This is a genomic window from Castellaniella sp. UC4447_H14, assembly GCF_052978285.1.
The window spans coordinates 288,358-509,941 of the sequence record NZ_CM129666.1 but is presented as its reverse complement, the minus strand read 5'-3'; the positions used below and the strand labels follow the sequence as shown (position 1 = coordinate 509,941).

Below are 221,584 nucleotides of genomic sequence, written 5' to 3'. Positions count from 1 at the left end.
GGCCGCATCCGGAAAACGCCGCTGCCTCCCATGCCGTCCAGCGGCTTGACGATGACATCCTGATACTGCTCATGAAAGGCTCGCAGGCGCTGCATGTCGCTGCTCACCAGCGTCGGTGCCGTATATTGCGGAAATTCGGCGATCGCCAGCTTTTCCGAATGATTGCGGATCCCGGCACCGGTGTTGAAGACCCGCGCGCCCTGTGCCGCCGCCCGATCGAACAGATGTGTCGCGTAGACGTACTCCATGTCGAACGGGGGGTCCTTGCGCATCAGTACGGCGTCGAAATCAGCCAGCGAACAGTCGTCTGATCGGTTGTCCTGAGACCACCAGTCGTGCGAATGCCAATCGGCGTCGGGCCGCAGACGCATGGCCGTGGCCGCGACGCGCACCTGGCCCGTCTGGACAAACAGGTCGCTCATCAGCGCAAAGCTGAAGCGATGGCCTCGCGCAGTCATGCTGCGCATCATGGCCACCGAGGAGTCCTTCCAGGCCTTCAGGCTCGGCAGAGGATCGATGATGAACAGAAAATGCATGAACGTCCCGAGTAAATACTCATCCCTCTGCCCGTGCCGAAAGCTGGCGCGATCAGCAGTCGAAATCAGGCAGCATCGCCCTGCTTGCCGGCCTTCTTGCGCGGTGCCAGGACCATCACCATCTGGCGACCTTCGAGCTTGGGCATGGCCTCGACCTGAACCAGTTCGCCCAAGTCGTCGCGCACTCGTTCGAGGACACGCATCCCGAGGTCCTGGTGAGCCATTTCGCGGCCCCGGAAGCGCAGCGTGACTTTGGCCTTGTCGCCCTCCTCGATGAAGCGGCGCAAATTGCGCAGCTTGACCTGGTAATCGCCCTCGTCGGTCCCGGGCCGGAATTTGACTTCCTTGACCTGGATGACTTTCTGGCGCGCGCGGGCTTCCTGCTGGCGCTTCTGTTCCTGGTATTTGAATTTGCCGTAATCCATCAGGCGGCACACGGGCGGATCGGCCGTGGGGGCGATTTCCACCAGGTCAACGTCGTTTTCCTCGGCCAGCGCCAGCGCGTCGGAAGTCCGGTAGATGCCAAGCTGCTCGCCTTCCACGCCAATCAGGCGAACCTCGTGGATGCGGATTTCACCGTTGACACGGTGTTTTTTTTCGGTTGCGATGTCTGAAACTCCTAGTGTTGAACAAAAGTGAAAGCCTCAGGCCTTGGCCTGAATGCCTTCTGTACGGTCCAGCCCCTTGGACTGGATGTCCTGCTGCAAATGCTGCACGAACCGGTCCAGCGGCATGGTGCCCAAGTCGAGTTTGCCGCGACCGCGCACGGCCACGGTGCCCGATTCGCGTTCCTTGTCGCCGACTACGAGAATATAGGGCATCTTCTGGAGACTGTGCTCGCGGATCTTGCGCGTGATCTTTTCGCCGCGCACATCGGAAAATACCCGAAAGCCCTGTTTGACCAGAGACTGCGCGACCTGTTCCGCATAAGCGGCCGAACCATCCGAGATGCAGCACACCACCGCGTGATGCGGCACGAGCCATGCCGGCAAAGCGCCTGCGTGGTTTTCGATCAGGATGCCGATGAAGCGTTCCAGGGAACCCAGGATGGCACGGTGCAGCATCACCGGGGGCTGGCGCTGGTCCTGAGCGTCGACGTATTCGGCGCCCAGACGCTGCGGCATGGAGAAGTCCACCTGGATCGTGCCGCATTGCCAATGGCGGCCAATGGCGTCCTTCAGCGTATATTCGATCTTGGGACCATAGAAAGCGCCCTCGCCTTCGGAAATTTCGTAGGCGCAGTGCGACATCTCCAGGCTTTGCTTCAGTGCGTGTTCCGCCTTGTCCCAGACCTCATCGGCCCCAATGCGCTTTTCAGGGCGGGTGGAGACCTTGTACAGGATTTCGGTGAAGCCGAAATCCGCGTACACCTTCTGCAGCAGCTTGGTGAACGCGGCACATTCGTCCAGCAGCTGATCCTCGGTACAGAAGATGTGGCCGTCGTCCTGCGTGAAGCCGCGTACGCGCATCAGCCCGTGCAACGAGCCGGAGGGTTCGTTGCGGTGACATTGGCCGAACTCGCCATAGCGCAGCGGCAACTCACGGTAGGAATGCAGGCCGGCCTTGAAGATCTGAACGTGGCCGGGACAGTTCATGGGCTTCAGCCCATAGACGCGGTTCTCGGACTCCGTCGTGAACATGTTTTCTTTGTAATTGTCCCAGTGGCCGGTTTTTTTCCACAAGGACAGGTCCAGAATCTGGGGCGCCTTGACTTCCTGATAGCCGTTGTCCTGGTAGACCTGGCGCATGTATTGTTCGACTTGTTGCCATACGATCCAGCCCTTAGGGTGCCAGAAAATCAGGCCCGGGGCCTCATCCTGGAAATGGAACAGATCCAGTTCGCGGCCGATGCGGCGGTGGTCGCGCAACTCGGCCTGTTCGAGCATGGTCAGATACGCGTCCTGGTCTTCTTTGCGGGCCCACGCGGTGCCATAGATCCGCTGCAGCATTTCGTTGTTGCTGTCGCCGCGCCAATAGGCGCCGGCCACCTTCATGAGCTTGAAGACGCGCAAATGGCCCGTGGACGGCACATGCGGACCACGGCACAGGTCCACGAAGCCCCCTTCGCGATACAGGCTGATGGGCTGGTCAGACGGAATGGAAGCAATGATCTCCGCCTTGTAGGCCTCACCAATGCCGCGGAAGAACTTGACTGCGTCGTCCCGGTCCCAAACCTCGCGCACCACAGGTTCGTTCAGGCGGGCGAGTTCGGCCATTTTCTTTTCGATGGCCGTCAGGTCTTCGGGCGTGAAGGGACGCTTATACGAGAAATCGTAGTAGAAGCCGTTCTCGATCACAGGCCCGATGGTGACCTGGGCGTCCGGGAACAAGGACTTCACTGCGTAAGCCAGCAGGTGGGCCGTGGAATGGCGGATCAGATCCAGCCCTTCGGGGTCCTTTTCGGTAATGATGCTCAGATTCGCATCATGGTCGATCACATGGCTGGTATCGACCAGCCTGGGCGGCTGCCCGGGAGCCGCCAGCCGCGCCCCAAGCGCGGAGCGCCCCAGGCTCTTTCCGATGGAAGCCGCAACGTCATGCACGGATACCGGCTGCTCGAATTCACGCCGCGAACCATCAGGAAGGGTGATGCAAACCATTTAAACGTGTCCCGAAAATGCGAAACGCGGCCTGCGCCGCGTCGAAATCTGTCTGAAATTGCCATGCAGGAGGAATATACCAGTGTAGCAATCCGACCCGCAACAATCAATGTTGACGCGGCTTTACGCCACAAAAAAGCCGCGCGATCACCGCGAATCAATGCGGTTTGTTGCAAAGTCGGCGGCCAGATGGCCCGCACAGGGGGGGCATAAGGCGTCCCGCTGGATCGCCCTGCGGCCAGAGGCGGCTCTTGCCCTCTGCCGGGCTTGCCCGCCATTCCGACATGCGCTCACGGCGAACCTATCACGCCCGTTTCAACAATTACGCCCCGGAGGGCAGGAGTATCTGCGGTCGCGATCGGGGCCGTAATGGCCGTCGTCGTGATGAGAACCGGAATCATAGTGCCCACTGTCGTGGGGACGGTCGTCGTGATGGCGTCCATTGTCATGGATGTACCCGATACAGCCGGACAAGGCCAGGGGAATCGCCATGGATTTGCCCCCGTATTACCGGACACAGAATCACCCTTGGGTTGATAAATCCTGATGGCGCCTGAACTCCCTGGGAGACCGGTATTTCAGCGCACTGTGGGGATGCCGCTCGTTGTAATGCTCGAAGGCAATCGCCAGATTCTGCAACGCCGTGGACACATCGGGCTTGGGCATGAAGGCGACATAGTCACGCTTGATTGTCTTCACGAAGCTCTCGGCCATGCCATTGCTCTGGGGGCTGCGCACGGGCGTGGTCAGCGGTTTCAGGCCAATGCGTCTGGCGAACTCTCGCGTCTTTGATGCGATGTAGCCCGAGCCATTATCGCTCAGCCACTCGATCTGCTGCGGCGTCCGATCGGTATTGCCGAACCGGTGTTCCAGCGCCGCCAGCATCACATTGCGCACCACGTCGCCACTATGACCAGCGGTGGTCGCCGACCAACTCATCGCTTCACGGTCGCAGCAGTCCAGGGCAAAGGTCACCCGCAAGGGGCTGCCATCATCACAGCGGAACTCGAACCCGTCAGAGCACCAGCGCTGATTGCTGCGCAGGACGGCGATCTGCCCATCGTGGCACCGCGCAGGCGCCTGGGGCTGCCGGCGACGTTCCAGCAGCAGGCCATGGTCGCGCATCACCCGGTAGACCCGTTTGGCGTTGACCGGCGGCTCCAGCCGCTGCTCCCGCTCTCGCCGCACCAGCGCCCAGACTCGCCGATAGCCGTAGCTGGGCAACTGACCAATATGCTCATGAATCTCTTCGACCAACTTCGTATCCTGCGTCGGGCGGGCCGTGCGGCCATCGCGCCAATCCGCTGATCGTGCCAGCCTGACTGCCATGTTCGAGCGCGCCACGCCGAGGACTTCACAGACCCGCTTCACCGGTCTTCCCCTGGCAACGAGGGCGAGCGCGCAATCCATTTTTTTGAGCGGCCGTACTCCACCGCTTCGCGCAAAATCTCGTTCTCCATGGTCTTCTTGCCCAGCATGCGCTGCAGCTCCCGGATCTGCTTGAGCGCGTCGGCAAGCTCCGAGGCCGCGACCACCTGCTCGCCAGCATCCACTGCCGACAAGCCGCCGTCCTGGTACAGTTTGCGCCAGTGAAACAGCTGGTTCGGGTTCACACCATGGCGGCGCGCCACCATCGAAACCGTCTGACCAGGCTCGTTGCTCTCGCGCACCATGGCCAGCTTCTGTTCCACCGACCAGCGCCGCCGACGCTCCGGCTGGGTCAGTAATTCCATCACTTCCTGCTTGCTGTTGGTCATAAACACAGTCGTATGCCTACTTGCTATTTTAAGTGGGTGACTGTGTCCGGTGTTTCAGGGGGCTGGTCCACGCCATGGCCGAGGCAATCAACCAAGCTTTCATCTATTGTTCTCCCATGGTTACACCTTTGATTCTAGTGACCCCATGGGCGTCCGGGCCTTGCAAACCGTAACCGGGTACATCTTGGCTCAATGCGGCTGGAACGGTGTCATCAACCGTGTGTGATGAATGCCCATCCCCCGTTAACGGGGTAGAGCCAAATAAAAAGCCGCGCTTCATCGGAGAGGCACGGCTTTATTGGCACAGCTTGGCAGCGGTTGCACGGATTCTGGTAGGCAGTACTGAAACGGTAGTGATGCTCCAACAGGCTGACAAATAAGGGGCTTCATGACTATGCTTAGGCGACATACCCCCATTCGTACCCCCAAAATTTATGCACTACCGGAGCACCAGTCGGAACGTGACCAGCCATGCCCGATAGTGTAAAACACCCGTTTCGACATCCGTTATTCCGTCATGCCCGCCTGCACCATCACCCGCACCCACCGCCTCGGGCGCAAGCTATCCCAGAAGGACTGGCCCCAGCCGGTAGGCGGCCCCGTCGAAATGGCCTCAATCCAGCGCGAGGATCTGCGCCGCGTCGTCGAGTATCTGCACATCCCGCGCTCGGGGGCCAGTGATCCGGAGGTCATTCCGCCTCTGTGGGAGCCGCACTGGCTGACATTCGGGACAGACGGAGGCATGATGGTGGTGGGCTTCGAGGAGATCGACGGTGCGCGGTACTATCAGGGCTGGTACATCCGCTGGGAGTGATCATGTGCGGACGCATCAGACAAGCTCGTGACGACCAGTATCTGGAAACGCTCCATTGGACGCCGCGGGAGCTTTCGCTCGGGGACCGACCCCGCTACAACGTGCCGCCTGGCACCCGCCCGCTTGTGCTGCACCGGCTGGGCGATGGCGCCGAGCATGCCGATAGGCTGTTTTGGGGCTACAAGCCGCCCTGGTACAAGCGCGGGCCGGCCAGCAATGCGCGACTCGATACCGTCCTCAAGGGTTCTCCATTCTGGCGCCCTCTTCTCGGCCGGCGCATCATCGTGCCCGCAGACGGCTGGTACGAGTGGACCGGAGACAAGGGCGACCGCCAGCCTTGGTACATCAACCCGAAGGACGGCACACCGATCCTCATGGCCGGCATGACGGCGTGGCAGCCGGGCCGCGAGGTGCTAGCCGAGACAGGGTTTGCGATCGTGACGGACGACGCCGCGGGCGGCATGGTCGACCTGCATGACCGGCGGCCGATATGTCTCACACCTGATGACGCCCTAGCATGGGTGGATCCGGCGCTGCCAATCCCGCAAGCGCTGGATCTGCTATCGACGCCCCGGCCGGAAAGCGCGTTTCAGTGGTGGCGCGTGACGCGGGCGGTGGGCAACAGCAGGTACGATGTGCCGGACGCCAGCACGCCGATATAGGGTAAATGCCTATCTTGCCTTTATGCTCTACTCAACCTAAAATGAATGCATGGTGATCGAGAACGGTTGCCACGGGCGAGCCGCCGGATCAGGCTCCAGATCATAGGAGATCAACATGCAAGACATCCAGTACATCACCTGGGTCAACACCAGCGACGGCTCGGCATTCACCAACCCAGACCATGCCGGCCGCAAGATTGGTCACGTCGTAAACGATCATGTGGTGGCCTTTGTGGGCAGCCACGATGCCGCCACCCGAATTGCGGCGGCGATCAATGCGGAGCTTCCGGATGCCGATCTGACGTTCTCGGACTTGCTCAAGTCATGAGCACGCGGGAGGCAATTCGTCGATACGGCGCTCGGGTTGTTTACCGCGCCGCCTACCGGCACATGGCCGGCTTCAGCAGCCTCGCATCAGTCGGGCTGTCTGCTCATTCCATCGCCGACGTCTGGCGCATCATGAGCTTGGCCTACGCACAGTTGGGCGAGGCGGATCGTGCCATCGACCACGCCGACGCGCAGGCCAGGCTAGACGAGATCACGCGATGAGCCGCACCCACAGATCTAGGGTCACGGTAGAGGTGCCTGGCAAACCCGCGCTCTACAATCTCGACACCCTCCCCGGCTGGGAAATCATCGGCACGGTGACGGACGCCGACGGCACGGGCGCGCTTGTGCGTAACCAGCGCACTGGGGTCTACTGTCGAGCCAATGCCGGCGCCCTACGCTCTCTGCCTCAGCACAAGGTGCAGGCGGCGCTGGAGGCGCTCGATGGCGCGTAGAGCTCAGATCATCGGGCGTGCTACCGATTACGCCGGCGTCGAATGGGATGTACGCGAGCTTCGGCCAACGGCCCACGGCTTCGACGTCTTGATCGGCTGGCCAAGTGGAGAGACCAGAGGACCCGGCGGGCGTGGCGTGGCCACGATCATCACTGCCGAGTTGGCCCAGTACCTTCAGGCCACACGCCCGCGCGATGTGGTGCTACCCATCAGCCGCAGCACCGTGAACCGCATGCGTGCCGAGATCGGCATCCGCTGGTCATGGGATGAGTGGTGGGCCGCCCGATCCGACGACCTGCGAACAATGACGCTCGAAGCCTTTTGCGGCAAGCACGGATGCAGCACGGGCGCAGCCAGCCAGCGGCGTGCAACACTGGGGTCCCGCGGCGGCCCGTAGCCACCCTCTCACAAACGCAAAAAGCCGCCGGCCCCTCCGAAGAGAGACCGGCGACATTCCATCTTTCCACCTGGTGTAAAGGCGGTCTACCAGTGCGAGCCCCCGAAGAGCCGCACCCCCAGCCACCAGGCCCAGCGCTGGATCCACGACACGCCCGTGGCGGCCATGGCCTCGCGCAGCACAGCGTCGGCCGTGCGCCGGCTGGTGCGGTGAACCGAGTACAGCCAGTCATGCACCGTCGCGGCGTCGTGCGCGATGTCGCCGAACCACGCATAGGCGAACGGCAACCGCGGCACTGACCCGAAGTCCGTCACGAACCCGGCCGGCACCGCGATCAGGTGGCCGAAGATATCGGACTGGTAGAGCAGCGCTGCGAGCAGCCGCCACCGGCCACTACCCGCGTCGTCCGTCTCTTCGACTCGCAGCTTATTGAGAAACCGCGCCACGGGACGCCTCCGCTTGCGCAATCAGGATGTTGGCGGCCGTCTGCACGCCGGCGAGCGACAGCAAGAAGGCATTGCGGGAGCTCGCGCTCAGGCTGGAATTGGCGATGATGCCGGACACCACCGGGATGGTGGCGTTGAGCATTCCCTGTGCGGTTGCGCTGGTTGCCGTTGCCGTCGTTCCGCAGAACGTGCCCACCGCCGCCGAGGCCCCTGTGAGCTTGGCCTGATCATCGGCCGACAGCGGCGGGCTCAGAAGCGTAGCCTGGGCCTGAACTGATGCAATGGTGGGTTGCACGACAGCACAGACCTTTGCAGCCGTGGCTGAAAATGAGGCCGCCGCATGGTCGGGTCCCTGCATCGAGGCGCAGCCGGCCAGGAAGATGACGGGCACAAAAAAGGCGGCCAAAGCCGCGATACGGATTTTTCGCATGGTAGATCCTGTGGTGGGTTGAAATTCAGGCCGCCGGCGGCGTCTGGGTGGGGGTGCTGCGGTTGTTCAGCCAGTTCAAGCCCGCATGCACGACAGCGACCAGGACGCCGGCCAACAGCGAGGCGACGGACTCCGGTACGCCGCCGTGAAAGCCGTTCAGCGCCCATTCCACGGCGGGCACGATGCTGGCGGCCGTCACGGTCACGCCGCTGGATACGAGGATTGGATTTGCCATTTGAGGCTCCATAAATGGCCCGAAGGCCGAAGTACCAATAAACGAGGAAATCGGCGAACGTCACGACAGAGCCTCCAGGGCGATGCCGTACCGGCGCTGACGATCCGCCAGGCCATTCAACCCGCCGTTGATGCGCCGTGTGACGGCCGCCACGCCGCCGGTATCGGCAAGCTCATTGCAGCCGTGTGCTGCCCACCACCAGGCGGCGGACCGGGCTGCATACACGTCTTGCTGCAACAGACTGGGTGTGCCCACGAAGTCCACGCCTAGTGCGTCAGACACGGCCTGATAGTTGGATCGGCCGGTGATCTGAAGAAGCCCCCGGCCCCGATACCGGCTGCCGTCCCCCGGCTGCGTGTTGCCAAGATCCTTGCGGCCTTCATACCCGCGCTGTGCGGCGGTCGGCCCCCATATCTCGATCGTGTGGACGAACCCCATGGTCTCGTGCCCCACTTGGGCAATGAACATGGCCGCGCGCGGCGGGGAAACGATGGCACGCTCGAACATCGCCGCCTCGACCACCGGGTACCAGCGCTCAGTCATGGCAATGCTCAGACCGGAGGCTGCGAGAAACTGTCCCTTGGTCATGTTCATGCGGTCCCGGCCTCTTGATCGTGGTGGATGATCTCGATGTCCGAGAACTTGTACCCAGCCTTGCCGTAGCGCTGAGCCAGCCAGATTGGGTACGGCAGCGCATGGATACCCTCGTCGCGCCCGATGTGGTGGTCCTTGCACAGCAGCCGGCCGTTGACCGTCATGTCGTCCACAAAGCTGTAGGGATCCGTGGGGTCGAAGTGCGCCCAGTCGAACGCCGGGAAATCCCGCCGGATAAGCGAGCCGGGAGACCAGTCGATCATTTCCGCGAAACTGCGTTCGATGGGATGGTGGTGGGCCTCCAGCGGGTGGCCGGACTCTTCGGCCGTCCTGCCGCACACCCAGCAGCGGCCGCCCTCGCGCGCAATGAGCAGCCGGCGGGTGCGCTCGAATAGAGCCGTGGCCTTGCGTGGGTCGTGGCCCGGGATGTTGACGTCGACGGTCAGGGTTTCGCGCTCTTCGTGGATCTGTTCGACGGTCACGGCCGCCCTCCGTGAAATGCGACCCACACCGCCGCACCGATTCCCGCGAGCCAAGCCATGGTCTTGATGAGCCCCAGAGCGCCCTTGGACTCGTCGAACTGACGCTGCATGTAGGAAAACCTCTTGCTGTTCTCCTTGACCTGTTCTTCGAGCTCCTTGACGCGGCCGATCAGAAAATCGAGTTTCGCGGAGAGCGCTGAAATATCGTCTTGGGGCATGACGCATCCAATAAAAAAGCCGCTCGTGGCGGCGTGACGGTGACGGGTTGTGGGGATTACCAGTTGATGGCTTTCACGGCGGCAGAGGTCGTGGCGCCAGTGATTGCGGCTTTCCGCGCCGCCAGGATCTGGAACGCCGCCCAGCCCTGATCAAGCATCGCGGACGCCAAGCCACCAAGGTCTGCCAGCGTGAACGGCACCAGCGTGTTGTCCTTCGACTTCCACCAGAAGCCGTCAGGCACGGCCCCCGCCGTTTTGCAGACGTTGAGCGTCTTGTTCAGGATGTCCTGGCTGTCGGCGTCGGCCTGATAGGTTTTCGTCACGCCGGCCGCCGTCTTGAAGGTCACGTCCTGCGCAACTGCATTGCTGTAGGCCTGTTCCATCAGCGCGGTCTGTGCCGCCTGATCATCGGCAAGCTGGGCCGCAACGTCGAGGACCCAGGCCCCGGCCGTCCAGTTGTAGTTTTTGCCAGGCCGCTCGATTGTCGAGAGCCACGCGGGCAGCACGTCCACGCCGGTGTAGGTCTGGCCGTCGACTTCGGCATCGATCGTGTACGGGGACCCGTCGGAGGTCACGTACAGCTTGTCTTTTCGGTGGTCTTCAACCAGTTCCCACGTGCCCGTGCCCGGGTTGCCATAGGTTTTCGTGTCGATGACGGGATGCTGAGCGGTTACCCAGCGGGCGACGTGACCGGCAGGGACCGCCGGCGGCGCGGCTAAGACCTGCAGATGCCCCTTCGCGGGCGCCTGACGCGCATACGGCGGGTCGCCCAGCAGCAGAGCTCGATCATCAATCTGATAGACGGTAAGCATAGCGACTCCAGCCCCGACAGGCGGGGCAACAGGGTTTGAAAAAGTTAAGTGACTACAGAACTGCGAATCCGGCGAGCGCCGGGATATATAGAGCAGATACGCTGCAGGGGCACTCGCATACCTTCAACATGGGGAGCGCCAACTCTGGAGCCCTCTACGCATCCAACGAACGACCTACTGTCTCTGCGCAAGGACCAGCGGACACCATAGGAGGAGCTATTTCCGATGGGGCTCACGACACTCCCAGGGTCGGCATGGAAACAGCGCCCGTGCATACTCGTGTCGCTCCGGTGATCCTGGTGTGACTGCGTTCCTGCGAATGCAGCGCCGGCAGGAGCACACAAGGCCGACACACTGCAGGGTCACAATCACCGCCACTACACCTCATCGGTTGGGGGATCGGGTAGTAGCAGTAGCGTTTTCAGTGCAGGTAACACAGATCCGGGTGACGGATCGGGCGTGAGAGAGCCAATAACAGACGGCGTTCACGGTACGCCACGCATCGGCATGGAAACAGCGCCCGTACACACGCGTGTCGCTCCGGTGATACTGATCTGACCGTGCTGCTGCGAATGCGACGACTCCTGGTAGCTATAAGGGCGACACCGTACAGGGACACTGGCATTCGACCTACGCTAATGCAAGCGACAGGCAGTTCAACAATGTCGTCGCATCACCAGGAAACTGGCCTCAAGCAGGTACCAATAATGTGAGAAACACGGGTGGTGAGTATGTCAAAGAGGCTATTAGCGACGGTGTCCATGGAAGCCCTCGCGTCGGTATGGAAACGGCCCCAAAGCACACTCGAGTGGCGCCTGTGATCCTGATTTAAATGAGGATGACCGGAGCGACAGCGGTGTTGGACCCACGCGTTTCGACGGACGTCCGGGCGACACGCGAAGGATCAAAACTGAAGCCTGTTGTGTCGGAAAGGCTATCGCTAATTGAACCGGCGGCCTGTGCACCGGCCAGATTCGCGGCGAATGCGCCAGTAGCGACGCCGTTCCGAATATTCGACGCATTCAGAGTTCCGACGACGTTCTGCAAGGCATCATTCTGGTGGGCTCCTGCCAGCCTCGCATTCGCAGTGTCAGCGTCAGTCCCCGCCACGCGCCAGAACATGTCCTGCTCGTCGGGGGCCTTCCAGTTCCCCGAGCCGAGGTCGGCGATCATGCCCTGCCCCTTGATCCAGTTTGCGCTGGGCACCGTCTTGCCTTGTTCCTGGAACCAGGCGATCAGCCGCTTCTGCTTGGGATCGGCCATCGACCAAACACCGCCGGTCAACGACGCCTCCCAGGCCCGCGGACTCGCCGCGAACGTGGTCGGTATGTTGCCGCATCGGACGTTGCGGTAGCCCGTGAAATAGGGAGACGTCGTCCACTTGTACAGGTAGCCGCCCATGTCGGTGCAGATGATCGGGCCCTGGTCGGAGGCCATGGCGTCCAGTTCAGCGAAAGCGGCAACCCGAGCGGTGTCGCTGATCTTGCCATCGATGACACCTTTGAGGGCATCGAAATACTGGGACGCCTGCGCGGTGTCCACAGTGCCGTTGGCCGTCAATCCCGCAGCCGCCAGCATGGCCTGAAAAAAGGCCAGCTGATCGTTGGCCCAGTCCTGCTCAAGATACGTGCCGTCCTTGGATGTCGGCGACGTGCGATTCTTGAAACTGCCCTGCGGATAATCGAGCGTCTTTCCGTTCGCGCGCCCAGGGTATCGGTCATCGAGATTGATTGCCATAAATCATCCATTAATAAGGTCAGCAAACTGCGCATCGTCGTCGCCGAATTCCATATCGGCGTCGTTGAATTCGACAATATCGGTGAGTTCCATAAATCCCATGAACAGCACGCCCTGCGGAATCTGTACCAGGTTGGCGTTGAATAGCGCCCACCGCTGGAGTTCTGTCAGGTTTCCGGCGAACTCGATGGAGAACCGCATGTCCGGCAGATCATTGATGCGAAGGAAACTCGGGCCGACGAGAAACATCATCTCTTCAATGATGCTCTCCACGGTGGCGTCGCCCGTGTTCTTCATGATCTTGGCCTTGATAGCCAGCCGATAAAGGTCGTCGGCCATCTGAGCATCGTTCGACACTCGCGACTCGGAAAAGATCGCGTCGATATCTCCGCACTCGGCGCCGTCGGCCGCATCGAACTCGGCGGTCTGCATGGTCAACTGACCGATGAAATCCCGGCTATAGACAACGATGCGCCCGATGATATCGAGCTGCGCCTCCTGCGCGGTGTCGATATCGTAGGATCCGCGCACGGCGACGGCCGCATCGTAGATGGAGCCGCCCATGCGCCGCGCGATAGCCAGCCAGCCCATGAACTTCGGCTGGTTGCGATACTGCGAGTAGGCGCGCTGCGGCACATTCTCGATCATGACGTGGTCACCGTGATGTTGGCATCCAGCCAGCGGCTCAACTGGTTGTAGGCGATTGCCCTATTGGCGGCTGCGCCATCCAGGGTGAGGCTGGTCACATACGAGTTGCCGTACTTGCCGATGACCTGGTTGATGGGGGTGTACATCGTGGAGATCGGGACCGATTCGCCGATGTCGAACCCCGTCACCTTGAAACCGTCCACACCGGACGGCGACTCGCCCGCGGCGAACGCGATGATGGCGGCCTTGATCTGGGTCTCGAGATCGTCAGGTAGCGTCCCATCGTCCTTGATGTTCACCGCCACGACTACATCGACGTAGGTTGGGATGCCGAAGGTGATGAGTTGCTGGTGGGTGGCGATCGTGGGCGAGGTGACCCATTCCTGTATGACCGTGCCATCCCCGTTCAGGAACACCCCGGGGTTCTTCTTCAGGTAGATCGCCATTGCGATGTCGCTGGCAATGCCGCCATCCACCAGGATGGTGTTGGAGTGCGCGGGCAATCCGTGTGGATTCAGGTCCGCATCTACCGAGGCGCTGCCCGTGGGGTTGTTGTAGATCTTCACTCGGCGCACCCCCGCCGTGTTCGACAGCTCTCCGTAGAGCGAGTCCACCTGGTTGTTGCCGGGGCGCCCCACGGCGAGCCGACGCCGGATGCGAAGACCCGAATTGCTCTCTGGGTCCGTGCCCGGCGTGGCCGGGTTCACGTTCGTGACAGCCGACACACCCGCGATCGTCGTGATGATCCTGGTGATGGTGCCCGGCTCCGCCTGGACCGGGCCGGTCTGGTCGCAATGCGCCGGCACCACCACGGTACCGCCGGCGGGCACCGTGAACGTCTGGTCCGTGATCCAGCGACTGCCAGTATCGGCGGCCTCGACGATGCTCTCCGCCAGAATCTGTGAACCGGACACGCCGGTGAACGTCAGATCCACGTTGGACGGGGTGCCCGGATTGCGGAAGGTGCCCGTGATGCTCGATATCGCGTCCAGGTCTATGCCCGCGGCCTTCTCGGGGTCCTTGCTGGCCCAGGCGCGGTACAGCGCCTCATCGAGTGCGGAGAAGATCTCGGCATCGTGCGCGACCTTTAGGCCGTCCGGACTGGACGGGTCCAGGATCCATTGGGAATCGATGTCCAGGTAGAGCGCGCGCTCATCGGCAAACCAGTCGTTCTGGCTCTTCACCGAGTAGCCGCTTGGAGTTAGGTCTGCCATGTCACACCGTCAGGGATTTGGAAAACTGCACGTCGGCCTCGCCGTAGGTCGTGAGCACTTCGGACTGCACGGAGAGCGTGCGCGTGTCTTGGTCGAACTGCAGCCCAAACGACAGGAGCCGCACAACACCCTGAGTGCGCGCGATGCGGTTGCGCAGCAGGGCCTCGACCGAGTTCAGGTTCTCGAACTTGCCCAGAATCTGCTGGAACCACGGCGTGCCGTCCGTCACGTCGCGGAAGTATTCTCCGAGGAACAGCTTCAGCCGCGTGACGATGGTCTGCGCGATGGCCTCCCGGGCCGACAGGAATATTTGTCCGCGCGTTACCAGATCGCCCGAATCATCGAGCCTACGTACCTGCATCAATTTGTGGGCCCTCCAGAGACGGCGCCGCCAGCCACAACGCCGGTGTGCTTGTGGGTCTTGGTGCTGATGCCGCCGACGATGACGTCGGCAACTGTCATCGTGGTGTTGGATGTCATCTTGCCGTCCGGAGCGAACGCCACGCCGTTGATGGTCACTGTGCCGTCGGCCGCCATCTGGATCGTGCCGGCGCCGTTCGTGATGTTGACGGTAGTGGCTGCCGTCACATTGACAGCCCCATCGGGCGCTATCTGCACCTGGCCAGCGCTGTTGTCCGCGATGATTTCGCCGCTCGCCTTGACCCAGACGTGACGAGTGCCATCGGCGGACTGCATGCGAACGCCGTCACTGACGAAACCTGGCAGGCGCGTCGGAAGCGGCCTGAATCCGGGAACGAAGAAAGCGTCGTGCGTGTCGTGGAACCGGGCGAGCGGATTCGTGGCCACGCCCCCGGTCTGCTTCCAGCCGTCCACGCAGCGCTGCGAGAAGATGATCAGGCCCTCGTCGCCCGGACCCACCTGGTGGATGACTGCAAACTGCGTCCCGCCGGGGAAGAGCACGGGCACGTCAACGATGGGAGGCGGCTCAGACGTGGCGCCGCTGGCGGCCACTGTCTGCACTCCCACTTGCACCTGGGCACGCTGCAACACGGGGTCGAACGTCAGGACATGCCCAGGCGCTGCCGTGCACACGCCCTTCATCATCTCCGCGAAGGCCGTACGGAAGAGCCTTGATGATTGCGTCGATTGAGATTGTGCTGTGGGCATTGGGTGGCCAATAAAAAACCGCCCGAAGGCGGTTGTGGTCATGGTGGAAAGTCAACTGACGGAATCTATTTCTCGTCGATCTTTCCTTTTATGCATTTCATGTACCACCGGTTCTGAAATTCAACAATTTCCTTCTCGATGGCCCAGTCCACATAGTGTCGCTGATCTTCGTACGCAGAAATAATCACCTTCTTGCCGACGTTTTTGGTGTAGTCGTTCAGGTCAGATTTCATGACTCTATCCATCATGTCAGCCATAGCATCGGTGCCTTGTCGTCCGGTCATCACCGCTTTGGCCAGCCTGGATATCGCATCGCAATCGGAGGTTGAGCCGAACGCGGGGGACAACAGAGACAGAAACAACAAAGGAACCAGAAGTGCATTCATAGCTACGCCCGAATGAGGAGTACGCCTTGATGTTACTGCACGTCACCTCTTGTGTGCCTGCCCTTCCATATACGCGCGATTCACCCGGCTCGCGGCTTCTGCTTTCGTCACCGTGCCGTCATGGTTGATGTCAAGGCCAGCATTCTGCGTGTATTCGATGCTGCCTTGCGTCCACAGCACGTAGTCATCTGATTTTCCAATAGCCGCCGGCCACAGCACAGCCATGTAGCAATCGCTCATGTTGTGGATATTTGGCGCGTATGGCTTGAAATACTTTTCCACCCAATCCAACTGCTCAACCTCCGACATGCCGGCCAGTTGCGCGGTAGACGTGCCCATTCCGCGCGCCGTGCTTGGGATGAACTGAATCAGGCCCGTGGCACCGGAAACCTTGTTGCGTGTGTATGCCTTGAAGTCTTTGCCGGTTTCAAAGGCCATCACCGCCATGAGCCAGTCGGGATTCAGGTTCAGGTTCTTGGCGATCTCCCGCACCTTCGTGCGGAAATCCTGCGGCACCCGCGCACCCCATACGAGGCCGCCGCCTTCGGAGGCTGGCGGCTCGGCGGTCCCGGCTCGCAATCCCTCAATCTGCACGTCCCAGTCATCGCCGAATGAGTCCCCGCGGTACATAAGGCGCAGGACATTGAAAATGCCGTTCGCCTTGCCTGTGAATTCCTGCAGATACGCCGACTGGTCGCTGTAGGTCGCGTACTTGGCTGTCAGATTGATGCGGCTATTGATTCGGATGAACGGGTTCACGCGAGCCGTGACGAATACACCAAGGCCGGACGGACCGCGATTGATGGTGGGCATGCCGACCATGCCAGTGAACTCGTTCACATCCACGACGCCTGTGGTGCGCTCCCTGTCGGGGCGCGTCACTACGAGATCGCCTTGGTCTACCACCCAGGCGAAATCGAACATTCGCGCCAGATCTTCCAGGATCTGCACGGGGTCTCCGTGAGCCGTCCAGCCGGTTGGAAACGAATCCTTGGCTGTGAACTGGGATTCATCGATTTGCAGACGTAGCGGCCACTCTTTGGTCACAGCCTTGAGTACGTCCGTCAGACGAGCGCCTGCGCCGAACGGAATTGACACAACCCCGCGTGTTCTGGCATTGGCTGTACTGCAGGTCAGGCGAGTGACGAGGTCGGGGCCGTTGCGCTCCAAAAATACATTGGCGACAGATCCCGTGAAGATCGCGCCGAAGCTGCTTTGGTATCCGGCGTTCAGGATGATGTCATCGTGCGTCGAAATCTTGGTGCTCTCGGCCAGATTGAAAAGCCGGATATCTGCTCGGGAATACGAGCCGCCCGGCTCGATGTCGATATCGAACACCACCCTGAACTGGCGCCCGTCCGTCGCATCGATGAACGGCTTGCCGTTTACCAGCATCGACCATCGGCGCAGGTATTGGTTTATGCCGGTAGCCATACCAAATGATTGTCCGTGCCCAGGTTGTCCAGCGTGGCCTCAGCGCCCACGAAAATGAAGCGGCCGATGTCGTCTGGCAGGTTGTAGGAATGGGTCAGCACGGCGCCGGCGTTCAGCGCCATGCCCAGCGCCACCGGCGCGCCATCGCGATAGATATCCATCGTCCACAGCGGCAATTCCTGGTAGGCCAGGAAGTTCACGCGGAATTCCAGCAGGTTGTCGCCCAGGCGCTGCGTGAACGTCTGGTGGGCGTTGGCGCTGCCCGCTTTCAGTGTGACCTCGATCATTGCTGTGTCACCCCATCAGCCAAGTTCACCGCGTAGGTCGTGGCGGCGCTCGGTGCGCTGCCGACCTGCTGTCCGCCATTGATCGTCGCCGCAGCGCCCGACTTGGCCGGGTCTCCGTCCGCAAGCTGATCCTGGCCGGGCTGCGTGAAGTCCGACAGGCGATCGAGCTGTACCAGCTCATGCATCTCCGCCACGAAAACGAGGCCGTTTTCCACCTCGGGGGTCCGGTCCCTGGACAGGCGAGTGATGACCATGTTCTTGAGTTGGGTGTCCACGGCATCCACATCGAACGGCAGGCCTGTCCTCATAAGGTCCATCAGGAACTGCAGCGTGCTGGAGGCGCGTGTGAAGCTCGTGCCAGCGAGGAACCCGGCCGAGAGGCCCGCGATGGTGGCCACCAGCGGATTCTTGGCCATGAGGTTCGATAGCCCACCCGCAATGAGCCCGGTCGCATCGATGATCTTCAGCGGGTTGTTGCTGACAGCCCCCGTAATGAAGTAGGCAATCGGCTGGATGATCCGGTGATCGGCCACCTTCACGCCTGACTCGACGGGATAGCGCGTCAGTTCAACGGACGCCTCAAACGTATCTTCCAATACGGCATCGAACTGGTAGCCGGCGATGGTGGCGGACTGGCGCGTCAGGATGCTGAGGATGCTCATCGGTTCACCGAAGACATGATGTCGTCTTGTGTGGTCTGTTCGCGGCGTTCAACGACTTCCGTTACGCGCTTGTCGAATGCCCGACCATCCAGCTCCATCCTGACGTCCAGGTGATTCTGCACATCCACGCGCGGCGGCATGGACTGCAATCCGGCCTGTTCGCGCTGATCACGGATCATCACGACGTCGGGATTCACGCTGGCGCCTTCCGCGGGCGTCACATAGCCGTACATCGCGGGGTTCGCAGGCAGCGCTTCGGGCCGCATGCGCAGCCCAGGTCCTCCGACGGCGCCGTAGGCGTTTGGATTGGTGGGCAGCGCCTCGGCAGGCGTGATGCTGCCCGGCGCAACGTCGGGCACGGCAGAGCCCACCGGCGCGTCCGGCAGCGCTGACTGATCGTTCTGTCCGGTCCAGTTGCGCCAGGAATCTGTGGCGCTCTCAGTGGATTGCTTCCACCAGTCGCCCCACGTCCAGTCTTTGGCCGCGTCATAGGCCAGCAGGCCGCCGCCCGCGATCATGCCAGGATATCCCAGCCGCGAGAGCCCGACGCCCAGGCCACGGAGACCAATGCCACGCAGGGCAACGCCAGCAGCCGAAGCGGCCCCACCGCCGGTCATGAGTGCCGTAGCCATAGGATGCTCGCCGGCGCCCTGCGCCACCGAATCGACGGTGTCCTTATGCCGATCAAGGAAGCCGTCGGCGGATTGCAGAATCCCCGTGAAGCCAGGGAGCACCTTTTCCGCGAGCGTGTTGCCGATGCGCTCCAGTCGCGTATCGAACTCTGCCAGTTCCTTGTTGAAATCCCGGGCGGATTCAGTTGCACTGTCGAAATTCCCGGCCAGTTCGTGCGCGCGGGCGATCGCGAAGTCCAACTGGTCCACACCGCCGCGCAGCGAGCGCATGACGGCATCGGGCAGGTGCAGAGCGTCCTGCACCAGCCGCTGCTGGTCCTTGCTCATGTTCTGGACCATCGGCGCGAGCGTGCGCAGGAAGTCCTTGCCGTTGCCGGTTTTCATCAGCGCGTCGATGTCGCCACGCGCAAGGGCCACATCTTCCAGCGGCCCCAACTGCCCTTTCAGTTTGAGGTTTGCCTGGGCCTCTTCGATGGAGTTGATGGCCGTGTAGGCGTCATCCGCATTCCCGCCAAGGGCCGCCAGGGCACGCCCGTAATCCACGACGTACTGACGCGCTGTCTTGAGCTTTTCAAATTTCAGCGCGCCCTGATCGACGCGCTGGCCAGCGGCGACTGCGGCCGCGCCGGCCGCGCCGAACGCTCCGGCGATGGCAGCGCCTGTGAGCCCCACCAGGGAACGCATGCGCCCAAGACTGAACTCAACCTTCTTGGCCCCCTTGTCGTAGACCTCTGTATCGAGCCCCACGCCGATCAGGAAATTCTGCAGAACCTTGGCCATCTTCAGCGTCTCTTCGGGTTGGCGGCCTTCAGGGCCTCACGATGCGCCCGCACCAGTTCATCGATCGCCTGGTTGAAGCGCTCCACATCCTCCAGGCAGTAGGTGCCGTCGGACAATTGCGCCCAGGTGCACAGCGGCGGGCAGATACCGCTCACCCCGGCGCAGGGCCGCATCAGATACCAGTTGACGGGGCCTGCGCCTGGCTTGCCGCCTCTCTTGCGCTTGCGTCTGCCCAGTAGCTGAAAAAACCTTCGAGGTTCCAGATGAGGGCCTTCGCGCGCAGCCGGGTCCAGTCCATGACCTCGGCCTCGGCCAGCGTCATCTGCTGCTGCGTGCCTTTCTTGAAGACCCGGTCGAGCATCAGCTCATCGATCTTGAGCTTCGCGGAATAAGGCATGGCGAGGAACATGTAGAAAACCATCTCCTCGTCAACCGGCGCGCCCGGCTTGGACTGCGAGAGTCGCTGCACCAGGGGCTGCGTGAGCAGACTCAGCAGCTCGTCTTGGGCGACGGCTGAGGCGCGCGCGACGTTGTAGGCGCCATGCTTCAGGACGAAGGACTTGACCGTCTCGCTCATGCACCGCCTCGCAGCGTCGTGAAGGTGTTGAACTCCATGATGAAGACGTCATCGGAAATCGACGCCCCACCCGCCCGCTCAATGGCCCCATCGTTCACGATCGCGCCTTCGCTGCCGACCGCGTTTTCCAGCGTCCCGATCACGGTCCGGCTGTAGGTGATATTGGCCTTGGAGTTGTAGAGACCCTGCATGTAGGCCGCATCCGCACCGCCCGGGTTCAGATTGAGCGTCACCCGCCGGCCCGGGTTGGTTCGATCCAAGCGCACGGCGTTGCCCCCCATGCCGCGGCGCAGCGTGGTGCCGGGGTCGATGGGTTCTTCGTTGACGGGATTCTCGGCGCTGCCCCAGTCGGTGATCTCGCGACCATTGACCGTGACGACGGTGTTTTCGGTGGTGATATTTACGAGTGCCATTGCGTCGGCTCCGGATTAGTAGATGTCGAGATCGATGATCGACTTGTGGATGGCTCCGGCCCGGAACAGCCGCATCCGGATGGGGGCCGAAAGCCGCGCACCGCGATCCTCTGGCGTGAGATCCAGAATGTCCTCGGGTATGGTGAGGATCTCGAAGCCGATGGTGTACTTGTCCACGCCGTCGTCGGGGTCCGTGTAGTTGCGCGGGCCCAGATAGCTGTTGTCGATGTATTGCTGGCCGACCTGACGGGCAGTGGCAAGAAGCACCGCCTGCCCGCGCGGGGTCTGCTCGAGCTTGGTCGTGACGTTTGCGAGCGCGTTGTACAGACGCACAGTCAGCGTGTTGATGAAGGCGTCCAGGTTCACCACGTCGTCGATGTACTCCTTGTACGTCGAGTGCGTGATCGTGTTCAGCCACCGACCCACATCTTGGCTGCCCTGCAGTTCCACGATCGGATAGAAGGTCGCGTTCTTCGCTTCCATGGCGACGATCTCGGACCCTTTCAGGTCCTCGGCGGCCACGCCCGGCGACTTCTTGAATTCGCCCGTGATCGTTGACCGGTCGGCGCTGTAGTTCACGGTGGCAAAGTGCTTGGCCAGGTACGTGCCCGCCTGGGCCTCAGTTGCATGGCAGGCCGTGAAGACATGCCGGTAACCGAGCGTTGTGAGGGCCGTTGCGATGTCCGTCGTATCGTTCTGGGCGCGAATCTTGGCAGCGGCCGCGCCAGTCTGATTGTTGACCATCATGCTGGCGTTCGCCTCGCACCAGGCCGCAATGGCCGTGACGCTGGCCGGCACAGCCAGCACGGGCGCGGTGAACACCGTCCAGTACCACCAGAAGGCGTCCCGCGCCTTGTTCAGCGTCGCCGTGATGTTGGCATCAGCTGCGGCCGTCATCCAGACCGTGAGCTGCCGCCCCTTGGGGGTGCCGCCCAGCCATGCCGCGCAGGCCTTGTAGGTTTCGGTGGTCTCGGCGAAGTCGTCGGCCACCTCCTGAATGTCCAGGTACGTCTTGCGGGTATCGACAGTGACTTGCGCGTTGTCGGTGACGTCCGCCGCGGCGGCGAACACAGTGATGGATCCGAAGTTCGCGAAGCCCAGCCCGGCAGGGCTGATCCTCGCATTCACGGTGATGATGCGATCGGCAGGATAGGCCATTGTGTAGGTCCTTGAGTTTTACGGCTGAACCGTAACCGTTGCGGATTGAATGTCTGTGCCGCCTTCGTTCTGGACGATGGCGGACGCCTTCATGATTCGATTGATGTCGTACGTGCTGGCCACTTCCATGCGCAGATAGAGATCCACCCGCGCACGCTCTTCGTACTGATCGGACTGCAGCGCGGTCAGATCCAGCACGGGACCCGTGCGCATGATGTTCAGGCCGACCTTGAAGAGGTCCCACACGATGTCGTCGCGCTTGTCCATCTGCAGGAGGTTGGCCGCATATTCTTTGGCGCCCGCGCGGTAGAACTCCACCACGCAGGTGACTTCCTGCTGGCTGCGGATCGTATGCTCGAAGGTCTGGTTATCGGAGAGCAGCGTCTTGCGCTTGAAGGCCATGCCGCGCTCGGCCACATCCGTGCGCACATGGATGGAGGCATAGCTGCCCACCGGGGCCGGTGCGTTCTGTGCGGCCATGATGATCATGGGCACACCACTGGCCGTCGCCACTGCGGGGCGCAGCAGCTTGTACAGGTCGGTGTTCGTCATGATGCGTCAGGGCTTGGGGCGTTCGGGTCAGCCTGGTTGTCGTAGCGGCTCACGACGAGCTTGGCGTACGTGCGCCACGGGCGGATGTCGGAGCGGATGACCTTCCACAGCGCGCCGGCGAACTCCACGTCATACCCGACGATGAGTTTCGCGAGGTCGCCCGAATTGATGTAGATCTTGCGCGGATCCAGCAGCCGGACACCGGCGCGCATCAGGTTGTCGATCTCGCGCTCGGAGAGCGGCTGGATGTTGGCCGTGTAGGTCTCATCGATCGCCACCCCCGGCACCCAGAGGCCGTCGCCGTCGTAGTTGCCCTCTGCGTAGGCCTTGACCGCCACGGACGCGGACTCAAACACCCGGTCGATGTGGCCGGCCATATCGAGAGGTCCGCTCATTCCAAACCTTCCTCTGGGCGCCTGGCGACCACAGTGGATGTGACCGATGCCCGCATGTTGCCGGTGTCGATCAGCGGGTTGCTGGAGCCCTTCTTGCGGATCGTGGCCGGCGCATTGGGCGGCGTGTCCAGATCGGTGATGTACTGCTTGATCGCACCCTCGGCTTCGATTCCGACGCGGGTCATGATGCGCTTGGCATCGAGCCCGTCTTCGATGCCCTCACGAATCGTGCTCACGTATTCCTTGGTGCCGCTCTCGGCTCCCTTGTCCAGCCACGGCCGCGCCGGTATCTTGCTGCCGTCGCCGAAGTGCTGAACCGCGCCCAGCGTGGCCACGGTCATGCCGTCGGTTTTCGGCTCGACGCCTGCGGACTCGTGGATCCCGACCAGCGCGAAATACGGCGTGCGCAGCTTGTCGATTTCACGCTTGAGGGCCCGCTGGGTGGCCTGCAGGCCCCTGATGCTCATGCCGCTAGCCATCAGATAACCCTCGCCCCCATGCCGGCACGCTTGCGCAGCCGATAGAACGCCTGACCGTAGGCCGTGTAGGTCAATGCATCGTTGTTGACTTCCATCATCTGCGGCACGCGGAAGGCCACGCTCTCATCGCCGATTTGTTTGTCCTGCACGTTCAGCCGCGCGATCGGATCAATGCCGTTGGCTGGGTCCTCGCCGTACAGGAAGGTGAGCCAGCCAGCGGCGAAGTAGTACATGCCGCGCCGCTTGAAGTTGCCGCTATCGAGTGCGAACTCACCCCAGCCGCTGCCGCCCGTCTCCGTGTCGGCTTGGTACAGCAGGTCCATGACAACGTCATCGGACCACTTCTGCGGATCGGCGAATTGGCCGTTGAAGTAGGTCCGGAAGTCCGTGACGATGGCCGGGGTGATGTCCATGGCTTACTTGGAGCCCTTGTCGTCGCTGCCGGTCTTCTTCGCGTCGCTGCCGGCGTTCGAGCCGTCGTCACTCGCTTTCGCGGCCTTGCGCGCGGCGCGCGCCGTCGTCTCGATGAGATCGCCGCGGGCGATCAGGTACTGGACGTCGTCGCAATCGTCCACGTCGTAGACATCCTCAGTGCCCGGCTTGAGGGTGACCTTGTTCTCGCCGCTGAGCAGCTTGATGATGCTGCGGGAGGTGTTCTTCACTTTCATGTCGTATTCCTTGGTCGGAAAAATGAAGGGGGCCGAAGCCCCCTATCCCCATCAGCTCATCGAGGCCAGGTCGAAGTACCCGGCGCTCATCGGGTACCGGAACTCGGTGCCCGAGCACTTGTACTCGGCAGGAACCTTGATCTTCAGGTCGCGCGGCTGGGGAGCCGTGGGCCGCCAGAACATCGGCACGTACATGACGAGGTTGTCCGGATTGTTCTCGTAGATCAGGATGCGATCCTTGCCGCTGGTTCCGGCTCCATCCAGTTGGAAGCGCGGCAGGATCTTCATCTGCTGGCCGGTCATACGCGTGAAGAGGTTCTGCGACTGCAGGATCTCCAGGAGGGTCTTGTCGGGCGCGTACTGCGTGGCCATCGTGGTGGCCAGATACGTCCAACGCTTGGCGGCCAGCACCAGGGTATTGGGAACATGCACACCCGTGGACTGGTTCCAGACATCCCCGATCATGCCGTTGACGCTGTCAAGGATCATCTTGCCCGTGGTGCCGGCGTTGGTCCAATCGAGCGTACTGGTGGCATCCACCGTCACGTTCGGATGGTTGAAGAGGCCATACATCTTTCGGCTGGCATCGCCGAAATACGCCACGCGCTGCATGTGCTCTTCCGCGCCCCGGCGGGCCGCCATGGCCAGCGTGAGATCGATGGGCATATTCAGCTTCTGGGACTTGCGCAGCTCGTCCAGGCTGTACTCGAAGGAGTTGCCCGCATAGCCCACGGGCACCGTGTCCTTCTTGGCCTTGATCGCGACATTGGGCAGATCGTCGGCATTGGCGCCGATGAATTTGCCGAGTGTCACCGCGTCGTAGCTGATGTACGGAACAGTATCAACCCATTCGGGGATTCCGGTGTTGACCGGGACCAGCTCCTGGAAGTTGATGTTGGGGTACTTGGTCTCGTACAGGCGCGGTTCGACGGCGGCCAGCTGCGAGATGTAGAAGGCCAGACCGTCGTCGACCGTGGGCAGTGCATCGCTGAATGACACGGTTTGGCCGGCGCTCAGACCCAGAGCCGGGACGTCCCGGTCCAGAGTGGCTGTTACTTTAGGCATCATTAACCTCCGATAGCCAGGGAAATAGCGGCAAGCCCGGCCGCAGTCGTGGTTTCCTTGAAGCGGGCCCCGGTGATCTGCACGCCGGTGGTCGCCGTGGTTCCCGCCGCGTTGTTCGCGATGCCGGGATTGACGGCGGGAGCGCCGGAAGTACCTATGACCGCATACACCGGGTCGCCCGCAGCGACGGCACCGAGGGTCTGCACATAGATGGTGCCGACCGTCAGGACCGTGGCGTCACGCCCATCGGGCGCACCGCTCGCGTCTCCATCCTGTTGAGCGCGGTTCAGCTCGCGGCGCAGCACGCCGACGATGTTTGCGGCCGTGGTGGTATCGGTGACGGGCTTGATGGCGCCGTCGCCGTCGCGGGCCACGAACAGCCCCCAGGGGATGGTCGCGCCGGTCTTGTTCAGTTTGGAGACCGAATTACTCAGCTCCGAATCGACGACCATGCCGGCATACCGGTCGCCGTGGTTGATCGTGTATCCGCCAGTGATGGGCATGGTCGTTACTCCTTGGCTTGTTGAGTGAAGCGCGCCTTGTACGAGTCGTACGCCGGCTTGGGTTGCTCTTTGACGGCTGCGGCGCCGTCTTCAGCCAGCTTGCGCTTCTGGTCGGCGTGGGCGTCCGTGGTTTCCGCCTGATCGGCGGCCATGTCGAAGGCAGCCTGCACGTAGGCCTCGGACTTGCCTTTCCAATCCACCGTGGGACGGGCCTTGGTCAGCGCGGCGCGCTGGATTTCCACCGGAACGATGGAATCGCAGGTGAGGCCCGGCGCGACCTTCTCGGCCTTCGTGCGGGCGTCCAGCACGGCGGACACACGCGCATTCACGGCGTCGTCGGCTGTGGCTGCCTTCAGCTGGTTAATCTGCTCGACTTGGCCATCGATGGTCGCTTGGCGCTTGTCGATCTCGGCGGTGGAGTCTGTGACCTGTTTCTTCAGGCGGTCGATGTAGTCCGACACGAGCGCGGCGGTGGCCTCGTCTTGAACTTCCACCGAGCGTCCGCTGTCAAGCGTGATGATTTTGCTCATGGTGTTCCCTTTCGGTTGGTTGTCAAAAATACGGGCTTGCCGTCCTGCTCGTGCTGCCCCCGCGGGCAAAAGTGCGGCGTGGTTGATGCGGATGTCACGCTGCACGTATTCGTATTGGGTACCGTCGTCCGTGGTGCCAGGGGAGTGTTGGTACTCGGCGGTGTACCCGGCCGAGAGCTCCACGAAGCCGCGTTTTTCAACGGCGGCAATGGCGTCGGCATCCTTCACCACAAGATCGGCGACAACGAAGTCCCCGTCCTGGCGCCCGGGCCCCCGGATCGTCCCCACCGACGTCTTGCGGTAGTTCTTGGCGTTGACCAGCTCATTCGGGTGCATGACCGTGACATCGGCGCCGCCAAACGACGCAAGGCTGTCCGCCGCGAAGACCTCATCGGGCGGCCGATAGACCGTCACCCTGGCGTTCGGGTCGCCGTCCAGGTTCAATTCGCGCCGAAGGTACTGCTGCGTGCCCGTCTTCGACACCCGGCCCGGCACATGCAAAAAGCCCGCATCATCGTAGGTGCGGGCTGTGGTCTTGAAGGTCGCCTTGTCTTGAACGAATACTCGCGTCATGGTGCGTGTTCCTGGTTGCGCTTCACCTTGGAGTTGCGGATCGCGCGCGCCGTGCAGCGGCACTGGTAGTCGGATCCCGGCTGAATCCGTTCGCCATGCTCGTTGGCGGGTAGATGGTCCCAGCGGTAGACCCCACGGCCATATCCGACATCGGTGTTGGCGATCCTGTGATGGCTGGCCCGCACGCGCTCGTCGTCCGAATCCAGCCACTGGAAATACTCGTAGCCGGCATCGATCTGGCGCTGCTTGGTGAGCTCGCCGTTCACCTTCGCCGTCTGGTCCCGGGCGATGAACTGCGCCCGGCGCCGCGTGACGCCGTACTGTTCCTGGATTTGGGCAGCAACCTCACGGGGCAACAGGCCGATCCGCATGTTGGTGAACACGGAATTGGCCACGCCCTTCAGGTACTGCTCGGGGATCGACTTGATGAGGTTCGCATTCTGGATGGTGGCCGCCTGCATGGCGGCGCGCATCTGGGGCGAGCCCTGCAGCACGTCGATCCCAAACGAGCGCTTGTTCTGCCGGTCGATGGTGGAGAGCGTCGTGCGGATAAAGCCTGCGGACAGACGCATGGCCAGTTCCTGAAATCCCGGGGACGTCCACTTCGCCAGCAGCGTATCGATGATGGCCTGGATGTCCGCGCCCCACTCGTCCTGCACGTAGGCCGGGGCCTGAACATGGATGGCGGGTATGAGCCGGGCGTCGATGTCCGCTTTCACGGCGATCACGAGCCGCTGCAGGACCTGGTTGTACTGGATTTCAGGGCGTGAACGGCTCATCGGCTTGCTTCCCCTGCGGCTCGACCGGCCCCAGGCTCAGGTCCTCGGTCTGCTCGATCGCTTCGATCACGCCTTCCTCGTACTGATAGACCTCATCGGCCTCCAGTCGGCGCATGACCTGCGCGCGGCCCACCACGCCGGCATCGAGCAGGATCACATCGGTCTCAGCCTCGGTTTTCTTCGCGTCGGCCTCTTCCTTGCGGTTGGGCTGCGTGAGCCGGTTCCAGTCGTAGTTGTAGTCTTCGGGCATGGTGCCCAGGGCGCTACGCACCATGATGGCGTCCAGCATCGCCATGGGCCGGTCGAGTTGGCTCGTCTGGCGGCTGCGGATGCTGTCGTAATAGTTCTTCAGGTCCCCTTCGCCGGTGGCGTTCAGCCCTGCCGCCGAGCGCCCAAACAGGCGTGTGACTGGAATGTCCGCCGCGCCCGAGATCCAGACCATAAAGGTGTCCAGCACGGGCGCGATCCCGCTCATGTTGAGCGTGAGCCGGTCCAGTTTCTCGTCACCGTCCAACAGCGCCGTGTTGATGATGGACTTCATCTGATCGAAGAGCATGTAGCGCTCGATGATCTTCGGCTCCTGATCCGTGGTCAGTTCATCGGACAGGCCCTGGCGCGTGATGACGTCCACATTGGCCGACTGCATGAGCTCGGCGATGCCGTCCTTGGCCGACACCGTGTCCTTGATGTCCTCGAGGCACTTGCGCAGCTCCGAGTCGCCCCAGCCCTGCAGAATGATCCGCTGGCGGCGGGGGAGTTTCGCACCCACGAACTTGATGAAGTGCGTCCAGTGAATCTTCTGGCTGCCCTGGTAGAGCGTGTAGAACTCGGGCTGCAGGTAATTCTCGGCCAGGACGTCCCATGTGTTGATGGCGTGCGGGATCAGGTCCCAGCGATCGAACACCAGCAGGCGCTGGACCTCTCCCCGCTTCACCATCTCGGGCCGGAAGGGCTTCTCGAAGTCCTGGTTGGTGAGCGGCAGGATGACGGCGCCTCCAAAGAGCCGCGACCAGGACAGAGCCTCATTGACGCACGACTGAACGGAAAGCCGGTCCTCTTCCTGGCGAATGGCATCCGCATCCTGGCACTTGATCGTGCGCCACTCGCGCGTCATGTCGTCGGCGGGAATGTCGATGATCTGGCGGGCGATCCAGTTCGTCTCGTACGCGGCCTGCCACTGCTGGTAGTCCAGCAGCGCGCCCTGCACGAAATGATTGTGCAGCCGCTTACCGCGGCCGGTCCCCAGGCCGGAGACGACATTCACAAGGCCGTCCCGCATGGCCTGCGACTTGAGCTTGATGTGGGGTTTCTTCACAGCATGTCCGATATCGAGACGCGGGCCAGCATGCCGCGCGAAGCGGCTATCACCACGGCGTCGGCCAGGTTCGGGGACTTGACCTCACGCTTGGCCAGATCCTTTTTGCTTTCGACCTTCACCTTGCCCTGGTTGTCGTAATCGCGCAGCGGCGTGGCGAGCTCATCCGTGAGTCGATCGAGCAGCTTCGAGTCGATCTTCGATGTGTCGATGCTGATCATCTCGCTGGCGCGGAACTTGCGGCCCTTGGTGACGGCCAGGTGCGTATTGCGAAACCGGTCGGCGAGCAGCCACCAGGCCTGCGCCTTCAGGTTGGCGAAGAAGTCCTTGTTTTTGATCCTGGTGTCGCCGTAGTTCTTCTCCGGCTTTTCCACCTTGGCGCCGGCGTTGAACTTGAAGTGCCGGTGCCAGCCCATCGAATTCAGGTGTGAGCCCGTGCCGGCGCCCACCCCGATGCAGTCGTAGCCGATCACATCCGCCTCAATCTTCTCGGCGTTCTGCTTGGTCCGGGCGGCCGATTCGCGCAGCTCGTCCTCACCGCCGCGCCATTCGTCCATCAGGCATAGGATGGATCCATCCATGCCGGCGTTCGCGTTCTTGTCGCCGCCGTCGTCGGCCACGTCGTAGCCCACGCATTTGCGGCCGGTCCAATCGCCATCCACCCGCTCATGCGCATCAAAGGCAGACTGGATCCAGGCCCGCTTGATGACGGCGCCATCGTCCGAGTCGTGCGGCACGCCCAGGTAGACGTGCTGGTATTCCTCGTAGTTCTCGTCCTTGAGCGCCTCGATGACGCGCAGGATCGTGTCCGACAGGAACGGATTCTCGTCGTAGTTGATCCGTCGAACGATGGTGTTCGGCGGTGGATCCAGGACGAAGCGCTTGTACGCGAAGTCTGTCGCCAGCTTCGGGTTGAAGATGATCCAGATCTGCGACCCCTCCTTGCGGATGGTCGGCTCCAGAATCCTCCACTGCTCTTCGGTCAGGTTGTGGGCTTCCTCGATCCAGAGGATGTCGATGCCTTCCAGCGACTTGATTTCGTCGATGTGGCGCCACAGGCCATAGAACAGGAACTCGGTGCCCGTCTCGGCGCCAATGATCTTGTTGTCGAGGATGCGGAACTTGGTCCGCAACCCGAACCGGTCGATCTGCGACTTGAGCAGCGTGTAGACCGATTCCTCGATCTTGTTCTGGAACTGCCGCGCACACAGAATGCGCAGCCTGTAATTGCTCGCCAGGAACGTGGCGAACCCGGCCGCGTCCCACGACTTCGATGACGACCGTCCGCCTACGAGAACCCGGTTGCGTGCCGGTGTACGCCAGAACTGTCGAAGCGCCGGGTTAAGCGTCGGTTTGGGTGTCGTCCTCTCCATAGAAATGCGAAAGCCCCGACGGCACCTCAGTCACAGTCACGTCGATTTTGTCTTTGAACATCCCCAGGTGGCGCCCCAGCAATTCCAGATTTTTCACCTTGTCGGGCCACTTGATCTTCTTCAGGACGCCGACCATGGCGCGGTCGTCGCCCTTGCCTTCGAACAGCTCGGCCAGGTCGAACCCGGACAGGTACTGGCGCCAGACGCGGGGCCACTCACTGACCGGCTTCAGGCTCATGGTGTCGGTCATGATGTCCAGTACGTCCATCTGATCGATTTCGACCATGCGGGCGAGGACGTAGTCCTGGTCAATCTCGGTGCGCTTGGAGCGTGCCGCCTGCGCTTCGGATACAGCCGCTTGAATGTGGGGCTTGGACAGCAGCGCCTCGGCCTGTTGCTTGGCGGATCGCTCGCTGTAGCCGGCCCGGATCGCCGCCTGCGTGCCGTTCAGGTCCTTCAGGTATTCCTCGATGAACCGACGCTGCTTGGGGGGGATCTTGGCCATGGAAAGACACCGCGCCCCGCGAGTCCGAAGGCTCAGCGGGGCGCGACAGGCAGTGATGAGCGAGGAAGGAATAACGGGTTAATACTAATTGTTTCATTAAGTATCAAACCATACTCTGAAACTCCTAGACACTTTTGAACAGGAGTGAGCGATGGCGCAATACAAGTATTCTGAGTATCTGAATTCTAGCGATAGCACTGCATACGACCACATACATAATCCGGGATCCACTATCACGAACTCCGGAATATACCGATGCGAGGGATGCGGAAAAGAAATTGCCGCAAACAAGGAAGATCCGTTGCCTCCACAAAACCATCATCAGCACACCCAAGCGCAAGGATCAATTCGCTGGAAACTGATCGTGTTCGCGCAGTATGGGAAGTGAGGGGTTCGCACACCGAACAACGTAAAGTCATCCCGGAAAACGAAAATCCCCGTTCGCTGGACGCAGAACGGGGACTTATCAAATTAAGGTCAATTTGACAGTAAAAACTGTCATGCTGTCAAGGCCGCCGGCGACTTCACAATTCCAGAGTCGGTCAGAATCCTGGTAATGTGCTCGAAAGCCACAGCCCGCACGCCCCGCTTGTCCTGTCCTTTCTGCACTCTCTTGCCATCGAGCCACTGCTTGATAGCCGTCTGGTGTCGGTACGCCTGACGCTCCTCCAGGCCGCAGCGCTCTGCAGCTTCAACGATGTCCACCTTGGCACCGAACATCTTCCGAATGATCGCATCCCTCAGCACGCGATGCGACAGCGTGCCCGTCATGGCGCCGGCGATCGATGACCGGCTGACCTCGGCGATGGCCGCATCCCACTGCGCATTGGGTCTGTGTCCAGAGCAGCATGGACGCTTGCATTCGCAGCGCAGGGCGTGCGGCGCGTACTGGGCGAAGATGATGTATTGCGAGAGCGCTGGCATCAGCATGATGCGGCTCATGATCATCCCGGCCTGGGCCGCGCCATCGGTCCCCGACAGTCCCATCGACACGTGCCCGTCAGGATCATCGGCCAGCCGGTTCATGAGCGGGCGCTCGTACTGCTGATCCGAAAAGTTGAAGGCAAATAGCAGCGCATTGTGCGCAGTCTCGAAGAGCGGTTCCCGATCCATCACTTCCCCCTACCAAAGCCGTTGTGCCGTTCCGTACCGTTCCCAAAGCCCGACATGCTGACCTGCGTGGGCAGACCGTCAATCTCCGCCGCTCTTGGGTGTGGTGTCGGTGTCCACTCTTCCAGGGTCATGCGATTGACCGTGGACGGCTGGGCTTTCTCGCCCACATATTTCTCCGGTTTGGGCGAGACGCTCTCCACAATCCGCAGGAAATATTGGGTGCTCGACTCGCCGTTTTTCGGCGGCCAGAAGCGGCCCGTACAAACCGCGATCAGGAACACCGCGCTCTCGCGCCCGTTGACGTTCTCGCCGCGGTCTCGCAGCACCTGCGCGACGGATCGCTTCGCGCTTTGCGTCCTGGCGTAGGCCTTCTTTTTGAGCGGCATTACTCGACTCCCACGAGCGACACGATGACCTGCACGCCTGGCCTCGAGCGATAGCGCTTCTTCGCTGAGTGATCGACCACCTGAGTATCGTCGTTCCAGACCACACCATTGAGCGCATCGAAGACGGCCTTGACCACGTTGTCAGAATCCGGTTTGCCGGTGGGCAGCAGCTTGTCAGCAGCCGCCAGCGCCTGCTTTTTCTTCGACCACGACGCGGGTATTGGCAACGCGATGAATAGAGTAGCCACAACCGGGCCCTCGAGCGGCGCCCGGCCGGCCATGGCTTGACTGGCAGCCAGCGCCACGGTGGATTCGTAAGTCACGGTCTTTTCGGGCGTGTACATCCGCACGAACTTGCCGCGCGCGACAGCCCGGGGCCGGCCCTTACCCTGGGGTTTGCCGGGAACAAAGAACCGTATCGCCTGGGTATCGCCTTCGCCCATTTGGTGGCCACCCCAATCTTCAGACGAATCAAGCGGTTGGCGCTGAATCGGACGAGTCTGCAGGCCACCCTGCAGGGTTCGCCCACGCGCCTGTCGGCGCTCGAGAAGGTCACCAGCAGTCGGCGGGAATGCCAGGTCCTCGCGGCTTGTTGGATGGTCATGAAAAGTCATGCAGTTTCCCCGAGAATGAGGTTGCGAAATTTGGCCTGCTGATCAGCCAACCACTGCCGGCGGCGCTGGGCCACATCAGGCTTGACCGCCGAGAATCCGGCGCAGGTTCGATCGAACACGGCGCTCTGAAACCGTCCGGTGCGGTGGTCCAGACCGCAGGTGCCGTAGCCCACGCGGGCCATGTCCGTGTACCGGCGCATGTCGAAGTGCTGGCAGTCGATGCAATGGACGGGAGGCAAGGTCATACGAACGCGTCCGCAGCGATGTCGGCCGCATGGGTCCAGGTGTCTCCGGCGCGCCTGGGTTGATCGGGCTCAAAGGTTGGCGTGCTGGCATCGCGGCACTCAGCGTCGAGCTGCGACAACAGGTGCCGTGCCATCGTTCGCAGCGTGAGCGGCCGCCCGTCGACCGGAGGCTTTGCAGTCAACACCGACTCCCGGTGAAAGCGGCGCAGCGTATCGGCCACGTCCGCCGGTATCCGTGTGTTGGGTGGCTCGTTCGACCAGGCCAACGCCAAGCGATACAGCCCGATGCGGTTGTTGGCCCGCAGTGTGATGTCGGCGTTCTCCGCGTAGGCGGCGCCAAAGTGCAGCCGGCAGAACCACTCGCTCGAGCCTGTGGTGCTCGCCGCGATCGTGCCAGGCAGCTTACAACCCGCGATGCAGCACGCGCCTGTGGCGATATGCGGCTGTTCGTTCTGATCGACTTGTGCCCGTTGTGTTCTCGGGTTCGGAATGCCTTTCATGCCCTTGCTCCCTGAGACTCACGCTGTCTGAGCGTTTCGAAAATCCGATCCTTGAAGCTCGCGTAGTCCTCGGAAGGCCTTGCGAACATGCCCAGTTCACGAGCTTTGCGATCAACGCCGGCATCGGAGCGCCACCACTGATCCTGCGCAGCGGCGGCCGGCTTGCTGGCTGGAGATACCAGTGGCGCAGCCCGGATGTCGGCGATGATGGGCGCGAGGTACGCGGTGCCGATGGGCTGGTCGCTGCCCTGGTCCTTGCGCCGGGCCTTCGCTGTTTCCAGCGCCCGGAGCGCCTCGGCATCGGTCACGCCATCCCGGACCCACTCGGCGATACGCCGGTCATTCGGCAAGGTCCTCGGGTCGGCGCCGTTACGGCGTAGCAGCACCGCGAGCTGCGTGGCGCGCTTTGGCGCTTCGTCGGGAATGGCTGCGGGTGGACCGGCGAGTGTCCCGCCATGTGGGTCGATGACTTCGGGGCCGGCAGGCGGCGCGGCGGAAGGTGCCTCGCGTATACGCCCGCGCGGGGGATGTGCCGCCGCCGCTTCTTCTTCTTTTGATAGATGGTGCTTGGTAGATGGTGCTTGGTGAGCTTTCTGTTGGGTTTCTGGATCGGAACCCGGCAATAACCCATCGGGTTTCTGTTGGGTTTCTGGATCGGAACCTTTGGGTTTCTTAGGAGGGCGACCGCCCTTCTTTCCGTTCTCCTGTGCGGCGACAATTCGTTTGTTCGCTGCAACAAGTTCACGTTCCACGCGCCCCTGGATCCACACGCCGTCTACAAGCTCGAAGAACTCCTCAAGAACGGCATCCACGGCACGGCACTCCTCATCTGAGCGAGCCCTCGCCAGGCGATACGCCTGGTCGGCCGGAATTCCACGTTCCGTCGAATAGTATCTGTCGAGCAGGATTCTGTAGGCACCATGCTCCAGCATGGATAGGTGACCTGTGTCTTTGGCGTAGTCACCTAGATGGTGCTCGTAATAGTTCATGCCAAAGACCTCCTGGCCCGCGCGGCATCGCGCACAGGCTGCCACCGGGCCAGCGCATCAAAGAACACCGCGCGCTTTTCCTCGCGGGTCGCGGTTGTGCCGAAATCGAGCCAGTAGTGGCAGGCTGCGCAACCTGGGACACTGAACCGGTCAGCCGCCTTCAGCCCCATGCCCTTGCCGGTATCTCCCCAGTTGCCATGGCAGTCGACCACGGTCGGATCCTCCGGAATGTGCGGGCAGATGCCGCGGACAAGCAGGTAGCAGGATTGCCCGCAGCAGGCATCCAGCAACTTCTGATCGTGGTGGCCCGCGATCTTGTGCTTGCGCCGGCCTGAGTGCTTCATCGGGCTGCGCGCCATCGGTTTGGTGGAGTGCATCGGCGCCTTGCGCTGCAGCGGCTTGCCCGGCTTGAGGGTGCTGTTCCAGAGAGTCATTCTCCGAATCCCTCCAGAATCGTTTCCATCATCTCGGCCGCCGCGATGGGAGCCAGATGCGGCCACAAGGTTTTCTGAGCATGCGCAGTGCGCAGGAACCGCACGGCATCCGCGTGAAATACCTCCATCTCGCCCTGCTCAAGCTTCGCGTAGCTGATCGACTTCACGACCGGTATCACGCCGCCTTTCGGTCCTGGAAACCACGTCACAAATCCGGCGCCAGTCTTTAACCACGTCCTGAAGCCCGCGAAGACCTCGAACCGCTCCTGCGCCTCAAATACACGCTGTTCCAGCGCCATGTGCTTACGGTGGTACCAGCCCAGGCGCTCCTGGTTGGTGCTGATGTTCATCGCTTCGCCCGGCTCCAACTTCCAGATCCGGTTCCACAGGCGGCGCCACTTGCGCTGGTTCCGCTCGCCAAGCCCGTCCACGGCCTCGAACACCGCTCGGCGCGCGATCGCGCGCTCCTGTTCGGTGAGCGTGATGTCGTGGCGACGGACCAGGGTGATTTCAGCCATTACTTCAGCGCCCACCAGATACCGACTGCGGCGATGACAAACGGCGCGCACGCGACCACAGCGAAGAGCTCGATGTCGGCTCCGTCCATCACGCCGGCACTCCCGGCTGCGGCTCGGCGTGCCGGCGGCGCTCCCCGTGCGGTTCATCGCGAGCGAGGTCGGCTTCGAGATACTTCAGCGCCATACGCTTCAATGCGCGCATTTCCTCCGGTTCCACAACGATGGAATCGGCGGTGGCCACCTGCAGGTTCAGGGCTGCCATGATCTGGCAAATCCGCTCCAGATCGTCCGTGATGGCCCTGCTCACGGTGCTGGCCGACACGCCCATGCATTCGGCTGCATGCTCCTGCGTGACGCCTGCAAGTCGCTGCAAGATGGCCGCCTGAATTCGTGCAGCGCTTTTGCGTGTGATCTCAACCCGCTCCGGAGATACTGGTTGTGTGTTCATGATGAAAAATTCATCCGATGAGGAAATCCAGAATGGAAACCGCGCCCTGCCCCGCCGACACTGTCGACATGGACGAAAACACGCGACACAGCCTGATGGATCAAGCCGAGCGCCTGGCGCTGGAAGTGTTCGGCGAGAACGCCGAGATGGAGCTCATTGAGGCGGTGTTCGAACGCCTGGCCTGGAACTGGTGCCAGGGCCTGCCGGCCGATGGCGCGACGACGGTGCACTGAGATGGTGTCCCCTGGGCCGATGGGTGTCCTGTCGTCAGCGGGATCTGGGCGCCACGGATTGCGGGTGGCCGGCCCAACCGCCATAGAATCGGAACTGTCACACCCCGAAACCACAACAGAAGAACCGACCATGGAACTCAATCTTGACTCACACATCATCGAAATCCCCTGCGAGGCATGCGGCCATAAGCTTCGCGAGTCCATCGGACGGCTCAAGCACGATCCGGAGATCACCTGCCCGAGCTGCGGAGTCGTCACCAAGATCGAGGCTTCTGGTCTGCGCAAGGGTGTCGCCGAGGCCCAGAAAGGCATGGCGGACCTTCAGCGATCGATCAAGAAACTGTTCAAGTGATGCCAGGCATTCGTTCAGCGGAGACGGATCCAGCGAGAGGTGCGTTGTGCGTTCACTCATGCTTTTTCTCTCGTGCCGCGCGCCAGCGGCGGCGCTCCTCGAAGAGCAGCGCGTGTACGTGACCCAGGATGTAGCCCGCGCCGATGGAGACCAGCATGATGAGAGCTAGGGTGAGGTCAGACATGGGTGATGCCTCCATCGCCACGCGCCGTAGAATCGGAAGCTCTCACACAACACTCATCTACGGCGGGGGAATTCTTGTGGACTTTGCCTTGATCACCGGCGCGGTGGCAGCCATCAACGGTGCCATGGACATCGGAAAAGGTGCCGTTGCCATTCGGGATGGCGCCAAAGCATCTGAAGTAGTTCGGGCCATGAACGAAAAGCTGCTCAACGCCCAGCAGCGTCTGTTCGAACTCAGCGCTGCCCTGGGTACGTTGCAGCAGGAGAACTTCCAGGCCGCACAGGAGCTGAGAGAACTGAGAGAAGCCCTCGCGGAGCGCAACCGCTACACGCTTTTCGAGCTCGTTCCCGGCAGCTTCGTGTATCGAGTGAATCTCCCTCCAGAACGGACCGATGGACTCGACCCACGAGGCTCTGAGCCGGAGCACTATGTCTGTCAGCAATGCCTCGACTCCCCCGTCAAAAGAAAGGTCGTTCTGAGGCACTTCGCCCGTAACGAGTACACGTACGCCAATTGGCGATGCCCCGTCTGCAGGACGGTCATCTACGAGGAGGACAGGCGACATGGATGAGTCAGCCATGCTTTTTCCCTCGTGCCGCACGCCAGCGGCGGCGTTCCTCGAAAAGCAGCGCGTGTACATGGCCCAGGATGTAGCCAGCGCCGACGCAGGACAGCATGACCAGCGCAAGTGCAAGATCAGACATGGGAGACCTCATGGAAATAGGACTTGAACTGCCCGAGGACGATGAGGTGGACCAGCTCGCGGAGGCGGCGTACACGCTTGCTGTCGCCCAGTTTGGCGAGGACCCGCCGTACGAAGAGGTGCGCAAGATCTTTTGGGCGCTGCTGTTCGATGGGGACAGCAGCCCGGATGGGTGAGCTACGCATGCTCGGGCTCCCGAGACTGCGCCGTCAGTTCTGGCCAGATCTCTTGCCAGTCTTGTGGTCGCAGTTGCTGCCGACGCACTCCGAGTGCCCTTTCGATTGCGAGGCAGTTCTCGGGCCGCAGTGCGTGCTTGCTATGCAGCCATTTGTGGATGTGCGGCTGCTTTTTCCCAAGGCGGCGCGCCAGAGCCGACTGGGTTCCGCCAGCGCGTTGTATCGCCTCCAGAAGGGCCGGATAGGATGGGTTATGAGTGTCCATACGGACAATATATAACCTAAGTTATCCCATGGTCAATAACTTCTGTTCTTTGACCCATTACACCCGTGGTTATAGGATTCGCCAATGAATGAGCTCGACTTCGGCTTCAGGGTGCGCAGCAGGCGCAGGCTACTGGGTATCACCCAAGACGACCTGGGGAAGGCTGTCGGCATTTCGCAGGTGTCGATTCGCAAGATTGAAGCCGGCGGCCAAACAAGACATGGCCGGAAGATCGCCGAGGCGCTGAAGACAACGCTTCAATGGTTGGAGACAGGGAAGGATCCGGTCGTCGATGATGACGGCTTCATGAGTGGAGAAGCCTCGTCCGGATTGCATCGGGAATGCGCTGAACCCGACCCATGGCCCCTCAAGAAATCGACCCCCGGTCGCATTCGGGCCCTCTCCCCTGCCCAACAGCGCCGGACGGACGACGCGCTCGACGCGATCCTGAGGGGGCTGGAAGCTGAGGGGAAGTAGGCGGTGCTGGTGTGGGTTTGGGGGGTGAAATAGACGTTTTTGCCCGGCAGGTAACAAGCCATGTTGAGTGTGTGGAAATGCGAAAGGATGACAAGCCGACATGAACGACGTTTCTGAAGCTGAAGCTCGCGAAATTCTAGCGGCCGCCCTATCTTGTGAGGATTGCCCAGACTGGCGTCCACCGAAGGGCACAAAAGGGATTCACGAGACGTCATGCGGGCTGCTGGACAGCGATGGAGTTAACGTACGCCTGGTGGTTGACCTAATCTTTAAAAGGTCATCAAAGACCGGAATTGTTCAATACAAGTTTTCAGTGTTCCGACGCGGCTCGCCAGCTAGACTGGAGCGTGTTTTTCAGTTGGATGTGATTCATTGGCCCAAGGGGGCTCCTAGCGAACATCACAAGTCTCACGAGCACTTTGGAGACAATCGCACGCTAGGTGATGCATCTTGGGAGGAATGGACATATGATGATGTCATGGGGCGTTTCCGCACCATGACCAACATCACCTTCAAGCCGCCGGTTCCGCACCCTGAAGAGCTGCAACTGCGGGGGCAATCATGACTTGCGATCAACTCCAGACAACGCTCGGGCTCTCCTGCCACCCTCTGAACGAGGACGGCAGCATAGCAATGATCTCCACCCCTTTCACCTTCGATGATGGTGATGGTGTGCCTGTGTACGTCGAATCCACGTCTGATCACATCAGATTCTTCGATGACGGAGGAATCGTGATGCATTTCATGGGAAGGGGTCTGTCATTCGAAGATTCAAGGAAGACCAAGTTTCTTAAAAATATTGCCGTCAATCACGATGCTGTCTTCACTGACGAGGGTGAGCTGGAGGTGTGGGCAAAGAAGAATCAGGCTTCCTCGGGGTTTGCAAAATACATGGCTGCGATGTTAAGCATCGTCGCATGGGAGAAGGATCAAAAAGGCGCCAGCGTCGACACTACTCTCCTCGTGGAGGAGGTTGCTATGTGCCTCCAAGCCTGGAAGCGAGACGCGGTGATAGACAAAGAGCCCGAGTACGTGGGCATCTCTGGTCACTCCTACAAGCTAGACTTGAGCCTTAATGGTGAAGCTATTATTGCGATCTCACCACACCCAGCCTCAGTCAGCGCCTCGCTAAAAAAGATGGTTGACATCATCAGCGCCCCAAGAAATAAGGACATCGCCATGAAGGTGATACTAGACGACAGAAAGCAGCCGAAAGAGGCAAAGAGCGAGGGCGCAATCTTGAATGCCGTGGCTACCGTTCTGATGATGAGCACCCTAGAAAGACTGGCTCATGCATCAACGGTTGCTTCCTACCAGGGCTTTTGATCGGTTCACCACCAGCCCTCTCCGGAGGGCTTAATGAGATGGTCAGCCCGATCCCCACGAAGCGGTACGCTGAGTGGGGATTGTTCTTTCTTGGAGACCGTCATGAGCACCGTCGCGCTGATTGGCATTGATCTGGGCAAGCATAGTTTTCACCTTCACGGTCAGGATAGGGCTGGCAGGATGGTGTTTCGCAAGAAGCTCACGCGCAGCCAGATGTTCACGCTGCTAGGCAATACGCCGGCCTGTACCGTCGTGATGGAGGCGTGTGCTGGGGCACACTGGGTTGCCCGTAGAGTCCAAGATCTGGGTCACCAGGCCAAGCTGATCTCTCCCCAGTTCGTGAAGCCCTTCGTGCAGGGCAACAAGAACGATTTCGCCGACGCGCAAGCGATCTGTGAGGCAGCCAGTCGCCCGAGTATGCGGTTCGTGAGCCCGCGCAATCAGGCTCAGCAGACGGTATCGATGTTGCACCGGGTGCGCGAGGCTTTGGTACGCGACAGAACCGGCGCTATTAACCAAATCCACGCCTTCCTGCTGGAGTTTGGTGTGGGCCTGCCCAAGGGGCCGGCGATCATCCGCAAATTACCGGCGGTACTGGTCGCGCATGAACTGCCGCCGCGTTTGGTGGCGCTGCTCGAACGGCTGCAGGCGCACTTCAAATACCTTGATGAGCAGATCGCCCAGACAGAGCGAGAGCTGTCGGCACAACTGCGCCAGGACGAGCGCGGCCAGCGGCTGCTGGAGATACCCGGCATCGGGCCGATCACCGCCAGCGTGCTGACGACCGAGCTGGGCGACGCTCGACAGTTCGGTTCGGCAAGACAGTTTGCCGCCTCGGTGGGGTTGGTGCCACGCCAGTACAGCACCGGCGGCAAGCCTACGCTGTTGGGCATCAGCAAGCGCGGCGACAAGAATCTGCGACGGCTGCTAGTGCAAGGCGCGCGGACCATCATGCAGCGCGTCGACAAACGCACCGATACTTTGGGCGTCTGGGTCCGCAGCCTATTAACCCGACGCCACTCGAATGTCGTGGCCTGCGCGCTGGCCAACAAATTGGCGAGGATAGCCTGGGCCATCCTCGCCAGAGGGACGAACTACCGTAGCGAGCAGGCTGTGACAGCAGCCTGACGCACACCGTTTACACAGCAACCTTCAGCAGTACCCACTTCCTGGTTTTGCGACGCGAGATACGTGAAGACATAAACGGCTCAACGGCCGGACAACGAACCTGGCACAAAAAACAGTGCATGACACTGAGGGCTTTTTGAGGTTTGTCCGGCGCGGCTCTCATCATGGGGCGGGGGGATTCCTCCACCACGACCCCGGATAGATTTAAGCAAGCCCAATTTACGTCAACGTCGTCCCGCTTGCAAAAATCGGGCTGACCATAGATTTTCGTACCCGGGCGCCCTGCTCCGTCCCGGGAGCCGTGCCGCACGCATGGCGCCCTATTTCTTGGCCGCCACCAGCTCCATCAGCCGGTCCAGTTTGTCATTGATGTCCTTGAGCGCCCGGGCCGTCTGGTTCGACTTGTCCAGGCCATCGGCGACGTAGGCCACGATCTGCGAGTTCATCGAACGCCCCTCTTCCTTGGCCACAAGGGCCACGCGCTCGCGCATGTCATCGGGTAGTCGTAAGTCGAACTTCGGAGATGTGCGTGTTGGCGGCGATGGCGGCTTTGTCATGCGCCGAGAATACTAGCCCATCAGTTACATGTGAATAACGGTACGGTGCCGTTATTGGCCTCTTTTCCGCCCTTCTATGGTCAATCCGGAGTGATGTAATACAGAGACATTTCAATGGGGGCACGGTGCCGGGACGGGTTTTCACCTAAGCTCGACGTAGACCCCAATGCCATGGGCGTTTGGTACATCCGCGCGAATAACCACATGAGCAATAGCGTTTTCACTGTGTTTCCGTACAGTTATTATTGATGGGTCAAGAACTCAAGGATATGGGCATGCAGTCCGCATCAGCAACCAATATTGATCCCGAGGACCGCGCTGCGGCACTGTCGGCAGCGGGAGACCTGGACGCAATTTTGGAGACACTGGAAAGATCCGACCGACACAAGGATACGCTCCCGCGCAGGCTCCGACGAAATCTCGTCAGGATGGGCAGGGACAGGATTCAAGAAATTCGCAGTGCCCTACATCAACCGTAGTGCCTGATCGTGGATAACCGCAGTTATTGACAGACTAGGATAACTGCGGTTATTATTTTCCCACACGCCATAACTATGGTTTTGGGAGACCACGATGCAAATCACCAATCCTCGTTTTCTGCTGGCCCGGCGGCGCGCCGCGCGCTACGGGCTTGGCCTGGACGTACCGGCCTATGTGCGCAAGCACCTGGAGCCGCGAGTGCAGATCGGCATCCTGCGGGATCCGGCGGCGCCCATCGAGATTCAGCCGGCCATCCACACTCCTGAGCCGCGCAACGCGGATGGCCTCGTGATGGCTATCGTGCTGATGGGTGTGGCGCTGGTCGCTTTCGGGGTGATCTGATCATGGCCGACTACACAGACGCGGCCAATCTCATGCGCCGCAGCGCGGGAAGCTTCTTCCGCAAGATCGCCGAGGCGTGGTTCCTGGCCGACCATCTGAACCGCTCCACCCTCGAATCGGCCTTCCAGGTGCACTTCGAGCGCTACGCGGAGCTCGCCCGGGGGATGACGCAATGACGAGCCTCTTTTGCATCCGGGACGCGGGCGGCGTGCGCCGCTACAGAACCTACGACAGCCGCGAGGCAGCAGAGCGCGCGATCGACGCCAGCGTCGGCCCGGGCTGCCGCGAGCCGATGTCGGTCGTCGAATTTGTCGAGGCAACGCCCGTGGTACGGGCCGCCGATGAGCTGCTGCATGCCTGCGAAATGATGTGGGCGGCTTCGAACGGCGGCTATCCCCAGGCGTTCATGGCGATCCAGACGGCCGTGGCGCATGCGACGGGAGAGCGGCTGTGATTTTCGCCACCGAAATTCGAGGCGTGCCCTGCAAGGTCTGCGTGACTTACTACGTCCCTGCCGACTCCGGACGCACGTACGGACCGCCGGAGCGCTGCTACCCGCCGCAGCCCGCAGCGGTCGACTTTGACGTACTGGACGAGCAGGACCAGCCCGACCTGGCACTCAGAGACCAGATGGACGACGCCGATACGCGGGCGGTCGAGCAGGAAGCGATCGCAGCCATGGAAGAGCAGATCCAGGCCGAGCGCGATCGGGCGGCCGAGGATCGAGCTGAGGACCGGCGGATTTTTGGGGTGCTCGCATGAACAACGTCGCTATTCGCGCATCCAGCTTGGGCGAGCTTTTCGACTGCCCTGCCCGTTGGCATGCCAAACACATTCTGGGCTTGCGCACGCCCACCAGCTTCAAGGCGCGGCTGGGCACGGCTGTGCACGCCGGCACCGCTGCATTTGACGCGGCCCGGCTGGACGGCAGTCCGATCACGGTCGATGACGCCGCCGGCGCCCTGGTCGATACGCTGTACCGCAACCACGACGACGCCGGCCAGGAAGAAGTCGTCGACTGGGAGGGCGAGAACCCAGGCGCAATCGAGCGGATCGGTCTGAGCCTGCATACGTCCTACTGCACAGGGCTTGCTCTCGAACAGGAATATGTCGCGGTCGAACTGCACTGCGAGGCGCTCGAATTCACCGACCTGGGTCTTACCCTGACCGGAACCACGGACCGCGTGCGCCGCACACCCGATGGGCAGCTCGGCATTACGGACCTCAAGACCGGCGCCACGGCGGTTGCCGCCGACGGCAAGGCCAAGACATCCGGCCATGGCCCACAACTGGGCGTGTATTCGCTGCTGGCCGAACGCGCCCTGGGCGAACCGCTGAATGCACCAGCCCAGATCATCGGCATGCAAACCGGCAAGGCGGCCAAGGCGCAGCGCATCGGTGTGGGCGAAGTTCAGGACGTCCGCCACGCGCTGGTGGGCGATGCCGACAGCCCCGGGCTGTTGGAACACGCCTCCCGAATCATCCACTCCGGCAGCTTCTACGGCAACCCGCGATCGATGCTGTGCAGCCCGAAGTTCTGCCCCATTTACGACACCTGCAAATTCCGAGGATAAGCACCATGACCACCACCCAACCTCAGGCCACGACGCTGGCCCAAGTGCGCACCAATGTCCGGCGCGACGTCGCTATCGGCTTTGGCAACCTGGAGAGCTTCGAACTCATGCAGCGCGCAGCGCGCCTGCTCTCATCCAGTACCCTGGTGCCGGCGGCCTACCGCGCCACCATCGAGAAGACAGACCGCTACGGCAACGTCACGGACACCCGGGAGAATCCCAACGCCCTGGCCAATGCAGTGGTGGCTCTGAACATGTCCCAACGCATGGGCGCCGACCCACTCATGGTGATGCAGAACCTCTACATCGTTGAGGGCCGGCCATCCTGGTCGTCGCAGTGGATCATTGCCGCGATCAACGGTTGTGGGCGGTTCTCGCCGTTGCGCTTCGATATCAAGGACATGGGCGATCTCGACGTCGAATTCGACACGTTCGAATGGAAAGACGGCGCCAATGGCCGGCGACAGCGGGAAACCATCACGCGAAAGGTGCGTGTCCACAACAAAGAGGGCGTGGCGTGGACGGTCGAAAGCGGCACCACTATCCCGCAGTTCGGCCTGGAGGATCTCAAGGAACACGGTGGTGTTTATGGCTGCTGCAAGAAATTCGGTGTCCCCATCATCGAGTCCCCTGCCGTCTCTATCGAAATGGCCGTGAAGGAAGGCTGGTACACGAAGAACGGCAGCAAATGGCAGACCATGCCCGACGTGATGCTGCGCTACCGGACCGCCAGTTTCTTCGGCAAGCTCTACGCCCCCGAACTGCTGATGGGTCTGCAGACGGTCGAGGAAGCGCAGGACATCATCGAAGCCACGACCGGACCTGACGGCACGATCCAGGTGGACGTCGGCACCTTGCGCGCCCAGACCGCAGCCGATCAAGCTGCAGCGCCGACCACCAAGAAGGATCCGGCCGGCGACGTCACCGACGTCAACATGAATACCCCCAGCGAGCAGGCGAAAGCCGAGGCCGGTAAACCGGCGGCGCCGGCGGAATCGTCCGCCCCGGCCTACCTGGATGCCGGCAAAGTCCTGGCCAACATCCAGCGATCCACCGACCAAGACGTACTCAGTCTCGCCGCCGACGAAATCCGCGACTGCGATCCGGCCCGGCAGGCCGAGCTGAAGGCCGCCTACGAGCACCGCCGGGACGAGCTGGATGGTGTCGTGCACGAGGACACCGAGAACCCCTTCCCTGAAAGCGAGCCGCAGCCTGCCCGCCAAACCCGCACCCGCCGCGCCGCTGCGGCTGACATGGAGTAAGCCATCATGTGGTTCAAGAATCTCAAGCTTTACCGCCTTGCCCCCAACACCCGCCTGACCGCCGCCGCGCTGGAATCCGCCCTGGAGTCCATGGCCTTCCGGTCTGGCGGAAGCCAGGACTTCCAGGTGTCCGGATGGACGCCTCCGCGCGAGGACAGCGGCTTGGCATACGCCCAAAACGGCCAGGTGCTGCTGAGCATACACACGGAAAAGAAACTGTTGCCGGCCACGGTCATCAATCAGGCCGCCCGTGCGCGCGCCATACAGATCGAAGAGCAACAGGGCTACAAGCCCGGCCGCAAGCAGATGAAGGAGATCAAGGAGCAGATGCTGATGGAGCTGCTGCCGCGAGCCTTCGTCATTGCCCACGATACCTGTCTGTGGATCGACACGGTGAATCGCTGGGTTGCGATCGACGCGGCCTCGACGGCACGCAGTGACGAGGTCCTGGGACTGCTGGCCAAGACGCTTTCGCCCTTCCCCATCGTGCCGCTGCACGTCGAAATGTCGCCAGCCGCCGCCATGACGCTGTGGCTGTCCGATGACGAACCGCCGGCAGGGTTCAGCATCGATCAGGACACCGAATTGCGTTCTACCGGCGAATCTCGGGCCACGGTGCGGTATGTGCGGCAGACGGTGGACCAGCAAGAGGCCGAGCATCGCATTCAGGAAGGCAAGCAATGCACGCGCCTGGCCATGACCTGGAACGATCGCGTGTCCTTCGTGCTGACCGATGGCCTGGACATAAAGCGCGTGGCGCCGCTGGACGCGCTGAACGGGCACCAGGACGCGCGGGCGACCAACGAAGCCGAACAGTTCGATGCCGACTTCACGCTCTTCGCGGGCGAAACATCCCGCATGTTGGCCGACTTGGTGAACGCGCTGGGCGGCCTGCTGGAGGACGCACAATGAAGCTCACCCACATCGCAATCGACAACATCCTGGGCGTGGCACAGGTGGACGTCGCTCTGCCCGCGCCGGTCACGGTTTTCGCTGGTGCCAACCGCGCCGGCAAATCCAGCATCCGCGAAGCTGTCCGAGCCGCGTTCTTGGGCATGCCGGAACGGGTCCTGAAGAAAAAGGACTTCGGAATGCTGGTGCACGACGGCGCCAAGGGCGGCAGTGTCGTGATCGATCTTGACGGCGGTCGCGCCACATTCACGGCACCCGCCGGCAAGCAGGAACTGACGCACAGCCTCACCATGGCGGAATGGGAACGCCAGCACCTGACCCTGCCCTACTGCCTGGACCCGGCGATGTTCGCCCGGGCCGGCGCCGACGACCGCCGCAATCTGCTGTTCGCGCTCACCGGCGCCAGCGGCAAGAAAGAGGACATCGTCGCGGCCATGCACGAGCGCAAGCTGACGGATGCCGTGATCGAGGCCGTCACGCCCATGCTGCGCGCCGGGTTTCCGGCGGCGGCGAAGTTCGCGGAAGAACGCTGCCGCGACGCCAAGGCGGCCTGGAAGGCCGTGACTGGCGAGACCTACGGCCACGTGAAGGCAGAGACCTGGGCCGCGCCCGCCGGGGCGCCGGTGGACGAGGCGGCGATAACGAAACTGCAGACCAAAGCCGATGGCCTGCGCCGGCGCATCGCCGAAGGCCGCATCGAGTTGGGCGGCGCCGAGCAGAAGCTGAAGACCTGGTTGGCCGCCGAGGAAAACCGCGAAGCCGACAAGAAGGCCGCGGGCCGGCTGCAGTCGGCACAGGACAAGCTCGCGCAGGACGAAGCCGATCTGCAGCGCTGGACCGATGAAGTCCAGCAGCTCGAACAGCGTGCCGGTACCGGGCCGCGCGTCGGGTTGGTGCATGAACTGGCGAGAGCGCTGCAAGAAGTCTTGATCGAAGTCGTAGAAATCGACAGCGACTACAAGGGTCAGCGGGAGGTGCTTTCGGCCTACGAGGCCCAGTACGGTGCCCTGGACGCCGGGAGCGATCCGGAAGCCGCCGCCAAGCTGCCCGAGGCCCGCCGCGCCCGCGATCTGATGCAGCGATCCGTCGACAACGACCACCGCGATATCGAAACTGCCAAAACCGCCGCCGCCCGCATGACACAGCAGCCCGAGCAAGGCAGTCAGGCCGATGTGGACCGCATCCGCGACTTTGTGCGCGCGGCCGAGGACGAGCTCGCCCAGACCACCTTTGACCTGAACCGTCTGCAGGCCGACCAGCAGACAGCAGCAAAGGCGCTGGGCCGCACCACGACGGCCGCCGCAGCGCACCGTGAGGCGCAGGACTGGCAAGCCGCCATTGACGCGCTGTCGCCCGCCGGTATCCCGGCCGACATCCTGGGCAAGAGCCTGGGCCCGGTGAACAGGATCCTCGCGCTACTCGCCCTGGCGCTGCACTTTCCGCGCGTCGAGATCATCGACAGCGACATCGATATCTACCTGGGCAGCCGGCCCTACGCCCTGCTCTCCAAGTCCGAGCGCTGGCGTGCGGATGCCCAGATCGCCCTGGCGCTGGCCGAACTGTCGGGGCTGAAGTTCGTCGCGCTGGACGAATTCGACATCCTGGACATGGCGGGGCGGGTCGACTGCATCGTGGGGCTGGATGAGCTGGCCGAGGCTGGCCGGATCGAGACAGCCCTGGTGTTCGGCACGTTCAAGAAGCTGTTCAATTTCGAGAATTTCCCGTGCGTGATCGGGCACTGGATCGAGGATGGGCGGATCACGGAAACGACGGCTGTTGCGACTGAGGTGGCGGCATGAGCAAGCGTTCCCGCGAACGCCGGCAGAAGCCCGGGCGCGATCTCCCTTTTCCTGGACAAGAACAATGAACCGCGAACAACGACGTGCGGCAGAGCGGCGGCAGCGCCGCATGCCCCGCCTCCACCGGATCGAGCGACCCCTGCCGGTACCGATGATCGTCAAGATGACGACGGTCCTGAGTCCCGTGGAAGCCATCCTGGACCAGATCGAGCGAGATGGAACCGTGTGCGTGGACGGGCGCGGCATGCCAATCTTCAAGGCCTCCCCAGAAAACGAATGGTTCGCCATGGTGCCAGCCCTGCTGGGTGTGGTGGACATGTTCTCGATGTGGGCCACCAGGCACGAAAAGGCCTTCGACCTGTCGGCGCTGCAACGTCTGGCGCACAAGCTGGAATACAGCATGCCGGTGACGGACACAGACACCCGAGCCGTGCGCGCCCTGCTGCCCAGCATGCAGCGCGTGGCCTGCACGCTGTCCCACGACGAAGCCGACAACCTGATCCTGCAGACCCGGATCAAAGATGAGCTGGAGGCGCGGGCATGAAGAGCGACCGGTACACGCTTGACCTCGGCTTCCCTGATGAGCTGATCATCGACAATTTCGCCGGCGGTGGCGGTACGAGCACGGGCCTGGAAGCAGCTTTCGGGCGCCCAGTCGACATCGCGATCAACCACGATCCGGAAGCGCTGGCGATGCATGCGCTGAACCACCCGTACACCCGCCACCTGTGCGAATCGGTTTGGGATGTGGATCCGATTAAGGTCACAGGCAATCAGCCAGTTGGGCTTGTCTGGTTGTCGCCCGACTGCAAACATTTTTCCAAGGCCAAGGGCGGGACCCCGGTCGAAAAGCACATCCGCGGGCTCGCTTGGATCGCGCTGCGCTGGGCGGCCAAGTGCATGCCGCGTGTCATCATCCTGGAGAACGTCGAGGAATTCCGCACTTGGGGGCCTCTGATCGTCGGTGCCGACGGAAAGTTCTATCCGGACCCCGCGAAGAAGGGCCGCACATTCGAGAGCTTCGTGCGCCAGCTGCGCGAACACGGGTACCGCGTCGAGTGGCACGAGTTGCGAGCCAGCGATCTGGACACACCCACCATCCGCAAGCGCTTCTTCCTGGTCGCGCGCCGTGACGGACTGCCTATCGTGTGGCCGGCGCCGACGACCGGGGACCCGGAAACAGCGGCGGTGCTGGCCGGCAAACTCAAACCCTGGCGCACGGCAGCGGAGTGCATCGACTTCAGCATCCCCGCCCGCTCGATTTTCGGCCGCCCCCGGCCGCTGGCCGTGAACACCCAGCGCCGTGTGGCGAAAGGCGCCTGGCGGTATGTGCTGACGAATCCCCAGCCGTTTATCGTTGGTGTCGGTGGTCGGATGGGGCAATCCCCTTCCCGCCCCATGAGCAAGCCCGCCCAAACGCTTACAGCCAAGGCCGACGCCTGCGTGGCACAGCCGGTGCTGGCACCGTTTCTCGCTGGCCAGGGCGGTCCCGCCTACGCCGGCAAGCCGGTACCGGCAGATAGGCCCTTGGGAGCCCAGACCACTGAGAACCATCGGGCGGTTGTAGCGCCCGTGCTGGCACCGGTGATCATGACGAACACCACGGGGCACGACAGCGCGCCACCGACACGACCGCTGGCCACCGCAACCACGGGGGGCCACCATGCCGTCGTCGCTCCGGTGATCACACCACTGCGCGGCACACAGGAATCACACCTGCAGGGTGATAGCGTGCAGGCTCCTGCATCGACCATCTCCGCCAGTGGCACACATCACGCTCTGGTGGGGGCTCACTTGATCACCATCGGCTACGGCGAGCGGCCGGGCCAGGACGCGCGTGCGCAGGAAGTGCGCGGCCCTCTTGGTACCGTGGTCACCGCGAACAAGCATGCCATCGTCGCTGCGCACTTGACCCACCTGACGCATCATGGCGAGCGCGCCGGGACCACGCCAGACAGTCCGCTGCCCACGGTCACCGCCGCTCATCGTGGTGAGCAGGCGATGGTGGCAGCATGCCTGGAGCAGGCCAATGGCGGGTTCTACGATGGCGACGGTCGGCCGGTGCCGGCGCCGATGTCCACCATCACGGCGAGCGGTACCCAGCAGCGTCTGATCACCGCCTACTTCATCAAGTATTACGGCGAGGGCGGACAGTGGGCCGGGGTCAGCGAGCCCGTGCACACGCTGACCACCAAGGCCCGGGTCGGGCTGGTCGAAACGATCCAGGTTCCGGCCGACGTGCTGGCGCCGGAGCTGCGCGAGCGGGCGCGGCAGTGCGCCGAATTTTTCCACGAACACCTGCCGGAGCATTTTCCGGAGTCGGCCGAAATGATCATCCTCGCCGGCTGGGTGCTGGTCGATATCACGCTGCGCATGCTGGTGCCGCGCGAGCTGTACCTGGCCCAGGGCTTCCCCGCCTCGTACCAGATCGAGGACATCCCGGATCCTGAGCTGCTCTTCATCAACGGCCGCCAGATCGACGGTGATCCCCGCCTGCTGCCTCGCATCCGGCTGAGCAAGTCGGCCCAGGTACGCATGTGCGGCAACAGCGTGTGCCCACCAGTGGCGCAAGCTCTGGTTCTAGCCAATTTCCATCACGAATCCATGTTCCGGAGGGTCGCATGACTTTCGATACACAGAAGCTGCGCGACGTGGTGCTCGCCACCACACACATCAAGCCGACGGACGCGATCCAGTTCCCAAACAGGATGCTGGAGCGCGTCAACGAGCTGGCGAGAATCATTGCGTCCTGCTGCCAGAGAATCGAGGCCCTGGACACCATCACCCAATCCACTGCGGCCGCTCTCGTGCGCCACGGAGTCACCGAGGCAGACGATCCAGGCGAGGCCATCGATGTGCTGATTGCCGACAAGGACCGGGAGATCAAGCGACTGCGCGAGGCCCAGACCTGGCAGCCGATCGAGTCGGCACCGATTGGGAAAAATACAGACGGGATGGTTTGGCTCCTTCTGGCCTGGGGCCCAGAGTGCGACCAATCCATAGGATCAGGTTTCCGTTGGCGTGATAAGTGGTTCGCCGCCGCCACGTTCTACCGGTTCGGACAGGACCGAAGCTATGAGCTTCGGGAAGCCGAAGTCCGGCCCACCCACTGGATGCCGCTGCCCGCCGGGCCGGCCGCTCTATCAGGAGATAACCCGTGAGCCAAAAGGACGCGATCGTAAATCTGAAAAGCATCATCCGGGAGAAAGACGCCGAAATCGCAGCGCTGCGTTATGCGCTGCGCTGGACCTCTGCCGCGCTGCAGGAGGCTTGCCGCAGGCCGACCATCATCACTGAGAAAGACCGGTGGTGCATCGGCGACGAAACCCGCGCGACGGGCGAGATTCTGGCGTCGGCTATCGCCGCACTACATGCGACCGGCACGAATCTGCTGCCTGCGCCGCGAGGACAGGAGCATAGCCATGGCTGACAGCTACGAGAAGCTGCGGGCGGCGCAGCAGTCCATCGGTGTGCCGGACTGGCAATGGTGGGACTCGAACAGCTTCCGCCGCCTGACGTTCGTGGAAGCGAATGGCCGCCACGGTCAGGATGGTGGCGCGCTGTGCGCAGTCGTGCAGAGCGACGGGCATCCGGACGTGCACATGGCGCCCGGCGTGCGCGGGTTCATCGAGGCGTGCAGCCCAACAACGGTCCGCGCCCTACTGGTCGACCTGGACGAGTCTGACCGCGCCCTGGTGTTGGTAGGAAAGGCCAACAAGAAGCTGCTTGATGAGTTCGTGGAGCTGAAGGCCGAGCGGGACAAGCTGCGGGCCGCATGCGAAAAAGCCGCCGAGTGGCTGGAAGGCTGGGCGAGCGCCGAACCTTACCTGTCGGAGCTCCGTGCCGCACTCGCACAGGAGGGGTCATGATCGAGTGCCCGTACTGCCACGGCGATGGCGGCGACCCATACAACGACTACGTTCTTCCATGCCCAGAATGCGGCGGCGCTGGTCGGGTTGATGCGGGTCCAGACGATGATGTGTCCGCGCAGGAACAAGGAGAGAGCGATGGAAAGTAATCCAGCAGCATTCAACGCGGCCATTACCGCCGCAGCGTCCATAGCGAGCTGCTCTGCAGGCTACGCGCTGCACGCCTATGGCGGACTTGTCCTTATCGCCACTATCTCTCTCGCCCTAGCCTTCGGCGCACTGGCCGGGATGGCAAATTCCAATGGATGAACACCATGACAACCAAGATTGATATCACCATGCCCACCCTCAATAAGGGTGAGACCTACATCGGCGCCATCGGCGATCAGCAGGGCAACCTGCACCACGTCATCCAGCTGCCCGGCGATCACGAGGACGCGCCCTGGAAAGATCAGGTGGCCTGGGCCAAGAGCCAGGGCGGCGACCTGCCGACCCGCGTCGAGCTGGGCCTGATCTGGGAGCGTAACCGCGATCAGATGCAGAAGGATTTTTACTGGACCAACGAGGTCTACCACAGCAACTCCAGCTACGCCTGGTACCAGAGCTTCGGCCACGGCGGCCAGGGCTACGTCCACAAGAGCGGTCGGCTTCGCGCCGTGGCCGTCCGCAGATTGCCCATTTAGTTCTTCATCCATTTGACTCTTTTTCTTGAGGCAACCATGACCACAGTCACTCTCGAATCAATCCAGGCCGAACAGGCACGCGTGAATGGTCTGATCGACGCATACGTGCGCCAGCAGGCTCCGACCTCCTACGGCATTCCGCAGGCGACGATCGAGCTCGCCGCCGGCGAGCGCTACGCCGGCATCATCCTGGATGACGACGGCCAGCCGTCGCACCACCTGATCCTGCTCGCCGGCGACGAAGAGGATCTGAACCATGAAGACGCACTGGCGTGGGCCAAGGGCGTGGGTGGGGATCTGCCCACGCGCCACGAGCAGTCGCTGCTATTCGCCAACCTGCGCGGATTTCAGCCGGCGGCGTACTGGTCTGCCGAAACGTATGTCAAGGATTCCAGCTACGCCTGGTGCCAGGACTTCGACTACGGCGGCCAGGACTACTACCGCAAGAACGATCGGCTTCGCGCCGTAGCGGTCCGCAGAGTGGCGATCAACACACCCAAGGAAGGCGCATGAAAGACGATATCAAACTGCCACCGATGTTTATGCCCGGCCCACGCGGCTATGACCCGGATGAAATCCGTGCTTATGCACGCGCCGCAGTCGAAGCCGACCGCCAGCATATTGCGCACGCCCGCAAAATGGTGCCGAGCGATGACGACATACACACTCTGTGGCGCGAGATGCGGCCGAGCTTCGAGTGGCGCAGTTTTTCCGTCCGGCTCATTCGTACGGCGCTTGATCGCTACGGCAGCAGCCAGCCTGCCACGACCACTGCGGCACCGAGCGACGAAGACCTTCTCGGATGCGCTGGGATCACGCGACACCATGCTGGGGGTATGCCCATGATCATTGGCACGGCCGACATCCGACGCTTCGCCGATTGCGTCCGAAAGCACTGGGGCCAGCCTGCCGCGAGCGCGGAGCCGCCAGACGGCTATGCCTACCGCTACCCGGACGGCATCCGTTTCAACGATGGGCGCGAGGTCAACGGCTGCAAGCCTACTGAGACGTTGCCGTACTGGTTCGGTGCCGCCCCTGTAGCGCAGGAGCCGGTGGCGGAAATCTGTGGCCGTCGCGGCGAACGGGCGCTGTACTGGTGCGTCAGCGATCCATTCCGCTATCCAGACGGAACCAAACTCTACACCCCCCCCGTTGCCGCACAGGCGCAGCCCAGCGCCCAGGATCGGGAGGATGCGGAACACATACTGGCTCTGAAAGAAGCTGGGTGCAATGCCGCATCAGACAGCTACTTCAGTGCCCGACCAAGTTTGCCTGAGACGATAGAGACGCGAATCCTGTTCGAGGACGGCTTCGATCGGGGATATGACGCCGCCCGTGCGGCGAAGGAGGAATGATGGATCACAACCACATCGAAGAGGCTGCAGAGGCGATGTCCGCACTGTACGTTTGGGACTGCGTAACCAGCATATTGGAAGGGTCGGCGTCGCCTGCTCGCATGGGAGGGCGTGAAGAGGCTGACGTGCAGCGCGTCATCAAGATTGCGAGCGCGGCACAGCAACGCATGCTGAAGGCATACGACAGGGCCGCCGCCCGTGCGGCGAAGGGGGAATGATGGAAACCGTAACCGTAAACGCCGCTGCATTGATCACAGTGCTGCGCGCTCTGAACGGCCCAAGCCATTTTATCCGGGAGTTGCAACTCACCCGTGGTCTGCCGGGCGACGACAACCCGATTGACTTGCTGATAGCCGAAGTCAATGCGCAAGTTGCGGCGGAGGGGGGCCGACCATGGCTGACACCTACACCCCAGCGCTGACAGACGAGCAGATCGATCAAGTCCGGCGGTCCATGAAGCCATGGCAGCGGATGACCGAATATGCCCGCGCCATTGAGCGTGCCGCCATCGAGGCGTACCAGCGACAGCAGAAGGAAAGCGCCGAGCGCCTGTTTGCTGCTGTGCGTCCGCACATCGCTGAAGCCGCAGCCCAGGGCAGGCACGTCGTAGAGACGCCGTTCGGCCCCGCATTTCTGTCGCTAACTGGTGACTGCCCTGACTTACCCACAGCCACAGTGGACAACCCTATGGAAAACCCTATGACAGATTCCCATCAGCCAACAAAGGCGAGTCATCCAGGTCGATTGGTCGATCCGAAACCTGGCACTTTCCGGATCGTGTTCGACGCCCCGGGCTGCAACTTCGAAGCCTGCTGGGAAGCCGAAGCGTGGTGCGAAGAGCGCGGCATATCCGTTGGGTCCATGGAGCGCGATCAGCCAAGGGGGCTGCAGCACGAAGACTGCATCATCGCCAAATGGCACAACCTGCGCCCGCACGAACGGGCAGAACTGGACGGCACCATGACCGGAGACATGCGATCAGGCCCCGTCACGATCGAATTGAAGGGCGCCGCGAAGGACTACCCGATTCTCGATGAGAAGGACTGCCAATGATCTCATCCGAACATCACCCGATAGGAATGCAGGCGGATACGCAGTATGGTGCTGTCCAGATCCATCCCGAAGGCCTATACCGTTGGAAAGAGTTCGCCGACCGGATTCCATTCAGCCGGGAAACTTGGCGCAAGCGCGTTCTGGGCGGCGCTGCTCCCGCGCCGATCCGCATCGGCGGGGCCTGCACGGCATGGCAAGGCGCGGCCATCCTGGCATGGCTCAAGGACCCCAACGGATACAGAAGCAATGGCCAAGAAAATCCCCCCACTGACGGACTCGCAGTGTCGCCGCGCACGGCACAACGCTGACGGCGGAAACCGCCTGTTCGACGGCGGGGGGCTGTACCTGGAGACTCTGCCCACCGGGCAGAAGCGATGGAGGCTGAAGTACCGCCGGCCGGTCAGCAGGAAAGAAAACATCCACACGCTCGGCGCCTACCCTGAAATCGGACTGGTCGCGGCGCGAGCCCTGCGGGAGGAAGCGAAGCGGCAACTGGCCAGCGGCATCGATCCCGGCCATGCGCCAGCGCGAAGCCCCGATACCTCCACAAAGCGGGTATTCAGTGTAGTCGCCGAAGAGTGGCTAGACATCAAAAGGGAATCCTGGAGCGCTGGATATCACTCAAGAATCAAGAACGCCCTCACAGCAAACGCCTACCCATATTTCGGCAACGCACCCATGGACCTGATCTCGGGCAAAATGGTTCTGGATGCGGTCAAGGCCGTTGAAAAGCGCGGGGCCCTGGAGATGGCGTCCCGCGTTCTGGAAGCCGTCGGCATGGTGTTCGGCTATGCCGTTGGTGTTGGTGAGGTTCACGCCAGCGTCACCCAGGATCTGCCCCAGTTTCTGGCTGAACGCCCGCCCGTCCAACATTTCCCCCACGTGAGGGAAGACTCCATCCCCTTGCTCATGCAGCGCATCAACAGCTATCACGGCCGCCCAGAGACGCGGTACGCGATGCAACTGATGGCGCGGACCTTCCTGCGCACCAAGGAGCTGATCTGGGCTAGATGGTCGGAATTCAATTTGGAGGCTGCCATTTGGGAAATCCCGGCTGCGCGGATGAAGGGAACCAAGATCCGGAAGGAATGGGGGGAGAGCCACCTGGTTCCTCTGTCGCGCCAGACGATCGCGCTACTCAAGGAGCTTCGGCACTTTTCAGGCCGCCACGAATTCCTGTTTCCCGGTGTGCGCAACCCAAGGGGACCGATCAGCTCCGAGACGATCAACAAGGCGCTGAAGATCATGGGATTTGAGGGCGAGCAGACCGGCCACGGCTTCCGGGGGCTGGCCAGCACCATCATGAACGAACGCAGCGGCATCAGGCCGGACGTGATCGAATGCCAGCTCGCGCACAAGGAAAAGAACAAGGTCCGCGAGGCTTACAACCATGCGAAATATTGGGATGAGCGCTGCGCCCTGATGCAGTGGTGGTCGGACTACCTGGACGAATGCGCCAGTCATACCCCCATCGAAAAAATCCATACCCCCATCCATACCCCCAAACGACCTTTGAAGGGCTTGGCACCGCTTGGCAACCCTTGCAAATAAAAAGCCGCGCTTCATAGGAGAGGCGCGGCTTTTTTGGCTCGGCTGGGCAACCTTTGCCGAATTTTTGGTAGGCAGTACTGGATTCGAACCAGCGACCTCTACGATGTCAACGTAGCGCTCTAACCAACTGAGCTAACCGCCTGAAAGAACGTGGATTATAGGATTGTGAAAATCGGGATGTCAAATGGCGCCGACCTCGGTACCTGCGCCCCGGTCACCCCGCCACCAGAGCCACAAGGCGGGCGATGACAGCAGGGCATGCACCCAGTGCTGCGCTGGAAGCCCGGTGCGCGACTCCAGCGCCTGGGCGCAGCTGAGCCAGTCATGCAGGTCCGGCAGCACGAAGGCTCCCTTGAATGCCAGCACCACGGTGTTGCCCTCATCAACTTCGGGGAGGAGTGCCACTTGATCCCCAAATGCCGCGCGGATGTTCTGAAGGTTGGACCCAAAGCTCGAGTGATGTCCAAACAGGTTCACCGACATGATGCCGGGCTCGTCCAGCGCCCGCCAGCAGTGCCGATAGAAATCCGCATCGCCGCAAACAGGCCCCTGCGCCTGGGCATCATAGAGGTCCACCATCAGCGCGCGATAGCGGCCCCCCCTGAGCGGAGCGGCGATCCAGTCGCGGGCGTCGGCCAGATCCACCGTGGAGCGCGCCGATCCGGGAAGCCGGAAGCAGCTCCGGCAAATGGCCACCACGGCGGCATTGCGTTCCACCGTTTCGACCGAGCACCGCGTGTGACGCAGGACAAAGCGCAGCAGTGAGCCCGCCCCCAGCCCCAGGATCCCGACGCGGTCACGGGCAGCCGGTTTGAGGAACAACAGCCAGGCCATCATCTGTCGCGTGTAGGCGAGCTCCAGCGCCGAGGGACGCGCGAGACGCATGGCCCCCTGGACCCATTCGGAATTGAAATGCAGGTAACGCACGCCGTCTTGTTCGGAGAGCGTGGGCTCATCGGCTGCAGCGGCGATCTGCCAAGTCGACTGCGGGGCGCGTGACATCTGGAACGGTTCCGAAAAGAATGGCTTTTCGAATTCTAAAGCCAAAGCAACACCGCCTTTGCGGTGCCCAGCGACATACGCCCAATCCTCACTACAATCCGTATCGGATCCCGCCAAACATCCGGGGTCCCCGCCCGCTGCCCCGCCGATCTGTACCCTGACGTCCAGACGCGCCCCGCAGCCCGGAATCCGCCGTTTTTTCTGGAGCGTTCACATGGCCATCACAATGTATGAGGTTTCGATTCCCGTCTTCAAACGTGCCTTGCACAACCTGTCCAACGTCCTGAAGAAAGGCCAGGCCCACGCACAGGACAAGGGGGCCGCGCCCGACGGCCTGCTGCAGCAGCGGCTGGTCTTCGACATGTTCCCGCTCATCAAGCAGATTCAGATCGCCTGCGACACGGCCGCCCGCACCGCGGCGCGCATGGCTGGCACGGACCCCAAGTCATTCCCGGACACCGAAACGACGTTGAAACAGGCACAGGATCGCATCGCCGCCGCCATCGCCTACCTGGACACGTTCCAACCCGAACAGATCAACAGTGCCGAAGGCCGCGACCTCACGCGCCCTACCCGTACCGGGGAACTGCACTACAAAGGGCTGGCGTACCTGACCGACTACGCGTTGCCCAATTTCTTCTTCCACTGCACCACGGCCTACGACATCCTGCGTGTCGCCGGAACACAGATCGGCAAGAAGGACTTCCTAGGGTAGTCTCAACCGGTCCACACGAAGTTGGTGCTGCCGGCTGAACACCACGCGAAACGCCAGCAGCACCACTCCAAAAGTGCCCAGGGTCGTGGCGGCCACGATCATGAACATGATCACGATCTGATAGCGCACGGCCGACGCGGGGGCCGCCCCCGCCAGCATCTGGCCGGTCATCATCCCCGGCAGGCTGACGATTCCCATCACCAACATGGAGTTGATCGTGGGAATCATGCCTGTCCTGAGACTGGCCACGATCAGCGGATGCGCCGCCTCCCAGCGAGTCGCGCCCAGCGCCAAGTCGCCCTCGATCAGATCGCGGTCGCGCATCGCACCGTCCATGAAATGGCCCAAGGCCAGTGATACTCCATTGATCAGGTTGCCCAGCACCATCCCCAGCAGTGGAACCGCATACTGCGCGCGATACCAGGGTTCCACATTCAGGATACCCAGCAGCGCGGCGCCAGTGACCACATAGGATGCCGCGAAAACACACAGCACGCTATTCAGGTAGATGCCCGCGAAACGCCTCCGGGTGCGGTTGACTGCGGCGACCCCCGCAAACGCGGTCATCACCAGGCCGATCGCCACCACCGGCAATGGCCGGTCCAGTGCAAAGATGTAGTCCAGCACCAGGCCCACCAGCAAAAGCTGCACGGCCATGCGCACGCTGGCGACGGCGAGGCTGCGCGTCAACCCGAGGCGCAGCCAGCCCGACAGCAGCAGATTGACCAGAATCAGGCCGGCGGAAAATGCCAGCTGCCAGTTGCCGATTTCCAGATAGGACGGCTTCACGAAGGGCTTCCGATCGCGAGCCGCAAATCGCTCACACGGGTCAACTGAGCGGGATCATGGCTGGTCCAGACGCACGCGCGGTCCGGCGCCGCAGACTGCCAGTGGTGGACCAGCATTTCGACCTTCCCGGCACGGGCCGGGTCCAGGGATGCGGTGGGTTCATCCAGCAACAGGATCGAAGGCTGAATGAGCAGCGCACGAAGCACGGCCACCACCTGAGCTTCTCCACCCGACAGCGTGGCCACGTCCTGCCGCAGGAAATCCGCTGCGATCCCGACCTGCGCCAAGTAGCGGCCGGCATCTTCAGATAAGAATGCGCGGCCGCGATGGGCACGGAACCTGAAGGGTGCGGCCAACGCCGCCTGCACGCTGCCTTCCGGCAGTGCCGGACGCTGCGGGACATACACGATCTGCGCGCGCCAGGCCGGCACCCACACCCGATCGAACGATTGGCCCCGCAGTTGGATCTCGCCCGCCTGGCGCGGCATCAGCCCCGCCAGCGTCCGCAGGAACACCGTCTTGCCGCTGCCCGAAGGGCCTGTCACTGCCCACCGTTCCCCCGCACCGACTTCCAGTCCGACGGCATGCCACAACTGGCGCCCCGAAACGGAGCAGCTCAAGCCGTGCACAGACAGCAGAATGGGTTGGGAACCTTGCATGGAATGCTGAAACCGTCCGATCGTTGCGCCCCGCCGCGGATCCGGAAGCGGCAAGTGGCAGGCGGCCAGAATATATCATCACCCAGCGATCTTGCGCGGACGCTCCTCACGAAACAACAGGACGGCAGCTGCCGCCGCGATCCACGCAATGCCCCCGAACAGCGCCAGAGCACCGGCAAACCCCAGAACCGTGGCGGCTTGGAACAGCAAACTCCCCAGGCCGAATCCGGTGAACAGGGAAAATGCCATGAGCGCGACCGCTTGCCCGCGCCCACCCTGCAGATCCGTGGTGATGGCGGCCAGCGACGGGTGAGTCAGATCGAAGCCCAGCGACAGCAGGACAATGGCAACCCGAGCCCCGTTCAACGGCAGAGGGAGCGCCAGCAGCAGCGCACAGAGTCCGGTGAGCGCCACACCCAGCGGAATGATGCGCGCCCGGCCATACCGGTCCGCCAGTCGGCCGATGAGCGGCCCGAACACCAGGCCGGGTATGCCGTACCCCAGCAGCACCAGTCCGATGCCGACCTCGTCCAGGCCGAAGCGGTCATGAAGATAAACCCCCAGCCAGGTGAAGACACCCGAAATGAGAATCGCGTTGAGCATCACGTAGCCATAAGTACGACGGGCACGCGGCAGGGACAGCAGGTCCCGATAGCCGCGTATCACCGCCCCGCTAAGTCCGGCCGACGATCGCGGCCACGGCGGCAAGGCATGCCCTGCCATGGCGACGGCGGCCAGCAGTGCGCACAACGCGGCCACTCCCAGAAACAGGCTGCGCCAGCCGACCAAGGGCTCCAGCAAGGCGCCGGCCGCGGCACCCGTTGCAGTGCCCCCGGCGATGGCACCGAAAAGCCACCCGACTGCGCGTCCGCGCCGCTCGAACGGGACCACGTCGCCAATCAGCGTCAGGCCGATGGGCACGATACCGGCCGCGCTCACTCCCGTCACGACGCGCCACGTGATGAACTCGCCCACCTGCCCGGCCGAGGCAGTGACAGCGGTCAGCACGGCAAACAGCAGCAACGAAACCAGGATGACACCACGCCGGCCGAATCGGTCGGAGAGCGGTCCCCCCAACAAAGTGGCGATTCCCTGCGGGATGACGTAGGCCGGCACGGCCAGCGCCACCCAATCGACGGAACTTGCGAAGACCGTGGACAGACGCGGGATGAGGGGAGCCACCATGAAAGTCTGCACGAACACCAGGAAAGCGGCGGAACAGATCAGGGCAAGCATGCGGCGCTCGGTCGCAAACTGAATGGAGGGCGGCGCCACCTCCTGCAAAACGGTCATGACATGGCTCGAAGACGCCCCACCCGCAGGCGATCTACACCCGCTGCGGCAGGAACACGCCGTTCACGGTAGTCCCTGGACCCGACGACGTCAACACGAGGGCGATAGTGTCCCGTTCGGTTAGTTTGTGTCGTTGAATTCGGATGCCTGCGCCATCCAGACAAGACGCGAACCGCAGTGACAGCAAGGGCTATCACGAGGATTTGCAACGCAATATGGGTGGCGCAGGCGCCGAATTCAAACATCAGGATCAACCGAACGGGACACTAGGCGCGCAGCCACTGATCGGCCTGGGCCGCCGCCTCCCACAGGTCCCACGCCCTGCCTGCCTGGCCCTCGACCGCGCCGGTGGTCTTCAGGCCTTCCGCTTCGGTCAGGTAAGTCACATCGCCCAGCAGGGACGCCTGCAATTGCGCGCGAGCATTGACCTCGGTGTACACCGCACGGTAGACGACGCGCCGCAGTGAATCGGCCACCACGGTGGAACCGTGTCCGCGCATCAGCACCACGGCACTTTGGCCCAGGGAGCGAGCCAATGCCGCCCCCAGCTTCCCGTCGGTGACGAGCAGGTCCGTGCCGTCGCCGGCCGCATCCCGGATCTCGAACACCGGAACATGGACGCCCATGAAGCCGGCCATATGGCAGATCGGACGCATGGGAGTCCGGCGGCTCACGCTGAAGGGCACCACCGAGGGCGAGTGACTGTGCACGACAGCCATGACGTCCGGACGGGCTCGGTAGATTTCGGCATGAATGAACCGCTCCAGATAGACCCTGCACCCCGCCGCGTCCACCGGCTCGCCATCCAGCGTGAATTGGAGGATATCGCCGGCTGTCACCCGGGCCGGAGCCATGTTGCGCGCCAGGAGGAAGCGGTCAGGGTTATGTTCGTCACGGGCACTCACATGGCCGAAGGCGTCCAGGACGCCTTGGTGAAAAAGGATATGGTTGGCCGTCACCAGGTCGGCTACCAGAGCCCTGCCGGCCGCCCCGGCTTCGGCCCGGGCATCCGTCCCTCGATCCGGACCGGATCGTACGCTGTCATTCGAAAAAGCCATCAGAGAAGCCTCCTTTCACGCTATGGCTGAACCTGAAACCGCATCGCAATATTGGCGCCCGTTCGGGCGGACTCCAGAATGCCCAGGCAGACTTCGGTGGTGGCGCGCCCCCAGCGCGCGCTATGCACCGGCGGCTTGCCTTCCCGCACCGAATTCCACAACTCGTCAATGACTTCGCTGCGCGGAACTGCCTGAAGTGGCGTCTCGCGAAAGTAGCGCTGATCATCGGAATACACCCAGACGCCGTCTGGCGTGACCCGCAGGTCGGCCCCCTCGGCGGACACCAGCAGGTGGCCGAAATGCGGATGGTGTTGAGCACGCGGCCCCGCGGGCGGCTGGTAATGCGTGCCGCCGTAGCTCTTTTCCGTTTTGGTACGGGCCTCCGAGACAGCGTCCGCGACGGACGACAAACGGCGGCGGACAGCGCCGTAGCTCCCCGCCGCCTTGTCCCGGCCGAACTCGTCGACATCGCCTAACAGCTCGTCGCTATCGTAATGCGCGTATCCGCTGTAAGTCACCGACGCAAAGGCGCCATCATCAAACTGCAGCAGCGCGGAATAGGCTCCTTCCGTCGGGCGCTCCGGGTCCCACGCCCCCACCTGCCCGCGAACGGACTTCACTCGCCCGCCGCCCAGCAAACGCGCGATATCGACTTGATGAGCCGCCTGGCTGAACACCACCCCTCCACCCTGGGCCGTCACCAGTTCCTCCGGCCGGCGGGGCCGATACAGGAAGGTCGTGTAGTTGAAGGCGTGCACCATGCGCACACGGCCCAGCTCGCCACCCGCCAGCATCCGATGCGCCTGCTGCACAGGCCCATCAAAGCTGTGGGAGGGCCCCACCACCAGCGCAACGCCGGCAGCCTCCACGGCGGTTACGATACGCGTGCACTCATCCAACGAAATGGCCAGCGGCTTCTCGACCAGGATGTGCTTCCCGGCGGCCGCAAGCCGGCACACATGGTCGGCATGGAACTGATGGGGCGAAGCCACGTAGACCACCTCCACCTCGGGCCTCTCGCACAGCCCATCGACCGTATCGAAGGCCGGTCCGGCAAAATCGCGGCTGAAAAGGTCCCGGGCAGGCGCCCGCGGATCCGCCGCCGCGACCAAACGTACCCGGGGGTCTCCCGCCAGCGTCGGCAGCATGAGCGTGAAGGCGCGTCCAAGCCCCGCCACACCGATCCGCAATGGCCGAACGCAAGGTTCCCTGGTCATAGGTCCAGCACGAGCCGGCCGCTTCGGGCTCTCGAGACACATACCATGATTTGATGCTCCCTTTCGTCGTCCTCCAGACACATGTCCCGGTGATCCACATCTCCCGACACCAGAGGCGTCATGCAAGTCCCGCAAGTTCCGCTCTCACATGAACTTCGGACCGCGACGCCATTATTCCGCAGCGCCTCCAGCAGGGTCGAATTGGCCGGCACATGGATCTCCCAGCCCGACCGGGCGAGCGTCACGTCAAAAGCCCGGTCCTCGCGACGCGTCGCCCGGTCCACGCCAAAACGCTCGAACTTGACCGCACTGCGCGACCAATGTCCCGTCATGTCGCGGACAGACTCCATGAGGCCGCGCGGCCCGCAGCAATAAATCATCGCCTTGCGCGGCTTCTCGAACACTGGCCAGAGATCGAATCGCCCGGTCCCCGGACGGCTATGGTGAATCACCACATGCTGCCGGAACGGTTCGGCCTGGAATTCGTCGCGATAGGCGGTGCAGGCCTCATCCCGCGTGAGGTAATAGAGCTTGAAGTTGTCCATCCCGGACTCCACCATGTGCCGTACCATGGAGTGGATGGGAGTGATGCCGATTCCACCGGCCACGAACAGGTACTGGGCAGCGCCGGGCAGAAATTCGAAGGCATTGTCCGGCATGGACGCCGCCAGGACCCGACCGGGTTGCACCTCATCGGCCATGCTCGTGGATCCGCCCTCGCCTTCCGGTTCGCGCTGGATGACCACATCATAGCCGCCCCGATCACTGGGGCTGCTGGCGATCGAATACTTGTTGACGATGCCCGCCGGGGTCTCGATCGAGAGGTGCGCCCCCGGCGTGAAAGCGGGCAACTCCCCACCATCGGCCGCCACCAGGCGAAACCCGAAGAGCTGGTCGGCGATCTCGGCCTTCGCCGCAACGGTCAACCTCAAGCCCAGCCTCAATCCCGAAACTGCCATGCGTCAGATCCCTTCAGATGTCCGTGTCATCACACCGCAGCCAGTCGCTCGACGCCGACCGGCACAGGCTCCAGAGTGCGCCAGTCCACGGCCTTGCTGTAGACCCCCTGGAAGGAGCACACAGTCGGCGGGATGCGCTGGTCCCCGGTACCGATCGCGGCTTCCCCTTGCTGGAAGCGGCGCACGGCATCGAGCATCTGTCTGCGAAACTCGACCACCGCCAGGTCGCCTGCCCCCAGGTGCTCCTTGGTCCGATCCGCGATGGGCCCGATCGTGGTCCACATCGCCACATCCTGATTGGGAAATCCCTTGATGCCGGTGAAGTTGCCCGCCTTCATCGCCTGCCGGTCCTGCCAGAAGTTGTTGCCGATGTTGCGGTGCGGCCGATAGTGCTCGTCCAGATCGACGCCGACCCGCTGTCCGAGAAACGTGCGCCAAGTCTCCTGATCGGGTGTCGTGGACGGATTGCCCCACGCCATGAAGTAAAAGATCGTGTGCGTATCGTCGATCGGCACCTCGACATTGGCGACGTTGTAGCGGTCATTCGGAGGAACGAGCGCCGAGCTGGGCGCAATGAACACCGTGGAGCGGACGTAGACGTCTTCGGCGGAGTTCTGGATCGGGCGGCGCAGCGCGGCATACCGGAAGCCGTAGGAGCAGCGCTCCACCTGCAGTCTGGGATTCTTGTCGGTGGACGGGCGCAGCCAGTTCTTTTCGGTGGCTTTGGCCGCATCCACGCGGGCGGGCACCATGTCCGAGGAATGCAAGCTCGAGCTATGGGACGAGTCGATATTCCCTTCCAGGATCTGCGCCCAGTTGCAGGACAGGACGACCTTGGCCACCGACACCTTGATATCGGCCGTGGGAGCCCATACGGGCGGCACGAACGGTGTCACGGACCCCTCGGGTCCGAGGTAGGCCCAGACGAACCCGGCCCACTCCTCGACGGGGTACGCCTTCTGCTTCACCTTTTCCATGAAGCCGCTGGAGGCGGGCTCGGACACCATCTCCACCACGTTGCCTTCCACATCGAACTTCCAGCCATGGTATAGGCAGCGCAGTCCGCACTCCTCGTTCCTGCCCAGCGAAAGGGACGCCCCCCGGTGCGGACAGACATCGTCCAGCGCTCCCACGCGGCCGTTCGTATCCCGAAAGACGGCCAGGGTCTCGCCAAGGACATGGACGCGGATCGGCGCCCCATCCGGCTCGGCGACCTCTTCCTTCAGACAGATGGGCTGCCAGTGACGGCGCATGAGCTGCCCCATGGGAGCATCCCCCACCACCCGGCACAACAAGTCATTCTCTTCAGCGGACAACATCGTCGGTCTCCCTCGAAATCCGATCTCAAAAATATTTTTTCAGGTGGCGCTCCACTGCCCATAGGAGCAGGGAGCCCGCCGTGCCGAACAGGAACAGAATCATGATGACCACCATCATTGCGGCATACTGCGCCTGTCCGTAGAAATGCAGCGCCAGCTTGCCGATGCCCGCCTTGGCGGCAAACAGCTCGCCAAAAATGACGTTGACCACCACCAGGCCGAAGCTCAGGCGCACGCCGGTGATGAAAGGCAGCGACACGGCCGGCAAGTAAATGCGCCAGGCCGCCCGCCAGGGACTCATGGCGAGCGACCGAGCCACCCGCCCGTAGATCGGATTCATGGTTCGCACGGCCACCATCACATTGATGAGCACCGCAAAGATCCCGCCTATGAAACCCATGCTGATGATGGATCGGGCCCCCAGCCCCACCAGCAACAGCAGCGTGGGATAGATGATGATTTTGGGGATGGCACCGCCGACAATGATCAACGGCTCGAACACCCGGTACCAATAATCGCTGCGTCCCAGTGCAACGCCAAGCGCGGCACCCACCACCACCGCGGCGATGAAGCTCGCGACGGCATTGACGAAGGTCGCCGCCGCCGCCCCGCCGAAGTTCCCCTGGTTGTGCACGAAACCAATGGCACGCAGCGTGGCCAGCGGACTGGGCACCACGAACAGCCACAAGGACATCAACTGCCAGACCACCAAGCCGAACAGCCCCACCAGAACCAGCCCCGCCACCATGATCATGGTGCCGCCGGACGACGAGGTCCTGGGCCGCCAATCCAGCTTCTTTTGACTCGCCAACGCGGAAGACACTGTTTTTCCCCTACTGTTCACGACGCATCCGGTTTTCCACGCGCGACATCAGCATGCTGAAAACGGCCGCCAGCGTCACCACGATCACGACATACGCGTACATGTCCTGCACTTTGAAATCGTTGTAGCTGTTGTCGATCTGAAACCCCAGCCCCACGCTCCCGATCATGAATTCCATGACGATCACCCCGACGAAGGAATAGATGAGGCTGAGCTTGAATCCCGCGAACAGCAGCGGAGCCGCAGCGGGCAGGATGATCCGGCGAAATCGCTGCATGCCGGTGCATCCCACCACCGCCGCGACCTTGTAATAGATTTCGGGGACGTTGGAAAAGGCCATCCAGCTATTGATGATCACCGGGATGATTCCCATCGCGCTGGCAATGATGATGATGGGCGCCGGGCCCAGGCCGAACGCAACCAGCAGAAACGGATAGAACAGCACGAGCGGCATCGCATAGAGGCCAATCAGGTAGGGTTCGAACATCCGGCCGATGCGCGGCGCGAGCTTGAAACCCAGCCCGACGGGGACTCCCAACCCGATGGAAATCGCGATGCTGGCCGTGGTCTCGATGATCGTCTGGGAAAAGTCACGGTAGAACGCGGCAGTCGAAACGATCTCCCACAGCGACCTCGCCACATCGGTGGGGGCTGACAGGATCGTCGGCGATACCCAGCCCATCCGCGTGATCCCTTGCAGTACGAGCAGCGCCGCCCCCACGAGCAGCCACATGGTCACGACCGGCCGCGGCATCGACCCATGTCGGGAGCCAGACATCACGCCGCCCTCCGGGGTTGTACCGGAGCCCCATCGGGCTGGGACGCCGCCCACTCGCTATGCATGACCTCCCACAGGTAGCCGGTCAGCTCGGTAAACCCCTGAGAGCCCAGTACTGAAATATCCCGATCCGCAGGCAGTTCCACCTGGACCTTTTCCAGTACATTGGTCGGCCGATGCGACATCACCCAGACCTCTTGGGAGAGGAACACGACCTCGTTGATATCGTGCGACACGAACAGGACCGTTTTGTTGGTCTCCATCCAGATGCGCCGGATTTCCGCGCCAATGAACATCCGCGTCTGAGGGTCCACAGCAGCAAACGGCTCATCCATCAACAAAATGTCGGGGTCCAACGCCAGCGTGCGCGCGATCGCGACGCGCTGGCGCATGCCCCCCGACAATTCCCGGGGAAACGCATACTCGAAGCCATGCAGCCCGACCAGACGCAAGGTTGAGGCCGCCCGGTCCCGCCGCTCCGAAGGCGACATGCCCTGCTGCATGTCGAGGCCGAACATTACGTTGTCGAGGGTGTTCAGCCATGGAAAGATCGACTGCTCCTGAAACACCATCCCCAGCGACGGATGCGGCGAGGTGATTTCCTCACCCTTCAGCACCAGTTTGCCCGACGTGGCAGGAGTGAGCCCCGCCACCATCTCGAGCAGCGTGGACTTGCCGCATCCGCTGGGTCCGACCAGCGATACGAACTGCCCCTGACGGACCGTCTGGTTGACATCGCGAATGACTTCTATAGTCTTCTGCGAACCGTCTTTCTGGCCAATGGTGTAGGACTTGCCCACATGCTGAATCTCCAGGAAGCGATCATCTGACATGGCCCGCGCCTCACTCGAACGAGGTCCGAAGGCTTTCCGGCCAGTAGCTCTGATTGAGCAGCTTGCCGATATCGAAGGCCTCCTTGATCTGGCCATCGGCCACCATGCCCTTGACGTTGGCCCGATAGCCGTCCGGGTCCACCTTCATGTTCCAGGCGCCGATCTTCAGGTAGTTGCTGATCCCGCTCGCCAGTACTTCGCGGGGCGTGTTGGGAAAGAACTTGGTGGCCATGTCGGCCGCCTTCTCGGGATTCTTTTCAATGAACTGGACCGCTTCGTAAAGTGCCTGGAAGACTCCCTTGACCGCCTCCGGATGGGCCTGTGCGAACTTCTTGTTGACGTCGATGCCTTCCAGATAGAAGTGCTTGATGTACTCTCCCGGCGCCAGGACGATCTGGGCATCCTCATGCAGCAGCTTGCTGCTCAGGAAGGGTTCCATGGCCCAGCCCGCCGTGACCACACCTGCCTTGGACGCCGTCCAGTTGTCTCCCATTCCGCTGAGCGCGACGAACTGCACGTTCTTGACGCCCGCGAGTTCCGTGCTGTTCTTGATCAGATATTGCGACGCGGAGCCGGCGCCGCTGTACCCCAGCTTCTTGCCTGACAGATCCTGGACGGACTTGATGTGGGCGGATTTCGGGGCGATCCACACCATCACGCTTGCGGAATTGGACCAGCCTCCCACCAGCTCCACGTTGGGATCCACACGGGCCGCCATATACGCTGCCGGCGCCCCGCCCTCGGCGATATCGACATCGCCGGTCGAGAGCAGCCGCAACGTGCTGCCGCCGCCGCTGCCCTCGGTAAAATCCACCTTCACGCCATGCTTCTTGAACAGGCCCAGTCCCGCCGGAGCGTCAAACTCGGCCAGGTAGGACGGCAAACTGGTCAACAGAGCACTGCGGTGGCTGATGACGAATTTCACATCCACCAGTCCAGAGGACTGGGCAAACGCCGATGCTGGCGCGAGCCCCGTGGCCAGCGCCACCGAAGCAAGCGCGCCCGCCGTCAGAAACGCGCGTCGCGATGCGATGCTTTTCATGTATTTGTCTCCTGTCGTATTTTTTGAGTGCGTCCGCAGTCCGCCCCGTCGGTCCACCGGCGGGTGCGGGTCCCGTATCTGCCAAATTGAACACGGGCCATGCCGCCTGATCCGTCAGGCCCGACGGAATTTCCCGACACACCAGTAGGGTAATCATCATCGCAGGGAGCGTCGAGGCCCTGAGGTTGATGTACGATATCAATTAACTTGATAGGGACGGCTCAGCGAATGCAACCAGCGAATGGGACTCTGCCCGCGCAAAACATCGACCTCAAGCTGCTGGCGATCTTCGTGGAGATGCTGCTCACGGGCAGTGTCTCGCAGACGGCGAAACACCTGAACTTGGGACAGCCCACCGTCAGCATGAGCCTGGCGCGCCTGCGCAAATGCTTCAGCGATCCCCTGTTCGTCCGGACCTCGGACGGCATGAAACCCACTCCGCTCGCCCTGGACCTGCGGCCTTCGCTGACGCAAGCCTATCAATCGCTGCTCAACGCCACGCGCGACCGCGCGGACTTCGATCCGCACACATCCGACCGGCTCTTCCGGATCGCCATGATCAATTCAGGCTATCTGTCCGTCTCGCCGCGATTGCTGGAATTGCAGCGGACCGTCGCGCCCAGCATCCGGTTTCATTTTTCAGCCATCACGAAGGACATCAGCAAGCTCATGGAGGCGGGAGAAGTGGACCTGGCCATCACGTTCATGTCGCAACTGGGCTCCCCCAACCTGTACCAGCAACAGCTTCTGAAACAGGGATTCGTGGCAGTGGTCCGCCATGATCATCCTCGCGTGCGGAAAAACCTGTCGATGGAGGACTACGAACGCGAACAGCACCTGTCCATTTCGCCGGTAGGTACCGGCGGCCACTGGGTACCGGACATTGCCATCGAGCAGGCCGGGATCCGGCGCCGTGTCAGTTGGCGTGTCGAGAGCGTACTCGGCATCCTGCCCATCATCGGCATCAGCGACTTGATCGCCACCATCCCCAACGGCGCCGCGCAGTTTCTGAAGCAGCAAGGCCTGGTCCGCGTCTTCCCGCTTCCATTCGAGACGCCCACCATGATCGTGATGCAGCACTGGCACGAGCGTTTTCATCGGGACAGCGGGCTTCGCTGGTTGCGAGGCCAGTTGCTCACGGCGTTCGCGACCGTTGACTGGGCCACCGTGTCAGCTACGGAGACAGGCTAGAAGCCCCGCCTCAAACGCTGAACCTCGGCCTGATTCAGCCGCCTGGCCTCAAGCTCCGCATAGTCGCGCTCTCCGGGCTCGTACTGCCCGTTGTAGTTGCAGCTTGCCTGGTTCAGGCGGCAGGGGCTGCTGAGCTCCAAGGGACCCTGTGATCGCCGTTGTGGCGACGAACATCCCGCGACCAGCACACCCAGACACACCATGGCGCCGAACCGGCTCAACATTCTGGCGGACATTTTCCTGCTCCCATGGGGCACGCAACAGAAACCTTTATACCAAACACTCCGCCATCAGGCGCGGGTCTCCGGTAACGGAATGAATTCCCGATCATCCCCGACAGGGAGCTTCATGCGCTGGGCACGCCAGTCTTCACCAGCCTGCTCGAGCCTGTCCCTGGACGAAGACACGAAGTTCCAGAAGATGAACCGTTCCCCGATGGGTTCTCCACCCAGAAGCATCAGCGTCGAACGCTGCCGCGCCATGATCTGCATGGCACGGGCACTGTCGACCACTTGCATGCGGCCCGCCGGCATCACCTGGCCGTCTATTTCAACCTCTCCCCGGGCGACATAGACGGCGCGTTCGGGATACTGCGCGCTGAGACTCCGGCGCGCGCCCGCGTCCATCTCCCAGTGGAGATAAAAAAGCGGGGAATAGGTGACGGCACCCGCCGTCACACCATCGATCGAGCCGGCAATCAGGCGCCCGGTCACACCGTCTTCCCGGAACTCCGGCAACTGGGCTGTTCCCTCGAGATGGTGAAAAGCGGGATCCATTTCCTCCTGTTCTCGAGGTAGAGCGACCCACGACTGGATGCCGTGCATGAGCGCGCCGTGCGCGCGGGCATACTCCAGGCGTTCGCTGTGCGTAATGCCCTTGCCGGCCGTCATCCAGTTCACCTCTCCCGGGCGGATTTCCTGCTCGGATCCGAGGCTGTCCCGGTGCGTGATGGCGCCGCTGTACAGATAGGTGACCGTGGAAAGCCCGATATGCGGATGGGGCCTGACATCCAGCAACCTGGAAATCCCCGGCGCCAGATCCAGAGGACCCAGGTGATCAAAAAAGATGAAAGGTCCCACCATCCGGCGCTTCTTGAAAGGAAGGACCCGCCCCACGGTGAAGCCGCCTCCCAGGTCATGCATGCGCCGGTCAATCAGCAGATTGGCATTCTCGTTCATGGCAGTCTCCCGACAGTTCGCCCTCCATGATAGGCCGTATACCGTTAAAGGTCGCTGAACCTGAGGCGAGCCGGTGCTATCGTAGCCGTCCACAGTCCCTCGATTTCCCTGGAGACACTATGCAACGGCATTACGTCCAGATTCTTGACGGCAGGATCCACGCAAGCTCACAGGAAGTGCCGCTCATGCACCCCGGACCCTCCCAGCTTCTGGTGCAGGTGCGCGCGGCCGGTCTGAATCGCGGCGAGATCCTCGCTCTGCGCCATTCGGGCTCGGAGGCGCTCACCAGCCTGGGCATCGAGGCTGCCGGCGAAGTGGTCGAAACAGGACCGGAATGCCAAGGACTCCACGTCGGCGATCGCGTCATGGGACGTTGCAAGGGCGCCTTTGCCGACCATGTGCTGATCGACGCACGCGACGCAATGCCAATACCGGACGACCTTTCCTGGGTCCAGGCGGCTGCCGCTCCCATTGCAACCATGGTGGTCTACGACATGCTGGTCATGCAAGGCCATCTGACAACGGGCGAGTGGCTGCTGATCACCGGCGTTTCTTCGGGCGTCGGCGTGGCAGCGTTGCAGATGGCGAAGTCGCTGGGGGCCCGGGTGATCGGCACGTCCGGCTCTCAGGGAAAGCTGACTGATCTGGCCGGCCACGGGCTGGATTGCGGGATCCCGACGCGGCAACCCGACTTCCGGGAAGCTGTGATGGCCGCCACCGAAGGCCACGGCGCCGATCTGGTAGTCAACATTATCGGGGGATCCGTCCTCGCTGAATGCGTCGGATCCATGGCCCTTCAGGGGCGGTTGGCTACGGTCGGATACGTGGACGGCGTCACCAGCGCGCCGCTGGACCTGGCGGCCCTGCACAGCCGTCGGCTGCATCTGTTCGGTGTGTCGAGCAAACAGTTGAAACCGGAACAGCGCCACGCCATCGTCTCCGGCGTCATCCGCGACGTGCTGCCGCTGTTCGCCCATGAACGCATGCGTCCGGTCATAGCGCGCGTCTTCCCGTTCGCGCATCTGGCCGATGCCATCACATACATGGAATCCAACGCCCAGACAGGCAAGATCGTGCTCTCGAAGCCGATTTAAGCGCCGTCCAGTACCCTGGGTACCCGGCACATCGTCGCACTGGTGGCGCAGACCGCGGCCACCAGCAGCGCCGACGCCGCCATGGCGAACAGCGGCCGGTAGCTGTCCAGCACGACATAAGCCCAGGACATGCCATAGCCGGCGACGGCCTGCAGCAGGGCAAACGACAGCGTGGCCCAACCCCAGGCCTGTTGCTGGCGTTCAGGCGGCACCAGCTCGATGAGCGAGCCGGAGGTCAGCGCGACGGTACCCGGAATCAGCAGACCCACCAGGACGGACGAAAGCAACAACGCCGCAGGCGATGCGGAAAACACCGGGAGCGCAACGGCGGCGGCCTTGACGATGAGGCCGAGGGCCAGCGCACGACGAAATCCCAGCCATTGGGCCAGTCCTCCTGCCACAAACGGACCCACCGCTGCGCCCAGCCCGAAGGCCGTCCAATATGCCGCCCCGACGGCCAACCCGCGGGCCAGTTCATGGGCGATGTAGTCCACCCAGAACAGGGTGTGGGGGACAAAGCCTACAGCATCCAGACCATAGGCAAGCAAAATCAGCAGGACCCCCGCCACCGACCACTGCACAGGCCGATGGGCCGTGTCGGCAACCACCACGCCCGCCGATGAGGCCAAGTGGCGCCACACCGCCATCCAAGCCCACAGCGCCAGCACGGCCGCCAGTGTGCCCAGCGCCACCCAGGTCGCCGCGATGCCATAGCGGATCAGCCATGGAACGACGGTGCCGCTGGCGGCAATGCCCAGTCCAATACCCGAAAAAATCAACGCGGAAGCCGCCGGACGGCGTTCCCGAGGCACAGTGGTCAGCGCTTCGGAGACCCCCACGACGGTCAGGACAGCGCCACTCACGCCGCAGGCGAGGCGCCAGATTCCGTACCAGATGGCTCCCCAATCGAACAAGCAGGCATAAAGACTCACCACCGTCACGACAAGAGCGACCGCCAGAATCCGACGCGAGCCAAAGACCGATGTGGCGCGATGCGCCAGAGCGGCCCCGATCAGGTATCCAAGCAGATTGACGGCGCCAAGATAGTTGGCTTGGGCAATGGAAAACCAGTGCTCGTCGACCAGGGCGGGAATCAGCGGCGTATAGGCGAATCGCGCCAGCCCGATGCCCAGCAAGACGCAGACGCCGCCCGCGAGACTGGAGAGTACCCAAGAGCGTTCCCGCATGATTTTCCCGGAGGAATGAAAGAATTCGAGCTTACTACACAGCCTTCCGACCAGCGGATGGCCGTATGCCGGCATGAGGTCGCGGCGTACAGCCATCGCCGGCCGCACCGGGCTGTGCAGGCCTCTCGCATGAGGTCTACGGGATCTGGCAATCCCCGCAGGGGAGCCCTCTCAATGCCTGCCGGCTGGTGGACCAGCGTACCCTCCCGGGTACGCTGCGTACACGCAGCCGAGACTTTCAATGAACAGGCGGTCTCACGATCCGCTGGCCAGCACCTTGGGGCTCAGATCGCTGCCATGGTATTTCTTGTAGACCGTGTTCAGTTCGCCATTCTTGAGGTTCGCACGGACCCAATTGTCGACCCACGCCTTCAGCTTGGGCGTATTTTTGGGCATGACGACTCCCAGCATGAATTCATGCTGCACGAACTTGGTCTCGTAGGGATCGCTCTTCAGCTTCTTGTTGATCTCGGCCACATTGGGCCACTGAGAAGAAATCGCCTGCACCTGCTTGGAGACCGCTGCCGTCACCAGCGTGGCGTCATCCTCGTAGCGGCGGATATTGGCGTCGGATGCGTTCTTGGTGATGTCGCTGTCGTTCACCGTCGCACGCGTGACGCCGATCGTCACGCCCTTCAGATCCTTGTAGTCAGCGGCCTTCAACGCCTTGGGAGCCGCCACGATGATCTGCAACGAAGCATAAGGCACCGAAAAATCCACGACCTTTGCCCGCTCGGGGGTGATGGACAGATTGCAGACGCAGATGTCTGCCTTGTCCGTCTGGATGGTCGGCACGCGGGCCGCATTGGTGATCGGCACGAACTGGAGTTTCACCCCCAGGTCCTTGGCCAACCGTTCCGCCGTGGACACGTCGGAACCTTCGGGCTTCATCTCGGCATTCGCGTAGCTGAACATGGGCACACCCATGGCGATGGCCACCCGGATGACGCCATCCTTCTTGATCTGATCCAGGTCAGCAGCCTGTACCGCCGTCACGCCGAATGCGCACAAACTCAGCCCCGCCGCAGCGGCCAGCATTTTCTTTCCGAACATCATCAAGTCTCCTTCCAGTTGCCAATAAGAGGCTGCGCCCCTGCTTCATTGAGCCTTCTCAAAGCCCGTTGCCGATGAAATCCTGAAGTTCCCGCGTCTTGGGGTTGACCAGGATATCGGGCCCGCCACGCTCCCAGACCTGGCCCTGGTGCATGAAAATGATGACGTTGGCCAGCCGCCGGGCGAACGCCATTTCGTGTGTGACCAGCACCATGGTCATGCCGCCCTGAGCGAGTTTCTCAATGACCCTGAGCACCTCGCCAGTCAGCTTGGGATCCAGCGCGGACGTGACTTCGTCAAACAGCATCACCTGCGGCTCCATGGCCAGGGACCGGGCAATTGCCACTCGCTGTTGCTGCCCCCCCGACAGCTGCTCGGGATAGCTGTCGTACTTTTCGAGCAGCCCGACCGTATCCAGGACCTGGCGGGCACGCTCTTCGCAAACCTTGCGCGACAGTTTGCGCACATGGCGCAGGGCCAGCGTGATATTGCGGCCCACTGTCAGGTGCGGGAACAGGTTGTAGCTCTGGAAGACAATACCCACGTCCTTGCGCAACTGCCCCAGGTCCACCTTGGCCCCACCGAGATGGTGGCCGCACACCTGGATACTGCCGTCATCGATGCGCTCGAGATGATCGATGCAGCGCAGGGCCGTACTTTTCCCCGAACCGCTCTGCCCGATGATGGCAACGACCTGGCCTCGTTCGATGTCAAACGACACGCCCTTGAGCACCTGGTTCTCGCCAAAGCTCTTGTGCACATTCTGCAAACTAACGACGACCGACATTCAGCTTCCTTTCCATGGCTCGGCTCCACCTGGACAGGGGGAAGCACAGCAGAAAATAAAACCCGCCCACCAGCGCGAATACCAGGAACGGCTGAAAGAGCGAGTTGTTGAGAATCTGGCCCGCACGGGTGAGTTCCACGAATCCGACCACTGAAGCCAGCGAGGTGGACTTGATGACCTGGACCAGGAATCCCACCGTTGCCGGCAAGGACAGGCGTACCGCCTGCGGAATCACGACCAGGATCAGCGACTGCCAGCGCGAGAGTCCCAGGCACTCGGAGGCTTCCCACTGCGTCTTTTCGATGGACTGCACGCTGCCACGCCAGATTTCCCCCAGGAAAGCACTGACGTACACCATGAGCGCAATCCCGGCGGCCACCAGCGGCGGCACGTTGATCCCGAAGATCCCCACCCCGAAATAGACCACGAACAGCAGAATCAGCAAGGGGATGCCCTGGATCGCTCCGATATAGAAGGCGGTCACCGCCCGCACGGCGCCAAACCGCGAAACGCGCGCAAGCATCACCGCAAACCCCGCCACAGCGCCCAACACAAAAGACAATGCCGACAGAATCAGTGTCCAACCCAAGCCCTTGAGCAGATAGGTGAACTGGATGTAGGTGAAATGGTCCATGTTCTCCCCTTATGCGACCTTGCGGCGCAATTGCTGGACGCGGGCCGAACGGGCCACTACCCGGCGCCGGCGAAACAGCACCAGCCCGGCCGCCGAAAACAGACCCTTCAGCAGCACCGCGAGGATCAGGTACAGCAATGCCACAACGATATAGGTCTCGAGGGACAGGAAGGTGATGGACTGAACGTTGTTGGCCACGCCAGTGAGCTCCTCGGCGGAAATCTGCGACGTGATCGACGACATCAGCATCATCAGCACAAACTGGCTGGTGATCGAGGGATAGACTTTTTCAAAGGCCGGCAACATGATCACATGCCAGTAGATGCGCAGGCGCGACAGCCCCAGGCACTCCGCCGCCTCGACCTGCCCCGGCGGGACGGCGTCCATCCCGGAACGGACGATCTCCGCCGAATAGGCTCCCACGTTGATCACCATGGTGATCACGGCGGCCAGGTTGGCCGACATGGTGTATCCCAGACTCGAGAGACCGAAATAGAAAATGAAGATCTGCACCAGAAACGGCGTGTTGCGGACCGTCTCGATGTAGATCCCGCACGCCCGCGACAGCCAGCCGATCACGCTACGGCGCCCAATCGCGCACAGAATGCCCAGAATCAGACCGAATACCGTGGAGGCCAGGGTCAATTCCAGAGTGGTCACCGCCCCCGCCAGGAACATGTTCCAATAAGGCAGGAGGCCGGTGAAATTGAACGTATAGTTCACGATGATTCTCGGGCTACATTAGATCGGACATCGTACTTTCAGATACAAGCGGCTCTGGAACTACTTCCGCACAGGTTCAAAAGGCCCCTGTGCGGTAAATGCCCCACCCTGATACACCAGTGTCGGATCATCGGCCGCCGGCATGGGCTGCCGCTCGATCTTGTCGCGATAGACCTCTGACGTGTCCCGCGGCTGGAACCCCAGGTGCGCAGCCATCCGGTTATCCCACCAGACCTCCTTGTTGTCGGACATTCCGAAGATGATTGTGTGGCCGATGTCGGGCGTGAACAGGCCTCGCCGGATGAGCTCGGTCAGATCGCGGGCACTGAGCCAGATGTGCATCATTCGGCGATCCTTCGGCTCGGGAAAGCACGAACCGATGCGGATGGAAAGCGTCTCGATCCCGTAGCGGTCGTGATAGAAGCTGGCCATGGCTTCGCCATAAACCTTGGACAGCCCGTAATAACTGTCGGGCCGGGTAGGCATGCTCGCGTCCAGCCGGTCCGTCTGCCGGTAAAAGCCGACGGCATGGTTCGAGCTGGCAAAGATGACGCGGCGGGCGCCATGCTCGCGAGCTGCCTCGTAGATATGAAAAATGCCTTTGATATTGGCCTCGAGGATCTCCTCGAAAGGCCGTTCCACTGACACTCCACCCATGTGCACAATCGCGTCGCAACCCTGGACCAGCTCGCTCACGGCCCGTCGATCCGACAGATCGCATGGACGTAATTCCTCGGCGGGTCGCGCCTCGCCCAATGCATGGATGTCGGAGACCCGCAGGATGCGCGCCATGGGTTTGAGCGTATCGCGCAGCACACTCCCCAAGCCGCCGGCTGCACCCGTCAACAGAATCCGCCCAAACTTGTTGTCAATCACACGACTCTCCACAAAAACCGTTCCAGCATTGTGATACGTCATCGTATAACTGATAATCCGGAATTACCCTGAATTCTCTCTTGGTCCCGGCGACGGTCCATATCCGCCCGGCCATTGGCCATTTCGCACTGAAGCGACTATCGTCGAAGTCACCATCGGCGCTCCCAAGACGGATGATCCTACCGACGCGCCGGCCCGAACGGAAACATGAATGACATCGCCTTTGTACACAATCGGCCATTCCACCCGCGACCTGCCTGCCTTCACCGGGATGCTGGCCGAAAACGGGATTCGGCTCCTGGTGGACGTCCGCACGGTACCGCGATCCAGGACCAATCCGCAATTCAACCGCGACGCACTTCCGGCGTCCCTGGCGCCCCTGGACATCGCCTACCGGCACATGGAATCGCTGGGCGGCCTGCGTGGCAAATCCAGGACCACTCCGCCCGACGTCAATGGCTTCTGGGAGAACGACAGTTTTCACCACTACGCGGATTACGCTCTGACAGAGGCCTTTCGCATCGGTCTGGAGGAGCTCATCGAGCAGAGTCGAAGCCAGGCCACTGCCATCATGTGCGCGGAAGCAGTCTGGTGGCGATGCCACCGGCGGATCATTGCCGACTATTTCCTGGCGCGACAGATTCCGGTACTGCACATCATGGGAGCCGCCCATGTCGATCCGGCGCGGCTGACGGCGGGCGCGGTGATCCAGGAAGACCTGTCGGTGCTTTATCCCGCCGCTGCATGAAACCAGGGGCGGGCGCGTACTTTTCAGCCTCCCGTCAACTGCGTAAGATTCTGCGTCCCGTATCGAGTCGAACCCGCGGGATCCTGCGCGGAAAACCGCGCCTCCGGCGGCGCTCCCGTCGCAGTTGCGTTCACGAGCGTGTTGCATACATTTACACGTAACGGTCGAACGCGGCCTGGCACATCAGAACCTTTCGTTTCCATGAACGTCATAGCGTCAGGTGGTCTGTTCCACTCGCCCGGACGCACTGGCGCCGGGCCTTCTATGGAGTTCATGTCATGACGACACGTTCCCGCATTGCCCTCTTGTCTGCCTGCTCGGCAGTCGCCCTCAGCCTCGCCGCCTTCGCGCCTACCTACGCAGCCGAAGCGCCAGCTGCGGCGCCTGCGGCAGCCACACAACACACCGCAAAGCAGGCCACCAAACACCACGCCAAGGCGCACAAGACCGCCAAGCATCACAAGATGATGACCAAAAAGCACAGCAGCACGACCACCAAGTAATCCCGGCGCGCACACGCGGCTTCGTCCGGAGCCACGTGGACGCGCAGCGATTTCCTGGTGACGAAGAGACGCCGCAGGCACTGGTCTGCGGCGTCTCTTCGTCACATCCGATACACTGGGCATTTCCGCCCCCTGCGCGCTCATGCCGACACTCCACTTCCGCAGTTTTCTGCTGCTGCTCACGGCGGTTTCCATCGCCTTCATCAGCATCCTGCTGCCCTACTACCCGGCAATCTTCTGGGGCACCGTACTGGCCGTGATCTTCAGCCCCGTGCACCGAGCGCTGCATCACGCCATGAAGGACCGTCATCCCAATCTTGCCGCATTCATCACGGTCTTGTGCATCACGCTGATGGTCATCCTCCCGCTGCTGTTCGTCGCCGGGGCACTGGCCAATGAGGTGGCCGGCATTTACAACCGGATCAACCGCGGGCAGTTCAATCTGGGCCAGTACTACGAGCAGGTCATCTCCGCCCTGCCGCCCTCGGCGCATGGGTGGTTGAATTCCATCGGACTGGGGGACCTGTTCAGTCTCCGGGAAAAGCTTTCGGCGGGCGCCCTGCAAGGCAGCCAGTTCCTGGCGCGCCAGGCCGTCAGCATCGGTCAGAACACGTTTCAGTTCGTGGTGGGCCTGGCCGTGATGCTGTATCTCCTGTTCTTCCTGCTGCGCGATGGGCCGTCAATGGTGCCCACCATGAAACGGCTGATCCCGCTGGAGGACGCGCATCGCCGCGACGTGTTTCAGAAATTCTCGACCGTCGTGCGGGCCACCGTAAAGGGCAACATCGTCATCGCTGCCACGCAAGGGCTGCTGGGCGGCCTGATGTTCGCCTTCTTGGGCATCCAGGGCGCGCTATTCTGGGGCGTGCTGATGGCATTCCTGTCCCTGCTCCCCGCCGTGGGCGCTTCGCTCATCTGGGTACCGGTTGCCATCTACTTCCTGGTCACCGGCGCTTTGTGGCAAGGCATCGTGCTCACCGTTTTCGGCATTCTGGTCATCGGCCTCATCGACAACCTCCTTCGACCCATCCTGGTCGGGAAGGACACCAAGCTGCCCGACTACGTCGTGCTGATCTCCACACTGGGGGGACTGTCGGCATTCGGACTGAACGGCTTTGTCATCGGGCCGCTGTTCGCTGCACTGTTCATCGCCTGCTGGGACCTGTTTCCAGAAGCCGTCGCCGCACACCGCGAGGCACACAGCGAGTGAATCCATGTATAATTGCTGGCTTTGGTGGGGGCGGCAAAACGCGCCTTCACCGATACCGCTAGCCCTTGCGGCTCGCGGCTGGCCGGCTTAGCTCAGTTGGTAGAGCAGCGCATTCGTAATGCGAAGGTCGGGGGTTCGACTCCTCTAGCCGGCACCAATGAAATCAGACACTTACGCCATCCATTGCGGTTGGCGTTCTTGTCTTCTCGTCGTTCTGTAAGCGATCCGTAAACAGGATTCCAAAAATCGCGAGCCTCGACTGGCGCCTTGGCTCTCAGAATCAAGGCTCTGCCCTCCGCAGGCCCACGAACAAGGAGCCAAGCACATGAAACTGGATCGAGACCTGCAACGCGCCGTCCTGCATGCACAACATGCAGGGACATGAAAATTCCCGTCGGCTCGGCACCTGCGAGCAGACGCCAGTCATCTGGCCACGTCAGGGCTGTCGGGGTAGGAGCGTGAGTGCCGGTGCGGGTGCGCCTAAGTGATCGGCAGCCTCGTTGCCCGAAGGCTTGTCGATCCAGCGTAAGACGCCCTCGGCGCACTCCTGCACGATTTGCCAGACTGCCCCGTTGCGCCTCTTCAAGTGTCCTGTCGCCCACATGGGTTGGGTTGTATCGTTTTATATCCTCTGAATCCGGCCAGGCACTGGTGTCCGATGTAAGCAGACCGGTATCCGGTGCTGGCATCTTCCAAGTAAGGCGGATGGCTAAAGCAGCGGTTGCACGGGGCTTGACATCGATACCCTCGCGGCACGTGCCCCGTCGAAGACCCACTGATCTGTGCCGTGTTTGCTATATGATTCTTGATGTTGCTGGGTACACTCTAGGATAAGGCGTCACTATGTTGTATACCGTCATGAAGACCTCATTTTCCATCGCGGCCGCTACGACTCTGCTTCTGCTCGGGAGCACGGGCGAAGCTTGGGCGCACGCCCATCCAGTGCAGCAGACGCCTGCCCCGAATACGACCATCAGCGCTCCTGCGGCGGTCACCGTCGTCTACACCGAGCCGATCGAAGCCGCCCTCAGCCGCCTGAACGTGCTGGATGCACAGGGCAAGCAGGTCAACACGGCAAAGGCCCATGTCACGGATAGTGGTCACAAGTCGCTGGAGGTGACTTTGCCAAAACTGTCTCCGGGACAGTACACGGTTCAGTGGGTCGCGGTGGCAGACGATGGCCATCGCACGCATGGCGGCTATACCTTCACCGTCAAGTAGCAGAGCATGGTCAGCGTGGCCGCCAATTGGTTACAGCCGCTTTTTTCCTTCTGGGTCGATGCAACGCTTTCTGTCGTGGGGGGCGTGTTGGTGATGTCTGGTGCGGTTCCACAGCGGGACCGGAAGCCGATGCTCGCTGTCCTGCGCGTGGCCGTCGTGCTGCTGGGACTGGGGCTCGTTGTTTACCTGAGCGTGGCGACGGTGGCCATGACCGATACCGGCGCCGCCGATTTTACGGGCTACCTCTGGATTGTTCTCACGGGGACGGATTTCGGCGCAATGGTTTGGGTAGCGGCCTGCGCTTGGCTCATCCTGATGCTGGCTGCGTTTCTGGGGCACACTGCATGGCAGGCGGTTGAAAGCCTGCCGCCGCACACACAGGTGCTCTGGGCTTCCGGCTTGGTTCTTCTTGCCTATGCACGCGCCGCCACAGGACATGCAGCCGACCATGGGTTCTTCAGCGTCGCCGTCATGGTGCATACCGCGCACGTCCTCGCAGCGTGCCTGTGGGTCGGTTCGGCCTTGGTGTTCGTTCGCCTTTTGTGCTTTTGGAAGACTTGGGCGCCGTCAGAGCAGTGCGGGCTGGCTCATCGGCTCTCTTCGCTCGCGACCATCGTCGTTCCCCTGGTGGCGGCAACAGGCGTCGTGAATGCCTTTCGGACGCTCGGAGGAGCGGCCCACGTCTGGGGGTCGCCGTACCTGTGGATATTGCTCGCCAAACTGGCGCTGGTCGTGGTGGCCGTGATTTTAGGCAGCTGGAACCGCTGGGTCTGGATGGTGCGCCTGGATGCCGGTCGGGCGGGTGCGTTGCGCGGCTTTACCAACGTTCTCGCCGCCGAGGCCATCGTGCTCTGCAATGTGCTGCTGCTGGCCGCCAAGCTGGGCACGACCGCCACGCCGACCTGATGGGTCTTGTACGACCCAGCCAAGTGCCTGCACGAGCTCATGCACCATGGAAGGGCAAACAGCAAGCCGCGTAGTGAACCTTCAGACTGTCCGCCACTCTGAGAAAAATTTTTCGTCCACCCCGGAATGGAGCCACTCACCCGCCCCTCGTGCGGAATCGCGGCGCTAGTTTCGCCACTGGCCAATATCCGCAATGCGGAGTCGCCCACTAAAAATCCTGTAACATGGTCCTGTGAGACACCACGAGACCCCGCAGCATGCCATCCGCCCCCTTCCAGCCGATCATCGAATCTCTGCTGGACACCGACCTGTACAAGTTCACGATGTGGCAAGCCCTGCTGCATCGGCACCCTGCTGCCCAGGCTGAATATCGCTTCATCTGCCGCACCCCGCCCGAATTTCCGCTGGCTTCCCTGGTTTCAGAGGTGCAGCGGCAGATTGACCACTTGTGCACCCTGCGATTCCGTCAGGATGAACTGGATTACTTGGGCGGCCTGCGCTACATCAAGCCGGATTTCGTGGATTTCCTGTCGCTGTTTCACTTCCAGCGGCGCTTCATCACAGTAGCGCCGGATGGGGACGGCATCAGCATCGTGGCGCGCGGCCCTCAGGTTCATGTCATGGCCTTCGAAATCTTCGTGCTGGCCATCGTCAACGAACTTTACTTCCGCCGCCACCACACGCCGGAAGTCCTGGCCGAAGGGCGCCGCCGCCTGCAAGGCAAGATCGATCTGCTGAAAGAATTTTCCCGGGAAGCCAAACGCCGCTTCCCGCTCCAGATCTCCGACTTCGGCCTGCGTCGCCGCTTTTCCCGCACCTGGCAGGCGGAAGTCCTGAAAACGCTGCGCGACCAGGTTCCCCAATATGTGACCGGTACGTCCAACGTGGCCCTGGCCCGGGAGTGCGAACTCATTCCGGTCGGAACCATGGCACACGAATACCTGCAGTCGTACCAGGCCTTCGGCAAGGTCCGGCTGCGCGACTTCCAGCGCACGGCCCTGGAAGACTGGGTTCAGGAATATCGCGGGGACTTGGGCATTGCACTCACCGACGTAGTGGGGATGAAAGCGTTCCTGGCGGATTTCGATCTGTACCTGGCCAAGCTGTTCGACGGGCTGCGGCACGATTCGGGCGATCCCATCGCGTGGGGGGAACAGGCCATTGCCCACTACCAGGCGCTGCGCATCGATCCGGCCACCAAGCGATTCGTGTTCTCGGACGGACTCGATCTGCCTCGCGCGCTACGCATCTACCGGCATTTTGCCGACCGCGTGCAGCTCGCCTTCGGTATCGGGACGAATTTGAGCAACGACCTGGGCCCTGATCCGCTGAACATCGTCATGAAACTGTTCTACTGCAACGGCATGCCGACTGCCAAGCTGCCCGACAGCCCCGGAAAGGTTCACTGCACGGACGAGACGTTCCTGGCCTACCTGCGCCAGGTTTTCGACCGCACGGACGTGCCGATCCCCACCCACGCATAAGGCACGCCCCGCTCTTTGCCGGCCGGGCGACCGATGACCATCCCCGGGCAGGACGGAGAATCGCCGCTCAGGCGGTTCCGCCCACTGTGAGACCATCCATTCGCAGCGTGGGCATGCCAACCCCTACCGGCACGCTCTGGCCTTCCTTGCCACACGTCCCAATGCCCGAGTCCAGCGCCAGGTCGTTGCCGATCATGCCGATACGGCTCATGGCATCAGGCCCGCTGCCAATCAGCGTCGCGCCCTTCACGGGATAGGTGACTTTGCCATTTTCGATCAGATAGGCTTCCGAAGCCGAGAAGACAAACTTGCCGCTGGTGATATCCACCTGGCCGCCGCCAAAGTTCACAGCATACAAGCCCCGATCCACGGAGGCGATGATGTCCTGCGGGTCCTCGCGCCCGGCGAGCATGTAGGTATTGGTCATGCGCGGCATGGGCAGGTGCGCATACGATTCGCGTCGACCGTTGCCGGTGGGCGCCTGCTTCATCAACCGCGCATTCAGGGAATCCTGCATGTACCCGCGCAGGACCCCGTCTTCGATCAGCACATTACGCTGGGTGGGATGCCCCTCGTCGTCCACGTTCAGGGATCCGCGCCGATCCGGCATCGTGCCGTCGTCGACGACCGTGACCCCCTTGGAGGTCACCTGCTCGCCGATGCGTCCGGAAAATACGCTGGAACCCTTCCGGTTGAAATCACCCTCCAACCCGTGACCCACGGCTTCGTGCAGCAAAATGCCCGGCCAACCGGAGCCCAGCACGACGGTCATCTGGCCGGCCGGCGCTGGTCGCGCCTCCAGATTGACGCGTGCCTCATGCACCGCACGCTCGACATAACCGCGCAGGATGTCGTCCGTGAAATAAGCCAGCCCCGTGCGCGCACCGCCCCCGCCATGGCCCATCTCGCGGCGACCTGCGCGTTCAGCGATGACCGTCACCGACAGGCGCACCAGCGGGCGTACGTCCGCCACCAGCCGGCCGTCACTGCCCGCCACAAGAACCACATCGTATTCGGCCGCCAGGCCGGCCATGACCTGGATGACCTCGGGATCCGCCGCACGCGCCATGCGCTCGACCCGTTCCAGCAGCGCGACCTTGTCGGGCGCCGACAGTGAGTCGACCGGATTCACCGCCCGATAAAGCTGATGGGTCGCCTGCGTCCCTCCGTCGACCTTGCGGCGTCCGGAGCCCTGCCGGGCAATCGTGCGCACCGCTTGGGCGGAAGACAGCAACGCGGCCGGCGACAGGCTGTCGGAATACGCAAAAGCCGTTTTCTCGCCGCTGATGGCGCGAACGCCCACCCCTTGGTCGATCGAAAAACTGCCGGTCTTGACAATGCCTTCTTCAAGGCCCCAGCTCTCCGAACAACTATATTGAAAATACAGATCCGCATAATCGACCCGGTGGGTGTGGATCTCGGCCAGCGCGCGCGCCAGGTCCGATTCGTCCAGTCCCCAGGGGTCCAGCAGCAGCGATCGCGCCGCATTCAGGGCTTCGAGCCCGGGTTCACGCATCTTCATGAAGCAGCATCCAAAAACATCACATGACTCGATGGCGCAACGAGGGCAGAGATTCCCGCACCGTATCGATCCGCGCCACATCCACAATTCCCGCCGCAAGGCCCGGACCCTCCGGGACACATGCGAGGATTTCCCCCCAGGGGTCGACCAGCATCGAATGCCCCCAGGTGCGACGGCCATTATCGTGCCGACCACCCTGGGCACTGGCCAGCACATAGCACTGGTTCTCGATCGCGCGCGCCCGCAGCAGAATTTCCCAGTGTACAGAACCCGTGGTCCAGGTGAAGGCCGCTGGCAACACCATCAAGCTTACATCGCCCTGCGCGCGGAAAAACTCCGGAAAGCGCAGGTCGTAGCAGATTCCGAGGCCTGTCCTTCCAACGGGCAACTCGAAAACGGGCGGCGCCCCTGCTCCAGCCTGAATCGACCGGGATTCGTCATAAGATTCCGAGCCCTTGCTGAAACCAAAGAGATGAATCTTGTCGTATCGAACGCGGACTGTGCCGTCGGGAGCAAACACCAGGCAGGTATTGTAGATGCGAACGGGGTCCGGACTTTTCAAGGGCAAAGTCCCACCAACCAGCCAGATCCCATGACGCCGCGCCTGATCAGCCAGAAAATCCTGAATGGGTCCACAGCCGGCTGTCTCCGCGACCGCAAGCTTGTCCCCGTCATGCCGCCCCAGGAGGCAGAAATATTCCGGCAGTGCCACCAGTCTGGCGCCGCCCTCCGCAGCCACCGCGATCCACTGCGCCGCCTGGGCCAGGTTCTGTTCCACCGACGTGCCCGACACCATCTGAACGGCTGCCACTGCCATTGAAGAAAGTGGCCCGCTCATGAATCACCCCGACAATCATTCCGGCCAATGAAATTCGTCACAGAGAAACGAGACATGGATTATCCACTTTGATTAAAATGGACTCCGATTCAAAGCATACGGTTCATTTCGAACCCCATCCACGGAGCCATTGATGACCCGGACCAACTACACCACTCAAAAATCCCGCATTCAAAAAGAAATCTCGAAGCTCGAGAAGCAAATGCAATCGCTACAAATCAAACAGCGCAAACCGGTCATTACCTCGGTCGTCCGGACCATGCGCGAATATGACATTACCCCCGAGGAAATCGCCGCCGCATTCAGCCGCAAGGCCACGGGACGGCGGGCCACGACCCCGAACAAGTCAAGCACCGCCACCAAGCGCGTGATTGCACCCAAATACCAGCACCCCGAAACCAAAGCTACCTGGACGGGGCGCGGCAAACCGCCGCGTTGGATCAGCGACGCCGAAGCGTCCGGCACGCCGCGTTCGTCCTTTCTGATCCAGGCCGCCTGACTGGATCCTATTCCACAGGATACCGTACCTGGATGGTCTCGCCGTTGCGTCCGGGAAACCGGTCAAACAGCGCCCGCGCCAGGTACGGGATGGCGGCACCCAACTGATTCCGGGAGCTGCCCGTTTCCGCAGTCGCCCGGTAGACTTCTTGTCCCCGCTGGGACAGATCGTCGATGCGCACCGACAGCGTCAGCCGATAAACATCCACCACGACGTTTTGCACGGCCGGTCCATAGCCCCAGCCCCATGGCCGGTAATAAGGACCCGGATAAAAATAGGGATCGACCGGGCGCTGCTCCAAGGTTCTTTCGAGCGCGCTGGAATACTCAATGTGAACGATGAACCGCGCCTGTGCCCGGTCCCGCGCTTCGACCAGCCCTGTAGGCCCCAGGGCCGCCCGCACTGAATCGGCGTAAGTCTGAAACTGCAGATTATTCCGCTGTTGCGCGTCCGGCTCTACCCGGTAGAGGGCACCGTCCGTCCCTGCGGGCCATTGCTGATAACGCGACACCTGGGCGGAAAACACCGACGCGCAACCGCCCAGCGACAGCGCCAAAAACAGACCGATGAGCCAACGTCCGATACCCGGGCGCCGCACGTGCAAGAATTCTGCTGAGGTACTTCGCATACCGACGTCTCATTCCAACATTTACAACGCTTCCATCATAGGCGGCGCGCCCGCTTTACGATAGCTGGCGTAGCACTCCGATACAGGCTCGGGCCGGCGCACACACGACTACAATACCGCCATCGAGATGATTTTCCCGGGATTCTTCATGCGCACAGACATCGCCCAAACCATTCACCGGCAGGACTACAGCCCCTACCCATACCGCCTGCCCACGGTGCGCCTGGAATTCGACCTGGATGCCCAGACCACCCGCGTCACCTCCGAACTGAGAATAGAGCCGGTCGGCCCCGGACCCGCCCCCTTGGTGCTGCACGGCAAAGATCTGGAGCTCGTGGAAATCGAGCTGAACGGACAGGCTCTGAAGCCCGGCGACTATCAACTGGACGACGAAACGCTGCGCCTGACGCCTCCCGAGGCAAACCAGCCCTTCAGCCTGCGTATCACCAGCCTGTGCCATCCGGTGCTGAATACCAAACTGATGGGCCTGTACGTATCCGGTGACAGTCTCTTCACGCAGTGCGAGGCACAGGGATTTCGCCGCATCACCTGGTTCCCGGACCGTCCCGACGTGATGTCGCGCTACGAAGTCGTCCTGCGCGGCGATCCGGAGGCTTTCCCGCTGATGCTCTCCAACGGCAACCTGATCGAGCAGACCCGCCTGGCCGACGGTCGCCAGCAAGCCCTGTGGCGCGACCCTCATCCCAAGCCCTGCTACCTGTTCGCGCTGGTGGCCGGCGACTTCGACTGTCTGGAGCGCACTGAAATCACGCGCAGTGGACGCACGGTCCTGCTGCAGGTCTACAGTGATCGCGGCTACCGCGAACAGACCCACTGGGCGCTGGACTGCCTGGCCCGGGCCCTGCACTGGGACGAACGGCGCTTCGGGCTGGAACTGGACCTGGATCGGTTCATGGTCGTCGCAGCGCGTGACTTCAATATGGGGGCCATGGAAAACAAGGGCCTGAACGTCTTCAACGCCGCCTATGTCCTGGCCGATCCGGCCACAGCAACGGATACCACGTACCGGCGCATCGAGGCGGTCATCGGCCACGAGTACTTCCATAACTGGACCGGCAACCGCGTCACCTGCCGCGACTGGTTCCAGCTCTCGCTGAAAGAAGGGCTGACCGTCTTCCGGGAACAGGAGTTCTCGGCAGACATGCTGGCCGATGGTCTCGCCGACCGGGCGGCGGCCAGCGCACGGGCCGTCAAACGAATCGAGGACGTCCACACGCTGCGGCTGGCCCAATTTCCCGAGGATGCCGGCCCCATGGCCCATCCCATTCGCCCGGACAGCTATCAGGAAATCGCCAACTTCTATACAGCCACCGTGTATGAAAAAGGCGCCGAAGTCATCCGAATGCAGCACACGTTGCTCGGAGAAGAGGGTTTCCGCGCAGGCATGGACGAATATTTTCGCCGCCACGACGGGCAGGCAGTCACCTGCGACGATTTCGTGGCTGCGATGGAATCGGTCTACAAGGCGCAGAATCCGGGGCACGATTTTTCCGTCTTTCGCCGCTGGTACCAGCAGGCCGGGACCCCGCGCGTGCGGGTACAGACGCATTACGATGCCGCCGCACGCCATCTCCAGATCACGCTGTCGCAACATTGTGCATCCGTCGGCCTGGAAACCCGCCAGATCCCGTCCATGGACAAGCCGCCTTTGCACATTCCATTCGCCATCGGTCTGCTCGACGAATCCGGCCGCCCCATGACGCTGCGAATGCAAGGCGCTGAACAAGACACCCTGATCCTGGAACTGCGGCAGGCCAGCCAGTCCTGGACGCTGGAGGATATCCCCGCCCGCCCCGTCCTGTCGCTGTTGCGCGGCTTTTCTGCGCCCGTGATTATCGAAGCGAACCGCAGCACAGACGACCTTGCCGTCCTCGCGCGCCACGATACCGACCCGTTTGCACGCTGGGACGCGACCCAGGAGGTCGCCCACCGCTATCTGTCGGATGGCATCCGCGCGCACCGCGCCAACACGGCCAGGCCCGACCCGGCGCCGCTGCTGGCCGTCTGGCGCGCCGCACTGGATGACGGAACCTTGTCGCCGGCGTACAAGACGCAGCTCCTCACGCTGCCGGCCCAACGCGAAGTCATCGAACGCAACGAACCGCTGGACCCGCAAGCCGTGGTCGCAGTCTGGATCCACGCCCAACAAACGCTGGCCACCGGACTGGCGATGCAATGGCAGCAGACCTACGAATCCCTGGACGGCGGCGATACGCCGTATTCGCCGGATCCCGTGGCGGCAGGCCGCCGCAGCCTGCGTAATCTGGCACTGGATTATCTGGCTGCCACGCCGGCGCCCCAGGCCATCGAACAAGCGCGCGCGCAATATCAGAACGCCCGCAACATGACCGAGAGCATGGGCGCCCTGACCGTGCTGCTGAATCACGCGCCGCAGCATTGCGACGACCTGCTCGAACAGTTCCACGCGCGCTGGCACGAGGACCCCCTCGTCCTCGATCGCTGGTTCGGTGTGCAGGCGAGCGCCCGATCCCGTACGGTGGCCGACGTGCGCGCCCTGATGGCGCTGCCGGACTTCTCGCTGCGCAACCCGAACCGAGCCCGCTCCGTCATCTTCCGCTTCTGCCTGGAGAACTTCAGTGCACTGCATACGCCGGAAGGCTATGATTTCTGGGCCGAGCAGGTGCTGGCACTGGACCAGCTCAACCCCGAGGTCGCCTCGCGCCTGTCGCGCGCGTTCGACAACTGGTCGCGCCACGAACCCACCGCCCGCGGCGGCATGCAGGCGGCGCTCCGGCGCGTTCGCGAGCACCCCGGGCTCTCCCGCAACGTGCGCGAAATCGTGTCCAAGGCACTGGACGCCTGACCCCATACCGGCAACAAAAAGGACCCTCACTTGAAACACAAAACTCTGACGCAATACCTGGTCGAGCAACAGCGGCAGCACCAGTCGGTCTCCGCCGACGTCCGCCTGCTGCTCGAAACCGTTTCGCGCGCCTGCAAGGCGATCAGCACCACCATCGGCAAAGGTGCCCTGGGCGGCGTCCTGGGCAGCCTGGGCACCGAGAACGTCCAGGGCGAGATACAGAAAAAACTGGATGTGCTGACCAACGAAATCCTGCTCGAGGCCAACGAATGGGGCGGCAGTCTCGCGGCCATGGCATCCGAGGAAATGGAGACCATCCACCGCATCCCCGACGACTACCCACGAGGCCAGAACCTGCTGCTGTTCGATCCGCTGGACGGCTCATCCAACATTGATGTGAACGTCTCGATCGGAACCATCTTTTCCGTGCTGCAGGTGCCGCCCGACGCGGCTGGCCGGGAAGTCACCGAAGCGGACTTTCTCCAACCCGGGACTCGGCAGGTCGCGGCGGGCTACGCCATCTACGGTCCACAGACCATGCTGGTGCTGACGGTCGGAGCGGGCGTCATGGGATTCACGCTGGACCACGAAATGGGATCATGGCTGATGACCCACGAAAACATCCGCATCCCCGAGCAGACCGCCGAATTTGCCATCAACATGTCGAACATGCGGCACTGGGACAACCCCGTGCGCCGCTACATCGAGGAATGTCTCCAAGGCGAAACCGGCCCCTGCGGCAAGAACTACAACATGCGCTGGATCGCGTCCATGGTGGCCGACGTGCACCGGATACTGACGCGCGGCGGGGTCTTCATGTACCCGCGCGACGCGCGCAAAGGCGGTCAGAAGGGCAAGCTGCGCCTGATGTACGAGGCGAACCCGATGAGCTTCCTGATCGAACAGGCGGGCGGCCGCGCCACGGACGGCCATGGCCGGATCCTGGATATCCAGCCGCAGGCGCTGCACGAGCGAACCGGTGTCATTCTTGGTTCACGCGAAGAAGTCGACCGCCTCACCGCCTACCACCAGAACGCTTGAATGTTGGGCCCGGGCTGCGATAGCGGCGGGTGCCGGGCGACCCGCCAGCCCGCGCACCCACGGCCGCCTCGCGGCGGCGTTCGTGCAGGCGGGCGCTGCCGGTGCGCCCGGCACCCTGGGCTCTACTCGGCGATCAATCCAGCGTCAGAACCGTCGCCCCGGTGGTGTGGCGGCTCTTGAGCGCTTCGTGGGCCAGCCCCGCGTCCTTCAGTGCGAACCGTTGACCGATGACCACATTCAGCTTGCCGCTGGTCACCAGGTCGAACATTTCACTGGCAGCCGCCTGCATGGCCTGGGTGGTCGCCACGTAAGCATGCAGGATGGGGCGGGTCACATACAGGGATCCCTTGGCGGCCAGGATTCCGAGATTCACGCCCTCGACCGGACCGGACGCGTTCCCGAAACTCACCATCAGCCCGCGCGGCTGCAGACAGTTCAGTGACGTCTCCCAGGTGCTCTTCCCCACGCCGTCGTAAACCACCGGGACCTTTTTCCCATCGGTGAGTTCCGCCACCCGCGCCGCCACATCTTCCCGGGTGTAATCGATGACCTCCCAGGCGCCATGCTGGCGCGCGAGCGCTGCCTTTTCAGGCGACGAAGCCGTGCCGATCAAGCGCACCCCCAGTGCCCGCGCCCACTGACACGCAATCAGCCCCACGCCGCCGGCGGCCGCATGAAACAGAATGGTTTCGCCGCCCTTGAGGCGATAGGTCTGGCGAAACAGATATTGCACGGTCAGGCCTTTCAGCATGAGCGCGGCCGCCTGCTCAAAGCTGACGGAATCCGGAATGGCGACGACGTTCGAGGCCGGCACGTTGCGCACGTCGGCATATGCGCCAAGGGGACTCTGCCCGTAGGCCACGCGATCGCCGACGCGCAGATGGGTGACCGCCGAGCCGACCTCCTCGACGACGCCGGCCGCCTCCATACCCAGGCCATGGGGCAGCTCATGAGGATACAGCCCCGTGCGACAATAGATGTCGATGAAATTCAGTCCGATGGCCTTCTGGCGGATCCGAATCTCGCCGGGGGCAACCGGCGGCACATCGACCTGTGCCAGATGCATGACCTCCGGGCCGCCATGCTGCTCCAAGCGAATGACCTGAGCTTTTTCCACTGTCTTATCCTCCGGCCCGCGCGGGCCCTGTTTTTCGTCCATCGACCAGACTAGCATGAATCCCCGCCAAGCTCAGATCGCCATCCACGTGACGGCCGTGCTGTTCGGATTGACCGGTATCTTTGGCGAACTGATCCAGGGAAGCGCAACACTGATCACCGCAGGCAGGGCGTCGTTCGCCACGGTGACACTGCTGCTCTTCATGCTGCAGGCCAGACATCGTCCGAGCGCGCCGGCGCCCCACCGCCGGCCGATCTGGGTACTGCTGCTCGCAGGCGTGCTGCTGGCCATTCATTGGACGACCTTCTTCGTGGCAGTCAAGATCGGCGGCATCGCCATCGCCACGCTGGGATTCGCCAGCTTTCCGGCGTTCATCACCCTGTTCGAAGGGTTCCTGTTCAAGGAGCGCACGCGTGCGTCCGAATGGGCGGTGGTGCTGCTGGTGACGGCCGGCCTGGTGCTGGTGACGCCTTCTTTCGATTTCCGCAACCAGGCCACCATAGGCCTGGGGTGGGCCATCGTTTCAGGACTGTCCTTTGCGCTGTTTACACTCGCCAACCGCAAAGCGGTCACCCAGGTGCCGGCACGTGAACTCGCGGCTTGGGAGAACCTGGTCGTCGCAACGCTCACACTGCCCTGGTGCCTGGGCGAATTCACCACGCTCCGGGCCGTGGATTGGCTCTGGATCTTCATGCTGGGCGTATTCTGCACGGCGCTGTCGCATTCGCTGCTGGTTTCCTGCCTGGCAAAACTGAAGGCGCGAACCGCTGGCATCGTGCTCGCGCTCGAACCCGTCTACGCCATCCTGTTTGCGGCCATCCTCTTCGCGCAATACCCTTCTGTCCGCGCCTTGATCGGCGGCGCCCTCATTATCGGAGCCATTGTCTGGTCCGGCACTCGCCACACTGAAGGCCCCGCCGCACCGCCCGCCGCAGTGAGCCCCGCCCGTACAGATTGACGGGGTCTGCCGCCCATTGGGCGGCGGCGCTACCGGATCGGGCACTCGCGTTAAAATCACCTGTTCACCCTCCACCCTCTTCGATACGACACATCATGTCCGGACACAGCAAATGGGCAAACATCCAGCACCGCAAAGGGCGCCAAGACGCCAAGCGCGGCAAGCTCTGGACCAAGATCATCCGTGAAGTCACCGTCGCTGCGCGCGCCGGCGGACCGGACCCGGACGCCAATCCGCGTCTGCGACTGGCCTGGGACAAGGCCACCGCCGCCAATATGCCCAAGGACAACATCGTGCGCGCCGCCCAGCGGGGCTCGGGCAATGCGGAGGACGCCAACTATGAAGAGATCCGCTACGAAGGCTACGGCATAGGCGGCGCGGCCGTGATCATCGATTGCATGACGGACAACCGCCAGCGCACCGTATCCGAGGTCCGCCACACGCTCACCAAGAACGGGGGCAACCTGGGGACCGACGGCTCCGTGTCCTTCATGTTCAAGCACTGCGGCCAATTCCTGTTCGCGCCAGGGACCTCCGAAGACAAGGTCATGGAGGTGGCCCTGGAGAACGGCGCCGAGGACGTTCAGTCCGACGACGAAGGCATGATCGAGGTGACTTGCGAGCCGGCCCAATATCCTGCGCTCAAGCAGGCTTTCGATGCAGCCGGCCTGGTGCCCGAAGTTCACGACGTGGTCATGAAAGCGCTGTCGGAGGTCCTGCTCCAGGGCGAAGATGCCGAACGCATGCAAAGAATCATCGACCTCCTCGAGAGCCTGGATGACGTCCAGGATGTCTACACCACCGCCGTTTTCGACGAAACGGCATGAAGCTGCTGGTCATCGGTGCGGGCGGCCGTGAACATGCCCTGGCTTGGCGTCTGGCGCAGTCCCCCCGAGTCCAGAAGGTCTATCTGGCTCCCGGCAACGGCGGCACGGCCAACCGGTACCCATTGGAAAATCTGCCACTGCAGGATACGGACGCCCTCGTCGCCTTTGCGCAGCAGGAAAGAGTCGGCCTGACAGTGGTGGGCCCCGAGGCCCCTCTGGCGGACGGCATCGTGGATGCGTTCCGCGCGGCAGGCCTCCTCATCTTCGGGCCAACGCGCGAAGCGGCACAACTCGAAAGCTCGAAGGACTACGCAAAATCCTTCATGCAGCGCCACAACATCCCCACTGCAGCCTCACGCACCTTCACGGACGCCGATGAAGCCCGAGCCTACATCCAGGCACACGGCGCGCCCATCGTGGTCAAGGCCGACGGCCTGGCGGCCGGCAAGGGCGTCGTCGTCGCATTGGCGCTGGATGATGCGCTGCAGGCGATCGACCATATGCTGGGTGCCGACGGCAGGTTCGGCGCAGCGGGGGCTCGCGTGGTCGTGGAAGACTATCTCGAAGGCGAAGAAGCCAGCTTCATCGTGATGTGCGACGGCCAGCATGTGTTGCCGCTGGCGACCAGTCAGGACCACAAGCGGTTGCGGGATGGTGACGCCGGTCCCAACACGGGCGGCATGGGCGCCTATTCGCCGGCCCCTATCGTGAGCCCGGCCCTGCACAACCGCATCATGCGCGAAATCATCCAGCCGGCCATCCACGGAATGGCGCGCGACGGCATCCCCTATACGGGGTTCCTCTACGCGGGACTGATGATCGGCGACGGCCTGGATGCCACGCGCAGCCTGAAGGTTCTGGAGTTCAACTGCCGCCTGGGCGACCCCGAAACGCAGCCTATCATGCTGCGCATGAAAAGCGACTTTTCCGAAACGCTCGAACACGCTGTCCATGGCACGCTGGATCAGGCCGAAATCGTCTGGGATCGGCGGGCCGCGGTGGGCGTAGTCCTGGCGGCGGCCGGCTACCCGGACGCCCCTCGCAAAGGCGATGCCATCACGGCCCTGGCCCCCGACACGGATTCCTGCATGACCTTTCATGCAGGGTCGACCGTTCACGACGGGAAGCTCGTCACCAACGGCGGACGCGTCCTCTGCGTCACGGCCTTGGGCGATTCCATCCGCCGCGCACAGCAAGCTGCCTATGACGCGGTCAATCTCACGCTGTTCGAGGGGCGCCAGTATCGCCGCGACATCGGCTGGCGGGCATTTACCGATCATTCCCGACACGACTAGGAGCATCCATGCACGTCCCTGTCGATAGCGTCCACGAGTTTCTCGCCACGCTCCAGGAACGCATCGTCCATGCGCTGGAAGACCTGGAAGGCAGCGCCTTCGGTCACGACCCGTGGACACGTCCGGAAGGCGGCGGCGGCCTCACGCGCTACTGCGAAGGGGGCCGGCTCTTCGAACGCGCGGGCGTGCTGTTCAGCCACGTGCGCGGCCGTACGCTGCCGCCTTCGGCCAGCGCCCACAGGCCCGAATTGGCGGGGCGAAGCTGGGAAGCCATGGGAGTTTCCATGGTGCTGCATCCCCGCAATCCTCACGTTCCCACCACCCATATGAACGTGCGGATGTTCGCGGCGCACGGGGCCAGCCCCGACCAGGACGTCTTCTGGTTCGGCGGCGGGCTGGACCTGACGCCCTATTACGCCGTGGAAGCTGACGTACGCCATTTTCACCGGGTCTGCCACGACGCCGTCGCCCCCTTTGGCGAGGACAAATACCGCCACTACAAGGCCTGGTGCGACGAGTACTTCCTGCTGCGCCATCGCCACGAGACACGCGGCGTGGGGGGCCTCTTCTACGACGACCTGAATACTCCCGATTTCGAGACCTGCTTCGCGCTGACCCGCGCGGTGGGGGATTGCTTCCTGCCGGCCTACCTGCCCATCGTCCGGGCGCGCATGGACACGCCCTATGGCGACCCCGAGCGGGCCTTTCAGGCCTACCGCCGCGGACGCTATGTCGAGTTCAATCTGGTCTACGACCGGGGGACGCTGTTTGGCCTGCAGTCCGGCGGCCGTACCGAATCCATCCTGCTGTCCATGCCGCCGCAGGCGCAATGGCGCTACGACTGGACCCCGGAACCCGGCTCGGCCGAGGCCGAGCTGGCAGCCTATCTCAAACCCCGAGAATGGCTCTAGCCCCCGAAATCGGGCTTCTGGGCGGCAGCTTCGATCCCGTCCATCGCGCCCACATCGCGCTCGCGCTTGCCGCCCTGGACACGCTGGCATTGGACCACGTGGAGCTGCTGCCCGCCGCCCAGCCCTGGCAGCGCAGCACGCTGAACGCCAGCCCCGAGCACCGATTGCGCATGCTCGAGCTTGCATGCCGCGACGAGCCGGGCCTGCAAGTCAACCCGCTGGAACTGGAGCGCGCGGGCCCCACCTACACCCTCGACACGCTGCGGGCCCTGCCCCAGGGGCCTCGCTATACCTGGATCATGGGTGCCGACCAGTTGGTGAACTTCTGTACCTGGCACGATTGGCGCGAAATCATCCGACTCGTTCGACTGGCCGTGGCTCAGCGCCCGGGTACGCCATTGACCACGCCACCGGCACTCGCCAAAGCCTTGCCTGCCGGCGCACTGCAACTGATTCCCTTCACCGCCCGGAACATTTCCGCCACCTCGATTCGACGATCGCTGGCCGCAGGCCGGCCGGCGGATGATATGCTGGATCCGCGTGTGCTGGACTACATTCACGTCCATCAGCTCTATCGACACCGGTGACCTCACCAGCCCGACATCCTATTCTCATGAACCTGCAAAAACAGCAACGCCTCATCATCGACGCCCTGGAAGACACCAAGGCCCAGGACATCAAGGTCTTCAACACCATGGAACTGACCAGCCTGTTCGATCGCGTCATCATCGCCAGCGGCACCTCCAACCGCCAGACGCGCGCCATCGCTCACCACGTGGCCGACCGGGCCAAGCAGGGAGGCCTGAGTGTCCTTGCCTTCGAAGGAGAGGATACGGGCGAGTGGGTGCTGGTCGACCTGGGCGACATCGTCGTCCACTGCATGCAGCCTGCCATCCGCAGCTATTACAATCTGGAGGAGCTTTGGGGCTCAAAGCCGGTCCGCGTGAAGCTTTTGCCCACGGGCACGACGCCGTGGGACGGTGACATGGCCTCTGCCGCCCGATGAGACTCCGGGTGATCGCGGTCGGCACCCGAATGCCCGACTGGGTGCAGGCTGCCTGGCATGATTTCGCCAAGCGCATGCCCAAGGATTGCGCGCTGGAACTGCACGAGATCAAGGCGGATGCTCGCACACAGGGCCGGACGGTGCCGCAAATGATGCACGCCGAAGCACAACGCATCGAGGCCGCGATCCCCGCCCAAGCCCTGCGCGTCATTCTGGACGAGCACGGACAGGACGTCACCACGATGGCGCTGGCTGGGCACCTGAAGGCCTGGCAGGCGACAGGATCGGACGTCGCACTCATCATCGGCGGGCCCGACGGCCTGGATCCGGCATTGAAGCAGACGGCACGGGAGACTCTGCGGCTCTCCTCGCTCACGCTGCCCCACGCCATGGTAAGGGTCCTGCTCGCGGAGCAAATCTATCGGGCCTGGAGCATTCTTGCCGGGCACCCCTATCACCGCGCCTGAATGCCTGTGCAGGCCCTCACGGGTTTTCCAGCCAGTGACTGCAGGCCCGCAGCGGACGGCCAACCAATTTAAAGCGAATCATGCATCCCTTCATCCTGCTTGCCTCGGGCAGCCCCCGGCGTCACGAGATCCTGGACCAGCTGGACATTGCCCATGGAATCCTTCGCGTCCCCTCTCCCCAGGGAGAGGACGAACCGTCCCTCCCGGGTGAACGGCCCGAAGATTACGTTCGCAGGACCGCCCTAGAAAAAGCGCAGCGGGCCCGCGCCTGGCTGGCCAAAGGCGGGAAGCCGGAACAGATCCCGGAGCAGTGGCCCGGAAATTGGTCAGAAGCGCCGATTCTGTGCGCCGACACCACCGTCATCCTGGACGGCCAGGTACTGGGAAAGCCCGTCGATCTGTCAGACGCGGCGGCCATGCTGGCAAAGCTGTCGGGCCGCCACCATGTGGTCCATACGGCGGTCGTAGTGGCCGCACACGGCGAGCTGCGAGAAACAGTCAGCGTCAGCGAGGTGACCTTCAGGCCGCTGAGCGTGCAGGACATCCGCGATTACTGCTCCAGCGGCGAACCGCTGGGAAAAGCCGGCAGCTACGCCATTCAGGGGCGCGCCGCGGCGTTCATCCGCCACCTGTCCGGCAGCCACAGCGGAGTCATGGGTCTACCAGCCTTCGAAACGACCGAGCTGCTGCGGGGACTGTAGTAACGGGGCCCCCAGCCCGGCCTCCGCGCGGCACAGTCCTTCTCCGCGTGCCGGCCGGTACGTTCTGACGGAGCCGTCAGCCAGTGCCGGCCGATCCGAAGACCCAGGCGCGTGAGCCCAAAAGACAAAGCCCCTGCAGTATACGCTGCAGGGGCTTTGGGCGATAAGAGCCTGACGATGACCTACTTTCACAGATGTTCATCCACTATCATCGGCGCAAAGGCGTTTCACGGTCCTGTTCGGGAAGGGAAGGAGTGGGTCCACCTTGCTATGGTCGTCAAGCATAACGGGTTGCGGGCGGGCCCTCTGACGGGGGCCGGCTCGCGCAATTGGAAGAAGCGCAACACAGGTTTGCAAAATCAGCGGCCGCTGTCCCTGGGGCAGCGACACGCACACACGCGCATCCTTTGTCACCCTCGGTGTCCGGTGCGCGCGACCTCCACGGGGGAGCGCGCGCGGGGATCAACCGCAAGGTTATAGGATCAAGCCGCACGGGCCATTAGTACTGGTTAGCTGCGCGCGTTGCCGCGCTTCCACACCCAGCCTATCAACGTCCTGGTCTCGGACGACCCTTCAGGGGGGTCAAGCCCCCGGGATACCTAATCTTCAGACGAGTTTCACGCTTAGATGCCTTCAGCGTTTATCTCTTCCGCACATAGCTACTCGGCAATGCCATTGGCATGACAACCGATACACCAGCGGTGCGTCCACTCCGGTCCTCTCGTACTAGGAGCAGGCTCCGTCAAGTATCCAACGCCCACGGCAGATAGGGACCAAACTGTCTCACGACGTTTTAAACCCAGCTCACGTACCTCTTTAAATGGCGAACAGCCATACCCTTGGGACCGGCTACAGCCCCAGGATGAGATGAGCCGACATCGAGGTGCCAAACTCCCCCGTCGATATGAACTCTTGGGAGGAATCAGCCTGTTATCCCCAGAGTACCTTTTATCCGTTGAGCGATGGCCCTTCCATTCAGAACCACCGGATCACTATGACCTGCTTTCGCACCTGTTCGACTTGTCAGTCTCACAGTCAAGCACGCTTATGCCATTGCACTATCAGCACGATTTCCGACCGTACCTAGCGTACCTTCGTACTCCTCCGTTACACTTTAGGAGGAGACCGCCCCAGTCAAACTGCCCACCATGCACTGTCCCCAACCCGGATAACGGGCCAAGGTTAGAACCGCAAACAGACCAGGGTGGTATTTCAAGGGTGGCTCCACCGCATCTGGCGACACGGTATCAACGCCTCCCACCTATCCTACACAGGCCGGTTCACAATTCAATGCAAAGCTACAGTAAAGGTTCATGGGGTCTTTCCGTCTAGCCGCGGGTAGATTGCATCATCACAAACATTTCAACTTCGCTGAGTCTCAGGAGGAGACAGTGTGGCCATCGTTACGCCATTCGTGCAGGTCGGAACTTACCCGACAAGGAATTTCGCTACCTTAGGACCGTTATAGTTACGGCCGCCGTTTACCGGGGCTTCGATCAAGAGCTTGCACCCCATCACTTAACCTTCCGGCACCGGGCAGGCGTCACACCCTATACGTCGACTTTCGTCTTGGCAGAGTGCTGTGTTTTTAATAAACAGTCGCAGCCACCGATTCACTGCGGCCCCTTCGTGCTCAAGGCGCGAGCCTCTCACACTACCAGGGCATACCTTCTCCCGAAGTTACGGTATCAATTTGCCGAGTTCCTTCTCCTGAGTTCTCTCAAGCGCCTTGGAATATTCATCCCGTCCACCTGTGTCGGTTTGCGGTACGGTCTCGTGAGACTGAAGCTTAGAGGCTTTTCCTGGGACAACTGCCAATGAGTCCAGAGGCCTAAACCTCTGTCCAGCCACACCCTTGAATCCCGCGCCCGGATTTACCTAAGCGCCTTCTATGGTGCAGCAACGGGGACATCCAACACCCCGATCACCTTTCATCATCCGTCCCCCCATCGCATCTCACGACGGTGCTGGAATATTAACCAGCTTCCCATCAGCTACGCATCTCTGCCTCGCCTTAGGGGCCGACTCACCCTGCGCCGATGAACGTTGCGCAGGAAACCTTGGACTTACGGCGAGGGGGCTTTTCACCCCCTTTATCGCTACTCATGTCAGCATTCGCACTTCTGATACCTCCAGCAACCCTTACGAGTCACCTTCACAGGCTTACAGAACGCTCTCCTACCACGCACGCTTGCGCATGCATCCGCAGCTTCGGTAACTGGCTTGAGCCCCGTTACATCTTCCGCGCAGGACGACTCGATCAGTGAGCTATTACGCTTTCTTTAAAGGATGGCTGCTTCTAAGCCAACCTCCTGACTGTCTGTGCCTTCCCACTTCGTTTCCCACTTAGCCCGTTTTAGGGACCTTAGCTGGCGGTCTGGGTTGTTTCCCTCTTGAGTCCGGACGTTAGCACCCGGTGCTCTGTCTCCCACGCTGTACTTGCCGGTATTCGGAGTTTGCCATAGGTTGGTAAGTCATCATGACCCCCTAGCTATAACAGTGCTCTACCCCCAGCAGTAATCACGTGAGGCACTACCTAAATAGTTTTCGGAGAGAACCAGCTATCTCCAGGTTTGTTTAGCCTTTCACCCCTATCCACAGCTCATCCCCTAACTTTTCAACGTTAGTGGGTTCGGTCCTCCAGCACGTGTTACCGTGCCTTCAACCTGGCCATGAATAGATCACCTGGTTTCGGGTCTACACCCAGCGACTGAGACGCCCTGTTCGGACTCGCTTTCGCTACGCCTTCCCTATTCGGTTAAGCTTGCCACTGAATGTAAGTCGCTGACCCATTATACAAAAGGTACGCCGTCACCCCACAAGGAGGCTCCGACTGTTTGTATGCATACGGTTTCAGGATCTATTTCACTCCCCTTCCGGGGTTCTTTTCGCCTTTCCCTCACGGTACTGGTTCACTATCGGTCGATCACGAGTATTTAGCCTTGGAGGATGGTCCCCCCATGTTCAGACAGGATTTCACGTGTCCCGCCCTACTTGTCTGACGCCTAGTTCCACCGACTCGATTTCGTCTACAGGGCTATCACCATGCTACGGCCGGCCTTTCCAGGCCGTTCGACTATCGAATCTGCTAAATCGTCAAGGCTGCTCCGGTTTCGCTCGCCGCTACTGCCGGAATCTCGGTTGATTTCTGTTCCTCGAGCTACTGAGATGTTTCAGTTCGCTCGGTTCGCCCCGTTGACCTATGTATTCAGTCAACGGTACAGCATCGCTGCTGTGGGTTTCCCCATTCGGACATCTGCGGATCAAAGCTTGTTTGCCAGCTCCCCGCAGCTTTTCGCAGGCTACAACGTCCTTCATCGCCTGTGATCGCCAAGGCATCCACCATATGCACTTATTCGCTTGATCCTATAACTTTGCAGTTGCTAGGATTTTGAGTGTCGCGTGTTTGTGCCGTCTAATTCCATCAAGGTCAAGTCGCGTCCATCCAAGGAGGGGCACGACTCAATTTGTCTTGAGAACTTAAACAATTGATTTTGCAATCACAACCCGTAGTCACCGCGCGCTCACACTTAAGTGAACTCACAGCTTCTACATTGTTGTGCTTCTTCCAGATTGTTAAAGAACATGGTCACCGTCGGACGCCGCCCCGCCAAGGGGTGCGCCTTCCAGTCAGAAGCGCTCGCCTTCTCATCCCAAGAGACAAGCGCTCGTGACTAGAGCTTGGATGGTCCGCCTCGCCGACGCGCGGCGTTGGTGGAGGATAACGGGATCGAACCGATGACCTCCTGCATGCAAAGCAGGCGCTCTCCCAGCTGAGCTAATCCCCCGAAACCCATCGCCGCCAAGCGCGACCCGGCGCGCGCGCCCCCCGCCACCTTGCGAAGGACCCCGTGCGTGTGCGCTTGCCGCGAGAAACGGTGGTGGGTCAAGATGGATTCGAACCATCGACCCCCGCCTTATCAAGACGGTGCTCTAACCGACTGAGCTACTGACCCCGCGTCTTCGTCTCCGGGCAGACAGCGCCCCGGGGCCGTGGACTTGCAGACCATGTGACTGTCAACAGCCGATAAGCGTGAGCGCTTGCGCCAACCCGTGAGCCGGGCTTTGAGGCAACGTTCTTAAAGGAGGTGATCCAGCCGCACCTTCCGATACGGCTACCTTGTTACGACTTCACCCCAGTCATGAATCTCACCGTGGTAAGCGCCCTCCTTGCGGTTAGGCTACCTACTTCTGGTGAAACCCACTCCCATGGTGTGACGGGCGGTGTGTACAAGACCCGGGAACGTATTCACCGCGACATGCTGATCCGCGATTACTAGCGATTCCGACTTCACGCAGTCGAGTTGCAGACTGCGATCCGGACTACGATCGGGTTTCTGAGATTGGCTCCGCCTCGCGGCTTGGCAACCCTCTGTCCCGACCATTGTATGACGTGTGAAGCCCTACCCATAAGGGCCATGAGGACTTGACGTCATCCCCACCTTCCTCCGGTTTGTCACCGGCAGTCCCATTAGAGTGCCCAACTCAATGTGGCAACTAATGGCAAGGGTTGCGCTCGTTGCGGGACTTAACCCAACATCTCACGACACGAGCTGACGACAGCCATGCAGCACCTGTGTTCCAGTTCTCTTGCGAGCACTGCCAAATCTCTTCGGCATTCCGGACATGTCAAGGGTAGGTAAGGTTTTTCGCGTTGCATCGAATTAATCCACATCATCCACCGCTTGTGCGGGTCCCCGTCAATTCCTTTGAGTTTTAATCTTGCGACCGTACTCCCCAGGCGGTCAACTTCACGCGTTGGCTGCGCTACTGAGGTTAATAAACCCCAACAGCTAGTTGACATCGTTTAGGGCGTGGACTACCAGGGTATCTAATCCTGTTTGCTCCCCACGCTTTCGTGCATGAGCGTCAGTATCATCCCAGGGGGCTGCCTTCGCCATCGGTATTCCTCCACATCTCTACGCATTTCACTGCTACACGTGGAATTCTACCCCCCTCTGACGTACTCTAGCCCGGTAGTTAGAAGTGCAGTTCCAAGGTTAAGCCCTGGGATTTCACACCTCTCTTTCCGAACCGCCTGCGCACGCTTTACGCCCAGTAATTCCGATTAACGCTTGCACCCTACGTATTACCGCGGCTGCTGGCACGTAGTTAGCCGGTGCTTATTCTGCAGGTACCGTCATCGAGCCGGGTTATTCGCCCGTCCCATTTCTTCCCTGCCAAAAGTGCTTTACAACCCGAAGGCCTTCATCGCACACGCGGGATGGCTGGATCAGGGTTGCCCCCATTGTCCAAAATTCCCCACTGCTGCCTCCCGTAGGAGTCTGGGCCGTGTCTCAGTCCCAGTGTGGCTGGTCGTCCTCTCAAACCAGCTACGGATCGTCGCCTTGGTAGGCCTTTACCCCACCAACCAGCTAATCCGATATCGGCCGCTCCAATAGTGAGAGGTCTTGCGATCCCCCCCTTTCCCCCGTAGGGCGTATGCGGTATTAGCCACGCTTTCGCGTAGTTATCCCCCGCTACTGGGCACGTTCCGATACATTACTCACCCGTTCGCCACTCGCCGCCCGGGAGCAAGCTCCCTGCGCTGCCGTTCGACTTGCATGTGTAAAGCATCCCGCTAGCGTTCAATCTGAGCCAGGATCAAACTCTTCAGTTCAATCTCTGTTTTGTGTACTTCCCATCTACCGAAGTAGAACGGGTCATACGTTCGCTATGCATCACTCAAAAAGAAAAAGACAAAGATTGATAACTCAACCTTACTTCTTCATTTCTGTATGCGTGAGCACTTGCTTTGCTGTGCCTGTGACCAGGTCCAGGGTCGGTCAAGCGCCCACACTTATCGGCTGTTAAGTTGTTAAAGAACGATTCTGCGGTCAAGCAGAGAAGCGAGATTATGAAGGACTTAACCGATCCTGTCAAGTGCCACCGGGGCGGCAAACCGTGGAAAAACCAACCCCCCCACGCCCTGCCCACTACCACCCGGAAAGCGCCCAAAGACCCGAAAAACCAGACCTTCAAACCTTGCCGTCGAGCCCGAGATTAAAACACGAAACGCGTCCCAAGGTCAAACCCGAAAACCGCCGCGGCTCGCGCCGCGCTCCCCGCCGCGGCGCCATCGTCGATCGGGCAAAAATGCCTGCAGATCAATGACTTGCGCCTGTGTCGTCCGGGTTAACCCGGGCGGCCGTGCCGCGAAGAGACCGAACTATAGCACGCTTGTTTCAGCCCGCGCAAGCGGGGCAAAAAACGGCGTTTCCGCCGACCGACTTCGAGTTACCTGTGCCTACACTTCGAGTTACCTGTGCCTACAGTATGATCCTTCTACAATCTTTCGGGACCTCGGGGTAAAAGCACGATGAAAGGTATTGTTCTGGCGGGAGGTTCCGGGAGCCGGCTCTATCCGATCACGCGGGGCGTGTCCAAACAGCTTTTGCCCGTCTATAACAAGCCGATGATCTACTACCCTCTCTCGGTCCTGATGCTGGCGGGGATACGGGATATCCTGGTTATCTCTACCCCTGCGGATTCAGAGAATTTCCAGCGCCTTCTGGGCGGCGGCGCCGAATTCGGCATCCGGCTCTCCTACGCCGTTCAGCCCTCGCCGGACGGACTGGCGCAATCGTTTCTCATCGGTGAACGCTTCGTCGGGACCGATCGGGTGTGCCTGGTGCTGGGGGACAACATCTTCTATGGCCATGGCCTCAGCAATCTCCTGACTGTAGCTGCAAGCCGCACGTCCGGCGCAACCATCTTCGGCTATCGGGTCGCGGACCCTACCCGCTTCGGCGTCGTGGAATTCGACGAACGGCACCGTGCGATTTCGATTGTCGAAAAGCCGGCCCATGCAAAATCATCGTACGCGGTCACCGGGCTGTACTTCTATGACAACGACGTCCTGAGCATCGCCCGCGAGATCCGGCCTTCACCACGAGGCGAGCTGGAGATTACGGACGTCAACAATGCCTACCTGCGGCAAGGCCGCCTGAACGTGGAGCTGCTGGGCCGTGGCTACGCATGGCTGGACACGGGCACGCACGCGAGCCTGCTCGATGCCGGCGCCTACGTGCAGACGATAGAACAGAGACAGGGACAGAAGATCGCCTGCCTGGAAGAGATCGCATTTCGGAAAGGCTGGCTGGACGTGAATCAGCTCGTCGAAGCGGGCGCGCGCATGGCGAAGACCGACTACGGACAGTACCTGCTCGCACTGGCCGATGAAGGGGCCGCGAGATGAAGGTCACCGACACGGCGCTCCCCGGGGTACGCATCATTCGCCCGGACGTCCATGGCGACTCGCGCGGCTATTTTCTGGAAACGTTCCATGCCAGACGCTACCGCGAGGAAGCCGGCATTGACCAGTCTTTCGTACAGGACAATCTGTGCAGGTCAGCACGAGGGGTCCTCAGAGGCCTGCACTTCCAGCGCAAGCACGCTCAGGGAAAACTGATCCAGGTCATCGAAGGCGCGGTCTACGACGTGGCTGCCGACATCGACCCGCAGTCGCCCACCTTTGGCCGCTATGCCGCCATGGAACTCTCTGCGGAAAACCACCAACAGGTATGGATTCCGCCAGGCTACGCCCACGGATTCTGCGTGATCAGCGAGACTGCGATCCTCCATTACAAGTGCACGGATTTCTACGACCCGGCCGACGAAGGCGGTGTCGCATGGAACTGCCGCACGCTGGGTATCCCATGGCCGACCACGCAGCCGATTCTTTCGAAAAAGGATCGGTCGCACCCTACGCTGCGGGATCTCGCCCCTCACGCAGCCCCGGGCAGACGCCATGTGCCCTGACAAGCGGCGGCCAGTGACGAGTCGGCGTTCGCTGGACAACAGGCAGCGCGCACGGGCCACACGCGGCGGGAATCGGCGGCCTCGTCAGGGCTAAACTAGCCTCTTGACCAGAGCTCCCGCATCCATGACCACGCACGAAGAAATCCTCATCAACACCACCCCGTTCGAGACGCGCGTCGCACTGACGTCGCAGGGGGTCGTGCAGGAACTGCACATCGAACGAAGCATCCAGCGCGGATTCGTCGGCAACCTGTATCTGGGCCGAGTGGCGCGCGTGCTGCCTGGCATGCAAAGCGCATTCGTGGATATCGGCCTGGAACGGGCGGCATTCATCCATGTCGCCGATCTGCGGGAAAACCGCCATACCCGCGGCAGCGGCGAACACACGCCGGTCACGCCGATCGAGAAATTGCTGTTCGAAGGACAGCCGCTGCTGGTACAGGTGATCAAGGATCCGATCAACACCAAGGGCGCCCGCGTATCCACACACATCAGCATCGCCGGCCGCATGCTGGTGTATCTGCCGCACGAACCGCACATCGGCGTCTCACAGCGCATCGGCAGCGAAGCCGAGCGCGAGGCATTGCGTGACCGCGTGCAGGCGCTCAGACCCGACGGTGAACCCGGAGGCTTCATCGTGCGGACCCAGGCCGAGGACGCCAGCGACGAAGAACTGGCGGCCGATATCGGCTATCTGCGCACGCTCTGGAGCAACATCCAGGCGAGCGCCAAGCAAGCCGCCGTACCGTCCACCGTATACACGGACCTGACACTGTCGCAGCGGGTACTGCGTGACATGGTGACACCCGACATCCAGGCCATCCAGGTCGATTCGCGGGCCATGACTCATGAGCTCATCGAATGGGCCACGCACTACACGCCATCGGTAATGGACCGAATCGTCCACTACAGCGGCAACCGGCCACTGTTCGACACGGCCAACGTGGAAGAAGAAATCGCCCAGGCGCTGTCGCGGCGCGTGGAGCTCAAATCGGGCGGCTACTTGATCATCGATCAGACCGAGGCCCTGACCACCGTGGACGTCAATACGGGGGGCTATGTCGGCGGCCGAAGCTTTGACGACACGATTTTCAAGACGAACCTCGAGGCGGCAGTCGCGATCGCCCGCCAGCTAAGGCTGCGCAATCTGGGCGGCATCATCGTCCTCGATTTCATCGACATGGATGACGAAAACCACCAGGCCTCGGTCCTCGCGGAACTCAACAAGGCACTGTCCCATGATCGTACCCGCGTGACCGTGAGCGGCTTCAGTCAGCTGGGCCTGGTCGAAATGACGCGCAAACGAACCCGTGATTCACTGGCGCACCAGCTCTGCGAGCCCTGCCCTACCTGCCAGTCGCGCGGCACCGTGCGCACGCCGCGCACACTTTGCTATGAAATCCTGCGCGAGATTTTGCGCGAAGCGCGTCAGTTCGATCCCAAGGAATTCCGTATCGTGGCCTCCCAGGATGTGATCGACCTGTTTCTGGAAGAAGAGAGCCAGCACCTGGCGATGCTCGGCGACTTCGTGAAAAAGCCCATCTCGCTGACAGTCGAGGCCGGCTATACCCAGGAACAATACGATCTGGTGCTGCTCTGAAGCTCCGATGCAGCTCTGAAGCCCTGATGCTGCCCCGAAGCGCTTGCAGAGCCGGGACCTGTCGAGTCCCCTCGCCTCTCCGCGGGCGTCCCATCCTGCGTCGCACAGAAACCCGGGCTTAGAAGTTGATCTTGTTTTCCCAGCTATTGTCGATGCCGCAGGCGTCGGGCTTCATCATGGCAGTCAGCATTTCGCGCACTCGATCGAGCTGCCCGGCGTGATAGCTGTAGGCCTTGACATTGATGGACCGGTTCTGCAGCAAAGTGAGCGTCAGCACCACGGCTTTATCCCAGCCGGCCGCGGGCGTCGGACGATACACCACCCGCGCGTACGATGACTGGCGGGGATCCATCTCGAAGGTATAGGTCTGGTCACACACCGCCGCATGGCGGAACAGATTCTGTTGAACGGCCGGGAAATCGATCGGCAGGCGGCGGCGCTCGGTGACCTGATAGCGCGCGGACTCCAGCTCGTCGAGCGTCGGGCCGGCCGGCTGGCTGGCACAGGAACACAATACCGCCAGAGATGCCAGCGCAAGGATCGTCTTCATCGCGTACTCCGAAAAATCACTCTTCATCCTGAAACTGGAGACGGTACAGGGAGGCATACAAGCCGCCCCGAGCCAGCAATTCAGCGTGCCGGCCGGTCTCCACGATTCGGCCGGCATCCAGCACCACGATGCGATCGGCCTTCTGGACCGTACTCAGGCGATGCGCGATGACCAGTGTGGTCCGCCCCGCCATCAATCGTTCCAGCGAGGCCTGCACCTGCCGCTCGGCCTCATTGTCCAACGCCGAAGTCGCCTCATCCAGAATCAGGATCGGGGCGTCCTTGATGAGGGCGCGGGCAATGGCCAGACGCTGGCGTTGCCCCCCCGACAGCGAACGGGCATTGCTGCCGACCTGGGTGTCCAGGCCATCCGGGAGGCTGTCGACGAAATCCAGCAAGCTGGCCGCTTCCAGCGCCGCGCGGATGCGGTCCCGCGGGACGTCGCCCTGCGCCCCATACGCCACGTTCTCGGCAATGGTGCCTTCGAACATGACGACATCCTGACTGACCAGGGACAATTGCGACCGCAGACTGCGCAAGCGCAATTCACGCACGTCGATGTCGTCGATCAGGACCTGCCCCGACGTGGGATCGATGAAGCGCGGCAGCATGTTGACCAAGGTGGTCTTGCCGCTCCCCGAACGCCCCACCAGCGCGACAGTCTGACCCGCCTCCGCCACCAGGTCGACCGACTCCAGAGTATTGCGCGCCGCATCGGCAAAAGCGTGTGTCACCTCGTGGAACTCGACCCGTCCGCGCAGGCGCTCCTGGATTTCGCGGGTCCCGGTGTCGGATTCCGGTGGCTCGTCGACCAGCGCGAACACACTCTCAGCCGAGATCAGCATTCGCTGGGTGGAGCCCGCGATATTCGTCAGGCGCTTGAGAGGATCGAAGATCTGCCCCAACGCGGCCATGAAGGCGGCAAAGCTCCCCACGGTCAGGCCTTGGTGATTAGCCTGATAGAGCGCGACGGCCACGACGATGGCTACCGACAGCGCGACAAAGAACTGCGAGATGGGCGACATGGCCGAATCGGCGCTGGCGGCACGCATCGCGAAACGGCGCAGGCGTGCGTTGACGTAGCCAAAGCGTTCCCGCTCGCGCCCATAACCATCGAAGAGCTTGATGACCCGCTGACCCGAGATGCCCTCCGAGACGACACGGGTGAGTTCCGCATTCATGTTGATGGTGTCGCGATTGATGCGGCGCAACCGGCGCACGAAGTAGCGCCCCGTCAACACCGACAGCGGCAGCATGATGAGCACGATGAGCGTCAGTTGCCAGGACATGTACAGCAACACCGCCAGCAGCGCGACAACCGTCAGGGATTCCCGCACCAGCACGCGGATCACCTCGGTGGACAGCCCGCTCACATTGCCGGCATCGATCGTGAAGCGGTTCAAGAGGCGGCCGCGGTCCCGTGTGCGGAACGTTTCGTCCGACATGCCCAGCAAGCGCTCGAACATCTCCCGCCGCAACCCCAGCAGCATGTTGTTCGCCACCCAGGACATCAGATATGTCCCCCCGAAGGTGCACACGCCGCGCAGCAGCATGAGCGCCACCACCGCAAGAGGGATGGACCAGACATACGAAGGCTTCGCGCCCGTGAAACCTTCGTCCAGCAACGGCTTCATGATGACGGCCAGCAAAGGCTGCGTGGCCGAGGCAACGCTCAGCAGCACCAGCGCGAGCACACCGACTTTCCAGTCCTTTCCCAGCCTCCTGTAGATTTGCCGCCACAGCTCGAGCCGTACGGGGCGACTGTCCACTGGCGGGTCGGTAGGGGTCGTCAAGAACACACTCTCTTATATACTTGTGAATGTCGCATTTTAGCCTGCCGGCTCGACCGCCTGCCCGGCAATACCCATCGGAGCTGCAGATTGATCCGGACACCCAGCCAAGCCATCTATGTCCGTCTGCCCAATTGGGTAGGCGACGTCTGCATGAGCCTGCCGGGTCTGGACGCCCTGATCGCCACCGGGCAGCCCGTTGTCGCTTGCGCCCGCGAGTGGGCCCGGGACCTTCTGGCGGCCTATCCGCTGTCCGGATTCGTGCCCATGGGTGGCGGATGGCGCGCGGATCGTGCTGCTGTCCACGGCGCGCGCCGCGGGGCGCGCCACCGGCATGCCCGCGGTCTGCTGCTGCCCGACTCGCTCTCCAGCGCGCTGGTTTTCCGCTTTGCCGGACTGCCCTGCGCGGGTTACCGCGACGATGGGCGCAGCCCCCTGCTGCGCTGGCCCTGCACCAAGCCGCGCGAGCCGCTGCACGCGGTACAGTCCTGGTTTCACCTGACACGCTTTGCCCTGGCGCAGTGGCGGATGGCCCCGCCCGCTGCGGATCTCGGCCCCGACCTGAACTGGCACGCAGCCGCCACGCATGAGGCGCAGGCCGAACAGGCGCTGGCCCTGGCCGGCCTGACCACCGGGCGCTTCGCGCTGATCGCCCCGACCGCGACAGGCCTGCACCACGGCCGCGTGAAGGTATGGGGAGGCTTTGACAGTCTGGCGCGATCATTGCAAACTCACGGTTTTGCCGTGGCCATGGCGCCCCCCCCGGCTGAACGAGTCGCAGCTCAGGTGGCCGCACCCACGGCACAGTTGCTGGAGCCGCTCGGACTGGGCGCCTTTGCCGCGCTCACACGGCACGCCGCTGTAGTCATTTGCAACGATTCCGGTGTGTCTCATCTGGCCGCTGCGGCTGGCGCGCGCCAGATCACACTTTTCGGGGTCACATGCCCTAGCCGTACCGGCCCATGGTCCAATCGCGCACTGCGCCTGGGGCAAATGAACGCCTGGCCGCGCGAGCCGGAAGTCCTGGCGGCCGCTCTCGATCTTCTTCAAAATCCGCCCGCTGCATGAGCATCACCGAATTTCTCGCCAATCTGGTCATCCCGCTGAACCTGTCCATCACGCTGCTGGTGGTCGCCGCATTGCTGTTCGTCCTGCGTTGGCGCAAGATTGCGGGGTTCCTGGCCGCGGTGGCGGTCGCCTGGACCGTTTTCTGGTCGCTGCCGACCACGTCACTGTGGGCGGGCGGCATGCTGGAGCAACGCTATCCCCATAAGGCAGCGATGTCGTTGCCCGCCGAGCAGGCGATGGTGGTGCTGGGCGGCAATACGCTAGGCGGCCGACGCAACTGGTTCGAGCCCTACAACAGCAAGACGGCCATTCTGCGCACCGACACGGCAGCGCACCTCTACGAGGCCGGCCGCGCGCCACTCATCATCGTCTCGGGGGCCGCGCAAGACGGTGGCCGCAGCGAAGCGACGGTCATGGCCTCGGCGCTGGAACGTGCCGGCGTGCCGGCCGGTGCCATCGTGCAGGAAAATCACAGCCTGACCACGCACCAGAATGCGGTCTACACGGCCCAGATCCTGCGCGCGCGCGGGATCCAGAAATTCCTGCTGGTGACGTCCGCGCTGCACATGCCACGCGCCATGGCGAGCTTCCAGAGACAGGGCCTGTCTCCCGTTGCGGCATCTTCGCCGCCGCAGATCGTCGTGCCCGACCAGCCGGACTTTTCATTCTGGCTGCCGGATCTGCGCACGCTGAACGCCAGCCGGTCCATCGTGAAGGAATACTTGGGCATGCTGGTCTACTGGGTCCGGGGCTGGGCCTGAGGGCTCCTGGCTGGTGGGTCCGCCAAGCCGCCCCAAAACTGCGGACACTTCCGCGGATGGGCCATCAGGTTGCGGACCGGCTCGCCCGTTCGGCCAGAATCACGCGGTACAGCTCCGTGAACTGACGGGCGACGTGGGGCCATGAATGCTGTTCCAGCACGCCCTGCGCCCCTAAGTGCAGGCGCTCCCGCAGTGCTGAATCGGCACGTAGCGCCTGGACGGACTGTGCCAGTTCATCGGCCTGCTCGGGATGCGAGAGCACGAGGGCGCTGATGCCCGGCTCCACGTACTGTGCAAAGCCGCACCAGGGCGCCGGGCTCAGGATCACGGGCAGTCCGAAAGACATGGCTTCCAGGGGCGCCATGCCAAAACTGTCGTTCAGGGTCGGATGCAGGAAGATGTCTGCCGCACGATAGTAAGGCTCCACCCGTGAAGTCTCCGCCACCAGGTGCACGCGCGCCGCAACAGCCTCGGGGGCGCGCGCCACGCACTCGCGTGCCGCCCGGTTCGTGCCCACGACCAGCAGATGCACGTCATCGGGCAACCGCTCCAGCGCGCGCAGTACGGTGGGCAGGCCCTTGCGCATGGGATTGCGAGCCACCATCAGGCAGAGCGTTGCCGAATCGGGCAGGCCCAATTCCGCCCTTAGATCATGCCGGATACTGCCATCGGCCGGCAGTGCCATCGCCACGCCGGGGGCGATGACGGGCCAGGACGCGGGATCGGCATCATACGCCTGGCCCAACTGGTGGGCAATGAGCTGGGAGACCGCCACGACACGGTGGCCGGGCCGAACGGCGATGCGGCGCGCTTCCAGTGCGAGATAGGTCCGCACGCGAGGGCTGAGGCATGAGAGCCAGCGCCGCAATGCCGGCATGGCGCGCACCCGCCAGCGATAGCGCACCGGCGTGACATGCACGACTTCCACATCGCCGCACCAGCCGTTCATATGAGAGTGAACGATGTCGAAGCGCCCGCGCGTGGCGCGGACCGCCCGCCGGGCGAAAAGCCACACCCGGATCCAGCTGGGCCAACGGCTGCCCACCGCAATCCGCTCATAGGGAAGCTGCAGGTCGCACGCCGGATCGTACTCCCGGGCAAAGACAGTGATGTGGTGACCGGCAGCGGCCAGTTCGCGCATGAGGGCCACCCCATAGGCTTCCGCACCCCCAAATCGCGAACCGAGACGGTCCACGACAAAGGCGATGGAAAGCGGACTCTCAGCCATGGTCCGCCACAGCCTCGGTGCGACGCCTGCGGCGGTCTTCGAGCGCCGTGAGGGTCTTCTGCAGAAAGCGCAGCAGGTGCGCGGAGCGTGCCACGAAGATGCGCGGCAGGCCCATGATGTCGTCGTCCGCCCGCACCAGGCCGCGCTCGGTGGTGGTGGCGTTGCTGTAGCCGGCCTCGCGCACCACCTGCCTCAAGGCAGGCGACTCCCCGCCATAGGGATAGCAGAACGACTCGACCGGCGCACCCAGGATCTGTTCCAGCGCCTGCCTGGAATCACGAATTTCGTTGGCTGCGAGCTCGGGCGACAACGTCGGCAGGAATGGATGATTGAGCGTGTGGGAACCCACCTCATGGCCCGCCTTGGACCATGCGCGCAATTCGTTCACGGACATCAGATCGGAATGCGGAACCCCTTCGCGATAGTCCCATACGTTGCCGCCTCCGAGCTGCCGCACCACGAAATAATTGGTGGCCGTGAAATCGACATCCGCCAGCACCGGCAGTGCGTTCTCCAGGACATTGCGATAGCCATCGTCGAAGGTGATGCCCACGACCTTGCCATGCCGCTCGCCCCGCACATAGGGCAGGAGCTCACGCATCGACAAGCCGCGATATCCCAGACGGCGCAACCAGGTCATCTGACTGCGGAATTTCGCCGGATGCACCGTCAAGCCCCTGTATGGCGTGCCTCTGGATGCCGGCTCGCCGATCTGGTGATACATCAGAATAGGAATCATGCGCAAATTATAGGGGAGCATGGCGGGTGCGCCTATCTTCCCGCCGCAGCATCCCGCCCGCTGCGCCCGAGGGGTCAGGCCTTGCGACCCAACCAGAAGAGCTTCGCGTACCGGTAGAAGCTGCCCGTGGCCGCCATCCCAGCCAGAATCAGACCCTGCCAACCATCCAGGAAACCCCGTCGCAATACATAATGGCGGACGAAGGTCCAGAGCCCGTGACCGAAGGGACCCAGGACCGTCGTGCGGCGTCCCCGGGCATGGGCCTTCAACGCCGCATCGGTGGAGTAGCGATTGATCTTGTCGATGAAGAGTTCCAGACTGGCATAGGGGTAATGCAGCAGATGACCCCGAAGGGTCGCCACCCGGCCATCGAGATCCACGTGCTCATGCACGACATCGTCGGAAAACCGGCCCGACTCCCGGCGAAACAGCCGCAAGACATGATCGGGCCACCAGCCGCTGTGCCGCATCCAGCGGCCACAGAAGTTGGACAGCCGCGCCACCCGGTAGCCGTCAGCCGCGGGATCCGCCAGAACCCGCTGGATTTCCTCGGCCAGTTCGGGCGGCACGCGCTCGTCGGCATCCAGGGAAAGCACCCAGTCTCCTGTCGCCAGATCCAGCGCGCGGTTCTTCTGCAGGCCAAAGCCCGGCCATTCGGCATTCACCTCGACGCGAGCGCCCAAGGCGCGCGCCAGCTCGCGGGTCGCGTCCGTGCTACCCGAGTCCAGCACGATGATTTCATCGGCAAAGGCCACCGAATCCAGGCAATCCACGATATGCGCTGCCTCGTTTTTGGTGATGATGACGACGGACAGGCTCATGAGGCGTCTCCGAAGCCGCGCTGCCACAGCCATTCCCGATACGCGGACTCCAGGTCCTCCGCCATGGTCGCGGGGCTGAAGCGTCCGCCCTCGCAGCAGAACGCCCGGCCCGCCGCTCCCATGCGCTCCCGCAAACCGGCGTCCAGAACGAACGTGTGGATCGCCTCACGCAGCCCCGATATGTCTCCCACCGGGACCAGCACGCCACTGCGCCCGGCGTCCACCATCTCCGGCACTCCTCCTACCCGGGTACCGACGACAGGAACTCCGCAGGCGCCCGCTTCGGCAAAGACCATGCCGGCAGCCTCCATGTGGGTGGCCAGCGCAAATACGTCAAAATCCGGCATGAGGCGCACCACGTCCGAACGTGCGCCCAGCAAATGCACGCGCGACCCCAGGCCATGGCTTGTGACGAGCGTCGAGATCTGTTCGAACCCGGGCGAGCCGCCGCCCACCAGGACCAGATGAACGGCCGGCAGATCCTGCAGCAGCGGCTCCATCGCCTCGATCAGATCGCGGTGCCCCTTTTCCGCTCGCATCACGGCGACGCATCCGACCACAATGTCGTCCGGCGCCAACCCCAGTTCCGCACGCAACGCCCCAGTCCGCACCGCGGCGCAATAGCCAGCCTGGATACAGGGATACACGACACGAACATGCGCAGGGTCCACACCCTTGGCCAACAACAGGCCGCGCACGAATTCGCTGCTGGTGCATACCCGATGTGGCACGCCGGTATAAGACAGCAGTGAACCCACGCGCTTGGCCAGATGCCGGGTCCGCACAATGAGCGGCGTGCCTGCCAGGCGTCCCGCCACGCCAGCCAGCAGCGTGTCGCGGCGGCTGTTCGTGTTGAGCACGTCAAAGCCGCCACGCCGCAGCAGCGACCGGAGGCGCACAACGCCACGGACGTAGTTGACGGGGCCATCCGTATACAGCGTGTGGACGGTGAACCCGGCATCCCTCAGCCGGTGCGCAAGCTGCGCATGCGGTTGGCAAACGGCTTCCAGATGATGTCCCCGGTCGCGCATGGCGCCCATCATGCGGAAAATGTACTGTTCCTGGCCTCCGAACCCCGTGGCCGCCTCGGTCTGCAGGATGCGCAGCGGTTTCATGGCCGCAAGCGCCGGTATTTAAAGCGAAAATGAAGATTGTGCGCCAGGCGCCGCACCTGGTCGAGCGCCTTGAACGATTCCCGGCGCAGTCGGTCGCGCAACGGCATGGGAGCCGGCGCGTCGGCACCCGCGATGTCCGATGCCGAATCGTTGTCATGCGTCACGCAATGGGGCCGAGCCTGGATGCTTTCCACGCCATGATCGTAGAAGCGGCACATCGCGTCATCGACCGGATAGATCCACGTCCGGCTGTAGTGCAGCAGGGCCCGCGCACCCTCCGGGCTGATCAGGTAGGCCACTGTCCTGTAGTGGGTCTTGAGTTTCTTGTACAGCTCGAACGGCCCGATGCGCCCCACGGCCAGCGCAGGATCGCTCCCCGGCTTGTCATTGTCGTGCAGCCACACAAGCGGCCACAGGGCCGCCATGTCGCGAGCCTGCGGAAGCAGCGCCGGGAAAGTGTCCAGCACAATGGCGTCGTCCTCGATCACCACCAACGGCTCGGTCTGCGCCGCACATTCTTCCCACAGAAGATAGTGGCTTGCGTAACACCCTAGCTGGGAAGGCTTCAAGTCCCGCTTCGGCCCCTTCACCCGGGCCCGGGCGACCGGATCATAGTGGCCGAACAGCGGATGAGGCGGTCGCGTCCGGCCGTCCACCGCCTCGAAAAAGGTATAGCCATCGATTCCGAGTCTGTCGAACTGCGCGGCAATCTGCTCGCGCCGGTCAGCGCGCGCCGCCAGATTGATGACGCGAATGGCGATGGGTTTCATCCGTAGAAGATCTCCACATTCTCGCGGGCCAGCCATTCGCGCGCGCCCGCGATCAGCGCCTCATCCATCCGTACGCGCCAGTCGTCACCCAGCCGCAGCAGGCAGGAATAACCGCTCTGCGCCATCCGCAGCTCCACTGGAACCCCTGAGTCCTGCGAACGCCAGGGGGTCAGCAATGACTGCAGCCGTTGCAGATCGGGCTGGGCAGGCATCTTCAAGCGCAGACTGCGCGCCCGCGTCTCGCGGATGCGCTGCAGGTCGTACAAGTCTTCAGCAGACACCCGCAGGCCCCCGGAATAATCATCATGGCTCACACGCCCCTGGATGACCAGCAACCGGTCTTCCTTCAAGCCGTGCCGATACCGCTCGTAGAGCTCGTTGAAAATGGCGACCTCGATCTGGGCGGAGCCATCGTCTAGCAGCGCATACAGCATCTTGCCGCGGCGAGTCATTTTCGGACGCACCGCGGCCAGCACGCCGGCGAGCCATTGCGTGCCCTTCGAGGGCGCCAGGCGCGACAGCGGCGTGGGCGCCACACGGCGGACTTCGTCGCGCCAGGCATCGAACAGATGACCACTGAAATAGAATCCCAGCGCAGTCTTTTCTTCCGTCAGCCGGGTTTCCAGATCCCAGGGCTCGACGCCGGCCAGTTCGCCCGCCACCAGCTCATCGGCATTGTCATCGAATAGCGAGGCCTGATTGGCGTCCCGGGCCGCCTGGTCGGCAGCCTCGATAGCGCTGCCCAGCGTTTCGAGCAGGGCGGCACGATTGGGCACCAGGCTGTCGAAGGCGCCCGCGCGGATGAGCGCCTCGACGGTGCGCCGGTTGACGGTGTGCCGATCCACACGCGCGCAAAAATCGAACAGGCTGGCATAGGGACCGCCGGCGGTTCGCGCCGCCACGATGGCATCCACGGCCGCATGGCCCGTGCCCTTCACGCCGCCCAGCCCGTAACGGATGGTGCGCGGAGGCTCGCCGCGCGCGGTGTAGTCATCGGCCACCGGCGCGAAGCGGTAACCGGAAGCGTTCACATCCGGCGGCAGCACCGCCACCCCATTGTCCAGCGCATCACGCCAGAACACCTGGATCTTGTCTGTGTCGTCCATGTCGGAAAGCATGGTCGCCGCCAGGAATTCGGCCGGATGGTAGACCTTCAGCCATGCGGTCTGATACGAGATCAGCGCATAGGCGGCCGAATGGCTCTTGTTGAACCCGTAGCCGGCGAACTTCTCCATCAGGTCGAACAGGTGGGCGGCCAGATCCGCGTCATAGCCCTTTTTGACCGCGCCTTCCTGAAAGATCACGCGGTGCTTGGCCATTGCCTCGGGTTTCTTCTTGCCCATGGCGCGCCGCAGCAAATCTGCACCGCCCAGAGAATAACCGCCGATGATCTGGGAAATCAGCATCACCTGTTCCTGGTAAACGATGACGCCGTAGGTGCTTTTCAGCACAGGCTCCAGGTCCGGGTGGAAATAGTCGACCTTGGCACGGCCGTGCTTGCGGTTGACGAAGTCCACCACCATGCCGGATTCCAGCGGCCCGGGACGAAACAGGGCCAACAAGGCGATCAGATCCTCGAACACGTTGGGCTGCATGCTTTTCAGCAGCTCCTTCATGCCCCGCCCTTCAAGCTGGAAGACGGCCGTCGTGTTGGCCGAGCACAGCAGTTCATAGGTGCCCGCGTCGTCCAGCGGCAGGCTCATCAAATCGAAATCGCGCTTGCCGGGGTTGAACTCGCGCACATAGCGTTCGGCCCAATCCAGAATGGTGAGGTTGCGCAACCCCAGGAAGTCGAACTTCACCAATCCAGCGTCTTCCACGTCGCCCTTGTCGTACTGCGACACGACGCTGGATTCGCTCCCCGGCTGGCAGTAGAGCGGCGTGTAGTCGGTCAGCTTTCCCCGCGCGATGATCACGCCCCCGGCGTGCATGCCGATATTGCGCGTCAGGCCCTCCAGCGGCCGGGCCAAGTCGATCAGGGCGTGGATTTCCTCGTCGGTGTCGTAGCGCTCCTTGAAGGCCGGCTCATTCTCGAGCGTACGGTCCAGCGACCAGGGATCCACCGGATTGAACGGGATCATCTTGGAGAGGTTGTCGCAGACGCTATAGGGCATCTCCAGCACCCGCCCCACGTCGCGCACGACGGCCTTCGCGCCCAGCGTACCGAAGGTCGCGATCTGGCTCACGGCGTCACGGCCATACTTTTCCTTGACGTATTCGATGACCCGCTCGCGATTGTCCTGGCAGAAATCCACGTCGAAGTCGGGCATCGAGACGCGTTCGGGATTCAGAAATCGCTCGAACAGCAGGTCGTAGCGCAGCGGGTCCAGATCCGTGATCCCGAGACTGAATGCCACCAGCGAACCGGCGCCCGAGCCCCGGCCCGGCCCGACCGGCACGCCATGGCTCTTGCCCCAGTTGATGAAGTCCTGCACGATCAGGAAGTAGCCCGGAAAACCCATGCCCACGATCACCTGGCATTCGCGATCCAGCCGCTCCTGATAGGTGGGCATCTGGCGCGCGCGCTCCTGTGCATCGGGATAGAGCTGCGCCATGCGCCGCACCAGACCCTCGTTGGCGAGCTTCACCATGTAGTCGTCCAGCGAGACACCATCCGGCGTCGGGAATAGCGGCAGCTGCGGGTGTCCCAGCGACAGCGTCAGGTTGCAGCGGCGCGCGATCTGTACGGTATTGGCAATCGCCGACGGCACGTCGGCAAAGCGGCGCGCCATCTCGGCGCTGTCGGGCATGTACTGTTCCGCGGTGAACCGCCGCACCCGCCTGGGGTTACCCAGAAGTTCGCCCTCGGCAATGCAGACTCGCGCCTCGTGCGCCCGAAAATCGCCGGGGGCGATGAACTGGATCGGATGCGTCGCCACCACCGGCAACCCGCAGTCGGCGGCCAGGCGCAGCGCGGCCTGCACATAGGATTCATCCTGCTCGAAGCCGGCACGCTGCAATTCGATGAAGAAACTGCCCGGGAAGTCCGCGGACCACTGGCTTGCAAGCTGCCGGGCATCGTCGGTGCGTCCGGCTTCGAGGGCGTAGCCCACATCCCCCATGCGTCCGCCCGACAGCACGATCAGGCCGCGCCTGCCGTTCAACCATTCCCGCTGGAGCTCGGCCTTGTCCAGATGAACGTTCTCGATCCAGGCGCGGGTCAGCAGCTCGCACAGTTCCAGATAGGAATCGTGGCCCGTGGCCAGCAGCAGGACGCGAAACGGCTTGTCGGGGTCCGCTGGATTCTGCAACCACGCATCGCAACCGGCGATCGGCTTGATGCCGGCCTTGCGTGCCGCCTTGTAGAACTTGATCCACCCGAACAGGTTGGCCAGATCGGTGATGGCCATGGCCGGCTGGCCAAAGTCATTCGCGCGCTGGATCAGATCGGGAATGCGGGCGATGCTGTCCACGACGGAGAATTCCGAGTGGCTGCGCAAATGCACGAACAAGGGAGATCGGGGGGTCATCGTCATGCCGCGATTGTACCGATGCACTAGCGCGGCAGGGTCGACCAGGCCTTCTGCAGGCGCTTGACCGACACCGGAAACGGGGTGCGGAGGGTCTGCGCAAACAACGCCACGCGCAGTTCCTCGAGCTGCCAGCGAAAGGCCTGCAACCGGGCATCCGGCGCTCCTTTGCGCTGCGCCACGGCGCGCTGCCAGGGAACCGACAAGGCCGAGACATCCGCCATCAACCGCGCATCACGAGCGGGGTCCTGCCGCAACTTCTCGATGCGCATCTGCGCCGCCTTCAGGTAACGTGGTACGTGCTTGAGGTGCTCGGCCGGGGTGTCGCGCACGAACCATTTTCCCACCAGCGCCCCCAGCTGCTGAGCGATGTCACCCGCGGCGTCCGGCCAGGGTCTGGCCTGCGGGAGCTTCTTCTGCAGGGCCGCGCGCTCGGTCAGGATGCCCGCCGCCAGCCGCGCCAGTTCCTGGGCCAGCAGGCTCAGCCGCGCACGACCCTCCTGACAGCGCTGCTCGAAGCCGGCATTGTCCTCGGGCCAGGGGTCGGCCAGGCAGGCCTGGTCAAGAGCTGCATCGATGATCTGAGCGCGCAGCTCCGGTTGGGTGCCCAGGTCCATGTACAGCATGGCCGTACGGGTCAAATCCGGCAAATTCTTTTCCAGATACCGCACCTGTTCGCGCAAGGCCAGACAAAACAGGCGTCGCAATCCAACGGCGTGGACTCGCCGCGCCTCCTGGGGGTCGTCGAACACATCCAGGTCGCAGGCGTCGCCCCGGTCGCGCAACGCCGGGAAGCCCACCAGGGATTGGCCGCCACGACGGATCTCGAGCAGCTCGGGAAGGCGCCCGAAAGTCCAGCCGGTCAGCCCTTCGTGGTCCAGCACGCGCGCAGCCTCCCGGTCGTGCGCCGCGAGCTTCTGAAAGGACGCCTGGGCCTGGCGCCCGTGCTCAGCGCGCAGTTGGTCCAGATTGCGGCCGCCCGACAGCATGCGTCCATGCTCGTCCACGATCTTGAAGTTCATGGACAGGTGGGCCGGCAGCGTTTCCAGCTTGAAATCGGCGGGCTGCACACGCACCCCGCAATGCTCCTGGATATCTTGGGCGAGCGCAGCGAGCAGGCTCATGCCGGGGTCGGCCGCACGTTCGAACCAGCGCTCGTGAAACCCGGCGGCATAGTCCGGCAACGGGACGCACGCCCGGCGTAACTTCTGCGGCAGGGATTTCAGCAGCAGATGGACCTTTTCCTTCAACATGCCGGGCACCAGCCATTCACAACGCGCCGCATCGATCTGATTCAGGGCGAACAAAGGAACGGTGAGCGTCATGCCGTCGCGCAGCGAACCGGGCTCGAAGTGGTAGTCCACCGCCAGTTCCGTGCCGCCCCATACCAACTGGCGCGGGAATACATCCGTCGTCACTCCGGCGGCATCGTGCCGCATCAGATCGTCACGGGAAAGCTTCAGGCGCGCACTGGCCGCCGCATCCAGCGTGCCATACCAAGCCTCCAGCGTCGCCGTCTGGCAGACGTCGGCCGGAAGCTGCTGATCATAGAAGGCGTAGATCAGTGCGTCATCGACCAGGATGTCGGGCCTGCGGCTTTGATGCTCCAGCCGCTCGATGGAAGCAATCAACCGCCGATTGTGCGCCACGAATGGCAATCGGGTTTCGATATCGCCGGGCACCAGCGCATCCCGGATGAAGATTTCGCGCGCCGCCGCCGGGTCCACCCGGCCGTAGTGCACGCGCCGCCCCGTGTAGACTGGAAGCCCATGGACCGTACCGCGCTCGTTGGCCACGACTTGGCCGGCTTTCTTTTCCCACCGCGGATCGGACCAGGCCCGGCGCAACAGATGAGCCCCCGCGCGCTCCACCCAGGTGGGCTCGATCTGCGCCACACAACGGGCGTACAGCCGCGTGGTTTCCACCAGTTCAGCCGCCAGGACCCAGCGTCCTGCCTTCTTCTGCAGCGGCGACCCGGGGTGGATGGCGAAACGGATGTCCCGGGCTCCCTGATACAGATTGCCGTTCTCCGTTTTCATCCCGATGTTGCCCAGCAGGCCCGCCAGCAAGGCCAGATGGATCTGCTCGCGCGTGGCTGGGGTCTGGTTCAGACGCCAGCCCTGCTCGCGCGCCAGCGTCAGCAGTTGCACATGCGTGTCATGCCATTCGCGCAGCCGCACCGGCGACAGAAACTTGGCGCGCAACTGGTCTACCAGCTTGCGCTGCGACGCCTTGTGGGTGACCTGCTCCTGGTACCAGCTCCAGAGCTTCAACCAGGCCAGGAATTCCGACTGCTTGTCGTTGAACTGAGCATGGGCGTTGTCGGCCGCCTCGCGCGCCTGCATGGGCCGTTCGCGCGGATCCTGGATCGACAGCGCGGAAGCGATCACCAGGATCTCGGTCAGGCACTGCTGCTCGTGTGCGGCGAAGATCATGCGCGCAATCCGCGGGTCGACCGGCAGTCGCGACAGGGAACGCCCCACCGGCGTGAGATGGTTGTGCTCATCGAGCGCACCCAGCTCCTGCAGCAATTGGTAGCCGTCGGCGATGGCCCGCCCCGTTGGGGGCTCGACAAAGGGGAACGCCTCGATGTCATCCAGGCGCAAGGCCTTCATGCGCAAGATGACCGAGGCCAGCGAGGAACGCAGGATTTCCGGATCGGTAAAGGCGGGCCGCTGCTTGAAATCGTCTTCCCCGTACAGGCGCACGCAGACGCCGGGGCCCAGCCTTCCGCAGCGGCCTGCGCGCTGATTGGCCGAGGCCTGACTGATGGGCTCGATGTGGAGCTGCTCGACCTTGCTGCGCCAGGAATAGCGTTTGACGCGTGCCAGGCCGCTGTCCACCACGTAGCGGATTCCCGGCACCGTCAGCGAGGTTTCCGCAACGTTGGTGGCCAGGACGATGCGACGGAAATTGCCGCGCGGATGAAAGATCTGTTCCTGCTCGGCGCGCGACAGCCGGGCATACAGGGGCAGCACCAGCGCCCCCGTGGGATGGCGCTTGCGTAGCGCTTCCGCGCATTCGCGGATCTCGCGCTCACCCGGCAAAAAGACCAGGACATCGCCCGTGCCGTGGCGGGCACACTCGTCCACCCCGTCCACGACCGCATCCACCAGGTCGCGCTCTTCGTCGCCGCGATCGACCGCCGGATCGGCTCCCCCAGCGACGGGCTCCTGCAACACCGGGCGATAACGTAATTCGACGGGATACAGGCGGCCGGACACCTGAATCACGGGGGCCGGCTGGCCTCCGGAGCCAAAATGGCGCGCAAAACGGTCTGCATCGATCGTGGCCGACGTGATGACGAGCTTCAGGTCCCGGCGGCGCACCAGCAAGCGCTTCAGGAATCCCAGTAGAAAATCGATGTTCAGGCTGCGCTCATGTGCCTCGTCGATGATGAGTGTGTCATACCGGCGCAACAGCGGGTCGCGTTGGGTTTCTGCCAGCAGAATCCCGTCGGTCATGAGCTTGATCGCCGTTGACGGCCCGGCCCGTTCGCTGAAACGGATCTGGTATCCGACCCAGTCGCCCAGCTCCGTGTGCAATTCCTCGGCCACCCGTTGGGCCACCGACGTCGCCGCCAGCCGGCGCGGCTGCGTATGCCCGATCATGCCGGCTCGGCCGCGTCCCAGCTCCAGGCAGATCTTGGGCAACTGGGTGGTCTTGCCGGATCCCGTCTCGCCACAAACGATCACCACCGGATGCGCCGCAATAGCACGGGCAATCTCCTGGCGGCAGGCGCTGACAGGCAGTTCCTCGGGGTAACTGATGGGCGGCAACGGTCTGTCCCGGGCACCCGCGGGTATGGCCGTCCGGCGGGATTCAGGCTGTGGCGTCTGCAACAAAGCGGCAAATTCCTGCTTGAATTGGAAAATTGGAGAGAATCGATCATTATAATTTCGGAGTCGCGCAAATCCCATTGCCCTGCCCGCCATGAGCTCCGAAGAGACCGATACCTATTCCGCACAGGATGCCCCAGAGTTCGCGCCCGCACAGTTCGTGCGCTGGTTCCGCGAGGTGGCGCCCTATGTGCACGATTTTCGTGGCAAGACCTTCGTCGTCGCCTTCGGCGGTGAACTCATTCAGGATGGCGGACTCGAAGACCTGGTCGCCGACCTGTCGCTGCTCTCAGCCCTTGGCATCAAACTGGTGCTGGTGCACGGCTCGCGCCCGCAGGTGAACGAACAATTGCGCCTGAAAGGCTACGTCACGCAGCAGTTCGGGCGTGGCACGGAACCGACCAGCGCCGAAGCGCTGGAGTGCGCGAAGGAAGCAGCCGGCGAGATCCGGCTCGACATCGAGGCCGCATTCAGCCAGGGCCTGCCGAATACGCCCATGTCCCATGCGAAGATCCGCGTCATATCCGGCAATTTCGTCACCGCGCGCCCCGTGGGAGTCATTGACGGCGTGGACTACAAGCGCGCCGGGACGGTCCGCAAGCTGGACGTGGATGCCATGCACAGCATCATCAGCCAAGGCGCCATCGTGCTGCTCTCGCCACTTGGCTTCTCGCCCACCGGAGAGGCCTTCAATCTGGCCATGGAGGACCTGGCGACCAACGCCGCGGTGGCGCTGCGCGCGGAGAAGCTCATTTTCCTGACGCAGAACAAGACAGTCACCGAGACAGACGGCTCCGTCGACACGGAACTCGCCCGCGACGACGCCGATGAACTGCTGGCGCAACACATATTGGACGAGGATACTTCGGCCTTCCTGGGCCACGCCTCGCTTGCAGTCAAGCGTGGCGTGGCCCGCGCGCATCTGGTGCCCTACACGCTGGATGGCAGCATCCTGCTGGAGATCTTCACCCACGACGGTGTGGGAACCATGGTGGTGGAAGACACGCTGGAGGATCTGCGTCCGGCGATGGCCGATGATGTCGGTGCCATCGTGCAGCTCATCGAACCACTGGAAGCCGACGGCACGCTGGTACCACGCGGGCGGGCGGTCATCGAGCGCGAGGTGGAAAAATTCACCGTGCTCGAGCATGACGGGGTGATCTACGGCTGCGTGTCGGTGATTCCCTATCCGAACGAGGGCATGGCGGAGATGGCCTGCCTCATCGTGCACCCGGAATGGCAAGGCGTGGGCGACGGCGAAAAGCTGCTGCGCCATGCCGAGGCCAGCGCTCGAGCGCTGGGCGCGCGGCGGCTCTTCGTGCTGACGACCCGGACCTCCCACTGGTTCCTGAAGCGCGGCTTCGTACAGGGCGGGATCTCCGATCTGCCGCACGAAAAGGCCGCGCACTACAATCGATCTCGCAACAGCCTGGTCTTCATCAAGCGGCTATGAAAATTCTGATCACGGGGGGCGCGGGTTTCATCGGCTCAGCGCTCATCCGGCATCTGATCGCGCACACGAATCACAGCGTGGTGAACGTGGATGCGCTCACCTACGCCGGCAATCTGGAATCGCTGGCACCCGTGCTGCACGATCCGCGCCACGCATTCGAGCAGGTCGACATCCGCGACGGCGCGGCGCTGGCGCGCGTCTTTGCCCACCACCAGCCGCACGCCGTCATGCATCTGGCGGCGGAATCCCATGTGGATCGCTCCATCGACGGCCCCGCACCTTTCATCCAGACCAACGTGGTGGGGACATGGACGCTGCTGGAAGCGACGCGCCAGTACTGGCTGTCCCTGGATGCCTCCGGCAAAAAGCATTTCCGCTTCCACCACGTCTCCACCGACGAGGTGTACGGCGATCTGGACGACACCACGGACCTCTTCACCGAGACCACGCCGTACGCCCCCAGTTCGCCCTATTCCGCCACCAAGGCGGCCTCCGATCATCTGGTCCGCGCCTGGCACCGCACCTACGGCTTGCCCACGCTGATCACGAACTGTTCCAACAATTACGGGCCCTATCACTTCCCGGAAAAGCTGATCCCGCTGATGATACTCAACGCGCTGGACGGCCGGTCGCTGCCGGTTTACGGGGCAGGCCACCAGATACGCGACTGGCTCTACGTCGAGGACCACGCGCGTGCCCTGCAGCGGGTTCTCGAGGCTGGCAGCCCAGGGGAGACCTACAACATCGGCGGACACAACGAGCAGCGCAACATCGACGTGGTCCTGGCGATCTGCGATCTGCTCGAAGAATTGGCGCCTGACCATCCGCCCGGCGTCGAGCATTTCGCGGACCTCGTCACCCATGTGGCGGACCGCCCGGGACACGACAAACGCTACGCGATCGACGCCGGGAAAATCAGCCGCGAGCTGGGGTGGACACCGCGAGAAACCTTCGCCAGTGGACTGCGCAAGACCGTGCAATGGTATCTGGAGCACCGCGACTGGTGCGAGCGGGTACAGGACGGCAGCTACCGCCGTGAGCGGCTGGGCCTGGACGATTCGTCCAACGGCCTCTCCCCCAACAAAGCTCCACAACCATGACACCCTCACGCCGGCCCCGAATTCTGGTCACCGGCGCCCAGGGTCAGCTCGGCCACGCGCTGCGGGCGCTGGCGCCGCACGCCGACGCGGATTTCAGGTTCACGTCGCGGGCCGAACTGGACGTCACACAGGAAAGCGCCATCAGCCGCTGGCTGGACGCGCACGCCATCGACAGCCTGATCAATGCGGCCGCCTACACCGCCGTGGATCGCGCATCGTCGCAGCCTGACCAGGCCATGGCGGTGAACGCTCGGGCGCCGGTACTGCTGGCGCACGCCTGTGCCGACCGGGGAATCCGGCTCTTTCATGTATCCACAGACTACGTGTTCGACGGTGCCCGCGATCGCCCCTATCGGGAAGACGACGCCACTGCGCCGCTGAACACCTACGGCCGCAGCAAACAGGCGGGAGAACGGGGCGTCCTGAGCGCCTGCCCGGCGGCGGTCATCGTGCGCACCAGCTGGGTCTTCAGCGCACGGGGCGCGAATTTCGTGCGCACGGTGCTGCGGCTCGCACAGGATCACCCCGTGCTACGAGTGGTAGCGGACCAGACCGGCGGTCCGACCTGGACGGGGCACCTGGCGGCCGTGTTGCGAGACCTGGCGGTACGGCCGGCCACTGAAGTCCCCGGCGGGCTCTATCATTTCAGCGGACAGCCCTGGGTGAGCTGGTACGAATTCGCGCAGGAGATCTTCGCGCGGGCCCATGCGCTCGGCCTGGTGGTGCGGATCCCCACACTGCAGGCCATTGCTTCGACCGAATGGGCGAACGCGGAGCCGAGGCCCGCCAACAGCCGGCTCGATTGCGGCAAGCTGGCAGCACTGCTGGGGCCGCTGGAGCGGGATTGGCGCTCCGGTCTGGGACGGGTACTGGCCGACCCGGAGTTTCGGCGGGGACTGCACGGCTGAGCGGTCCGCGCAGGGCCGCGATGTTTCAGCCGCGCGGTTCCGGCGGCTCGCCGCGCGCCATACGTTCGGTGTTTGATACCCCCATGTGGCGCACGTCGTCACCGCGAACCATGTAGATGACGCGCTCCGCCATGTTCTTGGCATGATCACCGATGCGCTCCAGCGCCCGCGCGATGAAAATCAGGTCGATGGAATGCGAAATCGTGCGCGGATCCTCGATCATGTAGGTGATCATGTGGCGCAGCGAGGCCTTCCATTCCTTGTCCACGTCCTTGTCGCTGCGCACGACCTCGGCAGCCGCCACCGGGTCCTCGCGCGCAAACGCATCCAGAGCCGCGCGGATCATGCTCGCCACGGCATCGGCCATGTGATGCAATTCGACGACCGGTTCATAGGAAGAATCTTCCTCGTGCAGTCGGCGGGCGACCTTGGCAATCTTTTCGGCCTCGTCACCGCACCGCTCCATGTCCGTGAGCATCTTCGAAATCGACAACAACAGGCGCAGGTCGACAGCCGTAGGCTGATTGCGTGCGATCAACTGCCCGATGCGCTCGTCGATGTCCACCTCGAACTGGTTTACCTGGCGTTCGTGCTCGCGCACGCGATCTACGAGCTGGAGCTCGCCCTCGGACAGGGCCCGGCTGCCGTCGAGCACCATGGATTCCACCAGGCCGCCCATCTGCAGGAACATCGATCGTGTCGTTTCCAGCTCGGCGTGAAATTGTTTGTTGGTGTGTTCGAGCATGATCGACCTCCTTATCTTCCTGCGGATGCATCCAGACGATCGCAAAGGGTAGCACCGTGCCACCCGCTTGTGAAGAACAGCATAGCAGGCCCATGTGACCGGCTCATGACAGCCACAGCCGTCCGCGGCAACGGCGGCCCGTCCGGAGTCAGTCCTGGAGTTCCAGCCGAGAGACACCGTCCTGGCCCGCCACCAATGCCACGTGCGCCCCCGAGATGGCAAACAAACCGCAGCACACCACCCCCGGGATATTGTTGAGCACCGCCTCGAACTCCGCAGGGTGATCGTAGTGCAAGCCCGCCACATCCAGGATCTGGTTACCGTTGTCCGTCGTGAAATCCGCCCGCAGCCGGGGCTGACCGCCCAGCGAACGGATCTGTCGGGCAACCGCCTCGCGAGCCAGCGGGATGACCTCGACCGGCAACGGAAAGCGCCCCAGTTGCCGCACGAGCTTGGATTCATCGACGATGCAGACGAACCGGTCGGCGACCGAAGCCACGATCTTCTCGCGAGTGAGTGCTCCGCCGCCGCCCTTCACCATGTTCAGTTCGTGATCGATCTCGTCGGCGCCGTCCACGTACAAGGCCAGGCTGGCGACCTCGTTCAGATCCAGCACCCGGATGCCGGCCGCCTGTAGCCGCTGCGTGCTGCGTTCGGAGCTGGACACCGCTGCGGCAAAATCCCCGCGATGGGCGGCCAGCAGATCGATGAACCGATCCACTGTGGAACCTGTCCCCACACCCAGGATGCTGTCGGGCTGGAGCTGCGGCCGCACATAATCAAGGGCGGCCTGCGCGACCTGCTGTTTGAGTTGGTCCTGGGTGAGCATGGGAGATATCCGGTCAGAAGCGGGACAGGTATTGTAATGTCCAGGCCGTGCGAAACACGGTCAACCGAAACACGCAACAGGGGAGTCTCACACGACGCAGCCTGTCGCACCGGTGGAATAGAGTGAGGGACGTTCCCTGATCAGGGCACTGAGCGCTGCCGACCTCATGAGCCACCACGAAAAAGCAGCTTGCGCAGACCGAAGAATGGCTGCATGATCACCCGCTTCAGGATTGGTGGCTGCGCTGACACCAACGGTGAAGCAAGTCAGCCATCAGAAAACCGGCCTGCTGGAAGCCGCCATCGAACAGAATGTCCGCAACAATGTAGCGGCGCTGACCGCGCAGTCGGACATCCTCCGAAAAGCGCACGAGGCTGGCTCCCTGCGGATCGTGGGCGGCATCTACCGACTCGCGACCGGAAAGGTGGATTTTCTGGCTCAAGACCGCGCCAATTCGTTCCACCACGCCTCTCCGCGCGCCCCAGCGACCTTCACCAGGGACCGCCGGAGGCGCAGCAGGTTTTCCTGACGCGCGCGGGCTGAAACCGGACCCACCCGCGCGCGGTCGAAGTCGATGATCCAGACGCGATCCCGATCGTCGAACAAGATATTGAAAGCATTCAGGTCAGCGTGCCAGACCTCTGCATCATGCAGGGCAGCGATGGCCCAGGCGACCTTGGCGGGATCGGCGCGATCCAGCCGGCTCGGCAGGGCCTGTGCCCCCGCGATCCGTGCGACCAGAATGGCGTTTCGGTACATCAGGCCGGCCCGCCACCAGGCCGCACCCAGCGGCTCGGGAACCCGGACACCGGCATCACGCAGGTACCCCAGAACTCGCAATTCCGCAATGGCGCGTACTCGGGCCTGCCCCAGCCAAAGATAGGACTCACGGCCGAATCGAGCCCGCAGACCACCGCGCCGATAGTGGCGCAGCACGGCAGGCCCATGGACCCCATCGACGAACCAGGCCGCCTGACGGCCGCCCTCGCCCACCGGGATCGCACCCGGCCTTCCTGGATCGAACCAGCTCTCTCCGGCGGCAGCCGCCAGCCGCTCTGGCACACACAGGGCGCCCCCCAGGAAGTCCTGTCTCACCCAGCCATTAGGAATGCCCTGCGCGCCGGACGGCGCGGACACCGGATTCATGCGGTCCCCCTCAGGAGCAGCAAACTCATGATGATCAGCAGCATGCAGGCAAAAATCAGCTTCAACCGCGCTTCCGGCAGGGCATAAGCCAGACGCACGCCGTAGGGCACGCACAGCAGGCTGCCGATGGCCAGCGGAATGCCGACCAGGCCGTGCGCCTGGCCATGCGCCGCATAGGTCGCCAGCGCGACCACCGTACCCGGCACGATCATGGTCAGCGCCAGGGCCTGCGCCGAGGTCTGGCGCAGGCGAAAGCACGTCGTCAGGAACGGTACGGAAAGCACCGAGCCTCCCACGCCGAAGATCCCCCCGGTCAGCCCCGCCAGGATGCCGATCAGGAAATACCAGCCCCGGTGCGTCTGGAAGACTTCGCGGTAGCCTCCGGTCGGCGCGGAGCGCGCGCGCCGGCCCAGGCTCTCACGGAAATAGAAGAGTGCAATGAGAAACACGAAACCGGCATAGACGCGGCGCAACAACCATGGATCCAGGCCCAGTGCGATCTTTGCCCCCACCCAGGTGAAGAAAACGGAGCCGGCCGCCCCCGCTGCCGCCGACCGCCAGTCGATGGGCGAGCGCTGATGATATTTGCGTACCGTGAGCAGCACCGCCGGCAATACCATCACGAGCGCCGTGCCCTGGGCCGCCTGCTGAGGATAGCCCAGTACCAGGCCCAGCAACGGAATCGCGATCAGGCCGCCGCCAATCCCTACGACACCGCCTGAAAAGCCGATCGCGCCGCCCACGGCGAGGCAAGCCGAAACGAACCACAGGCTGGCCACCATCTCAGGTTCCGTCGTCCAGCACGGCAAGAATGTCCTCTACCCGATCCACAGCGTGGACCTGCAGCCCGTCCATGGGTTGCCGGGGCGCATTGGCGCGGGGAATGATCGCGCGCTCGAACCCCAGCTTGGCGGCTTCGCGCAGGCGTTCCTGCCCGCGCGGCGCGGGGCGGATTTCACCCGCCAGACCGATTTCGCCGAAGGCGAACAGACGGGGAGGCAACGGTCGGTCCCGCATGGACGAAATCATCGCTAGCGCGACGGCGAGATCCGCAGCAGGCTCCATGATGCGCACGCCCCCCACAGCGTTCACGAACACGTCCTGGTCGAAGGTCGCAATTCCGGCATGGCGGTGCAGCACCGCCAGCAGCATGGCCAGGCGGCTGCTTTCCAGCCCCACCGACAGCCGGCGCGGATTGGGGACGTGAGCCGTGTCCACCAGGGCCTGAACCTCGACCATAAGCGGCCGCGTGCCTTCCTGCGTCGCCATCACGCAGGAGCCCGCCACCTCGCGCGAGTGCCCCGCCAGAAACAACGCGGAAGGGTTGCTGACGCCGCGCAGCCCGCGATCGGTCATGGCAAACACGCCCAATTCGTTGACCGCGCCGAAGCGGTTCTTGACTGCCCGTACCAGCCGGAAGGACGTGTGCGTATCGCCCTCGAAGTACAGCACGGTGTCCACGATGTGTTCCAGCACGCGCGGGCCCGCCAGCGCGCCGTCCTTGGTCACGTGGCCGATGATGATGAGCGAGATGCCGGTCTGCTTGGCAATGCGGGTGAGTTGGGCGGCACATTCGCGCACCTGGGAAACCGAGCCGGGGGCAGCCGTCAGTTCGCCGGAATACAAGGTCTGAATCGAATCGATCACGGCCACGCTGGGCTGACGATCGGTGAGCGCCTGCACGATCTGCTCCAACCGGATTTCAGCCAGCAGATCGACACCGTCTCCCGAGACACCCAACCGCTGGGCACGCAGGGCCACCTGTTCGGCCGATTCTTCGCCTGTCACATAGAGCACGGGGCCGCGCTGCGACAGGCTGGCGAGAGCCTGGAGCAGCAAGGTGGACTTGCCGATCCCCGGATCCCCGCCGATAAGCACTACGGCTCCGGCCACCAGGCCCCCGCCCAGCACGCGGTCGAATTCCTCGATGCCGCTGGGATTGCGGATCTGTTCATGGGCCTCGATCTCCGACAGCCGCCGCACGGGCGTACTGCCCGCGAGGGGCGCGAACCGGTGAGCGGGTGCCGCCGACTCGCGCGTCTCCTGCAGTGTGTTCCAGGCCCCGCAATGGGGGCAGCGGCCCTCCCATTTGGCCGAGGCCGCGCCGCACTCGGTACAGAGAAATAACGTCTTCGCCTTGGCCATCAGCGGCCCGCCAGGCTGCCACCGCCATCCACACCCAGCTCCTGGCCCGTGATATACGATGCCTCGTCGCCCAGCAGAAACACCACGGCGGCGGCAACTTCGGCGGCCTGGCCCAGGCGCCCCATGGGGATGGTGGACAGAACCGACTTTTCAGCGTCGCTGCCCACCGGATATTCAGAACGGAACAGCCCCGTTTCCACAGGGCCGGGCGATACGGCATTGACCGTGACGCCGAAGGGCGCAAGTTCCAACGCCCAGGTGCGGGTACAGCCCAGCAGAGCGCTTTTGGCCGCCGAATAGCTCGTATGCCCCGCCGAGCCATACACCGCGCGGCCGCAAATGTTCACGATGCGGCCCGCCTTGCGCGCCTTCATGCCGGGCACGAAGGCTTGAACGGCCTGTACCGCCACCCGCACGTTCAGGTCGAACGCCTGATACAGCGAAGCCAGATCGACTTCGCCCAGAGCCTCCGCCATCACCGGCCCCACACAATTCACGACGGCATCCACAGGGTACTTTTCGCGGATTACCCGCAACAATTCCTCGGTCTCGCCGGCATTGGCCAGATCGCAGCCATACAGGTAGCCCGGAAAATCGATGTCGGCCGTATTGCGCGCCATCCCCACCACATGGCAACCCTGATCGGCCAACCGCTGACTGATGGCCCAACCAATGCCTTTGGTCGCCCCCGTCACAAGCACACAACTGTTTTTCATAGCGGATCCCCGGAAGATGAAGCTTGCAAAACGCGGCGCGGCACACGTGGCGTAATAGCCGTCAGCAACTCATACCCAATGGTGCCGCAGGATAACGCCACCTCGTCCACCGAAGGGCCGCCAGCGCCCCACAGCACCACGTCGGACCCCACATGCGCCTGCGGCACCGGCTCCAGATCCACGCCCAGCATGTCCATCGAGACACGCCCCAGCAGTCGCGTGCGCACACCGGCCACCGTGATCGGCGTACCGGTCCCCGCATGCCTCGGATAGCCGTCGGCATACCCGCAGGCAACGACGCCCACACGCATGGCGCGATCAGCCCGGAAGGTCTGACCATAGCCGATGGCTTCGCCCGCCGGCAAAACATGGGTATGGATCAACCGCGCCGAAAGCGTCATGGCTGGCCGCAAACCGAACGAGTCGGCTGGCTGGTGGGCAAACGGTGAGGACCCATACAGGCAGATGCCCGGCCGCACCCATTGAGTACCACCCACACGGTCGCTCACGACGCTCGCCGCGAAACCCGGCGTCAATGTCGCGGCCGAGTTGCAGACGCTCACGGCGCCGGGAAGGCCCTCCGTGGTGGCGTGAAACCGCGCCATCTGCTCCCGCGTAAAGGCCGGGTCGTCGTCGGCCCGTGCGAAGTGCGTCATCTTGCCGACATCATTCAGGATTCCCGCCAACTGCAAAGCTTGCGCGCGCGCAAACGCGGTACGAAACTCCCCCGGCTGAAACCCCAGCCGGTGCATGCCGCTGTTCAGCTTCACGAACGCATCCAGCGCATGAGGCATCCGGGAGGTTTCCAGCATGGTCAGTTGCTCGTCGCAATGCAGCGTCGTCGCAATGCGGTAGCGGCCCAGGATGTCGAGATCGGACGGCTCAAAAAATCCTTCAAGCAACAGCAAAGGCCCCGCCCAACCCGCTTCACGACAGCGCACGGCTTCGTCCAGGTCGAGCATGGCCAGGCCGTCGGCCTGCGCGAAGCCGTGCATCGCCGCCAGAAGCCCGTGGCCGTAGCCGCGAGCCTTGATCACAGCCCAGATCCTGGGAGAATCGACGGCACCCCGCGCCAGGCGGCCGGCCACGATGCGAAGGTTGTGGGACAAGGCTTCAGTGTCGATGGTCGCCAGGATCGGGCGCGGCATGGAATCCCCCAAAAGCTAGAATGGCACAAGCCTCTTCTGCAAGCCGGGCTCAGTATACTGCCTGCCCATTACAGCGATCGCGCTACAACCTGCATCATGAGCCCCGACGAGTATTGCCAGCGCAAGGCCGCACAAAGCGGCACCAGCCTCCATTACGCCCTGCTGTTCTTGCCGCCCGACAAGCGACAGGCGCTCACGGCGCTGCACGCCTTTCGCCAGGAAGTGGAAGATATCGTGGAGCAGACTTCCGAAGCTTCGGTCGCACGCATGAAGCTGGCCTGGTGGCGGGGGCAGGTGGAAGCAATCTTCTCTGGCCAAGCGGACCATCCGGTCGCCATCGCGCTGGCGCAGCACGCACTGGCCTACGGGCTGCAGGCGGAGCCCCTGCATGCCGTCATCGAGGCGTCGGAGATGAATCTCGACCGGTTCCGCTACCCCGACTGGGCCGCATTGCAGCAATACTGCTGGCTGGCGGCAGCTCGGGTCAATGGCCTCACGGCCGGAATCCTGGGCCAGACCTCGCCCCAGACCCGCACGTTTGCCGAGGGTCTGGGGCTGGCGCTGCAGATGACCATGCTCCTGGCTGATGTGGGAGAAGATGCGCGCCGCGGAAGAATCTATCTGCCCGCCGACGAAATGGAGCGTCATGGTGTCACCGTGGACGACGTCCTGGACGGCCGCCACTCGACGCAGTTCCAGGCGCTGATGGACGAGCAGGCGGTGCGGACACGCGCACTCTTCGGAGAGGCCATGCGGGCGTTGCCCGAGGCGGACCGCCGCGCCCAGCGCCCCAACCTGATGCTGGCAGCCATCCACTGGGCACTGCTGCATGAGCTGCAGCGCGACGGCTGGCATGTTCTGGACCAGCGCATCGCCCTCACACCCATTCGCAAGTTCTGGCTGGCGTGGAAGACCTGGGTGGGCGGAGGGCGACGGTTGATGCGGAAATTGTCCGCAGGCCACTGAAAGGCGCTACGCGCCGGCCAAAGCCCGCGCCCTCCCGCCGTGGCGTTCAAGTGGCCCCGGAAGCCGGGGAAGGCACGTCCGGACGCGCAGGTGCGACGAACGTCAAGGACCGCCGGCCCATCAGCGTCCGCTTGCCAAACAGGCTCTCGACCAGTTCCACGGCCACCTCAGCGGTCTGATTGCGCACGTCCAGGGCAGGATTGAGTTCCACGACATCAACGGACCCCACCCGTCCGGTATCGGCCAGCATCTCCATGCACAATTGCGCCTCGCGCCACGTGGGGCCCCCGCGCACGGCCGTGCCTACGCCAGGCGCAAAATCGGGATCCAGGAAATCCACATCGAAGCTCACATGCACGTGGGCATCGGCGGGCAAGCCCGCCAGCGCCGACTCCATGACGGCGCGCATGCCCCACTCATCGATCACGCGCATGTCGTATACGTCCAGCCCCTGCGCACCGACAAACTCGCGCTCGCCCGCGTCCACGCTGCGCACGCCCACCATGCGCAACTCCGCGGGTTGCAATGCCGCGCCGCGCCCGCCCAATTCGACCAGCGGGCGCGGGCCGAATCCGCACAGACAGGCGACGGGCATGCCGTGCAGATTGCCGCTGGGCGTAAGCACATCGGTATTGAAATCGGTATGCGCGTCCAGCCAGAACACCCGCAGCGGCTGTTTCCGGCTTCGGCAATGGCGTGCCACAGCACTCACCGACCCCACGCCCAGGCAATGATCGCCGCCAAGCGTCAATGGCAGGTGGCCGGCTTGCAACTGAGCGTGGACGGCGGCATGGACGGCACGATTCCAGGCGACGACCTGCGACAGGTGGCGGTACCCCCGCTCAGGCGGTTGCCACGGATTCTCCGGGCCCGACAGATTACCAGTGTCCAGCACCCGGTAGCCCAGCGCCCGCAGCACGCCGGCGAGCCCGGCCACGCGCAGCGCCTCCGGCCCCATGGATGAACCCCGGACACTGGCACCGACGTCGGCGGGAACGCCGACCAAGGCAATTGTTTCAGCCATCTTGTCGTTCCCCTGCCATCGAAACGCAAGGCCTGCCGTGAAGCAGGATCAAGCCGACTATACCGCGTGCTGCCGCAAATAATCCGCTACCTGTCGCGCGTCGCAATCCATGAGCGCGACGCGCTGGGGGCGCTGGGCCAGATCGCGCAATGCGGCCGGAACCTCAGGCTCGACTCCGACGGCCTCCACGATGGTTTCGGCGAACTTGGCGGGCAGCGCGGTTTCCAGTGCCAGCATGGGCACGCCGGGTTCCAGGTGCTCGCGCGCCACCTTCACGGCATCGGCCGTATGAGGATCAATCAGCACCCCGGCCTTTTGATGGACCGACCGGATGGTACGCAACCGATCGGCGTGGGTGCTCGAACCCGCCACGAAACCATAACGATCCTCGAACTGCGGCTTGAGCGCCGACAGGTCGAAGAATCCGTCCTGCTGCAGCGCCTGCATCAGCGCCTTCACCCGCACCGGATCATGCCCCACCAGATCGAAGACGAAACGCTCGAAGTTGGACGCCCGCGAAATGTCCATCGAAGGGCTGGACGTGGCATAGGTCTGGCTGGCGGGCCGGGGGCGGTAGATCCCGGTGCGGAAGAACTCCTCGAGGACGTTGTTCTCGTTGGTCGCCAGCACCAGACGGCGGATCGGCAAGCCCATCCGCCGCGCAATGTGGCCGGCCAGAATGTTGCCGAAGTTTCCGGATGGCACGGCGAAAGAGACCGGATCGCCCGGCTTCTTGGTGACCCGCAGCCAGCCCCAAACGTAATACACCACCTGTGCGGCGATCCGCGCCCAGTTGATGGAATTCACGGCACCCAGGCGATGGGCGCTCTTGAAGGCGAGGTCGCCGGACAACGCCTTGACGATGTCCTGGCACTCGTCGAACACCCCGCGAATGGCAAGATTGTGGATATTGGCGTCTTGCAGCGAATACATCTGCGCACGCTGAAAGGCGCTCATGCGCCCATGCGGCGACAACATGAAGACCGCAATCCCCTGCTTGCCGCGCAGAGCGTATTCGGCGGCCGATCCTGTGTCGCCGGACGTTGCGCCCAGAATGTTCAGCGTCTGCCCGCGCTGCGCAAGCACCGTCTCGAAGAGCTGTCCGAGAAGCTGCATGGCCATGTCCTTGAAGGCCAGCGTAGGGCCCTCGGACAAACCGAGCAGGGACAGACCCGGTTCCAACGGCTTGACTGGCGCAATGCGCGCAAACACATTCGGCGCATACGCAGCCTGCGTCAGGCGCCGCAGTGTCTCGGGAGCAAGATCATCGATGAAGAGCTCCAATACGCGGGCTGCGAGTTCCGCGTAGTCCAGCGCCCGCCAGGATTCCAGCGTGGCCGCCGTCAGGGTGGGGATCTCCATCGGCAGGGCCAGGCCGCCGTCAGGAGCCAGCCCTTCCAGCAGAATGTCGCAAAACGACATGGGCGCCATTCCGCCCCGGGTCGACTGATACTTCAATTGAGATTCTCCACGCGCAGGCGGGTAACGCCCGAGTGCACGAACGGAAGGTCCTGGATGGCCTGCAAGGCCTGCTGTACATCCCCTTCCCGCGCCTCGTGCGTGAGGAAAATGATGTCGGCCTGATGGACTCCGTGGGGTTGCTGGAACATGGAACCGACAGAGATCCGCGCCTGGGACAGGATCCGCGCAAGATCCGCCAACACACCGGGCCGGTCGTCCACGCGCAGGCGCAGATAGAAGCTGGTGCGGACCTCTGCCATGGGCAGGATCGGGATGTCCGCCATCGCGTCGGGCTGAAACGCCAGATGCGGGACGCGGTGCTCCGGATCGGCCATCTGCAGACGGGCCACATCGACCAGATCGGCCACTACAGCCGATGCCGTGGGCAAGGCGCCGGCGCCCTGTCCATAATACATCGAGGGTCCCACCGCATCGCCGCGGACCAGGACGGCGTTCATCGCCCCCTCGACGCTGGCCAGCAGGCAGTCCGCCGGCACCAGCGCAGGGTGCACCCTCAACTCGATGCCATCGGGGCGGTGCCGGGTGATGCCCAGCAGCTTGATCCGGTACCCCAGGCGGTCGGCGTGGACAATGTCTTCCGATGCGAGATGGGAAATGCCCTCGATGTAGGCCCGGTCGAACTGCACCGGCACGCCAAAAGCCAGCGACGCCAGCAGCGTCAGCTTGTGCGCCGCATCCACGCCCTCGATATCGAAAGTGGGGTCGGCCTCGGCATACCCCAGGCGTTGCGCTTCGGCCAACACCGCCTCGAATGGCAGGCCGCGCTGGCGCATTTCGGACAGGATGAAATTGGTGGTGCCATTGATGATGCCGGCCACCCATTGAATCCGGTTGGCGGTCAGGCCTTCGCGAATGGCCTTGATGATGGGGATACCGCCGCCCACCGCCGCCTCGAAGGCGACCATCACCCCACGCGCCTGGGCGGCGGCGAAGATCTCGTTGCCATGGACGGCGAGCAATGCCTTGTTGGCCGTCACGACGTGCTTTCCCTGGGCGATGGCCTCCAGGATGCACCGGCGCGCGACGGTCTCGCCACCGACCAGCTCGACGATGATATCGATGTCCGGGTCATGCATGAGGGCCATGCCGTCCGTGATCACCTTCACGTCAGGGCCCACCAGTGCTCGGGCCTTGGCCACGTCCCTCACCGCCACGGCGGCGACTTCGATGTGGCGCCCGGCGCGCCGGGCGATCTCGCCGCCATTCTGTTTCAGGACCGTCCAGACCCCACCGCCGACAACCCCAAGGCCCAGCAGCCCGACACGAATGGGCTTCATTTCAGGAGCCCGTCCTTGCGGAACATATCCTTGATGCCGCGCACCGCCTGACGGATGCGCTGCTCGTTTTCAATGAGTGCAAAGCGCACATACTCGTCGCCATAATCCCCAAACCCGATTCCGGGGGACACAGCGACCTTCGCATCGGCCAGCAGGCGCTTCGAAAATTCCAGCGACCCCATGGCCCGATAGGGCTCGGGAATGTGCGCCCAGATATACATGGAGGCCTTGGGAATATCGACCATCCAGCCCGCCTCATGCAGGCTGCGAGCCAGCACGTCCCGACGGCAGCGGTATTGCTCCACGACCTGGGCCACGCCGTCCTGCGGGCCTTCGAGTGCCGCAATGGCCGCCACCTGGATGGGCGTGAAAGTCCCATAATCGTGATAGCTCTTGATGCGCGCCAGGGCATGCACCAGTTCGCGGTTGCCCACCATGAAGCCGACCCGCCAGCCAGCCATGTTGTAGCTCTTGCTCATGGTGAAGAATTCCACCGCCACGTCGCGGGCTCCCGGCACCTGCATGATGGATGGCGCCACATACCCGTCAAAGGTGATGTCCGCGTAGGCCAGATCATGCACGACCAGAATGCCATGCTCGCGCGCCAGCGCCACGATTCGCTCGAAAAACGACAGATCCACGCACTGCGCCGTCGGGTTGCTGGGAAACCCGAGGATCATCATTTTGGGCTTGGGAATGGTCTCGCGCACCGCGCGCTCGATTTCCTGGAAAAAATCCAGCCCCGGCGTCATGGGCACCGAACGGATATTGGCGCCCGCGATCACGGCGCCGTAAATGTGAATGGGATAGCTGGGATTGGGCACCAGCACGGTATCACCGCGGTCCAACGTCGCCAGCATCAAGTGGGCCAAGCCTTCCTTGGACCCGATGGTGACTATGGCCTCCGTTTCGGGGTCGATGTCCACGCCGTAGCGTCGCCCATACCAGTTGGCGATGGCGCGGCGCAGGCGCGGAATGCCCCTGGATACCGAATAGCCGTGCGTGTGATCCCGATGGACGACCTCGACCAGCTTGTCGACGATATGCTGGGGCGTGGGGCCATCCGGGTTGCCCATCGACATGTCGATGATGTCCTCGCCACGCCTGCGAGCAGCCATCTTCAGCTCCCCGGTGATGTTGAACACATAGGGGGGCAGGCGCTCAATGCGCGGAAAGCTCGTCATGATGAACCTCGGTGGCGATGGAAAACGGCTGGCGAAATGGCGCGCCGTCATGAATGCAGCGCAGCAAATCCGTTAATCTAGCGCATGAGCTACAGACTCGCAAATGGCCCCATGGCAAGGCTCTGCGCCGACAACCGATTGCGCTATCATCACAGGAACACCGGAGCATCCTGTGCTATTGCAAAAAGATTCCAACCCTGAACTGAACACCGTGACGGCCTATGGGGACGACTACCTGGAAATCAACCGGGAACGCTTCGAGTCCGCTGTCTGCTTTGCGCCCCAGGGGCCCGTCCGCAGCCTGGACGTGCAACGGCCGGGCGATATCGACGCGGCGTTGCTCCAGGACCTGATCGGCGTGCAGGTTGGCGCCCAGGATCCGATGGCTTTTCTGGATGATGCGCCCGCCGCATTGCCACCCGACGCCCCGGAGGTCGTGCTGATCGGCACGGGGGCGCGTCAGGTCTTTCTCGCGCCTCACATCACCCAGCCGCTGCTGAAGCTCGGCATCGGCGTAGAGACCATGACCACGCAGGCGGCTGCCCGCACCTACAACATCCTGATGTCCGAGGAGCGCCACGTACTGGCCATCCTCCTTCCATGAGATCCCCACTGATGACTACTCCCCAAATCGGCCAACCGCTGCCGGTTCTGAAAGCCGACACGACCCAAGGCCCCTTCGACTCGCAGGCCCTGCTGGGCAAACCCTGGGTGCTTTATTTCTACCCCAAGGACAACACGCCCGGCTGCACGCTGGAAGCCCAGGATTTCCGGGACCAACACCCACAATTCCAGGCGTTGGGCTGCTCCGTCTACGGCGTCTCGCGCGACTCCCTGAAGTCGCACGGCGGCTTCATCGAAAAGCAGGGCTTGCCCTTTGCCCTCATCTCGGACCCGGACGAAAGGCTGTGCACGCTGTTTGACGTCATGAAGCTGAAGAACATGTACGGGAAGCAGGTTCGCGGGGTTGAACGGAGCACGTTCCTGATCGATGCAAAAGGCTTGCTGGCGCGCGAATGGCGCGGCGTGCGCGTTCCCGACCATGTAACCGAAGTCCTGAAGGCCGTCCAGGAACTGGCGGCGTAAGCCGCCCCACCACCGGAGTCTCTATGCCCCTTCCGAAAGCCCCATCCAGCATGGGTGCCACCGTAGAAGCCGAAACCGCTTCACCATTGCTTCCGGAACGTGTGGCGGACGCTCCGGCTCCTGGCCGCCAGCCCCCCCGCGCCGCGCGGGCCAAACGGCCCCTGGCCGCCATCCTGACCAAACAACCGGCCGCGGCAACCGTGCCATCAACACCAGCCCCCGCCGCCGCGTCGGCGCCTGCCGCGCCGGCCCTTGCCCTTGCCCCTGCCCCTGCGGCTGAGGGAAAACCGCAGCCGGCACAAGCCAGGCAGCCGGTGCCGCGTCCGACCCAGACCCCGCTGAAACCACGGCCACAGGCCGGCGCGGCCAAACCGGCAGCCGCGCCCAGCAAGCCGAGGCGCCTCTCGACGGCGCAGCGCAAGCTCTTCGTGCTGGATACCAACGTGCTGTTGCACGATCCGTCGTCCCTGTTCCGCTTCGCCGAACACGATGTTTTCCTGCCCATGATCGTGCTGGAAGAGCTGGACCACCAGAAAAAGGGCATGTCCGAAGTCGCGCGCAACGCGCGGCAGGTCAGCCGCTACCTGGATGAACTGGTGGACACGTCCGATCTGAGCAAAGGCGTGCCCCTGGATGCGCTGGGGCACACGGACGCACTGGGGTCGCTCTATTTCCAGACGCGACCGACCAATACCCACCTGCCCCTGGAACTGCCCATGGGCAAGGCGGACAACGTGATCCTGGGGATCGTCCACGGACTGCGCGAGCACGACCCCAAACGGGAGATCGTGCTGGTGTCCAAGGACATCAACATGCGCCTGAAGGCGCGGGCGCTGAACCTGCCGGCGGAAGACTACCTGAACGACCACGTACTGGACGACTCGGATCTGCTCTACGACGGCGTCATGCCACTGCCGGAGAACTTTTGGAACAAGCACGGCAAGGACATTGAATCCTGGCAGCAGAACGGGCTGACCTGGTACCGGGTCCGCGGGCCGCTGTGCGGTCAGTTCATCGTCAACGAATTCGTCTACTACGACGGGGAAATGCCGCTCTCCGGCCAGGTCCGGGAAGTCACGGGCAAAAGTGCCGTGCTCTCCACCCTGCGCGACTTCAGCCACGCCAAGAACAGCGTCTGGGGCATCACCGCCCGCAATCGCGAACAGAACTTCGCGCTCAACCTGCTGATGAACCCGGAGATCGACTTCGTCTCGCTGCTGGGACAAGCCGGCACCGGCAAGACCCTGCTGGCGCTCGCGACCGGCCTGGCCCAAACCTTCGAGACCCGCCGCTACACTGAAATCATCATTACCCGCGCTACGGTGCCGGTGGGCGACGACATCGGCTTTCTACCGGGCACCGAAGAGGAAAAGATGCTCCCCTGGATGGGCGCGCTCGAAGACAACCTCGAAGTCCTGCATCAGGGGGCAGCGGGCAGCCTGGGTTCCAGCAGCAACGGACAGGACTGGGACAAGACGCCGGCCATGGACCTGATCCGTTCGCGCATCAAGGTCAAATCCATGAACTTCATGCGCGGGCGCACATTCCTGAACAAATATCTGATCATCGACGAGGCACAGAACCTGACGCCCAAGCAGATGAAGACGCTGACCACGCGGGCCGGTCCGGGAACCAAGATCGTGTGCCTGGGAAACATCGCACAGATCGACACGCCCTACCTCACCGAAGGCAGCTCGGGACTCACCTATGTCGTGGACCGCTTCAAGGGCTGGCCTCACGCCGGGCACATCACGCTGCAGCGCGGCGAACGGTCGCGACTGGCTGACTACGCCAGCGAGGTGCTCTAGTGCGCCCAGATGCTCACCGTCGGCCGAAAGCCCCGCAGCGGCCGGGTGACGGACCGGGCGCCATGATCACCGTCGGCCCTTCTTCTGTGGCAACCACCGAACCGTCCGGCCGCGCGGCCGGCTGTCCCGGGCGCCCACTGGCCTTCACCATGGGCGACGCGGCCGGCATCGGCCCGGAGCTGATCGTGCGCCTGTTCGCAGAGGGCCTGCCGCACCCCGCAGTGGTATACGGCGATGTGGGAATCCTGCAGCGCACCTGCGAGTCGCTGGGCCTTTCGCGCCAGTTGCGCGTCCAGCCCCTGGACGCCCCGGGGGCGGGGACCACCCACCAGGTCATCGGCGTGCTCAACCGATGGATGCCGCTGCCGGCCAGCTTGCCGACGGGCCGGGTCGACCCGGCCGCCGGACGCGGTGCCTATGAATACCTGTGCCATGCCATCGACGATGCCCAGGCCCATCAGCTGCGTGGCATCGTGACCGCTCCCCTGAACAAGGCCGCGATGCGGGCCGCAGGGGTGGACTTCCCCGGTCACACGGAGATTCTGGCGACGCGAACCCATACGCGGGACTACGCCATGATGCTCGCCAACGACGAGCTCCGGGTGCTGCTGGTCACCATTCACATCGCGCTGGCCGACGTGTCGGCGGCGCTCAGCACTGCCGCGGAACTGACAGCCATTCGCTTGGCGCAACACGCCTGCCGCCAAGCCGGCATCCCGCAGCCGCGCATCGCCGTCGCGGGCCTGAACCCCCATGCCGGCGAGAATGGCGCTTTCGGCACAGAAGAAGCGCGTATCATCCGCCCCGCCATCGAACAGGCTGTCGCCGAGGGCCTGCGGGTGTCGGGCCCCTGGCCGGGAGACACGGTCTTCATGCGCGCCCGCCGGGGAGAATTCGACATCGTGGTCGCCCAGTATCACGACCAGGGCCTGATCCCCGTCAAATACCTCGGGCTGGACGAGGGGGTGAACGTCACGGTAGGCCTGCCGTTCGTCCGCACCAGCGTAGACCACGGAACCGCATTCGACATTGCCGGCCAGGGCGTGGCGGACCCCGCGTCGCTGCGTGCCGCCATGCGTCTGGCGCTGCAGATGACCATGGACCGACAGGCGGACTCCAGTCCAGGTCGATAGCAGCCTCCCGGCATCACCGCGCGCCGCGGTAGGCGAGACGCGGGTCATCGTGATAGAATGCCGGGTTACTTGCCCGATTGGGATGGTGCGACCTCGTTGGTTTGCGCCGTCATGGATGTGCACCACACACCATGGATCCCACGGGCTGTCTGTCAACACCGCAGATATCCACAAGGAGTCATTCATGCGCCACTACGAAGTAGTGTTCATCGTGCACCCCGATCAGAGCGAGCAGGTGCCCGCCATGATCGAGCGCTACCAGACCATGGTCACCTCGAACGGCGGCACCGTCCACCGTGTCGAAGACTGGGGCCGTCGCCAGCTTGCCTACCCGATCCAGAAGCTCGTCAAGGCTCACTACGTGTGCTTCAACATCGAGTGCGGCGAAGCCGCCCTCGAAGAGCTGGAACATTCCTTCCGCTACAACGACGCGATTCTGCGTTCCTTGTTCATCAAGCAAAAGAAGGCCCATACCGAACCTTCCTTCATGATGAAGTCGGTCGAACGCGAAGAAGCCCGCAAGGCGGCCGCTGAACCCGCGAAATCCTGATCAGGCGCCGATGCAATCCGTGAATCGGGTCGAGATCACAGCGCGGGTGAACAGGACCGAACCGCTACGGCATACGCCGGCCGGCATCCCGGTTCTGCACCTCACGCTGGAGCACGAGTCCCAGGTTCAGGAAGCCGGCGCACCGCGCAAGGTCACGCTGGAACTGCAGGCCGTCGCTCTGGGCGATCTGGCGCAGTCGCTGGCTCAGGCCGACAACGGCATCCGGATCGAGGCCACGGGGTTCCTGGCACCGCAACGTCAGGGATCCGATCGGCTGGTATTGCACCTGCAACAGATTGCACAGGCACAGTAAACGAATACACCGGGCATCGCCCGGGCACAGACAAAGGCAAACATCATGGCTTTCTTCAAAAAGTCGTCCAACAACAAGGACAAACGCAAGTTCGGGCAACAAAACCCGCTGTTCAAGCGCCGCAAGTTCTGCCGCTTCACGGTCGCCAAAGTCGAGGAAATCGACTACAAGGATCTGGACACGCTGCGCGACTTCATCCAGGAAAACGGCAAGATCATCCCCGCCCGCCTGACCGGTACCAAGGCTCACTATCAGCGCCAGCTCGATACCGCCATCAAGCGTGCCCGCTTCCTGGCCTTGTTGCCGTACACCGACAACCACCATTAAGACCCGGAGCCCGTCATGCAAGTCATTCTGCTTGAAAAAGTCGTCAATCTCGGGAGCCTGGGCGACGTGGTCCGCGTCCGCGATGGCTACGCCCGCAACTTCCTGATCCCGCAAAAAATCGCCCGCCGGGCGACCGCCGTGGCCCTGAAGGAATTCGAAGCCCGGCGCGCCGAGCTGGAAAAGCACCAGGCCGAGAAACTCGCCGCAGCCCAGGCCCTGTCCGAAAAACTTCACGGGTTCGCGCTGGTCGTCAGCCAGAAGTCCGGCGTGGATGGCCGCCTGTTCGGATCGGTCACCACCATCGACGTTGCCGAGGCCCTGAAGGCCGCCGGCTTCACGGATGTCCACAAGAGCCAGATCCGCATGCCCAACGGTGCCATCAAGGCCGTCGGCGAGTTTCCGCTGCAGGTGGCGCTGCACGCCGACGTGGTGGCCGACATCACGCTCACCGTCCAGGGCGAAATGGCCTGATGGCCGGAACGCGCCGTGCTACATTCCCCACGGTGGGAATGGCAGCGCACGACTGAAGAGGGCCGGTGCAATGCCGGCCTTTTTCATGGGCTGAATCAGACGAACCGGGGACAGTTGTGGAAACCCAGACCGATGCGCAGTTGGATTATCTGCGCGTACCGCCCCACTCCATCGAGGCCGAGCAGTCGGTCCTCGGCGGCCTGCTGCTGGACAACGCGGCGTTTGACCGGGTCGCCGATGTGCTGGCTGATGAGGACTTCTACCGCTTCGACCACCGTCTGATCTGGCAGCACATCGTCCGGCTGATCAGCCTGGCGCGGCCTGCCGACGTCGTCACCGTGCACGAGTCGCTGGCCACATCGGGCAAGGCCGAGGAATGCGGCGGGCTGCCATACCTGAACGCGCTCGCACACAACACACCATCGGCCGCCAACATCCGGCGCTACGCAGAGATCGTGCGCGAGCGCTCGATGCTGCGCAAGCTGGTGTCCATCGCCGACGAGATTTCGTCGGCCGCGTTCAACCCTCAGGGAAAAGAAGCTCGCCAGATTCTGGATGAAGCCGAGTCCCGCGTGTTCCAGATCGCCCAGGAAGGCGCTCGAGGCATGGCGGGGTTCCAGGAGATCCGGCCGCTACTGGCCCAGGTTGTCGAGCGCATCGACGAGCTGTACCACCGCGAAGGCGATTCGGACGTGACGGGCGTCCCTACCGGATTCAACGATCTGGACCGGATGACGTCGGGCCTGCAGCCGGGCGATCTCGTGATCGTGGCCGGACGTCCCTCGATGGGGAAGACCTCGTTTGCCATGAACGTCGGCGAACACGTCGCGATCGAGCAGGGGTTGCCGGTCGCGGTGTTTTCCATGGAAATGGGCGCCGTGCAGCTCGCCATGCGCATGATCGGATCCGTCGGAATGCTGGACCAACATCGCATGCGTACCGGCAAGCTCAATCAGGAAGACTGGCCGCGGCTCACACACGCCGTCCAGAAGGTCGAAGAAGCGCAGATCTATATCGACGAGACACCGGCACTGACCTCCATGGAGGTGCGCGCGCGCGCCCGGCGCCTGGCGCGGCAATGTGGACAGCTCGGCCTCATCATCATCGACTATCTGCAGCTCATGTCGTCCAGCGGCTCCGGCGAGAACCGCGCAACGGAAATCTCCGAGATCAGCCGTTCGCTCAAAAGCCTGGCCAAGGAACTGAATTGCCCGGTGATGGCCCTGTCCCAGTTGAACCGCAGCCTGGAGCAACGCCCCAACAAGCGCCCCGTCATGAGCGACCTGCGCGAATCAGGCGCCATCGAGCAGGACGCCGACGTCATCATCTTCATCTATCGCGATGAAGTCTACAATCCGGATTCTCCGGACAAGGGTACAGCCGAAATCATCATCGGCAAGCAGCGCAACGGGCCGATCGGAACGCTGCGCCTGACCTTCCAGGGTGCCAGCACGCGCTTCCTGAACTTCTCCACCGCACCCGGATTCTAGCGCCGGTACGAGCCCGTGCCGCCAATCGGGTCGGCCAAACCACCAAAACGGGACACTAGGCGCTGCGCACCACGGCATAGGCCGAATGGTTGTGGATGGACTCGAAATTCTCGGCGGTGACTTCGTAAGCCATCACGCCGGGCTGGCGCTGCAGCATCACCGCCACGTCCCGCACCAGGTCTTCGACGAATTTGGGGTTCTCGTAGGCGTGTTCGGTGACGTACTTCTCGTCGGCCCGCTTGAGCAGTCCCCAAAGTTCAGACGAGGCCTGTGCTTCGATACGCTGAATGAGCCGTTCCAGATCCAGCGACGGCGCGCCCGCGAATTCCAGGTGGGCGGTGACGTGGGACCGCTGATTGTGCGCGCCGTACTCCGAAATCGCCTTGGAACATGGGCACAGGCTGGTGACCGGCACCCGGACCAGCAGGTCAAAGCGCGCAGTCTGCGCGCGCACGGCCCGCGCCCGCCATTCCACCTGATAGTCCAGGAGGCTGCGCACCCCGGACACGGGAGCCGCCTTCTCGACGAAATAGGGGAAATTGGCGGACAGATCGCCGGATTCCGCCTGCAGGCGCTCCAGCATGGCCTGGACCATCTCGCACAGGCGCTCCGGCGTCAGGGGGATCGAACGATAGGACTCCAGCAACCCGATGAACCGCGACATATGGGTGCCCTTCGACTCCGCCGGCAAGGCGACCGTCATTTCCCAATCGGCAATCGTGGCCTGTGGCTGGCCCGTTCCCGTTGCCACGAGCAGCGGGTGGCGCACACCGCGCACGCCCACCCGCTGAATCGGAATCCGTCGGGTGTCGGGTGAGCTTTGTACGTCCGGCATCGCAGCGGCCGCCGGGTCCAACAGGGTGTTCATGAAATTGTCCTATTCAAACGCTGGCGTATGGACGCCTCGATCCCAGCGGCATCCAGGCCCAGGCCGGCGAGAATGACCTTCTGGTCCCCATGATCGATGAACTCGTCCGGCAGACCAAGCTGCAGGACCGGAAGAACGATCGCCTCCCGATTGAGATACTCGGTGACGGCGCTGCCCGCGCCCCCCATGACGGCAGCTTCCTCGATCGTCACGAACAGCTCGTGAGACCGCGCCAGTTCCTCCAGCAGCGTCTCATCCAGCGGTTTGGCGAAGCGCATGTCCACCAGGGTGGCGCCCAGCGCGTCGGCCACCGGGGCCGCCTGGGACAGCAGCGTTCCAAAGACCAGCAAGGCGACACCTGACCCACGCCGCCGCACCACGGCACGCCCGATCGGAACGGGCTCGAGCGAATCGCCGGCCGGCACGCCGGTCCCCGCGCCACGCGGGTAGCGGACCGAGGCCGGTCCCGGATGCTGATAGCAGGCATTGAGCAGCAATCGCGCCTCATGTTCGTCGGACGGGGTCGCCACCACCATGTTGGGTACGCAGCGCAGGTAGGCAATGTCGAAATTGCCTCCATGCGTCGCGCCATCCGCCCCGACGACGCCCGCGCGGTCCAGTGCGAAGGTCACATCCAGATTCTGGAGCGCCACGTCATGGATGAATTGGTCATAGCCTCGTTGCAGGAACGTGGAATAAATGGCGACTACCGGCTTGCAGCCCTCGCACGCCAGCCCCGCCGCAAACGTGACCGCGTGCTGCTCGGCAATTCCGACATCAAAGTAACGTTCGGGAAAACGCCGCTCGAATTCCACCATGCCGCTACCCTCGCGCATCGCAGGCGTGATGCCCACCAGGCGGGTATCTGCCAGCCCCATGTCGCACAGCCACTCGCCAAAAACCTGGGAAAACGTCTTGTTTCCCGGCTTTGCGGGCTTCTGGATCCCGACGCGGGGATCGAATTTCCCCGGTCCGTGGTAGAGCACGGGATCGGCCTCGGCCAGCTTGTAGCCCTGGCCCTTGCGCGTCACGACGTGCAGAAACTGCAGGCCGCCCAGTTCGCGCAGATTTTCCAGTGTGTTGGTCAGTACTTCCAGATCGTGACCATCGACAGGCCCCACATAATTGAAGCCCAGCTCTTCGAACAGCGTCGCAGGAGAAAGCATGCCCTTGGCGTGGCCTTCGAGCTTGCGAGCGAGTTCCAGCACCGGCGGCACATGCTGCAGCACGGCCTTGCCCATATTCTTCGCCCGGGCGTAAAAACGCCCGGACATCAGCCGCGCAAAGTAGTAATTCAGTGCCCCCACGGGAGGCGAAATCGACATGTCGTTGTCGTTGAGCACTACCAGAAGATTGATGTCCGGAATCACACCCGCATTATTCAGGGCCTCGAAGGCCATGCCCGCCGTCATCGCACCATCGCCGATGACGGCAATGTTCTGCTGGTCGATGCCGGCGTTGCGGGCGGCCACCGCCATCCCCAAAGCCGCCGAGATCGACGTGGAGGAATGGGCCGTCCCAAAGGCGTCGTAGGGTGACTCGCTACGCCGGGGAAAACCGGAAATCCCGCCGAGCTGACGCAAACCCGGCATGGCCTCGCGGCGCCCGGTCAGAATCTTGTGCGCATAGGACTGGTGCCCAACGTCCCAGACCAGCCGGTCCTCTGGCGTGTGAAACACGTAATGCAGCGCCAGCGTCAGTTCCACCACCCCAAGATTCGACGACAGATGTCCGCCCGTACGGGAAACGGAATCGAGGACGAACGCCCGCAGTTCCGTCGCCAGCCCTTTCAGCTCCGAACGGTCCAATCGGCGCAAATCTGCCGGTGAATCGATGTCTTCCAACAAACTCGTCATGATTTCCTGTGCCATCGCGACCTTCGAGATGCGCCTAATGGGAGCGGCCAATGATGAAATCGGCCAGCTCACGCAGCCGGCTCGCACCCGGCCCCAGCGGCAGAAGCGCCTCGCGCGCCTGATCGTGCAGATTGCCCAGCAGGCGCCGCGAGCCCTCGAGGCCCATGAGCGACACATAAGTGGGCTTGCCGTGGACGGCATCCTTGCCGGCCGTCTTGCCCAGCGTCGCCGAATCGGCAGTCACATCCAAAATGTCATCTACGACCTGAAACGCCAGTCCCATGGCGGAAGCATAGCCTTCCAGGCCCGTGCGCGCGGTGGAACTCGCTCCGGCCACGATACCCCCGAGCAGAACGCTCGCCTCCAGCATGGCCCCGGTCTTCATGCGGTGCATCTGCTGCAGGGACTCGATCGGCAAGACCTGCCCGACACTCGCGCAGTCAATGGCCTGCCCGCCCACCATGCCTTCGCTGCCGGCGGCCTGGGACAGCACCTGCACGGCCTGGACGACCAGCGCCGGCGCAATCGGCATCTGCGCCAGGCAAGCAAACGCCAACGGCTGCAAGGCATCACCCGCCAGCATGGCCAGCGCCTCGTCGCCGAACTGGCGGTGTACCGTGGGCCGGCCGCGCCGCAGGTCGTCATCATCCATGCATGGCAAATCATCATGCACCAGCGAATAGGCGTGGATGAGTTCCACGGCCGCCGCAGCGCAGTCCAGCGCAAGATCCTGCGCAGCGCTGGCCGAGCCGGCCGGACGGCTGGCCTCCCCCGCCGCGCGCACCAGCGCCGCCCGCACGCGTTTTCCGGGTCCCAGTACGGCGTAGCGCATGGCCTCGCGCAACCGGGCCGGACCGGATTCGTCGGGCGGCAGCAATTCGTCGAGCACCGCCGCGACGTGAGTCACGGTTTCCTGCATCCAGACGTTGAATTCCGGAGAAACGGCGCTCATGAGGGCTCTCGAGCCCCGGGGCCCAGGGGCTCGAGCAACTGCCCCTGGAGGACCTGTACCTGCTGTTCCGCGATCTCCAGCCGTTCCTGGCATATCCGCGCCAAGGCCACCCCGCGTTGATACAGGGCGATCGATTCGTCCAGCCCGAGATTGCCGTCGCTCATGCGCGCCGCCACGGACTCGAGCGCTGCGAGCGCGGCTTCGAAATCGGCCGGAAGATCAGGATTGTCCGCGGCAGACGCGGTGGCGTCAGCCGCCATGCCCTGCGGCACGTGGCCGGCCTGCTGTGCCGTTCGATCATTCACCATGCGTTTCATCCCTGCTGTCCAGTCTGAATTGTACGAGAACCCTGCCCCCCAATGAAATCATGCGTGGGAGATCGGCCGTAAAGGCCCATCAGGCGCCGGTCGCCAAGCTGGGGTACAATTCTGGGCCCCGGCCCCTGACACTTCCCACGTGAGCCCGGATGCGGTTTGCGAAGCCGGACCAGGACGGGCGTTTTTCTTCGCGCTGATGGCGCCATGGGCAGCACATCGGTATGAATTCTTGCGGGGGGAACCACCATGACAAATCCCTATCTCCCATCGGGCACGAACCTGGCAAGCCAGTTGCCGGTGCAACACTATTTCGACCCCGACGTCCTGCGGCAGGAGCAGCAGCGGATCTTCGGGCGCAGCGCACGCTACGTAGGCCACGAAAAGATGGTGCCCAACCCGGGCGACTGGCGCACGCTGACCCAGGAAGGCAGTGGACGGGTGCTGGTGCGCGACCAACAGGGCACGGTACGGCTGCTGTCGAACGTCTGCCGCCACCGCCAGGCACTGATTCTGGGCGGCCAGAGCGGGCGCGACTCGGCTTGCGCCTCCGGCAACTTGTGCGAGACCGGGGGACGCATGCTCTGCCCCATCCACCAATGGAGCTATGACGCCCAGGGCACGCTGCTCAATGCCCCCTTGTTCCCCGAAAAGCCCAGACTTCAGCTCGATGCCTTTCCTCTGCGCAATTGCCACGGGCTGCTGTTCGAAGGCGCGCGCGACCCTGTCGCCGATATCGGCGGACTGTTCTCGCGCCCCGAATTCGACTTTTCGGATTACGTGCTGGATCACGTGGAAGTCCATCCGTGCCATTACAACTGGAAGACTTTCATCGAAGTCTACCTGGAGGACTACCACGTCGGCCCCTTTCACCCCGGACTGGGCCAGTTTGTCACCTGCGATGACCTGAAGTGGGAATTTTCGGCTTTTCACAGCATGCAGCGGGTCGGCATTCACCGGGCACTCAGTCAGCCGGGAACGGACATCTACCGCGCCTGGCATGATCGGCTGCTGAATTACCGCGCCGGGGCTGCACCGGATTTCGGCGCGATCTGGGTGACGTATTTCCCTACGCACATGATCGAGCTCTACCCGCACGTACTGGTGCTGTCCACGCTGTATCCGGTGAACCCGCAGGAAACCGTGAACGTGATCGAGTTCTACTATCCGGAGGAAATCGCCGCCTTCGAGCGCGAATTCATCGAAGCGCAGCAGGCGGCTTATCTGGAAACCGCCATCGAGGACGACGAGATCGGCGAGCGCATGGACGCCGGGCGGCGAGCCCTCATGGAACGCGGAACCAGCCAGTGTGGTCCCTACCAGACACCCTTGGAAGACGGCATGGCCCATTTCCATGCCTGGTACCGGCGCATGATGGACTAGGCCCTGTCAGGCGCCCCGGGCCACCGGGCGCGCCGGATCGCTGCACCACTCGCTCCAGGAACCGGGATACAGCGCGGAACCACGCAGGCCAGCCAGTTCCATCGCAAACAGGTTGTGGCAGGCGGTAATCCCGGAGCCACACTGGTGCACGATGCCTCGATCCAGGCGATCTCCCAATAACGTTTCGAATTCCCGGCGAAGCTGCGCGGGCGACTTGAAACGGCCGTCGGGCTCGACATTCAACCTGAACGGTCGGTTGAGAGCGCCAGGAATGTGCCCGGCGACCGGATCCATGGGCTCCACTGAACCACTGAAGCGCTCGGGCGCGCGAGCGTCGAGGACGGTCAGGCGATGATCGTCCAGATTGGCGAGCACCCCGCGAGCATCCACGACCGGCATCGACGGTTTGCCCGACAACACCTGGCTTTGGATCGCTTGCGCCTCGCTCAGCCGGGGCATGCGGGTGCCGGACTCGACTTCGGCGCCAATCGCTACCCAGGCGGCCCAGCCGCCATCCAGCACCGACACGGCCTCATGCCCCAGCCAGCGCAGCATCCACCAGAGGTGGGCCGCAAACATGCTGTTGCCGGCGTCGTAGACGACCACCTCCGTGCGGGCCGTCAGCCCCTGAGCACGCATCAATGCGGCGAAGTCGCCGCGGTCCGCCAAGGGATGACGGCCATTTCGGCCGGTACGCGGGGCGCTGAGCTGCTCTTCATGATCCAGATACAAGGCGCCCGGGATGTGCCCCGCCTCGTAGGCCCGGCGCCCTGCCTGGTGGTCGGCCAGGTCGTGGCGCACGTCGAACACCAGGCAGCCAGGGCGAGCCAGCCGATTGCGCAGCGTGCCGGCCTCAATCAACAAATCGGTCATGATGGGTCCTCCTGAGCAGCACGCGACAACCCCGGTGGCATATCCACCGGCGCGCCGCGCAGCATACGATTTTCAGAATAGGTGCGCCAGATCGAAAGCAACCCCGAGCCGATGATGAGCGCGATGCCGGCCCAGGCGAGCGCCGCCGGACGATCGCCCCAGAAGACGACACCTATCAGTGCGGCAAAGATGATGGTGGTGTACTGCAGCGCCGCCGTCAACAGGGTCGACCCCAGGCCAAAGGCGCGCGTCATGGCCAATTGCCCGACCAGGCCCGCCGTCCCCAGCCCCGTCAGGGACAGCAGCGCCAACGGATTGCGGGTATGCCAGCCCACGATGGACAGCCCCACCAGGCTGCTGATCACAACCCCGCAGGAAAACAGCAGCACCGTGAGCCACTCCGGCTCCCCCAGCCGGCCCAACTGGCGGATCTGCATCATCGCAATGGCGGCAAACGCGCCGGCGCCCAGGCCCATCATGGCGGAAAACCACTGGTCATGCGCGATGCTGGGGCGCAAGATGCCCAGCACGCCGAGGAATCCGGCGACCACGGCCAGTATCCGGACCGGGTCGCGCTGGGCGCCACCGGCCAGCAACAACCACCCCGCGATAAAAAGCGGGGCCGTGTAATTCAGGCTGGTAGCCGTCGGCAATGGGAGGTCGAACAAGGCATAAAACCCCAGCCACATGGAGGTGATGCCGCTCAGGTTGCGCCAGATGTGCAGACGCCAACTGGTGGGCCGAATGGGGCGGTGCGTGGAACGAGCCCAAAAAAACAATAGCAGGACCGACGGCACGCCCCGAAACAGGACGATTTCGGGCAGCGACGCGCCCAAGCCGGCAGCGACCTTCACAAAGGCACCCATCATGGCGAACATGGCACATGCCAACAACATCCACAGCGACTGCATTGAATGTCTCTACCGGTCAGTTCATCGATTCAGGTTCTGCGCCATGAATGCATTTTGGCAAGCCAATACTATACACTTTGAGCACATCGACTCCCCGCTGGCGGAAGGCCCTGACCCATGAAAAGAATCGTCCTGTTCCTGGCCACCAACCTGGCCGTGTTGCTGGTGCTCAGCATCACCATGAACCTGCTCGGCGTGGGCCGCTACCTGACGGCCAACGGCATCGATCCCGCCCAGCTGCTGATCTTCGCGGCGCTGCTGGGCTTCACCGGCTCATTCATTTCGCTGTTCATGAGCAAATGGATGGCCAAGACCAGCACCGGCGCCCGCGTCATCGACCCGAACGCCCCCGCCAACACGCGCGAGGCCTGGCTCGTCGATACCGTGCATCAGCTCGCGGACCGCGCCGGCATTGGCCGTCCTGAGGTCGCCGTGTACGAAGGCGCGCCCAATGCATTTGCCACCGGCGCCTTTCGCAACGAATCCCTGGTGGCGGTATCCACCGGGCTGCTGTCTTCCATGAATGAAGAGGAAATCACCGCCGTACTGGGGCACGAGATCACCCACGTTTCCAATGGAGACATGGTGACCCTGACGCTGATCCAGGGAGTGGTCAACACGTTCGTGATCTTCCTGTCCCGGCTGGTCGGCTACTTCGTCGACCGCATGCTCTTCAAGAACGATCGCGACGGCGTCGGCATGGGCTACTACCTGAGCGTGATCGTGTGCGAGATCCTGTTTGGCGTGATCGCCTCCATCATCGTGGCCTGGTTCTCCCGCCTGCGGGAATATCGGGCGGACGCCGGCTCGGCGCGCCTGCTGGGCGCGCGTGACCCCATGATCCACGCCTTGGCGCGACTGGGGAGCCTGGAGGCGGGGGCGTTGCCGAAGTCCTTCCAGGCGTCCGGTATCGCCGGTGGGGCACTGGGCGCGCTGTTCGCCTCGCACCCGCCCATCGAGCAACGCATCGAGGCGTTGCGCCGCCTTCAGTCCTGACGCGCGGGTGCGGAGCCGCGCATGCCGGAACTCCAGGTTCTACTCGGATTTGGCGGCTTCGTCGCCCTGCTGCTGTGGGGCGTGCACATGGTCCAGACCGGAGTGCAGCGCGCCTTCGGCAAGACCTTCGGGCTGTGGATGGGGCGCGCGATGGGATCGCTTCCACGAGCGTTCCTGACCGGGCTTGCCGTCACAGCGGCTGTCCAGAGCAGTACGGCGACGGGCCTGATGATCACGGGCTTCGCCATGGACGGGCTGGTGTCACTGGCACCCGGCCTGTCCGCCATGCTGGGCGCCAACGTGGGCACGACCCTGATCGTCCAGGTCCTGTCCTTCAACCCCACTTATCTGGCACCCGCCCTGATTCTGGTCGGGGTCTGGATGTTCCGCCACCACGCCCCGGGCCGGGCTCGCGACCTCGGCCGCGTATTCATCGGGCTCGGGCTGCTGCTGTTGGCTCTGCATGAGCTGGTGACGATGTTCGAGCCTCTGAGAAGCGCCCCCACACTGGGCAGCGCCTTGCGGACCCTGGGCAGCATGCCGCTGCTGGCGCTGGCGGCCAGCACGGCGCTGACATGGGCCTCGCATTCCAGCGTCGCGGTCGTCGTACTCATCATGTCGCTGGCGCACCACGGCTTGGCGGATTCCGAACTGGCCTATATCCTGGTGCTGGGCGCCAACCTGGGCACTGCGCTCAACCCCGTGATGGAAAGCGGCCGCGATGGCAACCCGGCGTCGCGCCGGTTGCCCATGGGAAACCTGGGAACCCGCATGGCGGGCTGCGTCGTCGCTCTGGTTATCCTGCCATGGTCAGACACCATCATGAAGGCGTTGGGCCCCGATCCCTCGCACGCGGTGGCGAACTTTCACCTGCTGTTCAACGCGGTGGTCGCGGTGTGCTTCATGCCCGCCCTGCCCCTGTATGCCCGCGCCCTGCAGCGCCTGCTGCCGCATCGCGTGGATCCGGATGACCCGGCTCGCCCGCGGTACCTGGATGATTCAGCCCGCGAAGTCCCCGCAGTCGCCCTGGGACAGGCTACGCGGGAGTCCCTGCGGCTCACCGACCTGCTGCGCGAGTCCTTGCAACTGACGCAGCGCGCCTTGCTGCGCGAAGACGCTCCGGCCATCGCCCAGGCGCGTTCGCTGAATAGTGCCATCAACCAGCTTGACCAGTCGATCACGGCCTATCTGGCCACCCAGGATCAGGAAAATCTCAGCTCCGACGACGAGCAAACATTGAAGGACATTCTGTCCTTCTCCACGAATATCGCGCACGCGGCCAGCGTCTCGGGAATGGGGCTGCTGGGCCATGCCAGTCGGCTGCACAAAAAGCACTGGCAGTTCGACGCCACACAGCAGACCGAACTCGCCGGGGTGATGGAGCGGCTGCAACTCAACCTGCGCCAGGCGGCCGCCCTGCTCGTGTCGGGCGACCGGCAGGTCGCCCGCAGTCTCGCGTTCGAAAAGGACCACTTCCGCACGGTGGAGGCCGAGGCCGCCGAACGGCATCTGGGCCGCATCAAGACCGGCCGCATCGACGCGGCCGACGAGGGGGCCTTTTATCTCGAGGTCCTGCGCGATGCAGGGGGCGTGAACGCCTGCCTGGTCAATGCTGCGGCCTACCCGGTCCTGGCGCGCTACGGCGAACTGAGGCCGAACCGCTTGCGGCACGTGGACTGAGCCGGGGCGGACGCGCCCGCCTGCAGGCCTCAGTGGGCCTGCCCCCAGTCGATTCCGACGCCCACTTCGGCCACCAGCGGCACCGCGAGCTCGGCCACTCCCGCCATGAGCTGCGGCACGCGTTCCCGCAGCAGCGGGACCTCGTCCTGTGCGGCATCAAAGACCAGTTCGTCGTGCACCTGCATGACCATGAGGCTGCGCAGGCCGTCGGCATCGAGCCAGTCCTGGACCGCCACCATGGCCATCTTGATGAGGTCGGCAGCGGTGCCCTGCATGGGCGCATTGATGGCCGCCCGTTCGGCCGCGGCCGCGCGCGGGCCCTTTGCGCCGGCCAGTTCCGGGAAATACAGCCGCCGACCGAAGACCGTCTCCACAAAGCCCTGCTCGCGGGCCTGCTTGCGAATGCGGGCCATGTAATCGGCAACCCCCGGATAGCGCATGAAATACCGGTCAATGTAGGACCTGGCCGCCGCCCGAGTAATACCCAGGTTTGCGGCCAAGCCGAAATCACCCATCCCGTAGATGAGGCCGAAATTGATCGCCTTGGCCGCCCGCCGGTGCTCGGCGTCGACCTGGTCCGGCGCCACGCCAAAGACCTCGGCCGCCGTGGCCCTATGGATGTCCTGGCGCTCGGCAAACGCCCGGCGCAGGTTCTCGTCGCCCGACACATGGGCCATCACGCGCAGCTCGATCTGCGAATAGTCGGCCGAAACCACCTGCCCGAGTGTGGACACGAAGGCAGAACGGACGCGCCGGCCTTCGGCCGTGCGCACCGGGATGTTCTGCAGATTGGGATCGGACGAGGCCAGACGGCCGGTTACAACCGCGGCTTGAGCGTAACGCGTATGGACGCGGCCGGTCCGCGGGTCAACCATGCGCGGCAATTTGTCCGTATAGGTGGACTTCAGCTTGGCGATCCCCCGATACTCCAGCAACAGCCGGGGCAGCGGATAGTCCGCAGCCAGCCGGGTCAGGACATCTTCATCCGTAGAGGGCGCGCCGCTGGCCGTCTTGCGCACGATGGGCAACTGCATGCGGTCGAACAGGATCTCCCCGAGCTGCTTGGGCGAATTCAGGTTGAAGGGTTGCCCGGCCAAGGCATGCGCCTCGGACTCCAGCGCGATCATCTGTCGGCCGAGCTCATGGCTTTGCGCCGCCAGCGCCCGGATGTCGATCGCCACGCCATTGCGCTCCACGCGGGTCAGAACGTCCGACGTGCGGACTTCCAGCGCATAGATGCGCATCAGCTTGGGCTCGGCCTGAAGTTTCGGATACAGGACCTGGTGGAGCCGCAGGGTGAAATCGGCGTCCTCGGCCGCGTAGTGCGACGCCTGCCGCAGATCGACTTCGTCGAAGCCGATTTGGCGAGCGCCCTTGCCGCACAGGTCCTCGTAGGTCGTGCCCGTGAGCCCCAGCCACTGAATGCAGAGGTCCTGAAGGTTCACCCGCCGATGGGACTGCAGGACGTACGCCTGCAGCATGGTGTCGTGCTGGACACCGCGCAGCGACAGGCCCTCGTTGGCCAGGACATGGGTGTCATATTTGGCATGATGCAGCAGTTTTGGCGCTGCCGGATCCTCGATCCAGGGGCGCAGGTGCTCCAGGACCCAGGCGCGGTCCAGTTGCTCGGGTGTGCCCGGGCCGCGATGGCCCACGGGGATATAGGCCGCATGACCGGGCTCGATCGCCAGCGACAGCCCCACCAGGCGCGCCGCCATGGGATCCAGGCTGGTGGTCTCCGTGTCCAATGCCACCAACGGCGCCTGCCGGATCTTGGCCATCCAGTCAAAAAAGCTTTGCTGGTCCAGGATCGTGTCGTAGTGCAGCGCCACCGGCGGAGGCGGCGCGTCCCGCGCGACTCGGGCATCCTGCGCCGGCAGCCGATGGCCATCGCCGGTTTCCTCGCGCAGCCACGTCCGGAAGCCATAATCCTCGTAGATCCGGATCAGACGATCGCGGTCTGGCCCACGAAGCTGGAGCTCCGGCACGCAATAGGCGGACGGCAGTTCGCAATCCAGCTTGATGGAAAGCAGCTCCCGTGTGAGCTCGAAGTGCCGGATTGCCTCGCGCAGGTTGTCGCCCGCTGCTCCCTTGATGGCATGGGCCTGGTCCACGAGGCTCGCCAGGCTGCCGTATTCCCCCAGCCATTTGGCCGCCGTTTTGGGACCGACTTTTGCCACTCCCGGCACGTTATCCACCGCGTCGCCAGTCAGCATCAGGTAATCAACGATGCGCTCGGGCGGCACGCCAAACTTGCCCATCACGCCGTCCCGGTCGAGCCTGTCGTTGGTCATGGTGTTGATGATTTCGACACGATCGCTTACGAGTTGGGCGAGGTCCTTGTCTCCGGTCGAAATAATGGTATAAAAACCACTTTCCGTGGCCTGGCGGGCCAGCGTGCCGATCACATCGTCGGCCTCGACGCCAGGCTGAACGATCACGGTCCAGCCCAGCGCGGCCGCCGCATCGTGGATGGGTTCGATCTGCGTCCGCATATCGTCCGGCATGGGCGGGCGGTTGGCCTTGTACTGCGGATAGATCCGGTTGCGAAACGACCCTCCATGGGCATCGAACACGCAGGCGCCATATTCGGCCACGTCCTTGTAATCATGCAACAGCCTCCTTAACATGGAGACGACACCGTACAAGGCTCCAGTGGGTTCGCCACGCGCATTGCGCAAATCAGGCAGCGCATGATAGGCGCGATACAGGTAGCTGGACCCATCCACAAGCAACAAGGTTTTTTTCATGACGAACAATAAAACAACACGAGTCTCGGCGGAACAACAGATAGCCACTATTGAATCGGAGATGCGCGAGGCCGCAATGGCCTTTGAAAAGATCGGTCTGGGCGTCAGCATTTTCGGCAGCGCGCGCATCCCGAGCGAGCACCCATTCTACAAGCTGGGTCTGGAACTCGGCGGGCGCATTGCCCAACTCGGAGTTCCCGTCATCGCCGGCGGGGGCCCGGGCCTGATGGAAGCCGCAAACCGGGGGGCCTTCGAAGCAGGGGGACGCAGCGTGGGCCTGAACATCCGCCTGCCCCGCGAGACCACCGACAATCGCTATCAAACGGACAGCCTGCATTTCGAATACTTCAATTCCCGCAAGGCCTCGTTCTTCATGCACAGCCTGGCCTATGTTGTGCTGCCGGGCGGCTTTGGCACGCTGGACGAACTCTTCGAGGCCACCACGCTGATGCAGACGCTGAAGCACCCGCCGGCCCCCATCATCCTGGTCGGAACGATCTTCTGGGGCGGGCTGATTGACTGGGTGCGCGACCAGCTCCTGGCGCATGGCATGATCGGGCCTTTCGACCTGGACCGCCTCCTGGTGACCGACGACCTGGACGTGGTCGTGCGCCACATCCAGGAAGCCATCCAGGTCGAACCCAACCGCGAACCGGCGCTGCCGAACTGAGCAGCGGCTGGGCGCGCTTCAGGGCGGCAAGAACCCGCAGCGCGGCAGGCACTTCAAAGCCACACCGGCATGGGGGAGTGGCTTGTCCCTCCCATAGGGTTATGCACGATGCAGCCGTCAGGACACCTGAGTTAACATCACGCCTTGTCATTGCCGGACAGCCTCGGACTGCACAACGGTCCGCTGCCAGGCTCCACAGGAGAGTACACACAATGAAGACCACCCTGTTCGGTGCGGCATTGCTGCTGGCTGTCGGCCTGATCCCGGCGGCGGGCCATGCCGCCAACGCCCAGGAACTCAAGATCGCGACCGAGGCCGGCTACCCGCCCTTTGAATATCGCAACACCAAAGGCCAGCTCGAAGGTTTCGACATCGACATCGGCAACGAACTGTGCAAGCGCATGAACCGCACTTGCGTATGGATCGATCAGTCGTTCGACAGCCTGATCCCCGGGTTGCAGGCCCGCAAGTTCGACCTCGCCAACTCCACCATGACGGCCACCGAGCCCCGCAAGAAGGTCATCGACTTCTCCACGCCCATGTACATTGTGCCGGTCAAGCTGATGGTGAAGAAAGGCAGCGGTCTGGAACCCACAGCCGAATCCCTGAAGGGCAAGCGCGTTGGCGTGCAGCAGGGAACGACGATGGAAACCTATGCGCGCAAGAACTGGGCTCCGAAAGGCGTCAACGTGATCGCCTACCCGAGCTACACGAACGCGTTCGTGGACGTCACGTCGGGCCGCCTGGACGCAACGTTCCAGGAAGCCCAAAGCGCGGTGGAAGGTTTTCTGGACAAGCCCGAAGGCAAGAACTACGAGCTCGCTTCGATGACGCTGACCGATCCCATCCTGACCGAACCCATCGCGATGGGGATGCGCAAAGGCAATACCGAACTGAAAACGCAGGTCGACGAGGCGCTGAAGGCCATGCTGGATGACGGCACGATCCGGACATTCGCCAAGAAGTACTTTGCCGAGGGCAACATCCAGTTTCCTGCGCAATAGCACCACGGCCCACAGGCCGCCCGGCCTGACAGCCCCGGCGGCCTGCTGATCCGCCGGGCCTTCAACCGCTTTTCACTTTTCAATGTTTCTGAACGGCTACGGCCCCCTGATCCTCGCGGGAACCTGGGTGACGATACAGCTTGCGCTGCTGTCGCTCGTGGTCGCGATCGCACTGGGCTTGCTGGGCGCCTGGGCCAAGCTGTCGGACTCCTGGCTGCCCCGCGTACTCGCAACGGCCTACACCACCCTCATCCGCGGCGTGCCGGACCTGGTCCTGATGCTGCTGATTTTCTTCGGCATGCAGATCTATCTGAATGACCTGACCGATCTGCTGGGGCTGGATCCCATCAATATCGATCCTTTCGCAGCCGGTGTCGTGACACTGGGTTTCATCTACGGCGCCTATTTCGCGGAGACGTTTCGGGGCGCGTTCATGGCAGTGCCGCGAGGACAGCTCGAATCCGGCACCGCCTACGGCATGCGCGAATTCCAGGTCTTCCGCCGCATCCTGTTTCCGCAAATGATGCGCCACGCATTGCCGGGCGTCGGCAACAACTGGCAGGTGCTCCTGAAGTCCACCGCGCTGGTGTCGCTCATCGGACTGACCGACCTCGTCAAGGTCTCGCAGGACGCCGGCAACGTGACGTTCAAGGTGTTCCTTTTCATCAGCCTGACGGGGCTGATCTACCTGGCGCTGACGACGGTCTCGAACTTCATTCTGTACGGACTCTACCGCCGCTACAGCGTGGGAGTACGCGAGGTCATGCTGTGACCGACGTCCTGACGCAGTTCTGGCAGGCCTACCTGTACCAGAGCAACGGCGGCTGGTCGGGCGTGGCGGTCACGCTCTGGCTGCTGGTGCTCTCGGTGTCCATGGGGTTCGCGATATCGATCGTTCTCGCTGTGGGACGGGTGTCACCACGGCGCTGGATCTCATTTCCGATCTGGCTTTTCACGTATGTCTTCCGGGGCACCCCGCTCTACGTCCAGATCCTGTTCATCTACGCCGGCCTCTACAGCCTGGATTTCATCAAGCACACGCCCCCGCTGGCGGCGTTCTTCCAAAGCGGGTTCGATTGCCTGGTCCTGGCGCTGACGCTGAATACCACCGCCTACACCACCGAAATATTCGCCGGAGCGATCCGGGCGTCCAGCGCCGGTGAAATCGAGGCGGCCCGTTCCTTCGGCATGTCGCGCTTTGCGCTCTATCGCCGCATCATCCTGCCTTCCGCGCTGCGTCGAGCACTGCCGGCTTACAGCAACGAAGTGATCCTGATGTTGCATGCCACGTCGCTCGCCTTCACCGCTACGGTCCCGGACATCCTGAAGGTCGCGCGCGACGCCAACTCGGCGACCTACCAGACGTTCGCTTCCTATGGGGTCGCCGCACTGCTCTATCTTTGCCTGTCGTTTACACTGATCTGGCTGTTCCGCTCCTACGAACGCCGTGTGCTGGCCTACCTGGGCACCCGCCGATAAGAACCATGTCCAAACTCGACGTCATCAATATCCACAAGCGCTATGGGGACCACGAAGTCCTGAAGGGCGTCTCCCTGGCCGCGAACGCCGGCGACGTCATCTGCATCGTGGGCTCCAGCGGATCCGGAAAGTCGACCTTCCTGCGCTGCATCAACTTCCTGGAAAAACCGGACCAGGGTTCCGTATCGCTCAACGGCGACGAACTGAAGATCGTACGAGACCGGCACGGCCGGCCCCATGCGGCCGACCTGGACCAACTCCGGCGCCTGCGCGCCCAATTGGCCATGGTATTCCAGCACTTCAACCTCTGGGCGCACATGAACGTCCTGGGCAACGTGATCGAGGCCCCCATCCAGGTGCTGAAGCTCGGCCGGGCCGAGGCCACGGAACGCGCGCGCCATTACCTGGCGAAGGTCGGGCTGCCGGCAAGCATGGAGGCGCAATATCCATCATCCCTGTCGGGCGGACAGCAACAGCGCGTCGCGATCGCCCGCGCGCTCGCCATGGAGCCGGAAGTGATGCTCTTCGATGAACCTACTTCCGCGCTGGATCCCGAACTCGTGGGCGAAGTGCTGAAGGTCATGCAGAAGCTTGCTGAAGAAGGCCGGACCATGCTTGTCGTGACCCACGAAATGGGGTTCGCGCGCAGTCTTGCTTCACAAGTCATGTTCCTGCATCAGGGCGTCGCCGAGGAAGTGGGCAAGCCGGCGGACGTCCTGGATCACCCCAAGAGCGCCCGCCTGCAGCAGTTCCTGTCAGGAAACCTGAAGTAGTCGCTGCGCCGTTCTGGGCGCTCGGAAGCTCAATCCGCGCGGGAGAGCTCCACATCCATCCGCGGCCAGGACGGCGGGTCCGATCGCAGATCGCAGGCCGCCCTTCCCCACTTCCAGCCCAGGCTCCCGACCCGCGTCGGCGCCCTGAGGCGCCGGGCAGGCCCCCAGTGAGTGGTTTCGATTTCGCGAGAAAAGTCCCGGGCCCTCATCGGGGCCAGCGCCGCACCTGGCCCCGCCGAAGCACTTTCCGAAAGCAACCACGCCGTACGCGCCAACGAAAGCCGCCACTGGCTGCCACAGCGCTGCTCACGTCGGACCATCAGGCCCCGCAGCGCGCAGGCGGCCATCAGATAACCGGTCGCCTGATCCAGTGCCTGAACAGGCATCGGATCCGGCGAAGCCTGCGCGCCGTCCGGACACGCAATGCCCGTACTCATCTGGACGAGACTGTCGAAGCCTCGGCGCCCACGCCAGGGGCCCGTCCAACCCCACGCATCGAGGCTGACGTCCACCAGGCCGGGGCGCAACGTTGCCCGCTCGTGCGCCCCCAGCCCCAAGGCCTGCAGCGCTCCGGGCCTATAGCCATGGACCAGGACATCAGCCTCGGACAGCAGTGCGGCGAACCGGGCCCGGCCTTCTGGCTGCTTCAAATCCAGGCCCGCGCAATATTTGCCCACCGTCACTTCCGGAACCATGCCCGGTTCCGACCAGGTCGGCGGATCCAGCCGCAAGACAGTGGCTCCGTAGGCTGCCAGAAACCGCGTGGCTACTGGCCCCGCCAGCACGCGCGTCAAGTCCAGCACCCGCACCCCCGCAAGCGGTCGCTTCCGATCCCGGACGTCGAGCGGGCCCACGGCCCCTGCCGCATCTGCCTCCCATGCGACCAAGGGCTCTGCGGCAACGGCGATGCCCTGCGGGTGACGGCGCCACGCATCGGGCGAACGCAGTGCGGCGGCGCAAGCAGACGCCTGCACCATCGCCTCCTCCAGCTCTGTCGCCTTCCAGTTGCGAACCCGATCGGCCACCGCGCCATGATCCGCACGTTCGGAGAGAGCCAGCACGCGCAGTGCTCTCTGCTCATGATGGGGCGCATTGGCGTGAATGCGGATCCACCCGTCCCGAGTACGATAGTCGCCCGTCAAGACCGAGCGGACCTTCGGCAAGACCCAGCCGATCGGCCTGAGGGAGTAGCCGAACCAACGCGAAGCCAGCGCCCGATCCAGGCGAACCGCACCATGCCCCGACGGATCTCGCCACGCTGCCAGCATCAGCGCGGCGGCGCCAATGCTGGCGCAGGCCAGATCACTGACGGGGTAACGGGATGGCCAGGACTGCGAACCGTCGATCCGCAAATTGCCGCCGCCCTCCGGCTCGCCCAAGGAACCCAGAATCTGTCGCAGCATGCCGCGGCAAGCGCCCGCGCCTTCTTCCATCCCAGCCCCCTACTGGATGCTCCCCAGGCTGGGCAGCAGCAGCGCAATCTGCGGGAAAATCACCACGAGCGCCAAGCCCACCAGCCCCAATCCGGCATAAGGCAGGGACCCCACCAGCACGTCTCGAATCGTGTAGTCGGGGCGCAAGCCTTTGACGACGAACAGGTTCATTCCGACGGGCGGCGTGACCGCGCCGATTTCCATGTTGATCACCAGTATCACGCCAAACCATATCAGATCGATGTGCAACGCCTCCAGCCCCGGCAACAGGATGGGGACAGTGACCAGAATGGCTGCCGACGCATCCATGAACATGCCCAGGATCAGATACAGGATATTGACGGCAATCATGAACTGCCACGGGGCCAGTTGCAGCCCTTCGAGCCAGGAGGCGAAATCCTGCGGAATGCGAAGCAAGGAAAGCGTGTTGCCGAAGACTCCCGCGCCCGCGATCAGCATCAGGATCATGCAACTGGTGACGACACTGTCGCGCACCGCATTGATGAAGCGGCTCCAGGTCAGCGTGCGCTTGAAGAAGGCGGTCAGGACAAACGCATAGATCACGCCGACGCCGGCGGCCTCGGTGGGGGTGAACCAGCCGGTATAGATGCCGCCGAGGATCAGAGGGATCATCAGCAGGCTACCGATCATGCCCCAGGTGAAAGGCACGTACAGACGTGCGATGGCCGGGGCAACGGCGCCCTTTCGGGCCTTGTTCCAGGCCCAATAGATGGAATACAAACAGAACATGAAGGCCAGCATGATGCCGGGAAGCACGCCGGCCATGAAGAGCTTGCCCACCGAAGCGTCCGTGACGAGCGAGTACAGAATGAAGGAGATGCTGGGCGGAATCAGAATCCCCAGCGTGCCCGCCACGGCCACCACCCCCGCCGCCATGCGTTTGTCGTATCCCCGGTCGCACATCTCCGGAATGCTGATGGAACCGATGGTGGCCGCCGTGGCCGTGGACGATCCCGAGATGGCTGCGAAGATGGCGCTGGCCACAGTGGCCGCCACAGCCAGCCCGCCCGGCAAACGGCCAACGATACGCTGCGCAAAATCGAACAGGTCGCGTCCCGATTCTCCTTTGAGCATGATCTGGCCCATCAGAATGTAAAGCGGGATCGCAATGATCACGAATGAATTCAGATCGGTATAGGCGATCTGTGCCAGCGCGGTCATTCCGGGATCCACACCGATCGTCATCATGTATCCCAGCAAGCCGCTGATCAACAGCGACACGGCGATGGGCACCCCAAGAATCAGCAAAATCCCCAGGGTTACCAGTGTCAGGATGAAGTCCATGTCAGGTCCGTTTCGCCGTCATGCGGCGCAGGAAGTGATGAATCTCGAAAATGAGCCAGAGAATTGTCCCTACCGGCAGGGCAAGATGCGGGATCCAGACCGGCCAGCTCATGACATCCAGGGTGGTCTCGTTCGTCTGGAGGCTATCGAAGAACTGTGACAGGCCCGAAATCGTGAAGGCCACCAGGAAAGCCGCAATGATGACGAAGCGCAGCACCCGCATGAGGCCTGCGCAGCGCGGGTAGGCGTTTTCCAGCGCAATGCCCGATGTGACATGCTCCTCGCGCAAGGCGGTGAAGGAGGCACCCACGAAGGCCACCCATATGAGGGCGAAAAGGTCGACATCGTAGGTCCAGGAATTGTCGATGTGCGTGGCCCGCATTGCGATCCCCAGCAGGATCGACAGCGTCATGGTGATCATGAGCGCCGCGGACACATAGCCGACCGCATGGCCCAGGCCCCCCGAAAGCTGCAGCACCGCGCGGATCCGGGGCGATCCCACTTGCGATGCTTTGGCAAAATGTTCAGTCATGAGAATCCTCCGCTCTCCGGGGAAACCCCGGCGAGACGCAACGGGCGGCTGCACATTCGGCAGCCGCGCCCTTTCTGAAGGTTATTTCTTGAGTGCAGCGTCCACGTCGTTGAGGATCTGCTGACCGCTTTCGCCGACTTCCGCGATGTAGTCCTTGCGGGCCTGAGCGCCCGCCACATCCTTCCACTGCTTCAGTTCGGCATCGGTCAGGCGATAGACTTCATTGCCATGCTTTTTGGCCAGCGCGACATCGTCGTTGAACTCTTTCTCGATATCGGCAACGGCCTGTTGCTCGGTACTGACGGCGGCATTCGTGATCAGGTCACGCTGCTCCTGCGTCAGGCCTTTCCACCACTTCATGTTGACTTGGATGGGATAGACCAGCGGCACATAATGAATGGCCGTGATGTAGTGCCCGACCTCGTACCACTTGCGCGAGACGATGCTGGACAGCCCTGACACCGCGCCATCCAGGCTGCCGCTCTGCAGCGATGTATAGACCTCGCTGGAATCCACCGCCACCGGGGTGGCCCCCTGGGCCGACAGGAACTTGGCCGACAGTTTCCCCTCGGAGCGCATCTTCAGTCCCTTCAGGTCACTGGGAAGCTTGATCGTGCGCTTGGTGTTCACATAGCTTTCCGCGTAGCCATAGAAGCCCCACCCGATTACCTCGACGCCATGCTTGTTCAGACGGGCGTTGACGTCCTGGCCCAGCTTGCCGTGCAAGGCATTGAGCAGGCCACCCGCGTCATCGGCCAGAAATGGAATGGTGTCCCACTCGAGCGAAGGTTCGTACTTGGACCACCAGTGCATGCCGAAGATCGCCATGTTGGCGGTATTGTTGCTCAGCCCCTGGGCGATGTTGGACTCCTTCAGCAAGGAACCGGACGGGTAAGTCTCGACCTTGATCTTGCCGCCACTGAGGTCGGAAATTGCCTTGGCGAAATTCGTGCCCTGATCAGCGGTGGCCGTATGGGGCGGCATGTACCAGGCCAGCCGCACGGTCAAATCACTTGCGGCCTGGGCGAGCGACACCCCCGTCAGACCCAAAGAACTCACAAACGAAATTGCGAGTAGCTTGCGAATGGAATGCTTCATTTTGCTCCTCTCGAGGTGGAAGTCGCAGACACCCCGGCTTGTCGAGCATGTTCATCCACCAAGGGGCTGCACAACAGTCGCTTTTCTTGGTTATGAGCGACAGGGTGTACAGTCTACTCCTCGGCGCTGGCCGTCCACGCCGCCGGAATCGCCGCGATCACCAGGCAGGCGCCCTGAACGACTTCAGAGCGGACGCCGCATCAGCCGGTGAGGAATCCCGGCATCCATGAAGGTACCGCCCTCTTCCACGAATCCATGGCGGGCATAGAAGGGCCGCGCGTGGAGCTGGGCGGCAAGCAGCACCTGGCCATCCCCGCGATCGCGAGCGGCGGCTATCAGCGCCTGCAGCACCTGCGAACCGATGCCGCGCCCGCGCCACGCCTGGTCCACCGCCATGCGCCCGATGTGGCCGTCCGGCAGCAGGCGGCCGGTAGCGATTGGCCGGCCACTCGCATCGCGCGCCAATGCGTGCAGGCACTGGTCGTCCATGGCGTCCAGTTCCTCTTCGGGCGGCACATGCTGCTCGTGCACGAAGACCTGGTTCCGGATACCACCGGCTTCGGGTCCCAAGGCGGCCCAGGAGCCGAGTTCCACGCCCGGTGCCACCACGCGCGCGCCGCCCGCAAAGGCGAGGACTTCCGGCAACCAGGCGGAAAAATCCGAAATCCCATGATCGCCGCCGGCGATGATGCGCTGGCGGCACCCCGCAAAACGCCGCTGCATTTCACGCCAGTCCAGGATCTCGTCGCCCGTGGCTGCCAGCAGAAAATAACGTTCAGGTTGCGTCAGGGCGTGAATGGTCGATTCGGCCTGGCCCAGCTCATCCACATATCCGGGGAGAAATTCGAACGGCGCATCGCCGTGGTAGGTACGATGAGAACCGACCTGGGTGGCCAGATCCCGGGCCGCGTGGACAACCGGGTTGAGCAGGACCGCCCGGCAGCCCAGGCGCTCGGCCAGCCAGGTCGCGTAAAAACCGCCCAGAGAAGACCCGATCACGGTGAGATCAGCCGGTCCCAGCCCGCGACCGAGAGCCTGTTGCGCACATTCCAGCGCCAGCCCCATGGCGGCGGCCGGGCTGGCCGGCAATTGCGGGCAGGCCCATTGCGCCGACAAGCCACGCCGCGCCATTGCCTGCCCCAGAAGGCGCGCCTTCAGGGACTGCGGAGAAGACCGAAAGCCGTGCAGATACAGGATCATCGTGCGTTCCCGGCACCCGGGCGCCCCCTGGCGCGCTACGGAGCCAAGCGCCCATTGTAGGAGCGGCCCGACCGTAACGCGACAGCGACCGTCAGGCCGAATCGCCCCGCAAGCTGCGGCGCCGCTCGAATTCCTTCAGGTAGCGCTTGCGCAAGCGAATGGACTTCGGCGTGACCTCGACCAGTTCGTCATCCGCGATGAACTCCACGGCATATTCCAGATTCAGCTCGATCGGCGGCACCAGGTCGATGTGCTCGTCCTTGCCCGATGCCCGCACGTTGGTCAGCTTCTTTTCCTTGATGGGATTGACGACCAAGTCATTGTCACGGGAATGGATGCCGATGATCATGCCTTCGTAGACGGGATCCTGCGGAGAGACGAACATACGACCTCGCTCCTGCAGTTTCCAGAGGGCATAGGCGACAGCCGTCCCGTCATCCTGGCTGATGAGCACGCCGTTGCGGCGCTCGCCTACCCCGCCCTCGCGCACGGCGCCGTATTCGTCGAACACATGGCTCATGATCCCGGTGCCGCGCGTCAGCGTGAGGAATTCGCTCTGAAAGCCGATCAGGCCACGCGCGGGAACCCTATATTCCAGCCGCGTACGACCCCGGCCATCGGGCTGCATGTCCTGAAGGTCGCCCTTGCGGCGACCCAGTTCTTCCATGACACCGCCCTGGTGGCTGTCTTCGACGTCCACCGTCAGCAGTTCATAGGGCTCCTGGCGCACGCCATCGATGTCCTTGTACATCACCCGAGGCCGCGACACGGCCAGCTCATAGCCTTCGCGCCGCATGTTCTCCAACAGGATGGTCAAATGCAATTCGCCGCGCCCGCAAACCTCGAATACCGTGTCGTCCGACGTGTCGTTCACGCGCAGGGCCACGTTGGATTTCAATTCGCGCTGCAGCCGATCGCGGATCTGGCGGCTGGTGACGAACTTGCCTTCCCGGCCGGCCAGCGGCGACGTGTTCACCATGAAGTTCATGGTAAGCGTCGGCTCGTCGATCTTCAGCAGCGGCAGCGGCTCGGGCGCGAGCGGATCCATGAGCGTGCAACCGATGCCGATTTCCTCGATGCCGTTGATCAGAACGATGTCGCCCGCCTGCGCCTCATCCACCAGCACGCGCTCCAGCCCCTCGAAGCGCAGCACCTGATTGACGCGACCCTTGATGGGTTCTCCTTCCGGTCCGAACTGCACCACGACATCCTGACCCGCGTGCAGACGGCCACGATTGATGCGGCCCACGCCGATCTTGCCCACATAGCTGCTGTAGTCCAGGGAGATGATCTGCATCTGCAGCGGGCCGTCCACGTCGTCTTCGCGCTGCGGCACGTATTCCAGAACGGCTTCGAAAAGCGGCCGCATGTCGCCGGAACGCACGTCGGGGGTCAGGCCGGCATAGCCATTCAGGCCGGAGGCGTAGATCACCGGAAAATCAAGCTGCTCTTCAGTTGCACCCAGCTTGTCGAACAGATCAAACGTAGCGTTGACGACATAGTCCGGACGGGCGCCGGGGCGGTCCACCTTGTTGACCACGACGATAGGCTTCAGGCCCTGGGCCAGGGCCTTGCGCGTCACGAAGCGCGTCTGCGGCATGGGTCCCTCGACCGCATCGACCAGCAGCAGCACACCGTCCACCATCGACAGCACACGCTCCACCTCGCCGCCGAAGTCGGCGTGACCCGGGGTATCGACGATGTTGATGTGATTGCCCTCGTATTCCACGGCACAGTTCTTGGCCAGGATGGTGATTCCGCGCTCCCGCTCGATATCGCCCGAGTCCATGACGCGCTCGGAGACCTGCTGATTGTCGCGGAAGGTTCCGGACTGGCGCAGCAACTGGTCCACCAGCGTGGTCTTGCCGTGGTCGACGTGAGCAATGATGGCCACGTTGCGCAAAGCTCGCTTCATAAAATTTCCTTGGTAGAAATGTCTGTCGGGCGCAAGCCGTCCGGCAAGGCATGTAGGGGGAGCAGCGTCTGTTCAGGCGCCGTCATGGCCTGCAGGGCTTCCAGCCCCACAGCCCGCTCAATCGAAAAAGGACCCACCGCCGTGCGTCGCAAGGCCGACAGATGCGCGCGGCATCCCAGGCGCCGACCAATATCCTGGGCCAGCGTGCGCACATACGTGCCCTTGCTGCAATGGACGCGCACGCTGGCATGGCGACCGTCGCATGCCAGCAGTTCCAGGGCATGGATGGTGACCGAGCGCGGCGCACGCTCCAGTTCGATGCCCTGCCGGGCATATTCGTACAGAGGTTTGCCGTCGCGCTTGAGGGCGGACACCATGGGCGGAATCTGTTGGATCTCGCCCCGGAACTCGCCCAGCACGGCTTCCAGCTGCGCAGGCGCTACACCGGCAAAATCATCGTCGGCGCGCGCCACGATGTGGCCGGTGAGATCGCCGCTGTCGGTTTCCTCGCCAAACGCAAGCGTCGCCTCGTAGACCTTGTCGGCCTCCAGCATGCGCGCCGAGAGCTTGGTGGCCCGACCAAAGCAGCAGATCAGCAGCCCCGTGGCAAAAGGATCCAGCGTTCCGGTGTGCCCGGCCTTGCGGGCGTCCATCGTCCGTTTTGCGCGTTGCAGCGCGTGGTTGCTGGACAGGCCCGCGGGCTTGTCCAGCAACAGGACACCATCAAGCATGCGCCCGCGTCGGGAAGCCATCGTTCAATCCGTACAGATGAGTGACGACCGCCCGATCAGGGCTGGCCGTCCGGGTCTTCGAGTTCGGGGATGTCCGACGCGCCCGCTTGCGGACGATTGGCCCGATCGATCAAGTGCGTCAGTTCAATCCCGCGCGCCAGGTGCACGTCATGCACGAACCGCAGTGTGGGGACCGTGTGGATATGCAGCAGCCTGAAGAGCTGCGAGTGCATCCAGCCAGCTTTTTCATTGAGCGCGTTGGCGGCGGCCTCAGGTTCGGCGCCCAGCACCGTGAAATAGACCTTCGCATGGGCGTAGTCCGCCGACAGATCCACGCCTGTCAGCGTGATCAGCCCCGTGCGTGCAACATCCAGCTCACGCTGCACCAGCGCCGCCAGATCCTGCTGGATCTGGTCGGCCAGGCGCGTGTTGCGATCTGGATTCGGTTTGGACTTATGACGACCCATGATTTACAGAGTACGAGCTATTTCCTTGATCTCGAAGACTTCGAGCTGATCGCCGACTTCGATATTGTTGTTGCCCTTCAGGGTCAAACCGCAATCAAAGCCGGATTTGACTTCCTTGACATCGTCCTTGAAGCGCCGCAGCGAATCCAGTGATCCCGTCCACTGCACCACATGGTTGCGCAGCAGCCGGACCTGTGAGTCGCGGCGCACCACGCCTTCGAGCACCATGCAACCGGCGATGTTGCCGACCTTCGAGACCGTGAAGATCTCGCGGATTTCGACGAGGCCGATGATTTCTTCGCGCTTTTCGGGCGCCAGCATCCCGGAGAGGGCGTTCTTCACATCGTCGATCGCGTCGTAAATGATGTTGTAGTAGCGCAGGTCGATTTCGTTGGCCTCGGCCAGCTTCTTCGCCGACTGATCGGCGCGCACGTTGAAACCGATGATCACGGCGCTGGACGCAATCGCCAGGTTGATGTCGCTTTCGGAGATGCCGCCGACGGCCGCATGCACGACTTGCACGCGGACCTCGTCCGTGGAGAGCTTGAGCAGGGACTGCACCAGGGCTTCCTGCGAACCTTGCACGTCGGTCTTGACGATGAGCGCCAGCGTACGGGTGCCCTCGCCCAGATTGTCGAACATGGATTCCAGCTTCGCCGCCTGCTGGCGCGCGAGCTTGACGTCACGAAACTTGCCCTGGCGGAACAATGCGATTTCACGCGCCTTGCGTTCGTCGGCCAGCACCATGACCTCGTCACCCGCGGCCGGAACCTCGGCCAGACCCTGAACCTCGACCGGCGTCGAGGGCCCTGCTGACTGCGTGGGCTTGCCGGTGTCATTCAGCATCGCTCGAACGCGGCCAAATGCCACGCCAGCCAGCACCGCATCACCGCGATGGAGCGTGCCGCTCTGCACCAGGATGGTGGCCACCGGGCCGCGCCCCTTGTCCAGGCGGGCTTCGATCACGACACCCTTTGCAGGCGCCTCCACCGGAGCCTTCAGTTCCAGAATTTCGGCTTGCAGCAGCACGTTCTCGAGCAGCTCGTCGATCCCCTGGCCGGTCTTTGCCGACACAGGGATGAACGGGACTTCCCCGCCGTACTCTTCGGGCACGACCTCCTCGGCCACCAGCTCCTGCTTGACGCGTTCGGGATTGGCCTCGGGCTTGTCGATCTTGTTGATGGCGACCACCAGCGGCACGCCGGCAGCGCGCGCATGGTGAATGGCTTCCCTGGTCTGCGGCATGACACCGTCGTCGGCCGCCACCACCAGAACCACGATATCGGTCGCCTGCGCACCGCGTGCCCGCATCGCCGTGAACGCCTCGTGACCCGGAGTGTCCAGGAAGGCCACCACGCCGCGATCCGTCTTCACGCGATAGGCGCCGATATGCTGCGTGATGCCGCCCGCCTCGCCAGTGGCGACCTTGGTGCGGCGGATGTAGTCGAGCAGCGACGTCTTGCCGTGGTCCACGTGGCCCATCACGGTCACCACCGGCGCGCGAGGAAGCGCCTCGGCTTCATCGGCGACCTCGGTGTCAGCAAGGAATGCCTCGGGATCGTCCAGCTTGGCCGCAATGGCCGTGTGACCGAGTTCTTCGACCACGATCATGGCCGTTTCCTGATCCAACACCTGGTTGATGGTGACCATCTGGCCCAGTTTCATGAGCTGCTTGATGACTTCGGCCGCCTTGACGGACATTTTGTGGGCCAGGTCCGCCACGGAAATGGTTTCGGGCACATGAATCTCGCGGGCGATGAACTCGACCTGCTGCGGTTCGTGATGCTCGACCTGACGGCGGTTCTTGCCGCGGCCACCTTTGCTGCCGCGAGACGGCTTCCCGCTGCTGCGCCAGGCATCGCGCCCGGCACCGGGCGAAAGCGTCTCGGCCTTGGATTTCTTGCGGCCGCCGTCGTTGGACCAGCTCGACGAGACGTCGGTGGTCTTGATGACCTTTTTCCCTTCGGTTTCCTTTTTGCCGACAGCCTTGGTGCCAGGCTTGTGCAACGTGCCGGCCGTCGCGGCCTCCGGTTCCGGAGCGCGCAGCACCTTGCGCGGCTGCCGCATCATCTCGCGCAATGCGGCCGCTTCGGCTTCGGCGGCCCGGCGGGCGCGATCCCGGTCCGACTCGGCGGGTGCACGACGAGCCTTACCAGGCGTCGCGCGCGGCGGAGCCGACACCGGAGCACCCGGCGAGGGCCGGCGCGTTTCCTGCGCGGCGGGCGCCGATGGTGCCGCGTCGTGGGCGACGGCCGGCTTTTCCTCCGGCGGCTGCGGAGCCGCTTCGACTGGCGATTCAGGGACGACCACCGGTTTCTCGGCGACAGGGGTTTCGCTCACAATTTCCTGCTTGGTTTCGACGGGTTGCGCGGCGCCCGAATCGGCCAGCTTCGCGTCGGAAGCCTGGGTTTCTACGGGCGCTTCAGGGGCGGCGGGCGAAGGAGCAGCCTCCGGAATTTCCGGCGCTTTCGCAGCGGGCGTCGCTACGGGGGAATCGGGTGGGAGCCGGTCAGGCTCGGGGGCCTGGACGGTTGGAGCAGCGGCCGCGGACGGCGACGCTTGAACAGCAGTCGAACCCGCAACATCGGCCACGGCCGGCGATTCGGCCGGCACGGCAGGCGACGCTGTCTCCGCCTGCTGCGCCGCCTCGGCGCGTGCGGCATCCTGCAAGTCAGCGCGATCACGCTTGACCAGCACACGCTTTTTGCGAACCTCGACCTGGATCGTCCTCGACCGGCCGGAACTGTCGGCTTGATGGATTTCGGAAGTCTTGCGCCGGGTCAGTACGACCTTCTTGCCGGCATCCGATCCATGCGAACGCCGCAGCGACTCCAGCAAGGCGCTTTTATCGGCCTCGGTCAGGTCCGCATTCACCGAAGCCAGCTCCACACCCGCGGAGCGGAAATGGTCCAGCAGGACCTGAGCGGGCATATTCAGTTCTTCGGCGAATTGGGCGACGGTGTTACTCGGCATTCGACTCTCTCTTCTACGTTCAATGGGCGGGATGGCTGCTAAGGATGCCCGGCGTCAGGCCTTGTCATCCTCGAACCAATGCGCCCGCGCCTGCATGATCATGTCGCTCGCGGCCTCTTCGGGCAGCCCGGTCAATTCGGACAGCTCGTCGGCGGCGAGTTCGGCCAGATCATCCAGCGTCGTGATGTTGCTCGCGGCCAGCTTGGCCACCAGCGACGGCTCCATACCTCTTATCTCGAGCAGGTCCCGAGCCGTCTGTACGCGTTCTTCCTGGGCAATGGCCTCTGTCAGCAGCGCATTGCGAGCGCGTGTACGCAGCTCGTTGACGGTTTCTTCGTCGAAAGCCTCGATGTCGAGCAGTTCCTGCATCGGTACGTAGGCAATTTCCTCGAGCCCGGTGAAACCCTCGTCGATCAGGATGTCGGCGACTTCCTCGTCCACGTCCAGCTTCGTGATGAAGTTCTGGCGCAGGGTGGAGCGCTCGGCATCCTGGCGATGCTGGCTTTCCTCGGGGGTCATGATGTTGATCTGCCAAGCAGTCAGTTCCGACGCGAGGCGGACGTTCTGCCCGCGAGCGCCGATGGCCTTGGGCAGATTTTCCTCGTCAACCACCACGTCCATGGCGTGCTTGTCTTCGTCGATCAGAATGGACTCGACATGTGCCGGCGCGAGCGCGCCAATCACGAACTGCGCCGGGTCGTCGGACCAAAGCACGATGTCGACCTGTTCGCCACCCAGCTCGTTGCGCACCGCGGTCACACGGGAACCCCGCATCCCGACACAAGTTCCGATGGGATCAATCCGCTTATCGTACGCCACCACCGCGATTTTGGCACGGACGCCCGGATCGCGGGCGGCAGCCTTGATTTCAAGGAGTCCCTGCTCGATTTCCGGGACCTCGTTTTCGAACAGCTCGCGGATGAATTCGGAGGCCGTGCGCGACAGGATGACCTGCTGGCCGCGCGCCGCATAATCGATTTTCAGGACCCAGGCCCGCACGCGGTCGCCGGCGCGGATGTTCTCCTTGGGAATCATTTCGCTGCGCGGCAAGCGGGCTTCGACCTTGCCGATCTCGATGATGGCGTCGCCTTTGTCCAGCCGCTTGACCATGCCGGAGACGATGGTCTCACCCCGGTCCAGAAAGTCATTCAGGACCTGTTCGCGTTCCGCGTCGCGGATCCTTTGCAGGATGGCCTGCTTTGCGGCCTGCGCGCCGATGCGGCCGAATTCGAGAGGTTCCAGCGGCTCCTCGATGTACTCGCCCACCTGGATGCCCGGAACGAGGTCCTGGGCGTCCGTGAAGAGTTCCTGGGCATCGGGTTCCTGCAGGCCGGCTTCATCGGGCACCACCAGCCAGCGGCGAAAGCCTTCGTGTTCGCCCGTCAGGCGGTCCACGGACACGCGAATATCCACGTCTTCCTTGAAGCGCTTTTTCATGGCGGAAGCCAACGCGCTCTCGAGCGCGCCGAACACGACGTCGCGTTCGACGTTCTTTTCACGCGCCAGAGCATCCACCAACAGAAGAATTTCGCGACTCATCGCTTCTTACCCTTGAAATCAAGAACAGGATCCAGCCGGGCCCGATCCACATCATCAAAAGAAAACGGCAACGTCTGCGGCTCGCCCGCCTGGTTTTCGTATTCCAGGCTGAGCGCCGGCGCGCCATCGACGGTCTGGGCGACCTGCAGGACGCCCGTGAAGACCTTGCGCGATTCGACCGGCTCGGACAGCCTCAGTTCAATGCGCTGCCCCGCAAAGCGGACGTAATCGGCCAGACGGCGCAGGGGCCTGTCCACCCCGGGTGAGCTGACTTCCAAGCGCTTGTAGTCGACATTCTCGACCTCGAGCACATGCGACAACTGATGCGACACCTGTTCGCAGTCCTCGATCCGCACCCCGTCGGGGCGGTCGATGAATACGCGCAAGACCCCAAGGGGCGCCCGCTCCACATCGACCAGTTCGACATCAAAACCCAGCAATGCCTGCTGGATCACCGCATGGATATCAGCCATAAATTCCATTAAAAAGGGGCTGTCCCGCCAGCCCCTGATTTCCCGGTGGACACCCCGGTAAAGTACGGCACCTTTGTGCCGTAAAGCCTTGCATTATAACAGCATATCGCCGTTCTTCCAGCTATTGGCGCGTACGCTTGGCCCTGCCCAACTGCGATTCATGCGCGTGGGCCCCACGGGGCTGATGCTCGGACGAGCCTTGCCCCTCCTGCCGCGGGGTGCGGCGGCCGGGTTTGGCGTTCCGGGGCGCACGGCTCCGGGGCGGCTTGCCGTCCGCGGAGGTCGCTGGCCCCTGTCGCGGCGCCCCGCCAGGACGCTTCCCGCCCGCGCGATTGGGCTTGCGAGCAGTCCCATTGCCGCCCGCTTCCTGGAGGGCAGCGGGATCCTCGCGGTTCGGCTTACCCCGGCGCGGCGGCCGGCCCGCCTTGCGATGGGTCTCCGACTTTTGTTGCTTGCCCGCATCAGGATGCCCGTTGGCCAGCCCGCCGCTGATCAGCAGACCGGTCGTAAAGGGGTCGATACGCCCCGGGCGGCCGGCCGAGGCACGTCCCCGGCGATTGGGCCGAGCGCCGTTCTGGCCGTTGCGGCCCGGCGTCCCGAATCCCGGCGGCAGGGCGCTGGCATAGGAAAGCGGCTGGCGCTCGACCTGCTCGTCGGCCTCGTCATCAGATGAACGGATCAGGCCCAACTGGACCATCAACGCCCCCACCAGGTCCGGCGGCAGTTCGTCCCAGCGGCCGCGGCGCAGATTGGACGGCAGCACCACATCACCAAAGCGCGTGCGGATCAGGCGGCTGACCGTCACGCCAGCCGTCTGGAACATGCGGCGGACCTCGCGGTTGCGGCCCTCGCTGAGCGTCACGCGGTACCAGCGGTTGCTGCCCTCCCCGCCAATGTAATCGAGCGAATTGAATTGCGCCGGACCGTCCTCGAGCTCCACGCCGCTGGTGAGTTCGGACATCTTCTGATCGCCCAGTTCACCCAGGATCCGGACCGCGTATTCCCTCTCCGAACCATATCGCGGATGAGACAATCGGTTGGCGAGTTCACCGGAAGTCGTCAGGATCAGCAGGCCTTCGGTATTCAGGTCCAGCCGCCCCACCGATAACCACTTGCCGCTGCGAATACGCGGCAGGCGCGCAAAAACGTTGGCGCGGCCTTCGGGATCGTCGTGGCTAACGATCTCGCCCGCCGGCTTGTGATAAAGAATGACGCGGGGCAGCCGGTCCATTTTGGGCCGCGAGATCAACCGCCCATTGACGCGGACCTGGTCGTTCTGACCCACGCGTTGACCCACGTGCGCCGGCTCGCCGTTGACCGAGACCCGCCCCGCAATGATCAATTCTTCCATGTCGCGGCGCGAGCCTATGCCGGCATCGGCCAGAACCTTATGCAACTTCGGCGTGAGCGCATCGCTATTCATATAGCGATCCAGCCGCTTCGTCGTCGGGTGTGTGTCCTGGAGATAAGACAAGGCCTGATCGGCTTCCTCGGCCGAGCCCGCGTCCACTCTGGAGCCTTCATCGGCCGGCACATCGGAAGCCGCCGCCTCCCCGCGCCGCCGACGAAATGGCGTACGAAGCTTGCGGCCACGGGACCGGTTGCCGCGACTTTCCGCAGCAGGGGAATCGGCCCCTGAGGGCTCCTCGGTTCGTGGTGACGTTTCCAGTTCTGCGGTCATGGGGCTCAGTGACTCCTACACTTGGGTGTTCTATGTTCTATGAATCGTCGGCCTCATTGGACCGCGATGCGTCTTCGGGTGTATCCGGCAACAAGGAATCCATCGCCTGCCCGGCGTCGTCGGCATCCAGTGCCGGCAACTCGTCGAGCGCACGCAGGCTCAGGTCGTCCAGAAAGCGACGGGTGGTTCCGAACAGCGCCGGTCGCCCCGGCGCGTCACGATAACCCAACGTCTCAATCCACCCACGGTCTTCCAGCGTGCGGATGATCTGCGTGGATACGGTGACGCCGCGAATGTCTTCGATGTCACCGCGCGTCACGGGTTGGCGCCACGCGATGATCGCAAGCGTCTCCAGCACGGCGCGAGAATAACGAGGCGGTTTTTCTGGGTTCAGGCGCCCCAGGTAAGGCTGCATGTCCGGGCGGCTCTGGAACCGCCAGCCACCTGCCAGCGAAACCAGCTCCAGCCCGCGCTCCTGCCAATCAAGCTGCAACGTGGCCAGATAGCGGCGGATATCATCGGCGGAAACCGTGTCTCCGAACAGGCTGCGCAAGCTGGCAACCGGCAGCGGCGCATCCGCACACAGCAAGGCGGCTTCCAGAACGCGAAGGACTTCCGTTTCCGTCATTTTATCGTGAACTCCAGGACTTTGCTTGCATTATTTTCGCAGACTTGCTATAGTTACGTTCTTCAGACGCGGGGTGGAGCAGTCTGGCAGCTCGTCGGGCTCATAACCCGAAGGTCACAGGTTCAAATCCTGTCCCCGCAACCAGATTCAGAGATGGGTCGGCGACCGACAGGTCCCGGCCCGTCTGCTTTTCGGCTGGCACGCTTGCCCACTGTGGCGCGAAACTCGGCAGGCCACCGTCTCCCCAGCATGAATCCGTGTCACCTGGCGGCAGGTGAATCGTCCTGCCCGGCAGGCGACGCTTGCTCGCCGGCGCTGCTGGTGGGCGCGTTCGCCGTACTGCCGCCCGAAGTGCCGCCGGCCGGTGCGCTGGACGGGCCATCAGTGGTCGAACTGCCAGCGTTGGAATTGCTGGCGCTGGAGTTGCCAGTGCTCGAATTGCCAGCACTGGAACTCCCCGCGGTCGAACCGCTACTGGCGGGCGACGCGGGCGTGCTCTCGGTGGAAGGGCTGCTCGCCGACGGGTTGCTGGCAGACGGGTTGCTGGGCGGCACCGCCGCGCCAGGGGCGTACTTGCCGCCACTGGCGAAATTCGCCGCCTGCATTTCGGATCGGCAAGTCGAATTGCCGAAAAACACGACCTTGTCGTCCTTTGCGACAATCACCGCGTCTTCAGTGGCCGAATAAATGCCGGCGTATTGATAGCAGACATAACCCTGGAGATTGCCGGATTTTTCCTTCGGCGGTACACCGATGGAGGCCAGAATGGGCTTGACGTCCTGGCCCACACTGATGGCATTGATATCGGCTCGGATGGCCTTCGCATCAGCCCCGCCCGCGGAACTTGTCAGAGTCGTCTTCGCCGCATCATAGCCAGCCTGGACAAGCTGCCCCGCCGTCACCGCCGCGCAGCCCTGCAAAACCACCAGGGCCGCCGATGCCGCAATGCCGCCCGTGCGCAACCACCATTTATGCATACTTCAAAGAATCTCGAAAGCGGGAGGTGCCCCGTGGCCGCCACAATACTACAAAGATCGTGCCCGATCCAATTCGAGAAAGGTAGCGGCAGGCCGTCTGCCGCGAACGGAAGCACGTGTGCACTACCCGCTTATTCATTTGAACTGGTCAGAATAGACGACACGGTTTGCAGCCGTGGCCGACGGGCGCTGCGTAAATGCTACATCACGCTATAAATCATTAACAAAGACATCACGCCACCCGCCGCAGCGACCTTCGCTTTCACCACCGGCCCGCGCCCGGCCCGCAGTGTCCCCGTTTGCGGGGACTCGGCGACCTTCGACATCCGGCGCCTCTCTCTTTCGAAGTAAACAACATACTCACGGTTTTAATTGGCTTACAAAATATAGTTCCGATTTTGATACGGTGAAGACGTGGTATTGGTTGATATCTTTAAAGGAGTCAGGATATGAAACACCAAAAAAATCCCTCCCGGCATGCGTTTGTCACCGCCCTTGCAGCCGTTGCCCTCGGAATGGGCGGGTTGGGCGCCTCCGCCACAGCGTTCAGCCAGAGCACGCCTCCAGGCGGCGAAGCCCCGCAAAGCACCCCACAGCCGGCCGCCCCCCAACCTACGGCCAACGCCGCCCCCAGCGACAGCGGCCCATCCGTTGGCGCTCCATTCATCACCGAACAGCAATCCTCACAAACGCTCGCCTCTTCGATTATGGGCATGTCCATTCACAACGGGCCGGGCAAGGACGCAAAAACCATCGGCAAGGTCACGGATTTGATATTGGACAAGGACCACAAGCTGGCTGGCGTGGTCGTGGGGGTTGGCGGATTCCTGGGGCTGGGGCAGAAGGATGTCGGCATCCCATGGAGCAAGGTCGAACAAATCAACCCTGAAACCCATGTCGCCGTGGTCGACATGAGCAAGGAGGCCCTCGAAAAGGCACCGCCATTCAAGTCGACGGAGGAGAAAAAAGCGCAGGAAAAGCAAGCGCAGGAAAAGATGCAGGCTCAGCAAAGCCAGCCCAGCGGAGGAATGGCTCCCGCTCCGGCACCCGCGCCCGCCCCGGCGCCCGCGGGCTCCTGATCTCTGCCAATGCGTGAAGGCCGACTTGGCGGGCGTCAGCGCGCCTGCCAGGCCTGGAACATGAGTACGCTCCAGAGTTTCAATGCCTGATCGCTTTTGCCCTGGAGATGATCGCTCCAGACGCGGCGCACAGCAGCGGCATCGAAATAACCGTCCGCCCGTAGCCGCGGTTCCGCCAGCAAGTCCTCCGCCCATTCCCGCAAGGGCCCGCGAAGCCACGCCCCCAGGGGCACGGAGAAGCCTTTCTTCGGGCGATCCACCAATGCCTGCGGCACATGCCGATACAGGAGCTGGCGCAGCAGCCACTTGCCCTGGCCATTCCTGAGCTTCAGTGACAGCGGCAGACTGGACGCGAACTCGACCACGTGATGATCCAGGAACGGCGCCCGCGTCTCCAGGCTATTGGCCATCGCGGCACGGTCCACCTTCGCCAGCACATCCCCGGGCATGTACTCCAGCGCTTCCATAGCCATGATCCAGGCGGCGAAAGACCGCACGAACCGCCAATCGGACGGATCGCGACACTGGCTGCGCAGCAGGGAATCCGGCTCCTCGGCGCCCTTCACTGCCGCTGAGGGACCGGACCAGAAACTGCGCGTTCGCCAGTAGAGTTCCTCGCGGCTGCGGACGTCCAGCACACCGAGCAACTTTGCCACGCGCCGCGGAAGCGGCAACGGCGAGAGCAGGCGCCCCGCCCCGCCACGCAGGCGTCGCGGGACCGGTGCCAGCAGACTCCACAGCTTGGGCAAATACTGGTGATGGGTATAGCCGCCAAACAATTCGTCCGCACCATCGCCGCTCAGGGCCACGGTGACCCCGCGCCGCGCCATGCGGCTGACCAGATACGTGGGAATCTGGGAGCTGTCCGCAAAAGGTTCGCAGTAGATCCGGGCCAGTTCGGGAACCACGGCCAAGGTATCGTGGTCGCTGACATAGAGTTCCGTGTGGTCTGTACCCAGATGCGCCGCCACGGCGCGCGCGTGCGTCGCTTCGTCGAAAGCCTTGTTTTCAAAACCGATGGCGTAGGTGTGCACCCGCTGGGAAGACAGCTTCTGCATCAGCGCCACGATAGTGCTGCTGTCCAGGCCGCCGCTCAGAAACGCGCCCAGGGGCACATCCGACACCATCTGCCCCGCCACGCTTTCCGTCAGCAGCGACTCCAGCCTGTCAATGGCGGCGGACTCCGTGCCGGCAAACGGACTTGCGAGCCCCGCTTCGACCACCGCCCTGTAATCCCAATACGGCTCCGGCGCGGGCTCCCGGCCATCCGGCCTGAGGATCACGAAATGCCCGGCGGGCAGCTTGTGGATGCCTCGGTAGATGCTATGGGGCTCCGGGATATAGTTGTAACGCAGCAGTAGCGCCAAGGCGCCACGATCGACGTGGCGCAAGCACGCGGGGTGGGCTTCCAGTGCCGACAGCTCCGACCCGAAGAGCAACGTGTCGCCCTGCCACCCCCAGTACAGAGGCTTTTCGCCCATCCGATCACGCGCCAGCGTCAGCGTGCGCGCCTGCCGATCCCAGAGCGCAAAGGCGAACATGCCGGTGGCAGCTTCCAGTGTTCGCGTGAGACCCCACCGCGCGAGCGCTTCGAGCAGAATCTCGGTATCCGAGTGTCCGCGCCACACCATGCCTGACGCGTCCTGTTCAAGGGCGGCCCGCAACGCAGGGAAATTATAGATTTCGCCGTTGAAGGCGAGCACATATCGGTCGTCGTGCGACGCCATCGGCTGATGTCCCGCCTGCGACAGGTCTGCAATCGACAGGCGCTGATGCGTGACGCCGAAATCGGCCCCGGCATCCAGCCAGTACCCCTGGTCGTCCGGGCCACGATGCGACAGCGCCTGCCCCATGGCTTGCAGGACCGCTACCCGGTCAGCCGCCGCTTGACCGCTGATCCGCAGATAGCCGGAAAAACCGCACATGAGAACGCCTTTCGGGAAAAAGCCTATCTTACTATCGGCGATGGATCAGAGCACCTTGCTCAGGAAGTCGCGGGTGCGCTCCATGCGCGGGTTGCTGAACAGATCCTGGGGCTTGCCCTCTTCGACGATATAACCGGCGTCCATGAACAGCACGCGGTGGCCGACTTCGCGCGCGAAGCCCATTTCGTGAGTCACCACCACCATGGTCATGCCCTCGACGGCCAAGGTCTTCATGACCTGAAGAACCTCGCCCACCATCTCCGGATCCAGCGCGGATGTCGGTTCGTCGAACAGCATGATATTGGGTTTCATGGCCAGCGCGCGCGCGATCGCAACCCGCTGCTGCTGGCCGCCCGAGAGCTCATCCGGGTAGCTGGCTTCCTTGTCCGGCAGACCGACCTTCGCCAGAAGCTCGCGCGCCGTCCGGTTGGCTTCCTCCAGGGAAACCTTCTTGACCTTGCGCGGCCCGATGGTGATGTTCTCGAGAATGGTCAGATGCCTGAACAGATTGAACTGCTGGAACACCATGCCGATGTGCTCGCGCAGCTTGTAGATGTTCGTGGCGGGGTCCGTCAGACGGGTGCCGTCGATGATGATCTCCCCGCTCGTCACAGTTTCCAGGCCGTTCAGACAGCGCAGGAAAGTGCTCTTCCCGCTCCCCGACGGGCCGATCACCACGACGACTTCACGTTCCTCGACGTGGTTGTCGATGCCCTTGAGGATCTCGTTCGAGCCAAAGGACTTGTGCAGATTCTTAACGCTTATCAACTTGGAGCCTCCGTTCGAGATAGGACGCAAACTTCGAAACGGCAAAAATGATGACGAAATACAGAACTGCGATGAGCCCCCAGATCTTGAATGACGCAAAGGTCTGCGCAATCACCACCTCGCCTTGGTAGACGAGCTCGATAATCCCGACCGGCGCGAGCAGGGATGTATCCTTGATGGTCTGCGCGGCCTGGTTGACCAGCGGCGGAATCATGCGTTTGAACGCCTGCGGCAGCACAATGTAGCGCATCGTCTGGAAGCCGGTCATGGCGATGCTGGCAGCCGCCTCCTTCTGACCGCGATCCACGCCCAGAATCCCCGCACGGATGATTTCCGTGACGTAGGCGCCTTCGTTCAGGCTCAGCGTCAGCGCCGCCGCCATGATGGGATAGAAAAGCTGTCCGAACCATTCATTAACGGGAAGGATGGCCGGCAACCCCAGCACGATGAAGAACAGCTGGACCAGCAACGGCGTGGAGCGGAAGATTTCCACATAGCCGGTCGCGATGGCCCGCAGAACGCGGACTTTCGACAGCCGCATGAGCGCGGCCACCAGCCCGATCACCAGCATGAGAAGGATCGCCACGATCGAATACTGGACGGTCAGCCGCAGACCATCCAATATGTAGGGCAGATTTTGCCAAATGACATTCATGTAAAGATCCCGGTGTATGGCGCGCCCGCGCCTCAGCCGCAAAAGACGGGCCGCACGCTGCGCAAGACGCAACGCGCGGCCCTGTGCATCGGGCTAGACCCTACGCAGACAAGTCGGCCACTCAGCCCTTGACGGCCACTGACGACGGGCTGACCACTCCTTCGACGGCACCGCTCACGTCGCCGCCGAAGTACTTTTCGAACAGCTTTTTGTATTCACCGTTCTTCTTGACCTTGTCCAGACCCGCATTGATTTTCTGGACCAGCCAGGGTTCCTTCTTGGAAACGGCGATTCCGTAGTATTCGCCGGTCAACAGATCACCGACCACCTTCACATCATTCGCATGGCTGGTCTTGAAATTCACATTGACCGGATTGTCGAACACCACGGCGTCTGCCCCACCCGTCATCAACGCCTGATAGGCGCTGTCGATGTTCTGGAACTGCTTGACATGCCCCAGATCGATGCCATGGCCGGTCATGTAGTCCACCGAAGAGGTGGCTTTCTTGGTCGCTACCACATGGCCTTTCAGGTCGGCAAAGCTGTTGATCTTCGAATCCGCCTTCACCAGCACCGACAGGCCGGACTTGTAATAGGCATTGCTGAAGTCCACGTTTTGCATGCGGCTGGTCTTGATGGTGATGCCCGCCACGGCCGCGTCGATCGAGCCAGCCTGCAGACTGGGGATCAGGCCGTTGAACGGCATGGTCTTGATACTGGTGGTCAGGCCTTCGGCCTTCGCGATCTCACGAATCAGGTCGATATCGAAACCCGTGACTTTGCCGTCCTTTTCTGTCTCGAACGGGGGGAACGTGGTGTCAGCACCGACGACGATGGCCGTTTTCGGTGTGCCAGCCGCGGCCGATACGGGGGCGTAAGCGGCAAACGCCAAGCTCATGGCCAGCGGCAACGCGAACGCAACGAAAGATTTCCCTTTCATGGTGAACTCCTTTGGATGAATCGAATGACCTGTGGGTACGGAACAATTCATGGGCGCGGCACCGGTAAGCGTCGCGCCATCGGCGTTAGCGTAATGTAAAGAAGCTGACAGGGAGGTGAATACGAGTCACGTCAAGCATGAGCGAACCTGTCACCCGGGAGTCCTCATCGCGGCCGCTCGTGGTGCTGCGTCGAGAAGACCTTGTCCCAGAACGGTGTCGTGACGCCGTACGAACCTTCGATGCCGGGCATGTGGTGGATGGCATGTTCACGCTTGCGGGCGGCGAACCAGGTGCCGGGTCGAGCCCTCCAGTGATGGACGCCATGGTGCACGACCAGATAGGAAAAATAGCCCACCGCCAGTCCCAGCGTAGCAGCCAGCGCGATCCAGCCGCCCAACACCCCGGATAGCGGGAGATAGGCGATCAGCACGAACAGGGCCATGCTGCCCAGCGTGGGCGCGCCGATGAGCGCCATCGGGCGATCATGATGTTCCTGGTGCCATCGCTTGAAGGGCTGCGGACCATGCAGCACGAAGCGGTGAAGAACGTATTCGACCAGGCTCCAGGCGAAGAATCCGATGACCGCGGCGACCGGCATCGCCCACGTAATGGCCGGGGCGCGCCGCAGCAGCACGATCAGTCCCGCGGCGAGCGCCACGGGATAAAGTACGAAGTCAGCGTAGTACGACAAAGCGCTTTGTTCGAGTGAAGCTCTTTTCATGTGAACTCCAGCGCCAGGCGCCACAGCCGCCCCCGGAACAACAACGGCGTGCCGCGTGACAGAACCTACAATGGGAGCTTATTCAATTGCCTCCCGCGGGTAAAGCCATATTGGACCCCGGTGCTGTATCAAACGATAAAAACCCTACTGCAACGCGGCATCCGCCGGACGCGACGGCCGCCGGGTCACCCGTTCTCGAACTGCGCCGGCCGCCATTTGAGCAGCCTGCCCTCGATTATCGTCAGGATGTAGTCGGCGAGGAACGCCATGATGCCCAGCACGATCATGGCGGCGAAGACGCCGCTGGCATTGAACGCCCCCTGAGCCGTGGCGATCAGCAGCCCAATACCCACGCGTGCCCCCAGAAATTCGCCCACCACGGCCCCGACCAGCGCGAAACCAAAGCTGACATGCAGGCTGGCAAGGATCCAGCTCAAGGCCGAAGGAATCACTACCTGTGTAGTGACCTGACGCTTGGAGGCACCCAGGATCTGAGCGTTGGCGATCATGTAGCGGTCCGCTTCGCGTACGCCCTGGAAGGCATTGCCAAATACCACGAAGAACACCATGACCACGGCCAGCGCGACCTTGGACGCGATCCCCAGGCCCAGCGCAATCACGAAAACCGATCCGAGGACGACGCGCGGAATAGAGTTGGCCACCTTGATGTACACGCTGAAGATGTCGGCCAGGAACTGGTTGCGTCCCAGAAGGATCCCGCAGATGATGCCGGCGATCCCGCCGATGAAGAACCCGATCAGCGTTTCTTCCAGCGTGACGGCAAGCTGCAGCCACAACGGGCCCTGCGACGTGCCATCGGCCCACCAGTCGTAGATCTGTTTGGCGATCAGCGACGGCTTGGAATAGAAGAACGGATCGATCCAGTGCAGGGTCGCCGCCAGCTCCCAGCCAGCCAGGATCAGGATCAGAATGGCGAACCGCCAAAAGATCACCAAACGCTGGCGATTGCGCATCTGGTGCTGCGCCACGGCCTCGGCCTTCTGCAGGGACTCCCGCACATCGTCGGGCAGGCGGTTGTCCGCATCGTGAGTATCAATCGGCATGTCCATGACGTTCCTCTCCTTCAATCGATCTTCACTTCAGCGCGCAGATCGTCCCAGATCGAACGCGCATAGGTGATGAACCTGTCCTCGTAGCGCACGCCGGGCATGACCCGGGGACGTGGCAGTTCAATGTCATAGATCTTCTTGACCGTGGCGGGACGGGATGTCAGGACAATCACTTTGTCCGCGAGGGCGATGGCCTCCTCCAGGTCGTGCGTGACGAACACGACGGAACTGCCGCTTTCAGCCCAGAGCTGCAGCAGTTCATCCTGCATCACCGTCCGGGTCTGCATGTCCAGCGCGCTGAACGGTTCGTCCATGAGCAGGATTTCAGGACTGTTGACGAAGGTCTGCGCCAGCGACACACGCTTGCGCATCCCGCCGGAGAGCTGATGCGAATAGTGCTGCTCGAAACCCCCCAGCCCCACGCGATGCAGCCAGGCGCCGGCCATCTCGCGGGCACGGGCCGGCTTCTGGCCCCGGAACAGCGGCCCGGCCGACACGTTGTCGATGACATTGCGCCACGGGAAGATGGCGTCGTTCTGAAACACGAAGCCGATGCGTGGGTCGATCCCATCGACCGGCTGCCCCATGACCCGGACACGGCCGGTCGTGGGCTTCAACAACCCCGTGATCAGACTCAGGGTCGTGGATTTCCCGCAGCCTGTGGGGCCGACCACTGCACAGAACTGGCCGCGCTCGACCGTCATGCTGAAATCCTGCAGGGCGAGCGTCGCCTTGCCGTCCGCCGAAATGAAGCGGCAACTGACGTGATCCAGCTCGATGGCTGGCGTTGAAGAATCGTCTGCCATGGTGCACCTGCTATCTGGCCGCGTCCACGAACGCCGTGGTATAGGTCTTGGACAAATCGATGTGCGCGGCCTTGACCTGCGGCTTGAAAGTGGACAGCACCTGCAGCACTATGTCCGGCCCGCCCTTGGGCATGCGGCCATCGGCCGTAAAGGATGGCAGGGACGCCTCCAGCGCCTTCACGTACAGAGCCTTGTCGCCGCCGTAGTAGTCCTTGGGCATCTGATCCGCGATCTGCTCCGCACTGTGCGTATGCATGTACTTCATGGTCTTCACGAATGCATTGACCAGTTTCTGCACTTCGTCATGGTGGCTCTCGACCCAGGCGTTCGGCATATACAGGCTGGCGGCCGGATACAGGCCTCCCAGCACCTTCGCGGTGGGCTCAGGATGGCGCATGTCGACCAGGACTTTACCCTGGCCGCTGGCCACCAGCTGGGTGGCCGCCGGATCGGTCGTCATGCCGGCGTCGATGCGGTTGTTCTGGATCGATGCAATGAAGGTATTGCCGCCTCCCACCGGCAGGATGGTGTAGTCGCCATGCTTCAAGCCCGCTTTGAAAGCCATGTACTGGGTCAGGAAGTCGGTCGAGGATCCAAGCCCCGTGACCCCCAGCGTCTTGCCCTTGAAATCGGCGGGGGTCTTGATCGTTTCAGAGGCCTTGGCCGAGACAATTTCCACTTCGCCCGGGACCTGGGCAAACTGCACCACGGATTCCACATTCTTGCCCTTGGACTGCAAGTCGATCGAGTGGTCATAGAACCCGACCACGCCCTGCACCGCTCCAGCCAGCATTTCGTTTTCAGCATTCACGCCGGCGGGTTCGGACAGCAGCTTCACATCCAGGCCCTCATCCTTGAAATAGCCGAGGTTCTCCGTCAGCTTGGCCGGCAGGTAGACGATCTTGCCGATCCCGCCCACCATCAGGGTGATCGGATCATCCTTGGCCTGGGCTGTACCCAGGGAACATGCGGCCAATGCGGCAGCGACAGCGCTCATCTTCAAAACATGGGAAATCGTTCTCATCAAAGTCTCCTGGTTCACTGCGACGGCTCCATGCTAGGGTTGCCCGCCTTTCATCCGGCTTTCGCCGCGTGCCCGAAATCCTACGGAATAACCCTAGCCCCGCAACGCCGCAATTGCGGAAGGCTGCATCCGCTTGCTAACGTGCTGGGCATGAGACTGCTGCTCGTGGAAGACAACGTGGACCTGTCCGGGTGGCTGGCGACCATCCTGCAAAAGGAGGGCTTCGCGCTGGACTGCGTTCACGACGCGGAAGCCGCCAACATGCTGCTGGCCGGCGGCCAGTACGATGCCGTGCTGCTGGACCTGAAGCTGCCGCACGCCAGCGGGCAAAGCGTGCTGCGCCGCTTGCGCCGCCGCCAGGACCAGACGCCCGTGATGGTGACTACCGCCAGCGACTCGCTTGACATGAAAGTGGAATGCTTGGAAACCGGCGCTGACGACTACATGGTCAAGCCTTTCGAGATCCGCGAGCTCGTCGCCCGCATCAAGGCCCTAATCCGGCGCCGCAGCGGCAGCGCGACACCGGCCATCACTTGCGCCGATCTGACCTACGACACCAACACACGGCGATTCGTCCTGGCCGGCGAGCCGTTGCCCTTGCCTCCGCGCGAACACAGCCTGCTGGAAGCGCTGCTGATGAATCAGGGGCACACGCTGAGCAAGGCCAGCCTGATGCAAAGCGTCTTCGGGCTGGACGCCGAGGCCAGCGAAGACGCGCTCGAGATCTACGTGCACCGGCTGCGCCGCAAGCTGCATGCGTCCCAGGCGGCCATCGTCACGCTGCGCGGCCTGGGCTATCTGCTGACCCGGCGCCAGCCGGCATGAACAGCCTGCGCATCCGGCTGGCGCTGTGGGTGCTGCTGCCCCTGGCGATCGCGTTGTCGTCCAGCATGTGGTTCACCTACCTGAACAGCCTGCACGATGCCCAGGTACGCCAGGATCACCGGCTCTGGATGTCGGCCGAGGTCATCGCGACCCACATCCAGTGGGACGACAACCACCAACTCGAAGCCTCCATCCCGCCGGTGGCGCTGGAACTGCTGGCCTCGCCCTACCACGACCAGGCGTATTTCTCGGTACGGACCGAAGACGGCCGCCTACTCGCGGGTTGGCCCGATCTGGCCACCGCGCAAGTTGCCGCGCCAGCCCCGGCGGCGCCCCAGACCGGCCAGGATGCGACTTATCACGACCAGAAGATCCGCGTCTTTGGCACGACGCGCAGTCTGTTCGATTCGGGGCGCTCGTCCCATGTGGAAATCCTGGTGGGCCAGACCGGTCTGGAGCTGGCGGCCGATGCCCGGTCGCGCTGGTGGCCGAACGCGCTGCGCGAAGGTGGGATGCTGGTCCTGGTCATGATCCTGATGCTGCTTGGGCTGCATCACGAACTGCGGCCACTGGCCGCGCTGCGCAACGCCATCTGGAGCCGCGAGCACGCCGACCTGCAGCCGATCCGGCTGAATGACCTGCCCCTGGAACTACGCCCGGTGGTGGACACCATCAACCAGTACGCAGCGCGGCTGCAGCGGCAGATCGACTCCCGGCGCCGCTTCATCGAAGACGCGGCGCATCAGTTGCGCACTCCCATGGCGCTGTTGAGCACCCAATTGCATTACGCCTCCGGCCTGGCGGACACCCCCGAGCTGCGACGGGCCATGGCCGCACTGAGCCAAAGCCGCAAGCACATCACCCAACTGGTGAACCAGTTGCTGAGCCTGTCACAGGCCGAGAACATGAAAGCCAATCCCGGCGCGCGCACGCCGGTGGCCCTGGATCCGCTGGTGCACGAGGTCATGGAATCGCTGGCGCCACTGGCCGCGGGGCACAATGTGGAGCTGGGGATGGGCCCCTCGGACCGCGGACTGACGCTGCTTGCTCATCGGCCGGCGCTACGCGCCGTGCTGTTCAACCTGCTGGACAACGCCATCCGCTACACGCCCCCGGGCGGGACCGCAACGGTCTCTCTGACACGGCGAAACGCGCACGGCATGATGCTGGAGGTGGAAGACACCGGACCGGGAATCCCGCCGGAATTGCGCGGCCGCGTGTTCGAACGCTTCAATCGCGGCAATACCCAGGTGCCCGGTGGAACCGGACTGGGGCTGGCCATCGTGCGCGAAGCCGCGCTCGCCTGCGGCGGCGAGGTCAGGCTGCATAGCGCCCGCAACGGAACCGGGCTGCGGGTCCAGGTGGATTTCGACGCTACCACCTGACGAAAAACAGCACCCAGCTCCAGACGAATGGCGCCAGCCCCGCCGCGACAAACGCCACCGCCATCGAACGACGCCACACGCTGGGCGTGCGCAGCCCCGCCAGCCGCCACTGAAACCGCAGACTCCAGGCCAACGCAAGCGTGAGCAAGCTGAACCGGACCGGGTTGGCCCAGCCGGTGGAAACGCCCTCGTGCTGCAGCAGAGTGAGCGTAGTGGCCGACAGCCCCAGAAACACCCCGGCGCCAGCGGCCGGGATCAGTCCCTGGGCCAGCTTGTGCACGCCCTCGAGGGGACTGCGCAGCAGGCTGCCGCCGGCGTCGCGCACGCCCGGCCTCATCAGGGCTGGCAACACCCGGTCCGCCAACCACAGCCCGATAAAGATTGAGCCGCCGACGAGGACTGCGGCCGCCGCGATGAACATCAGGATCACCGCCCCGTCCAGCCAGCTGAAACTGTCATTCACCTGCGGATAATGCGTCAGGATGAACCACGGCGCGTTGTCAGCCAGCGGCCAGTAGATGTCGCGGTCCACGAGCCAGGTGGCAATGGTCTGCTTGATGGTGACATACCACGGACTTGCGCTCCACAGGAACGCACCCACGGCAAGCCCCATCAGGCCAAAGACGATGAGCGCCGTCTGCCAGCCATTGCCGCCCGAGACGTGGATGATCTCGACCTCGGGTGAACGCGGCGAGAGCGCTATCGCACCGCGATAATCGCTGCACCGTCCGCACATATGGCATTCGGCGGCGCCCTCCATGTTGCGCAACGGCAGCAGAGGCGCACAGTTGATGGATTCCGTGCGCCGGACGGGGGCGCGCCAGGCCTGGGCATCGACGCGGTAATACCACGGCGACAATTTGGCAAGCAGATTGAAAACACCGTTGACCGGGCACAGATACTTGCACCAGACGCGTTTGTTCTTGCCGTACAGCCAGCCGACGATCATCGCGGCCACGGTCGATCCGCCCAGTACCGCCGCCACGGCCCATGGGTACTGATAGACGCTGACGAGCTGGCCGTAAACCGTCGTCAGGCTGAAGGCCACGAAGGGCCAGCCGCCCCAGCGCATCCAGCGCGGAATGGCGCCGCCTCGCCCATGACGGCTGGCCCATTCGGTCAACGCGCCTTCGGGGCAGAACAGCCCGCACCAGGCCCGACCGAACAAAGGAATCGACACAAGCACGAACGGCCACCAGACGCCCCAAAATGCGAACTGCGCCACGATGGTGAGGTTATTGAATACCGAAGCGGTGCGGTCCGGCAGCGGCATCGCGGCGGGAATCACCAGCAATGCACCGTACACCGCCACGATGACCCACTGCATGCGCCGGATCGCGCGCTGATGGTCCCGCAAAAAGTCGCCTGCACGCGCGACGCGGGTCCGAAACGGAGTGGCGTCCCTCATGATTCCAATCATTCAGAAATCCGCGACGATACCAATGGAGGGATTACGCCGCTGACGCACGACCGCGGCCGGCGGACACCGCGGGCGCGGCACCCGACGAGCGGCGCAACAGCCAGAGGACGACCCCCCAGTACGCCAGCCAGAGGAGCAACTGGGACAGCGCGGGAGTCGCCCGATAACCCGCGAAATCCGCCAGGATCTTGCCCGGACCCTGCTCAGTATCCAACAACCATGAGCTATCCCAGACCGGGTCCATCAAGGCGGGCAGCACGCCCAGGGAAATCAGGCGATCGGTAGCCGACACCAGCAGAGCACTTGCCAACAAGAGCAGCAGCACTTCCGTCATGCGAAAGAATCGCCGCCAGGTGATGATGCGGCCGCCCAACTGCAACAGCCAGAAGGTCAGCAGGGCCACGGCAAAACCACCGAGCCCCGCCAGCATCATGGCCGCCACGCTGCCCGCATCGTTGGAAGAAAGCACGGTACCGTACAGAAATACGACGGTTTCACTCCCTTCGCGGGCCACGGCGATCATGACCAGCACCAGCAGCCCCCACCAGTGCTGCCGATGGACCTGATCGGACGCCCCCGCCTCCAGATCGCGCTTCAGCCCACGGCCATGCCGGCGCATCCAGACAACCATCTGGACCACCAGTGCGCAGGCCGCCAGTGCCATCAGGGTCTGGAACCATTCCTGGCCTGTATCGCTCAGCCAGGAGGCCACCCCCAGCAGGACCAGTGCCAGCGCACCGGCGAGCAGCAGGCCCGCGCCCATACCGCCCCACAGCCACGGCAGCCCGCGACGACCGTCTGGAGTTGCGCGCAGCCACGCATACAGAATGCCCACCACCAGCAGGGCTTCGATACTTTCACGCCAGACGATGAAGGCAACTTGATCCATGAAACACTCGACAAGAAGGCCAAAAGCCCTGGAATTACCGGGGGAGCACGACCAGCGTGCCCTTCACCTGTGGATGGAAATCATCGAAGAACGGATATTCCCCCGGCCGCGACAGGGACAGCACCACGAACGAGGTCACCCCCGGGCCCAACACTTTTTCCTTGCGTAGAGGCAGGCTCTCGAACTCCACAGCCTCCGTGCTTTCGTTGACCAGCACGATCTTGAAGCGCCCGGCGGGAACCTCCAGGCGCGCCGGGTCGAACGTACCGTCCGCCTTGAAGGTCAGCGTGTAGGTCGGCGTATCCGCATGGGCCGCGGACCACGGCGCCAGCCCGGCCGCCAGAAGCAGGAATATCACACTCAGCCAGCCGCGCATCTCAGTACCCGCCCTTCTTGCCGGTGCCGGCATAGACGAATTCGTATTTCACCTCGAACGGCTTGAACCATGGAGCCACTCCCGTTTCCTTGTCCACATGACGGCCGAAATGGTTGTTCGGCGCCGTTTCGGGAGAACCGATCGTGAACGTGACCTCGTATTTGCCCGGACCTTCGAGCTTGACGTTGTCGCCGTAGTGCGGCCCATCGTTGGCCACCATGGGCATGAGATCACCCTTCAGGACCTTGCCGCCGCCCTTCTTCTGCAAGGCATACTGGATATTCAGGTAAGGCGCCCACGCCCCTTCGGGCAGGCCGTTCTTGTTGTCGGCCGTCGCATGGATATCGGCTTCGAGGTGGATGTCGCTGTCCTTGGCTGCAGGCATCATGCCGGCCGGTTCCATCTCGATCGGCTGCAGATACACGGCTGCCACTTCCAGCCCGTGAATATCCTGCGGCTGGCCAATGGGATACTCCGCCGCGAAGGCGGACGAGGCCAAGCCGACACCAGCAAGCGCAACGAGCAGCGGGCGAATCATGAACGATCTCCAGATCAGTAAGAAGAATGATTCGCGTTACTATACACCCACTCGACTCCACCCCGCGAGACCAACGCGAGCGGAGAAGCCGTAGCCTCCCCGCTCGTCCCGCCTCGGTCGATCCGTCACGATCATTGGCAAGCCTGGTGTCGAGACCCCCACACCGTGCATGCATGCACCCTAGCCGTCCGTCTAGCGGACGGGCTTCCCTCACTTTTTCGGTTTGGCGCTTTCGGTGGCCTGCCCTGAAAAGGGAAATCCGGCGAACATGGTGCGGGTCTGATCCTGCATCTGGTCCTGCATCTGCACGAATAGGTTGCGGCTTTGCTCGATGTAGCTGTTCATCATGTTCTGCAGCGCCGGAGTCTGCACGTTCATGAGTTGCGCCCATGCCTCGGGCCCGAAATGCTGCTTGTACAGGCCCTGCGATTGCTCGCTCATGCGGTCCTGGATGTCCATCAACACCTGAATGTTCTTTTCAAGGAAGGTGCCCATCACGCCCTGCATGGCGTGGCCGTAGAACCGGATGATCTGCGCCAGCGCATTGGCCGAGAACATGGGTACCCCACCGGTTTCTTCTTCGAGAATGATCTGGAGCAGAATGCTGCGCGTCAGGTCTTCTCCGCTTTTGGCGTCGAGGACCTGAAAGTCCGCGTTATCGAGCACCAGCCGCTTGATGTCCGCCAGCGTGATGTAGGCGCTGGACTGCGTGTCATAAAGCCGCCGGTTGGGATATTTCTTGATCAGTCGCCGAGTCTGTTGTGTAGGTGTAGTCTGCCGCGTCATCATTCAACCCATGTGCAAGCCGCCGTTGAGCGAGAAATCCGCGCCCGTTGCAAAACCCGCGTCGTCCGAGGCCAGCCAGGCGACGATGGAGCCGATTTCCTCGGGGGTGCCCAGGCGTTTCACCGGAATGGTGGCAACGATCTTTTCCAGGACATCGGGCCGGATGGAGCGGACCATTTCCGTTCCGATATAACCCGGCGATACCGTATTCACAGTCACTCCCTTGCTCGCGACTTCCTGGGCCAGCGCCATGGTGAAGCCGTGGATGCCGGCCTTCGCGGTGGAATAATTGGTCTGCCCGAATTGGCCCTTCTGCCCGTTCACGGAACTGATGTTGATGATGCGCCCCCACTGGCGCTCCACCATGTCATCGATCACCTGCTTGGTGACGTTGAACAGGCTGTTCAGGTTGGTATCGATCACCGAACGCCAGTCTTCCCGGGACATCTTGCGGAAGGTTCCATCGCGCGTGATGCCGGCGTTGTTGACCAGCACGTCGATGGGCCCGAACTGGTTCTTGACTTTGACGAAGGCATCGACCGTGGAGTCCCAGTTCGCGACGTTGCCCACTGAAGCGTTGAACGCGTAGCCCAGTGCAGCCTGCTGTTCCAGCCACTTGATGTGGTCGCGGCTGGGACCGCAGCCCGCAACGACCGTGAAACCTTCCTTGGACAGGCGCTGGCAGATCGAAGTGCCGATCCCTCCCATGCCGCCCGTGACATATGCCAGTTTTCCGCTCATAGACTTCTCCTTTCAGTCCGCTTTCATCGTGACATAGTGCCCCGGAGCGGGCTCCACGACAGGATATTTTCGATTGCCCAACGTGCGTCGCGCCCGCCGCAACGGCCCGGAGCGATCGGCCAGCCAGGCAAGCCAATCGGGCCACCAGCTTCCGGCTTGATGGGAACTGCCCGCCAGCCACACCTGCGGATCGCTGGGGAGTTCATCCGCATCCGCCGCGACCCAGTAACCTCGCCGACCGCGTTCGGGAGGGTTGATGACCCCGGCAATGTGGCCGGATTCACCCAGCACGAAGCGCAGCGGCCCGCCCAGCAACAAAGTGGAGGCATAGGCCGACGTCCAGGGCACGATGTGATCGTCACGCGATGCGTACAAATAAGTGGGCATGTCCAGCGTATGCAAGTCCACCACGCTGCCGCAGACGGGCAGCAAGCCCGATTTCAGGCGGTTTTCCAGGTAGGTGTTGCGAAAATACCAGACGAAGAACGGGCCCGGCAGATTCGTGCCGTCCGCATTCCAGGCCAACAAATCGAAGGCGCGCGGCGGCTGGCCCATCAGGTAGCGGGAATCCACATAATTCCAGACCAGTTCGGAAGGCCGCAGGAACGAGAAGGTCGTGGACAGCTCACGCGCCGTCATGAGACCGCCCGCGCCAAGCTGCTGCTCGCGCGCCCGCGCATGCATTTCATCCACAAAAACGCCGAGCACCCCGGTGTCCTGGAAATCCAGGAACGTGGTGAGCAGCGTCAGGGCCGCGACCGGATCCTCGCCGCGGGCGCGCGCAACCGCCAGCGCGCTGGCCAGCAACGTGCCGCCGACGCAAAACCCCAACGCGTTGATTTGTGGCGCTCGAGTCAGATCCCGCACCACGCGAATGGCCTGCAGCACACCGTCTTCGACATAGTCGTCCCAGGTCTTGCGATCGATCCCGTCGGCATCGCCCGCGCGTGGATTGCGCCAGGAGATCATGAACACCTGGAAGCCCGCCAGCACCGCGTGTAGAACCAGCGAGTTGGCCGGCTGCAGGTCCAATACGTAATACTTGTTGATGCAGGGCGGCACCATCAGCAGCGGCTTCGCGTGGACCTGTGGCGTCTGCGGCTGATACTGGATCACCTGCATGAGCGTGTTTTCGTAGACCACCGCGCCCGGCGTGATCGCCAGATTGCGGCCTGGCTCGAACGCCGATTCATCGGTCTGCGTCATGCGGCCACGCTGCAGATCACGAAGCAGGTTGCCAAACCCCTGTTGCAGCGAATCACCGCCCGTTCGCAGCAGCGCCTGCATGGCCTGCGGATTGGACGCGAGGAAATTGGACGGCGCGCAGGCCTCCACCCACTGCATCACCGAAAACTGCAGCCGGGCGCGGGCCGCCTCCCCGACGTCGGCCGCATCCGCCAAGCGGCGCATGGTGCGCGCCATCAGCAGATAAGCATGCGCGGCGAACAGGGACTGTGGATGCGCGAGCCAGGCCTCGGAGGCAAACCGGCGGTCCTCCGGGACCGGCAGGTCACCGCGCCGCGCCTGATCCACGAGCGACTGCCAGCCGCAAACGAAATCGGATTGAATGGAGGCCAGCAAATCGGGAGCGATGCCGGCAGGCATCAGCCGCTGGGAAGGATTCCGATCACTCACACCGCCCCCTTTGGATCGGCTTGAGCCGACCCCTCATTCGTTATTCATTTTGTCATTCTGGCAAATGGCGTCAATCGGGCAAAGTTGCTAGCCCGAGAGCCGCCATGTGGCTACGCATACTTATACTTTATACCAGCCACGCGAGCGTCGCCTGCCGGCCCGTGCGGGCGTCGCGGCGATAGGAAAAATACCGGTCGGCATTCCGATGCGTGCATTCCCCGCTCAGCTGCGCGCGCGCCACCCCCGCATGGGACAGGCGAAGTCGCGCAAGCCCGGCGAGATCGGCGTGCCAGCGTCCACTGTCGGCCCAGCGCACGAAGCAGCAAGCAGCTTCCGGGTCGGCGCTCACGAAGGCTTCCCGGACTTCTTCGCCGACCTCGAAGGCCGGCTGACCAATTGCAGGGCCCACCCAGGCACGCCACGAACGGGCATCCGGACAGCGCGCCCGCATGGCCGACAACGTATTTTCGAGGACTCCCGCCGCCAATCCCCGCCAGCCTGCGTGAGCCACCCCCAACACACGCCCCGCCTGATCCGCCAGAACGACTGGCAAGCAGTCGGCCGTCATGATGGCCAGCGGGCGGCCCTTTTCGGTGGTGACCGCCGCATCCGCGCGAGGCGGGTTCCCCATGTGCCCGATGTCCCCTCCATCCGCGTCGCAGACCTGCGTCCCATGCACCTGCTCGAGCCACAGAGGCTCCGCGGGCAGCGACTGCCGCAAGCGCGCCCGGTTGGCCCGAACCGCCTCAGGCAAATCCTGGACGTGCGTCCCCAGATTCAGACTGTCCCATGGGGCGAGGCTTGCGCCGCCTATCCGCCAGGTACAGAAATACCGCACCCCCGTCCAGGGTTCTCCCGTCACGCCACGGACATCCGATTGCAGAGAAATCACCGTCATGAGGCGTCCCCCCAGTCGATCCGTTCCCGGACCTGTTCAAAGTCGGCGGCGAGTTCCGTCTCGAAATGCTGCCATTGGCCGTCGCCGGGGTCCTGGAAGCTCAAGGCACGGGCGTGCAGCATCTGGCGCTGTGCCCCCAGGATAGCGCGACCACCGTACAGGCCGTCGCCCAGCAGCGGATGGTGCAGCAAGGCCATGTGGACGCGAATCTGGTGCGTGCGCCCCGTCTCCAGGTGGCAGGCGACTTCAGTGACCACCAGGTTTTCCGCGCGGCCCGAAGCCAGCACCCGGTAATGCGTGATCGCTTGTTTCGGAGCGATGGGGCGATCGGCGCTCATGCGCACCGGGACACGGGCGTCCCGCCCGATAGAGGCGTCCACCGTGCCCTCACCGGCCAACGCTCCTTGAACCAGGGCCCGATACTCGCGCTTCACCGTACGGGCCTGCAATTGCCGCACCAGATGGGTCTGTGCCGTCTCGGTACGGGCAACCACCAGCAGCCCCGAGGTGTCCTTGTCCAGGCGGTGCACGATGCCGGCGCGTGCTACGCGGCTCAGTTCGGGATAGCGGTACAGCAGGCCATTGAGCAAGGTGCCATGCCAGTTGCCCGCGCCCGGATGCGTCACCAGCCCAGCAGGCTTGTTCACGACGATCCATAGCGGGGAATCGGCAACGACCTCGAATTCCACAGGCTCCGGCACGAACGCCAGATCTTCCGGCGCCTGCTGCGGCCAGACCAGGATGTGGGCCCCCGGCCCGACGCGCGTACGGATGCGGCCGGCCTGCCCGTCAACCAGCACGTGGCCGCCCTCTATCCATGCCTGCAGGCGGCTGCGGGAATGCTGCGGCATGAGCCTCGCCAATACCTTGTCCAGCCGGTCCGGCAGGGTGGTCAGTGGCAGATCGAAGCAATCCGGGGCGCTGGACTCTCTGTCCGGGCTGGCGATGTCCGTGTCAGGCATGGCGACTAATCATATAATCTGCCGACAATGCTAACACCTTGATCAAGGACGTTCCGTGGCCGTGCACGTATCCGTTTGCCTGAAATCCCTGTCGAACCTGGCTCGAATCGCCACCGCCTGCGTATTCGTGGCGCTGGTGGCCGGCTGCTCTTCGACGGGCAAGGTGGACCCGACGGCCGGCTGGAGCGCCGAGCGTCTGTACAGCCAGGCCAAAGAGGACATGAGCTCGGGCCGGTGGGAGGACGCGCGCAAGAATCTTGAGGCGCTGGAAGCGCGCTACCCGTTCGGCATCTACGCCCAGCAGGCCCTGATCGATCAAGCGTACGTGGACTGGAAGGATGAGGAGCCCGAGCAGGCCAAGGCGGCCATCGACCGCTTCACACAGCAATACCCCAACCACCCTGGCACGGACTATATGCTCTACCTGAAGGGCATGATCACGTTCACTCCGCCAAGCGCCGTTCTGTCCAACATCACGCGCCAGGATCCCAGCGAACGCGACCCCAAGGGCCTGCGCGAATCCTATGAGGCCTTCAACGAGCTGATCAAGCGCTACCCGGATAGCCGCTACACGCCGGATGCCCGCAAACGCGCAGCCTGGCTGGTCAATACCATCGCCGAAAACGAAGTCCACGTCGCCCAGTATTACTACCAGCGCGGCGCCTATGTCGCTGCGGCGAACCGGGCGCAGCAGGTGGTCACCGATTTCGAGGGCGCACCCATCGTGGAAAAGGCGCTCTACATCATGGTCCTCAGCTATGACAAGCTGCACCTGGAAAAACTGCGCGACGATGCCAAGCGCGTGCTGGACAAGAACTTTCCCAACAGCAAGTACTACAAGCAGGGGCTGAAGGACCCGCAGAACCCCTGGAACCCCGTCAACTGGCTATGATCGGCACCGGCTCGTTCAACGCGCCGGCGAATCTTCCAAAACCGCTGGTGCCACCGATGTGCGCGCTGGCGGCGCGCCCATGAATTGAACCGCCAGACTCGCATCGCGCGTACGCGCGAACGGCGGAAGTCCCTGCCATAGCAGCCGCCCATAAGGTTTGTCCACCAGCCTGCCGTCTCCGACCATCAGGACCCCTCGGTCCTTCTCGGACCGGATCAAGCGCCCGGCACCTTGCTTGAGCAGCAGCGCCGCCTGCGGCAACTGGTATTCCATGAACGGGTTGCCGCCGTCGGCCTTGCAGGCATTGAGCCGCGCCTCCAGAACCGGATCGTCGGGTGGGGCAAAGGGCAGCTTGTCGATGGCCACCAGCATCAGGGCATCGCCCGGAACGTCGATCCCCTCCCAGAAGCTGGTGCTGCCCACCAACACCGCATTGCCGGCCGCGCGGAAGCGCTCGAGCAGCACACCGCGCGTGCCTTCGCCCTGGCGCATGACGGCCCGGTCCGACTGCAACATGCCGCGCAGCAACTGGTCGGCCACCCGCTCCACCGCCCGCAAGGTCGTGCACAACACCAACACGCCGCCGGGACAGGCATCGACGAGCGGCAACAGTGTCCGCACGAAAGCATCGGTATAACCGGGATCGTTGGGCCACGGCAGGCGTTCAGGCACGTAAAGCAATCCCTGGGCGGGGTAATCGAAGGGCGAAGCCCAACTGCGGGTAGCCGCTTCGGACAATCCGAGCTGACGCTGGAAATGACTGAAGTTTCCCTTCACGGACAGCGTCGCCGACGTCAGTACCCAACTCTGCCCGGGGCGCCTGAACCCCGAAAAGATCCGGGCGACCGACAGGGGGGCGCGATGCAGGCGCACAGACTGGGTGCCGTGTTCAATCCAGCGCACGGCCGCCTGATCGGCCGGCTCAGGCTCGCCACGGGCGGGCTGGGACCATTGAACCAGTCGCGCGCGCAACGTGCGCGCCGTACGGGCCGCGGTCGCCAGCTCCGGGTCGCGCTCCTCCTGGGTCGCCAGCGCGTCAGCCAACGTATCCAGAGCCTTCACCAGGGTCGCCAGCGCCCGATCAAAACTATCGGCGTCCGGAATGTGATCGAACGTGACGCGCCCGCCAGGCAGCTTTGCGATCGGGGCGCCCACCAGCCGCAGCTCGCGCGCGGCGGCATCCAGCGCGCCGCACAAGTCGCTCCAGCGCACCGCCTCGCGAGCGTGGGCGAGCCCGGCTGCTTCGGCCAGCTTTGCGCAGTCCAGAATCTGATGGAGCGAAACGCTTTGTCCCAGAAACCGGGTCGCGGTTTCCGGCAATTGATGCGCCTCGTCGAAGACCACCAGTTGCGTCTCGGGCAACAGATCGGCGATGCCTTCCTCGCGCAGCGCCAGGTCGGCCATGAACAGCGCGTGATTGACCACCACCACGTCGGCTTCCTGCGCGCGGCGGCGGGCCTTCATCAGGAAACAGTCCTTGATGAACGGGCACTCCTGGCCCAGACAGTTTTCACGCGTGGAGGTCACCCGGTTCCAGATGTCGGCATTTTCGGGCACGGCGGGAAGGTCCGCCCTGTCGCCGCTCTCGGTCTCGCGCACGAACCGCTGGATCGCCCGCAACTGTGGAATCTCATCGCGCGACTTCAAGGCGCGATCGTCCTGCCCCAGCCGATCCAGATGGTAGTGGCAGACATAGTTGCCGCGCCCTTTCAGCAGCGCCACGTCGACTGGCAGCGCGAGCGCCTCGCGCAACCGCGGTATATCCCGCCGGAACAACTGATCCTGAAGAGTGCGCGTCCCAGTGGAAATCAGCGTCTTGCCACCCGACAGGAAGGCCGGCACCAGATAGGCCCAGGTCTTGCCCGTACCCGTACCCGCCTCGGCCACCAGCACATCCTGGGTATCGATTGCCTGCTCGATCGCCAGGGACAGGGCAAGCTGCGCCTCACGCGGCACATAGGCCGGCACGGCCCTGGCCAGTGGCCCTTCGGCGCCGAACAACTCGCTCAAATCATCAGCAATCATGGTAGGGACCAGGCTACACCGGCAGTCCGGCGATGATACGACAGGAAACAGAGGCAAACTCCAAGCCTGTGGCAAAATGCGCCGCTTGAATCTGGTATTTTAAGACTGCCATGAACGCCACAAGTCCTGCTCTACCGACCCACGAGGTCGACCCCGCCCGCGTGTTGCGGCTCCTGACGGCGGAACTGGGGGCCCGGCCCGCGCAGGTCGCCGCCGCCGTCGACCTGCTGGACTCGGGCGCCACCGTACCGTTCATCGCCCGCTACCGCAAAGAGGCCACCGGCGGCCTGGACGATACCGTCCTGCGTCAGCTCGAAGTGCGGCTGCTCTACATCCGCGAGCTGGAAGGCCGCCGGATCGCCATCCTCGATTCGGTCGCCCAGCAAGGCAAGCTGGATGACGCCCTGCGGCAGCAGATTCTGGCTGCGGACAGCAAACAGCGGCTCGAAGACCTGTACGCGCCCTATAAGCCCAAGCGCCGCACCCGCGCCCAGATCGCCCGAGAAGCAGGCCTGGAGCCACTGGCAGAGACGCTGCTGGGCGATCCGGCCGCCGACCCGCAACAGGCCGCGGCCCCCTATCTGAATGCGGAAGCCGGCTTTGCCGATACGAAGGCCACCCTGAACGGCGCGCGTGACATTCTGGCCGAGCGGTTCGCCGAACAGGCCCCCGTACTGCAGGCCCTGCGCACCGAACTCTGGAGCACGGGTCTGCTCTACGCCAAGGTCGTGGAGGGCAAGGAAAACGAGGGCGCCAACTTCCGCGACTGGTTCGATTTCAGTGAAACTCTGCGCACTTTGCCTTCTCATCGGGTCCTGGCGATGCTGCGCGGCCGCCAGCAGGGGATTCTGGACCTGCGGCTCGGGCTCACAACCGAACGCGAATCCGAGAACCCTCACCCTTGCGTACAGAAGGTGGCGGAACTGCTGGCGGTGGATGCGCGTTTTGACGCGCAGGCGACGCCGCGTCAGCATTGGCTGGCCGAAGTCTGCCGCTGGACCTGGCGCGTGAAACTGCTGACCACGTTCGAGACCGAGCTGGTCACTAAGCTGCGCGAAGAGGCCGAAGCGGAGGCCATCCGCGTCTTTGCCGCCAATCTGAAGGATCTGCTGCTGGCCGCGCCGGCCGGCCCCAAGGCAGTGCTGGGGCTGGATCCCGGCATCCGTACCGGCGTCAAGGTCGCGGCCATCGACGCCACCGGAAAGGTGCTGGAAACCGCCACCATCTACCCGTTCGAACCCCGCAAGGACATCGAAGGCAGCCTGCGCACGCTGGCGACACTGGTCGAACGCCACCAGATCGCCCTCATCGCGATCGGCAACGGCACCGCCTCGCGCGAAACAGACCGCCTGGCCGCTACGCTGCGCGAACGGCACCCGGAACTCGACTTCGAGCGCGTGGTGGTCTCGGAGGCGGGTGCCTCCGTCTATTCGGCCTCGGAGCTGGCGGCACACGAATTCCCGGACATGGACGTGAGCCTCAGAGGAGCAGTTTCCATCGCGCGGCGCCTGCAGGACCCGCTGGCGGAACTCGTCAAGATCGAGCCCAAGGCCATCGGCGTGGGCCAATATCAGCACGACGTCAACCAGCGCGAGCTGGCGCGCTCGCTGGACGCCGTCGTGGAAGACTGCGTGAATGCCGTGGGCGTGGACGTGAACACTGCATCGGCCCCCTTGTTGACTCGCGTCTCGGGGCTGAACGCCGCACTGGCCCGCAACGTGGTGCAATGGCGCGAGGAGCACGGCGCCTTCCGCAACCGGCGGGGACTTCGCGAGGTCCCGCGCTTCGGCGACAAAGCCTTCGAACAGGCGGCCGGGTTCCTGCGCATTCCGGGCTCGGACAATCCGCTGGACGCCTCGGCGGTGCACCCGGAAGCCTACCCCGTGGTAGAACAGATCCTGCTCAGGCTGGGCCAGCCGGCCGCCGCGGTCATGGGCCAACCCCAGGCGCTCAAGGGATTGTCGCCGGCCGAATTCACCAATGATCGCTTCGGTCTGCCGACGGTACGCGACATCTTCGCCGAGCTGGAGAAGCCGGGCCGCGATCCACGCCCGGAATTCAAGACCGCAAAATTCATGGAAGGCGTCCACGACATCAAGGACCTGGTGCCGGGGATGACGCTGGAGGGGGTGGTCAGCAACGTGGCCAACTTTGGCGCGTTCGTGGACATTGGCGTGCACCAGGACGGGCTGGTGCATGTCTCGGCGCTGGCGGACAAATTCGTCAAGGATCCTCGCGAAGTCGTCCGTGTGGGCCAGACTGTTAAGGTGCGCGTCGTCGAAGTCGACGTCGCGCGCCGACGCATCGCGCTCAGTATGCGGAAGGACGATGGCGCGCCGCGCGCGTCATCGGGAGCACCGCGCAACGACCGGCGGGCCAGCGAGCGTCCGGTCCGGTCGCACCCCATCGGGCCGAGACATCGCGACGAGCCGCGGGGGGCCATGGCCGAGGCATTCGCGCGGCTCAAGAAATAGGCAGGAGCGGCCATCAGGCCGCCCCGCCTCAGTGATCCGCGCCGATCAGATTCCGCCGAGGCACAGGTACTTGATAATCAGGTAGTCATCCAACCCATGGGCAGAGCCTTCGCGGCCCAGACCGGACTGCTTCACTCCGCCAAAGGGCGCAGCCGGATTGGACACCACGCCCACATTGATGCCCACCATGCCGTATTCAAGGGCTTCCGCCACACGCCATACGCGGCCAATGTCGCGGCTGTAGAAATAGGCTGCCAGCCCGTACTCTGTCGCGTTGGCCAATTGAATCACCTGGGCCTCGTCCCTGAAGCGGAACAGCGGTGCCACCGGGCCAAAGGTCTCCTCGGTGGCGCACTTCATGCTGGCCGTCACATCCGTGAGGATGGTGGGCTCGAAGTAGGTGCCGCCCAGAGCATGAGGCTTGCCGCCGGTCAGCACATGACCGCCCTTGGCAAGAGCATCTTGCACATGCGCCTCGACCTTGCGCAGCGCGGCCTCGTCGATCAGCGGCCCCTGGTTCACGCCTTCGTCCATGCCGTTGCCGACCTTGAGCGTGCCGACCGCCCTCTCAAGCCGGTGGGCGAATTCATCGTACACGCCGTCCTGCACATAGATACGGTTCGCACATACGCACGTCTGCCCGGTATTCCGGTATTTGCAGATCATCGCGCCCTCGACCGCGGCGTCCAGATCAGCGTCGTCGAAGACGATGAACGGCGCATTGCCGCCCAGTTCCAGGGATAGTTTCTTGATAGTGGGGGCGCACTGCGCGTACAGCAGACGGCCGACCTCGGTCGAACCCGTGAAACTGAGCTTGCGCACGATGGGGTTGCCCGTCATCTCCCCGCCAATCGCAACCGCGTCGCCGGTGAGAACGGAAAACACGCCCGCGGGCACACCGGCTTCTTCGGCCAGCACCGCCAACGCCAGCGCGGAAAACGGCGTTTCGGGGGCTGGCTTGACCACGAAGGGGCAGCCAGCCGCCAGCGCCGCCGCAGCCTTGCGTGTGATCATGGAAGACGGAAAGTTCCACGGCGTGATGGCCGCGCACACGCCAATGGGCTCGCGCGTCACCACAATGCGCTTGTCCGCTGCCGGTCCCGGGATCGTTTCGCCATAGGCGCGCTTTCCCTCTTCGGCATACCACTCGAAATATCCGGCACCATAGGCCACCTCACCCCGCGACTCCGCCAGCGGTTTGCCCTGCTCGGCCGTCATGATGCGCGCCAGATCGTCGGTATTGTCGATCATCAACTGATACCAGGCGCGCAGGATCTCGCCCCGGCGCTTGGCCGTGAGCGCCCGCCAACCGGCCCAGGCGGCCTGCGCGGCCTCGATCGCCTCCCGGGCTTCCTTCGCCCCCATGTTGGGCACGGTTCCCAGCACCTCGCCGGTGGCGGGGTTATGTACGGGATCCTTCTGTCCATCGCGCGCGTCGCGCCACTGGCCATTGATGTAACACTGCTGACGCAGCAACCCCGGGTTCTTCAACTGCAGCATTTCATCTCCTCGTCAAAAAAACACCACGCCCAGCCAAGCCCCGGCGCGGGATTCACACCACGCCCCGCTCGCGCAGCGCGCGAATGGCCTGCGGACTCATGCCCAGCAGGTCCAGGAGCACCTCTTCAGTGTGTGCCCCCAACGAAGGCGGCGGCAAGCGATAGTCCACCGGCGTGTCGGACAGCCGCATGGGACTGGCCACCAGCGGTATCGGTCCGACGCCGGGATAGTCCATCGTGATCCGCAGTTCGCGTGCCCGGACTTGCGGATCAGCAAAAACATCCCCCAGCCCATTGATGGGCCCGCACGGCACCGCGCAGCCCTCCAGCGCACGCACCCAGGCCGCGGTCGTGCGCGCAGTGGTCATGTGGCGCAGGAGAGGAATGAGCGTATCGCGGTTGCGCACCCGTGCCTCGTTGGTGGCAAAGCGGACGTCCGTCGCGAGATCGGGCTTCCCCGCTTCCGCGCAGAACCGGGTGAACTGACCGTCGTTGCCGATCGCCAGAATCATGTAGCCGTCGGCTGTAGGGAAATCCTGATAGGGAACGATGCTGGGATGGGCATTCCCCAGGCGTGCCGGATCTTGGCCGGTAGCCAGATAGTTCATCGCCTGGTTGGCCAGACAAGCGACCTGCACGTCTAGCAACGCCATATCGATATGCTGGCCCATGCCGGTCCGATCGCGCGCGGCCAGTGCGGCCTGGATCGCATTGGCGGCATACAGTCCGGTCAGGATGTCGGTCAGAGCCACGCCGACCTTCATCGGGCCACCGCCGGGCTCGCCGTCGGGGCGCCCCGTCACACTCATGAGGCCGCCCAAGCCCTGCACCAGGAAATCGTAGCCCGCTCGCTCCGCATAGGGACCTGTCTGCCCGAACCCCGTGATGGAGCAATACACCAGAGCGGGATTCACCGCATGGAGACTTTCATAGTCCAACCCGTAGCGAGCCAGGCCGCCGACCTTGAAGTTTTCGACCAGCACGTCGCTTCGGCCGGCCAGGTCCCGGAGCAGCGCCTGACCCTCGGCAGTGCCGATATCGACCGTGACAGAACGCTTGTTGCGATTGGCGCACAGGTAGTAGGCCGCTACCTGATCATCCGGCTGCTGTCCCGAAAACCAGGGCGGCCCCCAAGCTCGGGTGTCGTCCCCCGCGCCGGGGCGTTCGATCTTGATCACGTCGGCCCCTAGATCCGCCAGAATCTGCGTGGCCCAGGGGCCGGCCAGCACCCGGGACAGATCCAGGACCCGGATGGACGACAACGCTCCCGGCACGGACTCTGGCGCGACGGTCCCGGCAGTTTCGGCTGTCGTGCTCATCACCATCGCCTCAGTTGGCAAACGCCGCAATTCCGGTGATGGCGCGCCCGAGGATCAGGGCATGGACGTCGTGCGTGCCTTCGTAGGTATTGACGACTTCCAGATTGACCAGATGCCGTGCAATGCAGAATTCGTCCGAAATACCGTTTCCACCCAGCATGTCGCGCGCCATGCGAGCGATGTCCAGCGCCTTGCCGCAGGAATTGCGCTTGATGATCGAGGTGATTTCCACAGGCGCGGCACCCTCGTCCTTCAGACGCCCCACGCGCAGGACCGCCTGAAGCCCCAGGGTGATCTCGGTCAGCATGTCGGCCAGTTTCTTCTGGATGAGCTGATTGGCCGCCAGCGGGCGGCCGAACTGCCGGCGATCCAGGACATACTGGCGCGCAGTTTCGTAGCAGGCCTCAGCAGCGCCCAGCGCGCCCCAGGCAATCCCGAAACGCGCCGAATTCAGGCACGTGAAGGGGCCCTTCAGGCCGCGCACCTCCGGGAAAACGTTTTCCTCAGGCACGAAGACTTCGTCCATCACGACTTCGCCCGTGATGGACGCCCGCAGCCCGACCTTGCCGTGAATGGCAGGCGCCGACAACCCCTTCCAGCCCTTTTCAAGGATGAAACCGCGGATGTCGCCCGCCTCGTCCTTGGCCCAGACGACAAACACGTCAGCGATCGGACTGTTGGTGATCCAGGTCTTGGCCCCCGTCAGGCTATAGCCGCCAGCGATCTTCTTGGCGCGCGTGGACATGGAACCCGGGTCCGAACCATGGTCGGGCTCCGTCAGGCCAAAGCAGCCGATCAACTCGCCGGCCGCCAGCCGGGGCAAATATTTCCGCTTCTGATCCTCGGTCCCGAAAGCGTTGATCGGCACCATGACCAGAGAGCTTTGCACACTCATCATCGAGCGATAGCCCGAGTCCACGCGCTCGACCTCGCGAGCGATCAGCCCATAGCTGACGTAATTGAGGCCCGCGCCGCCGTACTGCTCGGGGAGGGTGGCGCCCAGCAGGCCGAGCTCGCCCATCTCGCGAAAGATGGACGTATCCGTCTTCTCCTGACGGAAGGCCTGCTGCACGCGCGGCTGCAGCTTGTCCTGACAGTAGTCGCGCGCCGCATCGCGGATCATGCGCTCGGTGTCAGTGAGCTGCTGGTCCAGCAGCAACGGATCCAGCCACTGGAACGGGTGTCGGGGAGACGGCATGGGAATGGCTCCTGAAAACTAAAGTGTACGAGCAACCTCGTCCAGCGACTTCGCGAATAGATCCACCATCTCGTTGACCTGGGCCTCGGTGATGATGAGAGGCGGACAGAAGGCGACGCTGTCCTTGATGCCACGCAGGATGAGGCCGTTGTCCTGTGCCCGTTGCACGACCTTCGCGCCTGCCAGACCCTGGGGATCGAACGGCGCATGCGTGGCCTTGTCGGAGACCAGTTCGATCGCGCCAATCAGCCCCACACCACGCACTTCGCCCACCAGCGGATGATCCGCCAGCGTGCGCAGCCTGCGTTGCAGGACCTGACCGCACCGGGCGGCGTTTCCCACCAGATCGCGCTCTTCGATGATAGCGATGTTTTCCAGCGCCACGGCAGTCGCTACCGGATGGCCGCTGGCCGTGTAGCCATGGCCGAAGGTGCCCAGTTCGCCCGAGTGATGGGCGATGACCGAGGCCACGCGTTCGTTGATCAGGACTGCCGCCAGCGGCTGATAGGAGGACGTGATCTGCTTGGACAGCGTCATGAAATCCGGCTTGATGCCAAACAGGTCCGAGGCGAACATGCGGCCCGTGCGGCCAAAGCCGGTGATCACCTCATCCGCGATCACCAGGACATCATGCTTGTGGCAAACCGCCTGGATCTTTTGCCAGTACGTCTCCGGCGGCACGATGACGCCGCCGGCCCCCATGATGGGTTCGCCGATGAAAGCGGCCACGGTATCCGGCCCTTCAGCCTGGATCAACGCTTCCAGCTCGCCGGCCAGCCGGTCGGCAAAGGCGGATTCGGATTCACCCGGCTGCGCCTCGTGGTACCAGTGGGGGCGGCGGACGTGACGGACCTGCGGCAGCGGGAGGTCGAAGTCCTTGTGCAGATAGGGCAAGCCGGTAAGGCTGGCCGCGGCCACGGTGACCCCGTGGTAACCCCCATCCCGGGCAATGATCTTCTTTTTCTTCGTACGGCCCAGGGCATTGTTGTAGTACCAGACCATCTTCATGATGGTGTCGTTGGCCTCGGACCCCGAATTGGTGAAAAAGGCCTGCGCCATCCGCCCTTCGGTCAATCGGATGAGCTTTTCAGCCAGTTTGATGGACGGCACGTTCGCCTTGTGGCTGAACGTGTGGTAGAACGGCAGGCATTCCATCTGCCGCCGCGCGGCTTCGGCCAGACGCGGTTCGCTGAACCCCACCGCCACGCTCCACAGGCCGGACATGCCCTCGATGTAGCGTTTTCCGGTGGTGTCGAAGACATGAATTCCATCGCCGCGCTCCATGATGCAGGGTCCCTGGAGCCTGTGTTCCTCGGCATTGGTGTAGGAATGAAGCTGATAATTGATGTCACTGCGTGCCAGTGCGTCTTGTGTCGTCACGACGACCTCCCTTGGTCTGCATCGATTGAAGGTAGCGGCCAATGACCTGCGCCAGCGTGTCAAAGGCAGGCCGGATCTCATCGGGCGTCACCCCGGCATAACCCAGCAGCAAGCCGGACCGGGCGCGGGCCCTGTCCAGGTAATAAGCGCTCAGCGGACGGGTGACGACGCCCTCACGCAGCGCATCGCGCACCACGAGCTCGTCGTCCACGGTATCCGGCAAGGCGAGGATCAGATGCAGGCCCGCATCCCCCCCCACTATGTCCAGCCTGTCGCCGAAATGCCGGTGGATCTCGCCGATGAGACAGTCGCGACGTTCCGCATAACGCCGGCGCACACGCCGGATGTGGGACGCGAGATGGCCGTTCCGGATGAATTCGTTGAGGATTGCATGATTGACCATGTTGCCCTCGCGATAGAGTTCGGCTACCGCGTCGGCGGAGGCAACCGAGAGGGGTTCCGGCACCACCAGGAATCCCACGCGCAGCCCCGGGCACAGCGTCTTGCTGAAACTGCCCGCATACAGGACTCGCCCCCCATCGTCCATACCCTGCAGCGACGGCAGCGGCCGGCTGCCATAACGGAATTCGCTGTCGTAGTCGTCTTCCAGCACCCAGCAGGATACCTGCCGCGCATAGTCCAGCAGCATGCGCCGGCGGGCCAGACTCATCACCATACCCAGCGGATATTGATGAGAGGGTGCCACGATGATGAGGCGCGGTGGATGCTCGCGGTCGTGGTCCCTGGGCCAGATGCCCTCATCGTCCACGCGGATGGGCACAGCCCGCAGCCCGGCCGTCGACACCAGATTACGGACGCCCCAATAGGCGGGTTCCTCGATCCAGACGGAGTCGCCCGGATCGCAGAGCAGCCGCAGGGCCACGTCGATCCCCTGGTGAATCCCGGTAGTCATGACGACCTGCTGCGCGGAACTGCGCACCGAACGCACGCTGTTCAGATAATCGGAAATGGCTTGGCGCAGCGGCCCGTAACCCCCCGCGGGCGCATACCGCATCAGATCCCACGGCCCTTCGCGCCAGATGCGATTCTGAATGCGCGTCCAGGCCTTGAGCGGGAACTCGCGCACGTCGGGCACCCCCGGCATGAATGCCCCGGCCTGCCGGTTGGAAAAGCCCATGTGGGCCAGCAATGCACGCCCGCGCCGGGACAGGTCGTGTCCCTCGGGGGCTCGGGGTTCAACCGCTCCGAGGGTTCCATGGGCCGAGACGGCCGGCTGCACCATGTCCTGGCTGATGTCTTCGACGTAGGTGCCGCGCCCCACACCCGCATGGGCGTAGCCTTCCTCCGTGAGTTGCTCGTAGACCTGCAGCACTGTGTTGCGCGCGATTCCAAGATCCATTGCCAGGCCGCGCGACGACGGCAGGCGCGCCCCCGCCGTCAAGTGGCCCTCAAGAATGGCCCTACAGATCAGATCATAGAGCCTTGAATAAGCGGGACCATCTCCGGAGGAGGAGAAATACTGCTGCAGCCATTCAGAGAGTATGAAGGCTTTCAAATTGGCCCCATTGGATTTCAAAAAATGGATCTATTTGATGAACCAAAACATCAGTATAGTAAAAAAAAAGCGACGCGGGAACCGCTCGCAACGTCGGAGACACTCATGGCAGACCTGAATCGGCAGTGGCAAACGCGCAAAAATGCGGCTATTCCCAATGGCATTGGCATCACTTGTGACTTCTACGCCAAGCGTGCGCTGAACGCCGAGCTCTGGGACATCGAAGGCCGGCGCTTCATCGATTTCGCAGCCGGCATCGCGGTCGCCAACACCGGACACTGCCATCCCAGGATCATCGCTGCCATCCAGGCACAGCTTGCGGCCTTCACCCATACCGCCTTCCAGGTCGCCCCCTATGCGTCGTACGTGGAACTGGCCGAGAAGGTCAATGCGCTGACTCCGGGCGGGCACGCCAAAAAGACGGCATTCTTCACCACAGGAGCCGAAGCTGTCGAAAACGCCGTCAAGATCGCACGCGCGGCCACTGGCCGCACCGGCCTGGTGGCATTTTCCGGGGCCTTCCACGGCCGTACCTTCATGGGCATGGCGCTGACCGGAAAGGTGGCCCCCTACAAGCAGGATTTCGGCCCCCTCCCCGGCGAGGTCTACCATCTGCCGTTCCCCACTCCGCTGGACGGCGTCACTGCCGACGATTCCATCCGGGCGCTGCATACCCTCTTCAAGGCCGACATCAGCCCGAAACGCGTGGCGGCCATTTTGGTCGAGCCAGTACAGGGCGAAGGCGGCTTCAACGTCGCCCCGAACGAGCTGCTGCAGGCACTGCGCAGGGAATGCGACGAACACGGCATCCTGCTGATCGTGGACGAGGTCCAGACCGGCTTCGCGCGCACCGGGCGGATGTTCGCCATCGAACACGCGGGGGTGGTTCCGGACCTGATCACCATGGCCAAGAGCCTGGCGGGCGGCATGCCGCTGTCCGGCGTCTGCGGGCGGGCCGAGATCATGGACGCGGCCCCGCGCGGGTCCCTGGGCGGAACCTACGCCGGAAATCCCCTTGCCGTCGCTTCCGGATTGGCCGTACTGGACATCATCCGCGACGAGAAGCTGGTCGCACGCGCTGAAACGCTGGGACAACGCCTGCGCACAGCGCTGGCCGACCTCCATCACCCGCACATCGCGGAAATCCGCGGCCTGGGGGCAATGATCGCAGCCGAATTCCGTGACCCCGCCACTGGGCAGCCAGATCCTGAAACCGCCGCCCGCATTCAGAGCCGCGCGCGCGAGCTCGGACTGATCCTGCTGACGTGCGGTTCGTACGGAAACGTCATCCGCTTCCTGTTCCCCCTGACAATCCCCGATAGCGTGCTGGACGAAGGTCTGGATATCCTTAGGAAAGCCATGGCCCTTTGAAAGAGCCCATGTGTTCAATTGCCGGAGACCCGCCCGATGTCCGATGCGCCTGCCGCCGAACCCCTGGTGCGATTCCAGGGGGTCCAGAAGTCCTATGACGGGACCCATCTGGTCGTACGCGATCTGAATCTCGACATTTATCCAGGCGAATTCCTCTCGCTGCTGGGGCCATCGGGCTCGGGCAAGACGACCTGCCTGATGATGCTGGCCGGATTCGAATCCCCGACCGGCGGCGATATTTTCCTGGAAGGCCGCCGCCTGAACGACGTTCCGCCCCACCACCGCAATCTGGGCATGGTGTTTCAGAATTACGCACTCTTTCCCCACATGACGGTGGAGCGCAACCTGGACTATCCGCTGAAGGTCCGGAAGATGCCGGCCGCCGAGCGGTCCAGGCGCATCCAGGACGCGCTGGCGATGGTACAGATGCAGGCTTTTGCCAAACGCTATCCGGCGCAGCTGTCCGGCGGTCAGCAGCAGCGGATCGCCCTGGCGCGTGCGCTGGTCTTCCAACCCAAGATCGTGCTGATGGACGAGCCGCTGGGCGCGCTGGACAAACAGCTTCGCGAACACATGCAGCTTGAACTCAAGGCGTTGCACCGGCAGCTCGGCGTGACCTTCGTCTACGTCACTCACGACCAGAGCGAGGCGCTCACCATGAGCAATCGCATTGCCGTGTTCGACCAGGGAATCATTCAACAGGTCTCCCAGGCGGACACCCTGTACGAGGCGCCCTGCAACCGGTTCGTGGCTGGCTTTGTCGGCGACAGCAACCAGTTCCCAGGCACGGTCCAATCCACTAATGGCGGCACCTGCCAGGTCGAGATCGCGGGCGGCCAGGTGCTGCAGGGCATCAACGTTCAGGGCCTGGCGATCGGCAGTCCCTGCGTCGCCGCCATCCGCCCCGAACGCATCACGCCTTGCGCCGATGACAGTGCGATCAATCAATTCCAGGCCAGCACGGTCGACGAAGTCTATCTCGGCGACCACGTCCGGCTGCGATGCCAGATCTCCCCATCAGAAGCTTTCTTCGTAAAAATGCCCCTGGCTGCGGACCCAGGGGTACGAGCCCGAGGCCGGCAGGTCCGGCTGCAGGTCGCTCGTGAGCACGTCCGCATCTTCCGGCCCTGATCCACTACTCCGACAACAACACTGGAGACATCCATGAAACCTCGTTCCTTACTCGTCGCCCTGGCATTTACCGCGCCGCTGGCCATGCTCGGACAATCCGCCCAGGCTCGCGACCTGACGGTCGTGAACTTTGGCGGCGCCAATGGTGACGCGCAGACGGTCGCGTTCATCAAGCCCTTCGAAGCAGAGTCCGGCAAAAAGGTCATCCCCGTCGCCTACAACGGCGAGCAGGCCAAGGTCAAAGCCATGGTCCAGGCGCACAACGTGGTCTGGGACGCGGTCGAAGTCGAGACCGGTGACCTTGGGCGCGGTTGCGACGAAGGCACCTACGAAAATATCGACTGGACGAAGATCCTGGACAAAAACGACATGGTCCCGGGGGCTCTGAAATACTGCGGCGTGGGCACCTTCGTGTGGTCTACCGTGCTGGCCTATAACGGCGACGCCCTCAAGACGGCTCCCACGAGCTGGGCGGATTTCTGGAACGTGAAGAAATTCCCGGGCAAGCGCGGGCTGCGCAAGGGCGCCCACTACAACCTGGAATTTGCACTGATGGCAGACGGAGTCGCGCCGCAGGACGTGTACAAGGTCCTGGCCACCCCGGAAGGCGTGGATCGGGCTTTCAAGAAGCTGGACGAGCTCAAGCCCAACATCCAGTGGTGGGAAGCGGGTGCGCAGCCCCCGCAAATGCTGGCCGCCGGCGACGTGGTGATGTCCTCGGCATACAACGGCCGTATCGACGCCGCCCAGCGTGAAGGCCGCAAGAACCTGAAGATCTCCTGGCCCGGCAGCGTGTACGACTTCGACTACTGGGTCATCCCGACGGGGTCGGCCAACAAGGAGCAGGCCATTGCGTTCGTGAAATACGCCGCCTCACCCAAGGCACAGGCTGCCTACTCGCAGAACATCGCCTATGGCCCCGTCAGCAAGAAGGCCATCGGCATGCTGAGTCCCGAGGTCCTGGCCAAAGTCCCCAACTCGCCAGCAAACGCCAAGGACGCGCTGTTCAACAACCTTGAGTTCTGGACGGATCACGGCGAGGAGCTGGAGCAACGCTTCACCGCCTGGGCCGCCCGCTAGGCAGCCAGCGGCCGGCAGTGACTGCCGGCCGCGTTTCAGGGGACACGATGGAAACGACGATTGCCAACCCGGATGCGATCCGGCGGGCGATGAAGACGACGCAACGCCGCCGGACGGCGCGCGCTCTGCTTCTGGTGGGCCCGCTGGCGATCTTCTTGCTGGTGATCTTCGTCATCCCGATCGCCTCGCTGCTGACGCGCGCCATCGACAATCCCGAAGTCATCCGCACCCTGCCCCGGACGCTGCAAGCCTTGCAGAACTGGGACAGGCACGCGCTTCCTCCAGATGCGGCCTACCTGGCGCTTGGCCAGGATCTGGCTCACGCCAAGAACACCAGCGCCGCGGGCGAACTGGCCCGGCGGCTCAACTACGAAGTTCCGGGATACCGCTCGCTTATCTTCAAGACGATGCGCCATATGCCCATTCAGGCGGCGGATGGCGCGGCCGCCCGCGAAGATCTGGTGAAACTGGACCCGCGCTGGGGGGACACCCGGTATTGGGTGGCCATCGCCAACAACGACAAATCGTGGTCACCGTACTACCTGCTCGCGTCCCTGGACCTGCAGACCAACAGTGACGGCCACATCGTCTCCGTGCCACCCGACACGTCCGCCTTCCGGGCCATCTTCTCGCGCACCTTCACCATCAGCCTCGTGGTGACGCTGGTCGCGCTGCTTCTGGGCTATCCCCTGGCCTACTGGATCACGCGGCTGACCAAGCGGCAGGCCAACCTGGTGCTGATCTGCATCCTGATCCCCTTCTGGACGTCCATCCTGGTGCGCATTGCCGCCTGGGTGGTGCTGCTGCAACGCGAGGGGCTCATCAACGACGCGCTGCTGCACCTCGGGCTGATCTCCCAGCCCCTGCCGCTGCTCTTCAACCGCCTGGGCGTCTACATTGCCATGGTGCACATCCTCCTGCCGTTCATGGTGCTGCCCCTGTACAGCGTGATGCAATCGGTGCCGCCCAGCTATCAGCGCGCCGCGATCTCTCTGGGAAGCCATCCCTTTGCCGCCTTCTGGCGAGTGTATGTCCCCCAAACCTATCCGGGAGTCGCCGCCGGCTCCCTGCTGGTCTTCATCATCGCCGTGGGCTACTACATCACGCCGGCCCTGCTGGGCGGCGCGGGCGACCAGATGATCAGCTACTACGTCGCCTACTTCACCAACCAGACCATCAACTGGGGCATGGCCAGTGCCCTGGGCCTCATCCTGCTGGCCGGCACCCTGCTGCTCTACGCCTTGTACCGCAGGATTTCGGGCAAGGAACTGGCGCTCGGATAGGGACACGTCATGCTGAGAACCTCGCTGCCGCCGTATGCCTCACCGGCAGAGCGCCTCTGGTACTACACGCTGCGCATCCTGTGCGCCTTGATCCTGCTCTTTCTGCTGCTGCCCATTCTGGTCATCATCCCGTTGTCGTTCAACCAGGGGTCCATGCTGCTCTACCCGATCCAGTCCTTCTCGCTGCACTGGTACGACACGCTTTTCCACTCCGACGACTGGGCGCGCGCCGCCACCAACAGCTTCATCGTGGCGCCTTCGGCCACTGCGCTGGCCACCGTTCTGGGAACCCTCGCGGCAGCCGGCCTGCACCGGGCGCAATTCCCGGGCAAGGGTCTGCTCATGGCCGTCCTGATTTCGCCCATGATCGTGCCCCTGGTCGTCACGGGCCTGGGCATCTATCTCTTCTTCGCGCCATACGGCCTGGTCAATAGCTACTCGGGACTGATCCTCGCACTCGCCGCCATCGGTGCGCCGTTCGTGGTCACCACGGTATCGGCGACCCTGCAGGGATTCGACCCGAATCTGCTCCGCGCCAGTTACAGCCTGGGTGCCGGACCGATCCACTCCTTCTTCCATGTGACGCTGCCCATCATCGCCCCGGGCGTCATTGCCGGTGCACTGTTCGCGTTCGCGACCGCTTTCGACGAAATCGTGATCACGCTGTTCCTTGCCGGGCCGGAGCAGGTCACCTTGCCACGCCAGATGTTCACCGGTATCCGCGAGAACATCAGCCCCGTCATTGCCGCCGTAGCCACCATCCTGATCCTGTTTTCGACCACGCTGCTGCTGGTGCTGGAGTGGCTGCGAGGCCGCGCCGCCGCAAAGACCACACGGGTGGAGCCGGCCTGAAGCACGCGGTACGGGCACCGACCTGGACGATCGACGTACCATCAGGTGGTACGCTGGGTTCCATGACTTCAGGACGCGCCAATATGACAAATTCCAGACCACGCCTCGCCGGCCACGTGCTGGTCGACCAGCTCCGCCTACATGGCACCGACCACGTCTTCTGCGTCCCGGGCGAAAGCTATCTGGCGGTGCTCGACGGCCTCTACGACGCCGGCATCCAGGTCACCGTGTGCCGCCAGGAGGGCGGCGCCGCGATGATGGCGGAAGCCCATGGGAAACTCACCGGGCGACCCGGCATCTGCCTGGTGACACGGGCGCCAGGCGCCTGCAACGCCATCGCGGGGATTCATGTCGCGTCGCAGGATTCCACGCCCATGATCCTGCTGGCGGGGCAGATCCGCCGTTCGCATCGCGACCGTGAGGCCTTCCAGGAGATGGACTACAAGGCCGTGTTTGGCTCACAAGTCAAATGGGCGGCTGAAATCGATCAGGCCGAACGTATCCCCGAATATCTGGCGCGCGCCTTCCATGTCGCACAGTCGGGGCGCCCGGGACCGGTCGTGCTGGCGCTGCCCGAAGACATGCTGACGGAGACTCTGGCGGTCGACGATGCGCGCCCCTGTGTGCGCACCGACGCGTCACCCACGACCGCGCAACTGCACGCCTTCGAATCGTTGCTGGCCCAGGCTCAGCGGCCCGTGGCGATTCTCGGGGGCAGCGGTTGGGACGAGGACACCGTGCAGGCCTTCGGCACGTTTTCCACACGCCACGACATTCCCGTCGCCGTGGAGTTTCGCCGGCAGATGCTCTGCTCCACCGACCACCCGAATTTCATCGGCGATCTGGGATTGGGGAGCTCCCCACGGATGCTGGAAGCGATCCGGGAATCGGATCTGATCCTGATCGTGGGGGGACGCCTTTCCGAGATCCCCAGCCAGGGGTACTCCCTCTTCGAGATCCCCTCGCCCCGTCAGAAGCTGGTCCACATCCATCCCGACATCAATGAACTGAACCGCGTCTACCAGGCGGATGTCGCCATGGCCTGCTGCCCGCGCACATGGGCCCAGCTGATTCAGGACATGGCCAGTACGTCCACTATCGAGCGGCAGGCACGCTGCGCGGAGCTGCATGCTGCCCGCGTCGCGTGGAGCGACCCCGAACAGATCGGGATTCCGGGCGCCCTGCAAATGGGCGCGGTCGTTGCCCACCTGAACGCTGTCCTGCCCAAGGATGCCGTCATCACGAACGGAGCGGGCAATTTCGCAACCTGGATCCACCGCTTCTACCGGTTCCGCGCCTATGGCACGCAACTGGCCCCCACATCGGGCTCGATGGGCTACGGACTTCCGGCCGCGGTGGCGGCCAAGCGAATCTTCCCGGACCGCACGGTAGTCTGCTTCACGGGCGATGGCAGTTTCATGATGCACGGGCAGGAGTTCGCGACCGCCGTGCAATACCAGCTCCCCATCGTGGTGATTCTCATCGACAACGGCATGTTCGGCACAATCCGCATGCACCAGGAACGACATTACCCGGGCCGAGTGTCGGGTACCACGCTGCACAACCCCGACTTCGCGGCCTACGCCCGCGCATTCGGCGGGCATGGCGAACGGGTGGAAAGCACGGAAGAATTCGCGCCAGCGCTGAAACGTGCCATGGACAGCGGGTTGCCGGCAATCGTGCACTGCATCCTGGATCCGGAAGCCATCACACCTACGACGACGATCAGCGGGCTGCGGGCCGCCGCCGAAGCGGCCTCCCGGCGGTAGTGTCCCGAACGGGACACTGGGCCATCCGCCCCAGGTCGGGCGCCCGGACAGATCGAACAGCGGCCCCGGGCTGCCGGTGCGCCCGTGGACCCCTGACGTCAACGGGCCGCCGCCCGCACAACGCCGACGCTGGCCGCCACGACCAGCGCCGTCCCCAGCATCTGGCCCGCCGTCATCCACTGTCCGAGGATGATCCATCCGGCACAGGCGCCAATGGCCGGTTCCATGCTCATCAGGACCCCGAACGTCGCTGACGGCAGGCGCCTGAGCGAGAGCATTTCCAGGATATAGGAAGCCAGGGGCGAAAAAACCGCAAGCCCGGCTGTCCACAACAGCTGCCGCCACGGGAACATCAGCGAGCCGATCTCGGCCGCTGAAAAGGGCAATGAGATCACGGCCGCCACCAAGGACGACACCGCGATTCCCTGAAAGCCGTGGAACGCCTGGCCCACGGACTTCATCTTCACGATATAGACGCCCCAGCCGACGGCCGCCAAGAGCGCGAAGCCGATTCCCATCACATCGACGGCACCCGACACATCGACATCGCCCAGGACCAGCAGCAGGATGCCGGCGGCCGCGAGCAAAGGCCACGCCAGCGCGCGCCAGCCCCGCACACCGAGAGCGGCCACCGACAGCGGCCCGCAAAATTCCAGCGCGACGGCGAGGTGCTGGGGCAAACGGTCCAGCGCCATGAAAAATGACAGCGTCATCGTGGCCATGGCGCACCCCAGCAGCAGTGCCGCCCGCCACTGTACCCCGGTGAATCGGTGCAACGGCGGGCGGGCGATCAGCAATAGCACCAAGGAGGCCCAGCAGAGCCGCAAGCCTGACGTGCTGAGGACGCCATAGTCCGACATGACGGGAACCGACAGCGACACACCCGATTGGACGCTGGTCATCGACGCGACGGCCATGCCGACGGCCAGCATGGCGGTACGGCGACCTGTTCGGCCGGGCGCTGCAACTCCTGCCACACTCACCCCTTTGGGCCTTTCAGGACCCTTCTCACCCATGGGCGAGTGTTCAAATTTCGGCCAGCGCCAATCCGACCTGCTCCAGATCCTCCAGCCGGCAGGAGGCCCAGCACTGCCCTTCCGCCGCCAGTCGAACCAGACCGTGCGCATCCGGCTGCAACGCCGACAGATCCATCTGAGCCACCAGACGGCTGACCTGATGGAGCCGCTTCGGGTCAGCAAAGGGTTCCGACAGCAGCAGCTCGCGGCCGTCGGCGGCAAACAGCCGCTGGCGGAAAGCGCCGGTCTCATCGCGAAACGACGCCAGGCGCGCGCGAGCGGACTTTTCCACTTTCTTCGCCGCAGGCCCGGCCGCCGGCTGGCGCACGCCCACGGCCTCTCGCAGCCGCTCCATGAATGGCACCGCAATATGGCGGGCCTTTCGGGCGCCCGCCTGAAGAATTTCTTCGATTCGCCCGGGATGCGCCATCAGATCGGCGTAGCGCGCGCGCATCGGACCAATCTGGGACTCTATCCGATCACACAAGGCCTGCTTGGCCTCGCCCCACCCAAGGCCCGCTTCCAGCTCGGCCTTGAAGGCCAGCGACTCCGCATGGGTGGAAAACGCCCGATACAAGGTATACAGGGGCGAACCTTCCGCGTCCTTGGGCTCGCCGGGCAGGCGCGAGTCGGTCACGATCTGCGCCACTGCAGCCTTCAGCGCCTTCGGGCCGCCCTCGAAGAGCGGAATGGTATTGTGATAGCTTTTCGACATCTTGCGGCCGTCGAGCCCGGGCAGCGTGGCGACGTCCTCGTCGATCTGGACCTCCGGCAGGACGAACAGATCCCGGCCGCGGCCATACAGATAGTTGAAGCGTTGGGCAATATCCCGCGCCATCTCCAGATGCTGGATCTGGTCACGACCCACGGGCACCTTGTGGGCGTTGAACATCAGAATATCCGCCGCCATGAGCACGGGGTAAGAGAACAGCCCCATGGTGACGCCGTCGTCGGGCTCGGTGCCGCGGGCCTCGTTGGCATCCACCGAAGCCTTGTAGGCGTGGGCGCGGTTCATCAATCCCTTGGGCGTGACACAGGT

The 221,584-nt window shown here is 63.2% G+C and carries 232 protein-coding genes, 5 tRNA genes, 3 rRNA genes and 2 pseudogenes (2 of these 242 running past the window's edge); 96 read left to right on the top strand and 146 right to left on the bottom strand.

Annotation, left to right across the window (positions count from 1 at the left end):
• The 4 genes from gshB to ACVCMJ_RS02530 form a co-directional block, all read right to left on the bottom strand.
• Window positions 1–536, bottom strand: partial view of a glutathione synthase gene (gshB, locus tag ACVCMJ_RS02545; protein ID WP_447079896.1) — the 5' portion only. It extends 427 nt beyond the left edge of the window; 536 of the gene's 963 nt are visible here — the first part of the coding sequence; the start codon lies at window positions 534–536; its stop codon lies off the left edge, out of view.
• Window positions 537–601: 65 nt separating this feature from the next.
• On the bottom strand, window positions 602–1,144 hold the full coding sequence (gene infC, locus ACVCMJ_RS02540; protein ID WP_447082642.1) for a translation initiation factor IF-3: 543 nt from the start codon (window positions 1,142–1,144) through the stop codon (window positions 602–604).
• 36 nt (window positions 1,145–1,180) lie between these two features.
• Window positions 1,181–3,136, bottom strand: coding sequence for a threonine--tRNA ligase (gene thrS / locus ACVCMJ_RS02535; protein WP_447079895.1), 1,956 nt, complete (start codon window positions 3,134–3,136; stop codon window positions 1,181–1,183).
• A gap of 522 nt (window positions 3,137–3,658) precedes the next feature.
• Window positions 3,659–4,869 (bottom strand): IS3 family transposase gene (locus ACVCMJ_RS02530; protein ID WP_447082578.1). Its coding sequence is split into 2 segments (ribosomal slippage): window positions 3,659–4,554 and window positions 4,554–4,869, totalling 1,212 coding nucleotides; the frame shifts between segments, so codons are not numbered across the junction.
• A 541-nt stretch (window positions 4,870–5,410) separates the two neighbouring features.
• Here ACVCMJ_RS02530 and ACVCMJ_RS02525 point away from each other — a divergent pair.
• The 6 genes from ACVCMJ_RS02525 (at window position 5,411) to ACVCMJ_RS02500 (ending at window position 7,548) form a co-directional block, all read left to right on the top strand.
• Window positions 5,411–5,707, top strand: coding sequence for a hypothetical protein (locus ACVCMJ_RS02525; RefSeq protein ID WP_447079894.1), 297 nt, complete (start codon window positions 5,411–5,413; stop codon window positions 5,705–5,707).
• 2 nt (window positions 5,708–5,709) lie between these two features.
• Entirely contained in the window at window positions 5,710–6,369 is a 660-nt protein-coding gene (locus ACVCMJ_RS02520; protein WP_447079893.1) for an SOS response-associated peptidase, read from the top strand.
• A gap of 115 nt (window positions 6,370–6,484) precedes the next feature.
• A complete protein-coding gene (locus ACVCMJ_RS02515; protein WP_447079892.1) occupies window positions 6,485–6,697 on the top strand; it encodes a hypothetical protein in 213 nt (70 codons plus the stop codon).
• Complete coding sequence (locus ACVCMJ_RS02510) at window positions 6,694–6,918, top strand: hypothetical protein (protein ID WP_447079891.1); 225 nt, start codon at window positions 6,694–6,696, stop codon at window positions 6,916–6,918. The genes ACVCMJ_RS02515 and ACVCMJ_RS02510 overlap by 4 nt, the downstream gene beginning before the upstream one ends.
• Window positions 6,915–7,151, top strand: a complete 237-nt coding sequence (locus ACVCMJ_RS02505) for a hypothetical protein (protein ID WP_447079890.1) — start codon at window positions 6,915–6,917, stop codon at window positions 7,149–7,151. Before ACVCMJ_RS02510 ends, ACVCMJ_RS02505 begins: the two co-directional genes overlap by 4 nt.
• Window positions 7,141–7,548 carry a hypothetical protein gene (locus ACVCMJ_RS02500; RefSeq protein WP_447079889.1) on the top strand — a complete coding sequence of 136 codons (408 nt, stop codon included), beginning with the start codon at window positions 7,141–7,143 and terminating at the stop codon, window positions 7,546–7,548. Before ACVCMJ_RS02505 ends, ACVCMJ_RS02500 begins: the two co-directional genes overlap by 11 nt.
• 86 nt (window positions 7,549–7,634) lie before the next feature.
• On the opposite strand, the gene ACVCMJ_RS02495 is transcribed toward ACVCMJ_RS02500, so the two are convergent.
• The 42 genes from ACVCMJ_RS02495 to ACVCMJ_RS02290 form a co-directional block, all read right to left on the bottom strand.
• A complete protein-coding gene (locus ACVCMJ_RS02495; RefSeq protein ID WP_447079888.1) occupies window positions 7,635–7,994 on the bottom strand; it encodes a DUF1353 domain-containing protein in 360 nt (119 codons plus the stop codon).
• Window positions 7,975–8,424, bottom strand: a complete 450-nt coding sequence (locus tag ACVCMJ_RS02490) for a hypothetical protein (protein WP_447079887.1) — start codon at window positions 8,422–8,424, stop codon at window positions 7,975–7,977. The genes ACVCMJ_RS02495 and ACVCMJ_RS02490 overlap by 20 nt, the downstream gene beginning before the upstream one ends.
• 25 nt (window positions 8,425–8,449) lie before the next feature.
• Window positions 8,450–8,659 carry a hypothetical protein gene (locus ACVCMJ_RS02485; RefSeq protein ID WP_447079886.1) on the bottom strand — a complete coding sequence of 70 codons (210 nt, stop codon included), beginning with the start codon at window positions 8,657–8,659 and terminating at the stop codon, window positions 8,450–8,452.
• A 60-nt stretch (window positions 8,660–8,719) separates the two neighbouring features.
• The gene (locus tag ACVCMJ_RS02480; RefSeq protein WP_447079885.1) at window positions 8,720–9,253 is read right to left on the bottom strand and encodes a glycoside hydrolase family 19 protein; all 534 of its coding nucleotides are present in this window, start codon (window positions 9,251–9,253) and stop codon (window positions 8,720–8,722) included.
• Window positions 9,250–9,735 carry an HNH endonuclease gene (locus ACVCMJ_RS02475; RefSeq protein WP_447079884.1) on the bottom strand — a complete coding sequence of 162 codons (486 nt, stop codon included), beginning with the start codon at window positions 9,733–9,735 and terminating at the stop codon, window positions 9,250–9,252. Before ACVCMJ_RS02475 ends, ACVCMJ_RS02480 begins: the two co-directional genes overlap by 4 nt.
• On the bottom strand, window positions 9,732–9,953 hold the full coding sequence (locus ACVCMJ_RS02470) for a hypothetical protein (protein WP_447079883.1): 222 nt from the start codon (window positions 9,951–9,953) through the stop codon (window positions 9,732–9,734). Before ACVCMJ_RS02470 ends, ACVCMJ_RS02475 begins: the two co-directional genes overlap by 4 nt.
• 56 nt (window positions 9,954–10,009) lie before the next feature.
• The gene (locus tag ACVCMJ_RS02465) at window positions 10,010–10,765 is read right to left on the bottom strand and encodes a DUF4376 domain-containing protein (RefSeq protein WP_447079882.1); all 756 of its coding nucleotides are present in this window, start codon (window positions 10,763–10,765) and stop codon (window positions 10,010–10,012) included.
• 828 nt (window positions 10,766–11,593) lie between these two features.
• The gene (locus tag ACVCMJ_RS02460; protein WP_447079881.1) at window positions 11,594–12,502 is read right to left on the bottom strand and encodes a hypothetical protein; all 909 of its coding nucleotides are present in this window, start codon (window positions 12,500–12,502) and stop codon (window positions 11,594–11,596) included.
• A 3-nt stretch (window positions 12,503–12,505) separates the two neighbouring features.
• Entirely contained in the window at window positions 12,506–13,150 is a 645-nt protein-coding gene (locus ACVCMJ_RS02455; RefSeq protein WP_447079880.1) for a DUF2612 domain-containing protein, read from the bottom strand.
• Window positions 13,147–14,364, bottom strand: coding sequence for a baseplate J/gp47 family protein (locus tag ACVCMJ_RS02450; protein WP_447079879.1), 1,218 nt, complete (start codon window positions 14,362–14,364; stop codon window positions 13,147–13,149). The genes ACVCMJ_RS02455 and ACVCMJ_RS02450 overlap by 4 nt, the downstream gene beginning before the upstream one ends.
• A 1-nt stretch (window position 14,365) precedes the next feature.
• Window positions 14,366–14,728: a hypothetical protein gene (locus ACVCMJ_RS02445; RefSeq protein WP_447079878.1), complete on the bottom strand. Its 363-nt coding sequence runs from the start codon at window positions 14,726–14,728 to the stop codon at window positions 14,366–14,368.
• A complete protein-coding gene (locus ACVCMJ_RS02440; protein ID WP_447079877.1) occupies window positions 14,725–15,492 on the bottom strand; it encodes a Gp138 family membrane-puncturing spike protein in 768 nt (255 codons plus the stop codon). The genes ACVCMJ_RS02445 and ACVCMJ_RS02440 overlap by 4 nt, the downstream gene beginning before the upstream one ends.
• A gap of 65 nt (window positions 15,493–15,557) precedes the next feature.
• Entirely contained in the window at window positions 15,558–15,878 is a 321-nt protein-coding gene (locus tag ACVCMJ_RS02435; protein ID WP_447079876.1) for a hypothetical protein, read from the bottom strand.
• 42 nt (window positions 15,879–15,920) lie between these two features.
• On the bottom strand, window positions 15,921–17,312 hold the full coding sequence (locus tag ACVCMJ_RS02430) for a baseplate hub protein (RefSeq protein WP_447079875.1): 1,392 nt from the start codon (window positions 17,310–17,312) through the stop codon (window positions 15,921–15,923).
• Entirely contained in the window at window positions 17,297–17,599 is a 303-nt protein-coding gene (locus tag ACVCMJ_RS02425; protein ID WP_447079874.1) for a phage baseplate plug family protein, read from the bottom strand. The genes ACVCMJ_RS02430 and ACVCMJ_RS02425 overlap by 16 nt, the downstream gene beginning before the upstream one ends.
• On the bottom strand, window positions 17,596–18,261 hold the full coding sequence (locus ACVCMJ_RS02420; RefSeq protein WP_447079873.1) for a phage baseplate protein: 666 nt from the start codon (window positions 18,259–18,261) through the stop codon (window positions 17,596–17,598). The genes ACVCMJ_RS02425 and ACVCMJ_RS02420 overlap by 4 nt, the downstream gene beginning before the upstream one ends.
• Window positions 18,258–19,673: a hypothetical protein gene (locus tag ACVCMJ_RS02415; protein ID WP_447079872.1), complete on the bottom strand. Its 1,416-nt coding sequence runs from the start codon at window positions 19,671–19,673 to the stop codon at window positions 18,258–18,260. The genes ACVCMJ_RS02420 and ACVCMJ_RS02415 overlap by 4 nt, the downstream gene beginning before the upstream one ends.
• Before the next feature lie 2 nt (window positions 19,674–19,675).
• The gene (locus ACVCMJ_RS02410) at window positions 19,676–19,828 is read right to left on the bottom strand and encodes a hypothetical protein (RefSeq protein WP_447079871.1); all 153 of its coding nucleotides are present in this window, start codon (window positions 19,826–19,828) and stop codon (window positions 19,676–19,678) included.
• 17 nt (window positions 19,829–19,845) lie between these two features.
• Window positions 19,846–20,250 carry a hypothetical protein gene (locus ACVCMJ_RS02405; RefSeq protein WP_447079870.1) on the bottom strand — a complete coding sequence of 135 codons (405 nt, stop codon included), beginning with the start codon at window positions 20,248–20,250 and terminating at the stop codon, window positions 19,846–19,848.
• The gene (locus ACVCMJ_RS02400; RefSeq protein ID WP_447079869.1) at window positions 20,247–20,663 is read right to left on the bottom strand and encodes a hypothetical protein; all 417 of its coding nucleotides are present in this window, start codon (window positions 20,661–20,663) and stop codon (window positions 20,247–20,249) included. The genes ACVCMJ_RS02405 and ACVCMJ_RS02400 overlap by 4 nt, the downstream gene beginning before the upstream one ends.
• A 15-nt stretch (window positions 20,664–20,678) precedes the next feature.
• Window positions 20,679–21,821, bottom strand: a complete 1,143-nt coding sequence (locus ACVCMJ_RS02395; protein ID WP_447079868.1) for a DUF3383 family protein — start codon at window positions 21,819–21,821, stop codon at window positions 20,679–20,681.
• Window positions 21,822–21,839: 18 nt separating this feature from the next.
• A complete protein-coding gene (locus tag ACVCMJ_RS02390; protein WP_447079867.1) occupies window positions 21,840–22,373 on the bottom strand; it encodes a phage neck terminator protein in 534 nt (177 codons plus the stop codon).
• Complete coding sequence (locus ACVCMJ_RS02385; protein ID WP_447079866.1) at window positions 22,370–22,768, bottom strand: hypothetical protein; 399 nt, start codon at window positions 22,766–22,768, stop codon at window positions 22,370–22,372. The genes ACVCMJ_RS02390 and ACVCMJ_RS02385 overlap by 4 nt, the downstream gene beginning before the upstream one ends.
• Entirely contained in the window at window positions 22,765–23,235 is a 471-nt protein-coding gene (locus ACVCMJ_RS02380) for a hypothetical protein (RefSeq protein ID WP_447079865.1), read from the bottom strand. Before ACVCMJ_RS02380 ends, ACVCMJ_RS02385 begins: the two co-directional genes overlap by 4 nt.
• Window positions 23,236–23,246: 11 nt before the next feature.
• Complete coding sequence (locus ACVCMJ_RS02375) at window positions 23,247–23,660, bottom strand: DUF4054 domain-containing protein (protein WP_447079864.1); 414 nt, start codon at window positions 23,658–23,660, stop codon at window positions 23,247–23,249.
• Between the two features lie 3 nt (window positions 23,661–23,663).
• On the bottom strand, window positions 23,664–23,915 hold the full coding sequence (locus ACVCMJ_RS02370; protein ID WP_447079863.1) for a hypothetical protein: 252 nt from the start codon (window positions 23,913–23,915) through the stop codon (window positions 23,664–23,666).
• Window positions 23,916–23,966: 51 nt separating this feature from the next.
• Entirely contained in the window at window positions 23,967–24,980 is a 1,014-nt protein-coding gene (locus ACVCMJ_RS02365; protein ID WP_447079862.1) for a DUF2184 domain-containing protein, read from the bottom strand.
• Between the two features lie 2 nt (window positions 24,981–24,982).
• Complete coding sequence (locus ACVCMJ_RS02360; protein ID WP_447079861.1) at window positions 24,983–25,483, bottom strand: structural cement protein Gp24; 501 nt, start codon at window positions 25,481–25,483, stop codon at window positions 24,983–24,985.
• 5 nt (window positions 25,484–25,488) lie between these two features.
• A complete protein-coding gene (locus tag ACVCMJ_RS02355; protein ID WP_447079860.1) occupies window positions 25,489–26,649 on the bottom strand; it encodes a DUF2213 domain-containing protein in 1,161 nt (386 codons plus the stop codon).
• A complete protein-coding gene (locus ACVCMJ_RS02350; protein ID WP_447079859.1) occupies window positions 26,583–27,365 on the bottom strand; it encodes a phage head morphogenesis protein in 783 nt (260 codons plus the stop codon). Before ACVCMJ_RS02350 ends, ACVCMJ_RS02355 begins: the two co-directional genes overlap by 67 nt.
• The gene (locus ACVCMJ_RS02345) at window positions 27,346–28,680 is read right to left on the bottom strand and encodes a DUF1073 domain-containing protein (RefSeq protein ID WP_447079858.1); all 1,335 of its coding nucleotides are present in this window, start codon (window positions 28,678–28,680) and stop codon (window positions 27,346–27,348) included. Before ACVCMJ_RS02345 ends, ACVCMJ_RS02350 begins: the two co-directional genes overlap by 20 nt.
• Complete coding sequence (locus ACVCMJ_RS02340) at window positions 28,677–30,053, bottom strand: PBSX family phage terminase large subunit (RefSeq protein WP_447079857.1); 1,377 nt, start codon at window positions 30,051–30,053, stop codon at window positions 28,677–28,679. Before ACVCMJ_RS02340 ends, ACVCMJ_RS02345 begins: the two co-directional genes overlap by 4 nt.
• Window positions 30,022–30,558: a terminase small subunit gene (locus ACVCMJ_RS02335; RefSeq protein WP_447079856.1), complete on the bottom strand. Its 537-nt coding sequence runs from the start codon at window positions 30,556–30,558 to the stop codon at window positions 30,022–30,024. The genes ACVCMJ_RS02340 and ACVCMJ_RS02335 overlap by 32 nt, the downstream gene beginning before the upstream one ends.
• 498 nt (window positions 30,559–31,056) lie before the next feature.
• The gene (locus tag ACVCMJ_RS02330; RefSeq protein WP_447079855.1) at window positions 31,057–31,671 is read right to left on the bottom strand and encodes a DNA-binding protein; all 615 of its coding nucleotides are present in this window, start codon (window positions 31,669–31,671) and stop codon (window positions 31,057–31,059) included.
• Window positions 31,671–32,057 (bottom strand): hypothetical protein, encoded by a 387-nt coding sequence (locus tag ACVCMJ_RS02325; protein ID WP_447079854.1) that lies wholly within the window; start codon window positions 32,055–32,057, stop codon window positions 31,671–31,673. Before ACVCMJ_RS02325 ends, ACVCMJ_RS02330 begins: the two co-directional genes overlap by 1 nt.
• Window positions 32,057–32,671, bottom strand: a complete 615-nt coding sequence (locus tag ACVCMJ_RS02320) for a RusA family crossover junction endodeoxyribonuclease (protein WP_447079853.1) — start codon at window positions 32,669–32,671, stop codon at window positions 32,057–32,059. Before ACVCMJ_RS02320 ends, ACVCMJ_RS02325 begins: the two co-directional genes overlap by 1 nt.
• Window positions 32,668–32,916 carry a hypothetical protein gene (locus ACVCMJ_RS02315; protein WP_447079852.1) on the bottom strand — a complete coding sequence of 83 codons (249 nt, stop codon included), beginning with the start codon at window positions 32,914–32,916 and terminating at the stop codon, window positions 32,668–32,670. Before ACVCMJ_RS02315 ends, ACVCMJ_RS02320 begins: the two co-directional genes overlap by 4 nt.
• Window positions 32,913–33,416 carry a hypothetical protein gene (locus ACVCMJ_RS02310; protein ID WP_447079851.1) on the bottom strand — a complete coding sequence of 168 codons (504 nt, stop codon included), beginning with the start codon at window positions 33,414–33,416 and terminating at the stop codon, window positions 32,913–32,915. The genes ACVCMJ_RS02315 and ACVCMJ_RS02310 overlap by 4 nt, the downstream gene beginning before the upstream one ends.
• Entirely contained in the window at window positions 33,413–34,405 is a 993-nt protein-coding gene (locus ACVCMJ_RS02305; RefSeq protein WP_447079850.1) for a YdaU family protein, read from the bottom strand. The genes ACVCMJ_RS02310 and ACVCMJ_RS02305 overlap by 4 nt, the downstream gene beginning before the upstream one ends.
• Window positions 34,402–34,839: a hypothetical protein gene (locus tag ACVCMJ_RS02300; protein ID WP_447079849.1), complete on the bottom strand. Its 438-nt coding sequence runs from the start codon at window positions 34,837–34,839 to the stop codon at window positions 34,402–34,404. The genes ACVCMJ_RS02305 and ACVCMJ_RS02300 overlap by 4 nt, the downstream gene beginning before the upstream one ends.
• A complete protein-coding gene (locus tag ACVCMJ_RS02295) occupies window positions 34,836–35,357 on the bottom strand; it encodes a hypothetical protein (RefSeq protein WP_447079848.1) in 522 nt (173 codons plus the stop codon). The genes ACVCMJ_RS02300 and ACVCMJ_RS02295 overlap by 4 nt, the downstream gene beginning before the upstream one ends.
• A gap of 88 nt (window positions 35,358–35,445) precedes the next feature.
• The gene (locus ACVCMJ_RS02290; RefSeq protein WP_447082746.1) at window positions 35,446–35,730 is read right to left on the bottom strand and encodes a MarR family transcriptional regulator; all 285 of its coding nucleotides are present in this window, start codon (window positions 35,728–35,730) and stop codon (window positions 35,446–35,448) included.
• Window positions 35,731–35,837: 107 nt separating this feature from the next.
• Between ACVCMJ_RS02290 and ACVCMJ_RS02285 the strand changes: the two genes are divergently transcribed.
• Together ACVCMJ_RS02285 and ACVCMJ_RS02280 are read left to right on the top strand one after the other, a co-directional pair.
• Complete coding sequence (locus ACVCMJ_RS02285) at window positions 35,838–36,038, top strand: hypothetical protein (RefSeq protein ID WP_447079846.1); 201 nt, start codon at window positions 35,838–35,840, stop codon at window positions 36,036–36,038.
• Window positions 36,039–36,168: 130 nt separating this feature from the next.
• The gene (locus ACVCMJ_RS02280; RefSeq protein WP_447079845.1) at window positions 36,169–36,390 is read left to right on the top strand and encodes a hypothetical protein; all 222 of its coding nucleotides are present in this window, start codon (window positions 36,169–36,171) and stop codon (window positions 36,388–36,390) included.
• 52 nt (window positions 36,391–36,442) lie between these two features.
• Here the strand turns inward: ACVCMJ_RS02280 and ACVCMJ_RS02275 are convergent, their stop codons facing one another.
• Entirely contained in the window at window positions 36,443–36,574 is a 132-nt protein-coding gene (locus ACVCMJ_RS02275) for a hypothetical protein (protein WP_447079844.1), read from the bottom strand.
• On the opposite strand from ACVCMJ_RS02275, the gene ACVCMJ_RS02270 reads away from it, so the two are divergent.
• On the top strand, window positions 36,573–37,145 hold the full coding sequence (locus tag ACVCMJ_RS02270) for a hypothetical protein (RefSeq protein WP_447079843.1): 573 nt from the start codon (window positions 36,573–36,575) through the stop codon (window positions 37,143–37,145). The two genes, ACVCMJ_RS02275 and ACVCMJ_RS02270, sit on opposite strands and share 2 nt — an antisense overlap.
• A 1-nt stretch (window position 37,146) precedes the next feature.
• On the opposite strand, the gene ACVCMJ_RS02265 is transcribed toward ACVCMJ_RS02270, so the two are convergent.
• Window positions 37,147–37,278 (bottom strand): hypothetical protein, encoded by a 132-nt coding sequence (locus ACVCMJ_RS02265; protein WP_447079842.1) that lies wholly within the window; start codon window positions 37,276–37,278, stop codon window positions 37,147–37,149.
• Window positions 37,279–37,288: 10 nt separating this feature from the next.
• On the opposite strand from ACVCMJ_RS02265, the gene ACVCMJ_RS02260 reads away from it, so the two are divergent.
• On the top strand, window positions 37,289–37,453 hold the full coding sequence (locus ACVCMJ_RS02260) for a hypothetical protein (RefSeq protein ID WP_447079841.1): 165 nt from the start codon (window positions 37,289–37,291) through the stop codon (window positions 37,451–37,453).
• A gap of 1 nt (window position 37,454) precedes the next feature.
• Here ACVCMJ_RS02260 and ACVCMJ_RS02255 read toward each other — a convergent pair whose 3' ends face one another.
• A complete protein-coding gene (locus ACVCMJ_RS02255) occupies window positions 37,455–37,718 on the bottom strand; it encodes a YdaS family helix-turn-helix protein (protein WP_447079840.1) in 264 nt (87 codons plus the stop codon).
• A gap of 84 nt (window positions 37,719–37,802) precedes the next feature.
• On the opposite strand from ACVCMJ_RS02255, the gene ACVCMJ_RS02250 reads away from it, so the two are divergent.
• The 4 genes from ACVCMJ_RS02250 (at window position 37,803) to ACVCMJ_RS02235 (ending at window position 40,649) form a co-directional block, all read left to right on the top strand.
• A complete protein-coding gene (locus ACVCMJ_RS02250) occupies window positions 37,803–38,195 on the top strand; it encodes a helix-turn-helix transcriptional regulator (protein ID WP_447079839.1) in 393 nt (130 codons plus the stop codon).
• A 100-nt stretch (window positions 38,196–38,295) separates the two neighbouring features.
• A complete protein-coding gene (locus ACVCMJ_RS02245) occupies window positions 38,296–38,760 on the top strand; it encodes a hypothetical protein (RefSeq protein ID WP_447079838.1) in 465 nt (154 codons plus the stop codon).
• Window positions 38,757–39,521: a DUF1828 domain-containing protein gene (locus ACVCMJ_RS02240; protein WP_447079837.1), complete on the top strand. Its 765-nt coding sequence runs from the start codon at window positions 38,757–38,759 to the stop codon at window positions 39,519–39,521. The genes ACVCMJ_RS02245 and ACVCMJ_RS02240 overlap by 4 nt, the downstream gene beginning before the upstream one ends.
• Before the next feature lie 102 nt (window positions 39,522–39,623).
• Entirely contained in the window at window positions 39,624–40,649 is a 1,026-nt protein-coding gene (locus ACVCMJ_RS02235) for an IS110 family transposase (RefSeq protein WP_447079836.1), read from the top strand.
• A 320-nt stretch (window positions 40,650–40,969) separates the two neighbouring features.
• Here ACVCMJ_RS02235 and ACVCMJ_RS02230 read toward each other — a convergent pair whose 3' ends face one another.
• The gene (locus ACVCMJ_RS02230; protein ID WP_447082745.1) at window positions 40,970–41,140 is read right to left on the bottom strand and encodes an Arc family DNA-binding protein; all 171 of its coding nucleotides are present in this window, start codon (window positions 41,138–41,140) and stop codon (window positions 40,970–40,972) included.
• 639 nt (window positions 41,141–41,779) lie between these two features.
• Between ACVCMJ_RS02230 and ACVCMJ_RS02225 the strand changes: the two genes are divergently transcribed.
• The 21 genes from ACVCMJ_RS02225 to ACVCMJ_RS02125 all read left to right on the top strand — a co-directional run bounded on the left by ACVCMJ_RS02225 (window position 41,780) and on the right by ACVCMJ_RS02125 (window position 56,086).
• A complete protein-coding gene (locus ACVCMJ_RS02225; protein WP_447079834.1) occupies window positions 41,780–42,028 on the top strand; it encodes a hypothetical protein in 249 nt (82 codons plus the stop codon).
• A 2-nt stretch (window positions 42,029–42,030) separates the two neighbouring features.
• Entirely contained in the window at window positions 42,031–42,204 is a 174-nt protein-coding gene (locus tag ACVCMJ_RS02220) for a hypothetical protein (protein WP_447079833.1), read from the top strand.
• Complete coding sequence (locus tag ACVCMJ_RS02215) at window positions 42,201–42,482, top strand: hypothetical protein (RefSeq protein WP_447079832.1); 282 nt, start codon at window positions 42,201–42,203, stop codon at window positions 42,480–42,482. Before ACVCMJ_RS02220 ends, ACVCMJ_RS02215 begins: the two co-directional genes overlap by 4 nt.
• The gene (locus ACVCMJ_RS02210; RefSeq protein ID WP_447079831.1) at window positions 42,479–42,790 is read left to right on the top strand and encodes a hypothetical protein; all 312 of its coding nucleotides are present in this window, start codon (window positions 42,479–42,481) and stop codon (window positions 42,788–42,790) included. The genes ACVCMJ_RS02215 and ACVCMJ_RS02210 overlap by 4 nt, the downstream gene beginning before the upstream one ends.
• Complete coding sequence (locus ACVCMJ_RS02205; RefSeq protein ID WP_447079830.1) at window positions 42,787–43,602, top strand: RecB family exonuclease; 816 nt, start codon at window positions 42,787–42,789, stop codon at window positions 43,600–43,602. The genes ACVCMJ_RS02210 and ACVCMJ_RS02205 overlap by 4 nt, the downstream gene beginning before the upstream one ends.
• Window positions 43,603–43,607: 5 nt before the next feature.
• A complete protein-coding gene (locus ACVCMJ_RS02200; RefSeq protein WP_447079829.1) occupies window positions 43,608–44,864 on the top strand; it encodes a hypothetical protein in 1,257 nt (418 codons plus the stop codon).
• Between the two features lie 6 nt (window positions 44,865–44,870).
• Window positions 44,871–45,776 carry a recombination-associated protein RdgC gene (locus tag ACVCMJ_RS02195; RefSeq protein ID WP_447079828.1) on the top strand — a complete coding sequence of 302 codons (906 nt, stop codon included), beginning with the start codon at window positions 44,871–44,873 and terminating at the stop codon, window positions 45,774–45,776.
• Window positions 45,773–47,575: an AAA family ATPase gene (locus tag ACVCMJ_RS02190; protein WP_447079827.1), complete on the top strand. Its 1,803-nt coding sequence runs from the start codon at window positions 45,773–45,775 to the stop codon at window positions 47,573–47,575. The genes ACVCMJ_RS02195 and ACVCMJ_RS02190 overlap by 4 nt, the downstream gene beginning before the upstream one ends.
• 64 nt (window positions 47,576–47,639) lie before the next feature.
• Window positions 47,640–48,119 carry a hypothetical protein gene (locus ACVCMJ_RS02185; protein ID WP_447079826.1) on the top strand — a complete coding sequence of 160 codons (480 nt, stop codon included), beginning with the start codon at window positions 47,640–47,642 and terminating at the stop codon, window positions 48,117–48,119.
• A complete protein-coding gene (locus ACVCMJ_RS02180; RefSeq protein ID WP_447079825.1) occupies window positions 48,116–50,200 on the top strand; it encodes a DNA cytosine methyltransferase in 2,085 nt (694 codons plus the stop codon). Before ACVCMJ_RS02185 ends, ACVCMJ_RS02180 begins: the two co-directional genes overlap by 4 nt.
• The gene (locus ACVCMJ_RS02175) at window positions 50,197–50,736 is read left to right on the top strand and encodes a DUF551 domain-containing protein (protein ID WP_447079824.1); all 540 of its coding nucleotides are present in this window, start codon (window positions 50,197–50,199) and stop codon (window positions 50,734–50,736) included. The genes ACVCMJ_RS02180 and ACVCMJ_RS02175 overlap by 4 nt, the downstream gene beginning before the upstream one ends.
• Complete coding sequence (locus tag ACVCMJ_RS02170; RefSeq protein ID WP_447079823.1) at window positions 50,733–51,005, top strand: hypothetical protein; 273 nt, start codon at window positions 50,733–50,735, stop codon at window positions 51,003–51,005. The genes ACVCMJ_RS02175 and ACVCMJ_RS02170 overlap by 4 nt, the downstream gene beginning before the upstream one ends.
• Entirely contained in the window at window positions 50,998–51,444 is a 447-nt protein-coding gene (locus ACVCMJ_RS02165; RefSeq protein ID WP_447079822.1) for a hypothetical protein, read from the top strand. Before ACVCMJ_RS02170 ends, ACVCMJ_RS02165 begins: the two co-directional genes overlap by 8 nt.
• A gap of 138 nt (window positions 51,445–51,582) precedes the next feature.
• A complete protein-coding gene (locus tag ACVCMJ_RS02160; protein ID WP_447079821.1) occupies window positions 51,583–51,753 on the top strand; it encodes a hypothetical protein in 171 nt (56 codons plus the stop codon).
• Window positions 51,754–51,758: 5 nt separating this feature from the next.
• The gene (locus ACVCMJ_RS02155; protein ID WP_447079820.1) at window positions 51,759–52,127 is read left to right on the top strand and encodes a DUF1566 domain-containing protein; all 369 of its coding nucleotides are present in this window, start codon (window positions 51,759–51,761) and stop codon (window positions 52,125–52,127) included.
• 36 nt (window positions 52,128–52,163) lie between these two features.
• Complete coding sequence (locus ACVCMJ_RS02150) at window positions 52,164–52,640, top strand: DUF1566 domain-containing protein (RefSeq protein ID WP_447079819.1); 477 nt, start codon at window positions 52,164–52,166, stop codon at window positions 52,638–52,640.
• Window positions 52,637–53,482, top strand: a complete 846-nt coding sequence (locus ACVCMJ_RS02145; RefSeq protein ID WP_447079818.1) for a hypothetical protein — start codon at window positions 52,637–52,639, stop codon at window positions 53,480–53,482. Before ACVCMJ_RS02150 ends, ACVCMJ_RS02145 begins: the two co-directional genes overlap by 4 nt.
• Window positions 53,479–53,700 (top strand): hypothetical protein, encoded by a 222-nt coding sequence (locus ACVCMJ_RS02140; RefSeq protein ID WP_447079817.1) that lies wholly within the window; start codon window positions 53,479–53,481, stop codon window positions 53,698–53,700. The genes ACVCMJ_RS02145 and ACVCMJ_RS02140 overlap by 4 nt, the downstream gene beginning before the upstream one ends.
• Window positions 53,697–53,903, top strand: coding sequence for a hypothetical protein (locus tag ACVCMJ_RS02135; RefSeq protein WP_447079816.1), 207 nt, complete (start codon window positions 53,697–53,699; stop codon window positions 53,901–53,903). The genes ACVCMJ_RS02140 and ACVCMJ_RS02135 overlap by 4 nt, the downstream gene beginning before the upstream one ends.
• Complete coding sequence (locus ACVCMJ_RS02130; RefSeq protein ID WP_447079815.1) at window positions 53,876–54,535, top strand: hypothetical protein; 660 nt, start codon at window positions 53,876–53,878, stop codon at window positions 54,533–54,535. The genes ACVCMJ_RS02135 and ACVCMJ_RS02130 overlap by 28 nt, the downstream gene beginning before the upstream one ends.
• Window positions 54,536–54,781: 246 nt before the next feature.
• A complete protein-coding gene (locus ACVCMJ_RS02125; protein ID WP_447079814.1) occupies window positions 54,782–56,086 on the top strand; it encodes a tyrosine-type recombinase/integrase in 1,305 nt (434 codons plus the stop codon).
• A gap of 65 nt (window positions 56,087–56,151) precedes the next feature.
• On the opposite strand, the gene ACVCMJ_RS02120 is transcribed toward ACVCMJ_RS02125, so the two are convergent.
• Window positions 56,152–56,228, bottom strand: a tRNA-Val gene (locus ACVCMJ_RS02120).
• Window positions 56,229–56,266: 38 nt separating this feature from the next.
• Entirely contained in the window at window positions 56,267–57,088 is an 822-nt protein-coding gene (locus tag ACVCMJ_RS02115; protein ID WP_447079813.1) for a spermidine synthase, read from the bottom strand.
• 214 nt (window positions 57,089–57,302) lie between these two features.
• Here ACVCMJ_RS02115 and ACVCMJ_RS02110 point away from each other — a divergent pair, with 214 nt between their 5' ends.
• Entirely contained in the window at window positions 57,303–57,803 is a 501-nt protein-coding gene (locus ACVCMJ_RS02110; protein WP_447079812.1) for a DUF1993 domain-containing protein, read from the top strand.
• Here the strand turns inward: ACVCMJ_RS02110 and ACVCMJ_RS02105 are convergent.
• From ACVCMJ_RS02105 to ACVCMJ_RS02055, 11 genes are all read right to left on the bottom strand, one after another.
• The gene (locus ACVCMJ_RS02105) at window positions 57,795–58,592 is read right to left on the bottom strand and encodes an ABC transporter permease (RefSeq protein ID WP_447079811.1); all 798 of its coding nucleotides are present in this window, start codon (window positions 58,590–58,592) and stop codon (window positions 57,795–57,797) included. The two genes, ACVCMJ_RS02110 and ACVCMJ_RS02105, sit on opposite strands and share 9 nt — an antisense overlap.
• Complete coding sequence (locus ACVCMJ_RS02100) at window positions 58,589–59,251, bottom strand: ABC transporter ATP-binding protein (RefSeq protein ID WP_447079810.1); 663 nt, start codon at window positions 59,249–59,251, stop codon at window positions 58,589–58,591. The genes ACVCMJ_RS02105 and ACVCMJ_RS02100 overlap by 4 nt, the downstream gene beginning before the upstream one ends.
• A gap of 78 nt (window positions 59,252–59,329) precedes the next feature.
• Complete coding sequence (locus tag ACVCMJ_RS02095; protein WP_447079809.1) at window positions 59,330–60,544, bottom strand: MFS transporter; 1,215 nt, start codon at window positions 60,542–60,544, stop codon at window positions 59,330–59,332.
• A 266-nt stretch (window positions 60,545–60,810) separates the two neighbouring features.
• Window positions 60,811–61,602, bottom strand: a complete 792-nt coding sequence (locus ACVCMJ_RS02090) for a class II aldolase/adducin family protein (protein ID WP_447079808.1) — start codon at window positions 61,600–61,602, stop codon at window positions 60,811–60,813.
• 20 nt (window positions 61,603–61,622) lie between these two features.
• A complete protein-coding gene (locus ACVCMJ_RS02085) occupies window positions 61,623–62,819 on the bottom strand; it encodes a Gfo/Idh/MocA family protein (RefSeq protein WP_447079807.1) in 1,197 nt (398 codons plus the stop codon).
• Window positions 62,816–63,778 (bottom strand): PDR/VanB family oxidoreductase, encoded by a 963-nt coding sequence (locus ACVCMJ_RS02080; RefSeq protein ID WP_447079806.1) that lies wholly within the window; start codon window positions 63,776–63,778, stop codon window positions 62,816–62,818. Before ACVCMJ_RS02080 ends, ACVCMJ_RS02085 begins: the two co-directional genes overlap by 4 nt.
• Window positions 63,779–63,807: 29 nt before the next feature.
• On the bottom strand, window positions 63,808–65,097 hold the full coding sequence (locus tag ACVCMJ_RS02075; RefSeq protein ID WP_447079805.1) for a Rieske 2Fe-2S domain-containing protein: 1,290 nt from the start codon (window positions 65,095–65,097) through the stop codon (window positions 63,808–63,810).
• 25 nt (window positions 65,098–65,122) lie between these two features.
• Window positions 65,123–65,920 carry an ABC transporter permease gene (locus tag ACVCMJ_RS02070; protein WP_447079804.1) on the bottom strand — a complete coding sequence of 266 codons (798 nt, stop codon included), beginning with the start codon at window positions 65,918–65,920 and terminating at the stop codon, window positions 65,123–65,125.
• Between the two features lie 10 nt (window positions 65,921–65,930).
• Window positions 65,931–66,698 (bottom strand): ABC transporter permease, encoded by a 768-nt coding sequence (locus ACVCMJ_RS02065; protein WP_447079803.1) that lies wholly within the window; start codon window positions 66,696–66,698, stop codon window positions 65,931–65,933.
• Entirely contained in the window at window positions 66,698–67,531 is an 834-nt protein-coding gene (locus tag ACVCMJ_RS02060) for an ABC transporter ATP-binding protein (protein ID WP_447079802.1), read from the bottom strand. The genes ACVCMJ_RS02065 and ACVCMJ_RS02060 overlap by 1 nt, the downstream gene beginning before the upstream one ends.
• A gap of 10 nt (window positions 67,532–67,541) precedes the next feature.
• Window positions 67,542–68,573 (bottom strand): ABC transporter substrate-binding protein, encoded by a 1,032-nt coding sequence (locus tag ACVCMJ_RS02055; protein ID WP_447079801.1) that lies wholly within the window; start codon window positions 68,571–68,573, stop codon window positions 67,542–67,544.
• A 228-nt stretch (window positions 68,574–68,801) separates the two neighbouring features.
• On the opposite strand from ACVCMJ_RS02055, the gene ACVCMJ_RS02050 reads away from it, so the two are divergent.
• On the top strand, window positions 68,802–69,764 hold the full coding sequence (locus ACVCMJ_RS02050) for a LysR family transcriptional regulator (protein ID WP_447079800.1): 963 nt from the start codon (window positions 68,802–68,804) through the stop codon (window positions 69,762–69,764).
• Here the strand turns inward: ACVCMJ_RS02050 and ACVCMJ_RS02045 are convergent.
• Window positions 69,761–70,000, bottom strand: coding sequence for a hypothetical protein (locus tag ACVCMJ_RS02045; protein ID WP_447079799.1), 240 nt, complete (start codon window positions 69,998–70,000; stop codon window positions 69,761–69,763). The genes ACVCMJ_RS02050 and ACVCMJ_RS02045 overlap by 4 nt on opposite strands.
• 54 nt (window positions 70,001–70,054) lie before the next feature.
• The gene (locus tag ACVCMJ_RS02040) at window positions 70,055–70,942 is read right to left on the bottom strand and encodes a pirin family protein (protein WP_447079798.1); all 888 of its coding nucleotides are present in this window, start codon (window positions 70,940–70,942) and stop codon (window positions 70,055–70,057) included.
• Window positions 70,943–71,061: 119 nt separating this feature from the next.
• Between ACVCMJ_RS02040 and ACVCMJ_RS02035 the strand changes: the two genes are divergently transcribed.
• Window positions 71,062–72,036, top strand: a complete 975-nt coding sequence (locus ACVCMJ_RS02035) for a zinc-binding dehydrogenase (protein ID WP_447079797.1) — start codon at window positions 71,062–71,064, stop codon at window positions 72,034–72,036.
• On the opposite strand, the gene ACVCMJ_RS02030 is transcribed toward ACVCMJ_RS02035, so the two are convergent.
• The 6 genes from ACVCMJ_RS02030 to ACVCMJ_RS02005 all read right to left on the bottom strand — a co-directional run bounded on the left by ACVCMJ_RS02030 (window position 72,033) and on the right by ACVCMJ_RS02005 (window position 77,338).
• Window positions 72,033–73,223: a YbfB/YjiJ family MFS transporter gene (locus ACVCMJ_RS02030; RefSeq protein ID WP_447079796.1), complete on the bottom strand. Its 1,191-nt coding sequence runs from the start codon at window positions 73,221–73,223 to the stop codon at window positions 72,033–72,035. The two genes, ACVCMJ_RS02035 and ACVCMJ_RS02030, sit on opposite strands and share 4 nt — an antisense overlap.
• 255 nt (window positions 73,224–73,478) lie before the next feature.
• Window positions 73,479–74,279, bottom strand: coding sequence for a transporter substrate-binding domain-containing protein (locus ACVCMJ_RS02025; protein WP_447079795.1), 801 nt, complete (start codon window positions 74,277–74,279; stop codon window positions 73,479–73,481).
• Between the two features lie 55 nt (window positions 74,280–74,334).
• A complete protein-coding gene (locus ACVCMJ_RS02020; protein WP_447079794.1) occupies window positions 74,335–75,063 on the bottom strand; it encodes an amino acid ABC transporter ATP-binding protein in 729 nt (242 codons plus the stop codon).
• Entirely contained in the window at window positions 75,047–75,697 is a 651-nt protein-coding gene (locus ACVCMJ_RS02015) for an amino acid ABC transporter permease (protein WP_447079793.1), read from the bottom strand. Before ACVCMJ_RS02015 ends, ACVCMJ_RS02020 begins: the two co-directional genes overlap by 17 nt.
• 9 nt (window positions 75,698–75,706) lie before the next feature.
• Window positions 75,707–76,420 carry an amino acid ABC transporter permease gene (locus ACVCMJ_RS02010; protein WP_447079792.1) on the bottom strand — a complete coding sequence of 238 codons (714 nt, stop codon included), beginning with the start codon at window positions 76,418–76,420 and terminating at the stop codon, window positions 75,707–75,709.
• 60 nt (window positions 76,421–76,480) lie between these two features.
• Window positions 76,481–77,338: an NAD-dependent epimerase/dehydratase family protein gene (locus ACVCMJ_RS02005; RefSeq protein WP_447079791.1), complete on the bottom strand. Its 858-nt coding sequence runs from the start codon at window positions 77,336–77,338 to the stop codon at window positions 76,481–76,483.
• Between the two features lie 169 nt (window positions 77,339–77,507).
• Here ACVCMJ_RS02005 and ACVCMJ_RS02000 point away from each other — a divergent pair, with 169 nt between their 5' ends.
• From ACVCMJ_RS02000 to pncB, 7 genes are all read left to right on the top strand, one after another.
• On the top strand, window positions 77,508–78,044 hold the full coding sequence (locus ACVCMJ_RS02000; RefSeq protein WP_447079790.1) for a DUF488 domain-containing protein: 537 nt from the start codon (window positions 77,508–77,510) through the stop codon (window positions 78,042–78,044).
• Between the two features lie 278 nt (window positions 78,045–78,322).
• Complete coding sequence (locus tag ACVCMJ_RS01995) at window positions 78,323–78,547, top strand: hypothetical protein (protein ID WP_447079789.1); 225 nt, start codon at window positions 78,323–78,325, stop codon at window positions 78,545–78,547.
• Between the two features lie 142 nt (window positions 78,548–78,689).
• Window positions 78,690–79,757 carry an AI-2E family transporter gene (locus ACVCMJ_RS01990; protein WP_447079788.1) on the top strand — a complete coding sequence of 356 codons (1,068 nt, stop codon included), beginning with the start codon at window positions 78,690–78,692 and terminating at the stop codon, window positions 79,755–79,757.
• Between the two features lie 81 nt (window positions 79,758–79,838).
• Window positions 79,839–79,914 (top strand) — tRNA-Thr (locus tag ACVCMJ_RS01985).
• 686 nt (window positions 79,915–80,600) lie between these two features.
• Entirely contained in the window at window positions 80,601–80,978 is a 378-nt protein-coding gene (gene copC / locus ACVCMJ_RS01980; RefSeq protein ID WP_447079787.1) for a copper homeostasis periplasmic binding protein CopC, read from the top strand.
• Window positions 80,979–80,984: 6 nt separating this feature from the next.
• Window positions 80,985–81,884 carry a copper resistance D family protein gene (locus ACVCMJ_RS01975; protein ID WP_447079786.1) on the top strand — a complete coding sequence of 300 codons (900 nt, stop codon included), beginning with the start codon at window positions 80,985–80,987 and terminating at the stop codon, window positions 81,882–81,884.
• Between the two features lie 257 nt (window positions 81,885–82,141).
• Window positions 82,142–83,368, top strand: a complete 1,227-nt coding sequence (gene pncB / locus ACVCMJ_RS01970) for a nicotinate phosphoribosyltransferase (RefSeq protein WP_447079785.1) — start codon at window positions 82,142–82,144, stop codon at window positions 83,366–83,368.
• A gap of 67 nt (window positions 83,369–83,435) precedes the next feature.
• Here the strand turns inward: pncB and tldD are convergent, their stop codons facing one another.
• Together tldD and ACVCMJ_RS01960 are read right to left on the bottom strand one after the other, a co-directional pair.
• Entirely contained in the window at window positions 83,436–84,890 is a 1,455-nt protein-coding gene (gene tldD / locus ACVCMJ_RS01965; RefSeq protein WP_447079784.1) for a metalloprotease TldD, read from the bottom strand.
• 19 nt (window positions 84,891–84,909) lie between these two features.
• Window positions 84,910–85,728 (bottom strand): carbon-nitrogen hydrolase family protein, encoded by an 819-nt coding sequence (locus ACVCMJ_RS01960; RefSeq protein ID WP_447079783.1) that lies wholly within the window; start codon window positions 85,726–85,728, stop codon window positions 84,910–84,912.
• Between the two features lie 133 nt (window positions 85,729–85,861).
• On the opposite strand from ACVCMJ_RS01960, the gene ACVCMJ_RS01955 reads away from it, so the two are divergent.
• Complete coding sequence (locus ACVCMJ_RS01955) at window positions 85,862–86,227, top strand: H-NS histone family protein (RefSeq protein ID WP_447079782.1); 366 nt, start codon at window positions 85,862–85,864, stop codon at window positions 86,225–86,227.
• A 7-nt stretch (window positions 86,228–86,234) separates the two neighbouring features.
• Here ACVCMJ_RS01955 and ACVCMJ_RS01950 read toward each other — a convergent pair whose 3' ends face one another.
• Window positions 86,235–86,855 carry a DUF4136 domain-containing protein gene (locus tag ACVCMJ_RS01950; RefSeq protein WP_447079781.1) on the bottom strand — a complete coding sequence of 207 codons (621 nt, stop codon included), beginning with the start codon at window positions 86,853–86,855 and terminating at the stop codon, window positions 86,235–86,237.
• Between the two features lie 148 nt (window positions 86,856–87,003).
• Between ACVCMJ_RS01950 and pepN the strand changes: the two genes are divergently transcribed.
• Window positions 87,004–89,700, top strand: a complete 2,697-nt coding sequence (gene pepN, locus ACVCMJ_RS01945) for an aminopeptidase N (RefSeq protein WP_447079780.1) — start codon at window positions 87,004–87,006, stop codon at window positions 89,698–89,700.
• Between the two features lie 30 nt (window positions 89,701–89,730).
• Window positions 89,731–90,741: a class 1 fructose-bisphosphatase gene (locus ACVCMJ_RS01940; RefSeq protein ID WP_447079779.1), complete on the top strand. Its 1,011-nt coding sequence runs from the start codon at window positions 89,731–89,733 to the stop codon at window positions 90,739–90,741.
• Between the two features lie 133 nt (window positions 90,742–90,874).
• Here ACVCMJ_RS01940 and ACVCMJ_RS01935 read toward each other — a convergent pair whose 3' ends face one another.
• Entirely contained in the window at window positions 90,875–91,900 is a 1,026-nt protein-coding gene (locus ACVCMJ_RS01935; RefSeq protein ID WP_447082641.1) for a quinone oxidoreductase family protein, read from the bottom strand.
• A gap of 13 nt (window positions 91,901–91,913) precedes the next feature.
• On the opposite strand from ACVCMJ_RS01935, the gene ACVCMJ_RS01930 reads away from it, so the two are divergent.
• From ACVCMJ_RS01930 to ACVCMJ_RS01895, 8 genes are all read left to right on the top strand, one after another.
• Window positions 91,914–92,816: a DMT family transporter gene (locus ACVCMJ_RS01930; protein ID WP_447079778.1), complete on the top strand. Its 903-nt coding sequence runs from the start codon at window positions 91,914–91,916 to the stop codon at window positions 92,814–92,816.
• A gap of 95 nt (window positions 92,817–92,911) precedes the next feature.
• Window positions 92,912–93,643: a YebC/PmpR family DNA-binding transcriptional regulator gene (locus tag ACVCMJ_RS01925; RefSeq protein WP_447079777.1), complete on the top strand. Its 732-nt coding sequence runs from the start codon at window positions 92,912–92,914 to the stop codon at window positions 93,641–93,643.
• Window positions 93,640–94,938, top strand: coding sequence for a phosphoribosylamine--glycine ligase (gene purD / locus ACVCMJ_RS01920; RefSeq protein ID WP_447079776.1), 1,299 nt, complete (start codon window positions 93,640–93,642; stop codon window positions 94,936–94,938). Before ACVCMJ_RS01925 ends, purD begins: the two co-directional genes overlap by 4 nt.
• A gap of 8 nt (window positions 94,939–94,946) precedes the next feature.
• Complete coding sequence (gene hemF, locus ACVCMJ_RS01915) at window positions 94,947–95,849, top strand: oxygen-dependent coproporphyrinogen oxidase (protein ID WP_447079775.1); 903 nt, start codon at window positions 94,947–94,949, stop codon at window positions 95,847–95,849.
• The gene (nadD, locus tag ACVCMJ_RS01910; RefSeq protein ID WP_447079774.1) at window positions 95,840–96,436 is read left to right on the top strand and encodes a nicotinate (nicotinamide) nucleotide adenylyltransferase; all 597 of its coding nucleotides are present in this window, start codon (window positions 95,840–95,842) and stop codon (window positions 96,434–96,436) included. Before hemF ends, nadD begins: the two co-directional genes overlap by 10 nt.
• 26 nt (window positions 96,437–96,462) lie before the next feature.
• Window positions 96,463–96,855, top strand: coding sequence for a ribosome silencing factor (gene rsfS, locus ACVCMJ_RS01905; protein WP_447079773.1), 393 nt, complete (start codon window positions 96,463–96,465; stop codon window positions 96,853–96,855).
• Window positions 96,852–97,322: a 23S rRNA (pseudouridine(1915)-N(3))-methyltransferase RlmH gene (gene rlmH / locus ACVCMJ_RS01900; protein WP_447079772.1), complete on the top strand. Its 471-nt coding sequence runs from the start codon at window positions 96,852–96,854 to the stop codon at window positions 97,320–97,322. Before rsfS ends, rlmH begins: the two co-directional genes overlap by 4 nt.
• Before the next feature lie 80 nt (window positions 97,323–97,402).
• Window positions 97,403–98,023, top strand: a complete 621-nt coding sequence (locus ACVCMJ_RS01895; protein ID WP_447079771.1) for a Maf family protein — start codon at window positions 97,403–97,405, stop codon at window positions 98,021–98,023.
• Between the two features lie 169 nt (window positions 98,024–98,192).
• Here the strand turns inward: ACVCMJ_RS01895 and rrf are convergent.
• From rrf to ACVCMJ_RS01870, 5 genes are all read right to left on the bottom strand, one after another.
• A 5S ribosomal RNA gene (gene rrf, locus ACVCMJ_RS01890) occupies window positions 98,193–98,305 on the bottom strand.
• Window positions 98,306–98,501: 196 nt separating this feature from the next.
• Window positions 98,502–101,389, bottom strand: a 23S ribosomal RNA gene (locus tag ACVCMJ_RS01885).
• Window positions 101,390–101,735: 346 nt separating this feature from the next.
• Window positions 101,736–101,811, bottom strand: a tRNA-Ala gene (locus tag ACVCMJ_RS01880).
• Window positions 101,812–101,902: 91 nt separating this feature from the next.
• Window positions 101,903–101,979: transfer RNA gene (locus ACVCMJ_RS01875), tRNA-Ile, on the bottom strand.
• A gap of 125 nt (window positions 101,980–102,104) precedes the next feature.
• Window positions 102,105–103,643 (bottom strand): 16S ribosomal RNA (locus ACVCMJ_RS01870).
• The 16S, 23S and 5S rRNA genes sit together here with 2 tRNA genes alongside, the layout of an rRNA operon.
• Window positions 103,644–104,342: 699 nt before the next feature.
• Between ACVCMJ_RS01870 and rfbA the strand changes: the two genes are divergently transcribed.
• From rfbA to rng, 3 genes are all read left to right on the top strand, one after another.
• Entirely contained in the window at window positions 104,343–105,221 is an 879-nt protein-coding gene (gene rfbA / locus ACVCMJ_RS01865; RefSeq protein WP_447079770.1) for a glucose-1-phosphate thymidylyltransferase RfbA, read from the top strand.
• Window positions 105,218–105,784 (top strand): dTDP-4-dehydrorhamnose 3,5-epimerase, encoded by a 567-nt coding sequence (gene rfbC, locus ACVCMJ_RS01860; RefSeq protein WP_447079769.1) that lies wholly within the window; start codon window positions 105,218–105,220, stop codon window positions 105,782–105,784. The genes rfbA and rfbC overlap by 4 nt, the downstream gene beginning before the upstream one ends.
• 124 nt (window positions 105,785–105,908) lie before the next feature.
• On the top strand, window positions 105,909–107,384 hold the full coding sequence (rng, locus tag ACVCMJ_RS01855; protein WP_447079768.1) for a ribonuclease G: 1,476 nt from the start codon (window positions 105,909–105,911) through the stop codon (window positions 107,382–107,384).
• Between the two features lie 118 nt (window positions 107,385–107,502).
• Here the strand turns inward: rng and ACVCMJ_RS01850 are convergent, their stop codons facing one another.
• Both ACVCMJ_RS01850 and msbA read right to left on the bottom strand, forming a co-directional pair.
• On the bottom strand, window positions 107,503–107,934 hold the full coding sequence (locus ACVCMJ_RS01850; RefSeq protein WP_447079767.1) for a hypothetical protein: 432 nt from the start codon (window positions 107,932–107,934) through the stop codon (window positions 107,503–107,505).
• A 16-nt stretch (window positions 107,935–107,950) separates the two neighbouring features.
• Window positions 107,951–109,726: a lipid A export permease/ATP-binding protein MsbA gene (gene msbA, locus ACVCMJ_RS01845; protein WP_447079766.1), complete on the bottom strand. Its 1,776-nt coding sequence runs from the start codon at window positions 109,724–109,726 to the stop codon at window positions 107,951–107,953.
• Between the two features lie 150 nt (window positions 109,727–109,876).
• Between msbA and ACVCMJ_RS01840 the strand changes: the two genes are divergently transcribed.
• Both ACVCMJ_RS01840 and ACVCMJ_RS01835 read left to right on the top strand, forming a co-directional pair.
• Complete coding sequence (locus ACVCMJ_RS01840) at window positions 109,877–110,791, top strand: glycosyltransferase family 9 protein (protein WP_447082640.1); 915 nt, start codon at window positions 109,877–109,879, stop codon at window positions 110,789–110,791.
• The gene (locus ACVCMJ_RS01835; RefSeq protein WP_447079765.1) at window positions 110,788–111,552 is read left to right on the top strand and encodes a YdcF family protein; all 765 of its coding nucleotides are present in this window, start codon (window positions 110,788–110,790) and stop codon (window positions 111,550–111,552) included. Before ACVCMJ_RS01840 ends, ACVCMJ_RS01835 begins: the two co-directional genes overlap by 4 nt.
• A 64-nt stretch (window positions 111,553–111,616) precedes the next feature.
• On the opposite strand, the gene ACVCMJ_RS01830 is transcribed toward ACVCMJ_RS01835, so the two are convergent.
• The 7 genes from ACVCMJ_RS01830 to hrpA form a co-directional block, all read right to left on the bottom strand.
• The gene (locus tag ACVCMJ_RS01830; RefSeq protein ID WP_447079764.1) at window positions 111,617–112,780 is read right to left on the bottom strand and encodes a glycosyltransferase family 4 protein; all 1,164 of its coding nucleotides are present in this window, start codon (window positions 112,778–112,780) and stop codon (window positions 111,617–111,619) included.
• The gene (locus ACVCMJ_RS01825) at window positions 112,773–113,519 is read right to left on the bottom strand and encodes a polysaccharide deacetylase family protein (RefSeq protein ID WP_447079763.1); all 747 of its coding nucleotides are present in this window, start codon (window positions 113,517–113,519) and stop codon (window positions 112,773–112,775) included. The genes ACVCMJ_RS01830 and ACVCMJ_RS01825 overlap by 8 nt, the downstream gene beginning before the upstream one ends.
• Window positions 113,520–113,593: 74 nt before the next feature.
• A complete protein-coding gene (locus tag ACVCMJ_RS01820; protein WP_447079762.1) occupies window positions 113,594–114,340 on the bottom strand; it encodes a glycosyltransferase family 2 protein in 747 nt (248 codons plus the stop codon).
• Window positions 114,337–115,455 carry a glycosyltransferase family 4 protein gene (locus tag ACVCMJ_RS01815; RefSeq protein WP_447079761.1) on the bottom strand — a complete coding sequence of 373 codons (1,119 nt, stop codon included), beginning with the start codon at window positions 115,453–115,455 and terminating at the stop codon, window positions 114,337–114,339. Before ACVCMJ_RS01815 ends, ACVCMJ_RS01820 begins: the two co-directional genes overlap by 4 nt.
• Window positions 115,452–116,225, bottom strand: coding sequence for a glycosyltransferase family 25 protein (locus ACVCMJ_RS01810; RefSeq protein WP_447079760.1), 774 nt, complete (start codon window positions 116,223–116,225; stop codon window positions 115,452–115,454). Before ACVCMJ_RS01810 ends, ACVCMJ_RS01815 begins: the two co-directional genes overlap by 4 nt.
• Window positions 116,222–119,701 carry a DNA polymerase III subunit alpha gene (dnaE, locus tag ACVCMJ_RS01805; protein WP_447079759.1) on the bottom strand — a complete coding sequence of 1,160 codons (3,480 nt, stop codon included), beginning with the start codon at window positions 119,699–119,701 and terminating at the stop codon, window positions 116,222–116,224. The genes ACVCMJ_RS01810 and dnaE overlap by 4 nt, the downstream gene beginning before the upstream one ends.
• Before the next feature lie 20 nt (window positions 119,702–119,721).
• A complete protein-coding gene (gene hrpA / locus ACVCMJ_RS01800; protein WP_447079758.1) occupies window positions 119,722–123,540 on the bottom strand; it encodes an ATP-dependent RNA helicase HrpA in 3,819 nt (1,272 codons plus the stop codon).
• An 88-nt stretch (window positions 123,541–123,628) separates the two neighbouring features.
• Between hrpA and argA the strand changes: the two genes are divergently transcribed.
• Genes argA through rfbD form a run of 3 tightly spaced genes read left to right on the top strand, consistent with a single transcriptional unit; the run spans window position 123,629 to window position 126,995 of the window.
• Complete coding sequence (gene argA, locus ACVCMJ_RS01795) at window positions 123,629–124,987, top strand: amino-acid N-acetyltransferase (protein ID WP_447079757.1); 1,359 nt, start codon at window positions 123,629–123,631, stop codon at window positions 124,985–124,987.
• Complete coding sequence (gene rfbB, locus ACVCMJ_RS01790; RefSeq protein ID WP_447079756.1) at window positions 124,984–126,087, top strand: dTDP-glucose 4,6-dehydratase; 1,104 nt, start codon at window positions 124,984–124,986, stop codon at window positions 126,085–126,087. The genes argA and rfbB overlap by 4 nt, the downstream gene beginning before the upstream one ends.
• On the top strand, window positions 126,084–126,995 hold the full coding sequence (gene rfbD / locus ACVCMJ_RS01785) for a dTDP-4-dehydrorhamnose reductase (protein WP_447079755.1): 912 nt from the start codon (window positions 126,084–126,086) through the stop codon (window positions 126,993–126,995). Before rfbB ends, rfbD begins: the two co-directional genes overlap by 4 nt.
• Before the next feature lie 25 nt (window positions 126,996–127,020).
• Here rfbD and phoU read toward each other — a convergent pair whose 3' ends face one another.
• Both phoU and rpiA read right to left on the bottom strand, forming a co-directional pair.
• Entirely contained in the window at window positions 127,021–127,740 is a 720-nt protein-coding gene (phoU, locus tag ACVCMJ_RS01780; protein ID WP_447079754.1) for a phosphate signaling complex protein PhoU, read from the bottom strand.
• 148 nt (window positions 127,741–127,888) lie between these two features.
• Window positions 127,889–128,569 (bottom strand): ribose-5-phosphate isomerase RpiA, encoded by a 681-nt coding sequence (rpiA, locus tag ACVCMJ_RS01775; RefSeq protein ID WP_447079753.1) that lies wholly within the window; start codon window positions 128,567–128,569, stop codon window positions 127,889–127,891.
• Between the two features lie 235 nt (window positions 128,570–128,804).
• On the opposite strand from rpiA, the gene ACVCMJ_RS01770 reads away from it, so the two are divergent.
• Window positions 128,805–129,098: a carbonic anhydrase gene (locus ACVCMJ_RS01770; protein ID WP_447079752.1), complete on the top strand. Its 294-nt coding sequence runs from the start codon at window positions 128,805–128,807 to the stop codon at window positions 129,096–129,098.
• On the opposite strand, the gene ACVCMJ_RS01765 is transcribed toward ACVCMJ_RS01770, so the two are convergent.
• From ACVCMJ_RS01765 to alr, 5 genes are read right to left on the bottom strand one after another with little or no spacing between them, the layout of a single operon-like run.
• Complete coding sequence (locus ACVCMJ_RS01765; protein WP_447079751.1) at window positions 129,008–129,715, bottom strand: 3-deoxy-D-manno-octulosonic acid kinase; 708 nt, start codon at window positions 129,713–129,715, stop codon at window positions 129,008–129,010. The two genes, ACVCMJ_RS01770 and ACVCMJ_RS01765, sit on opposite strands and share 91 nt — an antisense overlap.
• Complete coding sequence (locus ACVCMJ_RS01760; protein ID WP_447079750.1) at window positions 129,712–130,497, bottom strand: sulfite exporter TauE/SafE family protein; 786 nt, start codon at window positions 130,495–130,497, stop codon at window positions 129,712–129,714. Before ACVCMJ_RS01760 ends, ACVCMJ_RS01765 begins: the two co-directional genes overlap by 4 nt.
• A gap of 1 nt (window position 130,498) precedes the next feature.
• On the bottom strand, window positions 130,499–131,860 hold the full coding sequence (gene radA / locus ACVCMJ_RS01755; protein ID WP_447079749.1) for a DNA repair protein RadA: 1,362 nt from the start codon (window positions 131,858–131,860) through the stop codon (window positions 130,499–130,501).
• Window positions 131,860–132,576: an SDR family oxidoreductase gene (locus ACVCMJ_RS01750; protein ID WP_447079748.1), complete on the bottom strand. Its 717-nt coding sequence runs from the start codon at window positions 132,574–132,576 to the stop codon at window positions 131,860–131,862. The genes radA and ACVCMJ_RS01750 overlap by 1 nt, the downstream gene beginning before the upstream one ends.
• Complete coding sequence (alr, locus tag ACVCMJ_RS01745) at window positions 132,573–133,724, bottom strand: alanine racemase (RefSeq protein ID WP_447079747.1); 1,152 nt, start codon at window positions 133,722–133,724, stop codon at window positions 132,573–132,575. Before alr ends, ACVCMJ_RS01750 begins: the two co-directional genes overlap by 4 nt.
• A gap of 96 nt (window positions 133,725–133,820) precedes the next feature.
• Here alr and hpnD point away from each other — a divergent pair, with 96 nt between their 5' ends.
• Window positions 133,821–134,690 (top strand): presqualene diphosphate synthase HpnD, encoded by an 870-nt coding sequence (gene hpnD / locus ACVCMJ_RS01740; RefSeq protein ID WP_447079746.1) that lies wholly within the window; start codon window positions 133,821–133,823, stop codon window positions 134,688–134,690.
• Between the two features lie 46 nt (window positions 134,691–134,736).
• Here hpnD and rocF read toward each other — a convergent pair whose 3' ends face one another.
• Genes rocF through alaC form a run of 4 tightly spaced genes read right to left on the bottom strand, consistent with a single transcriptional unit; the run spans window position 134,737 to window position 139,657 of the window.
• On the bottom strand, window positions 134,737–135,714 hold the full coding sequence (rocF, locus tag ACVCMJ_RS01735; RefSeq protein WP_447079745.1) for an arginase: 978 nt from the start codon (window positions 135,712–135,714) through the stop codon (window positions 134,737–134,739).
• 57 nt (window positions 135,715–135,771) lie between these two features.
• The gene (thrC, locus tag ACVCMJ_RS01730) at window positions 135,772–137,172 is read right to left on the bottom strand and encodes a threonine synthase (protein WP_447079744.1); all 1,401 of its coding nucleotides are present in this window, start codon (window positions 137,170–137,172) and stop codon (window positions 135,772–135,774) included.
• Window positions 137,169–138,473, bottom strand: coding sequence for a homoserine dehydrogenase (locus ACVCMJ_RS01725; protein WP_447079743.1), 1,305 nt, complete (start codon window positions 138,471–138,473; stop codon window positions 137,169–137,171). The genes thrC and ACVCMJ_RS01725 overlap by 4 nt, the downstream gene beginning before the upstream one ends.
• Window positions 138,470–139,657, bottom strand: coding sequence for an alanine transaminase (alaC, locus tag ACVCMJ_RS01720; RefSeq protein ID WP_447079742.1), 1,188 nt, complete (start codon window positions 139,655–139,657; stop codon window positions 138,470–138,472). Before alaC ends, ACVCMJ_RS01725 begins: the two co-directional genes overlap by 4 nt.
• A gap of 172 nt (window positions 139,658–139,829) precedes the next feature.
• Here alaC and ACVCMJ_RS01715 point away from each other — a divergent pair, with 172 nt between their 5' ends.
• The 9 genes from ACVCMJ_RS01715 (at window position 139,830) to ACVCMJ_RS01675 (ending at window position 146,835) form a co-directional block, all read left to right on the top strand.
• A complete protein-coding gene (locus ACVCMJ_RS01715; RefSeq protein WP_447079741.1) occupies window positions 139,830–140,261 on the top strand; it encodes an Mth938-like domain-containing protein in 432 nt (143 codons plus the stop codon).
• Window positions 140,262–140,272: 11 nt separating this feature from the next.
• On the top strand, window positions 140,273–140,743 hold the full coding sequence (locus tag ACVCMJ_RS01710) for a peroxiredoxin (protein ID WP_447079740.1): 471 nt from the start codon (window positions 140,273–140,275) through the stop codon (window positions 140,741–140,743).
• 23 nt (window positions 140,744–140,766) lie between these two features.
• Window positions 140,767–142,551 carry a PhoH family protein gene (locus ACVCMJ_RS01705; protein ID WP_447079739.1) on the top strand — a complete coding sequence of 595 codons (1,785 nt, stop codon included), beginning with the start codon at window positions 140,767–140,769 and terminating at the stop codon, window positions 142,549–142,551.
• Between the two features lie 149 nt (window positions 142,552–142,700).
• Window positions 142,701–143,684 (top strand): 4-hydroxythreonine-4-phosphate dehydrogenase PdxA, encoded by a 984-nt coding sequence (pdxA, locus tag ACVCMJ_RS01700; RefSeq protein WP_447082639.1) that lies wholly within the window; start codon window positions 142,701–142,703, stop codon window positions 143,682–143,684.
• 184 nt (window positions 143,685–143,868) lie between these two features.
• The gene (rpsF, locus tag ACVCMJ_RS01695) at window positions 143,869–144,234 is read left to right on the top strand and encodes a 30S ribosomal protein S6 (RefSeq protein WP_447079738.1); all 366 of its coding nucleotides are present in this window, start codon (window positions 143,869–143,871) and stop codon (window positions 144,232–144,234) included.
• 10 nt (window positions 144,235–144,244) lie between these two features.
• Entirely contained in the window at window positions 144,245–144,547 is a 303-nt protein-coding gene (gene priB, locus ACVCMJ_RS01690) for a primosomal replication protein N (RefSeq protein ID WP_447079737.1), read from the top strand.
• A gap of 45 nt (window positions 144,548–144,592) precedes the next feature.
• A complete protein-coding gene (gene rpsR / locus ACVCMJ_RS01685; protein WP_291769275.1) occupies window positions 144,593–144,874 on the top strand; it encodes a 30S ribosomal protein S18 in 282 nt (93 codons plus the stop codon).
• 15 nt (window positions 144,875–144,889) lie between these two features.
• Window positions 144,890–145,345 carry a 50S ribosomal protein L9 gene (gene rplI, locus ACVCMJ_RS01680; RefSeq protein WP_447079736.1) on the top strand — a complete coding sequence of 152 codons (456 nt, stop codon included), beginning with the start codon at window positions 144,890–144,892 and terminating at the stop codon, window positions 145,343–145,345.
• A gap of 116 nt (window positions 145,346–145,461) precedes the next feature.
• On the top strand, window positions 145,462–146,835 hold the full coding sequence (locus ACVCMJ_RS01675; protein ID WP_447079735.1) for a replicative DNA helicase: 1,374 nt from the start codon (window positions 145,462–145,464) through the stop codon (window positions 146,833–146,835).
• Between the two features lie 55 nt (window positions 146,836–146,890).
• On the opposite strand, the gene folE2 is transcribed toward ACVCMJ_RS01675, so the two are convergent.
• From folE2 to xseB, 4 genes are read right to left on the bottom strand one after another with little or no spacing between them, the layout of a single operon-like run.
• Complete coding sequence (folE2, locus tag ACVCMJ_RS01670) at window positions 146,891–147,703, bottom strand: GTP cyclohydrolase FolE2 (protein WP_447079734.1); 813 nt, start codon at window positions 147,701–147,703, stop codon at window positions 146,891–146,893.
• Window positions 147,700–149,562: a 1-deoxy-D-xylulose-5-phosphate synthase gene (gene dxs / locus ACVCMJ_RS01665; protein ID WP_447082638.1), complete on the bottom strand. Its 1,863-nt coding sequence runs from the start codon at window positions 149,560–149,562 to the stop codon at window positions 147,700–147,702. The genes folE2 and dxs overlap by 4 nt, the downstream gene beginning before the upstream one ends.
• A gap of 31 nt (window positions 149,563–149,593) precedes the next feature.
• Window positions 149,594–150,511 (bottom strand): polyprenyl synthetase family protein, encoded by a 918-nt coding sequence (locus ACVCMJ_RS01660; RefSeq protein WP_447079733.1) that lies wholly within the window; start codon window positions 150,509–150,511, stop codon window positions 149,594–149,596.
• The gene (xseB, locus tag ACVCMJ_RS01655) at window positions 150,508–150,771 is read right to left on the bottom strand and encodes an exodeoxyribonuclease VII small subunit (RefSeq protein ID WP_447082637.1); all 264 of its coding nucleotides are present in this window, start codon (window positions 150,769–150,771) and stop codon (window positions 150,508–150,510) included. Before xseB ends, ACVCMJ_RS01660 begins: the two co-directional genes overlap by 4 nt.
• Before the next feature lie 303 nt (window positions 150,772–151,074).
• On the opposite strand from xseB, the gene ACVCMJ_RS01650 reads away from it, so the two are divergent.
• A complete protein-coding gene (locus ACVCMJ_RS01650) occupies window positions 151,075–152,208 on the top strand; it encodes an aromatic ring-hydroxylating oxygenase subunit alpha (RefSeq protein ID WP_447079732.1) in 1,134 nt (377 codons plus the stop codon).
• Window positions 152,209–152,214: 6 nt separating this feature from the next.
• Here the strand turns inward: ACVCMJ_RS01650 and ACVCMJ_RS01645 are convergent, their stop codons facing one another.
• Window positions 152,215–153,081 carry a sulfurtransferase gene (locus tag ACVCMJ_RS01645; protein WP_447079731.1) on the bottom strand — a complete coding sequence of 289 codons (867 nt, stop codon included), beginning with the start codon at window positions 153,079–153,081 and terminating at the stop codon, window positions 152,215–152,217.
• Entirely contained in the window at window positions 153,078–153,992 is a 915-nt protein-coding gene (locus tag ACVCMJ_RS01640; protein WP_447079730.1) for a DMT family transporter, read from the bottom strand. The genes ACVCMJ_RS01645 and ACVCMJ_RS01640 overlap by 4 nt, the downstream gene beginning before the upstream one ends.
• 117 nt (window positions 153,993–154,109) lie before the next feature.
• On the opposite strand from ACVCMJ_RS01640, the gene htpX reads away from it, so the two are divergent.
• The gene (htpX, locus tag ACVCMJ_RS01635; protein ID WP_447079729.1) at window positions 154,110–154,988 is read left to right on the top strand and encodes a protease HtpX; all 879 of its coding nucleotides are present in this window, start codon (window positions 154,110–154,112) and stop codon (window positions 154,986–154,988) included.
• Window positions 154,989–155,009: 21 nt separating this feature from the next.
• Window positions 155,010–156,668 carry a Na/Pi cotransporter family protein gene (locus tag ACVCMJ_RS01630; RefSeq protein WP_447079728.1) on the top strand — a complete coding sequence of 553 codons (1,659 nt, stop codon included), beginning with the start codon at window positions 155,010–155,012 and terminating at the stop codon, window positions 156,666–156,668.
• 29 nt (window positions 156,669–156,697) lie between these two features.
• Here the strand turns inward: ACVCMJ_RS01630 and polA are convergent, their stop codons facing one another.
• Window positions 156,698–159,418, bottom strand: a complete 2,721-nt coding sequence (gene polA, locus ACVCMJ_RS01625) for a DNA polymerase I (RefSeq protein ID WP_447079727.1) — start codon at window positions 159,416–159,418, stop codon at window positions 156,698–156,700.
• On the opposite strand from polA, the gene ACVCMJ_RS01620 reads away from it, so the two are divergent.
• The 5 genes from ACVCMJ_RS01620 to ACVCMJ_RS01600 all read left to right on the top strand — a co-directional run bounded on the left by ACVCMJ_RS01620 (window position 159,417) and on the right by ACVCMJ_RS01600 (window position 163,344).
• Window positions 159,417–160,088 (top strand): LOG family protein, encoded by a 672-nt coding sequence (locus ACVCMJ_RS01620; RefSeq protein WP_447079726.1) that lies wholly within the window; start codon window positions 159,417–159,419, stop codon window positions 160,086–160,088. The two genes, polA and ACVCMJ_RS01620, sit on opposite strands and share 2 nt — an antisense overlap.
• 212 nt (window positions 160,089–160,300) lie before the next feature.
• Window positions 160,301–161,092 (top strand): transporter substrate-binding domain-containing protein, encoded by a 792-nt coding sequence (locus ACVCMJ_RS01615; protein ID WP_447079725.1) that lies wholly within the window; start codon window positions 160,301–160,303, stop codon window positions 161,090–161,092.
• 82 nt (window positions 161,093–161,174) lie between these two features.
• Window positions 161,175–161,864, top strand: a complete 690-nt coding sequence (locus ACVCMJ_RS01610) for an ABC transporter permease (RefSeq protein ID WP_447079724.1) — start codon at window positions 161,175–161,177, stop codon at window positions 161,862–161,864.
• A complete protein-coding gene (gene hisM, locus ACVCMJ_RS01605; RefSeq protein WP_447079723.1) occupies window positions 161,861–162,571 on the top strand; it encodes a histidine ABC transporter permease HisM in 711 nt (236 codons plus the stop codon). The genes ACVCMJ_RS01610 and hisM overlap by 4 nt, the downstream gene beginning before the upstream one ends.
• A 5-nt stretch (window positions 162,572–162,576) precedes the next feature.
• On the top strand, window positions 162,577–163,344 hold the full coding sequence (locus tag ACVCMJ_RS01600) for an ABC transporter ATP-binding protein (RefSeq protein ID WP_447079722.1): 768 nt from the start codon (window positions 162,577–162,579) through the stop codon (window positions 163,342–163,344).
• Window positions 163,345–163,373: 29 nt separating this feature from the next.
• On the opposite strand, the gene ACVCMJ_RS01595 is transcribed toward ACVCMJ_RS01600, so the two are convergent.
• The 14 genes and pseudogenes from ACVCMJ_RS01595 to scpB form a co-directional block, all read right to left on the bottom strand.
• The gene (locus tag ACVCMJ_RS01595; RefSeq protein WP_447079721.1) at window positions 163,374–164,777 is read right to left on the bottom strand and encodes a CoA transferase; all 1,404 of its coding nucleotides are present in this window, start codon (window positions 164,775–164,777) and stop codon (window positions 163,374–163,376) included.
• A 9-nt stretch (window positions 164,778–164,786) separates the two neighbouring features.
• Window positions 164,787–166,082, bottom strand: coding sequence for a TRAP transporter large permease (locus ACVCMJ_RS01590; RefSeq protein ID WP_447079720.1), 1,296 nt, complete (start codon window positions 166,080–166,082; stop codon window positions 164,787–164,789).
• Between the two features lies 1 nt (window position 166,083).
• Complete coding sequence (locus ACVCMJ_RS01585; protein WP_447079719.1) at window positions 166,084–166,614, bottom strand: TRAP transporter small permease; 531 nt, start codon at window positions 166,612–166,614, stop codon at window positions 166,084–166,086.
• Window positions 166,615–166,695: 81 nt separating this feature from the next.
• The gene (locus tag ACVCMJ_RS01580; protein WP_447079718.1) at window positions 166,696–167,712 is read right to left on the bottom strand and encodes a TRAP transporter substrate-binding protein; all 1,017 of its coding nucleotides are present in this window, start codon (window positions 167,710–167,712) and stop codon (window positions 166,696–166,698) included.
• A 183-nt stretch (window positions 167,713–167,895) separates the two neighbouring features.
• Entirely contained in the window at window positions 167,896–168,201 is a 306-nt protein-coding gene (locus tag ACVCMJ_RS01575) for a GNAT family N-acetyltransferase (RefSeq protein WP_447082767.1), read from the bottom strand.
• A gap of 123 nt (window positions 168,202–168,324) precedes the next feature.
• Window positions 168,325–168,912, bottom strand: a pseudogene (locus ACVCMJ_RS01570) (YqiA/YcfP family alpha/beta fold hydrolase); the annotation flags it as partial.
• A gap of 91 nt (window positions 168,913–169,003) precedes the next feature.
• Window positions 169,004–170,827: a translational GTPase TypA gene (gene typA / locus ACVCMJ_RS01565; RefSeq protein WP_447079717.1), complete on the bottom strand. Its 1,824-nt coding sequence runs from the start codon at window positions 170,825–170,827 to the stop codon at window positions 169,004–169,006.
• Complete coding sequence (truB, locus tag ACVCMJ_RS01560) at window positions 170,824–171,579, bottom strand: tRNA pseudouridine(55) synthase TruB (RefSeq protein ID WP_447079716.1); 756 nt, start codon at window positions 171,577–171,579, stop codon at window positions 170,824–170,826. The genes typA and truB overlap by 4 nt, the downstream gene beginning before the upstream one ends.
• A 35-nt stretch (window positions 171,580–171,614) precedes the next feature.
• Entirely contained in the window at window positions 171,615–172,025 is a 411-nt protein-coding gene (rbfA, locus tag ACVCMJ_RS01555; protein ID WP_447079715.1) for a 30S ribosome-binding factor RbfA, read from the bottom strand.
• Between the two features lie 3 nt (window positions 172,026–172,028).
• On the bottom strand, window positions 172,029–174,998 hold the full coding sequence (gene infB / locus ACVCMJ_RS01550; protein ID WP_447079714.1) for a translation initiation factor IF-2: 2,970 nt from the start codon (window positions 174,996–174,998) through the stop codon (window positions 172,029–172,031).
• Between the two features lie 54 nt (window positions 174,999–175,052).
• Entirely contained in the window at window positions 175,053–176,537 is a 1,485-nt protein-coding gene (gene nusA, locus ACVCMJ_RS01545) for a transcription termination factor NusA (RefSeq protein WP_447079713.1), read from the bottom strand.
• Window positions 176,534–177,010, bottom strand: coding sequence for a ribosome maturation factor RimP (rimP, locus tag ACVCMJ_RS01540; protein ID WP_447079712.1), 477 nt, complete (start codon window positions 177,008–177,010; stop codon window positions 176,534–176,536). The genes nusA and rimP overlap by 4 nt, the downstream gene beginning before the upstream one ends.
• A 121-nt stretch (window positions 177,011–177,131) precedes the next feature.
• A complete protein-coding gene (rluB, locus tag ACVCMJ_RS01535) occupies window positions 177,132–178,691 on the bottom strand; it encodes a 23S rRNA pseudouridine(2605) synthase RluB (RefSeq protein WP_447079711.1) in 1,560 nt (519 codons plus the stop codon).
• A gap of 91 nt (window positions 178,692–178,782) precedes the next feature.
• Window positions 178,783–179,319: pseudogene (gene scpB / locus ACVCMJ_RS01530) on the bottom strand (SMC-Scp complex subunit ScpB); the annotation flags it as partial.
• A gap of 67 nt (window positions 179,320–179,386) precedes the next feature.
• On the opposite strand from scpB, the gene ACVCMJ_RS01525 reads away from it, so the two are divergent.
• The 3 genes from ACVCMJ_RS01525 (at window position 179,387) to ACVCMJ_RS01515 (ending at window position 181,375) form a co-directional block, all read left to right on the top strand.
• Window positions 179,387–179,463 (top strand) — tRNA-Met (locus ACVCMJ_RS01525).
• Between the two features lie 105 nt (window positions 179,464–179,568).
• Complete coding sequence (locus ACVCMJ_RS01520; RefSeq protein WP_447079710.1) at window positions 179,569–180,006, top strand: hypothetical protein; 438 nt, start codon at window positions 179,569–179,571, stop codon at window positions 180,004–180,006.
• Window positions 180,007–180,745: 739 nt separating this feature from the next.
• The gene (locus ACVCMJ_RS01515; RefSeq protein ID WP_447079709.1) at window positions 180,746–181,375 is read left to right on the top strand and encodes a PRC-barrel domain-containing protein; all 630 of its coding nucleotides are present in this window, start codon (window positions 180,746–180,748) and stop codon (window positions 181,373–181,375) included.
• A 35-nt stretch (window positions 181,376–181,410) separates the two neighbouring features.
• Here ACVCMJ_RS01515 and asnB read toward each other — a convergent pair whose 3' ends face one another.
• The 8 genes from asnB to ACVCMJ_RS01475 all read right to left on the bottom strand — a co-directional run bounded on the left by asnB (window position 181,411) and on the right by ACVCMJ_RS01475 (window position 189,285).
• Entirely contained in the window at window positions 181,411–183,300 is a 1,890-nt protein-coding gene (asnB, locus tag ACVCMJ_RS01510; RefSeq protein WP_447079708.1) for an asparagine synthase (glutamine-hydrolyzing), read from the bottom strand.
• Window positions 183,301–183,345: 45 nt separating this feature from the next.
• Window positions 183,346–184,068 carry an amino acid ABC transporter ATP-binding protein gene (locus tag ACVCMJ_RS01505; protein WP_447079707.1) on the bottom strand — a complete coding sequence of 241 codons (723 nt, stop codon included), beginning with the start codon at window positions 184,066–184,068 and terminating at the stop codon, window positions 183,346–183,348.
• The gene (locus ACVCMJ_RS01500) at window positions 184,055–184,723 is read right to left on the bottom strand and encodes an amino acid ABC transporter permease (RefSeq protein WP_447079706.1); all 669 of its coding nucleotides are present in this window, start codon (window positions 184,721–184,723) and stop codon (window positions 184,055–184,057) included. The genes ACVCMJ_RS01505 and ACVCMJ_RS01500 overlap by 14 nt, the downstream gene beginning before the upstream one ends.
• A gap of 121 nt (window positions 184,724–184,844) precedes the next feature.
• Window positions 184,845–185,663, bottom strand: coding sequence for a basic amino acid ABC transporter substrate-binding protein (locus ACVCMJ_RS01495; RefSeq protein WP_447079705.1), 819 nt, complete (start codon window positions 185,661–185,663; stop codon window positions 184,845–184,847).
• Between the two features lie 164 nt (window positions 185,664–185,827).
• Complete coding sequence (locus ACVCMJ_RS01490) at window positions 185,828–186,385, bottom strand: sterol desaturase family protein (RefSeq protein WP_447079704.1); 558 nt, start codon at window positions 186,383–186,385, stop codon at window positions 185,828–185,830.
• 185 nt (window positions 186,386–186,570) lie between these two features.
• Complete coding sequence (locus ACVCMJ_RS01485; RefSeq protein ID WP_447082635.1) at window positions 186,571–187,449, bottom strand: ABC transporter permease; 879 nt, start codon at window positions 187,447–187,449, stop codon at window positions 186,571–186,573.
• 20 nt (window positions 187,450–187,469) lie between these two features.
• Window positions 187,470–188,261, bottom strand: a complete 792-nt coding sequence (locus tag ACVCMJ_RS01480; protein WP_447079703.1) for an ABC transporter ATP-binding protein — start codon at window positions 188,259–188,261, stop codon at window positions 187,470–187,472.
• Between the two features lie 10 nt (window positions 188,262–188,271).
• The gene (locus ACVCMJ_RS01475; RefSeq protein ID WP_447079702.1) at window positions 188,272–189,285 is read right to left on the bottom strand and encodes an ABC transporter substrate-binding protein; all 1,014 of its coding nucleotides are present in this window, start codon (window positions 189,283–189,285) and stop codon (window positions 188,272–188,274) included.
• Window positions 189,286–189,435: 150 nt separating this feature from the next.
• On the opposite strand from ACVCMJ_RS01475, the gene ACVCMJ_RS01470 reads away from it, so the two are divergent.
• Window positions 189,436–190,110, top strand: coding sequence for a response regulator (locus tag ACVCMJ_RS01470; protein WP_447079701.1), 675 nt, complete (start codon window positions 189,436–189,438; stop codon window positions 190,108–190,110).
• Window positions 190,107–191,495, top strand: coding sequence for a sensor histidine kinase (locus ACVCMJ_RS01465; RefSeq protein WP_447079700.1), 1,389 nt, complete (start codon window positions 190,107–190,109; stop codon window positions 191,493–191,495). Before ACVCMJ_RS01470 ends, ACVCMJ_RS01465 begins: the two co-directional genes overlap by 4 nt.
• Here the strand turns inward: ACVCMJ_RS01465 and ACVCMJ_RS01460 are convergent.
• The 9 genes from ACVCMJ_RS01460 to ACVCMJ_RS01420 form a co-directional block, all read right to left on the bottom strand.
• A complete protein-coding gene (locus tag ACVCMJ_RS01460; protein WP_447079699.1) occupies window positions 191,485–192,903 on the bottom strand; it encodes a 4Fe-4S binding protein in 1,419 nt (472 codons plus the stop codon). The genes ACVCMJ_RS01465 and ACVCMJ_RS01460 overlap by 11 nt on opposite strands.
• Window positions 192,904–192,946: 43 nt before the next feature.
• Entirely contained in the window at window positions 192,947–193,804 is an 858-nt protein-coding gene (locus ACVCMJ_RS01455) for an FTR1 family iron permease (protein ID WP_447079698.1), read from the bottom strand.
• Window positions 193,805–193,838: 34 nt separating this feature from the next.
• The gene (locus tag ACVCMJ_RS01450; RefSeq protein ID WP_447079697.1) at window positions 193,839–194,180 is read right to left on the bottom strand and encodes a cupredoxin domain-containing protein; all 342 of its coding nucleotides are present in this window, start codon (window positions 194,178–194,180) and stop codon (window positions 193,839–193,841) included.
• Between the two features lies 1 nt (window position 194,181).
• Entirely contained in the window at window positions 194,182–194,718 is a 537-nt protein-coding gene (locus ACVCMJ_RS01445; protein WP_447079696.1) for an iron transporter, read from the bottom strand.
• 210 nt (window positions 194,719–194,928) lie between these two features.
• Window positions 194,929–195,504, bottom strand: coding sequence for a polyhydroxyalkanoate synthesis repressor PhaR (gene phaR / locus ACVCMJ_RS01440; RefSeq protein ID WP_447082634.1), 576 nt, complete (start codon window positions 195,502–195,504; stop codon window positions 194,929–194,931).
• A gap of 3 nt (window positions 195,505–195,507) precedes the next feature.
• Window positions 195,508–196,245 (bottom strand): acetoacetyl-CoA reductase, encoded by a 738-nt coding sequence (gene phbB / locus ACVCMJ_RS01435; RefSeq protein ID WP_447079695.1) that lies wholly within the window; start codon window positions 196,243–196,245, stop codon window positions 195,508–195,510.
• A gap of 12 nt (window positions 196,246–196,257) precedes the next feature.
• Window positions 196,258–197,850 (bottom strand): class I poly(R)-hydroxyalkanoic acid synthase, encoded by a 1,593-nt coding sequence (gene phaC / locus ACVCMJ_RS01430; RefSeq protein ID WP_447082633.1) that lies wholly within the window; start codon window positions 197,848–197,850, stop codon window positions 196,258–196,260.
• 157 nt (window positions 197,851–198,007) lie between these two features.
• Window positions 198,008–198,778, bottom strand: coding sequence for a peptidoglycan editing factor PgeF (pgeF, locus tag ACVCMJ_RS01425; RefSeq protein WP_447079694.1), 771 nt, complete (start codon window positions 198,776–198,778; stop codon window positions 198,008–198,010).
• Window positions 198,775–199,740: an RluA family pseudouridine synthase gene (locus tag ACVCMJ_RS01420; protein WP_447079693.1), complete on the bottom strand. Its 966-nt coding sequence runs from the start codon at window positions 199,738–199,740 to the stop codon at window positions 198,775–198,777. Before ACVCMJ_RS01420 ends, pgeF begins: the two co-directional genes overlap by 4 nt.
• 97 nt (window positions 199,741–199,837) lie before the next feature.
• Between ACVCMJ_RS01420 and ACVCMJ_RS01415 the strand changes: the two genes are divergently transcribed.
• The gene (locus ACVCMJ_RS01415) at window positions 199,838–200,632 is read left to right on the top strand and encodes an outer membrane protein assembly factor BamD (protein WP_447082632.1); all 795 of its coding nucleotides are present in this window, start codon (window positions 199,838–199,840) and stop codon (window positions 200,630–200,632) included.
• 15 nt (window positions 200,633–200,647) lie between these two features.
• Here ACVCMJ_RS01415 and ACVCMJ_RS01410 read toward each other — a convergent pair whose 3' ends face one another.
• Window positions 200,648–202,657 carry an ATP-dependent DNA helicase gene (locus ACVCMJ_RS01410; protein WP_447079692.1) on the bottom strand — a complete coding sequence of 670 codons (2,010 nt, stop codon included), beginning with the start codon at window positions 202,655–202,657 and terminating at the stop codon, window positions 200,648–200,650.
• A 110-nt stretch (window positions 202,658–202,767) separates the two neighbouring features.
• On the opposite strand from ACVCMJ_RS01410, the gene ACVCMJ_RS01405 reads away from it, so the two are divergent.
• A complete protein-coding gene (locus ACVCMJ_RS01405; protein WP_447079691.1) occupies window positions 202,768–205,131 on the top strand; it encodes a Tex family protein in 2,364 nt (787 codons plus the stop codon).
• 45 nt (window positions 205,132–205,176) lie between these two features.
• Here the strand turns inward: ACVCMJ_RS01405 and ACVCMJ_RS01400 are convergent, their stop codons facing one another.
• From ACVCMJ_RS01400 to pdxR, 5 genes are read right to left on the bottom strand one after another with little or no spacing between them, the layout of a single operon-like run.
• Window positions 205,177–206,631: an NAD-dependent succinate-semialdehyde dehydrogenase gene (locus tag ACVCMJ_RS01400; RefSeq protein ID WP_447082568.1), complete on the bottom strand. Its 1,455-nt coding sequence runs from the start codon at window positions 206,629–206,631 to the stop codon at window positions 205,177–205,179.
• 52 nt (window positions 206,632–206,683) lie between these two features.
• Window positions 206,684–207,949, bottom strand: coding sequence for a CaiB/BaiF CoA transferase family protein (locus ACVCMJ_RS01395; RefSeq protein WP_447082567.1), 1,266 nt, complete (start codon window positions 207,947–207,949; stop codon window positions 206,684–206,686).
• Between the two features lie 10 nt (window positions 207,950–207,959).
• A complete protein-coding gene (locus ACVCMJ_RS01390) occupies window positions 207,960–209,147 on the bottom strand; it encodes an acyl-CoA dehydrogenase (protein ID WP_447082566.1) in 1,188 nt (395 codons plus the stop codon).
• Between the two features lie 18 nt (window positions 209,148–209,165).
• The gene (locus ACVCMJ_RS01385) at window positions 209,166–210,527 is read right to left on the bottom strand and encodes an aspartate aminotransferase family protein (protein ID WP_447082565.1); all 1,362 of its coding nucleotides are present in this window, start codon (window positions 210,525–210,527) and stop codon (window positions 209,166–209,168) included.
• Window positions 210,496–212,043 carry a MocR-like pyridoxine biosynthesis transcription factor PdxR gene (gene pdxR / locus ACVCMJ_RS01380; protein WP_447082564.1) on the bottom strand — a complete coding sequence of 516 codons (1,548 nt, stop codon included), beginning with the start codon at window positions 212,041–212,043 and terminating at the stop codon, window positions 210,496–210,498. Before pdxR ends, ACVCMJ_RS01385 begins: the two co-directional genes overlap by 32 nt.
• 105 nt (window positions 212,044–212,148) lie before the next feature.
• Between pdxR and gabT the strand changes: the two genes are divergently transcribed.
• From gabT to ACVCMJ_RS01350, 6 genes are all read left to right on the top strand, one after another.
• Window positions 212,149–213,414 carry a 4-aminobutyrate--2-oxoglutarate transaminase gene (gene gabT / locus ACVCMJ_RS01375; protein WP_447082563.1) on the top strand — a complete coding sequence of 422 codons (1,266 nt, stop codon included), beginning with the start codon at window positions 212,149–212,151 and terminating at the stop codon, window positions 213,412–213,414.
• A 36-nt stretch (window positions 213,415–213,450) separates the two neighbouring features.
• A complete protein-coding gene (locus ACVCMJ_RS01370) occupies window positions 213,451–214,545 on the top strand; it encodes an ABC transporter ATP-binding protein (RefSeq protein ID WP_447082562.1) in 1,095 nt (364 codons plus the stop codon).
• A gap of 33 nt (window positions 214,546–214,578) precedes the next feature.
• Window positions 214,579–215,625 (top strand): ABC transporter substrate-binding protein, encoded by a 1,047-nt coding sequence (locus ACVCMJ_RS01365; RefSeq protein ID WP_447082561.1) that lies wholly within the window; start codon window positions 214,579–214,581, stop codon window positions 215,623–215,625.
• Between the two features lie 47 nt (window positions 215,626–215,672).
• Window positions 215,673–216,908: an ABC transporter permease gene (locus tag ACVCMJ_RS01360; RefSeq protein ID WP_447082560.1), complete on the top strand. Its 1,236-nt coding sequence runs from the start codon at window positions 215,673–215,675 to the stop codon at window positions 216,906–216,908.
• Window positions 216,909–216,917: 9 nt separating this feature from the next.
• Window positions 216,918–217,760, top strand: a complete 843-nt coding sequence (locus tag ACVCMJ_RS01355) for an ABC transporter permease (RefSeq protein ID WP_447082559.1) — start codon at window positions 216,918–216,920, stop codon at window positions 217,758–217,760.
• Window positions 217,761–217,843: 83 nt separating this feature from the next.
• Window positions 217,844–219,529: a thiamine pyrophosphate-binding protein gene (locus ACVCMJ_RS01350; RefSeq protein WP_447082558.1), complete on the top strand. Its 1,686-nt coding sequence runs from the start codon at window positions 217,844–217,846 to the stop codon at window positions 219,527–219,529.
• Between the two features lie 98 nt (window positions 219,530–219,627).
• On the opposite strand, the gene ACVCMJ_RS01345 is transcribed toward ACVCMJ_RS01350, so the two are convergent.
• Both ACVCMJ_RS01345 and ACVCMJ_RS01340 read right to left on the bottom strand, forming a co-directional pair.
• On the bottom strand, window positions 219,628–220,506 hold the full coding sequence (locus ACVCMJ_RS01345; RefSeq protein ID WP_447082556.1) for an EamA family transporter: 879 nt from the start codon (window positions 220,504–220,506) through the stop codon (window positions 219,628–219,630).
• Between the two features lie 49 nt (window positions 220,507–220,555).
• On the bottom strand, window positions 220,556–221,584 hold the 3' portion of the coding sequence (locus tag ACVCMJ_RS01340) for a tryptophan--tRNA ligase (RefSeq protein WP_447082555.1). Its footprint extends 297 nt past the window's final position; the window shows 1,029 of its 1,326 coding nt (coding positions 298–1,326); its start codon lies off the right edge, out of view; the stop codon is at window positions 220,556–220,558.

What these genes read in the sequence shown, in the direction of transcription:
- thrS (WP_447079895.1), bottom strand. Translation starts at nt 3,136, where the DNA reads ATGGTTTGCATCACCCTTCCTGATGGTTCGCGGCGTGAATTCGAGCAG.
- ACVCMJ_RS02525 (WP_447079894.1), top strand. Translation starts at nt 5,411, where the DNA reads ATGCCCGCCTGCACCATCACCCGCACCCACCGCCTCGGGCGCAAGCTA.
- ACVCMJ_RS02520 (WP_447079893.1), top strand. Translation starts at nt 5,710, where the DNA reads ATGTGCGGACGCATCAGACAAGCTCGTGACGACCAGTATCTGGAAACG.
- ACVCMJ_RS02515 (WP_447079892.1), top strand. Translation starts at nt 6,485, where the DNA reads ATGCAAGACATCCAGTACATCACCTGGGTCAACACCAGCGACGGCTCG.
- ACVCMJ_RS02510 (WP_447079891.1), top strand. Translation starts at nt 6,694, where the DNA reads ATGAGCACGCGGGAGGCAATTCGTCGATACGGCGCTCGGGTTGTTTAC.
- ACVCMJ_RS02505 (WP_447079890.1), top strand. Translation starts at nt 6,915, where the DNA reads ATGAGCCGCACCCACAGATCTAGGGTCACGGTAGAGGTGCCTGGCAAA.
- ACVCMJ_RS02500 (WP_447079889.1), top strand. Translation starts at nt 7,141, where the DNA reads ATGGCGCGTAGAGCTCAGATCATCGGGCGTGCTACCGATTACGCCGGC.
- ACVCMJ_RS02490 (WP_447079887.1), bottom strand. Translation starts at nt 8,424, where the DNA reads ATGCGAAAAATCCGTATCGCGGCTTTGGCCGCCTTTTTTGTGCCCGTC.
- ACVCMJ_RS02485 (WP_447079886.1), bottom strand. Translation starts at nt 8,659, where the DNA reads ATGGCAAATCCAATCCTCGTATCCAGCGGCGTGACCGTGACGGCCGCC.
- ACVCMJ_RS02480 (WP_447079885.1), bottom strand. Translation starts at nt 9,253, where the DNA reads ATGAACATGACCAAGGGACAGTTTCTCGCAGCCTCCGGTCTGAGCATT.
- ACVCMJ_RS02470 (WP_447079883.1), bottom strand. Translation starts at nt 9,953, where the DNA reads ATGCCCCAAGACGATATTTCAGCGCTCTCCGCGAAACTCGATTTTCTG.
- ACVCMJ_RS02465 (WP_447079882.1), bottom strand. Translation starts at nt 10,765, where the DNA reads ATGCTTACCGTCTATCAGATTGATGATCGAGCTCTGCTGCTGGGCGAC.
- ACVCMJ_RS02460 (WP_447079881.1), bottom strand. Translation starts at nt 12,502, where the DNA reads ATGGCAATCAATCTCGATGACCGATACCCTGGGCGCGCGAACGGAAAG.
- ACVCMJ_RS02455 (WP_447079880.1), bottom strand. Translation starts at nt 13,150, where the DNA reads ATGATCGAGAATGTGCCGCAGCGCGCCTACTCGCAGTATCGCAACCAG.
- ACVCMJ_RS02450 (WP_447079879.1), bottom strand. Translation starts at nt 14,364, where the DNA reads ATGGCAGACCTAACTCCAAGCGGCTACTCGGTGAAGAGCCAGAACGAC.
- ACVCMJ_RS02440 (WP_447079877.1), bottom strand. Translation starts at nt 15,492, where the DNA reads ATGCCCACAGCACAATCTCAATCGACGCAATCATCAAGGCTCTTCCGT.
- ACVCMJ_RS02435 (WP_447079876.1), bottom strand. Translation starts at nt 15,878, where the DNA reads ATGAATGCACTTCTGGTTCCTTTGTTGTTTCTGTCTCTGTTGTCCCCC.
- ACVCMJ_RS02430 (WP_447079875.1), bottom strand. Translation starts at nt 17,312, where the DNA reads ATGGCTACCGGCATAAACCAATACCTGCGCCGATGGTCGATGCTGGTA.
- ACVCMJ_RS02425 (WP_447079874.1), bottom strand. Translation starts at nt 17,599, where the DNA reads ATGATCGAGGTCACACTGAAAGCGGGCAGCGCCAACGCCCACCAGACG.
- ACVCMJ_RS02420 (WP_447079873.1), bottom strand. Translation starts at nt 18,261, where the DNA reads ATGAGCATCCTCAGCATCCTGACGCGCCAGTCCGCCACCATCGCCGGC.
- ACVCMJ_RS02415 (WP_447079872.1), bottom strand. Translation starts at nt 19,673, where the DNA reads ATGGCCAAGGTTCTGCAGAATTTCCTGATCGGCGTGGGGCTCGATACA.
- ACVCMJ_RS02405 (WP_447079870.1), bottom strand. Translation starts at nt 20,250, where the DNA reads ATGAGCGAGACGGTCAAGTCCTTCGTCCTGAAGCATGGCGCCTACAAC.
- ACVCMJ_RS02400 (WP_447079869.1), bottom strand. Translation starts at nt 20,663, where the DNA reads ATGGCACTCGTAAATATCACCACCGAAAACACCGTCGTCACGGTCAAT.
- ACVCMJ_RS02395 (WP_447079868.1), bottom strand. Translation starts at nt 21,821, where the DNA reads ATGGCCTATCCTGCCGATCGCATCATCACCGTGAATGCGAGGATCAGC.
- ACVCMJ_RS02390 (WP_447079867.1), bottom strand. Translation starts at nt 22,373, where the DNA reads ATGACGAACACCGACCTGTACAAGCTGCTGCGCCCCGCAGTGGCGACG.
- ACVCMJ_RS02385 (WP_447079866.1), bottom strand. Translation starts at nt 22,768, where the DNA reads ATGAGCGGACCTCTCGATATGGCCGGCCACATCGACCGGGTGTTTGAG.
- ACVCMJ_RS02380 (WP_447079865.1), bottom strand. Translation starts at nt 23,235, where the DNA reads ATGAGCATCAGGGGCCTGCAGGCCACCCAGCGGGCCCTCAAGCGTGAA.
- ACVCMJ_RS02375 (WP_447079864.1), bottom strand. Translation starts at nt 23,660, where the DNA reads ATGGACATCACCCCGGCCATCGTCACGGACTTCCGGACCTACTTCAAC.
- ACVCMJ_RS02370 (WP_447079863.1), bottom strand. Translation starts at nt 23,915, where the DNA reads ATGAAAGTGAAGAACACCTCCCGCAGCATCATCAAGCTGCTCAGCGGC.
- ACVCMJ_RS02365 (WP_447079862.1), bottom strand. Translation starts at nt 24,980, where the DNA reads ATGCCTAAAGTAACAGCCACTCTGGACCGGGACGTCCCGGCTCTGGGT.
- ACVCMJ_RS02360 (WP_447079861.1), bottom strand. Translation starts at nt 25,483, where the DNA reads ATGCCCATCACTGGCGGATACACGATCAACCACGGCGACCGGTATGCC.
- ACVCMJ_RS02350 (WP_447079859.1), bottom strand. Translation starts at nt 27,365, where the DNA reads ATGAGCCGTTCACGCCCTGAAATCCAGTACAACCAGGTCCTGCAGCGG.
- ACVCMJ_RS02340 (WP_447079857.1), bottom strand. Translation starts at nt 30,053, where the DNA reads ATGGAGAGGACGACACCCAAACCGACGCTTAACCCGGCGCTTCGACAG.
- ACVCMJ_RS02335 (WP_447079856.1), bottom strand. Translation starts at nt 30,558, where the DNA reads ATGGCCAAGATCCCCCCCAAGCAGCGTCGGTTCATCGAGGAATACCTG.
- ACVCMJ_RS02330 (WP_447079855.1), bottom strand. Translation starts at nt 31,671, where the DNA reads ATGGATCGGGAACCGCTCTTCGAGACTGCGCACAATGCGCTGCTATTT.
- ACVCMJ_RS02325 (WP_447079854.1), bottom strand. Translation starts at nt 32,057, where the DNA reads ATGCCGCTCAAAAAGAAGGCCTACGCCAGGACGCAAAGCGCGAAGCGA.
- ACVCMJ_RS02320 (WP_447079853.1), bottom strand. Translation starts at nt 32,671, where the DNA reads ATGACTTTTCATGACCATCCAACAAGCCGCGAGGACCTGGCATTCCCG.
- ACVCMJ_RS02315 (WP_447079852.1), bottom strand. Translation starts at nt 32,916, where the DNA reads ATGACCTTGCCTCCCGTCCATTGCATCGACTGCCAGCACTTCGACATG.
- ACVCMJ_RS02310 (WP_447079851.1), bottom strand. Translation starts at nt 33,416, where the DNA reads ATGAAAGGCATTCCGAACCCGAGAACACAACGGGCACAAGTCGATCAG.
- ACVCMJ_RS02305 (WP_447079850.1), bottom strand. Translation starts at nt 34,405, where the DNA reads ATGAACTATTACGAGCACCATCTAGGTGACTACGCCAAAGACACAGGT.
- ACVCMJ_RS02300 (WP_447079849.1), bottom strand. Translation starts at nt 34,839, where the DNA reads ATGACTCTCTGGAACAGCACCCTCAAGCCGGGCAAGCCGCTGCAGCGC.
- ACVCMJ_RS02295 (WP_447079848.1), bottom strand. Translation starts at nt 35,357, where the DNA reads ATGGCTGAAATCACCCTGGTCCGTCGCCACGACATCACGCTCACCGAA.
- ACVCMJ_RS02285 (WP_447079846.1), top strand. Translation starts at nt 35,838, where the DNA reads ATGGAAACCGCGCCCTGCCCCGCCGACACTGTCGACATGGACGAAAAC.
- ACVCMJ_RS02280 (WP_447079845.1), top strand. Translation starts at nt 36,169, where the DNA reads ATGGAACTCAATCTTGACTCACACATCATCGAAATCCCCTGCGAGGCA.
- ACVCMJ_RS02270 (WP_447079843.1), top strand. Translation starts at nt 36,573, where the DNA reads ATGGGTGATGCCTCCATCGCCACGCGCCGTAGAATCGGAAGCTCTCAC.
- ACVCMJ_RS02275 (WP_447079844.1), bottom strand. Translation starts at nt 36,574, where the DNA reads ATGTCTGACCTCACCCTAGCTCTCATCATGCTGGTCTCCATCGGCGCG.
- ACVCMJ_RS02265 (WP_447079842.1), bottom strand. Translation starts at nt 37,278, where the DNA reads ATGTCTGATCTTGCACTTGCGCTGGTCATGCTGTCCTGCGTCGGCGCT.
- ACVCMJ_RS02260 (WP_447079841.1), top strand. Translation starts at nt 37,289, where the DNA reads ATGGAAATAGGACTTGAACTGCCCGAGGACGATGAGGTGGACCAGCTC.
- ACVCMJ_RS02255 (WP_447079840.1), bottom strand. Translation starts at nt 37,718, where the DNA reads ATGGACACTCATAACCCATCCTATCCGGCCCTTCTGGAGGCGATACAA.
- ACVCMJ_RS02250 (WP_447079839.1), top strand. Translation starts at nt 37,803, where the DNA reads ATGAATGAGCTCGACTTCGGCTTCAGGGTGCGCAGCAGGCGCAGGCTA.
- ACVCMJ_RS02245 (WP_447079838.1), top strand. Translation starts at nt 38,296, where the DNA reads ATGAACGACGTTTCTGAAGCTGAAGCTCGCGAAATTCTAGCGGCCGCC.
- ACVCMJ_RS02240 (WP_447079837.1), top strand. Translation starts at nt 38,757, where the DNA reads ATGACTTGCGATCAACTCCAGACAACGCTCGGGCTCTCCTGCCACCCT.
- ACVCMJ_RS02235 (WP_447079836.1), top strand. Translation starts at nt 39,624, where the DNA reads ATGAGCACCGTCGCGCTGATTGGCATTGATCTGGGCAAGCATAGTTTT.
- ACVCMJ_RS02230 (WP_447082745.1), bottom strand. Translation starts at nt 41,140, where the DNA reads ATGCGCGAGCGCGTGGCCCTTGTGGCCAAGGAAGAGGGGCGTTCGATG.
- ACVCMJ_RS02225 (WP_447079834.1), top strand. Translation starts at nt 41,780, where the DNA reads ATGCAAATCACCAATCCTCGTTTTCTGCTGGCCCGGCGGCGCGCCGCG.
- ACVCMJ_RS02220 (WP_447079833.1), top strand. Translation starts at nt 42,031, where the DNA reads ATGGCCGACTACACAGACGCGGCCAATCTCATGCGCCGCAGCGCGGGA.
- ACVCMJ_RS02215 (WP_447079832.1), top strand. Translation starts at nt 42,201, where the DNA reads ATGACGAGCCTCTTTTGCATCCGGGACGCGGGCGGCGTGCGCCGCTAC.
- ACVCMJ_RS02205 (WP_447079830.1), top strand. Translation starts at nt 42,787, where the DNA reads ATGAACAACGTCGCTATTCGCGCATCCAGCTTGGGCGAGCTTTTCGAC.
- ACVCMJ_RS02200 (WP_447079829.1), top strand. Translation starts at nt 43,608, where the DNA reads ATGACCACCACCCAACCTCAGGCCACGACGCTGGCCCAAGTGCGCACC.
- ACVCMJ_RS02195 (WP_447079828.1), top strand. Translation starts at nt 44,871, where the DNA reads ATGTGGTTCAAGAATCTCAAGCTTTACCGCCTTGCCCCCAACACCCGC.
- ACVCMJ_RS02190 (WP_447079827.1), top strand. Translation starts at nt 45,773, where the DNA reads ATGAAGCTCACCCACATCGCAATCGACAACATCCTGGGCGTGGCACAG.
- ACVCMJ_RS02185 (WP_447079826.1), top strand. Translation starts at nt 47,640, where the DNA reads ATGAACCGCGAACAACGACGTGCGGCAGAGCGGCGGCAGCGCCGCATG.
- ACVCMJ_RS02180 (WP_447079825.1), top strand. Translation starts at nt 48,116, where the DNA reads ATGAAGAGCGACCGGTACACGCTTGACCTCGGCTTCCCTGATGAGCTG.
- ACVCMJ_RS02175 (WP_447079824.1), top strand. Translation starts at nt 50,197, where the DNA reads ATGACTTTCGATACACAGAAGCTGCGCGACGTGGTGCTCGCCACCACA.
- ACVCMJ_RS02165 (WP_447079822.1), top strand. Translation starts at nt 50,998, where the DNA reads ATGGCTGACAGCTACGAGAAGCTGCGGGCGGCGCAGCAGTCCATCGGT.
- ACVCMJ_RS02160 (WP_447079821.1), top strand. Translation starts at nt 51,583, where the DNA reads ATGGAAAGTAATCCAGCAGCATTCAACGCGGCCATTACCGCCGCAGCG.
- ACVCMJ_RS02155 (WP_447079820.1), top strand. Translation starts at nt 51,759, where the DNA reads ATGACAACCAAGATTGATATCACCATGCCCACCCTCAATAAGGGTGAG.
- ACVCMJ_RS02150 (WP_447079819.1), top strand. Translation starts at nt 52,164, where the DNA reads ATGACCACAGTCACTCTCGAATCAATCCAGGCCGAACAGGCACGCGTG.
- ACVCMJ_RS02145 (WP_447079818.1), top strand. Translation starts at nt 52,637, where the DNA reads ATGAAAGACGATATCAAACTGCCACCGATGTTTATGCCCGGCCCACGC.
- ACVCMJ_RS02140 (WP_447079817.1), top strand. Translation starts at nt 53,479, where the DNA reads ATGATGGATCACAACCACATCGAAGAGGCTGCAGAGGCGATGTCCGCA.
- ACVCMJ_RS02135 (WP_447079816.1), top strand. Translation starts at nt 53,697, where the DNA reads ATGATGGAAACCGTAACCGTAAACGCCGCTGCATTGATCACAGTGCTG.
- ACVCMJ_RS02130 (WP_447079815.1), top strand. Translation starts at nt 53,876, where the DNA reads ATGGCTGACACCTACACCCCAGCGCTGACAGACGAGCAGATCGATCAA.
- ACVCMJ_RS02125 (WP_447079814.1), top strand. Translation starts at nt 54,782, where the DNA reads ATGGCCAAGAAAATCCCCCCACTGACGGACTCGCAGTGTCGCCGCGCA.
- ACVCMJ_RS02115 (WP_447079813.1), bottom strand. Translation starts at nt 57,088, where the DNA reads ATGTCACGCGCCCCGCAGTCGACTTGGCAGATCGCCGCTGCAGCCGAT.
- ACVCMJ_RS02110 (WP_447079812.1), top strand. Translation starts at nt 57,303, where the DNA reads ATGGCCATCACAATGTATGAGGTTTCGATTCCCGTCTTCAAACGTGCC.
- ACVCMJ_RS02100 (WP_447079810.1), bottom strand. Translation starts at nt 59,251, where the DNA reads ATGCAAGGTTCCCAACCCATTCTGCTGTCTGTGCACGGCTTGAGCTGC.
- ACVCMJ_RS02095 (WP_447079809.1), bottom strand. Translation starts at nt 60,544, where the DNA reads ATGACCGTTTTGCAGGAGGTGGCGCCGCCCTCCATTCAGTTTGCGACC.
- ACVCMJ_RS02090 (WP_447079808.1), bottom strand. Translation starts at nt 61,602, where the DNA reads ATGGCTTTTTCGAATGACAGCGTACGATCCGGTCCGGATCGAGGGACG.
- ACVCMJ_RS02085 (WP_447079807.1), bottom strand. Translation starts at nt 62,819, where the DNA reads ATGACCAGGGAACCTTGCGTTCGGCCATTGCGGATCGGTGTGGCGGGG.
- ACVCMJ_RS02080 (WP_447079806.1), bottom strand. Translation starts at nt 63,778, where the DNA reads ATGGCAGTTTCGGGATTGAGGCTGGGCTTGAGGTTGACCGTTGCGGCG.
- ACVCMJ_RS02075 (WP_447079805.1), bottom strand. Translation starts at nt 65,097, where the DNA reads ATGTTGTCCGCTGAAGAGAATGACTTGTTGTGCCGGGTGGTGGGGGAT.
- ACVCMJ_RS02065 (WP_447079803.1), bottom strand. Translation starts at nt 66,698, where the DNA reads ATGTCTGGCTCCCGACATGGGTCGATGCCGCGGCCGGTCGTGACCATG.
- ACVCMJ_RS02060 (WP_447079802.1), bottom strand. Translation starts at nt 67,531, where the DNA reads ATGTCAGATGATCGCTTCCTGGAGATTCAGCATGTGGGCAAGTCCTAC.
- ACVCMJ_RS02055 (WP_447079801.1), bottom strand. Translation starts at nt 68,573, where the DNA reads ATGAAAAGCATCGCATCGCGACGCGCGTTTCTGACGGCGGGCGCGCTT.
- ACVCMJ_RS02050 (WP_447079800.1), top strand. Translation starts at nt 68,802, where the DNA reads ATGCAACCAGCGAATGGGACTCTGCCCGCGCAAAACATCGACCTCAAG.
- ACVCMJ_RS02045 (WP_447079799.1), bottom strand. Translation starts at nt 70,000, where the DNA reads ATGTCCGCCAGAATGTTGAGCCGGTTCGGCGCCATGGTGTGTCTGGGT.
- ACVCMJ_RS02040 (WP_447079798.1), bottom strand. Translation starts at nt 70,942, where the DNA reads ATGAACGAGAATGCCAATCTGCTGATTGACCGGCGCATGCATGACCTG.
- ACVCMJ_RS02035 (WP_447079797.1), top strand. Translation starts at nt 71,062, where the DNA reads ATGCAACGGCATTACGTCCAGATTCTTGACGGCAGGATCCACGCAAGC.
- ACVCMJ_RS02030 (WP_447079796.1), bottom strand. Translation starts at nt 73,223, where the DNA reads ATGCGGGAACGCTCTTGGGTACTCTCCAGTCTCGCGGGCGGCGTCTGC.
- ACVCMJ_RS02025 (WP_447079795.1), bottom strand. Translation starts at nt 74,279, where the DNA reads ATGATGTTCGGAAAGAAAATGCTGGCCGCTGCGGCGGGGCTGAGTTTG.
- ACVCMJ_RS02020 (WP_447079794.1), bottom strand. Translation starts at nt 75,063, where the DNA reads ATGTCGGTCGTCGTTAGTTTGCAGAATGTGCACAAGAGCTTTGGCGAG.
- ACVCMJ_RS02015 (WP_447079793.1), bottom strand. Translation starts at nt 75,697, where the DNA reads ATGGACCATTTCACCTACATCCAGTTCACCTATCTGCTCAAGGGCTTG.
- ACVCMJ_RS02005 (WP_447079791.1), bottom strand. Translation starts at nt 77,338, where the DNA reads ATGACGTATCACAATGCTGGAACGGTTTTTGTGGAGAGTCGTGTGATT.
- ACVCMJ_RS02000 (WP_447079790.1), top strand. Translation starts at nt 77,508, where the DNA reads ATGACATCGCCTTTGTACACAATCGGCCATTCCACCCGCGACCTGCCT.
- ACVCMJ_RS01995 (WP_447079789.1), top strand. Translation starts at nt 78,323, where the DNA reads ATGACGACACGTTCCCGCATTGCCCTCTTGTCTGCCTGCTCGGCAGTC.
- ACVCMJ_RS01990 (WP_447079788.1), top strand. Translation starts at nt 78,690, where the DNA reads ATGCCGACACTCCACTTCCGCAGTTTTCTGCTGCTGCTCACGGCGGTT.
- copC (WP_447079787.1), top strand. Translation starts at nt 80,601, where the DNA reads ATGTTGTATACCGTCATGAAGACCTCATTTTCCATCGCGGCCGCTACG.
- ACVCMJ_RS01975 (WP_447079786.1), top strand. Translation starts at nt 80,985, where the DNA reads ATGGTCAGCGTGGCCGCCAATTGGTTACAGCCGCTTTTTTCCTTCTGG.
- pncB (WP_447079785.1), top strand. Translation starts at nt 82,142, where the DNA reads ATGCCATCCGCCCCCTTCCAGCCGATCATCGAATCTCTGCTGGACACC.
- tldD (WP_447079784.1), bottom strand. Translation starts at nt 84,890, where the DNA reads ATGAAGATGCGTGAACCCGGGCTCGAAGCCCTGAATGCGGCGCGATCG.
- ACVCMJ_RS01960 (WP_447079783.1), bottom strand. Translation starts at nt 85,728, where the DNA reads ATGAGCGGGCCACTTTCTTCAATGGCAGTGGCAGCCGTTCAGATGGTG.
- ACVCMJ_RS01955 (WP_447079782.1), top strand. Translation starts at nt 85,862, where the DNA reads ATGACCCGGACCAACTACACCACTCAAAAATCCCGCATTCAAAAAGAA.
- ACVCMJ_RS01950 (WP_447079781.1), bottom strand. Translation starts at nt 86,855, where the DNA reads ATGCGAAGTACCTCAGCAGAATTCTTGCACGTGCGGCGCCCGGGTATC.
- pepN (WP_447079780.1), top strand. Translation starts at nt 87,004, where the DNA reads ATGCGCACAGACATCGCCCAAACCATTCACCGGCAGGACTACAGCCCC.
- ACVCMJ_RS01935 (WP_447082641.1), bottom strand. Translation starts at nt 91,900, where the DNA reads ATGGACGAAAAACAGGGCCCGCGCGGGCCGGAGGATAAGACAGTGGAA.
- ACVCMJ_RS01930 (WP_447079778.1), top strand. Translation starts at nt 91,914, where the DNA reads ATGAATCCCCGCCAAGCTCAGATCGCCATCCACGTGACGGCCGTGCTG.
- ACVCMJ_RS01925 (WP_447079777.1), top strand. Translation starts at nt 92,912, where the DNA reads ATGTCCGGACACAGCAAATGGGCAAACATCCAGCACCGCAAAGGGCGC.
- purD (WP_447079776.1), top strand. Translation starts at nt 93,640, where the DNA reads ATGAAGCTGCTGGTCATCGGTGCGGGCGGCCGTGAACATGCCCTGGCT.
- hemF (WP_447079775.1), top strand. Translation starts at nt 94,947, where the DNA reads ATGCACGTCCCTGTCGATAGCGTCCACGAGTTTCTCGCCACGCTCCAG.
- nadD (WP_447079774.1), top strand. Translation starts at nt 95,840, where the DNA reads ATGGCTCTAGCCCCCGAAATCGGGCTTCTGGGCGGCAGCTTCGATCCC.
- rsfS (WP_447079773.1), top strand. Translation starts at nt 96,463, where the DNA reads ATGAACCTGCAAAAACAGCAACGCCTCATCATCGACGCCCTGGAAGAC.
- rlmH (WP_447079772.1), top strand. Translation starts at nt 96,852, where the DNA reads ATGAGACTCCGGGTGATCGCGGTCGGCACCCGAATGCCCGACTGGGTG.
- ACVCMJ_RS01895 (WP_447079771.1), top strand. Translation starts at nt 97,403, where the DNA reads ATGCATCCCTTCATCCTGCTTGCCTCGGGCAGCCCCCGGCGTCACGAG.
- rfbA (WP_447079770.1), top strand. Translation starts at nt 104,343, where the DNA reads ATGAAAGGTATTGTTCTGGCGGGAGGTTCCGGGAGCCGGCTCTATCCG.
- rfbC (WP_447079769.1), top strand. Translation starts at nt 105,218, where the DNA reads ATGAAGGTCACCGACACGGCGCTCCCCGGGGTACGCATCATTCGCCCG.
- rng (WP_447079768.1), top strand. Translation starts at nt 105,909, where the DNA reads ATGACCACGCACGAAGAAATCCTCATCAACACCACCCCGTTCGAGACG.
- ACVCMJ_RS01850 (WP_447079767.1), bottom strand. Translation starts at nt 107,934, where the DNA reads ATGAAGACGATCCTTGCGCTGGCATCTCTGGCGGTATTGTGTTCCTGT.
- ACVCMJ_RS01840 (WP_447082640.1), top strand. Translation starts at nt 109,877, where the DNA reads ATGAGCCTGCCGGGTCTGGACGCCCTGATCGCCACCGGGCAGCCCGTT.
- ACVCMJ_RS01835 (WP_447079765.1), top strand. Translation starts at nt 110,788, where the DNA reads ATGAGCATCACCGAATTTCTCGCCAATCTGGTCATCCCGCTGAACCTG.
- ACVCMJ_RS01830 (WP_447079764.1), bottom strand. Translation starts at nt 112,780, where the DNA reads ATGGCTGAGAGTCCGCTTTCCATCGCCTTTGTCGTGGACCGTCTCGGT.
- ACVCMJ_RS01825 (WP_447079763.1), bottom strand. Translation starts at nt 113,519, where the DNA reads ATGATTCCTATTCTGATGTATCACCAGATCGGCGAGCCGGCATCCAGA.
- ACVCMJ_RS01820 (WP_447079762.1), bottom strand. Translation starts at nt 114,340, where the DNA reads ATGAGCCTGTCCGTCGTCATCATCACCAAAAACGAGGCAGCGCATATC.
- ACVCMJ_RS01815 (WP_447079761.1), bottom strand. Translation starts at nt 115,455, where the DNA reads ATGAAACCGCTGCGCATCCTGCAGACCGAGGCGGCCACGGGGTTCGGA.
- ACVCMJ_RS01810 (WP_447079760.1), bottom strand. Translation starts at nt 116,225, where the DNA reads ATGAAACCCATCGCCATTCGCGTCATCAATCTGGCGGCGCGCGCTGAC.
- dnaE (WP_447079759.1), bottom strand. Translation starts at nt 119,701, where the DNA reads ATGACGATGACCCCCCGATCTCCCTTGTTCGTGCATTTGCGCAGCCAC.
- argA (WP_447079757.1), top strand. Translation starts at nt 123,629, where the DNA reads ATGAGCTCCGAAGAGACCGATACCTATTCCGCACAGGATGCCCCAGAG.
- rfbB (WP_447079756.1), top strand. Translation starts at nt 124,984, where the DNA reads ATGAAAATTCTGATCACGGGGGGCGCGGGTTTCATCGGCTCAGCGCTC.
- rfbD (WP_447079755.1), top strand. Translation starts at nt 126,084, where the DNA reads ATGACACCCTCACGCCGGCCCCGAATTCTGGTCACCGGCGCCCAGGGT.
- phoU (WP_447079754.1), bottom strand. Translation starts at nt 127,740, where the DNA reads ATGCTCGAACACACCAACAAACAATTTCACGCCGAGCTGGAAACGACA.
- rpiA (WP_447079753.1), bottom strand. Translation starts at nt 128,569, where the DNA reads ATGCTCACCCAGGACCAACTCAAACAGCAGGTCGCGCAGGCCGCCCTT.
- ACVCMJ_RS01765 (WP_447079751.1), bottom strand. Translation starts at nt 129,715, where the DNA reads ATGAATCCGGTGTCCGCGCCGTCCGGCGCGCAGGGCATTCCTAATGGC.
- ACVCMJ_RS01760 (WP_447079750.1), bottom strand. Translation starts at nt 130,497, where the DNA reads ATGGTGGCCAGCCTGTGGTTCGTTTCGGCTTGCCTCGCCGTGGGCGGC.
- radA (WP_447079749.1), bottom strand. Translation starts at nt 131,860, where the DNA reads ATGGCCAAGGCGAAGACGTTATTTCTCTGTACCGAGTGCGGCGCGGCC.
- ACVCMJ_RS01750 (WP_447079748.1), bottom strand. Translation starts at nt 132,576, where the DNA reads ATGAAAAACAGTTGTGTGCTTGTGACGGGGGCGACCAAAGGCATTGGT.
- alr (WP_447079747.1), bottom strand. Translation starts at nt 133,724, where the DNA reads ATGCCGCGCCCGATCCTGGCGACCATCGACACTGAAGCCTTGTCCCAC.
- hpnD (WP_447079746.1), top strand. Translation starts at nt 133,821, where the DNA reads ATGAGCCCCGACGAGTATTGCCAGCGCAAGGCCGCACAAAGCGGCACC.
- rocF (WP_447079745.1), bottom strand. Translation starts at nt 135,714, where the DNA reads ATGGCTGAAACAATTGCCTTGGTCGGCGTTCCCGCCGACGTCGGTGCC.
- ACVCMJ_RS01725 (WP_447079743.1), bottom strand. Translation starts at nt 138,473, where the DNA reads ATGAAGCCCATTCGTGTCGGGCTGCTGGGCCTTGGGGTTGTCGGCGGT.
- alaC (WP_447079742.1), bottom strand. Translation starts at nt 139,657, where the DNA reads ATGACGAGCTTTCCGCGCATTGAGCGCCTGCCCCCCTATGTGTTCAAC.
- ACVCMJ_RS01710 (WP_447079740.1), top strand. Translation starts at nt 140,273, where the DNA reads ATGACTACTCCCCAAATCGGCCAACCGCTGCCGGTTCTGAAAGCCGAC.
- ACVCMJ_RS01705 (WP_447079739.1), top strand. Translation starts at nt 140,767, where the DNA reads ATGCCCCTTCCGAAAGCCCCATCCAGCATGGGTGCCACCGTAGAAGCC.
- pdxA (WP_447082639.1), top strand. Translation starts at nt 142,701, where the DNA reads ATGGGCGACGCGGCCGGCATCGGCCCGGAGCTGATCGTGCGCCTGTTC.
- rpsF (WP_447079738.1), top strand. Translation starts at nt 143,869, where the DNA reads ATGCGCCACTACGAAGTAGTGTTCATCGTGCACCCCGATCAGAGCGAG.
- priB (WP_447079737.1), top strand. Translation starts at nt 144,245, where the DNA reads ATGCAATCCGTGAATCGGGTCGAGATCACAGCGCGGGTGAACAGGACC.
- rpsR (WP_291769275.1), top strand. Translation starts at nt 144,593, where the DNA reads ATGGCTTTCTTCAAAAAGTCGTCCAACAACAAGGACAAACGCAAGTTC.
- rplI (WP_447079736.1), top strand. Translation starts at nt 144,890, where the DNA reads ATGCAAGTCATTCTGCTTGAAAAAGTCGTCAATCTCGGGAGCCTGGGC.
- folE2 (WP_447079734.1), bottom strand. Translation starts at nt 147,703, where the DNA reads ATGAACACCCTGTTGGACCCGGCGGCCGCTGCGATGCCGGACGTACAA.
- ACVCMJ_RS01660 (WP_447079733.1), bottom strand. Translation starts at nt 150,511, where the DNA reads ATGAGCGCCGTTTCTCCGGAATTCAACGTCTGGATGCAGGAAACCGTG.
- xseB (WP_447082637.1), bottom strand. Translation starts at nt 150,771, where the DNA reads ATGGCGGCTGACGCCACCGCGTCTGCCGCGGACAATCCTGATCTTCCG.
- ACVCMJ_RS01650 (WP_447079732.1), top strand. Translation starts at nt 151,075, where the DNA reads ATGACAAATCCCTATCTCCCATCGGGCACGAACCTGGCAAGCCAGTTG.
- ACVCMJ_RS01645 (WP_447079731.1), bottom strand. Translation starts at nt 153,081, where the DNA reads ATGACCGATTTGTTGATTGAGGCCGGCACGCTGCGCAATCGGCTGGCT.
- ACVCMJ_RS01640 (WP_447079730.1), bottom strand. Translation starts at nt 153,992, where the DNA reads ATGCAGTCGCTGTGGATGTTGTTGGCATGTGCCATGTTCGCCATGATG.
- htpX (WP_447079729.1), top strand. Translation starts at nt 154,110, where the DNA reads ATGAAAAGAATCGTCCTGTTCCTGGCCACCAACCTGGCCGTGTTGCTG.
- ACVCMJ_RS01630 (WP_447079728.1), top strand. Translation starts at nt 155,010, where the DNA reads ATGCCGGAACTCCAGGTTCTACTCGGATTTGGCGGCTTCGTCGCCCTG.
- ACVCMJ_RS01620 (WP_447079726.1), top strand. Translation starts at nt 159,417, where the DNA reads ATGACGAACAATAAAACAACACGAGTCTCGGCGGAACAACAGATAGCC.
- polA (WP_447079727.1), bottom strand. Translation starts at nt 159,418, where the DNA reads ATGAAAAAAACCTTGTTGCTTGTGGATGGGTCCAGCTACCTGTATCGC.
- ACVCMJ_RS01615 (WP_447079725.1), top strand. Translation starts at nt 160,301, where the DNA reads ATGAAGACCACCCTGTTCGGTGCGGCATTGCTGCTGGCTGTCGGCCTG.
- ACVCMJ_RS01610 (WP_447079724.1), top strand. Translation starts at nt 161,175, where the DNA reads ATGTTTCTGAACGGCTACGGCCCCCTGATCCTCGCGGGAACCTGGGTG.
- ACVCMJ_RS01600 (WP_447079722.1), top strand. Translation starts at nt 162,577, where the DNA reads ATGTCCAAACTCGACGTCATCAATATCCACAAGCGCTATGGGGACCAC.
- ACVCMJ_RS01595 (WP_447079721.1), bottom strand. Translation starts at nt 164,777, where the DNA reads ATGGAAGAAGGCGCGGGCGCTTGCCGCGGCATGCTGCGACAGATTCTG.
- ACVCMJ_RS01590 (WP_447079720.1), bottom strand. Translation starts at nt 166,082, where the DNA reads ATGGACTTCATCCTGACACTGGTAACCCTGGGGATTTTGCTGATTCTT.
- ACVCMJ_RS01585 (WP_447079719.1), bottom strand. Translation starts at nt 166,614, where the DNA reads ATGACTGAACATTTTGCCAAAGCATCGCAAGTGGGATCGCCCCGGATC.
- ACVCMJ_RS01580 (WP_447079718.1), bottom strand. Translation starts at nt 167,712, where the DNA reads ATGAAGCATTCCATTCGCAAGCTACTCGCAATTTCGTTTGTGAGTTCT.
- ACVCMJ_RS01575 (WP_447082767.1), bottom strand. Translation starts at nt 168,201, where the DNA reads ATGGACGACCAGTGCCTGCACGCATTGGCGCGCGATGCGAGTGGCCGG.
- typA (WP_447079717.1), bottom strand. Translation starts at nt 170,827, where the DNA reads ATGAAGCGAGCTTTGCGCAACGTGGCCATCATTGCTCACGTCGACCAC.
- truB (WP_447079716.1), bottom strand. Translation starts at nt 171,579, where the DNA reads ATGGCTTCCCGACGCGGGCGCATGCTTGATGGTGTCCTGTTGCTGGAC.
- rbfA (WP_447079715.1), bottom strand. Translation starts at nt 172,025, where the DNA reads ATGGGTCGTCATAAGTCCAAACCGAATCCAGATCGCAACACGCGCCTG.
- infB (WP_447079714.1), bottom strand. Translation starts at nt 174,998, where the DNA reads ATGCCGAGTAACACCGTCGCCCAATTCGCCGAAGAACTGAATATGCCC.
- nusA (WP_447079713.1), bottom strand. Translation starts at nt 176,537, where the DNA reads ATGAGTCGCGAAATTCTTCTGTTGGTGGATGCTCTGGCGCGTGAAAAG.
- rimP (WP_447079712.1), bottom strand. Translation starts at nt 177,010, where the DNA reads ATGGCTGATATCCATGCGGTGATCCAGCAGGCATTGCTGGGTTTTGAT.
- rluB (WP_447079711.1), bottom strand. Translation starts at nt 178,691, where the DNA reads ATGACCGCAGAACTGGAAACGTCACCACGAACCGAGGAGCCCTCAGGG.
- ACVCMJ_RS01520 (WP_447079710.1), top strand. Translation starts at nt 179,569, where the DNA reads ATGAATCCGTGTCACCTGGCGGCAGGTGAATCGTCCTGCCCGGCAGGC.
- ACVCMJ_RS01515 (WP_447079709.1), top strand. Translation starts at nt 180,746, where the DNA reads ATGAAACACCAAAAAAATCCCTCCCGGCATGCGTTTGTCACCGCCCTT.
- asnB (WP_447079708.1), bottom strand. Translation starts at nt 183,300, where the DNA reads ATGTGCGGTTTTTCCGGCTATCTGCGGATCAGCGGTCAAGCGGCGGCT.
- ACVCMJ_RS01500 (WP_447079706.1), bottom strand. Translation starts at nt 184,723, where the DNA reads ATGAATGTCATTTGGCAAAATCTGCCCTACATATTGGATGGTCTGCGG.
- ACVCMJ_RS01495 (WP_447079705.1), bottom strand. Translation starts at nt 185,663, where the DNA reads ATGAAAGGGAAATCTTTCGTTGCGTTCGCGTTGCCGCTGGCCATGAGC.
- ACVCMJ_RS01490 (WP_447079704.1), bottom strand. Translation starts at nt 186,385, where the DNA reads ATGAAAAGAGCTTCACTCGAACAAAGCGCTTTGTCGTACTACGCTGAC.
- ACVCMJ_RS01485 (WP_447082635.1), bottom strand. Translation starts at nt 187,449, where the DNA reads ATGCCGATTGATACTCACGATGCGGACAACCGCCTGCCCGACGATGTG.
- ACVCMJ_RS01480 (WP_447079703.1), bottom strand. Translation starts at nt 188,261, where the DNA reads ATGGCAGACGATTCTTCAACGCCAGCCATCGAGCTGGATCACGTCAGT.
- ACVCMJ_RS01475 (WP_447079702.1), bottom strand. Translation starts at nt 189,285, where the DNA reads ATGAGAACGATTTCCCATGTTTTGAAGATGAGCGCTGTCGCTGCCGCA.
- ACVCMJ_RS01470 (WP_447079701.1), top strand. Translation starts at nt 189,436, where the DNA reads ATGAGACTGCTGCTCGTGGAAGACAACGTGGACCTGTCCGGGTGGCTG.
- ACVCMJ_RS01465 (WP_447079700.1), top strand. Translation starts at nt 190,107, where the DNA reads ATGAACAGCCTGCGCATCCGGCTGGCGCTGTGGGTGCTGCTGCCCCTG.
- ACVCMJ_RS01460 (WP_447079699.1), bottom strand. Translation starts at nt 192,903, where the DNA reads ATGAGGGACGCCACTCCGTTTCGGACCCGCGTCGCGCGTGCAGGCGAC.
- ACVCMJ_RS01455 (WP_447079698.1), bottom strand. Translation starts at nt 193,804, where the DNA reads ATGGATCAAGTTGCCTTCATCGTCTGGCGTGAAAGTATCGAAGCCCTG.
- ACVCMJ_RS01450 (WP_447079697.1), bottom strand. Translation starts at nt 194,180, where the DNA reads ATGCGCGGCTGGCTGAGTGTGATATTCCTGCTTCTGGCGGCCGGGCTG.
- ACVCMJ_RS01445 (WP_447079696.1), bottom strand. Translation starts at nt 194,718, where the DNA reads ATGATTCGCCCGCTGCTCGTTGCGCTTGCTGGTGTCGGCTTGGCCTCG.
- phaR (WP_447082634.1), bottom strand. Translation starts at nt 195,504, where the DNA reads ATGACGCGGCAGACTACACCTACACAACAGACTCGGCGACTGATCAAG.
- phbB (WP_447079695.1), bottom strand. Translation starts at nt 196,245, where the DNA reads ATGAGCGGAAAACTGGCATATGTCACGGGCGGCATGGGAGGGATCGGC.
- phaC (WP_447082633.1), bottom strand. Translation starts at nt 197,850, where the DNA reads ATGCCTGCCGGCATCGCTCCCGATTTGCTGGCCTCCATTCAATCCGAT.
- pgeF (WP_447079694.1), bottom strand. Translation starts at nt 198,778, where the DNA reads ATGACGGTGATTTCTCTGCAATCGGATGTCCGTGGCGTGACGGGAGAA.
- ACVCMJ_RS01420 (WP_447079693.1), bottom strand. Translation starts at nt 199,740, where the DNA reads ATGCCTGACACGGACATCGCCAGCCCGGACAGAGAGTCCAGCGCCCCG.
- ACVCMJ_RS01410 (WP_447079692.1), bottom strand. Translation starts at nt 202,657, where the DNA reads ATGATTGCTGATGATTTGAGCGAGTTGTTCGGCGCCGAAGGGCCACTG.
- ACVCMJ_RS01405 (WP_447079691.1), top strand. Translation starts at nt 202,768, where the DNA reads ATGAACGCCACAAGTCCTGCTCTACCGACCCACGAGGTCGACCCCGCC.
- ACVCMJ_RS01400 (WP_447082568.1), bottom strand. Translation starts at nt 206,631, where the DNA reads ATGCTGCAGTTGAAGAACCCGGGGTTGCTGCGTCAGCAGTGTTACATC.
- ACVCMJ_RS01395 (WP_447082567.1), bottom strand. Translation starts at nt 207,949, where the DNA reads ATGAGCACGACAGCCGAAACTGCCGGGACCGTCGCGCCAGAGTCCGTG.
- ACVCMJ_RS01390 (WP_447082566.1), bottom strand. Translation starts at nt 209,147, where the DNA reads ATGCCGTCTCCCCGACACCCGTTCCAGTGGCTGGATCCGTTGCTGCTG.
- gabT (WP_447082563.1), top strand. Translation starts at nt 212,149, where the DNA reads ATGGCAGACCTGAATCGGCAGTGGCAAACGCGCAAAAATGCGGCTATT.
- ACVCMJ_RS01370 (WP_447082562.1), top strand. Translation starts at nt 213,451, where the DNA reads ATGTCCGATGCGCCTGCCGCCGAACCCCTGGTGCGATTCCAGGGGGTC.
- ACVCMJ_RS01365 (WP_447082561.1), top strand. Translation starts at nt 214,579, where the DNA reads ATGAAACCTCGTTCCTTACTCGTCGCCCTGGCATTTACCGCGCCGCTG.
- ACVCMJ_RS01360 (WP_447082560.1), top strand. Translation starts at nt 215,673, where the DNA reads ATGGAAACGACGATTGCCAACCCGGATGCGATCCGGCGGGCGATGAAG.
- ACVCMJ_RS01355 (WP_447082559.1), top strand. Translation starts at nt 216,918, where the DNA reads ATGCTGAGAACCTCGCTGCCGCCGTATGCCTCACCGGCAGAGCGCCTC.
- ACVCMJ_RS01350 (WP_447082558.1), top strand. Translation starts at nt 217,844, where the DNA reads ATGACAAATTCCAGACCACGCCTCGCCGGCCACGTGCTGGTCGACCAG.